At 70.4% G+C, this 225141-nt stretch carries 223 protein-coding genes, 4 tRNA genes, 1 rRNA gene and 3 pseudogenes (1 of these 231 only partly in view); 105 read left to right on the top strand and 126 right to left on the bottom strand.

Annotated features, from left to right (window positions below; genetic code table 11):
- Nucleotides 1–124: 124 nt before the first annotated feature.
- Nucleotides 125–1006 carry an ABC transporter ATP-binding protein gene (locus BOSE127_RS08530; RefSeq protein WP_159556888.1) on the top strand — a complete coding sequence of 294 codons (882 nt, stop codon included), beginning with the start codon at nucleotides 125–127 and terminating at the stop codon, nucleotides 1004–1006.
- On the top strand, nucleotides 1003–2079 hold the full coding sequence (locus BOSE127_RS08535) for an ABC transporter permease (RefSeq protein ID WP_071251241.1): 1077 nt from the start codon (nucleotides 1003–1005) through the stop codon (nucleotides 2077–2079). Before BOSE127_RS08530 ends, BOSE127_RS08535 begins: the two co-directional genes overlap by 4 nt.
- Nucleotides 2080–2200: 121 nt before the next feature.
- Here BOSE127_RS08535 and BOSE127_RS08540 read toward each other — a convergent pair whose 3' ends face one another.
- Both BOSE127_RS08540 and BOSE127_RS08545 read right to left on the bottom strand, forming a co-directional pair.
- The gene (locus BOSE127_RS08540) at nucleotides 2201–2704 is read right to left on the bottom strand and encodes a flavin reductase family protein (RefSeq protein WP_017886837.1); all 504 of its coding nucleotides are present in this window, start codon (nucleotides 2702–2704) and stop codon (nucleotides 2201–2203) included.
- Nucleotides 2701–3213 (bottom strand): NADPH-dependent FMN reductase, encoded by a 513-nt coding sequence (locus tag BOSE127_RS08545; protein WP_017886838.1) that lies wholly within the window; start codon nucleotides 3211–3213, stop codon nucleotides 2701–2703. The genes BOSE127_RS08540 and BOSE127_RS08545 overlap by 4 nt, the downstream gene beginning before the upstream one ends.
- Before the next feature lie 565 nt (nucleotides 3214–3778).
- Between BOSE127_RS08545 and BOSE127_RS08550 the strand changes: the two genes are divergently transcribed.
- The 10 genes from BOSE127_RS08550 to BOSE127_RS08595 are packed head-to-tail and all read left to right on the top strand — an operon-like array spanning nucleotide 3779 to nucleotide 14989.
- The gene (locus BOSE127_RS08550) at nucleotides 3779–4960 is read left to right on the top strand and encodes a sugar ABC transporter substrate-binding protein (protein ID WP_236559522.1); all 1182 of its coding nucleotides are present in this window, start codon (nucleotides 3779–3781) and stop codon (nucleotides 4958–4960) included.
- Entirely contained in the window at nucleotides 4957–6645 is a 1689-nt protein-coding gene (locus BOSE127_RS08555; protein ID WP_159556890.1) for a sugar ABC transporter ATP-binding protein, read from the top strand. The genes BOSE127_RS08550 and BOSE127_RS08555 overlap by 4 nt, the downstream gene beginning before the upstream one ends.
- Nucleotides 6645–7682: an ABC transporter permease gene (locus tag BOSE127_RS08560; protein WP_159556892.1), complete on the top strand. Its 1038-nt coding sequence runs from the start codon at nucleotides 6645–6647 to the stop codon at nucleotides 7680–7682. The genes BOSE127_RS08555 and BOSE127_RS08560 overlap by 1 nt, the downstream gene beginning before the upstream one ends.
- 43 nt (nucleotides 7683–7725) lie before the next feature.
- Nucleotides 7726–8826: a pyrimidine utilization protein A gene (rutA, locus tag BOSE127_RS08565; protein ID WP_042540642.1), complete on the top strand. Its 1101-nt coding sequence runs from the start codon at nucleotides 7726–7728 to the stop codon at nucleotides 8824–8826.
- Nucleotides 8823–9734: a carbon-nitrogen hydrolase family protein gene (locus BOSE127_RS08570; protein WP_140448782.1), complete on the top strand. Its 912-nt coding sequence runs from the start codon at nucleotides 8823–8825 to the stop codon at nucleotides 9732–9734. Before rutA ends, BOSE127_RS08570 begins: the two co-directional genes overlap by 4 nt.
- On the top strand, nucleotides 9731–11374 hold the full coding sequence (locus BOSE127_RS08575) for an amidase (protein ID WP_159556894.1): 1644 nt from the start codon (nucleotides 9731–9733) through the stop codon (nucleotides 11372–11374). The genes BOSE127_RS08570 and BOSE127_RS08575 overlap by 4 nt, the downstream gene beginning before the upstream one ends.
- A 43-nt stretch (nucleotides 11375–11417) precedes the next feature.
- Nucleotides 11418–12875, top strand: a complete 1458-nt coding sequence (locus BOSE127_RS08580; RefSeq protein WP_159556896.1) for an MFS transporter — start codon at nucleotides 11418–11420, stop codon at nucleotides 12873–12875.
- Between the two features lie 46 nt (nucleotides 12876–12921).
- Nucleotides 12922–13545 carry an isochorismatase family protein gene (locus BOSE127_RS08585; RefSeq protein ID WP_140448780.1) on the top strand — a complete coding sequence of 208 codons (624 nt, stop codon included), beginning with the start codon at nucleotides 12922–12924 and terminating at the stop codon, nucleotides 13543–13545.
- Complete coding sequence (locus BOSE127_RS08590; RefSeq protein WP_017886847.1) at nucleotides 13542–14174, top strand: TetR/AcrR family transcriptional regulator; 633 nt, start codon at nucleotides 13542–13544, stop codon at nucleotides 14172–14174. The genes BOSE127_RS08585 and BOSE127_RS08590 overlap by 4 nt, the downstream gene beginning before the upstream one ends.
- The gene (locus BOSE127_RS08595; RefSeq protein ID WP_017886848.1) at nucleotides 14171–14989 is read left to right on the top strand and encodes a GntR family transcriptional regulator; all 819 of its coding nucleotides are present in this window, start codon (nucleotides 14171–14173) and stop codon (nucleotides 14987–14989) included. The genes BOSE127_RS08590 and BOSE127_RS08595 overlap by 4 nt, the downstream gene beginning before the upstream one ends.
- Before the next feature lie 17 nt (nucleotides 14990–15006).
- Here BOSE127_RS08595 and BOSE127_RS08600 read toward each other — a convergent pair whose 3' ends face one another.
- The 4 genes from BOSE127_RS08600 to BOSE127_RS08615 all read right to left on the bottom strand — a co-directional run bounded on the left by BOSE127_RS08600 (nucleotide 15007) and on the right by BOSE127_RS08615 (nucleotide 17619).
- Nucleotides 15007–15237, bottom strand: coding sequence for a helix-turn-helix domain-containing protein (locus tag BOSE127_RS08600; protein WP_017886849.1), 231 nt, complete (start codon nucleotides 15235–15237; stop codon nucleotides 15007–15009).
- Nucleotides 15237–15848: a hypothetical protein gene (locus tag BOSE127_RS08605; RefSeq protein ID WP_017886850.1), complete on the bottom strand. Its 612-nt coding sequence runs from the start codon at nucleotides 15846–15848 to the stop codon at nucleotides 15237–15239. Before BOSE127_RS08605 ends, BOSE127_RS08600 begins: the two co-directional genes overlap by 1 nt.
- 78 nt (nucleotides 15849–15926) lie before the next feature.
- Entirely contained in the window at nucleotides 15927–16958 is a 1032-nt protein-coding gene (locus tag BOSE127_RS08610; RefSeq protein WP_017886851.1) for a YeiH family protein, read from the bottom strand.
- Nucleotides 16959–17031: 73 nt separating this feature from the next.
- Nucleotides 17032–17619 carry an LppP/LprE family lipoprotein gene (locus tag BOSE127_RS08615; RefSeq protein ID WP_140448778.1) on the bottom strand — a complete coding sequence of 196 codons (588 nt, stop codon included), beginning with the start codon at nucleotides 17617–17619 and terminating at the stop codon, nucleotides 17032–17034.
- 125 nt (nucleotides 17620–17744) lie between these two features.
- On the opposite strand from BOSE127_RS08615, the gene BOSE127_RS08620 reads away from it, so the two are divergent.
- The 4 genes and pseudogenes from BOSE127_RS08620 to BOSE127_RS17445 form a co-directional block, all read left to right on the top strand.
- Nucleotides 17745–18602, top strand: a complete 858-nt coding sequence (locus BOSE127_RS08620) for an alpha/beta hydrolase (protein WP_159556898.1) — start codon at nucleotides 17745–17747, stop codon at nucleotides 18600–18602.
- 145 nt (nucleotides 18603–18747) lie between these two features.
- On the top strand, nucleotides 18748–19092 hold the full coding sequence (locus BOSE127_RS08625) for a hypothetical protein (protein WP_056069993.1): 345 nt from the start codon (nucleotides 18748–18750) through the stop codon (nucleotides 19090–19092).
- A gap of 53 nt (nucleotides 19093–19145) precedes the next feature.
- Nucleotides 19146–19241 (top strand): annotated as a pseudogene (locus BOSE127_RS08630) (DivIVA domain-containing protein); the annotation flags it as partial.
- 9 nt (nucleotides 19242–19250) lie between these two features.
- Nucleotides 19251–19400 (top strand): annotated as a pseudogene (locus tag BOSE127_RS17445) (DivIVA domain-containing protein); the annotation flags it as partial.
- Nucleotides 19401–19499: 99 nt separating this feature from the next.
- On the opposite strand, the gene BOSE127_RS08640 reads toward BOSE127_RS17445, so the two are convergent.
- Together BOSE127_RS08640 and BOSE127_RS08645 are read right to left on the bottom strand one after the other, a co-directional pair.
- On the bottom strand, nucleotides 19500–20864 hold the full coding sequence (locus BOSE127_RS08640) for an MFS transporter (protein WP_052481922.1): 1365 nt from the start codon (nucleotides 20862–20864) through the stop codon (nucleotides 19500–19502).
- A 211-nt stretch (nucleotides 20865–21075) separates the two neighbouring features.
- Nucleotides 21076–21246 carry a hypothetical protein gene (locus tag BOSE127_RS08645; RefSeq protein ID WP_017886857.1) on the bottom strand — a complete coding sequence of 57 codons (171 nt, stop codon included), beginning with the start codon at nucleotides 21244–21246 and terminating at the stop codon, nucleotides 21076–21078.
- A gap of 168 nt (nucleotides 21247–21414) precedes the next feature.
- Here BOSE127_RS08645 and BOSE127_RS08650 point away from each other — a divergent pair, with 168 nt between their 5' ends.
- The 4 genes from BOSE127_RS08650 (at nucleotide 21415) to BOSE127_RS08665 (ending at nucleotide 24070) form a co-directional block, all read left to right on the top strand.
- Complete coding sequence (locus BOSE127_RS08650; RefSeq protein WP_159145871.1) at nucleotides 21415–22194, top strand: LamB/YcsF family protein; 780 nt, start codon at nucleotides 21415–21417, stop codon at nucleotides 22192–22194.
- Nucleotides 22191–22823 carry a 5-oxoprolinase subunit B family protein gene (locus BOSE127_RS08655; protein WP_159556900.1) on the top strand — a complete coding sequence of 211 codons (633 nt, stop codon included), beginning with the start codon at nucleotides 22191–22193 and terminating at the stop codon, nucleotides 22821–22823. The genes BOSE127_RS08650 and BOSE127_RS08655 overlap by 4 nt, the downstream gene beginning before the upstream one ends.
- Nucleotides 22820–23704 (top strand): biotin-dependent carboxyltransferase family protein, encoded by an 885-nt coding sequence (locus BOSE127_RS08660; protein ID WP_071251267.1) that lies wholly within the window; start codon nucleotides 22820–22822, stop codon nucleotides 23702–23704. The genes BOSE127_RS08655 and BOSE127_RS08660 overlap by 4 nt, the downstream gene beginning before the upstream one ends.
- A gap of 63 nt (nucleotides 23705–23767) precedes the next feature.
- Entirely contained in the window at nucleotides 23768–24070 is a 303-nt protein-coding gene (locus BOSE127_RS08665) for a putative quinol monooxygenase (RefSeq protein ID WP_017886861.1), read from the top strand.
- A gap of 52 nt (nucleotides 24071–24122) precedes the next feature.
- Here BOSE127_RS08665 and BOSE127_RS08670 read toward each other — a convergent pair whose 3' ends face one another.
- From BOSE127_RS08670 to BOSE127_RS08685, 4 genes are all read right to left on the bottom strand, one after another.
- Nucleotides 24123–24305 (bottom strand): hypothetical protein, encoded by a 183-nt coding sequence (locus BOSE127_RS08670; RefSeq protein WP_071251269.1) that lies wholly within the window; start codon nucleotides 24303–24305, stop codon nucleotides 24123–24125.
- Between the two features lie 61 nt (nucleotides 24306–24366).
- A complete protein-coding gene (locus tag BOSE127_RS08675; RefSeq protein ID WP_236559523.1) occupies nucleotides 24367–25422 on the bottom strand; it encodes a DUF2891 family protein in 1056 nt (351 codons plus the stop codon).
- Nucleotides 25409–26491, bottom strand: a complete 1083-nt coding sequence (locus BOSE127_RS08680) for a DUF979 domain-containing protein (RefSeq protein ID WP_159556902.1) — start codon at nucleotides 26489–26491, stop codon at nucleotides 25409–25411. The genes BOSE127_RS08675 and BOSE127_RS08680 overlap by 14 nt, the downstream gene beginning before the upstream one ends.
- Entirely contained in the window at nucleotides 26488–27195 is a 708-nt protein-coding gene (locus BOSE127_RS08685; protein WP_017886865.1) for a DUF969 domain-containing protein, read from the bottom strand. The genes BOSE127_RS08680 and BOSE127_RS08685 overlap by 4 nt, the downstream gene beginning before the upstream one ends.
- 97 nt (nucleotides 27196–27292) lie before the next feature.
- Here BOSE127_RS08685 and BOSE127_RS08690 point away from each other — a divergent pair, with 97 nt between their 5' ends.
- The gene (locus BOSE127_RS08690; RefSeq protein WP_159556904.1) at nucleotides 27293–27937 is read left to right on the top strand and encodes a GntR family transcriptional regulator; all 645 of its coding nucleotides are present in this window, start codon (nucleotides 27293–27295) and stop codon (nucleotides 27935–27937) included.
- An 82-nt stretch (nucleotides 27938–28019) separates the two neighbouring features.
- Here the strand turns inward: BOSE127_RS08690 and BOSE127_RS08695 are convergent, their stop codons facing one another.
- Nucleotides 28020–28598: a TetR family transcriptional regulator gene (locus BOSE127_RS08695; RefSeq protein ID WP_159556906.1), complete on the bottom strand. Its 579-nt coding sequence runs from the start codon at nucleotides 28596–28598 to the stop codon at nucleotides 28020–28022.
- Between the two features lie 86 nt (nucleotides 28599–28684).
- Here BOSE127_RS08695 and BOSE127_RS08700 point away from each other — a divergent pair, with 86 nt between their 5' ends.
- Nucleotides 28685–29758 carry a threonine aldolase family protein gene (locus BOSE127_RS08700; RefSeq protein ID WP_140448770.1) on the top strand — a complete coding sequence of 358 codons (1074 nt, stop codon included), beginning with the start codon at nucleotides 28685–28687 and terminating at the stop codon, nucleotides 29756–29758.
- A gap of 33 nt (nucleotides 29759–29791) precedes the next feature.
- Here BOSE127_RS08700 and BOSE127_RS08705 read toward each other — a convergent pair whose 3' ends face one another.
- Nucleotides 29792–31285 carry a CitMHS family transporter gene (locus tag BOSE127_RS08705; protein ID WP_017886869.1) on the bottom strand — a complete coding sequence of 498 codons (1494 nt, stop codon included), beginning with the start codon at nucleotides 31283–31285 and terminating at the stop codon, nucleotides 29792–29794.
- Nucleotides 31286–31438: 153 nt separating this feature from the next.
- Here BOSE127_RS08705 and BOSE127_RS08710 point away from each other — a divergent pair, with 153 nt between their 5' ends.
- The 4 genes from BOSE127_RS08710 to BOSE127_RS08725 are packed head-to-tail and all read left to right on the top strand — an operon-like array spanning nucleotide 31439 to nucleotide 34997.
- Nucleotides 31439–33145: a sensor histidine kinase gene (locus BOSE127_RS08710; protein ID WP_159556908.1), complete on the top strand. Its 1707-nt coding sequence runs from the start codon at nucleotides 31439–31441 to the stop codon at nucleotides 33143–33145.
- Nucleotides 33142–33804 carry a response regulator gene (locus BOSE127_RS08715; RefSeq protein ID WP_056069957.1) on the top strand — a complete coding sequence of 221 codons (663 nt, stop codon included), beginning with the start codon at nucleotides 33142–33144 and terminating at the stop codon, nucleotides 33802–33804. The genes BOSE127_RS08710 and BOSE127_RS08715 overlap by 4 nt, the downstream gene beginning before the upstream one ends.
- A gap of 40 nt (nucleotides 33805–33844) precedes the next feature.
- Nucleotides 33845–34522, top strand: coding sequence for a DUF402 domain-containing protein (locus tag BOSE127_RS08720; protein WP_017886872.1), 678 nt, complete (start codon nucleotides 33845–33847; stop codon nucleotides 34520–34522).
- A gap of 46 nt (nucleotides 34523–34568) precedes the next feature.
- Entirely contained in the window at nucleotides 34569–34997 is a 429-nt protein-coding gene (locus tag BOSE127_RS08725) for a hypothetical protein (RefSeq protein ID WP_042540680.1), read from the top strand.
- On the opposite strand, the gene BOSE127_RS08730 is transcribed toward BOSE127_RS08725, so the two are convergent.
- Both BOSE127_RS08730 and BOSE127_RS08735 read right to left on the bottom strand, forming a co-directional pair.
- Nucleotides 34994–35431: a hypothetical protein gene (locus BOSE127_RS08730; protein ID WP_159556910.1), complete on the bottom strand. Its 438-nt coding sequence runs from the start codon at nucleotides 35429–35431 to the stop codon at nucleotides 34994–34996. The genes BOSE127_RS08725 and BOSE127_RS08730 overlap by 4 nt on opposite strands.
- 158 nt (nucleotides 35432–35589) lie before the next feature.
- Nucleotides 35590–36825, bottom strand: coding sequence for an endo-1,4-beta-xylanase (locus tag BOSE127_RS08735; protein ID WP_159556912.1), 1236 nt, complete (start codon nucleotides 36823–36825; stop codon nucleotides 35590–35592).
- Nucleotides 36826–37029: 204 nt separating this feature from the next.
- Here BOSE127_RS08735 and BOSE127_RS08740 point away from each other — a divergent pair, with 204 nt between their 5' ends.
- Both BOSE127_RS08740 and BOSE127_RS08745 read left to right on the top strand, forming a co-directional pair.
- Nucleotides 37030–38217, top strand: a complete 1188-nt coding sequence (locus tag BOSE127_RS08740; protein WP_017886877.1) for a hypothetical protein — start codon at nucleotides 37030–37032, stop codon at nucleotides 38215–38217.
- 3 nt (nucleotides 38218–38220) lie between these two features.
- Complete coding sequence (locus tag BOSE127_RS08745) at nucleotides 38221–39954, top strand: glycosyltransferase (RefSeq protein WP_159556914.1); 1734 nt, start codon at nucleotides 38221–38223, stop codon at nucleotides 39952–39954.
- A gap of 16 nt (nucleotides 39955–39970) precedes the next feature.
- Here BOSE127_RS08745 and BOSE127_RS08750 read toward each other — a convergent pair whose 3' ends face one another.
- Nucleotides 39971–41239: an MFS transporter gene (locus BOSE127_RS08750; RefSeq protein ID WP_159556916.1), complete on the bottom strand. Its 1269-nt coding sequence runs from the start codon at nucleotides 41237–41239 to the stop codon at nucleotides 39971–39973.
- Between the two features lie 271 nt (nucleotides 41240–41510).
- On the opposite strand from BOSE127_RS08750, the gene BOSE127_RS08755 reads away from it, so the two are divergent.
- A complete protein-coding gene (locus tag BOSE127_RS08755; protein WP_071251284.1) occupies nucleotides 41511–42344 on the top strand; it encodes an ornithine carbamoyltransferase in 834 nt (277 codons plus the stop codon).
- Nucleotides 42345–42353: 9 nt separating this feature from the next.
- Nucleotides 42354–42494 carry a hypothetical protein gene (locus tag BOSE127_RS08760; protein ID WP_156463817.1) on the top strand — a complete coding sequence of 47 codons (141 nt, stop codon included), beginning with the start codon at nucleotides 42354–42356 and terminating at the stop codon, nucleotides 42492–42494.
- Between the two features lie 94 nt (nucleotides 42495–42588).
- Here the strand turns inward: BOSE127_RS08760 and BOSE127_RS08765 are convergent, their stop codons facing one another.
- Nucleotides 42589–43104, bottom strand: a complete 516-nt coding sequence (locus BOSE127_RS08765) for a GNAT family N-acetyltransferase (RefSeq protein WP_159556918.1) — start codon at nucleotides 43102–43104, stop codon at nucleotides 42589–42591.
- Nucleotides 43105–43311: 207 nt separating this feature from the next.
- Here BOSE127_RS08765 and BOSE127_RS08770 point away from each other — a divergent pair, with 207 nt between their 5' ends.
- Both BOSE127_RS08770 and BOSE127_RS08775 read left to right on the top strand, forming a co-directional pair.
- Nucleotides 43312–43890: a hypothetical protein gene (locus BOSE127_RS08770; protein WP_159556920.1), complete on the top strand. Its 579-nt coding sequence runs from the start codon at nucleotides 43312–43314 to the stop codon at nucleotides 43888–43890.
- A gap of 251 nt (nucleotides 43891–44141) precedes the next feature.
- Entirely contained in the window at nucleotides 44142–45542 is a 1401-nt protein-coding gene (locus BOSE127_RS08775; protein ID WP_159556922.1) for a family 20 glycosylhydrolase, read from the top strand.
- A gap of 65 nt (nucleotides 45543–45607) precedes the next feature.
- On the opposite strand, the gene BOSE127_RS08780 is transcribed toward BOSE127_RS08775, so the two are convergent.
- A complete protein-coding gene (locus tag BOSE127_RS08780) occupies nucleotides 45608–46549 on the bottom strand; it encodes a LysR family transcriptional regulator (protein WP_056069929.1) in 942 nt (313 codons plus the stop codon).
- A 120-nt stretch (nucleotides 46550–46669) separates the two neighbouring features.
- Here BOSE127_RS08780 and BOSE127_RS08785 point away from each other — a divergent pair, with 120 nt between their 5' ends.
- From BOSE127_RS08785 to BOSE127_RS08800, 4 genes are all read left to right on the top strand, one after another.
- Nucleotides 46670–47626, top strand: a complete 957-nt coding sequence (locus tag BOSE127_RS08785) for a putative oxygenase MesX (RefSeq protein WP_159556924.1) — start codon at nucleotides 46670–46672, stop codon at nucleotides 47624–47626.
- 37 nt (nucleotides 47627–47663) lie between these two features.
- Nucleotides 47664–48713 carry a methionine synthase gene (locus tag BOSE127_RS08790; RefSeq protein ID WP_159556926.1) on the top strand — a complete coding sequence of 350 codons (1050 nt, stop codon included), beginning with the start codon at nucleotides 47664–47666 and terminating at the stop codon, nucleotides 48711–48713.
- 235 nt (nucleotides 48714–48948) lie between these two features.
- Nucleotides 48949–49386 (top strand): hypothetical protein, encoded by a 438-nt coding sequence (locus BOSE127_RS08795; RefSeq protein ID WP_159556928.1) that lies wholly within the window; start codon nucleotides 48949–48951, stop codon nucleotides 49384–49386.
- A gap of 389 nt (nucleotides 49387–49775) precedes the next feature.
- Entirely contained in the window at nucleotides 49776–51011 is a 1236-nt protein-coding gene (locus BOSE127_RS08800) for an acyl-CoA dehydrogenase family protein (RefSeq protein WP_017886887.1), read from the top strand.
- A gap of 136 nt (nucleotides 51012–51147) precedes the next feature.
- Here the strand turns inward: BOSE127_RS08800 and BOSE127_RS08805 are convergent, their stop codons facing one another.
- Nucleotides 51148–51612: a hypothetical protein gene (locus BOSE127_RS08805; RefSeq protein ID WP_152427235.1), complete on the bottom strand. Its 465-nt coding sequence runs from the start codon at nucleotides 51610–51612 to the stop codon at nucleotides 51148–51150.
- Between the two features lie 223 nt (nucleotides 51613–51835).
- Nucleotides 51836–52888, bottom strand: a complete 1053-nt coding sequence (locus BOSE127_RS08810) for a LacI family DNA-binding transcriptional regulator (protein WP_031259559.1) — start codon at nucleotides 52886–52888, stop codon at nucleotides 51836–51838.
- A 187-nt stretch (nucleotides 52889–53075) separates the two neighbouring features.
- Between BOSE127_RS08810 and BOSE127_RS08815 the strand changes: the two genes are divergently transcribed.
- The 4 genes from BOSE127_RS08815 to BOSE127_RS08830 all read left to right on the top strand — a co-directional run bounded on the left by BOSE127_RS08815 (nucleotide 53076) and on the right by BOSE127_RS08830 (nucleotide 57408).
- Nucleotides 53076–54131, top strand: a complete 1056-nt coding sequence (locus tag BOSE127_RS08815) for a glycosyl hydrolase family 32 (RefSeq protein ID WP_159556932.1) — start codon at nucleotides 53076–53078, stop codon at nucleotides 54129–54131.
- Between the two features lie 44 nt (nucleotides 54132–54175).
- On the top strand, nucleotides 54176–55501 hold the full coding sequence (locus BOSE127_RS08820; RefSeq protein WP_159556934.1) for a sugar ABC transporter substrate-binding protein: 1326 nt from the start codon (nucleotides 54176–54178) through the stop codon (nucleotides 55499–55501).
- Nucleotides 55502–55573: 72 nt separating this feature from the next.
- The gene (locus tag BOSE127_RS08825; protein ID WP_235045669.1) at nucleotides 55574–56560 is read left to right on the top strand and encodes a carbohydrate ABC transporter permease; all 987 of its coding nucleotides are present in this window, start codon (nucleotides 55574–55576) and stop codon (nucleotides 56558–56560) included.
- A complete protein-coding gene (locus BOSE127_RS08830) occupies nucleotides 56557–57408 on the top strand; it encodes a carbohydrate ABC transporter permease (protein ID WP_017886893.1) in 852 nt (283 codons plus the stop codon). The genes BOSE127_RS08825 and BOSE127_RS08830 overlap by 4 nt, the downstream gene beginning before the upstream one ends.
- A gap of 164 nt (nucleotides 57409–57572) precedes the next feature.
- Here the strand turns inward: BOSE127_RS08830 and nrdF are convergent, their stop codons facing one another.
- The 4 genes from nrdF to nrdH form a co-directional block, all read right to left on the bottom strand.
- Nucleotides 57573–58547 (bottom strand): class 1b ribonucleoside-diphosphate reductase subunit beta, encoded by a 975-nt coding sequence (gene nrdF / locus BOSE127_RS08835; protein ID WP_017886894.1) that lies wholly within the window; start codon nucleotides 58545–58547, stop codon nucleotides 57573–57575.
- A 90-nt stretch (nucleotides 58548–58637) separates the two neighbouring features.
- A complete protein-coding gene (gene nrdE / locus BOSE127_RS08840) occupies nucleotides 58638–60743 on the bottom strand; it encodes a class 1b ribonucleoside-diphosphate reductase subunit alpha (RefSeq protein ID WP_017886895.1) in 2106 nt (701 codons plus the stop codon).
- 17 nt (nucleotides 60744–60760) lie between these two features.
- Nucleotides 60761–61177 (bottom strand): class Ib ribonucleoside-diphosphate reductase assembly flavoprotein NrdI, encoded by a 417-nt coding sequence (gene nrdI, locus BOSE127_RS08845; RefSeq protein ID WP_031259561.1) that lies wholly within the window; start codon nucleotides 61175–61177, stop codon nucleotides 60761–60763.
- Nucleotides 61178–61288: 111 nt separating this feature from the next.
- The gene (nrdH, locus tag BOSE127_RS08850; protein WP_017886897.1) at nucleotides 61289–61522 is read right to left on the bottom strand and encodes a glutaredoxin-like protein NrdH; all 234 of its coding nucleotides are present in this window, start codon (nucleotides 61520–61522) and stop codon (nucleotides 61289–61291) included.
- Between the two features lie 355 nt (nucleotides 61523–61877).
- On the opposite strand from nrdH, the gene BOSE127_RS08855 reads away from it, so the two are divergent.
- From BOSE127_RS08855 to BOSE127_RS08865, 3 genes are all read left to right on the top strand, one after another.
- Nucleotides 61878–63083 (top strand): MFS transporter, encoded by a 1206-nt coding sequence (locus BOSE127_RS08855; protein ID WP_031259562.1) that lies wholly within the window; start codon nucleotides 61878–61880, stop codon nucleotides 63081–63083.
- Nucleotides 63084–63296: 213 nt separating this feature from the next.
- Nucleotides 63297–64112, top strand: coding sequence for an aldo/keto reductase (locus BOSE127_RS08860; protein WP_159556936.1), 816 nt, complete (start codon nucleotides 63297–63299; stop codon nucleotides 64110–64112).
- A gap of 58 nt (nucleotides 64113–64170) precedes the next feature.
- Nucleotides 64171–64737, top strand: a complete 567-nt coding sequence (locus tag BOSE127_RS08865; protein ID WP_052481926.1) for a hypothetical protein — start codon at nucleotides 64171–64173, stop codon at nucleotides 64735–64737.
- A 6-nt stretch (nucleotides 64738–64743) separates the two neighbouring features.
- On the opposite strand, the gene BOSE127_RS08870 is transcribed toward BOSE127_RS08865, so the two are convergent.
- Nucleotides 64744–65082 (bottom strand): hypothetical protein, encoded by a 339-nt coding sequence (locus BOSE127_RS08870; RefSeq protein ID WP_017886901.1) that lies wholly within the window; start codon nucleotides 65080–65082, stop codon nucleotides 64744–64746.
- A gap of 117 nt (nucleotides 65083–65199) precedes the next feature.
- On the opposite strand from BOSE127_RS08870, the gene BOSE127_RS08875 reads away from it, so the two are divergent.
- The 4 genes from BOSE127_RS08875 to BOSE127_RS08890 all read left to right on the top strand — a co-directional run bounded on the left by BOSE127_RS08875 (nucleotide 65200) and on the right by BOSE127_RS08890 (nucleotide 67315).
- On the top strand, nucleotides 65200–66036 hold the full coding sequence (locus tag BOSE127_RS08875) for a hypothetical protein (protein WP_159556938.1): 837 nt from the start codon (nucleotides 65200–65202) through the stop codon (nucleotides 66034–66036).
- Between the two features lie 94 nt (nucleotides 66037–66130).
- Nucleotides 66131–66652 (top strand): ribonuclease H family protein, encoded by a 522-nt coding sequence (locus BOSE127_RS08880; RefSeq protein WP_159556940.1) that lies wholly within the window; start codon nucleotides 66131–66133, stop codon nucleotides 66650–66652.
- A gap of 58 nt (nucleotides 66653–66710) precedes the next feature.
- Nucleotides 66711–66911 carry a type II toxin-antitoxin system VapB family antitoxin gene (locus BOSE127_RS08885; RefSeq protein WP_111232839.1) on the top strand — a complete coding sequence of 67 codons (201 nt, stop codon included), beginning with the start codon at nucleotides 66711–66713 and terminating at the stop codon, nucleotides 66909–66911.
- Nucleotides 66911–67315, top strand: coding sequence for a PIN domain-containing protein (locus BOSE127_RS08890; RefSeq protein ID WP_159556942.1), 405 nt, complete (start codon nucleotides 66911–66913; stop codon nucleotides 67313–67315). The genes BOSE127_RS08885 and BOSE127_RS08890 overlap by 1 nt, the downstream gene beginning before the upstream one ends.
- Before the next feature lie 7 nt (nucleotides 67316–67322).
- Here the strand turns inward: BOSE127_RS08890 and BOSE127_RS08895 are convergent, their stop codons facing one another.
- Nucleotides 67323–67574, bottom strand: coding sequence for a DUF6458 family protein (locus BOSE127_RS08895; RefSeq protein WP_017886906.1), 252 nt, complete (start codon nucleotides 67572–67574; stop codon nucleotides 67323–67325).
- A gap of 64 nt (nucleotides 67575–67638) precedes the next feature.
- Nucleotides 67639–70209, bottom strand: a complete 2571-nt coding sequence (locus BOSE127_RS08900) for a DEAD/DEAH box helicase (protein ID WP_159556944.1) — start codon at nucleotides 70207–70209, stop codon at nucleotides 67639–67641.
- A gap of 182 nt (nucleotides 70210–70391) precedes the next feature.
- On the opposite strand from BOSE127_RS08900, the gene BOSE127_RS08905 reads away from it, so the two are divergent.
- Nucleotides 70392–71405 carry an LLM class flavin-dependent oxidoreductase gene (locus BOSE127_RS08905; protein ID WP_159556946.1) on the top strand — a complete coding sequence of 338 codons (1014 nt, stop codon included), beginning with the start codon at nucleotides 70392–70394 and terminating at the stop codon, nucleotides 71403–71405.
- 548 nt (nucleotides 71406–71953) lie between these two features.
- Here BOSE127_RS08905 and BOSE127_RS08910 read toward each other — a convergent pair.
- Nucleotides 71954–74434, bottom strand: a complete 2481-nt coding sequence (locus BOSE127_RS08910) for a glycoside hydrolase family 3 protein (RefSeq protein WP_159556948.1) — start codon at nucleotides 74432–74434, stop codon at nucleotides 71954–71956.
- Nucleotides 74435–74610: 176 nt separating this feature from the next.
- Between BOSE127_RS08910 and BOSE127_RS08915 the strand changes: the two genes are divergently transcribed.
- Nucleotides 74611–75201: a TetR/AcrR family transcriptional regulator gene (locus BOSE127_RS08915; RefSeq protein ID WP_159556950.1), complete on the top strand. Its 591-nt coding sequence runs from the start codon at nucleotides 74611–74613 to the stop codon at nucleotides 75199–75201.
- 114 nt (nucleotides 75202–75315) lie between these two features.
- Nucleotides 75316–76179, top strand: a complete 864-nt coding sequence (locus BOSE127_RS08920; protein WP_031259567.1) for an NAD-dependent epimerase/dehydratase family protein — start codon at nucleotides 75316–75318, stop codon at nucleotides 76177–76179.
- 3 nt (nucleotides 76180–76182) lie between these two features.
- On the opposite strand, the gene BOSE127_RS08925 is transcribed toward BOSE127_RS08920, so the two are convergent.
- Nucleotides 76183–77796, bottom strand: coding sequence for a DUF7059 domain-containing protein (locus tag BOSE127_RS08925; RefSeq protein WP_236559524.1), 1614 nt, complete (start codon nucleotides 77794–77796; stop codon nucleotides 76183–76185).
- Nucleotides 77793–78158 (bottom strand): ArsR/SmtB family transcription factor, encoded by a 366-nt coding sequence (locus BOSE127_RS08930; protein WP_017886913.1) that lies wholly within the window; start codon nucleotides 78156–78158, stop codon nucleotides 77793–77795. The genes BOSE127_RS08925 and BOSE127_RS08930 overlap by 4 nt, the downstream gene beginning before the upstream one ends.
- Before the next feature lie 103 nt (nucleotides 78159–78261).
- Between BOSE127_RS08930 and BOSE127_RS08935 the strand changes: the two genes are divergently transcribed.
- Nucleotides 78262–79515 (top strand): MFS transporter, encoded by a 1254-nt coding sequence (locus BOSE127_RS08935; RefSeq protein WP_042540827.1) that lies wholly within the window; start codon nucleotides 78262–78264, stop codon nucleotides 79513–79515.
- Nucleotides 79516–79649: 134 nt separating this feature from the next.
- Here the strand turns inward: BOSE127_RS08935 and BOSE127_RS08940 are convergent, their stop codons facing one another.
- Together BOSE127_RS08940 and BOSE127_RS08945 are read right to left on the bottom strand one after the other, a co-directional pair.
- Complete coding sequence (locus tag BOSE127_RS08940; protein WP_017886915.1) at nucleotides 79650–80099, bottom strand: TIGR02611 family protein; 450 nt, start codon at nucleotides 80097–80099, stop codon at nucleotides 79650–79652.
- A 130-nt stretch (nucleotides 80100–80229) separates the two neighbouring features.
- The gene (locus tag BOSE127_RS08945; RefSeq protein ID WP_017886916.1) at nucleotides 80230–80562 is read right to left on the bottom strand and encodes a TraR/DksA family transcriptional regulator; all 333 of its coding nucleotides are present in this window, start codon (nucleotides 80560–80562) and stop codon (nucleotides 80230–80232) included.
- Between the two features lie 50 nt (nucleotides 80563–80612).
- Between BOSE127_RS08945 and BOSE127_RS08950 the strand changes: the two genes are divergently transcribed.
- Nucleotides 80613–81650, top strand: coding sequence for an LLM class flavin-dependent oxidoreductase (locus BOSE127_RS08950; RefSeq protein WP_017886917.1), 1038 nt, complete (start codon nucleotides 80613–80615; stop codon nucleotides 81648–81650).
- 39 nt (nucleotides 81651–81689) lie between these two features.
- On the opposite strand, the gene BOSE127_RS08955 is transcribed toward BOSE127_RS08950, so the two are convergent.
- The 27 genes from BOSE127_RS08955 to infC form a co-directional block, all read right to left on the bottom strand.
- Complete coding sequence (locus BOSE127_RS08955; RefSeq protein WP_413813393.1) at nucleotides 81690–82148, bottom strand: ASCH domain-containing protein; 459 nt, start codon at nucleotides 82146–82148, stop codon at nucleotides 81690–81692.
- A gap of 116 nt (nucleotides 82149–82264) precedes the next feature.
- A complete protein-coding gene (locus BOSE127_RS08960) occupies nucleotides 82265–83317 on the bottom strand; it encodes a site-specific tyrosine recombinase XerD (protein ID WP_031259572.1) in 1053 nt (350 codons plus the stop codon).
- A 38-nt stretch (nucleotides 83318–83355) separates the two neighbouring features.
- The gene (locus BOSE127_RS08965) at nucleotides 83356–83955 is read right to left on the bottom strand and encodes a DUF1349 domain-containing protein (RefSeq protein WP_017886920.1); all 600 of its coding nucleotides are present in this window, start codon (nucleotides 83953–83955) and stop codon (nucleotides 83356–83358) included.
- Nucleotides 83952–84527 (bottom strand): NUDIX domain-containing protein, encoded by a 576-nt coding sequence (locus tag BOSE127_RS08970; protein WP_017886921.1) that lies wholly within the window; start codon nucleotides 84525–84527, stop codon nucleotides 83952–83954. The genes BOSE127_RS08965 and BOSE127_RS08970 overlap by 4 nt, the downstream gene beginning before the upstream one ends.
- Nucleotides 84528–84699: 172 nt before the next feature.
- On the bottom strand, nucleotides 84700–86415 hold the full coding sequence (locus BOSE127_RS08975) for a CTP synthase (protein ID WP_031259575.1): 1716 nt from the start codon (nucleotides 86413–86415) through the stop codon (nucleotides 84700–84702).
- A 161-nt stretch (nucleotides 86416–86576) separates the two neighbouring features.
- Nucleotides 86577–88271 carry a DNA repair protein RecN gene (gene recN / locus BOSE127_RS08980; RefSeq protein ID WP_017886923.1) on the bottom strand — a complete coding sequence of 565 codons (1695 nt, stop codon included), beginning with the start codon at nucleotides 88269–88271 and terminating at the stop codon, nucleotides 86577–86579.
- 36 nt (nucleotides 88272–88307) lie between these two features.
- On the bottom strand, nucleotides 88308–89231 hold the full coding sequence (locus BOSE127_RS08985; RefSeq protein ID WP_017886924.1) for an NAD kinase: 924 nt from the start codon (nucleotides 89229–89231) through the stop codon (nucleotides 88308–88310).
- On the bottom strand, nucleotides 89228–90061 hold the full coding sequence (locus tag BOSE127_RS08990) for a TlyA family RNA methyltransferase (RefSeq protein WP_159556952.1): 834 nt from the start codon (nucleotides 90059–90061) through the stop codon (nucleotides 89228–89230). The genes BOSE127_RS08985 and BOSE127_RS08990 overlap by 4 nt, the downstream gene beginning before the upstream one ends.
- A complete protein-coding gene (locus BOSE127_RS08995) occupies nucleotides 90054–90221 on the bottom strand; it encodes a hypothetical protein (protein WP_156155395.1) in 168 nt (55 codons plus the stop codon). The genes BOSE127_RS08990 and BOSE127_RS08995 overlap by 8 nt, the downstream gene beginning before the upstream one ends.
- Before the next feature lie 10 nt (nucleotides 90222–90231).
- A complete protein-coding gene (locus tag BOSE127_RS09000) occupies nucleotides 90232–91203 on the bottom strand; it encodes an HAD-IIA family hydrolase (RefSeq protein WP_200860516.1) in 972 nt (323 codons plus the stop codon).
- Between the two features lie 31 nt (nucleotides 91204–91234).
- Nucleotides 91235–91846 (bottom strand): hypothetical protein, encoded by a 612-nt coding sequence (locus BOSE127_RS09005; protein ID WP_235045670.1) that lies wholly within the window; start codon nucleotides 91844–91846, stop codon nucleotides 91235–91237.
- A 1574-nt stretch (nucleotides 91847–93420) separates the two neighbouring features.
- A 5S ribosomal RNA gene (gene rrf / locus BOSE127_RS09010) occupies nucleotides 93421–93537 on the bottom strand.
- 623 nt (nucleotides 93538–94160) lie between these two features.
- Nucleotides 94161–95474 carry a tyrosine--tRNA ligase gene (gene tyrS, locus BOSE127_RS09015; RefSeq protein WP_236559525.1) on the bottom strand — a complete coding sequence of 438 codons (1314 nt, stop codon included), beginning with the start codon at nucleotides 95472–95474 and terminating at the stop codon, nucleotides 94161–94163.
- 63 nt (nucleotides 95475–95537) lie between these two features.
- Nucleotides 95538–96236, bottom strand: a complete 699-nt coding sequence (locus BOSE127_RS09020; RefSeq protein WP_017887964.1) for a DNA-3-methyladenine glycosylase — start codon at nucleotides 96234–96236, stop codon at nucleotides 95538–95540.
- Complete coding sequence (argH, locus tag BOSE127_RS09025) at nucleotides 96233–97669, bottom strand: argininosuccinate lyase (protein ID WP_017887965.1); 1437 nt, start codon at nucleotides 97667–97669, stop codon at nucleotides 96233–96235. Before argH ends, BOSE127_RS09020 begins: the two co-directional genes overlap by 4 nt.
- 82 nt (nucleotides 97670–97751) lie before the next feature.
- On the bottom strand, nucleotides 97752–98948 hold the full coding sequence (locus BOSE127_RS09030) for an argininosuccinate synthase (protein ID WP_017887966.1): 1197 nt from the start codon (nucleotides 98946–98948) through the stop codon (nucleotides 97752–97754).
- 18 nt (nucleotides 98949–98966) lie between these two features.
- Entirely contained in the window at nucleotides 98967–99890 is a 924-nt protein-coding gene (argF, locus tag BOSE127_RS09035) for an ornithine carbamoyltransferase (protein ID WP_017887967.1), read from the bottom strand.
- A complete protein-coding gene (locus tag BOSE127_RS09040) occupies nucleotides 99887–101110 on the bottom strand; it encodes an acetylornithine transaminase (RefSeq protein WP_159556954.1) in 1224 nt (407 codons plus the stop codon). Before BOSE127_RS09040 ends, argF begins: the two co-directional genes overlap by 4 nt.
- Nucleotides 101107–102159, bottom strand: coding sequence for an acetylglutamate kinase (gene argB, locus BOSE127_RS09045; RefSeq protein WP_017887969.1), 1053 nt, complete (start codon nucleotides 102157–102159; stop codon nucleotides 101107–101109). Before argB ends, BOSE127_RS09040 begins: the two co-directional genes overlap by 4 nt.
- Complete coding sequence (argJ, locus tag BOSE127_RS09050) at nucleotides 102159–103358, bottom strand: bifunctional glutamate N-acetyltransferase/amino-acid acetyltransferase ArgJ (RefSeq protein ID WP_017887970.1); 1200 nt, start codon at nucleotides 103356–103358, stop codon at nucleotides 102159–102161. The genes argB and argJ overlap by 1 nt, the downstream gene beginning before the upstream one ends.
- On the bottom strand, nucleotides 103355–104452 hold the full coding sequence (locus tag BOSE127_RS09055; RefSeq protein WP_017887971.1) for an N-acetyl-gamma-glutamyl-phosphate reductase: 1098 nt from the start codon (nucleotides 104450–104452) through the stop codon (nucleotides 103355–103357). The genes argJ and BOSE127_RS09055 overlap by 4 nt, the downstream gene beginning before the upstream one ends.
- Before the next feature lie 77 nt (nucleotides 104453–104529).
- A complete protein-coding gene (gene pheT, locus BOSE127_RS09060; protein WP_159556956.1) occupies nucleotides 104530–107022 on the bottom strand; it encodes a phenylalanine--tRNA ligase subunit beta in 2493 nt (830 codons plus the stop codon).
- Entirely contained in the window at nucleotides 107022–108062 is a 1041-nt protein-coding gene (gene pheS, locus BOSE127_RS09065; protein WP_042540039.1) for a phenylalanine--tRNA ligase subunit alpha, read from the bottom strand. Before pheS ends, pheT begins: the two co-directional genes overlap by 1 nt.
- 92 nt (nucleotides 108063–108154) lie before the next feature.
- On the bottom strand, nucleotides 108155–109006 hold the full coding sequence (locus BOSE127_RS09070) for a TrmH family RNA methyltransferase (protein ID WP_017887974.1): 852 nt from the start codon (nucleotides 109004–109006) through the stop codon (nucleotides 108155–108157).
- 65 nt (nucleotides 109007–109071) lie between these two features.
- Nucleotides 109072–109455, bottom strand: coding sequence for a 50S ribosomal protein L20 (gene rplT / locus BOSE127_RS09075; protein WP_017887975.1), 384 nt, complete (start codon nucleotides 109453–109455; stop codon nucleotides 109072–109074).
- A gap of 28 nt (nucleotides 109456–109483) precedes the next feature.
- Nucleotides 109484–109678: a 50S ribosomal protein L35 gene (gene rpmI / locus BOSE127_RS09080; RefSeq protein ID WP_017887976.1), complete on the bottom strand. Its 195-nt coding sequence runs from the start codon at nucleotides 109676–109678 to the stop codon at nucleotides 109484–109486.
- Between the two features lie 60 nt (nucleotides 109679–109738).
- Nucleotides 109739–110413, bottom strand: a complete 675-nt coding sequence (gene infC / locus BOSE127_RS09085; protein ID WP_017887977.1) for a translation initiation factor IF-3 — start codon at nucleotides 110411–110413, stop codon at nucleotides 109739–109741.
- A 314-nt stretch (nucleotides 110414–110727) separates the two neighbouring features.
- Between infC and BOSE127_RS09090 the strand changes: the two genes are divergently transcribed.
- Nucleotides 110728–111078: a DUF1844 domain-containing protein gene (locus BOSE127_RS09090; RefSeq protein ID WP_017887978.1), complete on the top strand. Its 351-nt coding sequence runs from the start codon at nucleotides 110728–110730 to the stop codon at nucleotides 111076–111078.
- 76 nt (nucleotides 111079–111154) lie between these two features.
- On the opposite strand, the gene BOSE127_RS09095 is transcribed toward BOSE127_RS09090, so the two are convergent.
- On the bottom strand, nucleotides 111155–112444 hold the full coding sequence (locus BOSE127_RS09095) for a phosphotransferase (RefSeq protein ID WP_159556958.1): 1290 nt from the start codon (nucleotides 112442–112444) through the stop codon (nucleotides 111155–111157).
- A gap of 104 nt (nucleotides 112445–112548) precedes the next feature.
- On the opposite strand from BOSE127_RS09095, the gene BOSE127_RS09100 reads away from it, so the two are divergent.
- Entirely contained in the window at nucleotides 112549–114411 is a 1863-nt protein-coding gene (locus tag BOSE127_RS09100; RefSeq protein ID WP_017887980.1) for a glycoside hydrolase family 2 protein, read from the top strand.
- A gap of 150 nt (nucleotides 114412–114561) precedes the next feature.
- Nucleotides 114562–115791: a hypothetical protein gene (locus tag BOSE127_RS09105; protein ID WP_201300443.1), complete on the top strand. Its 1230-nt coding sequence runs from the start codon at nucleotides 114562–114564 to the stop codon at nucleotides 115789–115791.
- A 105-nt stretch (nucleotides 115792–115896) separates the two neighbouring features.
- Here the strand turns inward: BOSE127_RS09105 and BOSE127_RS09110 are convergent, their stop codons facing one another.
- Complete coding sequence (locus BOSE127_RS09110) at nucleotides 115897–116946, bottom strand: amidase domain-containing protein (protein WP_159556960.1); 1050 nt, start codon at nucleotides 116944–116946, stop codon at nucleotides 115897–115899.
- Between the two features lie 107 nt (nucleotides 116947–117053).
- Here BOSE127_RS09110 and BOSE127_RS09115 point away from each other — a divergent pair, with 107 nt between their 5' ends.
- Complete coding sequence (locus BOSE127_RS09115; protein ID WP_017887983.1) at nucleotides 117054–117437, top strand: hypothetical protein; 384 nt, start codon at nucleotides 117054–117056, stop codon at nucleotides 117435–117437.
- 101 nt (nucleotides 117438–117538) lie between these two features.
- Here the strand turns inward: BOSE127_RS09115 and BOSE127_RS09120 are convergent, their stop codons facing one another.
- The 5 genes from BOSE127_RS09120 to galU form a co-directional block, all read right to left on the bottom strand.
- Entirely contained in the window at nucleotides 117539–118366 is an 828-nt protein-coding gene (locus BOSE127_RS09120) for a hypothetical protein (protein WP_017887984.1), read from the bottom strand.
- A gap of 215 nt (nucleotides 118367–118581) precedes the next feature.
- Nucleotides 118582–118657 (bottom strand) — tRNA-Ala (locus BOSE127_RS09125).
- A 73-nt stretch (nucleotides 118658–118730) separates the two neighbouring features.
- Nucleotides 118731–119840 (bottom strand): hypothetical protein, encoded by a 1110-nt coding sequence (locus tag BOSE127_RS09130; protein ID WP_159556962.1) that lies wholly within the window; start codon nucleotides 119838–119840, stop codon nucleotides 118731–118733.
- Nucleotides 119841–119958: 118 nt separating this feature from the next.
- Entirely contained in the window at nucleotides 119959–120618 is a 660-nt protein-coding gene (locus tag BOSE127_RS09135) for a GNAT family N-acetyltransferase (RefSeq protein WP_017887986.1), read from the bottom strand.
- A gap of 87 nt (nucleotides 120619–120705) precedes the next feature.
- Nucleotides 120706–121596, bottom strand: coding sequence for a UTP--glucose-1-phosphate uridylyltransferase GalU (galU, locus tag BOSE127_RS09140; RefSeq protein ID WP_017887987.1), 891 nt, complete (start codon nucleotides 121594–121596; stop codon nucleotides 120706–120708).
- Between the two features lie 114 nt (nucleotides 121597–121710).
- Between galU and BOSE127_RS09145 the strand changes: the two genes are divergently transcribed.
- The 3 genes from BOSE127_RS09145 (at nucleotide 121711) to mscL (ending at nucleotide 123158) form a co-directional block, all read left to right on the top strand.
- Complete coding sequence (locus BOSE127_RS09145; RefSeq protein ID WP_017887988.1) at nucleotides 121711–122295, top strand: 5-formyltetrahydrofolate cyclo-ligase; 585 nt, start codon at nucleotides 121711–121713, stop codon at nucleotides 122293–122295.
- Between the two features lies 1 nt (nucleotide 122296).
- Nucleotides 122297–122587 carry an FmdB family zinc ribbon protein gene (locus BOSE127_RS09150; protein WP_071250341.1) on the top strand — a complete coding sequence of 97 codons (291 nt, stop codon included), beginning with the start codon at nucleotides 122297–122299 and terminating at the stop codon, nucleotides 122585–122587.
- Nucleotides 122588–122663: 76 nt separating this feature from the next.
- Complete coding sequence (mscL, locus tag BOSE127_RS09155; protein WP_042540047.1) at nucleotides 122664–123158, top strand: large conductance mechanosensitive channel protein MscL; 495 nt, start codon at nucleotides 122664–122666, stop codon at nucleotides 123156–123158.
- A gap of 110 nt (nucleotides 123159–123268) precedes the next feature.
- Here mscL and BOSE127_RS09160 read toward each other — a convergent pair whose 3' ends face one another.
- Together BOSE127_RS09160 and BOSE127_RS09165 are read right to left on the bottom strand one after the other, a co-directional pair.
- Nucleotides 123269–123853, bottom strand: a complete 585-nt coding sequence (locus BOSE127_RS09160) for a CDP-alcohol phosphatidyltransferase family protein (protein ID WP_042540049.1) — start codon at nucleotides 123851–123853, stop codon at nucleotides 123269–123271.
- A gap of 352 nt (nucleotides 123854–124205) precedes the next feature.
- Nucleotides 124206–127907, bottom strand: coding sequence for an AAA family ATPase (locus tag BOSE127_RS09165; protein ID WP_228500961.1), 3702 nt, complete (start codon nucleotides 127905–127907; stop codon nucleotides 124206–124208).
- Between the two features lie 269 nt (nucleotides 127908–128176).
- Here BOSE127_RS09165 and BOSE127_RS09170 point away from each other — a divergent pair, with 269 nt between their 5' ends.
- The 3 genes from BOSE127_RS09170 (at nucleotide 128177) to BOSE127_RS09180 (ending at nucleotide 130587) form a co-directional block, all read left to right on the top strand.
- Nucleotides 128177–129049, top strand: a complete 873-nt coding sequence (locus BOSE127_RS09170; protein ID WP_017887994.1) for an HpcH/HpaI aldolase/citrate lyase family protein — start codon at nucleotides 128177–128179, stop codon at nucleotides 129047–129049.
- A 10-nt stretch (nucleotides 129050–129059) separates the two neighbouring features.
- Nucleotides 129060–129527 (top strand): DUF6264 family protein, encoded by a 468-nt coding sequence (locus BOSE127_RS09175; RefSeq protein WP_159556966.1) that lies wholly within the window; start codon nucleotides 129060–129062, stop codon nucleotides 129525–129527.
- Nucleotides 129528–129708: 181 nt separating this feature from the next.
- Entirely contained in the window at nucleotides 129709–130587 is an 879-nt protein-coding gene (locus tag BOSE127_RS09180; protein ID WP_031260190.1) for an aldo/keto reductase, read from the top strand.
- Between the two features lie 81 nt (nucleotides 130588–130668).
- Here BOSE127_RS09180 and BOSE127_RS09185 read toward each other — a convergent pair whose 3' ends face one another.
- On the bottom strand, nucleotides 130669–131151 hold the full coding sequence (locus BOSE127_RS09185) for a hypothetical protein (protein ID WP_159556968.1): 483 nt from the start codon (nucleotides 131149–131151) through the stop codon (nucleotides 130669–130671).
- Nucleotides 131151–131558: a hypothetical protein gene (locus BOSE127_RS09190; RefSeq protein ID WP_017887998.1), complete on the bottom strand. Its 408-nt coding sequence runs from the start codon at nucleotides 131556–131558 to the stop codon at nucleotides 131151–131153. The genes BOSE127_RS09185 and BOSE127_RS09190 overlap by 1 nt, the downstream gene beginning before the upstream one ends.
- Before the next feature lie 146 nt (nucleotides 131559–131704).
- Between BOSE127_RS09190 and BOSE127_RS09195 the strand changes: the two genes are divergently transcribed.
- On the top strand, nucleotides 131705–132670 hold the full coding sequence (locus BOSE127_RS09195) for an NAD(P)H-quinone oxidoreductase (RefSeq protein ID WP_159556970.1): 966 nt from the start codon (nucleotides 131705–131707) through the stop codon (nucleotides 132668–132670).
- On the opposite strand, the gene BOSE127_RS09200 is transcribed toward BOSE127_RS09195, so the two are convergent.
- The 6 genes from BOSE127_RS09200 to BOSE127_RS09225 form a co-directional block, all read right to left on the bottom strand.
- Nucleotides 132667–133443, bottom strand: coding sequence for an amino acid ABC transporter ATP-binding protein (locus tag BOSE127_RS09200; protein WP_042540059.1), 777 nt, complete (start codon nucleotides 133441–133443; stop codon nucleotides 132667–132669). The genes BOSE127_RS09195 and BOSE127_RS09200 overlap by 4 nt on opposite strands.
- On the bottom strand, nucleotides 133440–134318 hold the full coding sequence (locus tag BOSE127_RS09205) for an amino acid ABC transporter permease (protein WP_071250335.1): 879 nt from the start codon (nucleotides 134316–134318) through the stop codon (nucleotides 133440–133442). The genes BOSE127_RS09200 and BOSE127_RS09205 overlap by 4 nt, the downstream gene beginning before the upstream one ends.
- A gap of 4 nt (nucleotides 134319–134322) precedes the next feature.
- A complete protein-coding gene (locus tag BOSE127_RS09210; protein ID WP_056071722.1) occupies nucleotides 134323–135144 on the bottom strand; it encodes an ABC transporter substrate-binding protein in 822 nt (273 codons plus the stop codon).
- A gap of 85 nt (nucleotides 135145–135229) precedes the next feature.
- Nucleotides 135230–135748 carry a cupin domain-containing protein gene (locus BOSE127_RS09215; protein WP_236559526.1) on the bottom strand — a complete coding sequence of 173 codons (519 nt, stop codon included), beginning with the start codon at nucleotides 135746–135748 and terminating at the stop codon, nucleotides 135230–135232.
- Nucleotides 135745–137130, bottom strand: coding sequence for an amidohydrolase family protein (locus BOSE127_RS09220; protein ID WP_236559527.1), 1386 nt, complete (start codon nucleotides 137128–137130; stop codon nucleotides 135745–135747). The genes BOSE127_RS09215 and BOSE127_RS09220 overlap by 4 nt, the downstream gene beginning before the upstream one ends.
- The gene (locus BOSE127_RS09225) at nucleotides 137127–138962 is read right to left on the bottom strand and encodes an adenosylhomocysteinase (RefSeq protein ID WP_159556972.1); all 1836 of its coding nucleotides are present in this window, start codon (nucleotides 138960–138962) and stop codon (nucleotides 137127–137129) included. Before BOSE127_RS09225 ends, BOSE127_RS09220 begins: the two co-directional genes overlap by 4 nt.
- A gap of 114 nt (nucleotides 138963–139076) precedes the next feature.
- Here BOSE127_RS09225 and BOSE127_RS09230 point away from each other — a divergent pair, with 114 nt between their 5' ends.
- The 6 genes from BOSE127_RS09230 (at nucleotide 139077) to BOSE127_RS09255 (ending at nucleotide 143138) form a co-directional block, all read left to right on the top strand.
- On the top strand, nucleotides 139077–139346 hold the full coding sequence (locus BOSE127_RS09230) for a glutaredoxin family protein (RefSeq protein ID WP_017888006.1): 270 nt from the start codon (nucleotides 139077–139079) through the stop codon (nucleotides 139344–139346).
- A gap of 53 nt (nucleotides 139347–139399) precedes the next feature.
- Nucleotides 139400–140293 carry an amidohydrolase family protein gene (locus tag BOSE127_RS09235; protein WP_159556974.1) on the top strand — a complete coding sequence of 298 codons (894 nt, stop codon included), beginning with the start codon at nucleotides 139400–139402 and terminating at the stop codon, nucleotides 140291–140293.
- 42 nt (nucleotides 140294–140335) lie between these two features.
- Nucleotides 140336–141184 carry a fumarylacetoacetate hydrolase family protein gene (locus BOSE127_RS09240; protein WP_017888008.1) on the top strand — a complete coding sequence of 283 codons (849 nt, stop codon included), beginning with the start codon at nucleotides 140336–140338 and terminating at the stop codon, nucleotides 141182–141184.
- Nucleotides 141184–141978 (top strand): SDR family NAD(P)-dependent oxidoreductase, encoded by a 795-nt coding sequence (locus BOSE127_RS09245; protein WP_201300444.1) that lies wholly within the window; start codon nucleotides 141184–141186, stop codon nucleotides 141976–141978. Before BOSE127_RS09240 ends, BOSE127_RS09245 begins: the two co-directional genes overlap by 1 nt.
- A 138-nt stretch (nucleotides 141979–142116) precedes the next feature.
- Nucleotides 142117–142752 (top strand): FadR/GntR family transcriptional regulator, encoded by a 636-nt coding sequence (locus tag BOSE127_RS09250; RefSeq protein WP_042540122.1) that lies wholly within the window; start codon nucleotides 142117–142119, stop codon nucleotides 142750–142752.
- A gap of 101 nt (nucleotides 142753–142853) precedes the next feature.
- Complete coding sequence (locus BOSE127_RS09255) at nucleotides 142854–143138, top strand: GlsB/YeaQ/YmgE family stress response membrane protein (RefSeq protein WP_017888011.1); 285 nt, start codon at nucleotides 142854–142856, stop codon at nucleotides 143136–143138.
- Nucleotides 143139–143224: 86 nt separating this feature from the next.
- On the opposite strand, the gene BOSE127_RS09260 is transcribed toward BOSE127_RS09255, so the two are convergent.
- The 9 genes from BOSE127_RS09260 to BOSE127_RS09300 form a co-directional block, all read right to left on the bottom strand.
- Nucleotides 143225–144187, bottom strand: coding sequence for an aldo/keto reductase (locus tag BOSE127_RS09260; RefSeq protein ID WP_042540067.1), 963 nt, complete (start codon nucleotides 144185–144187; stop codon nucleotides 143225–143227).
- Complete coding sequence (locus BOSE127_RS09265; protein WP_042540069.1) at nucleotides 144184–144528, bottom strand: L-rhamnose mutarotase; 345 nt, start codon at nucleotides 144526–144528, stop codon at nucleotides 144184–144186. Before BOSE127_RS09265 ends, BOSE127_RS09260 begins: the two co-directional genes overlap by 4 nt.
- On the bottom strand, nucleotides 144528–145853 hold the full coding sequence (locus BOSE127_RS09270) for an alpha-L-fucosidase (RefSeq protein WP_159556976.1): 1326 nt from the start codon (nucleotides 145851–145853) through the stop codon (nucleotides 144528–144530). The genes BOSE127_RS09265 and BOSE127_RS09270 overlap by 1 nt, the downstream gene beginning before the upstream one ends.
- A gap of 49 nt (nucleotides 145854–145902) precedes the next feature.
- Nucleotides 145903–146793 carry a carbohydrate ABC transporter permease gene (locus BOSE127_RS09275; RefSeq protein WP_017888015.1) on the bottom strand — a complete coding sequence of 297 codons (891 nt, stop codon included), beginning with the start codon at nucleotides 146791–146793 and terminating at the stop codon, nucleotides 145903–145905.
- Nucleotides 146786–147760, bottom strand: a complete 975-nt coding sequence (locus BOSE127_RS09280) for a carbohydrate ABC transporter permease (protein ID WP_042540073.1) — start codon at nucleotides 147758–147760, stop codon at nucleotides 146786–146788. Before BOSE127_RS09280 ends, BOSE127_RS09275 begins: the two co-directional genes overlap by 8 nt.
- A 108-nt stretch (nucleotides 147761–147868) precedes the next feature.
- Complete coding sequence (locus tag BOSE127_RS09285; protein ID WP_236559528.1) at nucleotides 147869–149104, bottom strand: ABC transporter substrate-binding protein; 1236 nt, start codon at nucleotides 149102–149104, stop codon at nucleotides 147869–147871.
- Nucleotides 149105–149152: 48 nt separating this feature from the next.
- Nucleotides 149153–150490: an enolase C-terminal domain-like protein gene (locus BOSE127_RS09290; protein ID WP_159556980.1), complete on the bottom strand. Its 1338-nt coding sequence runs from the start codon at nucleotides 150488–150490 to the stop codon at nucleotides 149153–149155.
- Nucleotides 150491–150731: 241 nt separating this feature from the next.
- Complete coding sequence (locus BOSE127_RS09295; RefSeq protein WP_140449397.1) at nucleotides 150732–151325, bottom strand: TetR/AcrR family transcriptional regulator; 594 nt, start codon at nucleotides 151323–151325, stop codon at nucleotides 150732–150734.
- A 77-nt stretch (nucleotides 151326–151402) separates the two neighbouring features.
- Nucleotides 151403–153463: an MDR family MFS transporter gene (locus BOSE127_RS09300; RefSeq protein ID WP_159556982.1), complete on the bottom strand. Its 2061-nt coding sequence runs from the start codon at nucleotides 153461–153463 to the stop codon at nucleotides 151403–151405.
- Nucleotides 153464–153632: 169 nt separating this feature from the next.
- Here BOSE127_RS09300 and BOSE127_RS09305 point away from each other — a divergent pair, with 169 nt between their 5' ends.
- Complete coding sequence (locus tag BOSE127_RS09305) at nucleotides 153633–154583, top strand: phosphotransferase (RefSeq protein ID WP_140449399.1); 951 nt, start codon at nucleotides 153633–153635, stop codon at nucleotides 154581–154583.
- Nucleotides 154584–154655: 72 nt separating this feature from the next.
- A complete protein-coding gene (locus BOSE127_RS09310; RefSeq protein WP_017888022.1) occupies nucleotides 154656–155069 on the top strand; it encodes a hypothetical protein in 414 nt (137 codons plus the stop codon).
- Nucleotides 155070–155102: 33 nt separating this feature from the next.
- On the opposite strand, the gene BOSE127_RS09315 is transcribed toward BOSE127_RS09310, so the two are convergent.
- From BOSE127_RS09315 to argG, 5 genes are all read right to left on the bottom strand, one after another.
- Nucleotides 155103–156560, bottom strand: coding sequence for an SPFH domain-containing protein (locus tag BOSE127_RS09315; RefSeq protein WP_017888023.1), 1458 nt, complete (start codon nucleotides 156558–156560; stop codon nucleotides 155103–155105).
- A gap of 178 nt (nucleotides 156561–156738) precedes the next feature.
- Nucleotides 156739–157566, bottom strand: a complete 828-nt coding sequence (gene nadE / locus BOSE127_RS09320) for an ammonia-dependent NAD(+) synthetase (RefSeq protein ID WP_031260204.1) — start codon at nucleotides 157564–157566, stop codon at nucleotides 156739–156741.
- 245 nt (nucleotides 157567–157811) lie between these two features.
- Nucleotides 157812–158423: a copper resistance CopC family protein gene (locus BOSE127_RS09325; RefSeq protein ID WP_042540077.1), complete on the bottom strand. Its 612-nt coding sequence runs from the start codon at nucleotides 158421–158423 to the stop codon at nucleotides 157812–157814.
- A gap of 41 nt (nucleotides 158424–158464) precedes the next feature.
- Nucleotides 158465–158632: a hypothetical protein gene (locus BOSE127_RS09330; protein WP_017888026.1), complete on the bottom strand. Its 168-nt coding sequence runs from the start codon at nucleotides 158630–158632 to the stop codon at nucleotides 158465–158467.
- A gap of 258 nt (nucleotides 158633–158890) precedes the next feature.
- A complete protein-coding gene (gene argG, locus BOSE127_RS09335; RefSeq protein WP_042540079.1) occupies nucleotides 158891–160333 on the bottom strand; it encodes an argininosuccinate synthase in 1443 nt (480 codons plus the stop codon).
- 111 nt (nucleotides 160334–160444) lie between these two features.
- Here argG and BOSE127_RS09340 point away from each other — a divergent pair, with 111 nt between their 5' ends.
- The 3 genes and pseudogenes from BOSE127_RS09340 to BOSE127_RS17495 all read left to right on the top strand — a co-directional run.
- Nucleotides 160445–160999, top strand: coding sequence for an RNA polymerase sigma factor (locus tag BOSE127_RS09340; RefSeq protein ID WP_111032360.1), 555 nt, complete (start codon nucleotides 160445–160447; stop codon nucleotides 160997–160999).
- Nucleotides 160996–161898: a hypothetical protein gene (locus BOSE127_RS09345; RefSeq protein WP_159556984.1), complete on the top strand. Its 903-nt coding sequence runs from the start codon at nucleotides 160996–160998 to the stop codon at nucleotides 161896–161898. The genes BOSE127_RS09340 and BOSE127_RS09345 overlap by 4 nt, the downstream gene beginning before the upstream one ends.
- A gap of 44 nt (nucleotides 161899–161942) precedes the next feature.
- Nucleotides 161943–162350: pseudogene (locus BOSE127_RS17495) on the top strand (HTH domain-containing protein); the annotation flags it as partial.
- Between the two features lie 92 nt (nucleotides 162351–162442).
- Here the strand turns inward: BOSE127_RS17495 and BOSE127_RS09350 are convergent.
- Nucleotides 162443–162517 (bottom strand) — tRNA-Arg (locus tag BOSE127_RS09350).
- A 13-nt stretch (nucleotides 162518–162530) separates the two neighbouring features.
- Complete coding sequence (locus BOSE127_RS09355; RefSeq protein ID WP_159556986.1) at nucleotides 162531–163634, bottom strand: epoxide hydrolase family protein; 1104 nt, start codon at nucleotides 163632–163634, stop codon at nucleotides 162531–162533.
- Nucleotides 163635–163850: 216 nt separating this feature from the next.
- On the opposite strand from BOSE127_RS09355, the gene BOSE127_RS09360 reads away from it, so the two are divergent.
- Entirely contained in the window at nucleotides 163851–164543 is a 693-nt protein-coding gene (locus BOSE127_RS09360; protein WP_159556988.1) for an HAD family hydrolase, read from the top strand.
- Nucleotides 164544–164633: 90 nt separating this feature from the next.
- Here BOSE127_RS09360 and BOSE127_RS09365 read toward each other — a convergent pair whose 3' ends face one another.
- The 4 genes from BOSE127_RS09365 to BOSE127_RS09380 all read right to left on the bottom strand — a co-directional run bounded on the left by BOSE127_RS09365 (nucleotide 164634) and on the right by BOSE127_RS09380 (nucleotide 168836).
- A complete protein-coding gene (locus tag BOSE127_RS09365; RefSeq protein WP_159556990.1) occupies nucleotides 164634–165779 on the bottom strand; it encodes a TIGR03364 family FAD-dependent oxidoreductase in 1146 nt (381 codons plus the stop codon).
- A gap of 298 nt (nucleotides 165780–166077) precedes the next feature.
- Entirely contained in the window at nucleotides 166078–166572 is a 495-nt protein-coding gene (locus BOSE127_RS09370; protein ID WP_159556992.1) for an HNH endonuclease, read from the bottom strand.
- Nucleotides 166573–166926: 354 nt separating this feature from the next.
- Nucleotides 166927–167898 carry a C40 family peptidase gene (locus BOSE127_RS09375; protein ID WP_051067405.1) on the bottom strand — a complete coding sequence of 324 codons (972 nt, stop codon included), beginning with the start codon at nucleotides 167896–167898 and terminating at the stop codon, nucleotides 166927–166929.
- 242 nt (nucleotides 167899–168140) lie between these two features.
- Nucleotides 168141–168836, bottom strand: coding sequence for a metal-dependent transcriptional regulator (locus BOSE127_RS09380; protein ID WP_159556994.1), 696 nt, complete (start codon nucleotides 168834–168836; stop codon nucleotides 168141–168143).
- Nucleotides 168837–169020: 184 nt separating this feature from the next.
- On the opposite strand from BOSE127_RS09380, the gene serC reads away from it, so the two are divergent.
- On the top strand, nucleotides 169021–170136 hold the full coding sequence (gene serC / locus BOSE127_RS09385) for a phosphoserine transaminase (protein WP_017888039.1): 1116 nt from the start codon (nucleotides 169021–169023) through the stop codon (nucleotides 170134–170136).
- Between the two features lie 87 nt (nucleotides 170137–170223).
- Here the strand turns inward: serC and BOSE127_RS09390 are convergent, their stop codons facing one another.
- Complete coding sequence (locus BOSE127_RS09390; protein ID WP_159556996.1) at nucleotides 170224–171000, bottom strand: DUF3027 domain-containing protein; 777 nt, start codon at nucleotides 170998–171000, stop codon at nucleotides 170224–170226.
- A 4-nt stretch (nucleotides 171001–171004) separates the two neighbouring features.
- Entirely contained in the window at nucleotides 171005–171382 is a 378-nt protein-coding gene (locus tag BOSE127_RS09395) for a cold-shock protein (RefSeq protein WP_017888041.1), read from the bottom strand.
- A 55-nt stretch (nucleotides 171383–171437) separates the two neighbouring features.
- On the opposite strand from BOSE127_RS09395, the gene BOSE127_RS09400 reads away from it, so the two are divergent.
- The 5 genes from BOSE127_RS09400 (at nucleotide 171438) to BOSE127_RS09420 (ending at nucleotide 177802) form a co-directional block, all read left to right on the top strand.
- The gene (locus tag BOSE127_RS09400; RefSeq protein ID WP_139179609.1) at nucleotides 171438–171737 is read left to right on the top strand and encodes a hypothetical protein; all 300 of its coding nucleotides are present in this window, start codon (nucleotides 171438–171440) and stop codon (nucleotides 171735–171737) included.
- 28 nt (nucleotides 171738–171765) lie between these two features.
- Nucleotides 171766–173532 carry a helicase-associated domain-containing protein gene (locus BOSE127_RS09405; protein WP_159556998.1) on the top strand — a complete coding sequence of 589 codons (1767 nt, stop codon included), beginning with the start codon at nucleotides 171766–171768 and terminating at the stop codon, nucleotides 173530–173532.
- 48 nt (nucleotides 173533–173580) lie between these two features.
- Entirely contained in the window at nucleotides 173581–175278 is a 1698-nt protein-coding gene (locus BOSE127_RS09410; protein ID WP_017888044.1) for a DNA repair helicase XPB, read from the top strand.
- Between the two features lie 51 nt (nucleotides 175279–175329).
- A complete protein-coding gene (locus BOSE127_RS09415; RefSeq protein WP_017888045.1) occupies nucleotides 175330–176025 on the top strand; it encodes a response regulator transcription factor in 696 nt (231 codons plus the stop codon).
- Between the two features lie 79 nt (nucleotides 176026–176104).
- Nucleotides 176105–177802, top strand: a complete 1698-nt coding sequence (locus tag BOSE127_RS09420) for a sensor histidine kinase (protein ID WP_031260211.1) — start codon at nucleotides 176105–176107, stop codon at nucleotides 177800–177802.
- A gap of 189 nt (nucleotides 177803–177991) precedes the next feature.
- On the opposite strand, the gene BOSE127_RS09425 is transcribed toward BOSE127_RS09420, so the two are convergent.
- The 7 genes from BOSE127_RS09425 to BOSE127_RS09455 all read right to left on the bottom strand — a co-directional run bounded on the left by BOSE127_RS09425 (nucleotide 177992) and on the right by BOSE127_RS09455 (nucleotide 184036).
- A complete protein-coding gene (locus BOSE127_RS09425) occupies nucleotides 177992–178888 on the bottom strand; it encodes a hypothetical protein (protein ID WP_159557000.1) in 897 nt (298 codons plus the stop codon).
- Between the two features lie 315 nt (nucleotides 178889–179203).
- On the bottom strand, nucleotides 179204–180826 hold the full coding sequence (gene groL, locus BOSE127_RS09430; RefSeq protein WP_017888048.1) for a chaperonin GroEL: 1623 nt from the start codon (nucleotides 180824–180826) through the stop codon (nucleotides 179204–179206).
- A gap of 257 nt (nucleotides 180827–181083) precedes the next feature.
- On the bottom strand, nucleotides 181084–181287 hold the full coding sequence (locus tag BOSE127_RS09435) for a cold-shock protein (RefSeq protein WP_017888049.1): 204 nt from the start codon (nucleotides 181285–181287) through the stop codon (nucleotides 181084–181086).
- 180 nt (nucleotides 181288–181467) lie between these two features.
- On the bottom strand, nucleotides 181468–182079 hold the full coding sequence (locus tag BOSE127_RS09440) for a LytR C-terminal domain-containing protein (protein ID WP_017888050.1): 612 nt from the start codon (nucleotides 182077–182079) through the stop codon (nucleotides 181468–181470).
- Nucleotides 182076–182387, bottom strand: a complete 312-nt coding sequence (locus BOSE127_RS09445) for a DUF3263 domain-containing protein (RefSeq protein WP_231564081.1) — start codon at nucleotides 182385–182387, stop codon at nucleotides 182076–182078. Before BOSE127_RS09445 ends, BOSE127_RS09440 begins: the two co-directional genes overlap by 4 nt.
- Before the next feature lie 96 nt (nucleotides 182388–182483).
- Nucleotides 182484–183563, bottom strand: coding sequence for a DUF2332 family protein (locus BOSE127_RS09450; protein WP_159557002.1), 1080 nt, complete (start codon nucleotides 183561–183563; stop codon nucleotides 182484–182486).
- Complete coding sequence (locus BOSE127_RS09455; protein WP_031260216.1) at nucleotides 183563–184036, bottom strand: GNAT family N-acetyltransferase; 474 nt, start codon at nucleotides 184034–184036, stop codon at nucleotides 183563–183565. The genes BOSE127_RS09450 and BOSE127_RS09455 overlap by 1 nt, the downstream gene beginning before the upstream one ends.
- A 65-nt stretch (nucleotides 184037–184101) precedes the next feature.
- On the opposite strand from BOSE127_RS09455, the gene msrB reads away from it, so the two are divergent.
- Entirely contained in the window at nucleotides 184102–184509 is a 408-nt protein-coding gene (gene msrB, locus BOSE127_RS09460; RefSeq protein WP_017888054.1) for a peptide-methionine (R)-S-oxide reductase MsrB, read from the top strand.
- Nucleotides 184510–184546: 37 nt separating this feature from the next.
- A tRNA-Thr gene (locus BOSE127_RS09465) sits at nucleotides 184547–184622 on the top strand.
- Nucleotides 184623–184823: 201 nt separating this feature from the next.
- Here BOSE127_RS09465 and BOSE127_RS09470 read toward each other — a convergent pair.
- Together BOSE127_RS09470 and BOSE127_RS09475 are read right to left on the bottom strand one after the other, a co-directional pair.
- The gene (locus BOSE127_RS09470) at nucleotides 184824–185855 is read right to left on the bottom strand and encodes an aldo/keto reductase (protein WP_042539305.1); all 1032 of its coding nucleotides are present in this window, start codon (nucleotides 185853–185855) and stop codon (nucleotides 184824–184826) included.
- Nucleotides 185856–185908: 53 nt separating this feature from the next.
- Complete coding sequence (locus BOSE127_RS09475; RefSeq protein ID WP_042539307.1) at nucleotides 185909–186694, bottom strand: alpha/beta fold hydrolase; 786 nt, start codon at nucleotides 186692–186694, stop codon at nucleotides 185909–185911.
- Between BOSE127_RS09475 and BOSE127_RS09480 the strand changes: the two genes are divergently transcribed.
- Entirely contained in the window at nucleotides 186693–187496 is an 804-nt protein-coding gene (locus BOSE127_RS09480) for an NAD(P)H-hydrate epimerase (protein WP_236559529.1), read from the top strand. The genes BOSE127_RS09475 and BOSE127_RS09480 overlap by 2 nt on opposite strands.
- A 13-nt stretch (nucleotides 187497–187509) precedes the next feature.
- On the opposite strand, the gene BOSE127_RS09485 is transcribed toward BOSE127_RS09480, so the two are convergent.
- A complete protein-coding gene (locus BOSE127_RS09485; RefSeq protein WP_042539311.1) occupies nucleotides 187510–188652 on the bottom strand; it encodes a glycerol dehydrogenase in 1143 nt (380 codons plus the stop codon).
- Nucleotides 188653–188730: 78 nt separating this feature from the next.
- Between BOSE127_RS09485 and ypfJ the strand changes: the two genes are divergently transcribed.
- Nucleotides 188731–189624 carry a KPN_02809 family neutral zinc metallopeptidase gene (gene ypfJ, locus BOSE127_RS09490; RefSeq protein ID WP_042539313.1) on the top strand — a complete coding sequence of 298 codons (894 nt, stop codon included), beginning with the start codon at nucleotides 188731–188733 and terminating at the stop codon, nucleotides 189622–189624.
- Between the two features lie 120 nt (nucleotides 189625–189744).
- On the opposite strand, the gene BOSE127_RS09495 is transcribed toward ypfJ, so the two are convergent.
- Nucleotides 189745–190677, bottom strand: a complete 933-nt coding sequence (locus tag BOSE127_RS09495) for a DsbA family protein (RefSeq protein ID WP_042539315.1) — start codon at nucleotides 190675–190677, stop codon at nucleotides 189745–189747.
- A 243-nt stretch (nucleotides 190678–190920) separates the two neighbouring features.
- Here BOSE127_RS09495 and BOSE127_RS09500 point away from each other — a divergent pair, with 243 nt between their 5' ends.
- Together BOSE127_RS09500 and BOSE127_RS09505 are read left to right on the top strand one after the other, a co-directional pair.
- Complete coding sequence (locus BOSE127_RS09500; protein ID WP_017888061.1) at nucleotides 190921–192021, top strand: ABC transporter ATP-binding protein; 1101 nt, start codon at nucleotides 190921–190923, stop codon at nucleotides 192019–192021.
- Nucleotides 192022–192105: 84 nt separating this feature from the next.
- A complete protein-coding gene (locus tag BOSE127_RS09505) occupies nucleotides 192106–193422 on the top strand; it encodes a DUF4032 domain-containing protein (RefSeq protein ID WP_140448498.1) in 1317 nt (438 codons plus the stop codon).
- 435 nt (nucleotides 193423–193857) lie between these two features.
- Here BOSE127_RS09505 and rlmB read toward each other — a convergent pair whose 3' ends face one another.
- The 4 genes from rlmB to BOSE127_RS09525 are packed head-to-tail and all read right to left on the bottom strand — an operon-like array spanning nucleotide 193858 to nucleotide 198080.
- Nucleotides 193858–194868 (bottom strand): 23S rRNA (guanosine(2251)-2'-O)-methyltransferase RlmB, encoded by a 1011-nt coding sequence (rlmB, locus tag BOSE127_RS09510; RefSeq protein WP_017888063.1) that lies wholly within the window; start codon nucleotides 194866–194868, stop codon nucleotides 193858–193860.
- Nucleotides 194869–194896: 28 nt separating this feature from the next.
- Complete coding sequence (cysS, locus tag BOSE127_RS09515) at nucleotides 194897–196306, bottom strand: cysteine--tRNA ligase (protein WP_042539317.1); 1410 nt, start codon at nucleotides 196304–196306, stop codon at nucleotides 194897–194899.
- 32 nt (nucleotides 196307–196338) lie between these two features.
- Entirely contained in the window at nucleotides 196339–197601 is a 1263-nt protein-coding gene (gene ispD / locus BOSE127_RS09520) for a 2-C-methyl-D-erythritol 4-phosphate cytidylyltransferase (RefSeq protein ID WP_442873463.1), read from the bottom strand.
- Complete coding sequence (locus tag BOSE127_RS09525) at nucleotides 197598–198080, bottom strand: CarD family transcriptional regulator (protein WP_017888066.1); 483 nt, start codon at nucleotides 198078–198080, stop codon at nucleotides 197598–197600. Before BOSE127_RS09525 ends, ispD begins: the two co-directional genes overlap by 4 nt.
- 141 nt (nucleotides 198081–198221) lie before the next feature.
- Here BOSE127_RS09525 and BOSE127_RS09530 point away from each other — a divergent pair, with 141 nt between their 5' ends.
- Nucleotides 198222–198824 carry a hypothetical protein gene (locus BOSE127_RS09530; RefSeq protein ID WP_159557006.1) on the top strand — a complete coding sequence of 201 codons (603 nt, stop codon included), beginning with the start codon at nucleotides 198222–198224 and terminating at the stop codon, nucleotides 198822–198824.
- 273 nt (nucleotides 198825–199097) lie between these two features.
- Here BOSE127_RS09530 and BOSE127_RS09535 read toward each other — a convergent pair whose 3' ends face one another.
- The gene (locus tag BOSE127_RS09535; protein ID WP_017888068.1) at nucleotides 199098–199778 is read right to left on the bottom strand and encodes a response regulator transcription factor; all 681 of its coding nucleotides are present in this window, start codon (nucleotides 199776–199778) and stop codon (nucleotides 199098–199100) included.
- Complete coding sequence (locus tag BOSE127_RS09540; protein ID WP_017888069.1) at nucleotides 199775–200941, bottom strand: sensor histidine kinase; 1167 nt, start codon at nucleotides 200939–200941, stop codon at nucleotides 199775–199777. Before BOSE127_RS09540 ends, BOSE127_RS09535 begins: the two co-directional genes overlap by 4 nt.
- Nucleotides 200942–201087: 146 nt before the next feature.
- On the opposite strand from BOSE127_RS09540, the gene phoU reads away from it, so the two are divergent.
- Nucleotides 201088–201756: a phosphate signaling complex protein PhoU gene (gene phoU, locus BOSE127_RS09545; protein WP_017888070.1), complete on the top strand. Its 669-nt coding sequence runs from the start codon at nucleotides 201088–201090 to the stop codon at nucleotides 201754–201756.
- A 31-nt stretch (nucleotides 201757–201787) separates the two neighbouring features.
- On the top strand, nucleotides 201788–202336 hold the full coding sequence (locus tag BOSE127_RS09550) for an AAA family ATPase (RefSeq protein ID WP_159557008.1): 549 nt from the start codon (nucleotides 201788–201790) through the stop codon (nucleotides 202334–202336).
- Nucleotides 202337–202519: 183 nt separating this feature from the next.
- Here BOSE127_RS09550 and BOSE127_RS09555 read toward each other — a convergent pair whose 3' ends face one another.
- Nucleotides 202520–203266, bottom strand: coding sequence for a phosphoglyceromutase (locus BOSE127_RS09555; RefSeq protein WP_017888072.1), 747 nt, complete (start codon nucleotides 203264–203266; stop codon nucleotides 202520–202522).
- A 44-nt stretch (nucleotides 203267–203310) separates the two neighbouring features.
- On the opposite strand from BOSE127_RS09555, the gene BOSE127_RS09560 reads away from it, so the two are divergent.
- The gene (locus tag BOSE127_RS09560; protein ID WP_017888073.1) at nucleotides 203311–204084 is read left to right on the top strand and encodes an SAM-dependent methyltransferase; all 774 of its coding nucleotides are present in this window, start codon (nucleotides 203311–203313) and stop codon (nucleotides 204082–204084) included.
- Between the two features lie 96 nt (nucleotides 204085–204180).
- Here BOSE127_RS09560 and ygfZ read toward each other — a convergent pair whose 3' ends face one another.
- From ygfZ to BOSE127_RS09575, 3 genes are all read right to left on the bottom strand, one after another.
- Entirely contained in the window at nucleotides 204181–205263 is a 1083-nt protein-coding gene (gene ygfZ / locus BOSE127_RS09565; RefSeq protein ID WP_056071812.1) for a CAF17-like 4Fe-4S cluster assembly/insertion protein YgfZ, read from the bottom strand.
- On the bottom strand, nucleotides 205263–205865 hold the full coding sequence (locus tag BOSE127_RS09570) for an FABP family protein (protein ID WP_071250278.1): 603 nt from the start codon (nucleotides 205863–205865) through the stop codon (nucleotides 205263–205265). Before BOSE127_RS09570 ends, ygfZ begins: the two co-directional genes overlap by 1 nt.
- A gap of 137 nt (nucleotides 205866–206002) precedes the next feature.
- A complete protein-coding gene (locus BOSE127_RS09575; RefSeq protein WP_159557010.1) occupies nucleotides 206003–206284 on the bottom strand; it encodes a hypothetical protein in 282 nt (93 codons plus the stop codon).
- 214 nt (nucleotides 206285–206498) lie between these two features.
- On the opposite strand from BOSE127_RS09575, the gene BOSE127_RS09580 reads away from it, so the two are divergent.
- The 9 genes from BOSE127_RS09580 (at nucleotide 206499) to pstB (ending at nucleotide 216496) form a co-directional block, all read left to right on the top strand.
- Entirely contained in the window at nucleotides 206499–207182 is a 684-nt protein-coding gene (locus BOSE127_RS09580) for a response regulator transcription factor (RefSeq protein WP_017888078.1), read from the top strand.
- On the top strand, nucleotides 207182–208012 hold the full coding sequence (mshD, locus tag BOSE127_RS09585; protein WP_159557012.1) for a mycothiol synthase: 831 nt from the start codon (nucleotides 207182–207184) through the stop codon (nucleotides 208010–208012). The genes BOSE127_RS09580 and mshD overlap by 1 nt, the downstream gene beginning before the upstream one ends.
- Before the next feature lie 83 nt (nucleotides 208013–208095).
- Nucleotides 208096–208689 (top strand): hypothetical protein, encoded by a 594-nt coding sequence (locus tag BOSE127_RS09590; RefSeq protein ID WP_159557014.1) that lies wholly within the window; start codon nucleotides 208096–208098, stop codon nucleotides 208687–208689.
- Between the two features lie 116 nt (nucleotides 208690–208805).
- The gene (locus tag BOSE127_RS09595; protein ID WP_159557016.1) at nucleotides 208806–210971 is read left to right on the top strand and encodes an RNA degradosome polyphosphate kinase; all 2166 of its coding nucleotides are present in this window, start codon (nucleotides 208806–208808) and stop codon (nucleotides 210969–210971) included.
- Nucleotides 210968–211915 (top strand): NUDIX hydrolase, encoded by a 948-nt coding sequence (locus tag BOSE127_RS09600; protein ID WP_017888090.1) that lies wholly within the window; start codon nucleotides 210968–210970, stop codon nucleotides 211913–211915. Before BOSE127_RS09595 ends, BOSE127_RS09600 begins: the two co-directional genes overlap by 4 nt.
- A gap of 356 nt (nucleotides 211916–212271) precedes the next feature.
- Nucleotides 212272–213378 carry a phosphate ABC transporter substrate-binding protein PstS gene (locus tag BOSE127_RS09605; protein WP_017888091.1) on the top strand — a complete coding sequence of 369 codons (1107 nt, stop codon included), beginning with the start codon at nucleotides 212272–212274 and terminating at the stop codon, nucleotides 213376–213378.
- A gap of 239 nt (nucleotides 213379–213617) precedes the next feature.
- Nucleotides 213618–214568 carry a phosphate ABC transporter permease subunit PstC gene (pstC, locus tag BOSE127_RS09610; protein ID WP_017888092.1) on the top strand — a complete coding sequence of 317 codons (951 nt, stop codon included), beginning with the start codon at nucleotides 213618–213620 and terminating at the stop codon, nucleotides 214566–214568.
- Between the two features lie 13 nt (nucleotides 214569–214581).
- Nucleotides 214582–215667, top strand: coding sequence for a phosphate ABC transporter permease PstA (gene pstA, locus BOSE127_RS09615; RefSeq protein ID WP_017888093.1), 1086 nt, complete (start codon nucleotides 214582–214584; stop codon nucleotides 215665–215667).
- 49 nt (nucleotides 215668–215716) lie between these two features.
- Nucleotides 215717–216496 carry a phosphate ABC transporter ATP-binding protein PstB gene (gene pstB, locus BOSE127_RS09620; protein WP_017888094.1) on the top strand — a complete coding sequence of 260 codons (780 nt, stop codon included), beginning with the start codon at nucleotides 215717–215719 and terminating at the stop codon, nucleotides 216494–216496.
- Nucleotides 216497–216771: 275 nt separating this feature from the next.
- On the opposite strand, the gene BOSE127_RS09625 is transcribed toward pstB, so the two are convergent.
- The 3 genes from BOSE127_RS09625 to BOSE127_RS09635 form a co-directional block, all read right to left on the bottom strand.
- Nucleotides 216772–217647 carry an anti-sigma factor gene (locus BOSE127_RS09625; protein ID WP_017888095.1) on the bottom strand — a complete coding sequence of 292 codons (876 nt, stop codon included), beginning with the start codon at nucleotides 217645–217647 and terminating at the stop codon, nucleotides 216772–216774.
- The gene (sigK, locus tag BOSE127_RS09630; protein WP_017888096.1) at nucleotides 217644–218243 is read right to left on the bottom strand and encodes an ECF RNA polymerase sigma factor SigK; all 600 of its coding nucleotides are present in this window, start codon (nucleotides 218241–218243) and stop codon (nucleotides 217644–217646) included. Before sigK ends, BOSE127_RS09625 begins: the two co-directional genes overlap by 4 nt.
- A gap of 526 nt (nucleotides 218244–218769) precedes the next feature.
- Nucleotides 218770–219399: a hypothetical protein gene (locus BOSE127_RS09635; RefSeq protein ID WP_017888097.1), complete on the bottom strand. Its 630-nt coding sequence runs from the start codon at nucleotides 219397–219399 to the stop codon at nucleotides 218770–218772.
- A gap of 127 nt (nucleotides 219400–219526) precedes the next feature.
- Between BOSE127_RS09635 and BOSE127_RS09640 the strand changes: the two genes are divergently transcribed.
- On the top strand, nucleotides 219527–219688 hold the full coding sequence (locus BOSE127_RS09640) for a hypothetical protein (RefSeq protein WP_017888098.1): 162 nt from the start codon (nucleotides 219527–219529) through the stop codon (nucleotides 219686–219688).
- Nucleotides 219689–219741: 53 nt separating this feature from the next.
- Nucleotides 219742–219814 (top strand) — tRNA-Lys (locus BOSE127_RS09645).
- Between the two features lie 56 nt (nucleotides 219815–219870).
- Here BOSE127_RS09645 and BOSE127_RS09650 read toward each other — a convergent pair.
- Together BOSE127_RS09650 and BOSE127_RS09655 are read right to left on the bottom strand one after the other, a co-directional pair.
- On the bottom strand, nucleotides 219871–220968 hold the full coding sequence (locus BOSE127_RS09650; RefSeq protein ID WP_159557018.1) for a site-specific integrase: 1098 nt from the start codon (nucleotides 220966–220968) through the stop codon (nucleotides 219871–219873).
- A 40-nt stretch (nucleotides 220969–221008) separates the two neighbouring features.
- Nucleotides 221009–221827, bottom strand: a complete 819-nt coding sequence (locus BOSE127_RS09655; RefSeq protein ID WP_159557020.1) for a hypothetical protein — start codon at nucleotides 221825–221827, stop codon at nucleotides 221009–221011.
- A 123-nt stretch (nucleotides 221828–221950) separates the two neighbouring features.
- Here BOSE127_RS09655 and BOSE127_RS09660 point away from each other — a divergent pair, with 123 nt between their 5' ends.
- From BOSE127_RS09660 to BOSE127_RS09670, 3 genes are all read left to right on the top strand, one after another.
- The gene (locus tag BOSE127_RS09660) at nucleotides 221951–222157 is read left to right on the top strand and encodes a helix-turn-helix transcriptional regulator (RefSeq protein WP_079237275.1); all 207 of its coding nucleotides are present in this window, start codon (nucleotides 221951–221953) and stop codon (nucleotides 222155–222157) included.
- Between the two features lie 80 nt (nucleotides 222158–222237).
- Entirely contained in the window at nucleotides 222238–222453 is a 216-nt protein-coding gene (locus BOSE127_RS09665; protein ID WP_159557022.1) for a hypothetical protein, read from the top strand.
- 46 nt (nucleotides 222454–222499) lie between these two features.
- Nucleotides 222500–223114, top strand: coding sequence for a hypothetical protein (locus BOSE127_RS09670; protein WP_159557024.1), 615 nt, complete (start codon nucleotides 222500–222502; stop codon nucleotides 223112–223114).
- 427 nt (nucleotides 223115–223541) lie between these two features.
- Here BOSE127_RS09670 and BOSE127_RS09675 read toward each other — a convergent pair whose 3' ends face one another.
- Nucleotides 223542–225141, bottom strand: partial view of an NACHT domain-containing protein gene (locus BOSE127_RS09675; protein WP_159557026.1) — the 3' portion only. It continues 959 nt past the right edge of the window; 1600 of the gene's 2559 nt are visible here — the last part of the coding sequence; its start codon lies off the right edge, out of view — the gene reads right to left on this strand; its stop codon occupies nucleotides 223542–223544.

The following is a 225141-nucleotide window of genomic DNA, read 5'->3' on the forward strand; positions in this document are numbered from 1 at the left end:
CTCCTCCCCCACGCGGTGGAGCCGGCCCCCGCCCGAATCCCGCCTGGCGGCGGAGGCGGGGCGTGCCTCCCGGCCAATAGCGTCGGACGCAGCGACGACCAGCGTCGTGACGAAGGGGAACGACATGCTCACCATCGAAGGGGTGACCAAGCACTTCGGTGACCGCCGGGTGCTCGACGACGTGGGGTTCACGGTCGGCAGCGGCCGCCTCACCGGCTTCGTCGGCGGCAACGGTGCCGGCAAGACCACCACCATGCGCATCATGCTCGGCGTGCTCCAGGCCGACGCGGGCACGGTCTCGATCGACGGCACCGCGGTCCGTCCCGCCGACCGCCGCCGCTTCGGCTACATGCCCGAGGAACGCGGCCTGTACCCGAAGATGCCGGTGGCCGAGCAGATCACCTACCTGGCCCGGCTGCAGGGCGTCGAGAAGCGCACCGCGACGACCCGCACCGGCGAACTGCTCGAACGACTCGAGCTCACGCAGCACGCCGGCGACGCCGTCGAGAAGCTCTCGCTCGGCAACCAGCAGCGCGTGCAGATCGCGGCGGCGCTGGCCCACGACCCCGAGGTGCTCGTGCTCGACGAGCCGTTCTCGGGCCTCGACCCGATGGCCGTCGACACGGTGCTCGGTGTCCTGCGCGAGACCGCCGCCCGTGGCGTCCCGGTGCTGTTCTCGAGCCACCAGCTCGACGTGGTCGAACGGCTGTGCGACGACGTCGTGGTCATCGCCGGTGGCACGATCCGCGCCGCCGGTCCGCAGGAGGAACTCCGCAAGCAGGCCGGCCCCGCCGCGTGGGAGCTGCTGGTCGACGGCGACGTCGCCTGGCTCCGCGACGAGCCGGGTGTGGCCGTGCGGGAGTTCGACGGCGGCTACGCGGTCTTCGAGGCCGACGCCGCCACCGCCCAGCGCGTCCTGCAGCGTGCCGTCCAGCACGGCTCCGTCGGGTCGTTCTCGCCGCGGGTGCCGCGGCTCAGCGAGGTCTTCCGGGAGGTCGTCCGATGAACAGCTCCTTCGTGCAGGCCGTGCGGCTCGTCTCCGCACGCGAGATCCAGGCACGCATCCGCAGCAAGGCCTTCGTGGTCTCGGCACTCATCCTGATCGGCATGGTGGTCGCCTCGATCGTCGTCGGCGGGATCGTGAGCAAGGCCACCGCCGACGACACCACCGCGGTCGCGGTCGTCGACGGTGTCGCGCTGCCGACCACCAGTGGGCTCGACGTCACGAAGTCGGCATCGGTCGACGACGCCGAACGGCTCGTCACGAAGGGCGACGTCGACGCCGCGATCGTGCCGTCGGACGACCCGCTCGGCTACAAGGTCGTCGGGCTCGACGAGGCCCCGTCCGAGGTCGTCTCGGCGTTGAGCGTCACCCCGCGCATCGAGCTGCTCGACCCGGACGCGCTGCCGGGTGGGCTGGTCTACCTCATCGCGATCGCGTTCGGCGTCGTGTACTTCGCGTCGGCGGTGACGTTCGGCCAGTCGATCGCGCAGAGCGTGGTCGAGGAGAAGTCGACGCGGGTGGTCGAGATCCTGATGTCCGCGATCCCGGCCCGGGCGCTGCTCGCCGGCAAGGTGCTCGGCAACAGCGTCATGGCGTTCGCCCAGATCGTCGCGGTGGCCGTCGCCGCCATCGTCACCCTGGCGGTGACCGGGCAGGACAACACGTTCGCGATGCTCGGCCCGAGCATCCTGTGGTTCATCGGCTTCTTCGCGATCGGGTTCGTGCTGCTGGCGTCCCTGTTCGCGGCCGCCGCCGTGCTGGTGTCCCGGCAGGAGGACGTCGGCAGCGTCACCACCCCGGTGATGATGCTCGTGATGATCCCGTACTTCCTGATCATCGTCGCGTACGACAACCCGACGATCCTCGGCATCATGTCGTACGTGCCGTTCAGCGCCCCGATCGGCATGCCGATGCGGATCTTCCTGGGGACGGCCGAGTGGTGGGAGCCGATCCTGTCGCTCGTCATCGTCGCCGCTTCGGTGGTCGCGGTCGTGGTCATCGGTGCCCGCGTCTACGAGAACGCGCTGCTCCGCACCGGCAGTCGCGTGAAGCTGTCGGAGGCGCTGCGCGGCTGACGCCGCAGGACCGGCAGGCCCAGCGCACCCGGCGCACCCGGCTGCCCCGGACGGGAGGCCCGCCCAGCGTGAGCAGACCTGCTCACGTGGGGCGGGCCTCCCGTCCGTTGCCCGGCGCCGGTCAGGCGGTCAGCGTCGCGAAGGCGGACCGGTGCCAGACCAGCGGGTTGTGCGCGAAGTCGGACATGAGTCCGAGCACCCGGAGCACCACGATGTCGTGGTCGCCGGCCGGGTAGGTGTGCTCGACCGAGCACTCCAGCCAGATCGGCGCCCCCTGCAGGAACACCGCGCCCGTCTCGGCGACCGTCGTGTCGACACCGACGAACCGGATCGACTTGTCCCGCGATGCGAGCTGCCGGGTGACCTGCGCGTGCCCCTCACCGAGGATCGAGACCCCGATCGTGCCGGCGTCGCGGAGCACCGGCCACGTGGTCGACGTGTGCTGCACGGCGAACATCACGAGCGGTGGGTCCTGTGAGACGCCGACCGTGAACGAGGACGCGACGAGCACGGTCGGTTCGCCGTCGACGACGGCGGAGAGCGCGGCGACACCGCACGGGAACCCGGAGAACGCCTGCTTGAGCGCGGAGCGGTCTGGGGCCTCGGTGGAGTAGGGGCTGATCATGACGCGGTTCCTTCCTGGTGAGCGGCGGCGGCGAGGACGACGTCCTGCCAGCGGGCGAGCCACACGTCGGTCGATGCGGGGTCCGAGTAGTGCTTGTCGTTCAGGTACAGGGCTGGGGCGACGACGGTCGCGCCGAGTTCGACCAGCACCGGTTTGAGGAAGACCTCCGGAGCGAGGGCGTGCGCCGGACCGGCACCGAGCATGAGCGGCACCGCGACGACGCCGGCGAGTCCGTCGCCGGTGCCGAACTGGTCGAGGAACAGCTTGAGCACGCCGGTGTACGTCGCCTTGAACGTCGGCGACGCGACGACGACGAGGTCGGAGCCGGCGACGGTGCGGACGGCGTCCGAGACGGCGGGGTCGCCCCAGCCGAGCAGTCCGGCACCGAGGTCGATGACGTCGACGACGTGGTCCGGGGCCCGGCCGGTGAGCCGCTCGAGCACGACCGTCGCGGCGTCGAGTGTCCGTGAGGCCGGCTTGGGGTTGCCGGCGACGACGGTGGTGATCATCGGGGTGCTCCTGTCGGTGGGCGGGTGGTGGGTGCTTGGTGCAGTCCACCGCTCGTTCGTTTCGCCGCCGTACCGCGTCCGTATCGGCTGGGTTACGCCAGCTGCCCCGGCCCTGCGGCACCCGAATGTCCCGGTCAGCGGGGCTGCGCGTCCGGGCCGCTCCGCCATTCCGCCAGGCGTCGTCCCCACTGACCGCGCCGGATTGTGAGAGCGCCGTTTCCGGAAGTCGCCTCGGATGGGTCCGGCGTGTTTCGCCCCGCCGTCGCCGGCCCGTCACTGCCCGGATCCGCCCCTGCACGCGGGTCGGTGGCGCAGTCGTCCGCCCCGGATCCGTGGGTCGAACGCCCCTCCGCGTCGGGCGCCGCAGGTGGCCTAACACCAGCGAAACAAACGCCTAACAGGACCGTTACCGGGCGACCCTCTGTCGGCACCCCGCGGCCGTTACATTCGCATCAACCCCACTGCAGCGGCCGGCGTCACCGGCGATCCGCCACACGTCGGCCCCGCCCCGATCCGATGCCCCCCGCACCTTCCCTGCTCCACCCGTCCAGGAGGTCCCCGACCGATGTCGTCCCCCGCTCCGTCCCGAACGCGTCCGTCGCGTCCCGTGCTCCTCGCCGCCGCGATCTCCGGCGTGCTCTTCCTGTCCGCCTGCTCCGCCACCTCGACCGCGTCGACGAGCTCCGGTGACGACACCGCCGGTGTCGAGCACGCCACGAGCCAGATCAAGGCCGCCAGCGTCGACCCCGAGTTCACCTTCGAGGGCGCTCGCTTCGACATGTCGGGGATCGCCGGCAAGACGATCTTCAACATCCCGAACTCGTCCGCCGTCCCCTTCATCACCGCGGTCGACGAGGCCGGCGAGAAGGTCGCCGAGCAGTACGGCGCGAAGTGGATCGAGTACACGAACCAGGGCACGCCCACCGAGCACTCCGCCGGCATCGACCAGGCGATCAGCCGCGGAGCCGACATCATCGTGCTGGCGCAGGGTGTCAACGGCGAACTGATCGTCCCGGCACTGAAGCGTGCGAAGGCAGCGGGGATCCCCGTGCTGATCAGCCACACCTACCAGACCGGGCAAGCGCTGCCGGACCAGCTGCAGGGGCTCGTGGCGGCACAGGTGACCGCCCCGTTCCACGAAGCCGCGAAGCTCAACGCCGACTGGGCCATCAAGGAGACCAAGGGTCAGGGCGACGTCCTCATCATCACGTCGTCCGAGGTGCCCCCGTCCGACGGCATCGTCACGGCGATGCAGGACGAGTTCGAGGCGCAGTGCGACGGCTGCAAGGTGAAGGTGACCAACGTCCCCGTCGCCGACTGGGCGACGAAGATCTCGTCGACCGTGCAGTCCGCCGTGCAGTCCGACCCGAACCTCGACTACGTCCTGCCGGTCTACGACTCGATGACGCTCTACGTCGAGGCCGGCGTGACCGCTGCCGGCAAGACCGGCCAGGTCTTCACCTCCTCGTACAACGGCACCCCCGCGGTGCTGAAGATCCTGCAGGAGGGCAGCGTCCTCACGATGGACATCGGCGAGAACATGGAGTGGCTCGCCTACGCGACGCTCGACCAGGCCGGCCGTGTCCTGACCGGCACGCCGATCATCGAGGACGGCGACGAGAAGACCCCGCTCAAGGTCTTCACGAAGGACAACGTCGACGCGACCGGCACGCCGCCGGCGCCGAGCAAGGGCTACGGCGACGCGTACAAGACCGGGTACGAAGCGATCTGGGGCGCGGCCGAGTGACCGCCACCCGGGAGGCACGGCTCGGCTCCGCATCGTCGGCTGCGGTCGTCGGCACGGGTGCGGACACCGCGCCGGTCCTGCGGATCAGCGGGCTCACGAAGCGCTTCGGCGGGCTGACCGCACTGGACGACGTCGACCTCGAGGTCGTGCCGGGCCAGGTGCACGCGCTGCTCGGCGAGAACGGCTCCGGCAAGTCGACCCTCATCAAGGTCCTGTCCGGCACCTACGCGCCGGAACCGGGCGCGACGATCGAGGTCCGTGGCGCCCGGCTGCCACTACCGGTGCCTCCCGGGTACTTCCGCCGTGTGGGGATCAGCTTCGTCCACCAGGACCTCGCACTCGTCCCCTCGCTCGGTGTGACCGAGAACCTGCGGCTCGCGACCGTTGTCGCCGGGCGTGGACCCTTCGTCCGCTGGGGCGCCGAGCAGCGTGCCGCGGCCGAGCTGTTCGCGCGGTACGGGGTCGACATCGACCCACGGGCCCGGATCGACGAACTCACCGACACCCAGAAGGCGCTCGTCGCGATCCTGCGGGCCGTCGCCGAGCTGGGCGACGACCGGGCGCTCATCGTGCTCGACGAGCCGACGGTCTTCCTGCCGAAGGAGGACGCCGACCTGCTCTTCCGGGTCGTGCAGGACCTGGTCGCGGACGGCCGCACCTCGGCGCTGCTGGTGTCGCACGACATGTCCGAGGTCCTCGAACACGCCGACCGTGTCACCGTCCTGCGGGCCGGCCGGGTCCAGGCGCACCGGGACACCGCCACGACGACGGCGGACGAGCTCGTCTCCCTCATCGTCGGACGCGGACTGGACGGTCCCGCCGCCAGGACTCCGCGCCCGGCGACCACCGGCGACGCCGTCGTGACGGTGCGGGACCTGCGGGTCGGCGTCGTCGACGGTCTGTCGTTCGACGTGGCGGACGGCGAGGTCGTCGGCATCACCGGGCTCGCCGGCTCCGGTGTCGAGGACGTGCTGCCCGGCCTGTACGGGGCACGCCCCGCGACGGGCTCGCTCACCGTGCGGCGCGACGGGGCGACACTCGCTCCGGTCGACCTGACGCGCGTGACGCCCGGTTCGTCGATCGCCCGCGGCATCGTCTACGTCCCCGCCGACCGCAAGCGCGAGGGCGGGGCGCTCACCCTGTCCGTCGAGCAGAACGTCACGCTCCCCGTCCTCGGGAAGCTCCGCGGGCTGCTCGGCCTCTCGCCCGCGCGGGAACGCGCCCACGTCGCGGGACTCGTCCGCGACTACGACGTCCGACCAGCCGACCCGGCCGCCCTGTTCGGCACGCTGTCCGGCGGCAACCAGCAGAAGGCCGTCCTGGCCAAGTGGATGCAGGACGCCCCGAGGCTCGTGCTGCTGCAGGAGCCGACCCAGGGCATCGACGTCGGGGCACGCGCCGCGATCTTCTCGATGCTCCGCCGGAGCGCCGAGCAGGGCGTGACCATCGTCTGCGCCTCCACCGACTACGACCAGCTCGCGCAGGTCTGCGACCGCGTCGTCGTCCTCGCCCAGGGTCGCGTGCACGACGTGCTGACCGACGACCGCGTCGACCGCGACGTCATCGCGGCCGCGGTCGTGGCGAGCCTCGTCGACCGAGATGCCCAGGCGTCACCCACCGGGTCCCCGTCCCCCGCGGGCTCGTCCTCCCCCGATGCCTCCTCCGCAGTCAAGGAGAACGCCTGATGTCCACCACCGCCGACCCCGTCCTCGAGACCTCGATCGTCCGTCCGACCCGCCCGCGCTTCTCGTGGGGACACACCGAGCGGTACGCGCTGCTCGGTGCCTGGGTCGTCATCGTCATCGCGTTCAGCATCGCGCTGCCCGACACGTACCCGACCCTCGGCAACCTGCAGAACATCCTCGGGTCCCAGTCGGTGCTGCTCATCCTGGCGCTCGGGTTCCTGTTCCCGCTCACCGCCGGTGAGTTCGACCTGTCCGGCGCCTCGACGATGTCGCTCTCCGCGATGACCATCGCCGTGCTCAACGCGAAGATGGACGTCCCGCTCGTGCCCGCGATCGCCGCAGGCCTGGTCATCGGCGTCGTCGTGGGCCTGGTCAACGGGCTGCTGACCGTCGGGTTCCGCATCGACTCGTTCATCGTCACCCTCGGCACGTCGACCTTCATGATCGGGATCATCCAGTGGATGAGCGTGTCGTCCTCGGTGACGGGCATCGACCCGGCACTCGTGCAGGCCACGGTCGGGTGGCGCGGGCTCGCAGGCCTGCCGCTCGCGTTCGTCTACGGCCTGATCGCCACGGTCGTCGTCCTGGTCGTCCTGAGCGCCACCCCGGTCGGCCGACGGCTGCTGTTCGTCGGCACCGGCCGCACCGTCGCGGAACTCTCCGGGCTGAACGTCCGACGGCTCCGGGTCGGTGCGTTCGTGGGCGCCGGCTTCACCGCCGCGGTGGCCGGGGTCGTCTACGCCGGCACCCTCGGCGGCGCCGACCCGTCGAGCGGACAGTCGTTCCTGCTCCCCGCGTTCGCCGCCTGCTACCTCGGTGCGACCGCGATCGTCCCGGGGCGCTTCAACGCGATCGGCACGTTCATCGCCGTGTACTTCCTGTTCTCCGGCGTGGTCGGTCTGCAGATGCTCGGCGCCGACAACTTCGTGCAGCAGCTCTTCTACGGCGGCGCCCTCATCGTCGCCGTCGCCGTCTCGCAGACCATCCGGCGGCACTCCGTCGCGACCGCCGCCAAGGCCGCCGCGAAGCGTCCCTGACCCTGCTCCCCCTTCGACACCCACCACAGAAAGCGAGTTCCCCATGGACATCGGAGTCTTCATCCCGATCGGCAGCAACGGCTGGCTCATCTCCACCACGTCGCCCCAGTACAAGCCGTCGTTCGACCTGAACCTCGAGATCGTGCAGAAGGCCGAGGCGTACGGCTTCGACTTCGCCCTGTCGATGATCAAGCTGCGCGGCTTCGGTGGCCCGAGCGGCTTCTGGGACGAGAACCTCGAGTCCTTCACCCTGATGGCCGGTCTCGCCGCCCGCACCGAACGGATCCGCCTGTTCGCGACGACCGCGGTCCTCACCATCCCGCCGGCGATCGCGGCACGCATGGCGGCGACGGTCGACTCGATCTCGCACGGTCGCTTCGGGCTGAACCTGGTCGCCGGTTGGCAGAAGGCGGAGTACGACCAGATGGGCCTGTGGCCGGGCGACGAGGTGCACTTCAAGCGTCGCTACGCGTACCAGACCGAGTACATGCAGGTGATGAAGGAGCTGTGGGAGACCGGCCGGAGCGACTTCCACGGCGAGTACTTCCAGATGGACGACTGCCGGATGCTGCCGCGACCGACGTCGCACATCCCGATCGTCTCGGCCGGTCAGTCGTCGCAGGGCATGGCGTTCGCCGCGGAGTACTCGGACTACAACTTCTCGATGGGCGTCGGTGTGAACACCCCGACCGCCTACGCCGAACAGAACCAGGCCCTGCTCGAGGCACGCGAGAAGACCGGCCGTGACGTCGGCTCCTACGTGCTCTTCATGGTGATCGCCGACGAGACCGACGAGGCCGCCCAGGCGAAGTGGGAGCGGTACAGCGACGGGGTCGACGTCGAGGCGATCGCCTGGATGACCGGCCAGGCGCTCACCGATGCCGAGGGCGAGGACGGCAACACGGCCAAGCGGATCTCGCTGCCCGAGGGGGCCGTGAACATGAACATGGGTACGCTCGTCGGCTCCTACGAGCACGTCGCCGCGATGCTCGACGAAGCCGCCGCCGTCGAGGGCACCAAGGGCATCATGCTGGTGTTCGACGACTTCCTGCAGGGGATGGACGACTTCGGCACCCGCATCCAGCCGCTGATGCGCACCCGCGAGGGCGTCGCGTCCGCTGCTCCGAGCGCGGTCACCGCATGAGCGCCGCCGCGAGCCGACCGGTCATCGAGGTCGCGGTCGTCCAGGCCGGCGAGACCCCCGCTGACGGCGACACCGCACTCGACGAACTCATCACCCTGTTCGAGCAGGCCGCGGAGGGTGCCGACCTGGTCGTGTTCCCCGAGCTCTGCACCACGCCCTACTTCTGCGGCGTGGTCAACGACAGCCGGAAGTCGTGGGCACAGCCCGTCCCCGGTCCGGCGACCGCCCGCTTCGCGAGCGCGGCGAAGCGGCTGGGCACCGCCGTCGCCTTCGGTCTCTACGAGGACGCGGGCGACGCGCAGTACAACAGCGCGGTGCTCATCGACGCCGACGGCACGCTCGTGCACGGCACCGACGTGCACGGCGACCGCGTGGCGTCGTACCGCAAGACGTCGATCCCGACGAACGCGATCTCCGACGTCGACGAGAAGCACTACTTCGAAGCCGGTGCCGGACCGGTCGTCTTCGACGCGCTCGGCACCCGCTTCGGCATGCTCATCTGCTACGACCGGAGCTTCCCCGAGTACTGGCTCGCGTCACGTGCCGCCGGGGCCGAGGTGATGCTCGTGCTCGTGTCGTCGATGGGCTTCCGCGAGACCCTGTTCACCCAGGAACTGCAGGTCCGTGCGCTCGAGACGCAGACGTGGGTCGTCGCCCCGAACCGCGGCGGCGAAGAGACCGTCGACGGCAAGACCGTCAGCTACTTCGGTCGGTCCTCGGTCGTCTCACCACGGGGTGACCTGATCGTCTCGGCTCCGGCCCACCAGGCGGGGCCGATCATCCGGGCCACCGTCGACATCGACGAGGTCTCGGCAGCCCGCCGGGACTTCCCGCTCGGACGTGACCGGCAGCCCGGGGTGTTCCGGTACCTGGCCGACGCCCACGCAGCGGCGGCGGTCCCGGCGTGACGGACGTCGCCGCCCTGGTCCGCGGCACCATCGCACCGCAGCTCGACCGCGCGCTGGCCGCGAGCCGCGCGAACCCGTTGCCCGCCGCCCCGTCGGCGCTGCCCGCGGAACCGGCCCACAGCGCGCAGCTGTTCGGCCGGCTCCTCGGCGCGGCGATCGACGGGGCCCCGGCGCCGACCGCTGCCGGTCCGGACGACGACCTGGCGGCGTCCCGGGCTGCCACCGACCCCGCTGGCGCCTCGGTCGTCGAACTCCTCGCCGCGTACCGGTCCGGCACCACGACCCCTTCCGAGGTCCTCGCCGCACTCGCCCCGCACTGGACGAGCGACGACGTCTGGTCCGATGCCGTCCTGCGCCTGGTGCAGGGGGCCGAGGAAGCCGCCGCCGAGTCCACCCGCCGCTGGGCGGACGGCGAGGCCCGACCGCTCGAGGGCATCCCGTTCGCGGTGAAGGACATCATCGACGTCGCGGGGACGATCGTCACGAGCGGCTCGCTCCAGACCGGTGACCGTGTGGCCCCGAAGGACGCCACCGTCGTGGCTCGGCTCCGCTCCGCCGGCGCGATCCCGGTGTTCACGGCGGCCACCACCGAGTTCGCCTGCGGCGGGCCCCACAACGCCCGGTACGGCGCCGTGCGGAACCCGTGGGACCCCGAGCGCTGGACCGGTGGCTCCTCGACCGGGTCGGGTTCGGCGCTGGCCGCCCGGATCGTCCCGCTCGCGCTCGGGTCCGACACCGGCGGATCGATCCGCGTCCCGTCCGCCCTCTGCGGGACCACGGGGATCAAGCCGACGTACGGCCTCGTGCCGCGCACCGGGGTCGCGAGCCTGTCGTGGACGCTCGACCACGTCGGCCCGATGGCACGCTCGGCCGAGGACCTCGCCCTCGTCCTGGCGGTCATCGCCGGTTCCGACGGCGAGGACCCGACGACGTTTGCCACCGTGCCGCTCATCGAGGCCGCGCCCGAACGGGTCGAGGGGCTCCGGATCGGGGTCCCGCTCGACTGGTTCACCGAACGCGTCGACCGCGCGGTGCTCGACGCACACGCCGCGGCGGTCGAGCGCTTCCGCGAGCTCGGCGCGACACTCGTGCCGATCGAGTTCGACGACCTGGAGTCGATCGACTCCGAGTGCTGGACGGTGTTCTACGGGGAGCTCGCCGCGAACCAGGAGGCCAACGCCGACACGGCCGACCTGTTCGACGCCGGCACCCGCGCGCGGTTCGACGTGTCATTCCTGCCGACCGCGGCGGACTACCTCCGGGCACTCCGCCGTCGCCCGCTCGTGCAGGCCGCGATGGTCGCGCGGATGGACGAAGCCGGCGTGGACGTGGTGCTCACCCCCGGGATCGGCGCCACCGCCCCGCGGCTCGACGACCTGACGATGTCGGTCGACGGCGAGCGGTTCAACCTGCACGACGTCATCCCCCGGAACACCCGGCTGTTCGACTACGTCGGGTTCCCCGCGCTGATGATGCCGGCGGGCACCGCGCCGGACGGCCTGCCCGTCGGCGTGCAGCTCGTCGCGCGGCCGTGGGACGACCGCCTCGTGCTGTCCGCGGCCGCCGCCTTCCAGCGGGTCACGACGCACCACCGCCTGGTGCCGCCGTCGTCCGCCGTGCGAGGGCCGACCGATCGGTAGCCGCACCATCGACGAGGGCGCCGCCCGGCGACGCGCCTGGCAGGTGCTCTGCGCGTCGAGCCTGAGCGTCGTCCTCGTCTTCATCTCCTCGAGCGCGCTCCTCATCGCGCTCCCCGACGTCAGCCGTGACCTCGACGCCAGCGCCGTGCAGTCCAGCTGGGTGCTCCTCAGCTACATGCTCACCACGACCACCCTCATCCTGGTCTTCGGGCGCATCGCCGACCTCGTCGGTCGGCGCCGTCTGTACATCGCCGGCATCCTCGTCTTCCTGCTCGCCTCCCTCGCCTGCGGCTTCGCCCCGGACGCCGCGGTGCTGCTCGGTGCCCGACTCGTGCAGGGCGTGGGGGCGGCAGCGATCGTCACCAACACGACCGCGCTGCTCACCGATGTCTTCCCGGAGTCGATCCTGTCGCTCGGCCTCGGCCTGAACGCCACGGTCGCCGCGGTGGGCCAGGTCATCGGGCCCGTCGTGGGCGGGCTGGTCGCCGAGTCGTTCGGGTGGCGGTGGATCTTCCTCGCCGGCGTGCCGATCTCACTGGCCGGACTCATCTGGTCGCTCCGGCTGATCCCGCACAGCACGCGTCCCCCTTCCGGCGAGCGCCTCGACGTGCCGGGGTCAGTCCTGTCCGTCGCCGCCGTCGGACTGCTCGTCGGTGCGGTCTCGACCGGCGGCTCGGTCGGCTGGTCGGCCGTCCCCGTCGTCGCGATGACCGCCGGCGCGGTCGTGCTCGGCGGAGTGTTCGTGTGGACCCAACGCCGGGTCGCGCACCCCCTGGTCGACCCGGCGATCTTCCGCGACCGCACCACCATCACCCTGTTCTCCGCCGCCGGGCTGTGCGCCCTGTCCAGCTACGCACTGGTCCTGCTGGCTTCCCTGTCGTTCCAGGCGGTCGACGGCAAGGACGCCGTCGACGCCGCCCTCTGGGTGCTGCCCACGCCGATCGGCACGACGGTCGCGGCGGTGAGCGCCGGGTTCCTCGCCCGCCGGGTCGCCGCGCGGACGCTGTCGACCATCGGCATGCTCCTGATCGCGCTCGGCGCCGCGGTGCTCGCGGTGTCCCTCGCCGACGGCGACGCCTACGCCGTCACCGCCACCGGCCTCGGCGCCGTCGGGGTCGGCACGGGCGTGTTCATGACGCCGAGCACGTCGGCACTGATGACCCGCGTCCCGGAGCACCGACGCGGCATCGCGAACGCCATCCGGTCGGCCCTGCAGAACGCCGGCTTCCTGTTCTCGACGGCACTCGGCCTCGCGATCGCGACGGGCGGCCTGTCCGCGGCGCAGGCGGCCGCGGCCTACGACGGCAGCCTGCTCAGCCTGCCGTCCGGCGACGTCCAGGTGTTCGTCGACGGCGTCCGCGCCGCGGCGCTGACGTTCGCCGGCTGCGCGGCCCTGGGGGCGCTCATCGTCGCGTTCGGTCCGTTCGGGCCTCCCGACCGGGAGGCGCCACTCCGGCCCGACAGGTCGGGTCCGGTCCCCGAGCCGGGGGCGTCCACGTGACCACCCTCACCCTGGCAACGACCACCCACGACGGAAGCAGGACGCCATGACCGACGACCACCAGGACTACGCGGCAGCCGGCTTCACCGGCACGCTGCAGCCAGGACGACGCGCTGCGCTCGTCGTCGTCGACCCGGTCCGCGCGTACGTGGACCCCGGCTGCGGGCTCTACGCGGGGGTCGAGGAACCCGTCGAGCGGATGCGGGAGCTCACGACCGCCGCTCGGGCAGCCGGGGTGCACGTGGCGATCACCACGATGGCGCTCTCGGCCGACGGGTCCAACGCCGGCGTGTTCTTCCGCAAGGTGCCGGCACTCGCCGCGTACCTGCCCGGCGCGTCCACGGGGGCGTTCGTGGACGGGCTCGAACCCCTCGACGGCGACACCGTGGTGCCCAAGCAGTACCCGAGCGCGTTCTTCGGCACGTCGCTGGCCGCCGACCTCGTCGCCCGCGGCGTCGACACGCTCTTCATCGCGGGGCTGTCGACGAGCGGGTGCATCCGCGCGACCGCCACGGACGCCATGCAGCACGGCTTCGTCCCGATCGTCGTGCGCGAAGCCGTCGGCGACCGGTTGCCGAGCGTGCACGAGGCGAACCTGTTCGACATCGCCGCCAAGATCGGCGAGGTCTGGCCGATGGAACAGGTGCTCGAGCACTGGGACGCGGCATGAGCACCACGACGCGCATCGAGGCGCCGGTCCGGGGCCGGCCGCGCAGCGCTGCCGTCGGCGAGTCCGTGTACACCGCCTGTGTCGAGATCCTGGCCGAGGGCGACCCCCGGGCGTTCACGATCCGGGCCGTCGCCGACGCGGCCGGCGTGGGTGCGGCGACGATCTACCGGCGGTGGTCGAGCAAGGAGGTCCTGCTCACCGAGACCGTGATCCGTCTGATGGAGGAGCACATCCCGACGGTGCAGGATGTCCCCATCGCCGCGGGTGTCCTGGGCCTCACCCGGGGATGGGTGCACGCCCTCGTCGCGACGCCGGTCGGTCGGGCGCTCCCGCTCATCGTGGAGACCGCGTCGCACGAGCCGCGGGTCGCCGAGGCCGTGGCCGAGTGGCACCTGGACCGGCGGCTCCGGGTGAACGCGATGCTGCAGCGGGCGATGGACGCGGGCGATCTGCGACCGGACGTCGACCTCGGCATCGCAGTGGACCTGCTCGGCGGGCCGACGTTCTACCGACGCGTGTTCGTCTCGCTCGACATCCGGGCGCCCGACTACCCGGTGCGGCTGGCCCGGGAGTTCCTGCGGTGGGCCGGTTGGACCGGCGACCTGTCGACGGTGGGGGTGGCCTCGTGACCGGGACCGTGCCGGAGGGGTTCGCCCCGTCCGCTGCCTGGACCGACATGGGGGTCGGGACGACTCCGTCGGCACCGGGTCACTGGATCGGGTTCAACCGACGCTCCGACGCGGCCCGCCAGGTGTCCGACCTGATCCGGGCCGACATCGTCGCGGGGCGGTTCACCGGTCCGCTGCCGTACGAGTGGGAGCTGCTCGACCTGTACGGCACGACGCGGAACGTCCTGCGGGCTGCCCTCGCGTTGCTCAAGGAACAACGGCTGCTCACCCGTGCGCCGCGATCGGGCACGTTCGGTGTGCGGCCCGTCGCCTCGGTGAGCCTGGCCCGCACGTCCGACGAGGTCACGATCTACGGCGAGACGGCCGGGGGCAGCGTGTTCGAGTCGCCCCGGCTCAGCATCGTGCACCTGTGCGTGCAGCAGGTGACCGCGCCGGAGACCGTCCGGCGGAACCTGGAGATGACCGGCAGCAGCGCCTTCTTCGTCGAGAGCCTCATCTCGTTCGACGGCGAACCGAGCCGGGTCCGGACGAGCTGGGTCCCGCACGAGCGCTTCCCCGACCTGGTCGCCGAACCGCTCACCGAGTACGTGCCGGACGTGCTCGTCAGGAAGGCCGGCGCGCGGCCGGAGGCACGACGGTTGCTCCTGAGCACCGTGAACGCCGACCAGTGGACGGCCGACCTGCTCGACATCGATCCCGGCCAGGCGATCTTCCACATCGAACGGTTGATGTGCCTGGCCGACGGGACACCCGTCGAGTACGGGTTCTCGCGGTACCGCGGCGACCGGGCGGTGATCGACTCCCGGATCACGTGAGGCACGGGCGGGGATCGTCAGTCCGTGCGCACCGAGAAGACGTCGCCCGGCTGGCAGCCGAGCACCTCGCACAGTCGGGTGAGGGTGGAGAACCGGATCGCGCGGGCCCGGTTGTTCTTGAGCACCGAGAGGTTGACGACGGTCACACCGACCCGGTCGGCGAGCTCGGTCAGGGTCATCCCCCGCGCGGCCAGCAGATCGTCGAGGTGACAGACGACCGCGTGGCCGTCCTCCTGTTCCGGGGGCATCAGACCAGCCCGGCCTGGTCCCGCACCATCCGCTGCGAGGCGGTGAGCGCGAACCGGAAGCAGACGACGACGAGCAGGCCGAGGTACACGGGCAGGAACTGGTGATCGACCACCGGCGTGGGCAGGTACCCGTCCCAGCCGAGCCCGGACACGACCCAGTTCCACCCCATCCGGCGGACGAACGACGGCAGGAACCCGGCGGCCAGCACCGCGCCGGCGAGCCAGTCGAGGATCCGGGGGGTCGAGCGGTCGAAGAGCCCGCCGCGCGAGATCTTCCAGGCCACCGCCGCCACCAGGGCGATCAGGACGCTGACGAGCAGGACCTCGAGGGCGTCGCCGACGCGGATGCACCCGATCGCACCACCCGGCAGGTCGGCGACCGGCGCCCGGAGCACGAGCTGGTCGGACGTCACCGTCGCGCCACCCGGGGGCTGCGGGATGGCCCTCGTCTCACGCATCCGGATCGGCACCGCCACCGTGCCCGAGGTGATCGACTGGACGAGCTGTTCGACGTACCGCCAGACGACGAACACGATGCCGATGGCGCACGAAACGACGTAGGCCAAGTAGGAGTTCCGCCCGCGGGGCGGTTCGTAGACGGGTGTGGTCATGGCTGCTTCCCCTGTCGATCATCGATACCATCGAATTTCGATGCAACGATAAACGATGGGTCCGGCTCGGGCAAGCCCCTACAGCAGCCCGAACGCCGCCTGCACGCCGAGGCTCGTCCCCGCCACCAGGACCCAGAGCGCGATGCCGAGCAGCATCGGACGGAACCCGGCACGTCGCAGCGCCGCGAAGTCCGTCGAGCAGCCGATCGCGGCGAGCGCCACCGTGATGAGGAACGAGGCTGCGGTCGCGAACCCCGGTGCCACGGACGCGGGCAGGACCCCGACCGTCCGGAGCAGCACCACCACGAGGAACCCGATCAGGAACCACGGCACCAAGCGGAACACGCGGAATCCGCGGCCCGACCCCGAGGCGGGGGCGAGTTGCTCGCGGGAGGCGCGGCGGGCCTCCAGTCCGGCCAGCCCGATGACGATCGGGATGATCATCAGGGTGCGCACCAGCTTCACGACGACCGCGGTGTCGGTCGCCTGGCGACCGTAGACGGTCGCGGTGGCGACGACGGACGACGTGTCGTTCACGGCGGTGCCCGCGAAGACGCCGAAGGCGTGCTGGCTGAGGCCGAGGGCGTGCCCGAGCAGCGGGAAGGCGAAGACGGCGGCGATGTTGCAGAGGAAGATCGTGGACATCGCGTAGGCGACGTCGGCGCTCACCGCGCCGATGACCGGCGTGACGGCGGCGATCGCCGAGGCGCCGCAGATGCCGGTCCCGACACCGATCAGGGTGCGGAGCGCGCCCGACACCCGGAGCAGTCGACCGATCCCCCACGCGGCCACCAGGCAGACCACGAGCGTCGCGAGCATCACCGGCAGGGTCTCACCGCCGATGCGCAGCACCTCGCCGATGGACAGCTGCGCGCCGAGCAGGACCACCGCGAACTGCAGCACCCGGCTGGACGAGAACTTCACCCCGGGGGCGAGCACCGCGAGTGTGCCACCGGTGCGACGCCGGACGAGCCACCCCACCACGGCACCGATCAGGACGGCGGGGACGGGGCCGCCGACCACCGGGACGACCCGGCCGACCAGGGTGGCGACGATGCCGATCGCGACGGCGAGGGCGACACCGGGGGCGGCTGCACGGACGGACTGCATGAGGACAGCATGTCGTGCCGGCAGATGCCGCGCTCGCGGAACGGGCGTCACCGCGACGGGCAGCGCCCGATCGTCACTGAGCGGGCGGGGTGTCACCCGTCATGTCGACGCGGCCGGTCTCGTCGTTCCAGGTGAAGGTGGCCGTGGTCCGGCCGGAGGGTGCTGCGTTCGGTTCGCCCGCCTTCGCGAACTTGTAGGTCACCGTCACGGCCGACTCGCTCCGTCGTTCGATCGTCGGCTCGAAGGCGTACTGCTCGGCAGTGGCGGTGCCGAGGTACCGGCCTTCGTGGAACAGCAGGATCGCGTACGGGGAGCCGGCTGTGGCGAACTCGGGTTCGACCACGGACCAGGACAGCGGCGCGCAGGCGTCGTAGCCGGAGTAGTCGGCGTTCGCGGCGTCCCACTTCGCGTCCTCGAGTCCGGCGGGCAGCGGCAGGGCCGCGATGCCCGCGGCAGCAGCCTCGGCGCCGCTCGTCGGCCCGCAGGTCGGGGTCGGGGTCGGCGTCGGCGTGCTCGCGGCGTCGGAGGGCGGGGCGGTGACGGTCTCGGTCACGGTCGGGGTCGCCGCGCTGCCGTCCGCCCCGTCCGCGCCGGAGCACCCCGTCAGCAGTGCGGCCAGGGTCGCAGTGGTCAGGATCAGGGCGGTTCTCGTCAGGCGCATTGCTCCACGCTGCCTGCGCCGCCGAACGGTCGCCCGCATCGTTACCGGGATGTGTCCCTCCGGACGCTGCAGCGGTGTGCCTGTGGCGTCCGCCGGCGTGCTGCCACACTGCTCCCATGCGGGGGATGCACCAGGGGACCGTCCGGGTCGAGGTCCGGGACGACCAGATCGACGGACCACACGGGCCGGTCCCCGTCCGTCGGTACCGACCGGCCGATCCGAGCGCCAGCACGGGAGCCCCGACCCTGGTCTGGGTCCACGGCGGCGGGTTCTTCCGGGGCGACCTCGAACTGCCCGAGTCCGACGCCGTCGCACGGGCACTCGCCGAGCGCGGGCTGCCGGTCGTGACCGTCGGCTACCGCCTCGGACCGCTGCCCGGGCTGCCCTGGCTCGGCCGGGGTGGACCACGTGGGCGACGACGGGCACCGCACGCGCGGGACGAGATCGTCGCCGTCCTCCACCACCTGCAGGACGAGGCACCCTCGGGTCTGCTGCTCGGCGGGGCGAGCGCCGGTGCGTGCTTGGCGGCCTCCGCGGTCGCGACCGCCCCGGCACTGGTCGGCCTCGTGCTGACCTACGGGTTCTTCCACGCCCGACTCCCCCGCGACCGGGCGGTGCGGCGACTCGTCCGCGGACACCGGTGGTTCACGCACGCCCCGGTGCTGTTGGACCTGAGCAACCGGGCGTACGCGGGCGGCCACCCCGCTGCGGTCTACCCGGCGTCCGACGACCTCACCCGGTTCCCTCGCACCCTGATGGTCGACGCCGAGCGGGACGTGATGCGCGGGTCGGGGGAACGCTTCGCGGGCGAGCTCGAGCACGCGGGCATCCCCGTCGAACGTCACGTCCTGCCGGACAGCCGTCACGCGTTCCTCAACCGACCCGGCACGCGGGACTTCGACGACGCGATCGACCGCATCGCCGCGTGGGCGGATCGGACACCCGACCACCGGACGCCCGACCACCACACGCCCATCCGCTGAGCGCTCTTCCACGGACGAACGGCGGACATCGGGGAACGCCGCGCCCGAGGCGGACGTACTCTGGGAACGGAAGCAACGGCGGTTCCGAATCCCCTTCGCCACGCTTCCCCCGTGGCGCCTCACCACCGTGACGAAGAGTTCCATCGTGACCGAACACCTCATCGAGTACGTCGCCCGCGACCGCACGGGCATCACCGCCGTCGTGACACCGACCGGTGTCATCGACGTGGACACCGTGATCCAGCACATCCGCGCCGGCCACGCGGGGTACTACGTGGCTGCCGACTCGTGGAAGCGCGCGCCGGTCCGGAGCATGTCGTTCATCGGCGGGACCTACCTGTTCGCGAACTGGGACGGCTCGAAGCGGAACATGCTGCACGACCTGGCGTTCCGGTCGCCGACCCGCTCGATCGAGACGATCCACGAGCCGGAGTCCCGGTTCTCGCGGTTCCTCGACGCACTGTTCGGCAAGCGGACGCCGCAGCGCTGACCCTCGGCAACCGGCCCGTGGGAGCATTGCCGGACAGACAGAAGGGGGAGCACATGCTCGCACGAGAGGTGTCCGAGAAGCGGTTCCGGCCGACCAAGTTCCGCGACGGGTACGACCAGCGCCAGGTCGATGCGTTCCTCGACCGGATCCAGGCCACCCTGACCGGGTACGAGCAGCGGCGGCCCGTCGACCCGCTCACGCCGGAACAGGTCATGGATGTGCGGTTCCAGCCGACGAAGTTCCGCGAGGGGTACGACCAGGGGCAGGTCGACGACTTCCTCGACGAGGTCGTCGTCGCACTGCGCCAGCACGGCGCCCGCTGAAGCGGTCACCGGCGGTGCAGGTGACCGCCTGGAGGCGCGGCGTGCGTCACGGACGCAGGTCGCGCCTCCAGGCGGTCGCGTCGGTCAGCGGACCGACTTGATGGGCAGGATCACCAGGGCACCGAGGATGACGGCGACGCCGGCACCCCAGAGCATGAGCGTGTAGTTCTGGCCACCACCGATGCCGAGCAGGAACAGGCCGACGGCGGGGGCGAGTGACTGCGGCAACGCGTTCGCGATGTTGATGACGCCGAGGTCCTTGCCAGGGCGCTCCGGGTCGGGCAGCACGTCGACGACCAGGGCCGTGTCGATGGCGGCGTAGATGCCGAAGGCGAAGCCCAGGACGATCTCGGCGAAGTAGAACCCGCCGACCGTGTCGACGTGGGCCAGGATCACCAGACCGACGGCGGTCATGGCCGTCGAGCCCCAGACGAAGACCTTGCGACGTTGGATCCGGTCGGACACCCAGCCGGAGACCGCGGCGCTGACGAGCAGGGCGATCGTGTACAGGAGCACGCCGAACGCGACGACCCCGACCGCCTCGCCCTGCGGGAGCCCGATGCGGTCCTGCATGTACAGGAGTCGGTACGTCGTGAACATGAACGTGCCGAAGGTGATGAGGAAGCGGCCCCACCAGGCGAGCCCGAAGTCGCGGTGCTTGATCGGGTTCGTCCAGAACGAGCTGATCAGGTTGACCCAGCTGAAGGGCTTGACCGGAGTCGTCGGCAGGTCGTCACGGGCGACGAACGAGTAGACGAGGACCGCGACGATCGCCAGGACACCCGGTGCGATGAACAGGACCGGCAGGTTGCCGACCAGGTACACGGCCAGGTAGAGCCCGGCGAGGATCGCGATGTTCTGCGCCAGCGCGATGACGCTCGAGGCCTTGCCGCGCTGGAACTCCGGCACGTTGTCGGCGAAGCTCGCCGTCAGGGTCGAGAGCACCGCGTTGGCAGAGACCTGCGCGAGCACCCAGGCCAGGGTGAGTTGCAGCACGTCGGGCGAGAACGCGAGCCAGGCGAGGGAGCCGACGAAGACCACGACACCGCCGACCATCCACGGGCGACGACGACCCCACCGCGTGCGGGTGCGGTCGGAGAGCGCACCGAACAGCGGGTTGGCGAACAGGGCACCGAGCGCTCCGAACGGCAGGACCGAGCCGACGACGGTCTCGGGGCTCGTCGGGTTCAGCTCCGTGGCCTTGATCGACATGCTCACGAAGACGGGGGTGAGCAGGGCGACGAACAGGCCGAACTGGGCGAAGCTCAGGCCCCAGAGGTACCCGCGACCCACCCGGACGGTGCTGACGGACTGTGTGATGCCCTCGACCGAGAACGCTCGGGACGCAGCAGCGTCCGTGGCGGTGGCTCCGGCGGCTGCGGTGACCGCGGGGGACGCGGTCCCGGCGATGCCGCGGGTGGGTTCTTCCTTCGACGACGGTGTCGACATGACTCCTCCTCGAGTCATAGGGGGCTTCGGGGCCCTCGAATACCTAGCGCTGCTAGGTGATCGGGACTGTAGCACCGGAAACCGCAGGCCGGAAGGTTTTGCTCTGATTGTTTCGTCGGTGCGGATGCGTGCCGACGCAGAACGAAACCGCCGTTGTCGGAGGACAACGACGGTGTCGTTCTGCATCGACCCGCAGGCCGAAAAGGAGCGCCTACTGCTCGCCGTCCTCTTCCGGGTTGAAGTGCGAGTCGTCGCCCGAGTGGCCCGCGGCCAGGCCGTCGGGGTTGTTCGGGATGGTGTTGTCGTCGCCGAGGCCGCCCGGCTTCTCGGTGCCCTCGGGGTCGTTCTTCGGGGCGTCGTGCGTGTTGCTGCTGTCGGTCATGAGCTGCTCCAGTGCAGGGATCGACCCGGCGGCACCGCCACCGGGGTACTGAGGACTCGGACAGTACGTGCCCCGCCTCGGAATCCACCGTCCGAGCGGGGGAAGCGGATGACACGGGCCGGGGCTCTCGGTAGATTGTTCAACAACCCGCGACGACAGGGAGCACCCGTGACGACGATCGACCTGAACAGCGACCTCGGCGAGGGCTTCGGCGCCTGGGCCATGGGCAACGACACCGCGATGCTCGACGTCGTCTCGAGCGCCAACGTCGCGTGCGGGTTCCACGCCGGCGACCCGACGATCATGCTCACCACCGCCCGCGCCGCCGCCGAACGCGGTGTGGCGATCGGCGCCCACGTGGCCTACCGGGACCTGATCGGCTTCGGCCGCCGCCCCGTGCACGTCACACCGGACGAGCTGTACGCCGACGTCGTCCACCAGCTCGGGGCGATGGCGGCCACCGCGCACGTCGCCGGCGCGGCCGTCGCCTACGTCAAGCCGCACGGCGCCCTGTACAACACGGCCTGCGCCGACCCGGTGCAGGCCGAGGCGGTCGTCCGCGCCGTCGCCGACGTCGACCCGTCGCTCGCCGTGCTGGCGTTGCCCGGATCGGAGCTGCTGCTGGCGGCCGAACGACACGGGCTCCGCGCCGTGAGCGAGTCCTTCGCCGACCGCGCCTACGAACCCGACGGCTCGCTGGTGTCCCGGAAGCAGCCGGGGTCGGTGCTGCACGACCCGGACGAGGTCGCGGCGAGGGTGCTCCGCATGGTCACCGACGGCGTCGCGATCGCCGTCGACGGGTCCGAGATCGCGGTGCGTGCCCACTCGGTGTGCGTGCACGGCGACTCCCCCGACGCCGTCGCGATGGCCCGTGCGATCCGAGCACTCCTGACCGAGCACGGCGTGACGATCGCGCCGTTCGTGTTGCCCGCACCGCTCGCGCCGTGACGGGTCCCGACGTCCGCTCCGCTGGCGGCACCGCACTCCTCGCCACGTTCGAGTCCCTCGCCGAGGTCGTCGCCTTCCGCGCCGGGCTCGACGAGGCCTCCCTGCCCGGCCTGACCGAGGTCGTCTCCGGCGCCCGGACGCTGCTGTTCCGGTTCGACCCCGCGACGACGGACACCGGTCGGCTCCGCTCGGAGCTGGCGCACGTCGTCCCGGTCAGCGCCACGCGCGAAGCGCACGACGCCGAACCGCTCGTCATCCCCGTCACCTACGACGGCGAGGACCTCGACACCGTCACCGAACTGACCGGCATGCGGCGCGACGAACTCGTGGCGTGGCACACCGGGCAGCTCTGGACGAGCGCCTTCTGTGGCTTCGCCCCGGGCTTCAGCTACCTGACCGGCAGCGATCGACCGCTCGACCTGCCCCGCCGCAGCACCGCCCGCACGGCCGTCCCGAGCGGTGCCGTCGCGGTGGCCGGCGAGTTCAGCGCCGTCTACCCGCGGACCTCGCCCGGCGGCTGGCAGCTCATCGGCCGCACCGACGTGCCGATGTGGTCGCTCGAGCGCACGCCCCCGGCGCTCGCGCCAGCCGGCACCCTCGTCCGCTTCGTCGTGGCGGGTGCGGCATGAGCGCGCTGACCGTCGTGCAGGTCGGCTACGGCGTGACCACGCAGGACCTCGGTCGCCCGGGCTTCAGCGACATGGGCCTCGGGGCGGCCGGCGCGGCCGACCGCGGGTCCGCGGCACTCGCCAACCGACTGGTCGGCAACCGTGCCGACGCGGCCGTCCTGGAGGCCGTGCTCGGCTCCGTCACGCTCCGCACCGACGCGTACGTGGTGGCGGCCGCCACCGGCGCGGCCTGCCCGGTCGAGGTCGAGCGGGCGGACGGATCGGTCCGCGGGGCGGCCTCGCACGAGGTGCTGCTGCTGGCCCCGGGCGACACGCTCCGTATCGGCACCGCGACCGTGGGCCTGCGCGCCTACATCGCGGTCCTCGGGGGCTTCGCGGTGGAACCGGTGCTCGGCAGCCGCTCGTGGGACTCCCTGGCGCGCCTCGGTCCGCCGCCGCTGTCGGCCGGCGACCTCCTGCCGGTCGGCGGAGCCCGGGTCTCGTGGCCGGTCGTCGACGCGGTGCCGCAGCCCGAACCGCGGTGGCCGGACGAGCCGGTCGTGCTCGACGTGGTGCCCGGGCCGCGCGACGACTGGTTCACCCCGGAGTGGCGATCGACCCTGACCGGTCAGGACTTCGCCGTCAGTGCGGACAGCGACCGCGTGGGGGTCCGCACCACGGCTGCGACGCCGCTCGCCCGCTCCGTGACACGCGAGCTGCCGAGCGAGGGTGTCGAGACGGGATCGCTGCAGGTGCCGCCCGAGGGGTTCCCCGTGCTGTTCCTCGCCGACCACCCGGTCACCGGCGGCTACCCGGTCGTCGCGGTCCTGACGCCCCGGTCGGTCGACCGTGCCGCGCAGCTCCGGCCTGGTGATCCGCTCCGGTTCCGCATCCTCGACTGACCGACCCGGAACAAGCGCAGGGGGTCCGGAGTTGGCTTGGACACCGCTGACGAAAGGTTCCCCATGTCGATCACCGTCCTGCTCGAGGTCCAGTTCCAGAGCGACGCCCCCGAAGACGCGCTCCAGGGTGCGATCCGCGAGACGCTCGAACAGACCGCGTCGTTCCACGGCCTGGAGTCGCTCGAGGTCCTGGTCGACGACGAGGACCCGGCGCGCATGGTCGTCGTCGAGTCGTGGACGACCGCCGCGGACCACGACACGTACGTGGCCTGGCGTGCGACGCCCGAGGGTGCTCCGGCGATGGCACCGTTCCTCGAAGCGACACCGGTCACCCGCACCTTCGCGCGGACCATCCCGCTCCACTGAGCCGACACCGGCCCCGCCCCACGGCGCATGGGTCGGCGTCGGCCGCGGTCGGTCAGACCACGTCGTCGTCGGTGTCGAGCGGCACCGGCCGTTCGTCGTCGGGGAGCACTTCGTCGTTCGCGTCGTCGACCACCGGGAGGTCGTCGGGGTCGAGCACGGTGGGCTCCGGTTCGTAGTCGGTCTCCTGCGCCTCGCGGAAGTCGTCGAGGGTCTCGTCGTCCTTCGGATCGCTCATGGCCCCGAAGGTACCTCCGGATCCTCAGTGTGTCCGCAGACGATCACCACCCCGAAGCCGGTCATCGAGCGGCGTGCTCCCGGGCCTCCATGGCGTCCCAGGCGAAGCTCGCCAGCCAGTGGGTGGAGTAGTACTCCTCGCCCACGCTCGCCGCGAGCCCGGAGGTCAGCAGCCGGTCGGCGGCGTCGTCGAGCAGGTCCGCGATGCAGGAGTCGTCCGAGCTGCCGGCACGGAGTGCGTCCGCGATGCGCCGGGCCGATCCCGCCCGCGACAGGTCGAGCCCGAACAGGTGCACCTGCTGCGGATCGTTCTCGTCGCGCACCACCGTCGACCGCAGGATCGCGTCGCCCGGCTGCACCGCGGCGAAGAAGCCACGGGCCCACGTCGCGAACTCCGCAGCGGGCAGCACCGCACGCATCAGGTCGGCTTCGGCGAGACCGGCGGACAGGAAGTCGTGCCCACTCCTTTCCCAGGCGAACGGCCACCCGGCGTCCGCGCCGAACCAGTCCCGTGCTGCCCCCTCGACCGCTGCCGCCAGGGCCGGACGTTCGAGTGACCGGGCGGCCTCGAGCACGAGCAGCAGCCCGAACGCCGAGTTCGAGTGCACGCCGTGCCGGACCGGGTGCGCGGCACCGTCGATCCACCGGACGACCAGGTCTTCGAGGACGTCGACGACGGGCGCGAACCCCGGTGCGAGTGCCCGGACGGCGGGCGCCTCGGATGCCGACACCTCGGCGGCGAGCCGTGCGAGCCAGGCCCAGCCGTAGGGGCGCTCGTAGTGCGGTGTCTCGCGCAGGTAAGCGGCCTCGGTCGCCAGGTGATCCGTCGTGAGGTGCGCCTGCAGGATCGAGGTGAGCCGGGCCTCCAGGTCGGTGGGCAGACCGTGCGCGACCAGGCGCGCCGCGAGCCAGTGCATGTGCACCGACGAGTGCCAGTCGTACGACGTGGCGAAGGCGGGGTGGAGCTCGACGGGCAGTGCCCGGTCGTCCGGCCCGGACGTCGCGTGGTGCGCGGCGTACGGGTACTCACGGGTCGTGTTGTCCGCGGCGACGGCCGCGAAGCGGTCGGCCCAGGCCGCCCGGGCCAGGTCGATCGGGGCGGCATCAGAATGCGACAAGGTACATGACTCCCATGTTGACGACGAGCAGGATGGCGGCGGTGGGGATCTGCGCCTTGATCGGGCCGTACTTGTCCCGCATCTCGAGCAGGGCGGCCGGCACCAGGTTGAAGTTCGCGGCCATCGGGGTGACGAGCGTGCCGCAGAAGCCGGCGAGCATGCCGATCGCGAAGATCGCGGCCGGGTTGCCGTCGAAGCCCTGCACCAGGACGGGCCAGCCGATCGCGGCCGTCATGATCGGGAACGCGGCGAACGCGTTGCCCATGATGATCGTGAACAGGGCCGTGCCCAGGCAGTAGATGACCACTGCGGCGAGCAGTGAGCCGTCGGGAAGGACCGACTTGATGATCGTGCCGACCGCGTCGCCGACCCCCGCCTGGGTGAAGACGATGCCGAGGGTCGAGAGCATCTGCGGCAGCAGCGCCGCCCAGCCGATCGCCTGCAGGAGCCGACCGCCCTCGCGGATCGGGGTGGCGATCTTCGGCGGGCGCAGGACGAACACGGCCACGACCACGGCGAGGACCGAGCCGATGCCCAAGCCGGTCAGGGTCGCGCTCCCCTCGGCCAGCAGCGGTTCGCCGCCGAACGAGACGAGCGGGCCGAGCGTCGCGACCAGCACGGCGACCACGGGCACCACCAAGGCCGGGATGAAGAGCCGGTTGCCGTACTTCGTCGCGAACGCGGCACGCTCGTCCGGGCTGGTGGTGGCGAGCACACTCGTGCTGCCGCTGCCCGCGCTCGTGATCTTCTGCGTCACGCCGGTTGGTTCGGCGGGGCCGGTCTCCGCACCGGTACCGGCGCCGGGGATGCTCGCGACCCGGGTGCGGCTGGTCGTGCCGGTGAAGCCGAGTCCGGCGAGCGCGACCATCACGAGGACGGCGATGCCGAGCGTCCACGCCGGGATGCTGCCAGCGGCGACGAACGTGCCGGCGAAGAACGACAGGCCGAGGATGCCCCAGAACGCGGCGTTGCCCAGGCGCTTCGCGTGCGCGGTGTCGGTGACGATCAGGACGGCGACGGCGATGAAGAACGCGCCGATGAGCCAGTAGAGCCATTCGCTGGTGATCACGCTGCGGCCCCCAGGGTCGGAGCGTCGGCACGGGCGTCCGCCGCCATCTTGTCGAGTCGGCGGTCGAACAGCAGCAGGCGTCCGCCGTGGACGATCAGCGCCGCGATGCCCGTCGGGATCGCCCACAGGGCCAGGTCGATCGGTTCCAGCGACAGCCCGTAGGTCGCGTCGACGAACGTCGTGATGAGCAGGATGGAGCCGACCGCGACGAAGACGTCCTCGCCGAAGAACACCCCGACGGTGTCGGACGAGGCCGAGTAGCCCTTGATCTTCTCGCGCATGCGGTCGTCGATCCGCCCGTACTTCTTCGTCGCCGCGCCCTCGGCCATCGGGTAGACCAGCGGGCGGACGGTCTGCGCCGGGCCACCGATGCTGGTCAGGCCGACCGCCGCGGTGACCTGCCGGATCACCAGGTAGCCGGCGAGCAGACGACCCGTCGTGAGCTTGTCGAGCTTCGCGATCAGACGCTTCGCCTGGTCCTGCAGGCCGTAGCGCTCGATCAGGCCGATGACGGGCAGGACGAGCGCGAAGGTCGTGACGGACCGGCTCGAGGCGAACCCGTTGCCGAACGCGTCGAGGATGCCGACGGGACCGATCCCGCCGATGGCCGCGGTCACGATGCCCGCGACCGTGACGACGAGGAGCGCGTTGACGCGCAACGCGAAGCCGACGATGACGACGGCGACGCCGATGAGGACGAACATGCGGGACAGTCTGGACCGCATTGTTCAACAATCGCAAGAGCCGGTTCTGCTCTGTAACACGCCCTTCACAAACGCCGCCCGTGCCAGGATCGGTGCCATGACCCGAACCGTCGGCGGCGCTGACTCCACGGCCACGCGGTTGCGCACCATGATCGCGTCGGGCGGCTTCTCCCCCGGGGCGCAGCTGTCCGAGGAGCGGTTGAGCGATCAGCTCGGGGTGTCGCGGAACACCCTGCGCGAGGCATTCCGGCTGCTCGCCCGCGACCGACTGGTCGAGCACGTGTTCAACCGCGGGGTGTTCGTCCGACGTCTCTCCGCCGCCGACGTCACCGATCTCTACGCGGCTCGGCGGGTTCTCGAGGAAGCCGCTGTGCGTGCCTGCTCCCCCGACTCGCCAGCCCTCGCCGCGGCCGCCGCAGCGGTCGCGGACGCCCGGGCCGCAGCAGCCGCGGGCGACTGGGGCGCCGTCGGCACCGCCGACATCCGGTTCCACACCGAACTCGTGCGCGCGGTGCCGAGCGAGCGGATCCACGCCCTGATGGACGGCCTGCTCGCCGAGATGCGACTCGCGTTCCTGACCACCGCCGACCCGGCGTCGTTCCACGCCGACTTCGTCGAACGCAACGACGCGATCGTGTCCGCGTTGCGCGGTGGCGACCAGGACGCCGCCTCGGCACTGCTCGCGGTCTACCTCGACGATGCGGAGCGGACGCTGCGGGTCGCCGCCGGCGCAACCGGCTGAGGGACCTCCAGGAGGCCCGGCGCGGCTCCGTCCCGCCCGCCCGGTCCGATCGCGGTCGCGCTGGTGCCGGTCGAGCCCTCGGTCAGGACTTCCCGCCGAGCAGCGCCGTGACCGCGTCCACCACGACCTGGCGACGTCGCGGTGGCGTCACGGCCTGCACGAGCGGCTCGTACTCCGGAGCGGTCGCGCTCCAGAACGCAGCGGTGTGCAGGACGAGCCCGAGGAGCACCGCCGGACGGAACGCCCGCGGCAGGACCCCGGCGCGCTGGGCGTGCTCGACCTCGGCCACCGCGTCGGCGTAGCTCGTCGCGACGGACTCGAGCGGGATGTCGGCACGCTCGAGCCGGTGCCACGTCGCGAGCCGCTGGGCCCAGGGGCGACGGACGTACGAGTCGTGCACCCCGCCGGCCCAGGCGGCCAGGTCGGCGGTGTCGAGCGGGGCGTCGGCGAACGTCTCGGTCATGGTCTCCACGACGAGGGCGTCGAACAGGCCCTCCTTGCTGCCGAAGTAGTGGAAGACCTGCGCCTTGTTGCTCGACGCCGCCGCGCCGATCCGTTCGACCCTGCCGGCGGCCAGTCCGACCGCGGCGAACTCGTCCCGCGCGGCGAGCAGGAGTCGTGCGCGCATCGCGTCGGCAGCAGGGGGCGTGAATCGGGCCATGGCGACCACCGTACCGATCACGCGGCCCGCGACGCGGGTGCGACCGTCGCTCAGGGCACCTGATCCCCCGAACCTAGGATGAGCGAGTGACCCTCCGACTCCACGACCTGGACCTGCGGGGCTTCGCCTCGGACAACTACGCCGGCGTGCACCCCGAGATCCTCGCGGCCATCGCCGAGGCCAACGACGGCCACCAGACCGCGTACGGCGAGGACGTCTACACGGCGCGTCTCCACGAGGTGGTCCGGCAGCACTTCGGGTCGCAGGCCGAAGCGTTCCCGGTGTTCAACGGGACCGGCGCGAACGTCGTCGGCCTGCAGTCGATGCTGCCGCGTTGGGGTGCGGTGGTGTGCACCTCGACCGCGCACATCCACACCGACGAGGCCGGAGCACCCGAGCGCATCGGGGGCATCAAGCTGCTGACGGTCGATGCACCGGACGGCAAGCTCACCCCCGAGCGCATCGACCGGCAGGCCTGGGGCTGGGGCAACGAGCACCGTGCGCAGCCGCTCGTCGTGTCGATCACCCAGACCACCGAGCTCGGCACCGCCTACACGGTGGACGAGATCCGGACGATCGCCGACCACGTGCACTCGCTCGGCATGACGCTGCACATGGACGGCGCTCGCATCTCGAACGCCGCGGCATCGCTCGGGGTGCCCCTGCGCGACTTCACCACCGACGCCGGCGTCGACGTGCTGAGCTTCGGCGGGACGAAGAACGGCATGCTCTACGGCGAGGCGATCGTCGTGCTGAACCCCTCGGCCTCCGAGGGGTTGCACTACCTGCGCAAGATGAACATGCAGCTCTCGTCGAAGATGCGGTTCGTCTCCGCCCAGCTCATCGCCCTGCTCAGCGATGACCTGTACCTGCGCTCCGCCGGGCACGCCAACGCGATGGCCGCCCGCCTGCGCGGTGCACTCGAGGCCGGCATCGCCGACGGCAGCATCCGAGGTGTCGGCTTCAGCCAGCAGACCCAGTCGAACGGGGTCTTCGCGACCCTGCCCGCCGGCGTGGCCGACCGGCTGCGGGAGCACTTCCGGTTCTACGACTGGGACGCCAGCCGCAACGAGGTGCGGTGGATGTGCGCGTACGACACCTCGGAGCAGGACGTCGACGACTTCGTCGCAGCCCTGACGCGCGAGCTCGACGCCGCCTGAGCCGGCCCGGCGCACTCCGGCGCGGCGGTAAGATCACCCGAACGGGATGACCCGCACCACGATCGCCACCACGAGCATCGCCATCGCGACCACGGCGGCCCGCCACAGCACCTTCTTGTGGTGGTCGCCGAGGTTCACGTTGGCGAGCGACACCAGCAGCAGGATCGCGGGGACGAGCGGGCTCTGCATGTGCACGGGTTGCCCGACGACCGAGGCGCGGGCCATCTCCGCCGGTGTGATCCCGTACGCCGAAGCGCTCTCGGACAGCACCGGCAGGATCCCGAAGTAGAACGCGTCGTTGCTCATGAAGAACGTCAGCGGCATGCTCAGGATGCCGGTGATGCCCGCCAGGTACGGGCCCATCGAGTCCGGGATGACCGCAACGAGCCAGTCGGCCATCGCAGCGACCATCCCGGTGCCGTCGAGCACCCCGATCAGCACCCCGGCGGCGAACACCATCGACACGACACCGACGATGCTCGGGGCGTGCGCGACGATCTGCGCGGTCTGCTGCTTGAGCTGCGGGAAGTTCACGAGCAGGGCGATCGCCGTGCCGATCATGAACACGAAGTGCAGCGGCAGCAGGCCCATCACGAGCGCCACCATCACGGCGACGGTCAGTGCCAGGTTGAACCAGATGCGCTTCGGGCGCAGGGTCGGACGGTTCGGGTCGAGCATCGTCTCGGCCATCGTGCCGGTGCCCGCGCCCTCGTCCGTCGCACCGGTTCCGTCCACGCCGTCGCCGTCGGCACGTCGGCCGTCGGCCTTCCCGCCGCGCAGCCCGAGCGCGACCGTGGGGCTCGTGAACATCCCGCCGCCGGTCCCGCCGACCGCCGCGAGCACGCGCGACCCGGCCCGGGCGTTCGCGCGCTCCGGCACCCGTGCACCCCGCGAGGCCTCGGTGAACTCGATCAGCCCGAGGCGCTTCCGCTCCCGCAGCCCCATCGTCCAGGCGAACGTGAAGCACAGCAGCAGCCCCACCACGAGCGACGGCACGAGCGGGACGAAGATGTCCGTCGGGTCGATCTTCAGTGCAGCGGCGGCCCGGGCGGTGGGACCACCCCACGGCACGATGTTGAGCGTGCCGTTCGTCAAACCGGCGACGCACGTCATCACGACCGGGCTCATGCCGAGCTTCAGGTAGATGGGCAACATCGCCGCGGTCACCACGATGAACGTCGTCGAGCCGTCCCCGTCGAGCGAGACCGCGCCCGCCAGCAGAGCCGTCCCGAGCACGATCTTCGCCGGGTCGTTGCCGGTCACCCGCAGGATGAACCGGACGAGGGGGTCGAACAGGCCGACGTCGATCATCAGCCCGAAGTACATGATCGCGAACATCAGGAGCGCTGCCGTCGGCGCCAGGGTGCCGATCGCTTCGGTGACCATGTCGCCGAGTCCCAGGCCCGCCCCCGCGAACAGGCCGAACACGGTCGGCACGATGATCAGCGCGAGCATGGGCGACATGCGCTTGGTCATGATCAGGACCATGAAGGTCAGGACCATCGCGTACCCGAGGATGACGAGCATCAGGACTCCTTCGTCCGTGTCTGGCAGTCCGGGCACGCTACGACCCGGCCTGGAGGCGCGGCGCGCTTCTGCACATTGGCGCACCATCGCGCGTTGACCGCATTCTGCGCATTGTGCGCAAGCAGGTCGGCGCACCCTCCGTACGCTGGGGTCGTGACCGACGACCGTTCACGGCGCCCCAGGCTCCGCTTCGCCACCCAGGTGCTCGTCCTGCAGCTCGCCGTGGTCGTCGCCGTCGTCGCCCTGACCAGTGCCGTGTTCGTCCGGATCGAGGTCACCCGGCTCGAGCGCGCTGCCGAGGGGACCGCACTGGCGATCGCGCAGAGCGTCGCCGCCCAGTCCGACGTCCGGGCCGCGGTCGCCCGGCTCAGCGTCGACGGCACCGACCTCGACCGAGCGGCCCTCGCCGACGGGCCCGTCCAGCGTGCTGCCGTCGCGGCCCAGCGCCGGACCGGGGCGCTCTTCGTCGTGGTCACCGACGACCGGGGTGTCCGGCTGGCCCACCCCGACGTCGACCGCATCGGCGAGATGGTGAGCACCTCCCCCGACGCCGCACTCGCCGGACGCGAGACCGTGTCCTGGGCCCGCGGCACGCTCGGCGAGTCGGCGCGGGCGAAGGTGCCCGTCTCCGCACCCGCAGCCGGCGGGGCGGGGACGAGCCGCGCCTCCCGGCAGTCCACCGTCGTCGGCGAGGTGAGCGTCGGGTTCACCCGGGCACGCGTCTACGACACCCTGGTCGAGGACAGCATGCCGGTGATCGGTGCCGGGCTGGCGGCGGTCCTGCTCGCGCTGATCGCGTCGGTGCTGATCCGACGCAGGTTGGTGCGGCTGACGCTCGGGCTGCAGCCGGAGGAGCTCGTGACGCTCGTGCAGAACCAGCAGGCCGTGCTCGGCGGGGTCGGTGAAGGCGTCATCGCGATCGGCCCGTCGGGGGCCGTCACCGTCTGCAACCCCGAAGCCGTGCAGTTGCTCGGGCTGGCGGACCCGGTCGGGCAGCCGGTGGGTTCCCTCGACCTGCCCGCGCCGCTCGGGTCGATGCTCGACGGGGGTTCCGCCGCTCCGGCGAGCGCCACGATCGTCGCCGGGCACCGGGTGCTGCTCGTCGACGTCCGCACCGTGTCCCGCGACGGACGCGACCTGGGCCGGGTCGCTGTCCTGCGCGACCGCACCGACGTCGAGGCCCTGACCCGGCGGCTCGACGCCGTCGGAGCGATGAGCACAGCGCTTCGGGCGCAACGCCACGAGTTCGCGAACCGACTGCACGCGATCTCGGGGCTGCTCGACATCGGCGAGACCGCACGGGCGCGGGCGTACCTGGCGGACGTGCAGGAGCGCGGGCCGCTGCGGTACCCGGTGCAGCACGCCGACCGGTTGACCGAGCCGTACCTGCAGGCGTTCCTCGGGGCGAAGGGCGTCGAGGCCGCCGAGCGCGGGGTGCTGCTGCGGATCGGGGCGGAGACGCTCGTGCAGGGGACGATCACCGAGCCGGGCGACGTCACGACCGTGCTCGGCAACCTGGTGGACAACGCCGTGACGGCGGCCCTCCGCGACGACGAGCGCACGCGTGACGGGGGCTCCCCGTGGGTGGAGGTCGAGGTGCTCGACGACGGCACGACCCTGCACCTGTCGGTGATGGACTCCGGGCCGGGGGTGCCGGACGGTGCCGCGGACTCGCTGTTCGTCCGAAGTGCGGCGACCGCCGCGTCCGGGGACGTCGCGCAGGTGCACGGGCTCGGGATCGGACTGCCGTTGTCGCGGGAGATCGCCCGGCGGCACGGTGGCGACGTGTGGCTCGCCTCCCCCGGCGGCGACGACCACGGCGCGGTGTTCTGCGCCCGACTGGAAGGAGTGGTGTCGTGAGTTCCGTGTTCACCGTGCTGGTGGTCGACGACGACTTCCACGTCGCAGACCTGCACCGGCGGCAGGTCGACCAGGTTCCGGGCTTCCGGGCGCTCGAACCCGTCGGGACCCTCGCGGGTGCTCGCTCCGCGCTGTCGGGCGGAGCCGTGGACCTGGTGCTCGTCGACGTGTACCTGCCCGACGGCAGCGGCCTCGACCTGCTGCGGTCGATCGACACCGGCGCCGACGCCTTCGTGCTGAGCGCGGCCTCGGACTCCGGCACCGTGCGCCGGGCGATGCGGAGCGGAGCGCTCGCCTACCTGATCAAGCCCTTCGCAGCCGGGGTGCTGGCCGAGCGGCTGCAGGCGTACGCGCGGTCGCGGAACGTGCTCGACGAGCGGTCGACGCTCGACCAGGAGGCCGTCGAGCGGGCGTTCCGGATCCTGCACGCCGGGGACAGCGGTGGGGCATCCCCGTCCCGGGCGGCCACTGCTGCGCTGGTGCTCGAGCAGCTCGTCGCCGGTGAAGAACGATCGGCCGCCGAGGTCGCTGCGGCGATCGGGGTCTCGCGGGCGACGGCGCAGCGGTACCTGGCGCAGCTCACGGCCGACGGGACGGTGGCGATGCAGTTGCGGTACGGGGCTGCGGGGCGGCCGGAGCACCGGTACGTGCGGCGGTGAGTCAGCCGTTCCGAAGACTGCGCCGTGGCACCATCGGTGGATGACCGACGCTGCGCGATCCGACACCAGGACTGATCCGTTCCCCTCGGGGACTCCCGTTGCGCTCCGGAGCCTCAACGACTTCGGCGAGCGCGGCGAAGCGGTCGGCTTCGCGGTCGCCGGCCGGGTCCTGGTGGACGACGACGAGCTCGCGGTGGTCGCCACGACGGTCGGCTCGGCCGTCCGACGACGAGCGGGCGTCGGGAGCGGCCCCAACGGACGCCTCGTGCTTCCCGAGGACTGGGACGGCTCCTACGTCGACGACCGGTGGGTCGGCTCCAGCGTCGTCCGCGTCCATCAGAAGGGAACGCGCTGGTCCGTCTGGCGTTGGCACGACGGGTCGGACTGGCTTCCCGACTGGTACGTCAACCTCGAGCTGCCGTGGGTGCGGACGCCGATCGGGTTCGACAGTCAGGACTGGACACTCGACGTGGTGGCGACCACCGAACCCGACGGTTCGTGGTCCGTCCGGTACAAGGACGAAGACGAGCTCGAGTTCTACGCGGCCGGCGGGTACTGGCCGGCGGCGATGCGGGCGATCATCGAGCGCGCTGGCGAAGAAGCCACCGAACTCGCGGTCGCGCAGCGCTTCCCGTTCGACACCGATTGGTCCGGCTGGGTGCCCGACCCGGCGTGGGGCACGACTGCGCTCCCCCAGGAGTGGAGCGCCGTGCAGTGATCCGCGGAGTCGGTGCAGCGTTGCACAGCCTCCTACGCTCGCTGTCGTGAGCGAGTTCGTCCGGTACCAGAGCGCCGTTCCCAACCGTCGCGGGCGGTTCCCGGGGGTCTTCGCCCTCGCCAACGGTCTGCAGCGGGACGGCAGGCTCAGTGACGCCGAGACCAGGTGGCTCCGAGAAGCGAACCTGCACGCGACCGCGATGTACACGGACCCGACCACGGTGCAGCCCGACTGCTACGACGAGACCCGCAACCCCGGGGCCCGGGCCTGGTTCGCCGCCGACGCCGTCGAGCTGCTCGAGATGGTCGGCCCGTACCTGGAACTCCTCGACCGCCACGGGATCCCGTGGATGCAGCTCGTGACCCGCTCGCCGGGTCGGATCGTCTACCGGGACGCGGTCCAGGTCGTCGCGGTGCCACATACGCACGCTGACGCCTGGCCCTTCCGGCCGACACGGGAGGGGCGGACGCCCTAGCCCTGTCCCTGGTCCGTGAGCCGCCATCCGGACGCCGTCTTCGTGAAGCAGAAGCTCCACGTGCGCGTCCCGTTCATCGGCTCCGATTCCTCCGACGCTCGACTCGTCACCGTCGTGTCGACGCAGGACTCCGTCGTGTGGCCAGGGTTGAACGGCACCGATTCCGCCTTGTCCGCGACGGTGTACTTCCGCAGCGTCGGGTTCCGGCACCACGCCCACGTGCTGTCGAGCGTCAACGCCTTCGTGACATCACACCGCTGCGCCTTCGCCGCAGCCAGGTACACCTTCGTCACCTCGACGGCGGTTGCGGACGACGGCGGCAACCGGGGCGAACTGCACCCGGTCACCAGTGCGAGCCCCGACGCCAGCACGGCGGTCACGAGGAGCGAGCGTTGCACGAGCAGGAGCCGTCCGTGCGGTCTGCTCAGGCGCATCAAGTCCACCCCTCACGGTGCCGCGGGCGGTCCGCTGGTCTCGCCAAGCAAAGCGCACCACCCCGATCAGAGCCATGAGCACCCCCACAGCGAGGTCCGCCACTGCCGGGCTGGAGGCGCGGGGCGGCGCCGCAACGGGCCTCCCGTCCGTCAGGTGGTCACGTCGCTACCTGCACCTGCGTGGGCACGTCGGTGACGGCGAACGGGGCGGACGTGCCGCGCACGTCGACGCGGTAGTCGCCACGGAAGCCACGGACCTGCACCCGACCACGGTCGTCGGTGCGCAGCACCGTCGGTCCGAGCCACCACTCCTCCTTGACCAGGCGGCGGAGTGCGTCGTAGGACGGCTTCGGGGTGCCGTCGGCGCGGACGAGTCCGATCGGGGCGCCGAGCCAGGCGCCGGCGTCGGTGATGCCCCAGTAGGTGATCGCCTCGACAGAGGGGTGCCCCACGAGGCTCCGGTAGTGCCGCTCGATGTCGTCTGCCTGGCGCGCCTCACCCTCCGGCGTCGACGGCCACGAAGCAACCTGGTGGTCGTTGAGGTCGACGATGTGCGCGGGCATGATTTCGCCGGAGACGAGCGAGGTCTCGGTCAGATGCAGCGGCAGGCCGTAGCGGGCGAACCGGTCGACCATCGCGAGCATCGTGTCCTCGCCCCAGTAGCCCTGGTGCATGTGGGTCTGCAGTCCGATGGCGTCGATCTGCACGCCGGCCTCCAGCACGCCCTCGATCAGGCACTCGTACGCACTCGACAGGTCGAAGTCGTTGAGCAGCAGGGTGGCGTGCGGGTTGGCGGCGCGGGCCTCCTCGAAGGCCATCCGGATCATCGGGATGCGGCCCTCGGCACGGGCGAGCGGGGTGATCGCGTTGTCGCCGTTGTCGAACACCGGCATGATGACGACCTCGTTGATGGCGTCCCACGTGTCGATCGTGCCGGCGAAGGTGGAGACCTCGCGGCGGATGCGCTCCCGTAGCAGCCGCTCGACCTCGTCCAGCGGGAGTCCCAGCAGCCAGTCGGGCTGCACGGTGTGCCAGACGAGCGGGTGACCCTTGAGGGCGATGCCGCGGTCGCGGAACCAGTTCGCCGTGACCCGGAGCCGCGCGGTGTCCGGCGCTCCGCGCTCGGGCTCGAAGCGACCCCAGTAGAACGGGAGCGTCGCGGTGTTGAAGACGTCGGTGTAGAGGTCGGCGAGGTGCTCGGTGCCTGCTACATCGTGCGCTTCGCCGTGTGCTTCGCCGTTGGCCAGTTCGATGAAGTCGAAGCCGATGTTGCCGAAGGCGAAAGCGTGGCGGGTCTGCTCGACGGTGACGTCAGCCCCGGGGATCGGTGCGCCGGTGGCATCGACGATCGTCAGGGTCGTCTCGCCGAAGCGGTGCTCTGGTGCGTGCGTCATCGCGGGTCCTCCGACATCGTCGTCCGGGATCGTATTTGTTGCGCGCGCAAACATAGCAGCCGGTCTCGCCGCGGTCACCCGGAATCCTGCCGAGGGTGAGAGGATGCGTTCGCATCCGCACTGCTGCGGGGCGCGCGGCACCAGTGTCGGGCCAGAAATCGATGTCAAACAAGACCGAGTCGGCCTTGCTGTGAGGTGGCCCCAGTGGTCTTGTTGGAAGCGGAACGTGCAGGCTCCCTGCGGCGCGAGCTGGAAGCCGCCCGTGCGGACGGCCACGCGCGCACACGGCTGGAACCGTTCCCGAGCCGCGCGGGCGCACGGTGGCTGCTCCGGCTCGCGTTCGCCGTCCCGTTCCTGATCCTCGCCGTCGTCAGCGCCGACCCCACCGTGGCCGACGTCACCGTCAACCGCTCCGTCGTGGACCACGTCGCGACACTGAGTTGGGACCGGGCGGACGTCTCGTGGCTCAGTGAGCTCTACCCGCCGCTGGGCACGGTCCTGGTGCGGCTCATCCCCGGTGGCGCCGCCGGCCTCGCGGCGGCCGGGGCCCTGGTCGCCGGGATCCTGCTGCAGCAGTTGCTCGAGGCCATGGTCCAGCGACGCTTCCCCTGGTGGAAGAGCACGGTCTTCCTCGTCGCGATCGGCGCGAACCCGCTCTTCGCGTACACCGCCACGGGCAACTTCGAAGCGCTCCTCGGCATCGCACTGTTCGGGATCGGCGCGATCAACATGGTCCGCTTCGTCTCCAGCCGGAACACCAAGGCAGGCTTCGAGTCCGGGATCCTCTTCATGCTCGCGGCGTTGGCGGATGCTTCGGGGCTCGTCCTCGTGGTCGCGGCGGCGATCACCGCCCCACTGCTCTCCGTCGCCCGGCGGAGCGAGTCGGGGGCGCGATGGTCGAACGTGCTCATCGTGCTGTTCCCGACGATCGCGGTCTTCGGGGCGGTGATGTTCCTCGAGGCGCTGTTCGGACGGAACCCGTTGCTGGTGTTCCAGAACGCCGTCCACTACGACCCCGCGCTCTGGGCGCTCGTCCCGGAGCTCGTCACGACACTCAACGGGCTGCTCATCCTCGCCCCGGTCGTGAGTGGTTGCGCCCTGGCGCTGCTGAGCCGGCGCCCCGGCTCGGTCCTGATCTCGGTGTTCGTCTTCGGGGCACTGATCATCGGCTACGTGGGCGGCCTCATCCCTGTGAACTCCGCGGGCAACGTGTTCCTCATCATGACGATGATGGGCATCGCCGTGGTCCCCGCCGCCCGGACCACCCGGGTGAGTGGCCTGATCGCTGCCGTGGGCGCAGCGCAGATCGTGATCGCGTGGGCGGCTGCGTTCAACCGGCCGATCACGCTGCAGTGGATGGCCGCCATCGGTGCATCGCTCGGGTGGTGGTGACGCGTGACGACCCCGCACCCCTCCGGGCTCGGCCGGCACACGGCCACGTCCCGACCCGACGAACTCACCGAACTCGAGGCCTCCGGGATCGACCCGGCGTTGCAGCGCCCCGGATCCGGACAGCGGTACCTCGCCGAGGACTGGATGCCGGTGCGCGTGCTGCAGGACGGCAGCATCCTCGTCCTCACCTCCGGCCGAGCCGACGACGCCACCCTCGGCGATGCGCTGTCCGAGGAGCTCGGGGCTCCGGTCACGTTCGTCTCGGTCGACAGCTGGACGCTCCGCCGTGCCGTGCTGAGCCAGTTCCACGGCGCCGTCGCCGACGCTGCCGCGAACGAACTCCACGACCGGAACCCGACGCTCTCCGCCCGCGTCGTCTTCTCGCGGTCGCAGAAGGCCTCGGGCATCGTCCTCGCCGTGATCGCCGTGGCGTGCGGGATCGTCTGGCCCGTCCAGACCGCCATCGCCGCACTGATCGCAGCGAGCCTCGTGTTCCTCGCGGGGACGGGCTTCAAGTTCGTCGTCGCCACGCAGGGAGCCCGCTACGACGTCGTCGAACGGATCACCGACACCGAGGTCGCCGCTCTGGACGACGCAGATCTCCCCGGCTACACGGTCCTGGTCCCGGTGTTCCGCGAGGCGAACATCGTCGCCCAGCTGATCGACAACCTCGGCGGCCTGGACTACCCGGTACACAAGCTCGAGGTCATCATCCTGACCGAGGAAGAGGACCAGGAGACACGGGACGCGATCGCCGCGGCGAACCCACCGCCGCACTTCCGCGTCATCAGCGTGCCGAAGGGGCACCCGCAGACGAAGCCACGTGCCTGCAACGTCGGGCTCTACGTCGCGACCGGCGACTTCCTCGTGATCTACGACGCCGAGGACACCCCCGACCCCGACCAGCTGAAGAAGGCACTGATCGCGTTCGAGCGCGGTGGCGAGTCCACGGTGTGCGTGCAGGCGGCGCTGAACTACTTCAACGCCCGCGAGAACGTCCTCACCCGCATGTTCACGCTGGAGTACTCGTACTGGTTCGACTACATGCTGGCCGGTCTGGACCACGCGTCCCTGCCGATCCCGCTGGGCGGCACGTCGAACCACTTCCGCACGGCGTCGCTCATCGAGCTCGGCGGCTGGGACCCCTACAACGTGACCGAGGACGCCGACCTCGGCATCCGGGCGAGCGCCGTCGGGTACCGGGTGGGTGTCATCAACTCCACCACGATGGAGGAGGCCAACACCTCGGTGCCGAACTTCATCCGGCAGCGGTCCCGGTGGATCAAGGGCTACATGCAGACGAGCCTCGTCCACGCGCGGCGGCCCGTCGCACTGGTCCGTGAGATCGGACTCGTCCGGTTCGCGGCGTTCGTCCTGCTCATCGCAGGTACCCCGGCGACGTTCCTCTGCGTGCTGCCGTTCTACGCGCTCACCGTCGTCACGTTCTTCCTGCCGCGGGAGACCGTCGATGCGCTGTTCCCGGTGTGGGTGCTGTGGCTGTGCCTGTTCAACTTCCTGGTCGGCAACGCGATCATGATCTACCTGTCGATGATGGGCCCGTTCAAGCGCGGGACCTTCCACCTGATCCTCTGGTCGCTCCTGAACCCCGTGTACTGGACGCTGCACTCCATCGCCGCCTACAAGGCGCTCTGGCAGCTCCTGACCCGGCCGCACTACTGGGAGAAGACGGAGCACGGGCTGACGACACAGGGGCCTGCGGCGGACACGACGAGCTGACGCGCAGGCCCTCGGCTCAGCCCACGACGAGCGTTCGTGGCGATCGGGTCCGCGCAAGGGTGACCAGGAGCGCGCCGTAGGCGACCAGGGCAGGCACCAGCATCCACGCTCCGGTCGGGACCATCGCGTAGACGACGAAGAACGCGAGGTAGACGACGAGGTTGATCGCGAGCGTCACCTGCGAAGCCCAGGTCCACATCGCTTTCGTGACGGTGTCGCCCTGGTCCTGGAACGACGAGTTCAGCCACGCCCGCGACGTCCCCGAGAGCCAGCTCGCTCCGTACCCGAGGAGGAAGAACGCGGCGACCGCCGTCACCACCGTGGTGACCTCCGACGGTCTCGCCAACGCGACCGCTGAGACCGCCAGGAAGCCTGCGGCCAGCGCCACTGCTGAGATCGACGTGGGCACACGGTCGTTCCCGGGGGACAGGTCCTGAGCGCGACCACGGCGCAGGTTACTGAGCAGCACGACGAGGCCGCCGCATCCGTAGGCGGCGAGCATCCATCCGTACGCGGCTTCACCGAGCTTCACGACCTCGAACACGAGCGGCGTCTCGATGATGTTGAGGACCGCGCCCGCGATGAGCAGGAGCATCCACAGCCGTGTGTAGGGCTGTCGCCAGGCCCACAGATCGGACCCTTCCACGCGAACGAGGGCGGCGAACCCCGGCAAGCGGAACCAGCTCCCCGTGCGCAGTTCGGTCGCCGTCCTCCCGCCATGATCGCGAGCCGCTCGCAACGCACGTCCGACACCGCCGTGAGCCCACATGGCTGCTCCGACGCCGACGAACATCAGCGCATTCAGGAGCAGCAACCACGTCGGCCCGATCACTGGGAGCAGTGAACCTCCCACGGCCGGCGCGACGGCGAGGGTCACTGCCGACGTCGCGCTCACCGAGCGGAGCACCACCGGACGCTCAGTGGCAGTGACCGACGAGCTCACGAGCGACAGCAGGAGCGGATTCGCAACCGCACGGACGATCATGCTCGACCCCGCGTACACGTAGACCACCCACAGGTGCTCGACGAAGAACGCCGCGCCGACCGTCATCACGGCCAGGGTGACCTGGCAACCGATCCACGCCGTGCGGACGCTCTCGATCGGAACAGCTCGAGCGATGTGACCGGCGACGAGCAGTGCCGGGACCGTCTGCGCCAGGAACAGCCCCGCGCTCGCGGTCGACCCGGCCTGGGTCTGCACGTAGACGATCAGCGCCAGGTAGGTGAACCAGTTCCCGATCCCGTACGTCAGCGACACGAGGGGGAAGAAGACGCGCAGGGGCATCGCTCTCCTCCTCACCTCCGCCGAGCCCCGCAGCCGCCGCCGACGTCCCAGCCGGCGTTGGGGCACCTCGGGTTGAGACGACAGTAGGACGCCTGCTCGCGCCTTCCCATGAGGGAGTGGAAAGGGAACCACCCAAGCGGTGCCGACGGCGCTGATGCGTTGTCGGACCGACCACACGACGGTCTGGAGGCGCGTGGCGGCGCCGCCACGCGCCTCCAGGCCGTCATCCGGTCACGTCGGGGGCGCGCCGGCGCGTCCCTAGGGTGGTGGGATGCGATCGCTCACCAAGCTCGATGACTGGAGCAGGTCCGACGTCGACGCCGTCTTCGACCTGGCCGACGACTACCGCGACGGCCGAGGGCCCGCGACGGCGGGCTCCGCGGTGATGTTCTTCCCGTCCACGAGCCTGCGGACCCGGGTCACGTTCGAACGGGGCGCGTCCCTGATGGGCCTGCAGCCGATCGTGTTCCCCGACACCACGCTGGACAAGCCAGAAGCGTTGACGGACGTCGCGCAGTACCTGGCTGCGTGGGCTGACATCCTCGTCGTGCGCCATCACGACCTCGCCGTCGTCGAGGGTCTGGCCGCAGCAGCGGCACTGCCCGTGGTGAACGCGATGACCGACGAGAACCACCCCTGCGAGGTGCTGTCGGACCTGTACGCGCTGCGGCAGCGAGGCGACATCTCGTCGCTCCGATACCTGTTCGTGGGTGCTGACGGCAACATCGCTCGGGCGTGGCAGGAAGCGGCTCGGGTCCTGCAGCTCGATCTGGTCCAGTGCTGCCCCGCCGAGCTCGCCTCCCCGGGTGCCGTGTGGACGGACGACCTGGAGACCGCCGTCCGGTCGGCGGACGTGATCCTCACCGACGGCCCCGGTCAGCACGCCCGAGCCCTCGAACCGTTCCGGATCACCGCGGCCCTGCTCGACCTCGCGCCGACAGGGGTGCTGCTCGACCCGTGTCCACCCTTCGTGCGCGGTCGGGAGTTCAGCACCGATGCGCTCGAACACCCTGCCTTCGTCGGGCACGCCTTCAAGGCCGCGCTGCTGCCGGTCCAGCAAGCCGTCATGGCACACTGCCTCGAACTGCCGTCCGCGACGCCGTAGGTTGGCGGCGTGAAGCCGAAGCCGAAGCCTGTCCGACGCAACCCGTGCTGGGCCGTCGCGCTCGTGTACCTGTTCGGGGGCGTGCTCGCGCTCGTCGCCGGTCGGATGCTCCCCTGGCAGGACCAGGACCGTCAGGACCCCGACTACTGATGCACGCGGCCGTCATGGCCGTGTCGGCATCGGGCCGGTTGGGCGGGACAACCCGCCGGTGCGGCCGTCGGACTCGCGTCCGGCTCAACATCGGCTACCGGGCCAACCCGCGTTCGTAGAGGCTGGAAGCGAGTTGGCGCCCGCCGTCGAGGGAGGTCACCGTCACATCGCGAACGTGCCGGAACCCGAGCTGGTCGTAGAAGCGCCGCAAACCCGCGTTGTCCGTCGCGCAGTCGAGACGAACGCAGGCAGCCCCACGGTCGGCAGCTCGTGCCTCGACCCACGCCAGCAGTCGTTGCCCGAGCCTGCTGCCCCGGTGCGTCTGAGCAACAGCCAGCCGGTGCACGTACACCGCGGGACTGCTGTCCGCTCCCCATGTCTCCGGGTCGGAGTCGGACACCGTGACCATCGCCACGATCACCTGGTCCTGGCGCACCACGAAGAGACGCCCCTGCTCTGCGTCGCGCAGGAGAACGGCGTCGGGAACTGGGTCCTGCCACTGGTCGATCCCTCGCGCGCGGAGCCACTGCCGTGCGCCGTCGATGAGCGCCTGAGCCGCGGAGACATCCGCGGACGTGGCTGTTTCGACCGTCAGTACGTCTCGATCCATGGAACGACGCTACGGGAGCGGCCTCGCCGGAGAGGTGCTGAAGCGCCGCGCGCTCGTGGTCTGATGGCGATAGTTGCTCGAGGTGCAGATCGCACCTGCAAGGTTGTGCTTCGTATTGATATGCAGCACTCTGGCTGGGTTCGCCGTGATCTCGGCGACGACGCGTGGAGGAAGAACATGACGAAGGCCGCTCAACGGGGACGAGCGATGAGCACGCCACGATTCGGGCTCTCGGTGCGCAGAGCCACCACCGTCGCCCTGATGATGGCGACCATCGGTGCCGCCTTGCTCGCGATCGACAACCTGCTCGGATTCGTCAGTGCACACCTCATCGCGGCGAGCTTCGTCACGACCGTCGCGGTGGTCTCCGTGTCGGCCGGGGTGGGAGCCGCTGCGGGCGCCGCGTTCACTCGCGACGGGGCACGCGCACTCCTCGCCGTCGCCGTCGTCGGTTTCGTGGCCGCGCTGTCACCAGCGACCGAGAGCCATATGTGGCTCCCCGTGTCGATCGCGATGCAGGCCCTCGTCCCGTTGGCGTTCGCCGCGGGCGGGTTGCTCGCCCTCCACAGCCAGCGGGAGTTCGCCGCGGTTCGAGCCCTGACGGTGATGCTCCTGGGGCTCGCCGCCGCCTGGATCGTCACTGCGTTCGTCCCGGTGGCGCTCGTGGCGTTCTTGGTCGTGCAGGCGGGCACACTGCTCGTCGCGGCCGTCCTCAGCCTGGAATCCGTTCTTCGCCGGGTCCGGGGTCTTGCGCGTGAGCTGTGGTCGAGCGCGGAGGTGCGTTGAGGGGTCGGCTCACGGCTCCGCTTGACCGCGATGTCGGTGGGCCGCGATGCGCCTTCGACGTGGTTCGGATACGAACCTGCGCCGTGTGATCCACCTGCGGTAGAAAGATGGCGTCGTCTCGCGGGTCGACGACGTGCAGGGCTGAGAGGGAGCGCGTGGTGGCACGTCAGAACAGGACCTCGTCCCGATCGTCCACAGCGCCTGCGCCACACCACGTCAGACGAACCGTCGCAGCCGGTCTGGCGATCGCGGTGTCTGCGGCAGCCCTGATCGGCATCGATGTGATCGCCGGGTCGGCTGCCGGGTCGACCACCTCGACGGTGACGGTCACCCAGGTCACCGCGACGACGACCGTCACCTCGACCGGCACCGCCGTTCGCACCACCCTCAAGGTCAAGAACACCGCCTCGGTGCGGAAGCCGGCCTCCTCCGCGTGGCTGTACCTGTCCGCCGGCGCCAAGAAGTACACGCTCGGCCGGGTCGCGGTGAAGGCGCTCTCCGCTGGTTCGAGCACCTCGGTCACCGCAGTGCGCGGGACCCCTTCCCGTACCGCGGCCGGCAACTACTCCGTCCTCGCCTGCGCCGGTGCGTACTCGGCGAAGCAGTGCCGCACGTCGACCGCGACCGTCACCACCAAGCCGACGACCCGCGCGCGTCCGGAGACGGGCGTGATGCTCGACGTCGCTCGCGCCTACTACCCCGTGGCGCTGATCAAGCGGTACATCGACCTGCTCGCCGACGACGGTGGGCGCTTCCTGCACCTGCACCTCACCGATGACCAGAACGTCGGGATCGAGAGCACGGTGCTCGGCCAGACCCTCGCCAACGCTGATCTCGACGACGGCGTGTACACGAGCCGCGTGACCCATCGTCCGTTCCTGAGCGTCGCGCAGGCACGCACGATCTCCGACTACGCAGCGAGGCGGGCTGTCGCGATCGTGCCCGAGATCGACACTCCGGGCCACATGGCTGCGGCATTCGCCCTGCTCGAGGCACAGCACGGCACGAAGTGGGTCGACCGCATCCGTTCGGGCGAGAACGAACTCGACACGTCGACGCCCGGGAGCCTCGCGCTGGCGAAGAAGCTGTACGCAGAGGTGCAGCGGACCTTCCCCGCCAGCCGAACCGTGCACATCGGCGGTGATGAGTGGGGCGACGACGTCTCGGCCGCCGAACGGGTCGCGTGGATGAACGCGATGGCGGCCGCGCTCGGCAACCGCGAGGTGTGGGCCTGGAACGACGGGATCGATCGGGTCGCGGTCGGGCGACTGGACCCGCGCATCCACGTCACGTACTGGAGCTTCGACGGCGACACTGAGGACGCAGCCGAGCGGCGCGAACGCCGAGCGCGACGGGCGAGTGCGGTCGACCTGCAGCAGGCCGGGATCGACTTGCTCAACTACAACTCCTACTACCTGTACGAGGTGCCGACCGACCTCGACCCGGCCGACAGCGAGTACACCGTGGCCGACCTCCGCGAGAACTGGTCACTCCGGACGTGGGACGGCGACTCCGGTTCGGCGCTCGCTGCTCCGATGTCGGGCGCCGCCGTCGCGATCTGGGGTGAGGACCTCGAGGACCCGCCATCTGACGCGCTCCTGCGGTGGAGCGCACCGCACGTGACGGCGATGATCGAGACCGCAGCCTCCTGACGGACGCGTGTCGTGCCTCCAGGCCGATCGCCGGACCCGCCGGACCCGCCGGACGCGCCGCCTGCCTACCCGAGCGGCTCGACGCCGTAGCTGGTGACCACCGCACGCAACTCGTCCAGGTACGCCTGCGCCTGCACGGTCAGGGGAACCGAGGCGTGCGCGATCCAGCCGATCTCGATGCGTTCGTCGACGTCGAGGGGGATGGCGACGATCTCGGGGTCGAGATCGTCGCTGATGAGTCCGGTGGAGATCGTGTACCCGCCCAGGCCGATCATGAGGTTGAAGATCGTCGCTCGGTCCGAGACGCGGATCTCCCGCTTGCTCGACATCGTCGACAGGATCTCCTCCGCCAGGTAGAAGGAGTTGTTCGCGCCCTGGTCGAACGTGAGCCGAGGCAGGTCGGCGAGGTCCTCGAGGGTCGCACGCTCCCGTGACGCGAGCGGGTTCCGCCGGGCCACGAAGATGTGCGGCTGCGCGACGAAGAGCGGTGTGAACACGACCCCGGCGTCCCGCAGCAGCTTGCCGAGCACCTGCTTGTTGAAGTCGTTGCGGTAGAGGATGCCCACCTCGCTGCGCAGGGTGCGGACGTCCTCGATGATGTCCCAGGTGCGCGTCTCACGCAGCGAGAACTCGTACTCGTCCGCAGCCGCCGCTTCGACCATCCGGACGAAGGCCTCCACCGCGAACGAGTAGTGCTGGGCGGACACCCCGAGCAGCCGACGCGACCGCTGGCCGCCGACGTACCGCTGCTCGAGCAGGGAGACCTGCTCGACGACCTGCCGGGCGTACCCGAGGAACTCGACGCCGTCGACGGTGAGCACGACCCCTCGGGCCGACCGGGTGAACAGCGGGCGCCCGATCCGCGTCTCCAGGTCCTTCATCGCCGCGGACATCGTCGGCTGCGACACGTAGAGCAGGTCGGCCGCGGCGCTGATCGAGCCCTCCGTCGCGACCTCGATGAAGTACCGGAGCTGCTGCAGGGTGATGTCGTTCGAGACCCGGGCCATAGGCCGAGGCTATACCGGTGCATAGCGTCTCGGTATTACCTGATGGCTCACCATTCCCGCCATGATCGATGCATCCTTCCCACCGCGCCCACGGGCCGCTCGACGAACAGATTGCCGACCATGGCGAACGACCTCACCTTCAGCATCACCCGGACCCGGTTCGACGAGGACTACTCCCCCGCCGACAGCTCCCGGCTGACCACGAACTTCGCCAACCTGGCGCGCGGCGAGCACCGTCAGCAGAACCTCCGCGCTGCGCTGGCGATGATCGACGGGCGAGCGAACGAGCTGGCCGCGGCGCACGACCGCTACCGTCTGCAGCTCGACATCGTCTCGGTAGCGCTGGAGTTCTCCGACGGTGGTTCGGACGCGCAGTTCCCGTTGCTCGAGATGCTCGACGTCACGATCGTCGACGAGCACACCGGCGAGCGCCACCGCGGGATCCTCGGCAACAACTTCTCGTCGTACCTGCGCGACTACGACTTCTCGGTGCTGCTGCCGTCGTCGTCGCCGCTGCCGGCTGACTTCGGGGCGCTGCACGGGGCACTCTTCCAGCGCTTCCTGGAGTCCTCCGCGTTCCACTCGAATTTCAGTGCCGAGCCCGTCGTCTGCATCAGCGTCTCGACGAGCCAGACCTACCGCCGGAACGGGTACGTCCACCCCGTCCTCGGCGCCGAGTACGAGCACGAGCACTCTTCGCTCACCGACGACTACTTCGGCCGGATGGGCATGCGGGTCCGGTACTTCCAGCCCGCCGGGGCGGCTGCCCCGCTCGCGTTCTACACGCGCGGCGACCTGACCGACGACTACACGAACCTCCAGCTCATCGGCACGATCGCCACCATGGAGACCTTCCAGAAGATCTACCGCCCGGAGGTCTACGCCGCGAACACCCCGGCCGGCAGCACCTACCGCCCCACCCTCGACCACACCGACTTCACGCCGACCCCGGTGACGTACGACCGCGAGGAGCGCAACCGCCTCGGGATCACGCAGGGCCGGTGGACCGAGGAACACCTGGTGCGGCCGCACCACGCACGCCTCGCCCGGTGGGCTGCCCCCGCCCTCGCGCGCTGACTTCCTCTGCCCTTCGACTGACTGGACCATCACACCCATGCGTTCTCTCCTCCCCACCTCGATCGTCGGCAGCCTGCCGAAACCGTCCTGGCTCGCCGAGCCCGAACGGCTCTGGTCCCCCTGGGAGCTGCAGGGTGCGGCACTGACCGAGGGCAAGCAGGACGCCCTCCGGTCCGCCGTCCACGAGCAGGAGCGCCGTGGCATCGACATCGTCAGCGACGGCGAGCAGACCCGCCAGCACTTCGTCACGACGTTCATCGAGCACCTGGACGGCGTCGACCTGGAGCGCAAGGAGACCGTCCGCATCCGCGACCGCTACGACGCAGCCGTCCCGACCGTCGTCGGTGCCGTCAGCCGTCGGGCGCCCGTCTTCGTCGAGGACGCGAAGTTCCTGCGGGCTCAGACCGATCGCCCCATCAAGTGGGCGCTCCCCGGCCCGATGACGATGATCGACACGCTGTCCGACCAGCACTACAAGAGCCGCGAGAAGCTGGCGGGGGAGTTCGCCACGATCCTCAACCAAGAGGCCCGGGAACTGCAGGATGCCGGCGTCGACATCATCCAGTTCGACGAGCCCGCCTTCACGGTCTTCCACGACGAGGTGCAGGACTGGGGCGTGGCCGCGCTCGAGCGTGCAGCCGAGGGCCTGCGCGCTGAGACCGTCGTGCACATCTGTTACGGCTACGGCATCGAGGCGAACAACAAGTGGAAGGAGACCCTCGGCGCGGAGTGGCGGCAGTACGAGCAGTCCTTCCCGCTGCTGCAGCAGTCGTCGATCGACATCGTCTCGCTCGAGTGCATCCACTCGCACGTTCCGCTTGAACTCGTCGAGCTGATCCGCGGCAAGAAGGTCATGCTCGGGGCGATCGACGTGGCGACCGAGACCGTGGAGACCCCGGAAGAGGTCGCGGAGGTGCTGCGTCGGGCGCTCGAGTTCGTCGATGCGGACAAGCTCATCCCGAGCTCCAACTGCGGGATGGCACCCCTGGCGCGGGGCGCGGCGCTGGACAAGCTCGGTGCGCTGTCCGCGGGAGCGGACATCGTCCGGGCTGAGCTCGTCGGCGCGGCGGTCCCGTCGGGGCGCTGACCACTGCGAGACACCACGGCGGCTCTCTTCCGGAAGGAGGCGGGCCGCCGTTCGTGTTGCGTCCACCGCGTGCGCGGCTTTCGGTCCGGCCTGGAGGCGCGGCTGCGGTTGCGCCGACGAGGCACGTTGGCACCGGGGTGCCGACCACGGCAGGGCGTCTCTCCGTCACCATCGGCGCTCGGGTCCTGACCGCCCACCAGGGGGACGGCGTCTGCGAAGCGTCAGACTCGGGGCGTTGACTACGTTCATGATCACCAAGGGCGTCATCCACAAGGTCGAGAGTGCGACTGTCCGGGATCGCAACGGCGTATCAGTCGGCAAGGTCGTGCAGGTGTTCCCCTCCGAGGAGGACGGCAGTGCGGCCTACGTCTGTGTCGCGACCGGACTGCTCGGGCGACACCAGGCGCTCGTCCCCGCCGACGACGCCACGTTCGACGGCACGGACGTGCACGTCGGGTACACGAAGGACGCGATCAAGGACGCGCCGTCCCTCGGAGCCGGACGCACCTTGTCCCCCGCCGAGGCGAACGCCGTCCGCAAACACTTCGGGCTGTCCCACACCGGCGCTGCAACCGGGGACATGGGCGACCCACACGAGAACCTCGACCAGGCCGGGACAGGTCTTGCGGGCGCAGACGACACCGAGGGCGCAGGGACGACCCCGCCGGCCTGAACGCCACTGGGGTGAACGGCGCCGAGACCATGGCTATCGCCCACACCAAGCAAGGCAGCGGCCAGTCCTCTGGCGAGCGCGTGTTCCCTCGATGATGCGCGCTCCTCTGAGCGTGGCCGACGCGGGTTTCTCGGAGGAGCATGCCCGTCTTCGTCCGACGGGCTCCGCGGCCATCACACACGCGCAGCACCGCGATGAGGCTGTTGCGAACCCCCACCTCGTCGCAGCGTGGTCACGTGTCATGGGAAGTCACCCTCCGACACACATCGACACACCCCTTCTCGCGGGCGTTCGGCGATGCCACAGTCTCGCGATGGCACACATCTGGACGGGGCCGTCCGGTGCCACACCACGCCACAGGTAGCAACCCAGACCACGAAGGAGTCCTCGTGACGATCAGCAACCAGACCGCCGACAGCACGATCGACGAGGGCGCAGACGACGAGCTCCTCGCCCGCTTCCGACCGATCTTCGACCGCATCGCTGCCGGCGCCTCCGAGCGCGAACGCGACCACCGCCTCCCGTTCGACGAGATCCGCGAACTGGCCGCCGCAGGATTCGGCGCCGTCCGCGTCCCCGTCGCCCACGGCGGAGCCGGGGCGACCCTGCCCCAGCTGTTCCGCCTGCTGACCGAACTCGCCGCCGCTGACAGCAACATCCCCCAGGCGCTCCGCGGCCACTTCGCACTGGTGGAGGATCGGTTGGTCGCCCGGACCGGGGAACGCGAGGGGTGGCTGGACCGCTTCGGCCGCGGTGAGATCGCCGGCAACTCGTGGACGGAAGTCGGGTCAGTGCAGGTCGGCGATGTGGTCACGAAGGTGACCCCGCATCCGGACGGGACGTTCCGGATCACCGGGCAGAAGTACTACTCGACCGGCAGCATCTTCGCCGACTGGATCGACACCTACGCCGAGCGCACGGACACCGGCGAGCGGGTCATCGCGATCGTCGACGCGCACCAGCCCGGGGTCACGCACACCGATGACTGGGACGGGTTCGGGCAGCGCACCACCGGCTCCGGTACCAGCACCTTCGACGACGCCGTCGTGCAGGCCGACGCGGTGATCCCCTTCAACGAGCGGTTCAAGTACCAGACGGCGTTCTACCAGGGCGTGCTGTTGAGCGTCCTCGCCGGGTCCGTGCTCGCAGCCGAACGGGAGATCGCGCGCGAGGTCCGCAACCGCACCCGCGTCTTCTCGCACGGCAACGCCGACACGTTCGCGGCCGATCCGCAGATCCTCCAGGTCGTCGGTGAGGTGTCGGCGGCCGGGTTCGCCGCCACCGCGATTATCGACCGGGCCGCCGCAGCCCTGCAGGGTGCGTACGAGGGAGCGGGGCTCGACACAGCCGAGGACGAGCGCCGCAACGACCGCGCCGAACTCGCGACCGCGCAGGCGCAGGTCGCGCTGACCACGCTGGCGACGACGGCGACCTCGCACCTGTTCGACGCGCTCGCGGCGTCCGGGGTGAGCACGACGAAGAACCTCGACCGGCACTGGCGGAACGCTCGCACCGCAGGCAGCCACAACCCGTGGGTGTTCAAGGCGCGGATCATCGGTGACCACGCGGTCAACGGTGCCGAACCGCCGCGCGTCTGGGCGATCGGTGCGACCCGCACGTCGTGACGCCTGCACCGGAAGCTGGCCGCGTGACTGCACGCGATCTCGTGACACACGACGGACGGGAGGCGCGGTGCCAGCTGGCACCGCGCCTCCTGTCCCGCACACGGTCGCGGACACGCGACGGTGGCGTCGCCACCCTCTACATGTCGTCGATGAGACGGAGCGTGTACCCGTCGGGGACCGTCTGGTGTTCGACGTAGTGCATGAACACCGGCGCAGCCTGGTCAGCCGTGAACAGCTCGGCAGGATGCCGCGGCTCGTGCGCCGCCTGCACGTCGATGGTCTCCGTGAGCGGTTCGGTGAGATCGTGATCACGGCCGACGATGGAGAAGCGGTACTCACCGTCGTCCTCACGGCGGCGCAGCTCCACGCTCATCTTCTCCGCGGTGCCACCGGCCTGCAGGTACGAGTCGCCGTACTCGTCGATGACCGCCTGCGGGCCGGCGCGCCAGGTCTGGTCGTCGATCGGCGCGGAGAAGACGAGCCACGCGAAGTGGTCGTCGTTGTCGAGAAGGCCGAGGCTACGTCGCACCTGGTCCGGGAGCGGTCGGAACGTGTCGTTCAGCACACTGCTGACCGACCCGTTGGTTTTCGTGATGATCAAGGCGGGCTCCTCCACGTGCTCGTCGGCGACAGAGGTGATCGTGATCCGCGCTCCTCTGAGCGTGGCACACGTGGGTTCGTCGGGGCATCACACCCCCCCTGGTCCGACGTTGGCAGCTCGCGGTTCGGCGCTCGCCGAACGGACCATGGCGTCGACGAACGAGATGCCCGCTCGGCCCAGGCTGCGACCGCACGTCCCGAGCCGCGGACCGTCGCTGGACGACTCAGTGGGGCCTGTCGAACGATTTGAGCTCCTGCGGGACTGCGGACACCGAACCGCGTACTCGGATCGGCATCGGGACGAGCTGTTCACCGACGGTCAAGTCCGGGTCAAGGAGGATGCGGACCGCCAGGGCCCCCATCTCCTCGTACGGCAGCGCCGCGGTGGTCAGGGTCGGTTCGAGGTACAACGCGATGTCGTCGTCGTCGAAGGAAACGACTGAGACGTCCTCGGAGACCCGGAGTCCCGCTTCGGTCAGGGCGCGGTAGACACCGAAGGCGAGCCGGTCGTTCAGGGCGATCACCGCTCCAGGGCGACGGCCGCTGGCGAGCAGGCCCCGCATGGCTTCGTAGCCGTGGTCGGGATCCCACTCGGGCATGTCGATCTCACTGATCGGCACGACGTCGTGGGCCGCGAGGGCCGCCGATATCCCGGCGAGGCGCCGTTCGATCGCGCGGGTGGTCCAAGCCGGGCGGACGGACCGATCGCGGCCGATGATGACGACGTCCTCGGTGTGGCCGGCGTCGAGCAGGAGCCGCACGATCGACTCGCCGCCGGCGTGCTCATCGGCGAGGACGGTGGCGGTCGGACGGGATGCGACTGCGTTGAGCATGACGACGGGGATGTCCGCGTTGATCTCAGGGAGTTCGACGGCGTGCGGTCGGATCGAAGCGTAGATGAGCCCGTCCACCTGGTGGTCGACGAGCACACCGAACGACGAGACGATCCCGGCCTGCTGGTCCTCGGTCTCGGTGATGAAGAGGACGTATCCCTGGCGCTTCGCCTCGGCGAGGGCGCCGCGGATCATGCCCGACCCGAACCGGTCAGTCGTGATGGCCTCGGAGACGAGTCCGATGACACCGGACCGGCGAGTGGTGAGTGACCGTGCAGTGAGGTTCGGTCGGTAACCGAGTTCACCCGCTGCGGCACGGATGCGGGCTGCGGCGTCGACGGAGACGCGCGATGCCGGGTGGGAGTTGAGCACCTGCGAGACGGCTGCCTTGGACAGCCCGACGCGAGCGGCGACGTCGGAGAGCGTCACTCGACGGGCGCTCATCTCGACCTCGTCGTCATTGTTCGCACCTCTCCAGCATACGGGCTTGACAGACCGTGGTGAACCGGTACACCATACGTGATTAACCGGTTCACCATGGCGGTGGACCCCTCGATGATGAGTGGTGGAACCCCGTGCACGACCTTCCCTCGACCGACGGCCAACGCCGCTTCCGGGCAACGGTGCTCCCGTGCTGAGGCTCCCCGACCACTGGGTGTGGGACTTCTGGTTCGCCGACGACGGCGACCGCCACCACGTGTTCTTCCTCCACGCACCGCGGTCACTCGGCGACGAGCACCGTCGACACCGTGCAGCCCGCATCGGTCATGCCGTCTCCGACGACCTCGTCGACTGGGCGATCCTGGACGGACCGTTCGGGCCCGGTCCCGACAACGCGTTCGACGGGACGACGACCTGGACCGGGAGCGTCGTGCGCGGCCAGGACGACCGCTGGCGGATGTTCTACACCGGCACACGGTTCCTCGAGGACGAGCCCGTCCACACCAACATCGAGACGGTCGGGGTCGCCGTGTCCGACGACCTCGTCACCTGGCAGAAGCTGCCCGGCCCTGTGACGCGCTCCGACCCCCGCTGGTACGAGACCCTCGGCAACGACCCCGACGTCGACGGCGCACTCTTCCCGGAAGAGGCCTGGCGCGACCCGTGGGTCCACGAGGACCCCTCTGGCGGCCTCTGGCACATGCTCGTCACCGCCCGCTCCACCGAGGGAGCGCTCGACGACCGCGGAGTCATCGGACACGCGACGTCCACCGACCTCGAGCGCTGGGAGGTACAGCCACCGCTGACCTCACCCGGATCGGGCTTCGTCCACCTCGAGGTACCGCAGGTCGTGCAGGTCGACGGCGCCTGGTTCCTGGTGTTCTCCTGCCCCGCTGACGCCCTCAGCACGGCCAATCCACGCGCCGACGAGACACCGGGCACCTGGTCGGTCCCGATCGACGGGCCCTTCGGTCCGTTCGACGTGACGGATGCCGAGCCGCTGACCGACGTGACGTGCTACTCGGGCCGGATCGTCCGTCGTCGCGACGGCTCACCCGTCCTGATGACCTTCGCGAACGGCCGCGCCGGAGAACCCCTGCCCGGCTTCCTGCACGACCCGGTCGACGTGCACGTCGTCGACGGTCGGCTGGCCCTCCGTCCAGCGACGCCCACGGCCCAGACCCAGACCCAGACCCAGACCCAGACCCAACCCTGCCCCGCCGACAGCGGTACGGCCGCTCCCTGAGCGCCGTCCCACCGACCGACACCCGATCCCACTCAAGGAGAACCATGCACACCACGTCCCTCGTCCGCCGGACAGGAACGGTCATCGCCCTCGCCGCGGTCGCCGCTGCTGCCCTCACCGGCTGCTCCTCCGGCTCCGCTTCCAGCAGTGCTGCTGGCAGCGGGACCGGCAGCATCGTCGTCTGGGGCCACCAAGGCCAGGACTCCGAGGTCGCGGCCATCCAGAACGCCGTCAAGGGCTTCAACGCGTCGCAGAAGAAGGTGAAGGCGACCCTGAAGCTCATCTCCGGCGACACCTACACCAGCACCGTGACGAACACCCCGACGAACAAGTTGCCGGATGTGCTCGAGATCGACGGCCCGACGCTCGCGAGCTACGTCTACAACGGCAAGCTCACTCCGCTCAGCGACTACGTGTCGAAGTCCACCGTCAGCAACGCCACGAGCGGCTCGATCGCCGAGGGTACCGACAACGGCAAGCTCTACGGCCTCGCGCAGTACAGCTCGGCGATGGGCCTCTACGGCAACAAGAAGCTCCTCAAGGCCGCCGGTGTTCAGCTCCCGACTTCGCCGTCCACTGCGTGGACGCCGGAACAGTTCTCGGCGGCGCTGAAGAAGCTCGCCGCGGCGAACTCCTCAGGGAAAGCGCTCGACCTCACCGAAGCGTCGCTGAACGCCGAGTGGGGCACGTACGGCTTCTCGCCGATGGTCCAGTCTGCCGGGGGAAACCTCGTCCAGGGTGACAAGGCCACCGGTGTGCTGAACTCCGCCGCCTCGGTCAAGGCCCTCGAGGACATCGCGTCCTGGAAGCCCTACGTCGACGCGAACACGGACGGCAACGCCTTCCAGAACGGCCGCGTCGCGCTGAGCCTCAGCGGACACTGGAACTACCCGGCCTACTCGAAGGCGGTCGGCAGCAACCTCGTGGCCCTGCCGCTGCCGAACTTCGGCAAGGGTGAGAAGGTCGGCGCCGGGTCCTGGACCTGGGGCATGAGCTCGGCCACCAAGAACGGCAAGGCCGCAGGTGCCTTCATGGACTACCTGCTCAACGACACCAGCGTCAAGGCGATCACGGACGCGAACGGTGCTCCGGCAGCGACGAAGTCCGTGTTCGACAAGCAGGCCGACTACCAGCCCGGTGGTGCCCTCGCCCTCTGGGGGCAACAGCTCGAGCAGTCCTGCCCCGCCACGGCGATCACGGACTCCTGTATCGCGGCCTACCGACCGGTGACCCCGGGCTACCCGGTCATCACCTCGAAGTTCGCCAGTGCGCTCTCCGCGGTCTGGGGCGGCGCCGACGCGAAGGAGCAGCTGACCACCGCGGCCCAGTCCATCGACCAGGCCTTCTCCGACAGCAACGACTACAAGTGATCGGCGGTGGAGACGTCGGCCTGCCCGACGTCTCCACCGGCACCGCCCCGAACAGGACGACCAGGAGCACCAGTGACCAGCACGACCAGTCCCCAGTCGGATGCCCCGCCGACGCCATCCAGGGCGCGGGAGCACCGCGCTCCCCGACAACTGCGCAAGCAGCGGAGCGGCACCTTCGCCGGTCCGCTGATGGCCCTCCCCGCGATGAGCGGCATCGTCCTGTTCATCGCAGTACCCTTCGTCGCCGCGATCGGGCTGTCGTTCTTCAACGTCCAGATCGGGTCGCCGCGTCCGCCGACGTTCCTCGGGTTCACGCAGTACGTGCGCCTCTTCACCGACCCCGTCGAGGCGCCGCAGTTCTTCCGCGCTCTCGGCAACAACCTCTTCTTCGCCGCGGTCGTCATCCCGGTGCAGACCGGGCTGGCGCTCGTGTTCGCCGTCCTGCTCAACCAGCAGCTCAAGGGCATCAGGTTCTTCCGCACGTTCTTCTTCATGCCCGTCGTCTTCCCCATGGCGCTCGTCGCCGTCATCTGGCGCGTCATCCTCGACCGCAGCGGGGACGGCCTGCTGAACAGCGCGGTCGAGACCGTGACCGGCGGGACCGTCGGCGCGCACAACTGGCTCGGCTCCGGCAACACGGCGATGCTCTCCGTCATCGTCCTGTCGGTCTGGCAGGGCGTCGGCTTCCAGATGGTGATCATCCTCGCGGCGTTGCAGGAGATCCCCGAGGAGCGCTACGAGGCCGCACGACTCGACCGAGCGAACGTCTTCCAGCAGTTCCGCTACATCACCGTGCCCGGCGTCCGGAACACCCTGATCTTCGTCGTGCTGCTCACGACGATCTTCGCCTTCCGGGTCTACGACCAGGTGTACATCCTGATCACCACCGCCGGCGGGAACGAGAACGCCCTCCGCACGGTCCTGTACCAGGCGACGAACGCGATCCTCGCCGAGAACAGCGTCGGCCAGGCTGCCGCCATCTCGGTGGTCCTCTTCCTGATCATCGTCGTCATCACCCTCGTCCAGCGAGCCGTCCTGCGCCAGAGGAGCGAAAGTTGAGCACCATCCGACCCACCCGCAAGCGACTCTCGAAGGCCGGCTCCTACGCCATCCTCATCGTGATGTCGGCGGTCATGTTCTCGCCGATCTACTACCTGCTGATCGGCAGCTTCAAGCCGAGCTCCGAGGTCCTCGACGGCTTCACCGGCTTCCTCCCCATCCACCTGTCGCTCCAGAACTACCTCGGGGTCTTCAAGGCCCTCGACTCGGACGCGACGGGGTACTTCTGGCGGTTCATGGGCAACTCCGTCGCCATCTCGCTGGTCATCGTGCTCGGCGGGCTCGTCGTGAACTCGATGGCGGGCTACTCCTTCGCGCGCCTGCAGTGGCGCGGCAAGAACGCGGTGTTCGTCATCGTCGTCCTGCTGATCATCGTGCCGTTCGAGTCCGTCGCGGTCCCGCTGCTGTTCCTGCTGAACGGCCAGCGCGACACCCTGTTCGTGCAGATGATCCCGTTCGTGGCGAACGCGTTCTCGATCTTCTTGTTCTACACGTTCTTCCTCAACCTGCCGAAGAGCATCGAGGAGGCCGCGCGCCTGGACGGTCTCGGGGCATTCGGCACGTTCGCCCGGGTCGTCGTCCCGAACGCCAGACCGGTCTTCGCGACCGTGGCCATCCTCACGTTCCTCAGCTCGTGGGGGTCGTACCTCTGGCCGTCGATCGTGACGTCCGATCCGACCGCCCGCCCGCTCCCGCTCGAGATGAGCGTGTTCTCCGGCCAGACGCCGGTCGACTGGGGACAGACGTTCGCCTTCGGGACCCTGCTGGTGCTGCCGGTCCTGATCGTCTTCCTCGCGTTCCAGCGGTTCTTCATCCAGAGTGTCGCCGGTTCGGCCGTCAAGGGATGACGCTCGCCTGCTCGAGTCGAGGTGGAACCGGTCGGTCGCAGACGCCCCTTCCGAGCTGAACCTCGACGGGGGTGCCAGCAAGCCTCTCGGGCGGCGGGGCCGGTGAACGAAGGACGCCCCGCCGGCCGAAGCCAGCGGGGCGTCCCCGTCGAGTCAGTCCAGGATCAGAAGTCCCAGTCCTCGTCCTCAGTGTTCACGGCCTTGCCGATGACGTACGACGAGCCGGAGCCCGAGAAGAAGTCGTGGTTCTCGTCCGCGTTCGGCGACAGGGCGGAGAGGATGGCCGGGTTCACGTCCGTGATGTTCTTCGGGAACATCGGCTCGTAGCCCAGGTTCATCAGCGCCTTGTTGGCGTTGTAGTGCAGGAACTTCTTGACGTCCTCGGTCAGACCGACCTCGTCGTAGAGGTCCTGCGTGTACTGCACCTCGTTCTCGTACATCTCGAACAGCAGCGAGAACGTGTAGTCCTTGAGCTCGTCGCGCTCAGCCTGCGTGAGGGTCTCGAGGCCCTTCTGGTACTTGTAGCCGATGTAGTACCCGTGGACGGCTTCGTCACGGATGATCAGGCGGATCAGGTCGGCGGTGTTCGTGAGCTTGGCACGCGACGACCAGTGCATCGGCAGGTAGAAGCCCGAGTAGAACAGGAACGACTCGAGCAGCGTCGAGGCGACCTTGCGCTTCAGCGGGTTGTCGCCCTGGTAGTAGTCCATCACGATGGACGCCTTCTTCTGCAGGTTCGGGTTCTCCTCGGACCAGCGGAAGGCCTCGTCGATCTCACGCGTCGACGCGAGCGTCGAGAAGATCGACGAGTAGGACTTGGCGTGCACCGACTCCATGAACGCGATGTTCGTGTAGACGGCTTCCTCATGCGGAGTGATCGCGTCGGGGATGAGCGACACGGCGCCGACGGTGCCCTGGATGGTGTCGAGCAGGGTCAGACCGGTGAACACGCGCATGGTCAGGGTCTGCTCGGCCGGCGTCAGCGTGTTCCACGACTGCACGTCGTTCGACAGCGGCACCTTCTCGGGCAGCCAGAAGTTGTTGACGAGACGGTTCCAGACCTCGACGTCCTTGTCGTCCTGGATGCGGTTCCAGTTGATGGCCTGGACCCGATCAATGAGCTTCAGCTTCTCGACCAACGTGTGTTCCTTACAGAAATGGTGACTAAGTGACGGACTGGAGGCGCGGTGCGGGTTGGCACCGCGCCTCCAGGGAGCAGAGCGGCAGCTCTACAGCATGCAGCTGACGCAGCCCTCGACCTCCGTGCCCTCCAGCGCGAGCTGGCGGAGACGGATGTAGTAGATCGTCTTGATGCCCTTGCGCCATGCGTAGATCTGCGCCTTGTTGATGTCACGCGTGGTGGCGGTGTCCTTGAAGAACAGCGTCAGGGACAGGCCCTGGTCCACGTGCTGCGTCGCCGCGGCGTACGTGTCGATGATCTTCTCGGCACCGATCTCGTACGCGTCCTGGTAGTAGTCCAGGTTGTCGTTCGTCATGAACGGCGCCGGGTAGTAGACGCGGCCGAGCTTGCCTTCCTTGCGGATCTCGATCTTCGACGCGATCGGGTGGATCGACGACGTCGAGTGGTTGATGTACGAGATCGAACCGGTCGGCGGGACGGCCTGCAGGTTCTGGTTGTAGATGCCGTGCTCCTGGATGGACGCCTTCAGCGCCTTCCAGTCGTCCTGCGTCGGGATCGTGATGTTCGCGTTGTCGAACAGCGAGGCAACGCGAGCCGTCGCGGGGGTCCACGTCTGGTCGGTGTACTTGTCGAAGAACTCACCCGATGCGTACTTCGAGTCGCGGAAGCCGTCGAAGGTCTCGCCGGTCTCGATCGCGATCTTGTTCGACGCACGAAGGGCGTGGAACAGCACCGTGTAGAAGTAGATGTTCGTGAAGTCGATGCCCTCTTCGGAGCCGTAGTAGACGCGCTCACGAGCGAGGTAACCGTGCAGGTTCATCTGGCCGAGGCCGATGGCGTGCGACTTGTCGTTGCCGTCCTCGACGGAACGCACCGAGGTGATGTGCGACATCTGCGAGACCGAGGTCAGGCCGCGGATGGCGGTCTCGATGGTCTTGCCGAAGTCGGGCGAGTCCATCGTCAGCGCGATGTTCAGCGAGCCGAGGTTGCAGGAGATGTCCTTGCCGATCTCCTTGTAGGACAGGTCCTCGTTGAAGGTCGTCGGGGTGTTGACCTGCAGGATCTCCGAGCACAGGTTGGACATGTTGATCCGACCCTTGATCGGGTTGGCCTTGTTCACCGTGTCCTCGAACACGATGTACGGGTAGCCCGACTCGAACTGGATCTCGGCGATGGTCGTGAAGAAGTCACGCGCCTTGATCTTCGTCTTCTTGATGCGCGAGTCGTCGACCATCGCGCGGTAGTTCTCGGAGATCGGGACGTCGCCGAAGGGGACGCCGTAGACCTTCTCGACGTCGTACGGCGAGAACAGGTACATGTCCTCGTTGTTCTTCGCGAGCTCGAACGTGATGTCCGGCACGACGACGCCCAGGGACAGCGTCTTGATGCGGATCTTCTCGTCGGCGTTCTCGCGCTTGGTGTCGAGGAACTTCATGATGTCCGGGTGGTGGGCGCTGAGGTAGACCGCGCCGGCACCCTGACGCGCACCGAGCTGGTTCGCGTAGGAGAAGGAGTCTTCCAGCAGCTTCATCACGGGGATGATGCCCGAGGACTGGTTCTCGATCTGCTTGATCGGGGCGCCGGCCTCGCGGATGTTGGAGAGGAGCAGGGCCACGCCGCCGCCGCGCTTCGAGAGCTGCAGCGAGGAGTTGATGCCGCGCGAGATCGACTCCATGTTGTCCTCGATGCGGAGCAGGAAGCAGGAGACGAGCTCGCCGCGCTGTGCCTTCGCCGTGTTGAGGAACGTGGGGGTCGCGGGCTGGAAGCGGCCGGCGACGATCTCTTCGACCAGGTCGATGGCGAGCTGCTCGTTGCCCTGGGCCAGGCCGAGGGCGGTCATGACGACGCGGTCCTCGAAGCGCTCCAGGTACCGCTTGCCGTCGAACGTCTTGAGCGTGTAGCTCGTGTAGTACTTGAACGCGCCGAGGAACGTCTGGAACCGGAACTTCTTCGAGTACGCCAGGTCGTTGAGTCGCTGGATGAAGTCCAGCGAGTACATGTCGATCGTGGCTTGTTCGTAGTACTCGTTCTCGACCAGGTAGTCGAGCCGCTCCTTCAGGTTGTGGAAGAAGACGGTGTTCTGGTTGACGTGCTGCAGGAAGAACTGCTTGGCGGCCTCACGATCCTTGTCGAACTGGATGTTCCCGTCCGCGTCGTAGAGGTTGAGCATCGCGTTGAGGGAGTGGTAGTCCATCCCCGTCTGCGGCGACGTCAGATCGACGTCTGCAACTGCTGCGTCCAAAATGCATCCAATCCTGAGTTGACCGCCGACACGTCGTCAGGGGTCCCGAAGAGTTCGAATCTGTAGAGAAGGGGGACGTTGCACTTCTGTGCGATGACGTCCCCTGCGAGGCCGTACGCCTCGCCGAAGTTCGTGTTGCCACCCACCACCACGCCGCGGATGAGCGAGCGGTTGTGGGCGTCGTTGAGGAACTTGATGACCTGCTTGGGCACTGCCCCGTCGCCGTTGCCGCCACCGTAGGTGGGCAGCACCAGGACGTAGGGCTCGTCCACGTGCAGGAACGGTTCGCTCGGGTAGATCGGGATCCGGTCCGCATCGCGGCCGAGCTTCTCGACGAAGCGTGCGGTGTACCCGGACACGCTCGAGAAGTAGACCAATCGGCTCATGGTGCGCTCCTCGTGGAAAGGTGCGGACAGGCGGACCGGGCGGGCCAGGAGAGGCGAGTCGCGCCTCCCGAGATGCCCTGCCTGCGGGCCCCTTCGGGGCCCGCAGGACGACTACGCCAGTTCGGCGCTGAGGGTCGCGATCTTGTCGGGGCGGAAGCCCGACCAGTGGTCGTCGTCCGTGACGACGACGGGGGCCTGCATGTAGCCCAGGCTCTTGACGTGCTCAAGCGCTGCTTCGTCCGTGGACACGTCGTGCACTTCGTACTCGATGCCCTTGTTGTCGAGGGCCCGGTACGTCGCGGTGCACTGGACGCAGGACGGCTTGGTGTAGACGGTGACGGCCATGTTCTCCCCTGGTTCCTACTGGTTTCTGCTGTGCTGTGGAGGTGGTGCTGATGTCTGTCCGCAGTCGTGTCCGGGAGGGGCCGCTGCGATGTCTCCACACTACATCTAGTGGCTAGCCGCAGCACCGACCACAAGAGGGAGTGTTACAGCCGTGTAGTTCTCCACAACGCCCTCCACAGTCTGTGGATTCCCGGGAGGCCCGAGTTTCCGCCAGTCTGCGGGAGGCCACCGACACTTCCCCACACCGGGGGACAGTCACGATCCACAGATGTGGAATCAGCCCATCGGCGTGTCGCGAAGGCCCCCTCCCCAGGACGGGGGACACCCCGATCCGGCCGGTCCGTACACTCGTCTCGTGAGTACGTACGGGCCCCTCCTGAAGACCCCTGGCGTGGGTCGTGTCATCGCCGCACAGCTCACCGCACGGTTCCCGTTCGGCATGCTGTCGCTGGCCTACCTGCTGCACGTCGAGCACGTGTTCCACTCCTACGGCGCCGCCGGTCTGGTGCTCGCGACGACGAGTGTCGGGCAGGCGCTGGCCGGGCCGCTGACGAGCCGCTGGATGGGCAGCTGGGGCATGCGCCCCGTCCTCATCCTGACGAGCATCGTCGCGCTGGTGAGCATGGTGGTGATCGCATTCGTGGTCATGCCGCTCTGGGGATACGTGGTGGTCGGGTTCCTCGGCGGGTTGGCGGTCCCGCCCGTGCAGCCGGCGGTGCGCACCATCTACCCAAAGATGGTGACGTCGGCGCAGCTCACACCGCTCTTCTCCCTCGACGCCAGCGCGCAGGAGCTCATCTGGGTCGCCGGCCCGGTCATCACCACCTTCGTCGCGACCCAGGTCGGCACGGTCGAGGCGATCGTCGTCGCGATGGTGTTCCTGGTCGTCGGCGGCACGTGGTTCATCGCCTCCCCCGAGCTCGGACGCGTCCGCATCCCCCGTTCCAAGCGCGCGTTCGGTGTCGTGCTGAAGCGTCCAGCGGTCGTCGTCGCCACCCTGACCGGCCTGCTCCTGATCGGGGCGTGCGCCGCGGTCGAGGCGAGCGTCACCAGCGTCTTCGGCGAGGGCAGCCCGAACGCCGGCATCGTCCTCGCGGTGTTCGCGGTCGGCTCGCTCGCCGGTGGCCTGGCGTTCGGCCACCGCCCGATCTCCCGCAACACCCTGTGGACGCGCATGGCCGTCGTGTTCGTCGGCCTCACCCTGGCCCTCGGCGGCACGGGCTTCTGGTGGCTGTGCCTCGCCCTGGTCATCGCGGGTGTGGGCATCGCGCCGGCCCTCGCCGTGATGTTCGGTTCGGTCTCCGCCACCGTCAAGTTCTCCGACACGGCCGAGGCCTACGGCTGGATGGGCACCGGCCAGCTGATCGGCGCGGCCGGCGGTTCGGCGATCGCCGGCTTCCTGATCGACGGCAGCGGCCCCGTCGGCGGCTTCACCGTCGGCGCCGTGATGGCCGGGCTGGGCGTGCTGCTCCCCCTGGCGATGCGGAGCTGGCTGCCCGACCTGCGCGGCCGCGACGCCAGCCCGCTCCCCGACACCGAGCCGGTGCACCTGCCGACCTGAGCGGACGCGCGGCGGCGGCTGGCGGGCGGGCGGTTTCGGGCGTACCTGGTCGAATCGGGCGTACCCGGTCGGAAGTTCTGAGCAGGTACGCCCGTTTCCACTCGCCATCGCCGCCGGTATGGGAAGGAACGTGCGCCCGGCGTACGGGTCGCGTTCTCCACAGATGGCCTGGAGGCCCGGCGCGCGCCCGCCAGGCACCGGCAGGATGGGTGCATGGTCACCTCAGTTCCCCTGCGCGACGGCCGCTCGATCCCCGCGATCGGCTTCGGCGTCTACAAGGTCGACGACGCCCAGGCAGAGACGGCGGTCGGCCTCGCGCTGGACGCCGGCTACCGGCACGTCGACACCGCCGAGATGTACGGCAACGAGACCGGCGTCGGCAAGGCGATCCGGGCCTCCGGGCTGGACCGTGACGACGTCTTCGTGACGACCAAGGTGTGGAACGACCACCAGGGGCGCGAACAGACCCTGCGGGCGTTCGACGGCAGCCTCGAGCGGCTGGGGCTCGATGCCGTCGACCTCTACCTGATCCACTGGCCGGCCGCCACCAACGACCGCTACGTCGAGACCTGGCGGGCGCTGGTGGAACTGCGCGAGTCGGGGCGGGCTCGGAGCATCGGCGTCTCGAACTTCCAGGTGCCGCACCTGCAGCGACTCATCGACGAGACCGGCGAGGTACCGGCGCTGAACCAGGTCGAACGGCACCCCTGGCTGCCGCAGCGCGAGCTCATCGCGTTCCACGAGCAGCACGACATCGTCACCGGGGCGTGGTCGCCGCTCGGCCGCGGGCGCCTGATCGACGAGCCGGTGCTGACCGGCATCGCGGACGCACACGGGGCGAGCGTGGCGCAGGTGCTCGTGCGGTGGAACGTCCAGCAGGGCGTGGTGGTGCTGCCGAAGTCGGTCACGCCCTCGCGGATCCGGTCGAACCTCGACGTCGACGGCTTCGAGCTGACCGACGACGAGCTCGCGGCGATCGCGACACTCGAGTCCGGGCAGCGGACGGGCTCTCACCCGGACTCGGTGTAGTAGCGGGCGGGGTACGCACCGGTCAGCCACGGCGAGGGCAAGGTCGTACTGTCGAGGGGTGATCGATCCTCAACAGGCCGCCCGTGAACATCTGCGTCCCGATGAGCACCTGTACTGGGCGGGCACCAGTGACCCGGCCAAGCTCTTCTCGGGCCGCGACGGCTTCCTCATCCCGTTCTCGCTGCTCTGGTGCGGATTCGTCGGCTTCGGCACCGTCAGCGTCCTCCGAGACGGTCAGATCGGGCCAGAGCTCGTCATCTTCCCGCTCTTCCTCGTCCTCGGCCTCCACTTGCTGTTCGGCCGGTTCCTCGTGAAGCTCCACCGGAAGCGGACGACGGTCTACGCCGTGACCGACCGCCGCGCCCTGGTCATCACGGCGCGTGGGACCCGCGACGTCCCGGTGGGCCGATCGGACCGCACGACGCGCTGGTCGGCCGACCGACGGCACTGCACGGTCGAGTGGCAGGAGCAGTTCGGTCCGTTCGCTGGCGTGACCCGCGGTCTGCAGACCCAGATCTACGCGAACACCGGACTCGATGGATTCTTCGGTCCGCAGCTCGTGGCGTTCTGGGATGTCCGCAACGGCGAGGAACTCGTGCGCGCACTCGAGCTCGCGACCCGGTAGCCCGGATCAGCCCCGGCGGTCCTCCTCTGACTGCCACGGCAGGTGCAGGTCGCCCGGTTCGGGCTCCACGTCGCCGGCGTCGTCCGCGCCGCCGGTCCCGGGGGCCGCGATGACCTTGGACGGGTCGATGCCGTCCTCACGCAGGTCGTCGTCGTCACGCTGCTTCGTCTGGGACGCGTCCATCTCGCGCTCACTCGACGGGCTGTACGACGTGTCCGCCGCCCGCTGCTCGCGGCCGCTGACCCCGTCGACGTCGTCGCTGTGCGCCGCGTCGCGGAGCGCATCGTTGCGTGCTCGGTCGTCGGACGGCTCGGGGCCGGGGGCCTTCGGGATGCTGTCGCTCATGGTGTTTCCTCCTGCAGCGGACGCTAGCCCTCGGCCCCGTGTAACGAGTCTGGCTCGGTCCGCTCCCCGCACTCGATGACGCCCCTGCCCCCGCTACGCTGCCGACGAGGGGGAACGATGCGACGAACACGGACCGCGACGACCGCGGTGATCGGCTCGGCACTGGTGGGGCTGCTGCTCGCCGGGTGCACAGCGTTCGGCGGCGACGAAGCGATCCCGACGCCGACGCCGACGCGTCAGGCATCACTCGACGGGACGAGCCGGAGCCCGGGAGCCGACCCGACCTCCGCCGCACAGCAGGTCAGCACACCGCAGGTCTTGGCGGCCGGCACGGTCGCCGCCGAGACCGATGTCGTCTCGGCGAGCGGTGACACCCGGATCCACGTGCGGGTCGTCGCGAACGAGAGCGGCACCTTCGACGCCGAGTTGTCCGGCTACCGCACGACGAACCCGCAGTGGATGAGCTTGGAGTTCCGCGGAGGTGACGCTGACGGTGCCGGCGACGCCAGCGGGTACCGTGCCGGAGTCGTCATCTGGGACCCGGAGACCGGCGCTCCGGACTCGGTCGGGCTGTCAGACGCCGGCCCCACTCCGGACTTTCTGCACAGCGTCGCGCTCGTGCCGGCGCCGTCTGATGACGGGGACGATTCCGGACGCACCGGCATCGGCTCCGTGCTCGCAATCGCTCCGTTGCACTGGACGATCCCCGACCCGTACCCGGACCTGCAGGTCGACGTGGGCGCATCGCGGCCCGGGGCGAACGGTTGGGTGCACGAACGTGACGGCGTGCCGGTGTCGTACCAGGTGTCGAGCGACGACGCGCAGGTGACGGTCGCCGAACGCTTGGGCATCACCGTCGCGCAACTCCGCTGGCTGAACCCGTCGCTGCAGACCGGCGCGGGCGACCAACTCATCACGGACACCGATCTCAACCTGGATCCCGCAGCGCGCTGATCCGGTCGCCGCCCCGCCGGACGGAGCCCGTCCGTACGGTCGGTTACGGTTGACCAGCACTCGCGAGCACTCGGCACCACCAGGAGGTCCCATCGTGACGATCGTCGCCGCCGCAGACGGCTCAGCCCTCGGCAACCCCGGCCCCGCCGGATGGGCCTGGTACGTCGACGACGACCGGTGGGCGGCCGGAGGCTGGCCCCGCGCGACGAACAACATCGGCGAGCTCACCGCCGTGCTGCAGCTGCTCCGTGCCACGAAGGACACCGGCGAGCCGCTGCACATCCTGTGCGACAGCCAGTACGCCATCAAGGCCTGCACCGACTGGCTCGCCGGCTGGAAGCGCAAGGGCTGGCGGAAGGCCGACGGCAAGCCGGTCCTCAACGTCGAGATCATCAAGGAACTCGACGCGGAACTGCAGGGTCGCAAGGTCACGTTCGAGTGGGTCCGCGGCCACGTTGGTCACGAGATGAACGAAGCTGCCGACGTCCGTGCCCGTGGTGCTGCCACCGCGTTCCAGAACGGCACCGACGTGCCGCACGGTCCCGGCTGGCCCGGGGCCGAGGTCCCGGAGCCGTCCGCACTGCCCGACGCGACCCCGCCCGCGACCCTCTTCTGACCCTTCCGCCAGCAGCCCGCCCGGTTATGTACTCCCCTGTATAACGGAGGTGATCGGCATGGCAGTGACGACGATCGATCTTGATCCACGCGTGCTCGATGATGCGAAGCAGCTGACCGGCGCCCGCTCCAACCGCGAGGTCGTGCAGAGAGCACTCGAAACCCTCATCGCGGTGCGGCGACAGCCCGCCGCCGTCGAACGCATCATCGCGCGAGACTTCAGCGCCGACCCTTCTGCGGCCGACGAGCTGCATCCCTGATGGCGACGTACATCGTCGACAACTCCGTCTGGTGGAAGGCACACCGTTCAGCGGGCATCGCACAGCGGCTTCGCGAGATCGCGACGCAGGACCTGATCATGACCTGCCCGCCGCCGGTCCTCGAGTACTGCCATGCAGCACGCACCGGACCCGACCACCAGGGGTACCGCGACGACATGGACGCCTTCCTCGAGGCTTCAGAACACCCGGACATCCAGGATGTCACGAGCATCCATAACGCCCTCTGGAACAACGGCCACGTCCGCGGAGCCGGACCGATCGACGTCCACATCGCTGCCTACGCCGTGCGCAACGGGGCCACCGTCCTCAGCTCGGACCGCGACTACGACCACATCGCCGACGCAGTCGCCGATTTCCGGCACGAGTACCTGCCGGAGCGCTGACTGCGGGTCAGTAGGTCCCGTCGCGCCGCTCCTGCTGCGTGATCTGCTCCCCCGACGCCGGGTCGACGCCCGAGCGCGTGGTGGTCGTGGTGCGGCGACCACCGAAGGCCACGGCGAGGCTGATGATGAGCAGCACGACACCGGCTGCCATCAGGATGTAGCCGATCAGGCGCAGGTCGACGCCGGCGAGCTGGATGTTCAGCGCGAAGGCGACGATCGCGCCGATGACGATCAGGGCGATGCTGGATCCGATGCGCATGACGCAGTCCTCTCGGGTCGGGGTGGTGCGGCAGACGGTACACGTCCGACAACCCCCGCGCGGATCAGTCGACGTCGACTTCGGCCCACCCGTCGAACCGACCGATCTCGGTGACCCGCACGACGGCCTCGCCGACCTCGTCCGAGGCGTCCAGGTCGATCGTCGCCGAGAACCCGAAGTCCTTGTCGCCCTCGGGGTCGGAGAAGATCTGCCGTGCCTTCCAGACCCGCGGTGATGCCGTGGCACCGCTCTCGTCGAGCACCAGGTACTGCATGGACCGTGCGTCGGCGTCCGTGCCGATGCTGTCGTGCTCCTCGTAGTACTCCTCGAGCACGGTGTCCCACGCCGACCGGTCGAAGCCGGCGGTCGCGTCGAGCTCCCCGAGCCCGTCGATGTCGTCGGCCGCGGCGAGCAGCACCCGCTGGAACAGGGCGTTGCGCACGAGCACCCGGAACGCCCTGGGATTGCCGGTGAGCCGTGCGGGCTGCGGCGGCGCGATCTCCTCGTGTTCCTCGGAGGCCAGCAGGACGTCGCCGTTGAGCAGCGCCTCCCACTCGTCGACGAGTGAGGAGTCGGTCTGCCGCACGACCTCGCCGAGCCACTCGATCAGGTCGTCGAGCTCCTGGGTCCGCTGTTCCTCGGCGATGGTCTGCCGCATGGTCCGGTACGCGTCGGACAGGTAGCGGAGCACGAGCCCCTCGGAGCGGGTGAGCTGGTAGAAGCGCACGAAGTCGCCGAAGGTCATCGCGCGTTCGTACATGTCGCGGACGACGGCCTTCGGGGACAGCTGGAAGTCGAGCACCCAGGGCTGTTCGGCGGCGTAGGCCTCGTAGGCGGCGGTCAGCAGCTCGTCGAGCGGCTTCGGCCAGGTGACCTCCTCGAGCAGCTCCATCCGCTCCTCGTACTCGATCCCCTCCTGCTTCATGCGGGCGACGGCCTCGCCACGCTCCTTGAACTGCTGCTGCGACAGGATCGCCCGCGGGTCGTCGAGCGTGGCCTCGACGACCGAGACCATGTCCAGTGCATAAGTGGGAGAAGAAGGGTCGAGCAACTCGAACGCGGCGAGCGCGAACGGCGACAGCGGCTGGTTGAGCGCGAAGTTCGGTGCGATGTCGACGGTCAGGCGGTAGGCGCCGTCGACCTTCTCGATCACCCGTGCGTTGATGAGGGTCCGGGCGATGACGAGTGCCCGCCGGGCCATGGCGAGCTGCCGGGAGCGCGGTTCGTGGTTGTCGTAGACCAGCGACCGGACGTCGGCGAAGGCGTCCCCGCCACGGGCGACGACGGACAGCACCATCGCGTGCGTGATCCGCATGCGCGAGGCCATCGGCTCGGGCTCGGCCGCGATCAGCCGTTCGAAGGACGCCTGCCCCCATGACACGAAGCCCTCGGGCGCCTTCTTCCGCTTGATCTTGTTCTTCTTCTTCGGGTCGTCGCCGGCCTTGGCGACGGCGCGGGCGTTCTCGATGTCGTGCTCGGGGGCCTCGGCGACGACGTCACCCTCGGTGTCGTACCCGGCGCGTCCGGCGCGGCCGGCGATCTGGTGGAACTCGCGTGCGGACAGCTGGCGCATCTTGGTGCCGTCGAACTTCGTCAGTCCGGTGAACAGCACGGAGCGGATCGGCACGTTGATCCCGACGCCCAGGGTGTCGGTGCCGCAGATGACGGGCAGCAGGCCGCGCTGGGCGAGCTGCTCGACGAGTCGTCGGTACTTCGGCAGCATGCCGGCGTGGTGCACGCCGATGCCCGCCCGGATCAGGCGCGACAGGGTCTGCCCGAACCCGGCGCTGAAGCGGAAGCCGGCGATGGCGTCGGCGATCTGGTCGCGGCGTTCGCGCGAGGCGACCTTCGCCGACATCAGCGACTGCGCCCGTTCGAGTGCGGCAGCCTGGGCGAAGTGCACGATGTAGATCGGCGCCTTGCCCTCCTCGAGCAGCCGCTCCACCGTCTCCTGCACGGGCGTCATCACGTACTGGTACTCGAGCGGCACGGGTCGCGAGACACCGGTCACGCGGGCGGTGGGCCGGCCGGTCCGGCGGGACAGGTCGTCGGCGATGGTGGTGACGTCGCCGAGGGTCGCCGACATGAGCAGGAACTGCGCACGCTCGAGCACGAGCAGCGGTACCTGCCACGCCCAGCCGCGGTCGGGGTCGCCGTAGAAGTGGAACTCGTCCATCACGACGACGTCGACGTCGGCGTCCGGTCCCTGCCGCAGCGCCAGGTTCGCCAGGATCTCGGCGGTGCAGCAGACGATGGGTGCGTCGGCGTTGACGCTCGAGTCGCCGGTGACCATGCCGACGTTCTGCGCACCGAACAGCTCGACGAGCTGGAAGAACTTCTCGGACACCAGCGCCTTGATCGGTGCCGTGTAGTAGCTCCGCTTGCCCTCGGCGAGCGCGGCGAAGTGCGCGCCGGCCGCGACGAGTGACTTCCCGGTGCCGGTCGGCGTGCTCAGCACGACGTTCGCGCCGGAGACGAGCTCGATGACCGCTTCGTCCTGCGCCGGGTACAGGGGCCGGCCGCCCTCGGCGGCCCAGGCCGCGAAGGCCTCGTAGACCTCGTCGGGGTCGACGACGCCGTCCACCGCCGCCGGGATCGCGGCGACGAGCGGGGGCGGGGCGGTGACGTCGGTCATGCGCCCATCCTCCCAGGTGCGGCCATGACGGACTGGGCCCACGCCGCCGGTCCCGGGGCGACGCGCCAGCGGCGGACCGGCCGTGCCGGTGGGGAGAGGCGCGGTGCCAGCTCGCCACGGGCCTCCCGTCCGCCCCGTCGCCGACTCAGGCGCATTTCAATACGTGCGCATAGACTCGCGCCATGCGCGAACTCGGCTTCCTCTCCTTCGTCCCGAACCACGGCGGCACCGACGGCGCCGCCGGCGCCCTGGAGGACGGCCTGCGCCTGTTCGAGACCGCCGAGTCCCTCGGCTACGGCACAGGTTGGGTGCGTGGACGGCACTTCGAGCCGTACCTGACGAGCCCGATGACCTTCTTCGCGGCCGCCGCGCAGCGCACCAGCACCATCGCGTTCGGCACCGCCGTGCTCGGCATGCGCTACGAGGACCCGGTGCGCTTGGCCGAGGATGCCAGCACGGTCGACCTGCTCAGCGGCGGCCGTGTGCAGCTCGGCATCAGCACGGGCATCGCCGGGTACGGGCCGATCCTCGACCCGGTGTTCGGCACGGTCGACCGCAGCTTCCGCGACGAGGCCGAGGCCCGCGCAGCACGGCTGCTCGAGGTCCTGCAGGGCGAGCCCCTGGGCAGTGCCGGCAAGGGCTACGAGAGCATCCCCGCCGGGGCCGACCTGACCCTGCAGCCGCTCAGCCCGGGCCTGCGCGACCGCGTGTGGTGGGGTGGCGGCAGCATGGGCACGGCGGTGCGCACGGCCGAGAAGGGGCTGCTGCTGCACTGCTCGACCCTGAACACCGAGGACACGGGTGCGCCGTTCGCCGAGGCGCAGGCCGACCAGATCGCCGCCTACCGCGAGCGGTTCGCCGAGTTGCACCCGCACCGCGAGTCCAAGGTCGCCGTGGGCCGGATCGTGGTGCCGCTCCTCGACGACCACGACCGCGCCGTGCACCAGGAGTTCCTGACCGGGTACGCGTCCGGGATGGACGACGAGGGCCGACCGCTGTCGGGCACGCCGCCGTTCCGCTTCAGCAAGGTCGTGTCCGGCGAACCGGCGGCCATCGTCGACGCCCTGCTCGCCGACCCGGCTGTCACCGCCACCGATGAGCTCGTCATCACCCTGCCGGCGAACGGCGACCGTGCGACACACGAGCGGATCCTGCGCATCGTGGCCGAGGAGGTCGCTCCGGCGCTGCGGGCCTGAGGGCCAGCGACGCGGGCAGACGCCTGGAGCCTGATCGCCTGCGGCCCTGCCGCCACCGAGAGTCGAGGGCATCCGGCGGGGCTCTGATCGAGTTGGTGAAGCCCGAGAGCCCGGCCGGATGACCATCTCGTCCCTGATCCGCACGAGATGGTGCCCCCATCGTTCCACCTACCGACCGGTTTGTCACACCGATCTGCGTCCCTGGAGCAAAGAAGTTGACCAAGTGTCACTCGTTTTTGCGAACCGGCACGAAGTCCGGCAACCGGTTCACCGGTGCGTACCGAGTCCGGGACGATCCACGGAACCAGGTTCCGGCACGGAGCACCGATGCGGCTCCGACCCGGAACGACGAATGCGCCCCCGCGCGGACGCGGGGACGCATTCTGGGACGCACCGGGGAAGCCAGGGCGACAACGGCCGGATCAGGAGGCCGAATCGCTCACCCAGCGACCCCGTAGTCGGTGCGTGCGCGGACGGTAACCAGCCGACTCGCGCACGACGATGTTACTGAACAGAGTCGGGAGCTGCGCGGAAACCGGACGACTTCGTCACTCCAGTTCGAGGGACGCGGTTCCGGCGTCGTCGACGACGGAGGCACCGACGTGCAGCGTGAACGTCCCCGACTCGTACTGCCACGAACCGTCCCAGTGGGCGAAGGCGCGTGCCGGGACCTCGATCGAGACCTCCGTCGACTCCCCCGCACCGAGCCGGACCGGGGCAAACCCGACCAGCCAGCGAACCGGGCGGTCGACCGCCGACTCCGCACGGGACGCGTAGACCTGCACGACGTGCTTGCCGGCGCGGTCGCCCGTGTTCGCGACGGTCGCCGTGACGATGACGGCGTCGCCCTCGCGCACGGTCGGCGTCGCGGAGACCCCGTCGATCGACCACGTGGTGTAGCCGAGGCCGTGCCCGAACGGGTAGGCCGGCTCGGTGCCGGCCCGCAGCCAGGCCCGGTACCCGACGTGGACGCCCTCGTCGTAGGAGACCTTGCCGTCCACCGGGGTGACGTCGAGCACGGGGACATCGGCCATCGCGACCGGCCACGTGGTGGGCAGGCGTCCACCGGGCTCCTGCCGCCCCGTCAGCACGTCGGCCAGGGCGTTGCCGTACTCCTGCCCGCCGAACCAGGTCAGCAGCACCGCGGCGACGTCGTTCCGCCACGGCATCTCGACCGGCGAACCTGCGTTCACGACGACGACCGTGTTCGGGTTCACGGCGGCGACCGCGCGCACCAGGTCGTCCTGGTGACCGGGCAGCGCCAGCGAGGAGCGGTCGTAGCCCTCGGACTCGACCTTGGAGTTCGTCCCGACCACGACGACGGCGAAGTCCGCACCACGAGCGGCCTCGACCGCTGCGTCGATCAGCACGGCGGGATCGTCGTCGGACGGCTCGGTACCGAACTGGTACGCCAGCACCCCGCCGAGCGTCTCGTCCTGGATGACGTCGTACTCGATCCGGATCGCGACCTGCTGGCCGGTGGTCACCGACACGGGCACCGACCGCGCCGGCGGGTTCAGGAACGCGGCGCCGAGCTGGTCGCCCTCGTACGGCACGTCCTCGTCGAGCAGCAGCTCGCCGTCGATCCACATGCGTGACCGTCCGGCCGCGCCGATGCCGAACCGCACGGTCCCCGTCGACTCGGCGGTGTAGGTGGTGGTGATGTCGAGCCGGTCGGCTTCGCGCGTCGGGGCGTCACCGCCGAACCAGAACAGTGCCGTCGCGCGGCGGTCCTCGACGAACAGCTCCTCGCCGTCCTTGACGAAGGCGACCCGCGCTCCGGGCTCACCGGTGCCGGGGTTCGTGATGGTGGACAGCGGGAACTCCGCGATGCCCTCCTGCACGACGGCGCCGATCGCGTAGTCCACGCTCGCGCCGGGGAACGCCGAACGGATGCCGTCCAGCGGCGACACGACCTGCGACGGCACGACCGTGGCCGAGCCACCGCCCTGCGTGCGGGCCTGGTCGGCATTGTGGCCGATCACCGCGATGCGCGACACGGCGGGGGCGTCGAGCGGCAGGACACCGGTGTTGCGGACCAGGACGGTGCCCTCGGCCTCGGCCTCGCGGACGAACGCGATGCCGTCCTCGACGTGCACGGGCGACGCGGCGACGGGTTCGAAGCCCTCGAGCGCGCCGACGCGGGCGGCCAGGGTCAGGATCCGGCGGACCTTGCGGTCGATCGCTGCCATCGGCACCTCGCCGGACTGCACGGCGGCGAGCAGCGGCCCCTCGCTCCACCACGGGTTCGGCCCGGGCATCGCGACGTCCTGCGACGCCTTCGCGGAGTCCACGGAACGCACTCCGGTCCAGTCGGACACGACGATGCCGTCGAAGCCCCACTCCGAGTTGAGCGGGGTCTCGAGCAGGTCGTTCTCCGACGCCGTCACGCCGTTGATCGCGTTGTACGACGACATGACCGCCCAGGCGTGCGCCTCGGTCACGGCCTTCTCGAACGCCAGCAGGTACAGCTCACGCAGCGCGCGGTCGGACACCTCGGTCGACGCGGTGAAGCGGTCGGTCTCGTAGTCGTTCGCGATGTAGTGCTTCGGGGTGGCGGCCACACCGTTCTCCTGCACACCGTCGACGTACGACGCGGCCAGGTCGCCCGTGAGCACGGGGTCCTCGCTGAACGCCTCGAAGTGCCGGCCACCCAGCGGGGACCGGTGCAGGTTGATGGTCGGGCCGAGCACGACGTCGACGCCCTTGCGACGGGCCTCGACGGCAGCGGCGGCGCCGTAGCGCTTCGCGATCGCGCGGTCCCACGAGGCGCTCAGCGCGGTCGCCGACGGCAGGTTCAGGGACGGGTCACGCTCGTCCCACACCTCGCCGCGCACGCCGGACGGCCCGTCCGACATCAGGATCCGGCGCAGCCCGATCTTCTCGACGGGCCAGGTGGTCCAGAAGTCACGTCCGGTGAGCAGCTGCACCTTCTCGTCGGTGGTCAACTGGCCGAGGAGCGCATCGATGCGCTCGGTCAGCGGCGTCGACGGACTGGAGGCGGTGCTCGCGTCGTTCACGGTGGTCACGGTGGTCGGTCCTCTCGTTCAGGGCCGCGGGGCGCCGCCTGGACGGCCGGGGCCTCGTCGCCCACACCCACCATCCACCGGGTTCGCCGCCCGCGCTGGCAGCTCCTGCACCGTACCACCCAAAACCGACCGTTGGTTGGTTTTCTGGGGTCTCCCGCGGGCGGTACAGTCTGGCCATGGCACGACGGGGTTCGTACGCAAAGGGCATCGCGAAGCGCGAGGAGATCCTCACGGTCGCGCTGGACCTCGTGGCGTCGCAGGGCTTCCGGCGGACGAGCATCAAGGACATCGCCGACGCCGTGGGACTGACCCAGGCCGGCCTGCTGCACTACTTCGACTCGAAGGACGAGCTCTGGGTGGAGATCCTCCGCCGCCGCGACGAGCTCGACCTGGCACACGACTGGCAGGCCGCGGACCCGGCGGCCCTGCTCGCGGCGATCGTGCGGCACAACGCCGAGGTCCCGGGGCTGGTGCAGATGTTCGTCAACCTGTCCGCCGCGGCCGCCACCGACGCCGAGCACCCGGCGCACGAGTACTTCCGCGAGCGCTACGATCGCAGCCGCCGCGACCTGTCCGCCGACTTCCGCACCATGCAGCAGGACGGTCGGCTGCGGTCCGACATCGACCCCGACGAGCTCACGAGCGTGCTGCTCGCGGTGTCCGACGGCATGCAGATCCAGTGGCTCTTCGACCCCACCCGCGACATGGCCGAGCACGTCGAGCTCGTCGCCCGTCTGGCGATCGCCCAGGTCGCCCCCACCGCCTGAGAGACCCCCGCCCCGGCAGTGGGGTACGGACAGGGCCTGGTCGTGTCAGGGCAGGCGGGGCAGGATGGTCGATGCCCGCCAGGGCGTGTTCCGACGACGATGTGGAGTGACGCGATGACGCGTGTAGTGGTGACCGGTGGCAGCGGCAAGCTCGGACGAGCGGTGGTGCGCGACCTCGATGCGCACGGGTACGACGTGGTCCTGCTCGACCGTGTCCCCTCGCCGGACAAGCCCGAGCGTGTCCCGTTCGTGCGGATCGACCTGACCGACCACGGCCAGGTCCTGAACGCCCTGCTCGGCATCGACGACCGGTACGACCACGTCGACGCCGTCGTGCACCTCGCGGCGGTGCCGGCCCCGGGACAGGTGCCCGACGTGGCCCTGATCACCAACAACGTGACCTCGTCCATCAACGTCTTCCACGCCGCCCGTGCCGCCAAGATCAAGAACGTCGTGTGGGCGTCGAGCGAGACCCTGCTCGGCATCCCGATGGGCGAACACCTGCCGCCCTACCTGCCGGTCGACGAGGAGTTCGCCGTCCGCCCGCAGTCGTCGTACTCGCTCGGCAAGGCGGTCGAGGAGGAGATGGCCCGCCACTTCACGCGCTGGGACCCCGAGCTGAAGATGATCGGGCTGCGCTTCTCGAACGTGATGGACGAGACCGACTACCCGGCGTTCCCGTGGGACGCCACCCCCGAGGCGAAGACGTTCAACCTGTGGTCGTACATCGACTCGCGCGACGGGGCCCAGGCCGTCCGCCGTGCGCTCGAGGCGGACCTCACCGGGTTCGAGGCGTTCGTCATCGCGAGCCCCGACACGGTGATGGACACCCCGACGATCGAACTCGTCGAGCGTTTCGTGCCGGACATCGAGCGCCGTGCGGACATCGACGGCGTCAGCTCGCTGCTGTCGTCGGAGAAGGCCCGCGAACTCCTCGGCTACACGCCCGAGCACAGCTGGCGCGACCACCGCGCCTGATCGTCAGGCGGCGGGGACGAGCAGCCCGTCGAGCACCAGGTCGCGCGCCGCCGGCAGCAGGTCGGCGGCGAGGGCCTGCTCGTCCGCGCCGGTGATCTGCGCGAGCGCGCCGATGATCGCCGCGACGGACAGGTCACCGTCGCACGCGCCCACGAACGCCGCGAGTGCGGTGTCCGCGTCCACCCGGCGCCCGAGCCCGCCGCCCTGCACCAGCGTCATCACGGTGGGGTCGTCGTTGCCCGGCCAGTAGTACCGCTCCTCGGTGACGTCACCGGCCACCGCCAGGTGGGCGGCAGCGAGCGCGGCGTCGTCGTGCGCAGCGAGCCAGGCGGCCGCGTCGAGGACGCGGGCGACCGTCGCCCCCAGACCCGCGGGGTTGGAGCCGAGCGTCTCGGGGACGCGCTCGAACCGGCGGAGGCCGGACGGGCCTCCCGGCAGGGGTCGACGCACCACGACGTAACCGAAGCCGACGCCGGTGACGCGGCGATCCGCGAAGTCGTCGAGCCACGCGCCCATCAGGGTGTCGAACCCGTCCGTGCCGGGCTTGGTGCCGCCGTCGCGGATCCAGGTCTCGGCGTAGGACGTCGGGTCCTGCCGCTCGCGCTCGATCACCCACACGTCGAGGCCGGTGTCGGCGAACCAGGCGCGCACGCGGTCCAGGCCGTCGACGCCCCAGCGGTACTCCCAGTTGCCGAGGAGCTGTGCGGTGCCACCGGGCTCCAGGTGGTCCCCGAGGCCCCGGAGCACCGTCTCGACCAGGGCGTCACCGACCATGCCGCCGTCGCGGTACTCGTAGGACGGGACGCCTTCGCGACGAGGCGTGATGACGAAGGGCGGGTTCGAGACGATCCGGTCGAAGCGCTCCCCCGCGACCGGCTCGAACAGTGAGCCGAACCGGAAGTCGATGCCGTCGATGCCGTTCAACTGCGCGTTGAAGCGGGCGATGTCGAGGGCACGGCGCGAGATGTCGGTGGCGACCACGTGGTCGGCGAACCGCCGCGCGTGCATGGCCTGGATCCCGCAGCCGGTGCCCAGGTCGAGCACCCGCTCGACCGGCACGGGCACCTGCAGGCCGCTCAGCGTCGTGGTGGCGCCGCCGATGCCGAGGACGTGTTCCTCGCTGATCTCGTGTCCGAGGGCGAGCTCGCCCAGGTCGGAGACGATCCACCAGCTGCCGGCGCCGAGGTCGTCGACGAAGGCGTAGGGGCGCAGGTCGACGGTGGGGTGGACGAGCGGGGCGCCGCCGTCGCCGTCGCCGTCGCCTTCGCCTTCGCCTTCGCTGCGCAGCAGACCCGATGCGATGACGGCGTCGAGCCCGGCGGTCGGGAACGCGGCGGCTGCCTCAGCCCGCGCCACCGGCAGCCCGAGCACGAACAGCGTCGCCAGGGTGCTGAGCGGCGTGGTCTCGCGGGCGGCGAGCGCACGGAGCGCAGCGACCCGCGAACCGCGGTGCAGCGATGCGGCAGCCTCGGCGCCCCACAGGGAGTCGAGCCGGTCGACGGTGAAGCCGGCGGCCGTCAGGTCCGCGGCGAGCGCCGTGGCGACGGCGGGGTCTGCGACGATCGACGGCAGCGTGTGCACGGTCGGGCTCGGGGCGGCGTCGGGCTCGCCGCTCACGAGGCGAGCCCCTCGCGGAGCAGGGCCGATGGGACCTGCCAGTCGAGCACCAGGTCGAGGAGCCCGGGGAACCGCTGCTGCACGTCCGCCACCCGGACACGGCTGACGCGGGTCAGGCCCTCCAGGTGCTGCTCGAGCAACCCGGCCTCGCGCAGGACCCGGAAGTGGTGGGTCAGCGTGGACTTCGGCCGGTCGATGCCGACCCACCCGCAGCTGCGCTCACCCCCGGCCGCGTCGACCAGGTAGCGGTGCAGGATCGCGAGCCGGATCGGGTCGCTCAGGGCGTCCATGACGACGGGGAGGTCCATCTCGGCCACGGACGGCTGCGGCAACCGTTCGGGAGCATCGACGTGCGCGGGCATGGACGGGACGCTACCACCGTTCGGCTTGCTGTACGACTTGCGTCGTACTGTTCGAGTGCGGTACGAATGCAGTCGTACTGCACGGAGATGGAAAGGGGTGCGCATGCACCAGTCAGCTCGTTCGGTCGCCGGGTTCTGGATCCTGGCGGCGATGCTCCTGGTCTCGGTCGCCTCGTCGGCCGTCCCGTCGCCGATCTACCCGGTCTACGCCGCCGAGTGGCACCTCACGCCGCTCATGCTCACCGGGGTCTTCGCCATCTACGTCGCCGGCCTGCTGGCGAGCCTGCTCATCGCGGGGCGCTTGTCCGACCACGTCGGCCGGAAGCCCGTGCTCGTCGTCGGCGGGCTGGGCGTCGCACTGTCGCTCGGCCTGTTCGCGGCGGCGGACGGGGTCGTCGCGCTCATCGTGGACCGGATCGTGCAGGGCGTCTCGGTCGGACTGCTCATCGGCGCACTCGGCGCGGCCCTCATCGACAACTCCCTCGAACGCCACCCGACCATGGCGGGTGTGCTGAACGGGGTCATCCCGCCGATCGCCCTGGCCACCGGCGCGCTGTCGAGCGGCGCCCTGGTGCAGTGGGGTCCGGCGCCGGAGCAGCTCGTCTACCTGCTGTTCGGCGCGCTCCTCGTGCTGCTCGTCCTCGCGCTGTCCGTCGTCCCCGAGCAGGTGGAGCGTCGCCCAGGAGCACTCCGCTCCCTGCGCCCGACGATCAGCGTGCCGCGGTCATCGCGTCGGCTGTTCCGCGGCGTCGCCGGATCGCTCGTGGCCAGTTGGGCACTGGGCGGCATGTTCCTGTCGCTCGTCCCCTCGGCACTCGGCGCGGTGTTCGGCATCACCAACCACTTCGCCGCCGGTGCGCTCATCGCGGTCGTCACCGGTGTCGGCGCCCTGACCGGCCTGGCGATCCAGCGGATGGACACCCGACGTGCGGTCCTGCTCGGGCTCGTGGCGCTCGTGCTCGGCCCGATCATCACCGTGTCGTTCGTGTTCGCGCACTCCCTGCCGGGCATGGTCGTCGGCAGCGCCGTCGCCGGTGTCGGCTTCGGCGCCGGGTTCCAGGCACCGCTGCGGATGCTGCTCGCCACCGCTGCACCGACCCACCGCGCCGGACTGCTCTCCACGATCTACGTCGTCAGCTACCTGGCGTTCGGGGTGCCCTCGGTCATCGGAGGCCTGCTCGAGCCGTCGGTCGGCCTCGTCCCGGTCATCGCCGGGTACGGCGGCTTCATCGTGCTCGCCGCGGTCGTCGCCCTCGTGCTGCAGCTGTCATCGAAGGACGCCGCCGAGGTCGAGGAGCGCGCTGCCGAGGTCATCGAGCGCACCGCCACCGGTTCGGTCCGGGTCGCGGCCGAGTAGGCGCGCCCGGCACGGTGCGGCGATGCCCATTCGGTGCGAGGTTGATCGCTCGGTGCGAGCCTGCAGCGCCGCACGGAGGCGTCAACCTCGCGCGCGGTGACCAGCCCCGCACGGTGCCGACCGCGACGGCCCGACTAGTGGCCCGGGTGCGCCGAGTTCGCCCCGCGAGCGCGCGCACGGACCCCGACGGTCCGCGCCGCTCCGGTGTGCGCAGCATCGACGTCGGCCTTGCCCCGGTCGGCCGCATCGCGCAGACGCTTCGGCCCGTGCCGCTTGGCCCAGTCCCAGAAGCGGTGCAGCTGCGCCTTGAGCCACGTGATGATCTTGTGGAAGAAGTGGAACTCGCTCGCCAGCACGGTGAGACCGATGAACACCACGAGCCACCCCGGGCCCGGCAGCGGCACCAGGATCAGCCCGATGATGACGACCAGCCCGCCCACCAGACCGACCAGCACCTTGTAGAACAGGTGCACGTGCGGCCGCTCGTGGATCCAGGCGCGCAGGCGGTGGAACCACTGGAAGCGCTGTCGGGCCGCACCATCGGCCCGGGCGTCGCCGGGTCGGTCGTTCGGGTCGCCGTCCATGCCGAAAACGTAGGGCGCGCGGCTGGGAATCAGCGGCGCACGCGGTGGACGCGGGGTGCGCAGGCCGGGAGGCGCGGGGCGGGGTTGCGCCGCGCCTCCAGTCCGTCACGCGGCAGCGTCCGCCCACCCCTCAGGCGTGCGCGACGCACGTCGCCGCCCACGGGACGGCGGCCAGCCGGGCCTTCGGGATCGGCTCGCCGCCGACCGTGCAGCGGCCGTAGGTGCCCTCGTCGATCCGTGCGAGCGCGGCGTCCACCTGGCGGATCCGCAGCTGCGCACCGTCGCGGACCGCACCGAGCGAGCCACGTTCCCACGCCAGGGTCGCACCCTCGGGGTCGTGCTCGTCGTCGGAGTTGGCATCCTGCCGGGCGTCACTGACGTCACGCATGCTCCGCTCGACCTCGGTCAGCAGCCGTTCGTTGCGGGCGCGTTCGGCTTCGAGTGCGGGGCGGGGGTCCTCCATCCCGGACACGGTAGTCGCGGCGGAATGACCCCGCCCCCGGATGCGTTCGCATGGACATGACGAAGATCGGGTTCCTGTCGTTCGGACACTGGCGTGACGTGCCGGGGTCGAAGGTGCGCAGCGGGCGAGAGGCCCTGGTGCAGGCGATCGACCTCGCCGTCGCAGCAGAGGAAGCAGGCGTCGATGGCGCTTACTTCCGCGTCCACCACTTCGCGCCGCAGCAGGCCGCACCGTTCCCGCTGCTCGCCGCCATCGCCGCAAAGACGAGCCGGATCGAGATCGGGACCGGCGTCATCGACATGCGCTACGAGAACCCGCTCTACATGGCGGAAGAGGCCGCGGCCACCGACCTGATCTCCGGCGGGCGACTGCAGCTCGGCGTCTCGCGGGGATCACCCGAGACCGCCCTCGCCGGCTACCAGCAGTTCGGCTACGTGCCCGACGCCTCCGATGAGAACGGTGGCGACATGGCCCGAGCGCACACGAGCGTGTTCCGCCGTGCGATCGCCGGCGAGCCGATGGCCAACACCAACCCGCAGATGACCGGATCGGTCGGGTCCCTGCCGATCTTCCCGTTGTCCGACTCGCTCGGCGACCGCATCTGGTGGGGTGCCGGCACCCGCGCCACCGCGGAGTGGACGGCCGAGCAGGGCATGAACCTGATGTCCTCGACCCTGCTGACCGAGGACACCGGTGTGCCGTTCGACCAGCTGCAGGCCGAGCAGATCGAGCGCTTCCGCCGGGTGTGGGCGGAGTCGGGCTGGGAGCGGACCCCACGGGTGTCGGTCTCGCGCAGCATCATCCCGATCATCGACGACGAGTCGCGCCACTACTTCGGCGTGCGCGCGCAGGTCGAGGGGCAGGACCAGGTCGGGCACCTCGACGGCGGGCTCGCCCGGTTCGGCCGCTCCTACATCGGTGAGCCCGAGCAGCTCGTCGCGGAGCTCGCGGCCGACCAGGCCGTCCGCGCTGCCGACACCGTGCTCGTCACCGTGCCGAACCAGCTCGGTGTGGAGTTCAACGCGCGGCTGCTCGCGGCCGTGAAGGACGTCTTCACCGAGGTCGACGCGGAGCCGGTCCCCGCCTGACCCCGTATCGGGATCCGGTTCAGCCGTTCGGGATCGGCCTCAGCGGTTCGGCCACAGCAGCCGGAACCGCTCGCACACGACGGGCATGCCCGGCGCGAACCCGCGCGGGTGCTCGGAGTGTGCACGCCAGAACGCCTCGTGCACGGCCCGCCAGTGCTCGAGCGTGCGGTCGCCTTCACCCTCGGCCCAGGCGTGGTCAGCATCGACTTGATCGAACGGGACCACCTGGACCAGCGTCGTCTCGATGACCGCGCGGGGCGCATCGGAGCCGTCGGTCACGATGCTCAACTCGTCCACTGCGGGCAGCGGGTCACCGGTCGCCTCGTAGTCCCAGAGCGACGACGCCGTGCCGACCTTGACCCCGTCGAGCACGAGCTGCAGGAGCGCGTCCGCCTGCTCCGGGGTCGCACCGAACGACCAGGCTTCCGGCATGTCCACCGGAAGGTCCGGTCGCTCGAGGCGTCGTGCGGTCCAGAAGTCGTCGAGGGTCGAGGGCACGCCCCGACCGTAGTGCACCGGGAGACGGCACTTCGTGAGCAGGAGATGTCGAGTGCTATGCCGCGACCCGACCATTGCTGCTCACGAAGCACGCCCGTCTCCCCCCATCGTGCTGCTCACGAAGCGCGCCCGTCGCGCCCATCCGGCAGCGCCTGCCGCCGCGCCCTCGGGTGCGCCGTCTGGTACACGTCCCGCAGCATGTCGGCCGTGACCATCGTGTAGATCTGCGTCGTGGCGACGCTCGCGTGCCCGAGCAGCTCCTGCACCACGCGGACGTCAGCACCGCCCTCGAGCAGGTGCGTCGCGAACGAGTGCCGGAAGGTGTGCGGTGACACGTGCGCCTCCAGGTCGGCGGCGGCAGCAGCGGCCTGGATCACGAGCCAGGCGCTCTGTCGCGACAACCGCGCACCACGGGCGCCGAGGAACAGCGCCGGCGTCGACGCTCCCCGTGCCGCGAACACCGGCCGTGCCCGCACCAGGTAAGCGTCGATCGCGGCCCGCGCGAAGCTGCCGAGCGGGACGATCCGCTGCTTGTTGCCCTTGCCGGTGACCTTCACGACGGCGAGCCCGTCCGCACCGGGGCCCGGGCCCGGGCCCGGAGCGTCGGCAGCGGCGTCCGACAGCGTGGTGACGTCGTCGACCGACAGCCCCACCGCCTCGGAGATCCGCGCACCGGTGGCGTAGAGCAGCTCGAGCAGGGCCTTGTCCCGCAGCTGGACGGGGTCGTCCGCGTCGACGGAGACCGCCCCGAGCAGCCGTTCCATGTCCTCGACGGGGATCGCCTTCGGCAGCCGCATGGGAGCCTTCGGCGGTCGGACGGCGGTGCCGGGGTCGAGCGGCAGCCAGCCCTCTCCCGCGGCGAAGGCGGTGAACGAACGGACCGAACTGAGCATGCGCGCGATCGACCGCGGCGCCAACGGTCCCGATGGTCGCGTGGCGAGGTGCTCGACGAACCCCGAGACGTCCGCCCGCGCCAGGCGAGCGACGTCCTGCAGCACCGAGGAGCCTCCGGCCCGGTCAGCGCCGTCCGACTCGACGACCGGTGCGACGCCGAGCCACTCGGCGAACACGGCGAGGTCCCGCCGGTACGCCGACAGCGTGTGCTGCGAGAGTCCCCGCTCGATCGCGACGTGCCGCAGGTACGTCTCCACGGCACGATCGAGGGGCATCACCTCAGCAGGCTAACCGGCGAACGGCCACCTGCCCGTCAGTGCAGCGCTTCGTCCGGCGCGCCCACCCGGAAGCCGGTGAACGTCACGGTCAAGCCAGCCCGCGTCGGCCCGGCGCACAGCAGCCCCGCGGACACGACGGCCTCCGGGTCCAGGTACGCGACCCGGACGAGCCGGGGCTCGTCGCCCTCGGCCCACGCCCGGATCGTCACGGCGTCACCGTCGCGGCTCGCGCGGACGGTCACCACCCGGCCCACCCACTCCGGCACGGGCGACACGGACCAGTCGGAGAACCCACGCGTGACCACGGCGCCGAGCTGAGGAGCACCGTCCGAGAACTCGACACCGGCCTTGATCCACGTCCGCTCGTCGACGCGCAGGAACACCCCGGCCTGGTCGAACTGCTCGGTGTAGTCGAGCACGAACGACGCCTCGACCGAGAACGGGCCGTCGGTCGGTTGCAGCAGCGCGTGCTCCGAGTCGTGCACGAACCCGTACGAGGTGGTCCGCCAGGCATCGCTGCCCTCGACGGCGGTGACACGGAACACGTCGCCGTCGAGCACGGAGGCCTGCGGCTCGTGCGTCCAGGCACCGGCGCCGACCAGGTCACGCAGACCGTCGACCGCTGCCCCGCTCACTTGCTGCGCTGTTCGATGGCCTCGACCGCGAGCGTCGCGACGACGAGGGCCGAGTTGTTGAGCCGACCGCCCAGGATCCCGTCGAGCAGCTCCGCCCGTGGCACCCAGCGCGTCACGATGTCGGCCTCTTCCGCCTCGCGCTCGAACGCGGACCCGGTCGACCGCACGCCGCGCGCCCGGTAGACCTGGATGAACTCGTCGCTGCCGCCGGACGACGTGTTGTAGCGGATCAGCGGCTCCCACGTGTCGGCTTCGAGGTCGGCCTCTTCGCCCAGCTCGCGCTTCGCGGCGGTCAGGTGGTCCTCGCCCGCCATGTCGAGCAGGCCGGCGGGCAGCTCCCAGTCACGCATCCGCACCGGGTGCCGGTACTGCTGGATGACCAGGACGCGGCCCTCGTCGTCCTCGGCGTACACCGCGACCGCGCCGGTGTGGTCGATGTACTCGCGGACCATCGCGTCACCGTTGTACGCGACGGTGTCGCGACGCACGTCCCAGACGGCGCCCTCGTAGACGACGGTGGATTCGGTGACCTCGAAGGAGGCGGACTCGTCGGCGATCGGTGCGTCTGTCACGGCTCCATCCAAGCACGCGCGCGCCGGACGCCCCGTCGGAACCAGGTTCCGGACACAGCACCGCGTCATTCCGTGGTTCCGTGTCCGGAATCAGGTGCCGTGGACGCGCCCCCAGACGGACGGGAGGCGCGGTGCCAGCTGGCACCGCGCCTCCAGTCAGAGACCACTCGCGCTACGCGACCTGCTCCTCGGTCTGCGGGTCGAACAGGCTGGACGCCTCGTGGCGCTCGATCGCGGCCGCGACGAGCCCCGCGAACAGCGGGTGCGCATCGGTCGGACGCGAGCGGAGCTCCGGGTGCGCCTGCGTGGCGATGTAGAACGGGTGCACGTCGCGCGGCAGCTCGACGTACTCCACCAGCGTGCCGTCCGGCGACGTGCCCGAGAACACCAGGCCGGCATCCGCGATCTGCTCGCGGTACTTGTTGTTCACCTCGTAGCGGTGACGGTGCCGCTCGGAGGCCTCGGGCGCACCGTACAGCTCCGCCGCCAGCGACCCTTCGGTGAACGACGCCGGGTACAGGCCCAGGCGCATCGTGCCGCCCAGGTCGCCACCGGCGATGATGTCGACCTGCTCCGCCATCGTCGCGATGACCGGCGTCGAGGTCTCCGGGTCGAACTCGGTGCTCGACGCGTCGGTCAGACCGACCTCGTGGCGGGCGTACTCGATGACCATGCACTGCAGGCCGAGGCACAGGCCGAGCGTCGGGATGCCCTGCTCACGCGCGAACTTCAGCGCGCCGAGCTTGCCCTCGATGCCGCGCACGCCGAACCCACCCGGGATGCAGATGCCGTCGACGTCGCCGAGCTGCTTCGCCGCGCCCTCGGGGGTGGTGCAGTCGTCGGACACGACCCACTTCAGCGTGACCTTCGCGTCGTGCGCGAAGCCACCCGCACGGAGCGCCTCGGTGACGGACAGGTAGGCGTCCGGCAGGTCGATGTACTTGCCGACCAGCGCGATCGTGACGTCCTTCTTCGGCTCGTGCACGGCCTTCAGCACAGGCGTCCAGGCGGTCCAGTCGACCGGACCGGCGTCGAGCTTGAGCGCCTCGACGATGACCTGGTCGAGACCCTGGTTGTTCAGCAGCGTCGGCAGGTCGTAGATCGAGGGGACGTCCACAGCGTTCACCACGGCGTCCTCGTCGACGTCGCACATCAGCGCGATCTTGCGCTTGTTCGACTCCGACACCGGACGGTCGCTCCGCAGCACGAGCGCGTCGGGCTGGATGCCGATCGAGCGGAGCGCGGCGACGGAGTGCTGGGTCGGCTTGGTCTTCTGCTCACCCGAGGCGTTCATGAACGGCACCAGCGACACGTGCACGAAGAACACGTTGCTTCGGCCGAGCTCGTGCCGCACCTGACGGGCGGACTCGATGAACGGCTGCGACTCGATGTCGCCGACGGTGCCCCCGACCTCGGTGATGATGACGTCGGGCTGCGGGTCGTTCTGCGCCTGCTCGCGCATCCGGCGCTTGATCTCGTCGGTGATGTGCGGGATGACCTGCACCGTGTCGCCGAGGTACTCGCCGCGACGCTCCTTGGCGATCACCGTCGAGTACACCTGACCGGTCGTGACGTTCGCGGCCTGCGACAGGTTGATGTCGAGGAAGCGCTCGTAGTGCCCGATGTCGAGGTCCGTCTCCGCGCCGTCGTCGGTCACGAAGACCTCGCCGTGCTGGAACGGGTTCATGGTGCCCGGGTCCACGTTGAGGTACGGGTCGAGCTTCTGCATGACGACCTTGAGGCCGCGAGCAGTGAGCAGGTTGCCGAGGCTGGCCGCCGTCAGGCCCTTGCCGAGAGACGAGACGACCCCGCCGGTCACGAAGATCTGCTTCGTCACCTTCGGGGTCGAGTTCGAAGAATTGGTACCGCCGCTGAGAGTGTCCGCCACGGGATTCCATCGTACGTCAGAACTGCCGGGAGGCGCGACCCCGGTTCGCCGTGGGCGTTGCGCGGGTGGGTGGCTGGGTCACCGTGCCGTGGCCGGGTCGCCGGGCCGTGGCCCGGTCACCGGGCCGTGGCCCGGTCACCGGGATCAGGCAGGTCTGGCCGTCAGGCCCGCTGGCCGGCCACGTCGAGCAGCTCGCGGGCGTGCTCGATGCCGCTGGCGCTGTCGCCGAGCCCGGAGAGCAGCCGAGCCATCTCCTGCAGCCGGTCCTCGCCTTCGAGCCGTCGCACACTCGACGAGGTCACGGCACCGCTGGCGTCCTTCACGACGTTGAGGTGGTTGTTCGCGAACGCGGCGACCTGGGCCAGGTGCGTGACGACGATGACCTGCGTGCGCTCGGCGAGCTTCGCCAGCCGCCGGCCGATCTCGATGGCCGCCGCCCCACCGACACCCGCGTCGACCTCGTCGAAGACGAAGGTCGGCACGGTGGTGCTGCCAGCCATGACGACCTCGATCGCGAGCATCACGCGCGACAGCTCACCACCGGACGCCCCCTTGCCGATCGGCCGGGGGTCGGTGCCGGAGTGCGGCTGGAGCAGGATCGTCACCTGGTCACGGCCGTGGCGGCGGTACTCCCCCGCGTCGGTGACCTCGACCACCAGGGTCGCGCCACCCATCGCGAGGGTCTTCAGCTCGGCCGTCACACGCTTCGCCAGGTCGGCCGCCGCCTTGGTACGCGCCGTGGTGAGCGCTGCGGCGGCGGACTCGAGCGCCTGCTCATCCTGCTCGACCGACCGCTGCAACGCCGCGATCCGGTCGTCGTCGCCGTCGAGTTCGAGCAGCCGGTCACTCGCGCGCTGACCGTAGGCGATGACGTCGTCCACCGTCTCGCCGTACTTGCGGGTGAGGCCGGCCAGCAACGCCCGGCGTTCGTTGATGAGTTCGAGGTCGTGCCCGGCTTCGGGTTCCAGGGAACCGAGGTAGCTCGAGATGCTCGCCGACGCCTCGGCTGCCTGGATGCCCAGCTCCGTGAGCTGCTCGAGCACCGGCTGCAGGGCACTGTCCGACGACACCACACGCTCGACGGCACGGCGCGCGGACTCGACCAGGCCGACGACGTCCGAGACGCCGTCGAGGGACTCGCTGGACAGTGCCTCGTGCGCCAGGGCAGCCGACAGCCGGAGCTCCTCGAGGTTCCCCAGGCGCTCGGCGCGCTCGGCCAGCTCGACGTCTTCCCCGGGCTGCGGGTCGGCGGCTTCGATCTCGTCGGAGGCCGCACGGATCCGCTCGGCCTCGGCCACCCGGTCGTCCCGGTCACGGACCAGGACCTCGAGTTCACCGGCGTGCTGCTGCCAGGCGTCGTACGCGGCCACGTACCGGGCAAGGGCCTTCTCGAGCGAGGATCCCCCGAACCCGTCCAGCGCCGCCCGCTGCGCGGTGGCCGAGGTCAGGCGGATCTGGTCGGACTGCCCGTGCACGGTGACGAGCTGGTCGGCGAGTTCACCGAGGACCGCGACGGGGGCACTGCGACCGCCGACCGTGGCACGGCTGCGCCCCTCGGCGGAGACCGTGCGGGTGAGGATGAGCTCGCCGTCCTCGACGGTGCCGCCGGCGTCCTCGACACGTTCGGCGACCGCGTCCTGCTCGGGGACGTGCCAGCGGCCTTCGACGACCGCGCTCGACGCGCCACGGCGAACCGAACCGGCGTCGGCCCGCGCACCGAGCAGCAGCCCGAGTGCGGTGACGATCATCGTCTTGCCTGCACCGGTCTCCCCGGTGACGACGGTGAAGCCCGGCCCGAGTTCGAGCGTGGTCTCACCGATGACACCGAGGTCGCGGATCGCGATCTCCTCGATCATCGGTCGTCCTCCGTGCTCATCGGGTGTTCTCCGTGCTCATCGGTCGTCCTCGTCGCTCTGGGGGCCGCGCCACCCGGCGACGGGCAGCTGGAACTTCGCGACCAGCCGGTCGGTGAACGGGGCGTCCTTGAGCCGGGCGACGCGCACCGGGTCGGGCGAACGCCGGACCTCGACGCGGGCACCCGGGGGCAGGTCGTGGGTGCGGCGTCCGTCGCACCAGAGCACGCCGACGCCGCTCGTGCGCCGCAGGACCTCGATCGCGAGCGTGCAGTCCGGCCCGACGACGATCGGACGGGCGAACAGGGCGTGGGCGCTCAGCGGCACCATGAGCAGTGCGTCCACATCGGGCCACACGATGGGGCCACCACCCGAGAACGAGTACGCCGTGGAGCCCGTCGGGGTCGACACGACCACACCGTCACAACCGAAGGACGACAGCGGGCGCCCGTCGACCTCGGTCACGACCTCGAGCATCCGCTCACGGGACGCCTTCTCGATCGTGGCTTCGTTCAGCGCCCAGCTCGAGTAGACGATCTGGTTGCCCACGACGACGTCGACCTGCAGGGTGACGCGTTCCTCGACGTTGTACTCGCCGGACAGCGCACGCTCGACCGTCTCGGCAAGACCGTCGCGCTCGCTCTCTGCCAGGAACCCGACGTGCCCCAGGTTCACGCCGATCAACGGAGCACCGGTGTTCCGGACGAGTTCCGCGGCGCGGAGGATCGTGCCGTCGCCGCCGAGCACGATGACGATCTCGAGCTGGTTCGGCTGGACGTCGACGCCCAGGATGTCGACCTTGCCGACCGACGCTTCGGCGCGGCGGATGTCCGCGTACTCGTCGAAGGGCATGACGGGCGTGAGACCGGCGGCGTGCAGGAGGTCGCAGACCTCGACCGCGGCGTCGATCGAGTCGCGGCGACCCGTGTGGGACACGAGCAGGATGTGCCGTTCGTCGCTCATGAAGACCCTTCCGTGAGTTCGGTCGCCCGGACTCTCCATTCTGTCGGATTGCCCCCGACACCGCGCTGGAAGCGGGCCAGGTACTCGTGGTTGCCGTGGGTCCCGACGATCGGCGATGCGGTGAGCCCGCTGGTACCGAGGCCCTGGTCCCACGCCGCCCAGAGCACGTTCATGAGCGCGTCGTTCCGCAGCCCCGCGTCGTGCACGATGCCCTCGCGCACACCGCCGCGGCCCACTTCGAACTGGGGCTTCACCAGCAGCACGAACTCGTCCGCCGGGACGGCCTCGGCCAGCGCCGGCAGCACGAGTCTGAGCGAGATGAAGGACAGGTCCCCCAGCACGAGGCTCGTGTCGGTGGCTGCGTCGTCGAGTGCCAGGTAGTCGGCGCGCGTGAGGTTCCGGGCGTTCGTCCCCTCGACCACGGCGACGCGCTCGTCGAGCGCGATGGTGGGGTGCAGCTGTCCGTGGCCCACGTCGAGCGCGATGACACGGCGCGCACCACGTGCGAGCAGCACCTGGGTGAACCCGCCGGTGCTCGCGCCGACGTCGAGCACGACACGATCGGCAGGGTCGACGTCGAAGGCGTCGAGCGCACCGACGAGCTTCCGGGCTGCACGCGACACCCATTCGTCCGCGGCGTCGACCTCGATCTCGGCGTCTGGCGCGACCGGCGTCGACGACTTGAGGACGGCACGCCCGCCGACGAGCACGCGGCCGTCCTGGATCAGCTTGCTGGCCACGGTGCGCGACCGAGCGAGTCCGCGTGCAGGGAGCAGCGCGTCGAGGCGGACCGGGGTCGCGTCGGGGACGGCTCCGTCCGGCTCAGGCACTCGCGGAGCCGCCGCTCTCGAGCCGCGTCCGCAGCTCGTCGTGCAGCGCGGAGAAGGCGTCGGCGCGATCGACGAGCGGGAGCGTCTCTGCCTCGGCGGTCCGCGCGGCGAAGGCGTCCTGCTGCTCGGGTTCGGCGGACGGCTGCTCGGGGTTCGGCACGTCCGACACGCTACTCGCCGCCGTACAGCTGCGGGTCGACGTCGAGGCCGTAGATGGCCAACTCGGACTCCCAGATGATCGTGGAGCCGGCGCGCAGTCGATCGATGTCCGTCCCGGCGTCGAGCACCCGGACCACGTGCCCGCGCATCGCCACCGTCGAGGTTCCGACGGTCACGTACCGGGTGCCGTCCTCGTCCTCGCGCCGCACCGTCTCCGGGTACGGCTGGGACAGGCCCCGGAGGTCTTCCAGCACGTAGGTGGGACGCGAGCGCTGATCGGCCGCGAGCACCTGCTTGGCCCGGTCGATGCCGGTGAGCACGAGCACGCTCGGGATCCCGACGTCGTTCGCGCCCTTGATGTCGGTGTCCAGCCGGTCACCGATGAACAGGGTCCGACCGCCGCCGAAGCGTTCCACCGCGGTGTCGAAGATCTGCCGCTCGGGCTTGCCGGCGACCACGGGCATGCGACCGACTGCCTGGTGCACGGCGGACACGAGCGTCCCGTTGCCGGGGGCGATGCCGCGCTCGACGGGGATCGACCAGTCCATGTTCGTCGCCACCCACGGCACGTCCTGGTCGGCCAGGGCGAACGATGCCTCGGCCAGTTCCTTCCAGCCGAGATCCGGCGAGAAGCCCTGGATCACTGCTGCGGGAGAGTCCTCGGCGCTCGACGTCACCGTGAACCCGGCTGCCTCGACGATGCTGGACAGGCCGAGCCCGCCGGTCACCAGGACGGTCGACCCGGCCGGCACCAGGGTCGCGAGCAGCTGGACGCCGGCCTGCGACGAGGTGACGACGTCGCCCTCGGACACCTCGAGCCCGTAGCGCTCGAGGTGTTCAGCGACGTCGATCGGGCGGCGCGATGCGTTGTTCGTGATGTAGCCGACCCGCGCCGTGAGCGATGCCCGGGTCAGTGCTTCGACCGCGTGCGGGATCGCGTTGCGGCCCCGGTAGACGACGCCGTCGAGGTCGGTGAGGACCACGTCGACGCCGTCCGTCAGCGACGCCGGGTGCTCAGCCGGCTGCGGAGCCGTCGACGTCGCGGGGGTTGTCGTCGTCGATCTCGCCGGGCTCGTCGGCTGCAGAGGTGTCGTCGTCGAGGTCGTCGACGGCTGGTTCGTCGTCGAGGTCGTCGTCGACATCGTCGGCGGAGTCGTCGTCGCCGCCGTCGAGTGCGTCGGTCGCGACGTCGTCGGTTCCGAGGTCTTCGGCGTCGTCGTCTCCGGCGTCTCCGGCGTCTCCGTGTACTTCGACTTCGATCGTTTCCTCGACCACATCAACTGTCTCCCAAGCGTTGTCGTCCGCGATTTCGGCGAGGGCCGCTACCGCGCGGTCCACTCGGGCCCACCACTCGTCGGCCTCGTCCTGTCGACCGAGCTCCTCGAGCGTGGCCGCGTAAGCACTGTAGAGCGCCGGGGACCACGTGTAGGCGGTGGACGGGTCGAGCTGTGGAATCTCCAGCTCGCCGAGCGCAGCTGTGGGATTCCCGAGGTCGAGACGGGCGCCGGACATGGCGATCGCGAGTTCGACCTGCACCGGTGTCTCGAGGGCCGACCGTTCGACCGAGCGGCCGAGTTCGAGCGCGCGCTCCGGACGTCCTAGGCCGCGCTCGCAGTCCACCATCATCGGCAGCTGGTCGTTGCGACCCGAGATCCGACGGTAGGTGCGGAGCTCACGCAGGGCCGTGGCGAAGTCGCCGAGACGGTAGGCGGTGATGGCAGCGGTCTCACGGACGACACCGACCCGACCAGCACGACGAGCCGCGCTCAGCGCGTGCTGGTTCGCCGTCTCCGGGTCGTCATCGACGAACAGCGCAGCAGCCACCAGGTGACGAGCCACCCAGTCCGCGTTGTCCTTGCTGAGGGTCTTCAGCTCCATGCGGGCGGCCGGGTCGAGGTCGCGCGCATCGATCTCTTCGGGGATCTCCGGGTCCTCGTGACGCGGACGGATGGACTTCGTGCCGTACGGATCGCGGTCTTCCCAGTCGTCGCGGGCCGCTTCGCCGAAGCGCGCACCGGCGTGCCGGGAGCCGTCGCCGAACCGACGACGCTCCTCGCCACCATCGCGGCTGGAACGGTCCGAGGACCCGCCACGGAACGGACGGTCGGAGGAACCACCACGGGTCGGACGGTCGCCGTCGCGACGCGGGCGGTCCGAGGATCCGCCGCGGTACGGACGGTCACCATCACGAGCCGGACGGTCCGAGGATCCCCCGCGGTACGGACGATCGCCATCACGACGCGGGCGGTCCGAACCGCCCTGGAAGGGTCGGTCCCCGTCACGGCGCGGCCTGTCCGAGGACCCGCCACGGTACGGGCGATCGCCATCACGAGCGGGCCGGTCCGAGCCACCGCGGTACGGGCGATCGCCATCACGAGCGGGACGGTCCGAGCCACCGCGGTACGGGCGATCGCCATCACGAGCGGGACGGTCCGAGCCACCGCGGTACGGGCGATCGCCATCACGAGCGGGACGATCGGACGAGCCACCGCGGTACGGGCGGTCACCGTCCCGACGCGGACGGTCAGAGCTCCCACCACGGTACGGACGGTCAGCATCACGAGCCGGACGATCCGAAGACCCACCACGGTACGGACGGTCACCGTCACGACCCGGGCGATCGGCACCACGCGGACCATCCCCGCGCGGCGGACGGCCGGCGGCGCCACGATCACCCTGCCACGAGGGTCGGTCATTGCGGTCGCTTGACCGGAACGAACGATCGCCGTCACGACGCGGAGCGCTGTCCCGGCGGGGAGCACCATCGCGGAACGGACGGTCCCCACCTTGCGGACGATCGCGACGGTCACCCTCGCGACGCTCGAACTCACGAGGACCAGAGGACCACCGGCCGTTGCTCTGGCCGTCACGACGCGGAGCACCATCACGACGGGGGAAACGATCGCCGTCCCGCCGGGGTCGATCTCCGCGGTCGCCGTCGTTCCGCCGCTGATCGTCGTCGTTCGCCACCGTTGCTCCTCATCGCGTGCCCGGTGCAGTGCCTCGGGCGTTCATCCGCTGTGTCGTTGTGTTGGGTGCCGCGTCGGTCGCCCGACGGTGGTTCCAGTCCATCACGAACCGGAGCCGGCGTCGAGTGAACGGCGGCAGAAACAGAAATGGCCACCGGCCCCAACCGAGAACGAGGGTTTCCCCTGCGAATTCTCGATGGAGGGCCGATGGCCACATCTTTCTTACGTTAAGTCCGGCGGCGTCCTACTCTCCCACAAGGTCCCCCTTGCAGTACCATCGGCGCTGAGAGGCTTAGCTTCCGGGTTCGGAATGTGACCGGGCGTTTCCCTCTCGCTATGACCACCGGAACACTCTCGACCAGATCATACATTGGTCTCAAAGCTGTCCCGACTACTGCCCTCCGTGAAGAGGGCAGAGCGGTGTATTCAGTTTCGATTCCCGATCGTCTGNCTGACAATCTTCAATCCAAAAGGAATTGCTTCATGACCCAGTCAGCAAGCCGACCAGGCACGAGGTCAATCAATAAATTGGCATTGACAATGTGCACGCTGTTGAGTTCTCAAGGACCAGACGCACTTGCTCTTCGGCTCGAGTTCGAGCTTCAGCCACAAGGCTTGTGTTCTTGGCTTGCCACCGGTTGTTCGTCGGACCCGGAGGTCCAGTGGCTCATCCCGAGGGGAGAGAACCGGTGGGCTTGTCATCCTAGGCGTCGAAGCGATCCGGCGCAAGGCCCGATCTGAACTTCAGTGGAGGATGGTCCCGCTTGAGGGCCGACGTGCTCTGGGCTTCCGCTCCAGCCGCTCCGCCGCACCTTTGGGGTGACGAGTAAGAACTATACGCAGCCCTGAGCGGGTGCGCCAAGCCAGCTCCCATCCCGGGCGTGTCGCGTTGTGCAACACGCGTCGCCCGGACGCAGTGATGCCCGGTTCCGCAGGGGAACCGGGCATCACGAGAGGTCGAGCGACCGGGGTCAGCCGAGCGTCACACCGGCGAGGGTCTTCTTGCCACGACGGAGCACGAGGACTCCCCCGGGCAGGGCGAGGTCGGACAACGGGGCGGCCGCGTCCTCGGCTCGGACGTTGTTCACGTAGACACCGCCCTGGTCGATCGCGCGGCGGGCCTCGCCGAGGGACTTCACGAGTTCCGTCTCCACGAGTGCCCGTGCGACGTCCGCCCCGGGGTCGAGCGTGACCGACCCCGGCAGCGCGGCGATCGCCGACCGCAGGGTCTCGGGGTCGAGCGCACCGAGGTCGCCGTTGCCGAACAGCGCGGCCGCGGCGTCGATCGCCGCCTGGGTCGCCATCACGCCGTGCACGATCGAGGTGACCTCGAACGCCAGGGTCCGCTGGGCTTCTCGTCGGAAGGGCTCGTCGGCGACGGCCTGCTCGAGTCGTTCGATGTCGGCGCGCGTCAGGAACGTGAACTGCCGCAACCGGGCGATCACGTCCGCGTCCGTCGTGTTGAGCCAGAACTGGTACATCGCGTACGGCGAGGTCATCTCGGCGTCGAGCCAGATCGCGTTGCCCTCGCTCTTGCCGAACTTCGTGCCGTCGGAGTTCGTGATGAGCGGGGTGCCGAGGGCGTGCACCGTGGCGCCTTCGGCGCGACGGACGAGTTCGGTGCCGGAGGTCAGGTTGCCCCACTGGTCCGAACCGCCGGTCTGCAGCGTGCACCCGTACTGGCGCCAGAGTTCGCGGTAGTCGAGTCCCTGCAGGATCTGGTAGCTGAACTCGGTGTAGCTGATCCCCGCATCGGAGTTCAGCCGCGCGGCGACGGCGTCCTTCTTGAGCATCGAGTTGACGCGGAAGTACTTGCCGACGTCGCGCAGGAAGTCGATCGCGGACATCGGGGCGGTCCAGTCGAGGTTGTTCACCAGTCGGACGCCGTTGTCGCCGTCCGGGCTGAGGAACCGCGACACCTGGGTCTGCAGTCGGGAGACCCACTCGGCCACGGTCTCCGGGGTGTTCAGCGTGCGCTCGGCCGTCGGACGCGGATCGCCGATGAGACCGGTCGACCCGCCCACCAACGCGAGCGGCTTGTGCCCGGCGAGCTGCAGCCGGCGCATGGTCAGGAGCTGCAGGAGGTTGCCGCAGTGCAGCGACGGGGCCGTCGGGTCGAAGCCGCAGTAGTACGTGATCGGCTCACCGTCGAGGGCCTCTTGCAGCGCGGCCTCGTCGGTCGAGACCTGCACCAGACCGCGCCACTGCAGTTCGTCCCACACCGAGTCGAAGGCGGGGTCGTTCTGCTGGCGCGTCAGGACGTCGTGAGCGGTATCACTGGACACCCCGCCATCGTAGCGGCGACGGACGACCGGCAGGCGCGGCAGCCGGGAGGCCCGTGGCCGGGTTCACGGGTCGAGGGCACCCTTGTGCCGTCGGTACGTCGAGACCGTGGGGTCACCCGTCAGCCAGAAGCGCCAGGGGTACTGCACCCCGCCGGCGATGCCGCCGACGCCGGTGCGCGGACCGCGGGAGATCCGTGGGACGGCAGCGCCGGCCCGCGGGCCGGGCAGGGTCTCGGACAGGAGCTCGTCGATCACCCGGGCCGGTCCGGCGGAGGCGAGCCGGGCCTCCAGGCCGGGTGCCAGGGTGAGCACGAACGGGCCGGAACCGTCGAGGAGCGACGTGCCGTCGTCCTGCCCGAGGACCGCGCCGAGCGCTCCCCCGAGGTTGCCGGGCCCGCGTGCCAGCGCGACGTCCGCGACCGTCGGACCGCGACGCGCTCGCGCGAGGTCCAGCCCCTCGACGACCTGCGCACCGCGGAGCAGGGAGCCCGACGAGGTGCCGGCCGGCCCACTCACGACGTTGACGCAGGTGTGGATGCCGTACGAGCGGTAGGCGTACAGCGTGCCGGGCGGACCGAAGAGGTGGCGGTTGCGCTCCGTCATCCCCCGGTGTCCGTGTGAGCCGGGGTCGGTGGGGCCGGAGTAGGCCTCGACCTCGGTGATGCGGAGCGCCACGCCGCGCCCCGCGATCGTCGCACCGAGCAGGGCCGGCGCGATGATCGGGGCGGGCTCGGCGAGCAGCGCGGCGATCCCCGGGGTCATCGCGAGAAGGGTGCGCCCTCGGCCAGGTCGCGGACGCGGCGGGTGACGGACGCGAGCTGCTCGGCGACCCGGTCGGGTGCGGTGCCGCCGACGCCGGAGCGCGATGCGACGCTGCCCTCGATGGTCAGGACGGAACGGACGTCGGGCGTGAGGTGCTCGGACACCGACCGGTACTCGTCGTCGGTCGGCTCGTCGAGCTCGATGCCGCGCTCCTCGCAGTACCGGACGAGCGCGCCGGAGACCTCGTGCGCATCCCGGAACGGGACGCCCTGACGGACCAGCCACTCGGCGACGTCCGTCGCGAGCGAGAAGCCCTGCGGCGCGAGCTCGGCCATCCGGTCGGTGTCGAAGGTCAGGGTCGCGATCATGCCGGTGAACGCGGGCAACAGGACCTCGAGCGTGGCGACGGAGTCGAACACCGGCTCCTTGTCCTCCTGCAGGTCGCGGTTGTACGCCAGCGGCAGTCCCTTGAGGGTCGCGAGGAGCCCGGTCAGGTTGCCGATCAGGCGCCCCGACTTGCCCCGGGCGAGCTCTGCGATGTCCGGGTTCTTCTTCTGCGGCATGATGCTCGACCCGGTCGAGAACGCGTCGTGGAGCCGGACGAAGCCGAACTCCTTCGTGTTCCAGAGGATGACCTCTTCCGACAGACGCGAGACGTCGATGCCGATCTGCGCGAGGACGAACGCGAACTCGGCGACGACGTCGCGGGCTGCCGTGGCGTCGATCGAGTTGTCCGCCGGACGGTCGAAGCCGAGCTCCGCGGCGATCGCGGCGGGATCGAGGCCGAGGGAACTGCCCGCCAGCGCACCCGCACCGTACGGGCTGACGCTCGCGCGGCCGGCCCAGTCGCGCAGGCGCTCGAGGTCGCGGACGAGCGGCCAGGCGTGCGCGAGCAGGTGGTGGGCCAGGAGCACGGGCTGGGCGTGCTGCAGGTGCGTGCGCCCCGGCATGATCGCGGCCGGGTGCTCGGTGGCCTGCTGGGTGATCGCGTCGACGAGGTCGATCACGAGCCGCCCGATGCGCCGTCCGTGGTCGAGCATGTGCATCCGGCCGAGGGTGGCGATCTGGTCGTTGCGGCTGCGACCCGCGCGGAGCTTGCCGCCGAGCTCGGGACCGAGGTCGGCGATGAGCAGGCGTTCGAGGGCGCCGTGGACGTCCTCGTCGGAGTCGTCGGGCTGCAGCGTGCCGTCGGCGTGCGCCGCTTCGAGCCGGTCGAGGCCGGCGAGCATGCGCTCCAGCTCGTCGGCGGTCAGGTAGCCCGCGGTGTGCAGCGCTCGGGCGTGGGCACGGGACCCCGCGATGTCGTAGGGCGCGAGCTGCCAGTCGAAGTGCGTCGACTTGGAGAGCGCAGCGAGGGCCGCACTCGGGCCGTCGGCGAAGCGGCCGCCCCAGAGGGCACCGGTGTTGGTGGCGTCGGTCTTCTCGTCGGTCATGTCGTCCTGCGTCGTTTCGTCGGTGCTCGGGCGCGCCGGGGGCGGGGCCGCGGGCTGGTGGTCGGTCCGGTGCGGCTGTCGGTCAGTTCGCCGCATCGCGGCGGGCGGAGATCTTGCTGGGCAGTGACCAGAGTTCGATGAACCCCCTGGACACGGACTGGTCGAACGCATCGCCGGATTCGTACGTCGCCAGGTCGAAGTCGTAGAGGCTCTGCTCGGACCGACGACCCGTCACCGTGGCGCGTCCGCCCTGCAGCCGCAACCGGACGTCGCCGGAGACGTGCTGCTGGGTGTGCTCGACGAAGGCATCGAGGCTGCGCTTGAGTCCGCCGAACCACAGGCCGTCGTAGACCAGGTCGGCCCACTCGGCCTCGACACCGCGCTTGAACCGCGCGACGTCACGCTCGAGCGTCAGGCTCTCGAGTTCCTCGTGCGCGGCGATGAGGGCGACCGCGGCCGGTGCCTCGTAGACCTCGCGCGACTTGATCCCGACCACGCGGTCCTCGACGACGTCGATGCGTCCGACCCCGTGCTTGCCGGCGACGGCGTTGAGCTCCTGCACCATCCGGAGCACGCTGAACCGCTGCCCGTCGAGGGCGACCGGCACCCCGCGGTCGAAGGTGATCGTGACCTCGTCGGCCGGCTGCGGGAGGGCCGGGTCCTGCGTGGTCGCGTAGAGGTCCTCGGTCGGGCCGTTCCACGGGTCCTCGAGGAGACCCGTCTCGACGGCACGACCCCACACGTTCTGGTCGACCGACCACGGCTGCCGCTCGGGCTGCTGGACCGGCAGCCCGTGCTCCTGCGCGTACTGGAGGGCACGGTCGCGGGTGAGGGCGAGGTCCCGCACCGGGGCGATGGTCCGCAGGTCCGGCGCGATCGCCGCGACGGCGGCCTCGAAGCGCACCTGGTCGTTGCCCTTGCCCGTGCAGCCGTGCGCGACGCTGTCCGCACCGAGCTGCTTCGCCGTCAGGGCGAGGTGCTTCGCGATGAGCGGTCGACTCAGGGCCGAGACGAGCGGGTACCGCTTCTGGTACAGCGCGTTGGCTCGGAGCGCCGGCACGATGTACTCGTCCGCGAACTCGTCCTTGGCGTCGACCACGAGCGCCTCGACCGCGCCGCAGTCGAGTGCGCGCTGCCGGATCGCCTCGAGGTCGTCGCCGCCCTGGCCGACGTCGACCACGAGTGCCACCACGTCCTTGCCGGTGCCGTCGCGCAACCGGCCGATCCCGACGGAGGTGTCGAGACCGCCCGAGTACGCGAGGACGACGCGGTCAGCCACTGGTGATCACCCGGTCGGTCAGTCGTTGGCGAGCAGCCAGGCCAGCAGCGCCTTCTGGGCGTGCAGACGGTTCTCCGCCTCGTCCCAGATGATGCTGCGCGGACCGTCGATGACGTCGGCGGTCACCTCGAACCCACGGTCTGCCGGCAAGCAGTGCATGAAGACGGCGTCGGCGGCGGCGTGCGCCAAGAGCGCGTCGTCGACGCGGTACCCCGCGAAGGTGTCGAGGCGCGACTGCTTCTCGGACTCCTTGCCCATCGAGACCCAGGTGTCGGTGACGACGACGTCGGCACCGGCCACAGCGGCCACCGGATCGGTCACGACGAGGACGGAGCCACCCGTCACGGCAGCGCGGTCCTCGGCGTCGGAGACGACCTGCGCCGACGGGGAGAACTCGGCCGGAGCGGCGACGCGGACGTGCATGCCCGCGGTCGCACCGGCGAGCAGGTACGACTGCGCCATGTTGCTCGCGCCGTCACCGATGAACGCCACGGTCTGCCCGGCCAGTGTGCCGCGGTGCTCACGGATGGTGAGCAGGTCGGCGAGGAGCTGGCAGGGGTGGAAGTCGTCGGACAGCGCGTTGACGACGGGGACCGTCGTGCCGGCGGCCATCTCCTCGAGCCCGGCCTGGCCGTAGGTGCGCCAGACGATCGCCGACACCATGCGCTCGAGCACGCGAGCGGTGTCCGACGGGGTCTCCTTGCCGCCGAGCTGGCTGTTCGCCGTCGAGATGATCAGCGGGCTGCCGCCGAGGTCCGAGATGCCGACGTGGAACGACACCCGGGTGCGGGTCGACGACTTGTCGAAGATCACCGCGACGCTCTGCGGACCGGCGAGCGGCTTCTCCGCCCAGCGGTCGGCCTTCATGCGGTCGGCGATGTCGAGGATCGCGGACTGCTCGGACTGGCTCAGGTCGTCGTCGCGGAGGAAGTGGCGGGTCATGCGGTGGGCTCCTGCGCTGCGGCGACGGCCGCGAGGCTCTGGGCGAGGATCGACAGGAACTCGTCGACCTCGGCGTCGGACACGATGAGCGGCGGCGCGATGCGCAGGCTCGACTCGTTGGGGGCGTTGATGATGAGGCCGCGTTCGAGGGCGGCTGCGTTGACGAGCGGGCCGACCGGGCCGGCGAGACCGACGCCGATGAGCAGGCCGGTGCCGCGGACCTCTTCGACCAGCGGAGAGCCGATGGCACGGATACCGTCACGGATGCGCTCACCCTTGACCACCGCGCTGGCGACGAGGTCGGCGCGCTCGATCTCCTCGAGCACGGCGTTCGCCACACGGGTGCCGAGCGGGTTGCCGCCGAAGGTCGAACCGTGCTGCCCGGCCGAGAACAGGTCGGATGCCCAGCCGAAGGTCACGAGGGCGCCGATCGGGAAGCCGCCGGCGATGCCCTTCGCGATCGTGATGGCGTCGGGCGTCACCCCGTGCCCCTGGAACGCGAACCAGTTGCCGGTCCGGCCGACACCCGTCTGGATCTCGTCGAGGATCAGCAGCGCACCGTGCTCCTCGGTCAGCCGGCGGGCGGCCAGCAGGAACCCCTCGGGCAGGTCGACCACGCCGGCCTCGCCCTTGATGGGCTCGAGGATCAGGGCGGCCACGGTGTCGTCGATCGACGCTTCGAGCGCGTCGATCGAGGTGTCGATGTGCTCGACGCCCGGGATCATCGGCAGGAAGTCCTGCTGCAGTGCGGGCTTGCCGGTGAGCGCGAGGGCGCCCATAGTCCGTCCGTGGAAGCCCTGCTTGAGCGCGAGGATCCGCGTCTTCGTGCCGTCGGCGCCCCTGTTGAGGCGGGCGAGCTTGAACGCGGCCTCGTTCGCCTCGGCGCCGGAGTTGCCGAAGTAGACCCGACCCGCGTCCCCCGCGCCGGTGATGCGCTTGAGGCGCTCGGCGAGTTCGAGCTGGGGCGGGGTGGCGAAGTAGTTCGACACGTGCACGAGCTTCGCCGCCTGGTCGGCGATCGCTGCGACGAACGCGGGGTGCGCGTGGCCGAGCGAGTTCACCGCGATCCCCGCGAGGAAGTCGAGGTACTCGTTGCCCTCCACGTCCCACACACGGCAGCCCTGTCCGCGCTCGAGCATGATCTTCGGAGGGGTCAGGGATCGCATGAGCGACGCCCCGAACCGGTCGTTCCAGGTCTCGGTCTGCGTCTCGGTGCTCACTGCTGGTGTCCCTTCTCGTCCGTACCCGCCACGTGCTGGCCGGTACTGCTGTCGATCGACGGCGACGCCACGCGTCGGCCGATCTCGGCGTGGGTCATCTGGTTCTCGGTTCGTCGGCTCGGGTCCGGGATCACCTCGGTGCCCGCGCCCCGCAGGGTGAAGACCTCGAGCAGGATCGAGTGCGGGATCCGGCCGTCGATGATGGTCGCGCCGCCGACCCCGCCGACCACGGCGTCGAGGCACGCGGTCATCTTCGGGATCATGCCCGACTCGAGGCTCGGCAGGAGTTCACGGAGTTCCTCGACGGCGATGAGGTCGACGATCGAGTCACGGTCCGGCCAGTTGCGGTAGAGCCCCGGGACGTCGGTGAGCATCATGAGCTTCGACGCCCGGAGTGCGATCGCCAGGGCACCGGCCGCAGCGTCCGCGTTCACGTTGAGCGCCTGGTCGGGGTGCGCGTCGTCGATCGCGATGCTCGAGACCACCGGGATCCGGCCGGCCTCGATCGCGGCGAGCACACCGGACGGGTCGACGTGGGTGATGTCCCCGACGTGGCCGAGGTCGTACTCCTGCCCGTCGACGACGACGCCCTTCTTCTCGCCGGTGAACAGCGAGCCGCCGTCGCCGAACACGCCGACGGCCAGGCCCTCGCCGTGTTCGTTCATCAAGTCGACGATCTCGCGGTTCACCTCGCCGGCCAGGACGTCACGGACGACCGTGATCGCCTCGGTCGTCGTGACGCGGTAGCCGCCGCGGAACTCGGACTCGATGCCCTGTTCCTTGAGGGCGGCGGAGATCTGCGGACCCCCACCGTGCACGACGACGGGGTGCAGGCCGGCGTAGCGCAGGTAGACCATGTCCTCGGCGAAGGCGCGCTTCAGGTCCTCGTTCACCATGGCGTTGCCGCCGAACTTGACCACGACGACCTTGCCCGAGAAGCGCTTGAGCCAGGGCAGCGACTCGATGAGCGTCGCGGCCTTGACCGCGGCGAACTCGTGCTCTTCTTCCTTCGTGAGGGGCGTGCCGGCCCCGTTCGTGTCGGCCGCCATCAGCTGGAGTACGCGCTGTTCTCGTGCACGTAGTCGTGCGTGAGGTCGTTGGTCAGGATCGTGGCCGAGTGCGTGCCGACACCGAGGTCGATGCGCACGTGGGTGTCGCGCGGGGTCAGGTCAACGCTGTCGCTCGGCTCGTCGGGTGCGCCCGCGTGGCAGACCCGGACACCGTTCATGCTGACGTCCACCGCGTACGGGTCGAACTCGGCGTCGGTGGTGCCGATCGCTGCGAGCACCCGTCCCCAGTTCGGGTCGTTGCCGAAGACGGCCGCCTTGAACAGGTTGTTCCGGGCGACGCTCCGACCGACGGTCACGGCGTCGTCCTCGGTCACGGCGTGCACGACCTCGATCGTGATGTCGTGGCTCGCGCCCTCGGCGTCCTGCTGCAGCTGCCGGGCCAGGTCGGCACAGACCGCGGTCAGGGCTTCCTGGAAGTCACCGACCTCGGGCGTCACGCCGCTCGCACCCGACGACAGCAGGACGACGGTGTCGTTGGTGGACATGCAGCCGTCGGAGTCGACCCGGTCGAACGTGATGCGGGTGGCCGCCCGGAGCGCCTGGTCGAGCTGGTCCGGGGTCTGCACGGCGTCGGTCGTGATGACGACGAGCATCGTCGCGAGCCCGGGTGCGAGCATGCCGGCACCCTTGGCCATGCCGCCGACGGTCCAGCCGTCCTCGGTCACGACGGACTGCTTGGCCTTCGTGTCGGTCGTCATGATGGCGGTCGCGGCGTCCGGACCGCCGTCGTCGCTGAGTGCCGCGCTCGCCAGGTCGACGCCACGGAGCACGTTGTCGCGGAAGGACTGGTCGCCGACGCCGATGAGCCCGGTGGAGCAGACGACGACGTCGCCGGCCCCGATCCCGAGGGCGTCGCCCACGGCCTCGGCCGTCAGGTGCGTGGTCTGGAAGCCGAACGGTCCGGTGAAGCAGTTCGCGCCGCCGGAGTTCAGGACGACGGCCCGGGCCACGCCGTCCCCGACGACCTGGCGGGACCAGATCACCGGGTGCGCCTGGGCGCGGTTGCTGGTGAACACGGCGGCCACGGCCGCGTCGGGGCCGTCGTTGACGACGAGTGCCACGTCCGGCTTGCCGCTGGTCTTCAGGCCTGCAGTCACGCCGGCAGCGCGGAAACCCGCTGCCGCGGTGACGCCCTGGAGGCCCGGCTCGGTCTGGGTGGTCGTGCCTGCGTCGGTCACGGTGCGACTCCGTCCACGCTGAGGCCCGTGGTCTCGGGGAGACCGAGGGCGATGTTCGCCGACTGGACGGCGGCGCCCGCCGTGCCCTTGGCGAGGTTGTCGAGGGCGGTCACCGCGACGACGCGGCCGGCGGCCTCGTCGACGGCGATGCCGACGAGCGCGGTGTTCGCGCCGATCGTGTCGGCCACCCGGGGGAACTCGCCCTCGGGCAGCAGGTGCACGAAGGGTTCGTCGGCGTACGCCTGCTCCCACGCGAGCCGGACGTCACGCGCGCTGACGCCGGGCGAGAGCTTCGCGGTCGTGGTCGCCAGGATCCCCCGCGGCATCGGGACCAGGACCGGCGTGAACGAGATCGTCACGTCGGAGGCGCCCGCGACCTGCAGGTTCTGCTGGATCTCGGGGACGTGCCGGTGCGTCCCCCCGACGGCGTAGGCACTGGCGGACCCCATGATCTCGGAGGCCAGGTAGGTGGTGCTGAGCTTCTTGCCGGCACCACTCGGCCCGACGCTGAGCACCGCGACGAGGTCGTCGGACTCGACGAGGCCAGCCTGGATGCCCGGCTGGATGCCGAGCGTCACCGCGGTGACGTTGCAGCCGGGGACCGCGATGCGCTTCGTGCCGACCAGGGCGGAACGCTGCTTGCCCTGGGAGGCGATGTCGTCGACGTCGCGCCACTCGTCGGCCGAACCCGGAGTGGGAGCCGCGAGCAGGAGTTCGGGGAGACCGTACGTCCACGCGCCGAAGTAGTCGCCGCCGTAGAACCGCTCCCACGCAGCCGGGTCCGTCAGACGGTGGTCCGCGCCGCAGTCGATGACGAGCGCGTCGTCGCCGAGCTCCGCGGTGATCGCACCCGACTGTCCGTGCGGCAGCGCCAGGAAGACCACGTCGTGCCCGCGCAGCGTCTCGGCCGTCGTCTCCGCCAGGGTCAGGTGTGACAGCGAACGGAGGTGCGGCTGGGTCGCGATCAGGGGCTGTCCGGCGTTCGAGAACGCGGTCACCGTCCTGACCTCGAACTCGGGGTGGGCGGAGAGCACACGCAGGAGCTCACCACCCGCGTAGCCGGAGGCTCCCGCCACGGCGACGGATACGGACATGGGATTCCACCTTTGGTCGGACTGGTCGTCGAGAGAGTCGGAGGCGGCGACCCCGGGCGGTGCTGATCCCGTGTGGGTCAGTCGCGCAGGGTCGCCCCGAATCGCTCGCCGGCACGTCGGACAGCGCCGTCACGGGCCTCGGTGGCCTCGGCAGCGGTCAGCGTGCGGTCCGTGGCACGGAAGCGCAGGGCGAACGTCAGGGACTTCTGTCCCTCGTCCACGCCGGAGCCCCGGTAGTCATCCACGAGCCGAGCATACTCCAACAGGTCTCCGGCGCCAGAGCGCACCGCATCCAGCACCTCGCCGGCCGGTACCCCGGCGTCGACGACCAGCGAGAGGTCCTGCGTGGCTGCCGGGTAGGAGACGATCGGCGCGACCGCGACGAGTTCCGGGGCTGCGGCGACGAGCGCGTCGAGGTCGAGCTCGACGACCGCCACCACGCGGGGCAGGACGGCGGCCTCGGCCAGTCCGGGCAGGAGTTCCCCGGCGACGCCGACGACCGTGCCGTCGACGAGCAGGGACGCGGCGCGACCCGGGTGCAGCGACGGGTGGGTGGTCTGCGCGACGGTCAGTTCCACACCGACGGCCCACGCGACCTGGCGGGCGGTGTCGATGGCGTCGGCGATGCCGAACGGTTCCGCGGTGGCGCCGGGCTGCTTGACGACCCGGTGGCCGGTGAGCAGGGCGGCGACGTGGAAGGGCTGGGCCGGCAGCGAGGCGTCCAGTGCTTCGAGCGCCGCACGGTCGGGCCGCGCCGCGCCCGCCGGGACCTCGTCGGTGCCGAGCGTCACGCCCGTCACCGGCAGGAACACCCGGGACGTCTCGTACAGGGCGACGTCGACGAGCCCGCGCGAGACGTTGCGGCGGGCGGCGTCGACCAGGGCCGGGACGCCGCTGCGGCGCAGCAGGTTCTGCTCGCTGTCCAGGGCGTTGGCGAGCACGACGCTCGGTCCGCCCTGCGGGTCGATCCCCGGGTAGGCGTCCTGCGTGGCGGCCGAGACGAACGGGGCCGTGACGACCTCCGTCAGGCCCGCCGCGGCCAGCGCCGAGGCCACCCGACGACGTGCCTGCTGGTGCCGGGTCAGCCCCCGGCCGGGCGGGGCGACGGGCAGGACGCTCGGGATGCGGTCGTAGCCGACGATGCGTGCGACCTCTTCGACCAGCGTGGTGTCGTCGGTCAGGTCAGGGCGCCAGGTGGGCGGGGTGACCGCGAGCTGCTCGCCGTCGGACTCGACCGTGGCGCCGATCGCACGGAGCGTCTCGATGACCTCGGCGTCGGTGTAGTCGACGCCGACGAGCTCGGCCGGGCGGGAGACCCGCATCGTGACGGTCGGCCGCGGGTCGCTGTCGACGAGCGTGGACCCGAGGGGGTCGGCGGTGCCGCCGGCGAGCTCGACGAGGAGCTCGACGGCGCGGTTCGCCGCGGCCTCGGCCACCAGCGGGTCGACCCCGCGCTCGAAGCGACGGGATGCCTCACTGGGCAGCTTGTGCCGACGAGCGGTGCGGGCGATCGAGACCTGGTCGAACCCGGCGGCCTCGATCAGGATGTCCGTCGTGCTCGCCGAGATCTCGGTGCGGGCCCCGCCCATGACGCCGGCGAGCCCGACGGGACCGTCGTCGTCGGTGATCACGAGGTCTTCGGGGTCGAGCTCCCGGACGGTGCCGTCGAGAGTCTCGAGCGTCTCAGCGGCGTTCGCCCGGCGGACGCCGAGGCCCCCCGCGATCGTCTGCAGGTCGTAGCCGTGCAGCGGTTGGCCGAGCTCGAACATGACGTAGTTCGTGATGTCGACGGGCAGGGAGATCGAACGCACCCCGGCCAGCGACAGGCGCGACACCATCCAGGAGGGTGTCTTCGCTGCCGGGTCGATCCCGCGCACGACGCGCGTGACGAACGTGGAGGCGCCGACCCGACCCCGGACCGGAGCCTGGTCGTCGATCGTGACCCGGAAGCCCTCGGCCGCACGCGGCGCGATGCGCTCGACGGGGTCGTGGAAGCTGGCTCCGGTGGCGTGCGCGTACTCACGAGCGACCCCGCGCATGCTCAGCACGTACCCACGGTCGGGCGTGACGTTGATCTCGACCGCGGCGTCGTCGAGGCCGAGGAGCGCGATCGCGTCGGCGCCCACGGTTGGCTCCATGCCGAGGTCGGCGAAGCGCAGGATGCCGTCGTGCTCGTCGCCGAGCCCGAGCTCGCGCGCCGAGGCGATCATGCCGTCGGACACGTGTCCGTAGGTCTTGCGGGCGGCGATCGGGAACGGCCCGGGCAGGACCGCACCGGGCAGCGTGACGACGACGAGGTCGCCGACGTCGAAGTTGTGCGCGCCGCAGACGATGCCGCGGGGCTCGGCTTCGCCGACGTCCACCTGGCACCAGTTGATGGTCTTGCCGTTCTTCTGCGGCTCGGGGACGCGCTCGAGCACCCGACCGACCACGACGGGGCCGGTCAGGTCGAAGGTGTGGACGTCCTCTTCCTCGAAGCCGACCGACACGAGCGCCGCGTGGACGTGCTCGAGGGTGACGTCGTCGGGGAGGTCGACGGACTCACCGAGCCAACGGAGTGGGACGCGCATCAGACCACCGTTCCGAACTGCTGCGAGAAGCGGATGTCGCCCTCGAGGAAGTCACGCATGTCGTTCAGGCCGTTGCGGAACTGCAGCGTCCGCTCGATGCCCATGCCGAACGCGAAGCCCTGGTACTCGTCCGGGTCGATCCCGGCGGCACGCAGGACGTTGGGGTTGACCATGCCGCAGCCACCCCACTCGACCCACCGTGCGCCACCCTTGGCGTTCGGCTGCCAGACGTCCATCTCGGCACTGGGCTCGGTGAACGGGAAGTAGTTCGGGCGGAGGCGGATCTGCGCCTCGGCGCCGAACATCTGCCGGGCGAAGTGCTCGAGCGTGCCGCGCAGGTGCGCCATCGTCAGGCCCTTGTCGATCGCGATGCCCTCGACCTGGGTGAAGACCGGCAGGTGCGTGGCGTCGAGCTCGTCGGCACGGTAGACGCGTCCGGGCGCGATGACGTACAGCGGGAGGTCACGCGACAGCAGCGACCGCACCTGCACCGGCGAGGTGTGGGTCCGCATGACCAGGTGCCGGTCGACGGGCTCGACGAAGATCGTGTCCGCCATGGCCCGGGCCGGGTGGTCCTGGTCGAAGTTCAGCGCGTCGAAGTTGAACCACTCGTGCTCGAGCTCCGGGCCTTCTGCGACTTCCCACCCCATGCCGACGAAGATGTCGGCGACGGCTTCGTTCAGCAGCGAGAGCGGGTGGCGGGAGCCGGTGGCGCGGTGGGTCGGCAACGCGGTGACGTCGACGCGTTCGGCTTCGAGCCGTGCGCGTTCCTCGGCCACCGCGAGGACGGATTCCTGCTCGGCGATCGCCGCGTTCACCCGCCCACGGGCCTGCCCGACGAGCTTGCCCGCCGCGGCCTTCTGTTCCGGCGGCACACTGCGCATCGATGCGTTCATCCGCGCCAACGGTGACTGCTCACCGGTGTGCTCGGCCCTGGCCTGCTTCAGTTCGGCGACCGTCGTCGTGGCACGGACGGCGGCGAGGGCCGCGTCCACCGCGTCGGCGACGGCCGATTCGCTGATCTCGAGAGGTTCTGACACGAGACCCAAGCCTACCGGCCGTCGGGATACCACCCACCTGCACCGAGCGGACGGTGGATGGCCGACGCCGACGACCGGTCTGTGGAGGAGCGTCAGCTCCGGAGCGCGAAGGCCGACTCGTACAGGCACACCGACGCCGCCGTGGCGAGGTTCATCGACTCCGCCTGCCCGTAGATCGGCACCTTGACTGCCCGGTCGACGAGCGCCAGGTCGTCGGCGGTGAGCCCGCGTGCCTCGTTGCCGAAGACCCACGCGGTCGGACCGTCGAGCATCCCCTCGGCGCGCACCACCGGCAGGTCGTCGCCGGAGACGTCGGCGGCGAGCACCGTGTAGCCGAGGGCCTTCGCCCGCTCGATCGTGTCCGCCAGCGTGACGCCCACCGACACCGGCACGTGGAACAGGGACCCGGTCGTCGACCGGACGACCTTCGGGTTGTACGGGTCCACCGACCGGCCGGTCAGCACCACCGCATCCGCTCCGGCCGCGTCCGCGGCGCGGATGATCGTGCCGGCGTTCCCCGGGTCCCGCACCTCTTCGAGGATGGCGACCAGTCCGGGCAACGCGGCCTGTTCGTCGGACGCATCACGGGCCTCCGCGTCGGCGCCAGCCGCAGCGCGGTCCGGGAAGACGTCCTTCACCGACGTCGGGAACTGCTGGCACACCGCGACCACGCCCTGCGGGGTGACGGTGTCCGCCATCGCGTCGAGCACCTGCTCGGTCACGAACCACGTGTCCACCGGCGCGTCGTCCAGCCCGTAGCGGGCTGCGGCGGTGGGGGTCACGTACAGCTCGCGCAGGAGCTCCGGCGCGTACTCCAGCGCTTCGCGGACCGCTTGGGGTCCTTCCAGCAGGAACAGGCCGGTCTCGGCCCGGACGTCCTTCTTGGCCAGGGCCGCAACGGCCTTCACGCGTCCGGCACGGGGGTTCTCGAGGAGATCGCTCACGACCCAAGTCTAGGAACGACGAAACCCCCGCCGTGCGGCGGGGGTTTCGCGAGCAGAAGAACTGACTACGCAGCCTTCGGGGCCGAGGTGTCGGCCGGGAGGGCCTTCTTCGCGGTCTCGACGAGCGCGGTGAAGGTCTCGGGGTTGTTCACCGCGAGGTCGGCGAGGATGCGACGGTCGACCTCGACGCCAGCCAGGTTGAGACCCTGGATGAGGCGGTTGTAGGTCAGGCCGTTCGCACGGGACGCAGCGTTGATGCGCTGGATCCAGAGGCGACGGAACTCGCCCTTCTTCGCGTGACGGTCGCGGTACGCGTAGACGAGGGAGTGGGTGACCTGCTCCTTGGCCTTGCGGTACAGACGCGAACGCTGGCCGCGGTAGCCCTCGGCGCGTTCGAGGATGACGCGGCGCTTCTTGGCGGCGTTGACCGCTCTCTTTACTCGTGCCATTGCACTATTCCTTTACGATCTGCGGGGCTCAGTGGCCGAGGAGCTTCTTGACGTTCTTCGCGTCACCCTTGGAGAGGACCTGGTCCTCGTTCAGGCGGGCCTTGCGCTTGGAGCTCTTGACCTCGAGGTTGTGACGCATACCGGCCTGCTGCTTCATGATCTTGCCGGTACCGGTGACCTTGAAGCGCTTCTTCGACCCGGAGTGGGTCTTCTGCTTGGGCATGGTGGTGCCTTTCCGTGGGATGGATGGGGGGCCGCGTCGTTGCGGGTTCGGTCCGGGGACCTATTCGGCCGCGGAGTCCGTGGATTCCGCAGCTGCCTCGGACGTGGAACCGGCCTCGGCCTCGTCCTTGCCCTTCGCGGCGTGCTCGGTGGCACGACGCTCGGCCTTCTGTGCAGCACGCTTGGCGTTCTGCTCGCCCTTGACGTCGGACTTGTTCTTGAGCGGGGCGATGATCATCGTCATGTTGCGGCCGTCCTGGGTCGGACGCGACTCGACGACGCCGAACTCGGCGATCTCTTCCGCGAACTTGTGGAGGAGACGGACACCCTGCTCAGGACGCGACTGCTCGCGGCCACGGAAGAGGATCATCGCCTTCACCTTGTCGCCACCGAGGAGGAACCCCTCGGCGCGCTTGCGCTTCGTCTCGTAGTCGTGCACGTCGATCTTCAGGCGGAAACGGACCTCTTTCAGGTCCGTGTTCACCTGGTTGCGACGGGCTTCCTTGGCCTTCTGAGCGGCTTCGTACTTGAACTTGCCGTAGTCCATGATCTTGGCCACGGGCGGCTTCGAGTTCGGCGCGACCTCGACCAGATCCAGTTCGGCTTCCTGCGCGAGACGCAGGGCCATGGCGATCGGGACAACGCCGACCTGCTCACCCTGCGGACCGACGAGTCGGACTTCGGGAACGCGGATTCGGTCGTTGGTACGGGGATCGGTGATGCGGAGCTCCTTCAATCAGGTGGTGGCCGTCCGGGGCGTTTGCCCTGGACGACAGCACGAGAGAGGAGATCTGACGCACGGGATGTCGACCCGTTCGGCAGCCGCCCTGCATCGGATCCGTGGGATCCGACCGACGAGCGCAACACGTGCACTCGCGGAGCGGTGGTGACCCGGTAGCCTGGTGGAACGCGGCCGCGGGTGGGAGAGACTCCTCTTTCGTGACACCGTCCGGGAGTTGTCAGGGTTCATGACGTCAGGAGAACTGATGTCAAGAGAACTGATGGCACACGGACAGCATCTGCCGCGAGCAAGCCTAGCAGAGGAGCACCGTGAGCGACACCCCGATCGACGACACCGGCATCGACGCCGCCAGGGACATCGCGGAGGTGCCGGCGGTCGAACTCATCAACACCGTTGCGGTGCACCTGCTCAGTGCCGCGGCCGTGAAGGTCGGCCTGGCCGACGACCCGCAGCAGCAGACCGACCTGGACGAGGCACGGAAGCTCATCACCGCGCTGGCCGGTCTGGTCACCGCCGCCGCGACCGAGATCGGCGATCACCACGCCCGCCCGCTCCGCGACGGGCTGCGGTCGCTGCAGCTCGCCTTCCGCGAGGCGTCGGCGATCCCGGACGCGATCGGCGCCGGGCCGGGCGAGAAGTACACGGGACCCGTCAACTAGACGGGCGTCACCCGGTGACGGACAGGAGGCCCGTGGCGGTGTCGCCACGGGCCTCCTGTTCGTTCGTGGGTCGCGGTCAGGACCCGCTGTCGCCGACCAGGCGCGCGACGGCCGCCAGCGGGATGCCGACCCAGTCGGGTCGGTTGCGGGTCTCGTAGACGACCTCGTAGACCGCCTTGTCGAGCTCGAAGGCGTCGAGCAGCGCACTGTGGCCGGCGAGGTCCGCGCCGGTGCCGCGCTGGTAGCCGTCGAGGAAGCGCGCTCGCGCCTCGGCTGCCCAGGCTGACGCGTCGACCGGCTCGGCGTCGTGCGCCAGGGCACCGGCGACGTAGTCGAACGAGCGGAGCATGCCCGCGACGTCGCGCAGGGTGACGTCCGGCAGCGACCGTTCGTCGAGGGGGCGGAGCGGTTCGCCCTCGAAGTCGAGGAAGACCCACCCGCGGGGATCCGGAGCCGCCAGGACCTGCCCGAGGTGCAGGTCGCCGTGGATGCGCTGCAGGTCCGGCCAGATCGCGTCGGCTGCCCGGGCGTAGACCGCACGGATCGCGTCGGCGTGTTCGGCGACGGCGGGGGCCTCGCGGGCGGCGGTGTCGAGTCGGGTGTGCATCGTGGCGACTGCGGTGGCGCGTCGTGACCCGTCGGCCGGCTCGGTCGGCAGCGCTCCGGCCAGGGTGCGGTGCACGTCGGCGAGCGCGGTGCCGAGCTGCTCGGCTCGGTCCCCGAACGGCGTGCCGGCCTGGGCTTCCCGCAGGGCGACGCGCCAGGCGTCGTCGAGCCCGGGCAGGAACTCCTGGGCGAAGGCGAGGTGGCCGGTCGCGGCGCCGTCCGGGCGGCCGACGTCGGGCCACTCGGCGCGGAGGGCCCCGTAGACCCGGGGCACGCGGGTACTGCCCGCCGCGGTGAGGGCGAGCTGCGTGGTCACATCGGGGTTGTCGCCGTGGTGCAGCACGCGGAAGACCTTGATGATGACGCGATCGCCGGACTCCGTGTCGCAGATGACCGAGGTGTTGGACTGCTCGCCCGTCAGGACGCGGGCCGCGGTGACCCGGCCGATCGGGCTGAGGCACTCCGGCGCCGCGTCGATGCGTGCAGCGAGCGCCGACACCCACGCGAGGTCGGTGGTGGCGTCGACGACCGTGCCGTCGGGACCGCTCGTGATCGGTGCCTGGTAGAGCACGGGGACCGCGGGGGCCTCGTCGAGCACCAGGCGGGTCCCGTCGTCGGTCGAGATGGTGCGGAGACGCGGCACGGACCCCTTCGAGGCGTACCAGCGACGGTCGGCGATCCAGGACTCGAGGTCGTGGTCGCTCGGCGTGCGGGTGTCGGGGGCGGTGGTGTCGGGGGCGCTGGGTGCTCCGTCGCTCATGCAGCGGAACCTACGCGCCGGGGGCTGGCGAGGTGCCGAGTCCTCCGTGGCGTGGTGTGTGGCACGCTCTTTACAACGATGTACCGAACCGGGAACATGGAGGTATGAGCACGCTCGACGGCACCGTGGCCGCACCTGACTCCGCTTCCGCCCCCGGCCTCCCCCTCGCTTCGCGGCAGGACGGCACGTACCCCCGGCCGCAGATGCTCCGCACCGCCTGGGCCGACCTCGACGGCACGTGGTCGTTCCGGAACGACGGCGACGACGACGCCTGGCGCACCGGCTTCACCGACGCCCGGGACATCGTCGTCCCGTTCCCGCCCGAGTCCCCGGCCTCGGGCATCGACGAGCCCGGATTCCACCCGGTGGTCTGGTACTCCCGTGCGATCACCCGCTCGGAGCTCGACGCCGCCGGGTTCGGCACCGGCGCGCCTCGACTCGTGCTGCACTTCGGCGCCGTCGACCACCGCGCCCGCGTCTGGGTCGACGGGCAGTTCCTCGGCGGGCACGAGGGCGGCCACACGCCGTTCTCCTTCGACGTGACCGAGGCGCTGACCACGGACCCCGACGCCGTGCACACCCTGGTGGTCCGCGCCGAGGACGACCCGCACGACCTGACCCAGCCGCGCGGCAAGCAGGACTGGCACGAGGACCCGCACGCGATCTGGTACCGCCGCACCACCGGGATCTGGCAGACCGTCTGGCTCGAGGCCGTGCCGACCGTCTCGATCGCGTCCCTGCGCTGGACGAACGTCGACCACGCGACCATGCGCCTGACGGTCCGGCTCGACGGGCACCGCACCGGCGGCGAGCGCCTGCGCGTCGAGGCGCGCTGGGACGACCGCGACGAGCATCTCGCCACGATCGAGACCACCGTGGGCTCGACGGGGGACGAGTTCGACGTGGTCGTCCCGATCGCGCGGCAGACGAACGGGCAGGCCGAGGACGAGCTGCACTGGACCCCGGACGCCCCACGCCTGGTCGACGCGACGGTCTCGCTGCTCCCCCGTACCGGCGCGACGCCGTTCGACGCCGTCGCCAGCTACTTCGGGATCCGGACGGTCGGGGTCGACGGCGGCGCGTTCCTGCTCAACGGCCGACGCCACGAGGTCCGCAGCGTCCTGAACCAGGGCTACTGGCCCGAATCGCACATCGCCGCCCCGTCCCGCCGGGCACTCCGCCGCGAGGTCGAACTCATCAAGGAGCTCGGCTTCAACGCAGCCCGCAACCACCAGAAGATCGAGGACCCGCGGTTCCTGTACTGGGCCGACCGACTCGGACTCATGGTGTGGGGCGAGGCCCCCGGCGCCTACGCGTTCTCCCCCCGCGCCGTGCAGCGACTGGTGCGTGAGTGGATGGACGCCGTCGAGCGTGACGCCTCGCACCCGTCGATCGTCACGTGGGTGCCCGTCAACGAGAGCTGGGGTGTGCAGCACATCGCCACCGACCCGGCCCAGCAGGCCTACGCCCGGGCCCTCGCCGACGTCACGCGGGCACTCGACCCGACGCGTCCGGTGATCTCGAACGACGGGTGGGAGCACACGAACTCCGACATCGTCACGATCCACGACTACGAGGGTGACGGACCCCGGCTCGCAGCGACCTACGCGGACGAGACCGCACGGACCCGGCTGCTCGGTGGGATCGGCCCGGCGGACCGCCGCATCCTGGTCGGTGGCGCCGAGGACCTCGGCCAGCCGGTCATGCTCACCGAGTTCGGCGGCGTGAACTACCAGCCGGGCGTCCAGCGCGAGGACGGCTGGGGGTACACGTCGGCCACGGACGGCGACGACTGGGTCTCCCGCATCACCGCGCTGTACGACGCGGTCCGTGCGAGCTCGTTCCTCGCCGGGTCCTGCTGGACGCAGCTCACCGACACCGTGCAGGAGACGAACGGCCTGCTCAACGCAGACCGTTCCCCGAAGGTCCCGATCGAGCAGATCCGTCGCGCGGTCACGGAGCGCTAGCCGGGAGGCCCACACCCCCTGAGCAGCGGTGGTCACCTCCGGCAGACGGACCCGACCACCGCTGCTCACGACGCACACGGGTCGCCTCGCGCCGGGCGGGTGGCGACCCGCGATGCGGGGCGCGGCCCACGGTCTGGGAGGATCGGGCGGGTGACGAACGTGGCCGAAGCGAGCCGGGCCTCCAGGCGGGGGTTCCGCAACCTGCTGACCGGACGGCACAGCGCGTGGACCGCGCCGCTGCTGCTCTGGATGGGCTCCCGGGTGGTGAGCACCGTGCTGCTGGCGACCGTGTACCTGCTGGCGACCGCGAACGGCTGGCCGTTCGCCTCGTACCGACGCGACCCGTCGTTCTTCACGTTCTCGGGGTCGTGGGACGCCTCGTTCTACCGGATCATCGCCGAGCACGGGTACCCGGAGACGCTGCCCGTCAACGACGCCGGGCACGTCCTGCCGAACGCGTGGGCGTTCCTGCCCGTGTTCCCCACGGTCGTGCGGATCCTGATGACGCTGACCGGCGCCTCGTTCTGGGTCGCCGGGGTCGTCGTCGCCTCGATCGCCGGAGCCGGCGCGTGCGTGCTGCTGTACCGGCTGGTGCTCGCCGTCGGCAGCGCACACCGTGCCCGCTGGGCGACCGCGCTGTTCGCGTTCGCGCCGACGGGCTTCCTGCTGCAGGTCGCCTACGCCGAGAGCCTGCTGCTCGTGCTGCTGTTCGGCGCACTGCTGGCCCTGGTGCGGCGACGGTACTGGCTGATCGCGCCGCTCGGTGTCGTGGCCGCGTTCACGAAGCCCGGGGTCCTGGCGCTGGCACTGGCACTGGCCGTGCACCTGGTGGTGCGGTGGGTCGGAGCGCGCCGGTCCGGGCGAGCCGCCGAGGTGTTCCCGTGGCGCGATCGGATCGCGATCGTGGTGACCGGCCTGGTCGTCGCGGCTGCGGGCCTGGCGTGGCCCGTCATCGCGACCGCCGTGACGGGGCGGCCGGACGCCTATCTGGACACCGAGTTGTCGTGGTGGGTGGGGTTCGTCGGCCGGCAGCACTTCGCGCCGCTGACGCCGTGGTTCATCATGGCGTCGACGTGGCTCGGGCCGCTCGGCATCGGGCTCGTCGTGGTGGTGCTCGCCGGCGCCGTGTGGTTCATCTCGCGCAGGAGCACCCGGGCCCTGGGCACCGACGTGCTCGCGTTCACGGCCTCGTACGGGCTGTACCTGGTGGCCGTGTTCCTGCCGCAGCAGTCGTTGCCGCGGTTGCTCATGCCGATGGCGCCGCTGCTCGGGTCGGACGTGTTCGTGGGGACACGGCGGCGGGCGGTGACGTGGCTCGTCGTCGGGGTGTGCCTGCAGCCGGTCGCGATCGTGCTGCTCTGGTTCCTCGGGTACCCCTGAGCGGTGCTGTCCGTCGGCTCTGCAAGACACCGGTGTTCGCCGGTTGAACACGCGCAGACCGCGGTGCGCCGCGCGAACACCGGTGTCGTGCGGGCCTGGAGAGCGCTACGCGTCGAAGGTGTGGAACCAGGCCGTCCCACCGGGGTGCTGCACCGTGATCATCTCGTCGAGGTCGCGGTACGGGCCGTCCTGGTTGTGGCTCGCCGACTTGATGCGGATGGTGCCGTCGGACTCGGTGAAGACCTCGGACACGATGGTGGTGTGGTCCGGTGAGCCGTTGGCGTTCCAGTCGAAGAACACGATGTCGCCGACCTGCACCTTGTCGCGCTCGTCCGACGAGCGCCGGGTCAGACCGAACTCGGCCGCGTTCGTCTCGAGCCACGGGTCCATGGTGGGGCAGTAGGTCCACGTCGCACTGTGCTCGGCGCCGGCCGCGCGGTTGTACCAGTCGGACCGCTGCTTCCAGCCGCGGGCGATGAGCGTCTGGTTGACGTAGTTCGCGCAGTCGCCGCCGATCGGGTTCATGGTGCCGTACTCGGCGAGGTTGTAGTCCTTCCAGTACCGCATCGCGTAGGCGAGCTGCCGGTCGACGTCGGTCAGTGCGGCGTACGCGAGGGTCGTCGTCGCGACGGCACTGCCCGCGTCCGGTGTGGCGGCTGCGGTCGGTGTGGGCGTGGTGGTCGCGGTGTCCTGGGTGGCGCCGCTCTGCCCGTCGTTCGCGGCGCTGCCGTTGCCGTCCGAGGACTGGTTGGTGGACGGACTCGGCTCGATCGCCGACGTGAAGAGCGCGACGTCGGCGTCACCGGCGGTGTACATCGCCTGGTGCGGGGCCGTGAAGGTCACCTTCGACGCGGTCGCCTCGACGTCGCGCGCAGCGACACCACCGACGGTGACGCCCTTGACCGCGGCGAGTCCGGCCCCCGTGACGGTGACCGTGACGCCACCGGCCAGCGGGACCTGCGCCGGGGCGAGGGCCTTCGCGACGGGCTTCGTCGCGGGGGTGGACGTCGTCCCGCCCCCGCCGCCGGAGCTGCCCCGGCCGCTGCCGCCGTCGCCGCCCTTGTCGCTGCCGGAGGAGCACGCCGCAACGGCGAACCCGATCCCGGCGACGCCGGCGAGGGACAGGAGTGCGCGGCGGTTCATCGAGGCAGTCATGACACGACCAGCGTAAGCGACACCTCCGTCGTTCCGACACGGCATGATCATCTCCGGGGACGAGCGTCCTCCGTGTCCCAGCGGACCCGTTCGGAAGGAACACACACATGCCCGAGAGCCACGACTTCTTCGTCGCCACCGACCCCGAGACCGCCCGTGCCCAGGTGCGCGACGCGCTCGCCCACGAGGGCTACACCGTCGACGACGCCGAACAGGGTGCGCTCCGCGCGACCCGCGGCAGTCTCGGCCTGACGCTGCTCATCGGCGGCATGGCGAACGACCGTACGTTCCACACCCGCCTGGACGTGCAGATCATGATCGCCCCGGACGGCCGCACCGTCGCCCGACTGCTGCGCGGATCCGGCAAGTCGGCGATCAAGGGCGGCGCGCTCGGCGTCTCGCGCGGCAACCGCGCCTTCGAGCAGGCCGCGAACGCGATCCACACCACCTTCGCGCAGTCCGGCGTGCTGACCGAGAGCATCGCGGGCTGACGATCGGGCAGTGGCGACGGGTCTGACGCGCCCCTCGGACGGACGGGAGGCCCGCTGCCAGCTGGCAGCGGGCCTCCCGTCCGTCGGTCAGGTCAGGTCGATCAGGTGCAGGAGACGTTGCGGTCGATGGTGCCGGAGCCGTAGGGCACCTCGACCTGGACCATGGCGATGGTGCCGCCGGGAAGCGGCGTGCCGGAGCAGGCCTTCCGTGCCTTCGTCACCGTGCTCTTGCCGAGCGCGATCCAGTTCGAGCGGCCGTACAGCGGGCTGTTCGCCTTGACGGTGCCGGCGATGGTCTTCCACTGTGACCCGGTCGAGTACAGGCCGATCCGCTTCACGCCGGCGGTCTTGAGCCCGACGATCATGCCCTGCATCGCCGCACGGTTCTGCGCGGTGTCGCGCTGGTACGACAGACCCGTCTCGACGTCGATCCACCAGCGGTAGGCGGACGGGTTCGGGACCCCACGGCTCTGGACGTCGTCGTACCCGCGGGCGTAGCCGTACATGAACGAGCAGGCCAGGGTGAGCTGCTTCTTGCCGCTCTTGGTCACGCACGTGCCGAACGGGTTGGTGGGCACCGTGCCCTGGTAGCTGTTCGACGTCGGCCAGACCGAGGCCTGGAGCCCCGGGTTGGCGAACAGCGCGTACAGCTGGGTCTTCGGCTGGGCCGAACCGCCGACGGACTTCGATGCCCAGTCGAGCTGTTCGGCGAGGCACGGGTTCGTGGTGTTGCCGAGGGACTCGTTGACCCCGACGATGCCGAACGCCTGGTCGGTCGGCACCTGGCTGCCACACTGCGGCCAGGAGATGTCGACACCCAGCGGTGTGACCGCCGCGGACGCACCCGAGGACGGTCCGGCGACCGCGATGCCGGCGGCCACCACCACCGTGGTCGCGATGGTCGCGACGAGACGACTGATACGGAACATGCTCTCCCCCTGGTCGGGCCCGGTGGGCCGGCGACGCCCCTGCGGCGCACCGGGAGTCTAGGGCGATGCGTTGGACAACACACCACCCCGGTGCGTGAACTGTGTCGAACGATCCCCGTTGCTCGGCCTGTGGAGGAAGGTCTCACCGCACGCGCGCAGCAACGACAGAACGGCCCGGAACCTGTCGGTTCCGGGCCGTTCTCGTGGTTGCCACGTGGTGGAGCTAAGGGGATTCGAACCCCTGACCTTCTCATTGCGAACGAGACGCGCTACCAACTGCGCCATAGCCCCAAGTGCTCGACCACACTAGCACCCTCGTTCGGCCCAGCCGAAATCGCGCGTGGCCCGTCGGGCGTGCCGCGGGTCAGACCGCGCGGCGCCGTCGCATGATCGCGTCGAGGTCGGCCTGCTGGTACGCATCGTCGTCGAGGACGCCCATGCCGGCCCACTTGCTCGGCGGCCCGGCAGGCTCGTCGGTGGGAGCAGGAGCGGCTGGAGCACGAGCGCCGGGGGCAAGGCCGGCGGACGCGGCCGGGGCCCGGAGCCCGAGCCGCTCGGCGAGACGCCCCTGGTCGTGCGCGGACAGCGACGCCGCCGCCTCTTCGAGCTCGGGACGCATCCGGGACACGGTGGCGAGCGACGGGTCCGACTCGCCCGCACGGATCGCCGCAGCTTCGGCCTCGGCTTCCGCCTTGGCCGCGGCGACGCGCTCCTTCAACCGGGCGGCGAGTTCCGCCGACGACTCGGGCGACGCGGCCGGCGCGGCCGGTCGCTCCACGTAGAGGGGCTTCGGCACGTGGTTCGGGGTCCACGAGCGGTCCTGCGCGGGCACAGCGGGCTGTTCCGTCGACAGGGGCGGCGCCGGGTCGGTCCACGCGGTGGACTGCCGGGAGGCGCGGATCGCGCCCGTCTCGGCGGCCGCGAGACGCTGCTTCCGCGCCGTCGCCACCTGGTGCAGCTGGGCCAGGACCGCTGCGGACCCACCGGCGGCGACGAGGCCGGCGACACCGACGAGCCAGAGCGACGGCGATGCGATGAAGACCACGAGGGCGATGACGATGCCGAGCGTGCCGAACAGGGTCGCTCCGAGCCGGGAACGGCGCATCCGCATCGCGGTCAGGGCCGGCACGGCGGATGCCCGCTCGAGCACCGGGGCCTGCTCGGCGAGGCGGCGGGTGATCTCACGCTGCCGCGCGGCCTCGTGGGCCCGGACGATGGCGGTGCGCTTGGCCTCTTCGGACCGGGCGACGCGCTGCGCCTGGGCCAGTGACTTCGCGTTCATCTCGATGCGGACCTCGTCCGGCAGCTCGGCGGTCTGCGCGAGGATCCGGAGGGTCTGCTGCAGCCGGATGGCGTTCCGCTCGGTGGCCAGGTACTGGCGACGAGCGGCCCACGACGGCATCAGGTAGACGAGCCAGAGGACGGCCGCGACGAGCAGGACGATGCCGCCACCCCACGAGCCGATTCCTGCCATGCGAACACGGTAGGGGCGGCGGTTCCCCGGCCCCGTCATTGCCGGACGCGTGTTGCGCGTGTCGGGGCGGAATCCGTGGGCGGTGCGCCGCGCCTCCAGGCCCGTCAGGTGCAGCGCGTCAGATGCGCGGCGTCGTGTCCAGCGGCATCGCGGCCTCGTCGCGAGCGGCGAGCGGCACGGTCCCCACGCCAGGGGGCACCTGCCCCTGGACCCAGCGCTCGAGGACGCCACCGCGGACTTCTTCGGCCACCAGTGCGAAGCAGAAGTGGTCGCGCCAGTCCCCGTTGATGTGGATGTAGCGGCGACGGAGCCCCTCGTACCGGAAGCCGAGCTTCTCGACGACCCGCAGGCTCGGGGCGTTCTCCGGCCGGATGCAGATCTCGATCCGGTGCACGCCGAGCGACCGGAAGCAGTGGTCGACGGCGAGGGCGACGGAGATCGGCGTCACGTTGTGGCCGGCGGCGTCCTCGACGACCCAGTAGCCGATCGAGGCGCTCGCGAGCGAGCCGTACGAGATGCCGGAGACGTTGAGCTGCCCGACGAAGCGGCCGTCGAGCTCCATCGCGAACGGCAGACCGAGTCCCGCGCGGGCGTTGGCCTGGAGCGCGCGGATGCTGCCACGGACGTCGGTGGAGACGTGTCCGGAGGGGTTCGTGGCTTCCCAGGTGCGGAGCCAAGAGCGGTTCGTCGCGAGTGCCGCGTCGAGGTCGCGGGTGTCGCGGAGCCGGAGGGGCCGGATGGTGACCCGCCCGTGGGACAGGGTCGGGATCGTCGTCATCGCTGGGTTCCTCCGGGGTCCCGCCCCGGTGCGGGACGGGGTGTCCCGCTCGGGTCCGTGATCACCGGACCCGAGCGGGATGGCCGACTATTCGCCCGCGTTGAACTCCTTCAGCCACGACTTGAGGTCGGGGCCGAGGTCATCGCGGTCCGAGGCGAGCTGCACGATCGCCTTGATGTAGTCGAGTTTGTCACCGGTGTCGTACCGGCGTCCACGGAACACGACGCCGTACACGCCGCCGGTCCACTCTTCCGCGCTCGCCATCTTCATGAGCGCGTCGGTGAGCTGGATCTCGCCGCCCTTGCCCGGCTCCTGCTTCTCGAGGACGTCGAAGACCTCGGGACGGATGACGTAGCGGCCGATGATGGCCAGGTTCGAGGGCGCTTCGCCCTGCGGGGGCTTCTCGACGAGGCCGGTGATCTTCACCACGTCGTCGGTCTCGGTCGGCTCGACCGTGGCGATGCCGTACAGGTGTGTCTGCGACTCGGGGACCTCGAGCAGGGCCACGATGGTGGCGTTCTTCTCGCCCTGGACCTCGATCATGCGCTGGAGCAGCGGGTCACGGGCGTCGATGATGTCGTCACCGAGGAGCACGGCGAACGGCTCGCGGCCGACGTGCATCTTCGCGCGGAGCACCGCGTGGCCGAGGCCGAGCGGGTCACCCTGGCGCACGTAGTGCATGTCGGCGAGGTCCGTCGACTGGTTCACCTTCTGCAGCTTCTCGTGGTCGCCCTTCTTGCGGAGGGTCTCCTCGAGCTCCGACACGTGGTCGAAGTGGTTCTCGAGCGCGTTCTTGTTGCGCCCGGTGATCATCAGCACGTCGGTCAGCCCGGCACCGACAGCCTCTTCCACCACGTACTGGATGGCCGGCTTGTCGACGACGGGGAGCATCTCCTTCGGCATCGCCTTGGTCGCGGGGAGGAAGCGGGTACCCAGCCCTGCGGCCGGGATCACCGCCTTCGAAATCTGGAAGCCCATGGTCAGACCGTATCCGATCCCCCTTTCGAGGGCATGTCGTCGCTCCGGGGGACACGGGAGTGCGCGCGTTCCCGGCGGGAAGCCGCAACGACACCCCTCGGTAGACTCCTCGGCATGATCGCCGATCTCGGGAACGAGAAGCGCGCCCTGCGAGCCGAACTCCGGCAGCGGCGGCGCACCCGGACCACGACCGAACGCGACGCGGACACCGAGACCCTGACCGCGACCCTGCAGCGCTTCGTCGAGGAGCGCCAGGTGACGTCCATCGCCCTGTACCTGTCCGCGCCGGACGAGCCGAACGTCCGGCCGTTCCTGAACTGGGCCTTCGAGCAGGGCATCCGCGTGCTGCTGCCCGTCACCCGCGAGGACGGCCTGCTCGACTGGGCCGTGGGCGACGGTGAGAGCGAGACCGAGAGCCTGCTCGGCCTGCCCGAGGTCGTCGGTGAGGTCCTGTCCCCGCTCGCGATCAATGACGTCGACGCCATCCTCGCCCCCGCGGCGGCGGTGGGGCACGACGGGGTCCGCATGGGCTGGGGGCGCGGCTACTACGACAAGACCCTCGGGTCCATGGCGAACCGCCCGCCCGTCTATGCTGTGATCTTCGACGCGGAGTACCTCGACGAGGTCCCGCGCGAACCCCACGACGAACCCGTCGACGGCATCATCACGCCGTCACGCATCATCACGTTCCGGAGCTGATGTGCCCACCTACTCGTACCGCTGCACCGAGTGCGACAACGCGTTCGACATCAAGCAGTCGTTCTCCGACGCCACCCTGACGGAGTGCCCGGTCTGCGGCGGCGTCCTGCGCAAGGTGTTCTCCCCCGTCGGCGTGACCTTCAACGGCGGTGGCTTCTACCGCACCGACTCCCGCCCGGCGCCGAAGGCCGAGGGGTCGTCGAGCGCCCCTGCGAAGTCGGAGCCGAAGAAGTCCGAGCCGGCGAAGAAGCCCGAGTCGAAGCCGAGCAGCTCGAAGTCCGCCGCGTCCTGACGCGGTCTGCGCTCTCCGGATACATTGGGCGCGTCGCCACTCGGCGGCCGTCCTCGACCCGGAAGGAGACCCTCGCATGAAGGGCTTCAAGGAGTTCCTGCTCCGCGGCAACGTCATCGACCTGGCCGTGGCAGTCGTCATCGGTGCGGCGTTCACCGCGATCGTCAGCACGATCGTCAGCGCCCTGATCAACCCGCTCATCGGTGCGGTGTTCAACGCCTCGAGCCTCGACCAAGCCTTGAAGGTCAAGATCCCCACGGTCTCCGGCGAAGGCGCAACGCTCTACTTCGGCGCGATCATCGGCGCAGTCATCAACTTCGTCATCGTCGCCGCGGTCGTGTACTTCGCGCTCGTCGTGCCCGTGAACCACCTGAAGAAGGTGGCGTTCGAGCGCGTCAAGAACGACGAGGAGCAGACCCCGCAGGACGTGCCCCCGACCGACGTCGAAGTGCTGCTCGAGATCCGCGACCTGCTCCGCCCGCAGAACGGTGGCGCCGCGAGCACGGGGGCGCACATCGCCCCGTCGAACGCTCCCGAGGGGCCCGGCATCGGCGGCTCGACGAAGCTCTAGCCCCGGCGCACGACCGCGCTCGGACCCGCAAGACACCGGTGTTCCCGCTCTGCACACCCGCAACCCGCGGTGCGCAGCGTGAACACCGGTGTTTTGCGCTGGGGGGGGGGTCAGGCGGCGGAGACAGCCCGGCGCTTCGCGAACATCGCGACGGCGTACTGGGCGCCGGCGAGGACGTGCCCCGCGGTGCCGAGGTAGACGAAGACCAGGGCCACGACCCGGACCCACGGCGCGTTCTCGTCGACGGTGTGCACCGCGGAGAACAGCAGCACCGGCAGCCCGACGAACAGCAGTGCCGAGCGGATCTTGCCCGTCCACGTGACGTCGAGGTCCGGGTTGCCGTGGAACAGCACGCTCGACAGGACGACGAGCACCAGGTCGACGAGCACGACGACGGCCACCACCCACCAGGGCAGCAGGCCGACGAGCACCAGGGACAGCACGATGGCGATGATCGCCAGACGGTCGGCAACGGGGTCGATCGCCTTGCCGAGCTTCGAGCCCTGGTCGAACTTCCGGGCGATGAAGCCGTCCGCCCAGTCGCTCACGCCGATCACGACGAGGGCGACGAGCGCCCACCCCGGGTGGCCGGCGACGACGAGGCCGATGAACACCGGGATCAGCACGAGGCGGAACAGCGTGATCAGGTTCGGCCAGGTCTGCCAGTCGGGGCGCTGCCGCGCGGTGTCAGTCATCACGGGCCAGGCTACCGGTTACCAGTGCGGCGGGACGTCGCGCCGGAGCTGGTCGTCGTTCTCACCGTCGCGGTGTCGCGCCGGTTCCGGCGGCGGCGCCGGGTCGTAGCCCGCCACCGGCTGGGTGGTGACGCGTCTGCGGCGCCGCACCGGGCCTCCCGACGGGTCGTCCGTGTCCGGTTGCGGAACCGCTGATCCGGGAGGCGCGGCTGACGGCACGTCGTCGGCCCGCGTCCACGTGCCCACCAGCTGGTCCGTCTCCGGCGTCACCGGGCCGGCGGGCCGCGAGGCCCGGCGGCTCATCGGCGGGCGGGGCCGACCGTGGACACGCTGGGATCGAGATCCTGCGTGCTCACCGGCGGGCGGGGATCGGTGGGATCGAGATCTCCTGCGTGGCACCGCGGTCGACCCCGAGCACGGACGCGACGGTGTCAGCGACGCGGTCCGGGTCGGAGAACAGCTGGAACGCGTGCACGCGCACGTAGTGCCAGCCGAGACGACGGAGCACCTCGGGACGCAGGCGGAGGGACTCGCGCAGCGACCCCTTCACCAGTGACGCGTCGGTCTCGATGGTGACGCACACCCCGCCGTGCGCGGCGACGAGGCCGAGCTTGCCACGGTGGCCGAGCGCGACCGGGATGCCGCGCATCTCGAGGCGACGTGCCAGGTCGACGAGCAACGGGTCGGAGTCGTCCGGCACGTACTCGGCGGTCGTGCGGGCGCGCACCTCGGCCAGGATCTCGGCGAGGGCGATGGTGCCGTGGCCCATGCGCTCGGCCTCGATGTCGGACGGCTGGAAGCACGTCACGATGACCATCGAGCGACGGGCACGGGTCATCGCGACCGCGAGCAGCCGCTCGCCGCCGGGCTTGCCGAGCGGACCGAAGTCGCGCAGCACGCGGCCGTGCGGTGTGCGGCCGTACCCGATGGAGAACACGACACGGTCGCGGCTCTGCGCCACCGACTGCTCGAGCGTCGCCACGATGAACGGTTCGGCGCGGTCGCCGATGACGAACTCGGTCAGGTCCTTGTGGCCCTGGGCGGCGGTCAGCACGGCCTGCTCGACCCGCACGGCGTGCTTCGCCGACGCGGTGATGACCATGAGCGACTCGGTCGGGCGGGTGCGGGCGTGGTCGATGACGAGCCGGACCACGCGGTCCACCTCGGCGTCGACGCTCTCGACAGCACCGGACTCGGGGTCGGGGACGGCCTTGCCGTCGCTGACGTAGTCGAGCGCGATCGAGCCGTGGCCCAGGAACGAGCCGGCCCACGGCAGGGACTCGATCTTGCCGCCGTAGAAGCGACGGTTCACGAGCTCGGCCAGGTCCTCGCCGCCGGCGCGGTACGACCGCGACAGCGACAGGGTGGGCAGCAGGGTGGAGAGCTTCGCGAGTGCGGAGTCGGCGTGGAACGCGTCGAGCGTGCCCTCGTCGACCTGCAGCGCCCGGTGCTCGGGGTCCACGGCGATGCGGAACGGCGACGGCGTCTGGGTGACGGGGTCACCGAACACGACGGTCTGGCGGGCACGACGGACGGCACCGACGGTCTCGGCGATCGTCACGGCACCGGCGTCGACCAGGATCACGGTGTCGAACGGCATCGTGTCGGCGATCTGCGGCACCTCGTACGGGCTCGCGAGCCAGACGGGGGCGATCGACCGGGACAGGTGCGGTGCGGAGTCCTGCAGCAGGCGCGAGGTGATCGCACCGTCGCGCAGCTGCGTCTTGAGCGCCGTCGCTTCTTCCGGCCAGTCGACGAGACCGACCTTCCAGTTCTCGGCGAGCTGCCACGCCAGGCCCTGGGAGACCCCGGCCGCGTGGGCGTCGTCCACCAGGCGGAAGTCGGCCTCGACCCGGTCGAGCATGTCGGTGTTCGCGCCGAGCAGGGCCCGGTCGGACTCGAGCATGGTCTCGAGGGCGGACTGCCACCAGGCGAGCTCGAGCTCGGCCGGCACCTGCACGTCCGGCACGTGCCGGTTCGCCAGGTCGGTGATGAGCGGTTCGAGCTGCAGGTCACGCAGGGTCTGCATGAGCTCGGTGCGCTCCTGCAGGTTGTGCAGGACGTCGGACTCGGCGGCGAGCTCGGCGATGGTCGGGACGAGCTGGTCGACCGGGGTGTTCGCGAGCTGGCGGTCGCGCTCGGTGCGGCCCAGCGGCTCGTCGAGACGCGCGAGGTCCTCGGCGACGTTCGAGAACAGCACCTGCACGTCGGCGATGCCGGTCGGCACCTCGGGGTTCACGCCGGCGGCGACGTAGCGCTGCCAGAGCACGCGCTGCTGCTGGACGCGGGTCAGTGCCTCGTGCAGGTCGGACACGTGCACGCCCGGTCGGACGTACTCACGTGCGAGCTTCTTCAGCCGCCGACGGTTCGTGGACGACATCGGGGCGCCCTCGCCGCGGGGGGCGGTGGCAGCGACGAGCTCGGACACCGAACGGTCGAACACCACCGGCAGGAAGCGGTCGAGCGTGTCGCGGATCTCGGTGAGCAGGCGCAGGTAGATGCCGAGCTCGTTGATCGTCGTGAACTGGCGCATGTGCGTCGTGCTCACCAGGTCGTGGGCGCGGCGGAGCAGGGTCGGCAGGCCGTCGGCGTCCAGGTCCTTCGCGATGCGGTGCGCACGCTGCGCCCCGTCGCTCGAGGAGAACTTCGCGCCGTACCAGGGCGAGTCGTCGGGGCCGTAGCGGAACTCGCCGAGGTTCGCGGCGCTGACCATGGTCTCGGCGACGCGCGACCGGCCGTCGACCATCGAGGCCACGGACTGCTTCGACAGCCGGGCGGTCGTCGACGGGGCGACGGGGAGCAGCGACAGGCGCGACAGCTCCACCAAGCAGTCGAGCACCGAGACGCCGAAGTCGGGGTCCTTGCGGGTGAGCGAGCCGCGGTAGTCCTTCAGCACCTTGCGCAGGCGGACCAGGGCGTCGTCGACCTCGCGGAGGTTCGGCCGCGCGGCCTTCTCGTTGCGGGCGATGGCACGGACGACGTCGCGGCGCAGGGTCGACGGCGTGACGGCGACCCCGGGCAGCTGGACCTCGCCGAAGCGTGCGGCGATGCCCCGCAGGGTGGCGCGGCGCGGGCTCACGACGAGGACGCGCTTGTTCGCCGCGACCAGACCGCCCAGGGCGTTCACGATGGTCTGGGTGCCACCGGTGCCCGGCAGGGTCTTCACGACGATGGAGTTGCCGGCCGTGATCTGGGCGATCACGTTCTCCTGCTCGTCGTCGGCGTCGAGCAGCAGCGTGTCGGTCTCGGGGCTGCGCTCGTCCGACGGGGTCTGCTCGACGGGGTGGTAGGACTGCTCGACCTGCCACTTCGCGCTCGGGTTGCCGGCCAGGGCGTCCAGCACGGGGTGCGACAGGTCGCCGGTGTCCTCGACCATGCCGGTCGCGACCTCGGCGAAGGCGGACACCACGAGTCGGGCGTGCACCGAGAAGCCCGGGATGTGCGCGGTCAGCCCACGCAGCCGGTCGATGACGGGGTTCGGTGTGAACGAGCCGTCCTGCTGTGCGAGGGCCACGAAGGACTGCGCGTCGAGGATCACCCCGAACTGCTCGTGGAGGGCGTCGGCGAGGCCCGGGTTGAGCACCGGCTCGCCGAGCAGTCGCACCTCGAAGTCGCGTCCGTGCCGACGGATCGCCAGCGGTCGCAGGAGCACGGGGCCGCGGAACTGCTCGTCGCCGTGCTTCCAGTCGGCCATGCCGATGCCGAGCTTCACGGCGTCGATGCCGCGCACGGTGGCGAGCTCGGTGCCCTTCGCCTCGACGTGTCCGGCGGCCACGCGGGCGGCACGGAGCGCCACCTCGTCGCGGATCAGGCTGGACAGCAGGGTCGTCTTGCCGGTGATGAACTGCGCGAGACCACCGGGGTGGGTGGTCGACAGCTCGATGCGGGCGCGCGGGTGGTCGCTGAAGTGCGTGAGCGGGCTGGTGCCACCGACCCCGGTCAGCTGGGTGCGCCAGCCGTCCCACGTCGGTTCCGCCGCGTTGCCCGCCTGCAACCGCGGGTCGCCCAGGCTGATCGCCTGCGGGCTCGTCATCTGCAGCTCCGGGCGGAGCATGCGGTCCGGCTCGTCGTCGGTCCGTTCCTGGTCCACGTCCTGCTGCTCGTCTCGATCGTCGTCGGAGCGCGCGCGGGCACCCTCGACGGGGACGTCGTCGTTCACGTCGTCCTCACCGTCGGTCGCCCTGTCCGCTCGCCACACATCCGACACTGTAGGCGGAACCGGACGGCCTCTCTGGCAATGAACCGAGGTTTCGGGGTTTCCGCATCGACGCGGCACGCGTCCGAGCGAGGCGTTCGTCCCCTCGGGTGTGGTACCAACGGGGCATGGCCATCGACGACCGCACCGCTCCGTCCGCCCCCACGCCGAACCGGCGTCGATCGGTCCCCGCCGAGATCTCACGCTCGTGGCTGCTGGTCTCCGGCACCGCGACCGATCGGTTCGACAAGTCCCAGCGGTCCCGCGCCGACCAGATCATCCTGGACATCGAGGACGCCGTCGACCCCGCCGCGAAGCCCTCGGCACGGCAGGGCGTCGCCGCCTGGCTGGCCGGCGGTGGCGAGGCCTGGGTGCGCATCAACGACGTCACGACGGACTTCTGGGCCGACGACGTCGAGGAGCTCCGTGGCCTGCCCGGGCTGCAGGGCGTCATGCTCGCCAAGACCGAGTCCCCCGCCCAGGTCACCGACACCTGGCACCGGCTCGGCGGCCAGACGCCGGTGATCGCCCTGGTCGAGTCCGCGCTCGGCATCGAGGAGTCCGTGTCGATCGCCAAGGCGCAGGGTGCGTTCCGCCTGGCCTTCGGGTCCGGCGACTACCGCCGCGACACCGGGACGAGCGCCGACACCCTCGCGATGGCGTACCCGCGGTCGAAGCTCGTCGTCGCCTCGCGCGTCGGCGACCTGCCCGGCCCGATCGACGGCCCCACGGTCGGGTCGTCGCACCCGATCCTCCGCGAGCAGTCGCAGGTCGCCGTGTCGCTCGGCCTCACCGGCAAGCTCTGCCTGGACACCGAGCAGCTCCCCGTCATCAACGAGGTCATCTCCCCCACCCCGACCGACGTCGCCTGGGCACAGGACTTCCTGGACGACTTCGAGGCCCGCGGCCGGGTCATCCGCGACGGTTCCGACCTGCCCCGACTCGGTCGGGCGCAGAAGATCCAGCGGCTCGCACAGGCGTTCGGGGTCGAGGCGCGGTAGGACTGCACGCATGACCTGGTCCAACGTCCCCGGCCCTCCGCAGCAGCCCTCCTCCGGCCCCACGGACGCGCAGCGCGCGGCGTGGGAGCGCGGCGGCACCACGTTGTTCCCGCCGGCGAAGCTCGCCGACCGGATCTCGACGGTCCTGCTCCTGGTGTTCGGTGCCGTGATGACCGCGATCACGGCGGTCGTCGGCATCATCGCGGTCGCCTCGGCCACGACGTCGTGCGACGCCTCGGCCGGGTGCTCGCCCGGCGGGTACTTCGGTGGCGCCGCCATCGCGGTCGGTGGCGCGTTCGTCATCGGGGTCGCCACGATCGTGCTGTCGATCGGCGCCTGGATCCGCCGCAAGCCGTCGTGGTGGATCGCCGCGATCGGCTTCGTGCTCGCGATCGTCGTCATCGCCTGGGGCGGCGTCGTGTTCGCGAACGCCGTCGACAGCGGTTCCGCCGCGTCGTCGGTGTCCGCCAGCGCCTGACCGACACCACCCTTCCGACAGGACACGCGTCGATCGACGCGTGTCCTGTCGGAGAACGCGTGTCCGTTCCGGCCTGGAGGCGCGAAGGCGGGGCCGCCACGGGCCTCCCGTCCGCCTGTCGGTCACGGTCACGGCGTGACCACCTGGGCGTGCGGGCGCACCCCCGGCGCATGCTGGGCCGATGAAGCAACGAGTCATCGGAGACGTGTCCGTCAGTGCCATCGGTCTGGGCGGGATGCCCATGTCGATCGAGGGCCGACCGGACGAGCGTCAGTCCATCGCCACGATCCACGCAGCGCTCGAGAACGGTGTCACGCTCATCGACACCGCCGACGCCTACCACCTCGGCGGCCACGACGAGGTGGGGCACAACGAGGAGCTCATCGCGCGGGCCGTCCGGGAGTACCACGACGACACCTCGGCCGTGCTCATCGCGACGAAGGGCGGACACCTGCGCCCCGAAGCCGGCAACTGGACCCAGAACGGGCACCCGGAGTACCTGAAGGAGGCGGCGAAGGCGTCGGCGAAGCGGCTCGGCGTCGAGCAGATCGGCCTGTACCAGTTCCACCGTCCCGACCCCGCGGTGCCCTACGCCGACTCGATCGGGGCGCTCGCCGAGCTGCTCGACGAGGGCGTCATCCGGATGGCGGGCATCTCGAACGCCGACCCGGACCAGATCCGCACCGCGAACGAGGTGCTCGGCGGACGCCTGGCCTCGGTGCAGAACCAGTACTCGCCGAAGTTCCGCTCGAGCGAGCCGGAGCTCGAACTGTGCGACGAGCTCGGCATCGCGTTCCTGCCGTGGAGCCCCCTCGGCGGCATCGGGAGTGCGGCGGACCTCGGCACGGCGTTCGAGGACTTCGCCTACATCGCCCGCGACCGTGGCGTCACCCCGCAGGTCATCGCCCTGGCGTGGGAGCTGCAGAAGAGCGACGTCGTCGTCCCGATCCCCGGGGCGTCGCGCCCGCAGTCGATCCTGAACTCGATCACCGCGCCGACCGTGCGGCTGCGACCGGAGGACGTCGCACGGCTCGACGCGTCGCAGGCCGCGGCCGCCTGACCCGTCCCCCTGGGATGCACGACGCCCCGCCGCTCCTTCGCAGGAGGGCGGGGCGTCGTCGTGTGTGGTGCGCGGTGGCGGTCAGCTCTTGGCGGGGCAGACGGCCGAAACCTGGTCGAGCGTGCTCTGCACGTCGGACTGGGCCTTCTTGACCTCGGTCGAGTCCTCTGCCGAACCGGACTCGATGGCCGAGCTGTAGCGCTTGGCCGCGCCCGAGAACTCCTCGAACGTGTCGTGCACCTGCTCGTTCGAGACCTTCGTCAGCGCCGAGTCGATGCGCTGGACGAACTCGCCGATGAGCGCCCCGCGGGCCTTCACGTCGGACGGAGCCGTGTTGGCCCCCTGCTCCTTGAGGAACGACGCGAGTTCGTTCTCGAGCAGGGAGCAGGCCTCCTGCTTGCTCTGCGCGGGTGCCGCCGCGGTCTTCGACGCCGAGGGCGCACTGGACGCCCCCGAGTCACCGCCGGACGAGTTGCCACCGTTGCCACCGTCACCGCCGGAGCAACCGGCGAGCAGCGTGAGTGCGAGGCCGGCCGTGGCCAGCGCGGTGAGGGTGCGGCGCATCAGGAGTTGCACTCCTTCTGGAACGCGTTGCCGGCGTCCTGCACCTTGGTGCTGGACTTCGTCAGGCCCGAGACGTCGGCCGACTTCGGGTCCTCGGCGATGTCCTCGATGTCGTCGACCAGGTCGCCGTAGGCCTCTTCGAAGGCGTCGCCCTTGGCCTTCAGGTCGTCGTCCGACAGGTCGTCGACGCCGTCGGAGATCTTCGCGTCGAGCTCCTTGAGCTTCGTGACGGCGGCGTCCGGGTCGGACTGCAGGTTCGCGGCCTCGGACTGCACGCCCTCGGCAGCGGACTTGACGGTCTTCTCGAACTGGGTGCACTGCTCGGCCTTGGACGGCCCGGTGGAGCAACCGGCGAGCAGCGTGAGTGCGAGGCCGGCGGTGGCCAGCGCGATGAGCTTCTTGGGCATGGTGGAGGGTCCCCCTCGATCCGTCCGCACTCCCCCGGATGAGGTGCAGATCCATGATCGAGCGTACAGGGAAGATCCGCTCCGGGTCCGGCCGGCCGCGGCCCCCGACAGCCGGCACGAGGGACGGGGCGCGTACCGTCGAGGGCATGCACGCCATCACGTTCGACCACGCTTCCATGTCCGTCACCGACCTGCCCGACCCCCGACCCGGCACCGACGAGGTCCTGATCGAGGTCGCCGCCGCCGGCGTCAACAACGCGGACCTGCAGCAGCGCGCCGGGAACTACCCGCCGCCGCCCGGGGCCTCGGACGTCCTCGGGCTCGAGGTCTCCGGCACGGTCCGGGCCGTCGGCACCGGGGTCACGACCGTCGCGGTGGGCGACCGGGTGTGCGCACTGCTCTCCGGCGGCGGGTACGCGTCGCTCGTCGTCGCCCCGGTCACCCAGGTACTGCCGGTCCCCGACGGGGTCGACCTGGTCGAGGCCGCCGGTCTGCCCGAAGCCGCCTGCACGGTCTACTCGAACATCGGCATGCTCGCCGGGCTCCGACCCGGGCAGACGCTCCTGGTGCACGGTGGCACGGGCGGCATGGGGTCGCACGCGGTGCTGTGGGCGAAGGCCCTCGGTGCGACGGTCATCGCGACGAGCGGTGGGGAGCGCAAGGTCGCCGCGTCCCGGGACCTCGGTGCCGACCTGGTCGTCGACCACCGCACCGAGGACTTCGTGGAGCGCGTCCTGGCGTTCACCGACGGGGTCGGTGTCGACGTGGTGCTCGACGTCGTCGGCCCGTCCTACCTGGACCGGAACCTGCAGGCCCTCGCCCCGAACGGGCACATCGCGGTGATCGCCGCGGGCAGCGGCCGCACCGCCGAGCTCGACTTCGGGGTGCTGATGCGCAAGCGCGCGTCGATCAGCGGCACGACCCTGCGCGCCCGGCCGCTCGCCGAGAAGGCCGCGATCGTCGCCGCCGTCCGCGAGCACGTCTGGCCCTTCGTCGCCGACGGCAGCATCCGACCGGTCATCGACTCGGTACTGCCGCTCGCCGAGGTCGAGGAGGCCCACCGCCGCGTGCGCGACGGTGAGGTGATCGGCAAGGTGCTGCTGACGCCCTAGGCGTGCACGCGGGCGAGGAACTCGACCAGCGCGGGGTGCTGCGGGTGGTCGAGGACCTCGGCGGGCGATCCCTGCTCGACGACCTCGCCGCGGTGCAGGAAGACGATCCGGTCGGCGACGTTCCGCGCGAAGTGCATCTCGTGCGTCGTCATCAGGATCGTCGAGCCCTGCCGCTTCAGCTCGGTGACCAGGTCGAGCACCTCGCCGACGAGCTGGGGGTCGAGCGCACTCGTGACCTCGTCGAGCAACAGCAGCTCGGGGTCGGACGCGATGGCCCGGACGATGGCGACGCGCTGCTGCTGCCCGCCGGACAGCCGGTCGGGGTACGCGTCGGCGAACGAAGCGAGGCCGATCCGGTCGAGCAACCGTCGCGCGGTCTCCTCGGCCTGGGCCCGTCCGATGCCGTGCACCTGACGGGAAGCGAGCGTGACGTTGTCGAGCACGCTCATGTGCGGGAACAGGTTGAACTGCTGGAACACCACGCCGATGCGGGCCCGCACGGCGTCGACGGCGACGCGCGGGTCGGCGATGTCCGTGCCCTGCAGCAGGATCTCGCCGTCGTCGATGCCCTCGAGCAGGTTGACCGTCTTGAGCAGCGTCGACTTGCCCGACCCGGACGCCCCGATGACACAGATGACCTGGTGGCGGTGCACCGTCAGGTCGATCCCGCGCAGGACCTCGTGCTCGCCGAAGGCCTTGCGCAACCCGCGCAGCTCGAGGACCGCGGCGTCCGTACCGGACGCACCACGGGCCTCCAGGCCTGCCTCGCTCATACGGTCCCTCCGATCTGCTCACGCCGCTGCTGCCGACGCGCGATCGCGTCCGTGACGCGGATCAGCGGCAGGCTGATCACCACGAACAGCAGCCCGGCGACGAAGTAGGGGGTGAAGTTGTAGGTCTCGGCCTGCGCGATCTGGGCGGAGCGGACCGCGTCGACGGCGCCGAGGATCGAGACCAGGCCGACGTCCTTCTGCATCGACACGAAGTCGTTCATGAGCGCCGGCGTGACCTTGCGGATCGCCTGCGGCAGCACCACGAGGCGCAGCGTCTTGGCGTGCGAGAGCCCGAGCGACCGGGCGGCCAGGCGCTGCGAGGGGTGCACGGCCTCCATGCCGGCCCGGAGCACCTCGGCGATGTACGACGAGTAGGTCAGGGTGATCGCGATCGTGCCCCAGACCTCGGCGGGCAGCCGTGGGAACACCCCGAGCCCCGGGATGCCGTAGCCGACCAGGTAGAGCACGATGATGAGCGGCAGGCCGCGGAACAGGTCCGTGTACCCGGTCGCGAGCATCCGCAGCGGGAAGAACACCGGGTTGCGCAGGCCCCGCACGACCGCGAGCAGGGTGCCGAACACGGCGACGCCGATGGCGCTGAAGAACAGGATCCGGACGTTCAGCCACAGGCCCAGCAGGATGTCCGGGAACGTGTCGATCGCGGTCTCGGGGTCGAAGAACGACTGCTGCACCGCCGCCCAGCCGGGGGTGTTCACGACGCCGAAGTACACGACGGCGAGCACGACCAGGGTGGAGACGACCGACACGACGACCGAACGACGGCCCCGCTGGCGACGGTAGAGCCGACGCTCGAGCTCGACCTGGCTCGGCGCGGGGGCGGCCACCGGGGCGCCGGCGCCTGCTGGCAGCGTCATGCGGTTACTTCAGGACCGGGGTGCCGGTCTCGGACGACAGCCACTTGGTCTGCAGCTCCTGCAGGGTGCCGTCGTCGTCGAGGGTCTTGAGGGCCTTGTCGACCTTGCTCGTGAGCTCCGAGTCCTTCGGCAGGACGAAGCCGAACTGGTCGCCCTTGCCGTCGTCGGGGAACTGCGCCGACACGGTCCCGTCGTCGAGCTGCGCGCCGGACATGTAGAACGCCGTCGGCAGGTCGGTGACGATGGCGTCGATCTGGCCGGACTTGAGTGCGAGCACGGCGTCGTCGTTCGAGTTGAACACCTGCGGGGTGACCCCGAGGACGTCCTTGACGCTCGCGATGCTCGTCGAGCCGGTCGCGACACCGATGGCGTCCTGCTTGAGCGCCGCGATCGTGGTGTCGTCGGCGGCCTTCGACTTCTCCGTCGTGACCACAGCCTGCGTCGTCGTGTAGTACGCGCTCGACATGTCGACGGCCTTCTTGCGCTTCGCGTCGATCGAGAACTGCTGGACGTTGAGGTCCCAGTCCTTCGGGCCCGGGGCGATGGCGCTGTCGAAGGTGCTGCGCTTCCAGACGACGTCGGACTTGCCGTAGCCCATCTCCTTCGCGACGGCGTACGCGACGGCGGACTCGAAGCCCTTGCCGGACTGCGGCTTGTTGTCCTCGACCCAGGGCGAGTACGCCGGGTCACCGGTGGCGATCGTGAGCTTGCCGTCGGTCACGGTGCCGTCGGCGTTGCTGCTGCCCCCGGCGGAGCAGGCCGACAGGGCGAGGGCGGCGACCGCGGCGGTGGCGACGGCGAGGGTGAAGCGGAGGGGACGGGTCACGGTCGGGCCTTCGTGCGAGGGGGGGGTGGGGGCAGGTCGAAGTGTACTTCGCGGTGGGATACCAACGCGAAACGGTGTCGCGGTGCTACTCGGCGGCAGAGTCCCCGTCGTCGGCCATCGTGAAGTCGTCGAACGAGAAGCCCGGCGACACCAGGCAGCTCAGCAGCACTTCGCCGTCGCCCGGGATCGTCCGCTGCCACACCCCGCCGCGCACGAACGCCTGCGCGTCGTTCACCCGGTCGCGGCCGGCGTCCGGGCCGAGCGTGATCGTCGCGCCGGGCTCGGGGACGTCACCGTCGCCGCCGAGCTGCAGGTCGACGGTGTCCGGACCGTGCCACATCCAGATCTCGTCGCTCGTGACCCGGTGCCAGGCCGAGGCCTCGCCCGGGGGCAGCAGGAAGTGGATCAGGGTGGCGGCCGGACGGTCCCCCGCGGGGGTGGTGACCGTCGCCGGCGAGGTCCAGGTGCGGACGTACCAACCGCCCTCGGGGTGCGGTTCCATGCCGAGGGCGATGGCGCGCTTCGGCACGTCGAGCCACTCGATCAGGTCGCCGTCGACGGTGCGACGGGCGGCCATGCCGGGGCGGGGTGCGGTCTCGGTCATCGTTCCTCCTGGTGCGGTGCGGGGATGTCCATGCGCGGGGAAGCCGGTTCGGTGACGACGCCCGCCGCGGCACGGACGACCCCGCGGATCACGGTGGCGGCCGCCCGCCCGGCGCCGTCCTCGACGAGCTCGGCAAGCGCGTCCGGCACGGTACGGGCATCGACGTCGAAGACCGCCAGGTCGGCACGCGCCCCGACGGCGAGGTGCCCGATGCGGTCCGGCCCGACGGCGAGCCCCATCGCGTGCGCGCCCCCGAGGGTCGCCGCCGCGAGCAGCCGCTCGTGCAGGTCCCGGTGCCCGTAGCCCTGGGCGCGGGCGATCCGGTGCAGCGCGGTGACGTCGGCCACCAGGTCGAGGGACGGCGACGACGACAGGGAGTCGGTGCCGATGGCGATCGGGCTGCCCTCGCGCAGGTAGTCGGCGACGGGCGGCGGATCGAGGCCGATGACGGCGTTCGACCGCGGGCACAGTGCGACGGCGGTGCCCCGGGCACGCAGGAGGGCCCGGTCGGCCGCGGTCATGTAGACGCCGTGGGCGATGTGGCAGTCCGGGCCGAGCACCCCGAGCCGGTCGACGAACGCGGTGGCACTCGCGCCGAAGCCCAGGGCTCGCAGCGCCCGGAACGACGGCACGTTCGCCAGGTGCCAGTCGTTCCCGTGTCCGACGCCGTCGACCCCGTCGAGCCCGGGGACCGGACCGAGGGCGGTGCGCTCCCCCTCGAACGCCGCTTCGCCGAGGTGCAGGTGCAGTCGCAGACCGCGCTGCCGCACGATGTCGGGGAGCTCGAGCAGCGGGGCGACCTCGAGCGAGTACGGCGCGTGCGGCGACAGACCCGCACCGGGCGTCGTGGGGATCCGGTCGAGTTCGTCGAGCACCTGGTCGCGACCGTGCGACTGCCAGGCGTCGTTCTCCCAGTCCATGACCTCCCAGTACGCGATGCCGCCGAGCCCGGCGTCCTGCAGCGCGGTGGCGGCCTCGATGTCGGTGACGATGTCCGCGATGCTCGTGACGCCGGCCAGGATCGACGCCCGTGCACCGTCCGCGGCTTCGGCCCGCCAGTCGTGGGGTTCGGCGTAGTCGACGTTGAACGCCGCGGCCCAGTCCTCGAATCCGCCGTACTGGCGCTGGCCGACACTGGCCATGCCGGTGTACTGCAGGTGCGAGTGCGCGTTCACGAGTCCGGGTAGGAGCGCGCCACGCCACTGCCGCTCGGTGAACGTCGCGCCGGACCCGGTGAGCTGGTCGATGACCCACGACCGGTCGCCGACGTGCAGGATGCGGCCGTCCTGCACGGCGACCGCGCCGTCCGCGATCGGCGGCGCGGTCATCGGCACGACGACGCGCGCCGAGTGCACCGTGACCGGGTGCTGTCGGGCGCTCACGTGGGGTCTCCGAAACGGTGCGTCCGGACGTCCGGCTCGCGGTCCGCCGGGTGTTCAGGGGGGAGGCCTGGGCCCACGCCGCCGGTTCCGGTCTGACGCGCCAGCGGCAGCCCGGCCGTGCCGGTGGGGAGAGGCCCGACGTGCGTTCCGAAGGCGGCGAGCGCAGTGCGGGCGGTGATGTCGTCGACCGCGGGGTCGATCGGCACGACGGCACGCTCCAGCTCGTCGCCGCGTTCCAGGAGCATCCGGACGGCGCCGAGCTGCACGGCGAAGGACAGGTCCATGATCTCGACCGGGTTGCCCTCGGCCGCGGTGATGTTGATGCAGCCACCGTCGTCGAGCACGATCGGCCCGCCGTCGACGCCGGGGAACACGAACCGCTCGGCCTTCGGCCCCACGGGCCGCCGTTCGACCCCGGCGGCGAGGGCGTCGTCGACCGCGATCTCTTGGTCGACCCCACCGGCGACGGCGACGATCGCGCCGTCCGCGCAAGCACGGAGCACCTCGAGGTCGATGGTGTCCGGCACCCCGGTGGCGCTCATCACGAGGTCGGCGTCACGCACCGCCTGGACCAGCGGGGCCACGGCGTACCCGGCGAAGCGGGCCTGCAGGGCGCGGACCGGGTCGGTCTCGGCGACCGTCACCCGGAACCCGAGGGCGGCGAGCACCAGGGCGACCCCTTCGCCGACGTGCCCGAACCCGGCGACGGCCGCCGCGCCTCTCCCCACCGGCACGGCCAGCCCGCCGCTGGCGCGTCGAGCCGGAACCGGCGGCGTGGGCCCAGCCTGCAATCGGTGTGCGCCGGACGCGAGCCCGTCGACCAGGTCGAGCACCGCGAACACCGTCGACTGCCCGGTGCCGTACCGGTTGTCGAAGAACGTCTTGGTGCGGGCGTCGTTCACCGCGATCACGGGGATGCCGAGCTCGCCGCGCGCTGCCAGCACACGCAGGGGCCGCAGGCCGCTCGTGGTCTCCTCGGCGGCGCCGAGCATCGTCGGCAGCAGGTCGGGGCGCTCCTGGTGGGCGAGCCGGATGACGTGTGCCCCGTCGTCGAGCAGGATGTGCGGCGCCGTGTCGAGCATCGCGAGGGCCAGCCGCTTCTGTTCGGCGAGTGTCGCGGTGCTGCTCGCGAACACCGTCAGGCCGGCGGACCGCAGTGCGTCAGCGACGGCGTCGTCGGTCTCGTCGGCGTGGGCGTAGACGACGACCTCGGCACCGGCATCGCGGAGCAGCAGGCTCAGCACCGCCGTCTTGGGTTCGAGGAACATCGCGACGCCGATGCGTGTGCCACGAAGGAGTCCGCCGTCGCGGAGTTCGGCGGCGACCGACCGGGCGACCGGCATCGACCGCCGGGCCCATCGCAGGCGGGCCTCGGCTGGGGGGTCGTGCTCGGGGTCGCGGCCGGTGGAGACGAGGAAGACGTCGTCGGAGAGCATCGGAACGGCGAGGACGCCGGGGCGGGCGGGTGCGACGGGACCGAAGGCGTCCTCGTCGACGGCGGGCAGGTACCGACCGGCGTCGATGACGACCAGGGTGGCGCCGCGCGGGCGGTCGGCTGCCTGCTCGACGGCGGGCGTCGATTCCTCGGGCGTGCCGAGACACCAGAGCTGGTCGACCAGGTCGGACGGCTGCTGCGGGTTCGGCTGCTGCTGTTCGTCGGCCTCGCGCGCGCCGAGTGCGGTCAGCAGGTGCCGGAGCGCCGTGGCATCCCGGGGGTCCCCGCCGACTATGCGGAACCGGCGGGCGGCGACGAGCAGGTTGGTCGCAGCGGCGAACCGCCGGACAGCCGCCGAGGCCCAGGCCAGCGTCGCGGGGTCGGGTGCTGGCGGCATGTGCCAATCGTAGGGCGAGGCCGGGCACGCGCCTGCTGCGGAGGCCTGCGGTCCTGTCGCCCTGCGGCTCGGGCGTCGGGAATGCCCGGTGTCGCTCCGACGTACTCTCTGCACATGAGCGATGCGACGACTGCCCCCGACCGCGTGACCATGTTCGGCGCCGACTGGTGCCGCGACTGCCGTCGGTCCAAGGCGCTGCTCGACACCCTCGGCGTGGACTACGAGTACGTCGACGTGGAGCAGGACCTGTCCGCGGCGGACCGTGCCGAGGCGATCAGCGGCCGGAAGAACATCCCCGTCGTGGTGCTGCCGAACGGCAAGCACTTCGTCGAGCCGTCCGACGCCGAGCTGCGCGCCGAGCTCGAGGCCTCCGGCGTCGTCTGAGCCGCACCGGCAACGCGCGGGTGAACATCGGATGAATCAGGCATCATGAGCGCGTGATCATCGACGCTCACCACCACCTCTGGGATCCCGCCGACCGGCCGTACCCCTGGATGGACGACTCGGTCGCTCCGATCCGCCGACGGTTCGACGTGGACGACCTGCGCGCCGCCGCTCGGAGCACCGACGTCACCCGGACGATCGTCGTGCAGGCCGTGCACGACCCCGGCGAGACCGCTTGGCTCCTCGAGCAGCCCGAGCCGGTCGCCGGGGTCGTCGGCTGGGTGGACCTGACCGCCCCGGACGTCGCCGACCGGATCGCCGCCCTCGTCGCCCTCGTCGCACGACCCGGTCGCACCCCCGTGGCCGGGAACCGCCTGGTCGGCATCCGGCACCAGGCGCAAGACGAACCGGACCCGGACTGGCTCGCCCGGCCCGAGGTCGTCCGAGGCGTCCGCGCCCTCGCCGCCGCCGGCCTGGTGTTCGACCTGCTCGTCCGCGCACGGGAGCACCGTGCAGCGCTGACACTGGTCGACGCCGTGCCCGAGGCCTCGTTCGTCCTCGACCACGCCGGCAAGCCCGACATCGCGGGCGGGGGCCCCGGGTGGCCGAGCCGGATGGATGACTTCGCCGCACGCCCCACAGTCGTCTGCAAGGTGTCCGGCCTGTTCACCGAGGCCGGCCCGGAGTGGCGACGGCAGCCGGTCGACCGGTACGTCCGCGCCGTGGTCGAGCGGTTCGGCCCGGCGCGGTCGATGTTCGGGTCGGACTGGCCCGTCTCGACACTCGCCACGACCTACGACGACGTGGTCCGACGCACCACCGAGGCACTGGCCGACCTGAGCCCGGACGAGCGCCAGGCGATCCTCGGCGGTACGGCGGAGCGCACCTACCTGCATGACAGGACCCTCAGCACCCGGAACCTTGTCGACACCTCGGACCAGACATAGGATGTCTCTGGTTGCGCCGGTGCAGCCGGAGAGCGAGGAACGATGCAGTTCGCACGACTCGGCCCCGCGGGCGACGAGATCCCCGTCGCGGTCGACACCGACGGCGAGGTCCTCGACCTCCGCCCGATCACGACCGACATCAGCGGCGCCTTCCTGGCAGCGGACCCGGTCGCCCGCGTCCGGCACGCGCGCGACGCCGGCGACGTCCGGGTGCTGCCCGACGCAGAGGGCCTGCGTCGCGGCGCACCGGTGGCCCGCCCCGGCAAGGTCGTCTGCATCGGCCTGAACTACCGCGACCATGCCGCCGAGACCGGCGCCGAGATCCCGACCGAGCCGATCGTGTTCATGAAGGACCCGATGACGGTGATCGGCCCGGACGACCAGGTCCTGATCCCCCGCGGCAGCGAGAAGACCGACTGGGAGATCGAACTCGCCGTCGTCATCGGCGCCACCGCCCGGTACTGCGACTCCGACGAGGCGGCGAGCGCCTGCATCGCGGGCTACACCATCGCGAACGACGTCTCCGAACGCGCCTTCCAGCTCGAGCGCGGCGGGCAGTGGGACAAGGGGAAGTCCTGCGAGACCTTCAACCCGCTCGGCCCGTGGCTGGTCACCCCCGACCAGGTCGACCCGGCGGCGCTCGCGCTCCGGCTCACCGTCAACGGCGAGGTGCGGCAGGACGGCACCACCGCCGACATGATCTTCCGACCCGTCGAGATCGTCCGGTACCTGTCGCAGTTCATGGTGCTGTACCCCGGCGACGTCATCAGCACGGGCACCCCGGCCGGGGTCGCCCTCGCAGGACACGCGCCGTACCTGCAGCCCGGCGACGTGGTCGAACTCACCGCCGACGGGCTCGGCTCGCAGCGCCAGACCGTAGGAGCAGCCTGATGACCGACACCACCGACCAGACCGGCACCACCGGCACCACCGGGACGCCCGGCAGCCACGCGGGTCTCCGCGCGATCGTCACCGGCGGCGCCTCCGGCATCGGCGCGGCCATCGCGGCAGCCCTGCGGGAGCGCGGCGCAGCGGTCGCCGTGCTCGACCTGCAGCCGTCCACCGCCGAGGGACTCGTCTCCGTCACCTGCGACGTGTCGTCCGACGAGTCCGTCCGTGCCGCCGTCGCGTCGGCCGTCGACCAGCTCGGCGGTCTCGACGTGCTCGTGAACAACGCCGGCATCGGCGCTCAGGGGAGCGTCGAGGACAACACCGACGACGAGTGGCGCCGCGTGTACGAGGTCAACGTGCTCGGTGCCGTTCGCCTGTCCCGCGCCGCACTCCCCCACCTCCGGGCCTCCGACAGCGCGAGCATCGTCAACACCTGCTCCGTCGCGGCCACCGCCGGGCTCCCCCAGCGTGCGCTGTACTCGGCCACGAAGGGGGCGATCTCCGCACTCACCCGCGCGATGGCAGCCGACCACGTCCGCGAGGGCATCCGCGTCAACGCCGTCAACCCGGGCACCGCCGACACCCCGTGGATCGCACGGCTCCTGTCGACCGCGGACGACCCGGCAGCCGAACGCGCCGCGCTCGAGGCACGCCAGCCGCACGGCCGACTGGTGCAGGCAGCCGAGGTGGCCGAGGCGGTCGCCTACCTGACGAGCCCGCTCGCCCGGTCGACGACGGGCGTCGAGCTGGCGGTCGACGGCGGGATGCAGGCGCTCCGGCTGCGGCCGGCGTGATCGCGCCACGGCTCCGCCGCACGGCCTGGAGGCCCGTCCCGGGTATCGTCGGGACGTCCCGTCGCACAGGCGGCCGGGTCCACAGGAGGTGGTGACGTGGCGTCGTTGACCGACGATGCGATCGCACGCATCCAGCAGATGATCGTGAGCGGCGAGCTCCAACCCGGCCAGCGCCTCCCGCCCGAGAAGGAACTGAGCGAGTCGCTCGGCCTGTCGCGGAACAGCCTGCGTGAAGCGGTGAAGGCGCTCGAGCTCATCCGCGTGCTCGACGTCCGACGCGGCGACGGCACGTACGTGACGTCCCTCGAACCAGGCGTCCTGCTCGAGGCGGTGTCGTTCGTCGTCGACATGCACCACGACCGGTCGCTCGTCGACCTGCTCGAGGTGCGACGCATCCTGGAACCGGCGTCCGCCGTCCTGGCGACCGCGCGTGCCACGGAACAGCAGATCGACGAACTCGCGACCCTGATGCAGTCCGTCACCGACGACACCGGCGTCGAGGACCTCGTCGCCCACGACCTGTTGTTCCACTCGACCATCGCGGGCATCGGCGGCAACCAGTACCTGTCCGGACTGCTCGACGCCCTGTCGAGCAAGACGGTACGGGTGCGGGTGTGGCGGGGGCTGACCCAGAACGGCTCGGTGCAGCGGACCCTCGACGAGCACGCGGCCATCGTCGACGCCATCCGACGCCGCGACCCGCAGCTCGTGCAGGCCCTCGTCGTGTCCCACGTCGAAGGGGTCGAGCGCTGGTTGCGGCGCTCCCTGGACTGAACCCGACAATCCTCCCAGGTAGTTCCGTGTTTCGTTGGCCGTCGGCCCACAGCACGGCGTCTTGCCGCTGCTCGGACCGGCCGCAGAACAAGGAGAACACCATGGGCGTCATCGGCACCATCATCGGACTGATCGTCGTCGGCCTCATCGCCGGCGCCATCGCACGACTCGTCGTTCCGGGCAAGCAGCACATCTCCATCCCCATGACGATCCTGCTCGGCATCATCGGCTCGTTCGTAGGCGGGTTCCTCGGGTTCCTGATCTTCCGCCACGACCTGGCCGACGGCTTCTTCCAGCCTGCCGGCATCATCGGGTCGATCATCGGCGCGATCATCGTGCTGCTCATCTACGTGCGTGTCTCGGGCCGCGGCTCGCGCAACCGCTAGTCGCACCAGTCGGCCTCGCCGGCGCACTACCGAAGGCACCCCGAACCGCGCAACCGCGTGGCCGGGGTGCCTTCGTCGTGCGTGGGTCAGGTGTCGAGCAGGCCCGCAGCACGCAGGTCGTCCCAGAGCGCCTCGGGCACGACGGCGGCGGCCCGGGCGACGTTCGAGCGCACCTGGTCGGCGGACTGCACGCCGAGGGCGATCGCGGCGACCGCCGGGGCCCGCCGTGGGAACGCCAGCGCGGCCTCGGGCAGGGTGACCCCGTGGCGGTCGCACACGTCGGCGATGGCGTTCGCCCGCGCGAGCAACCGCGCGGGCGCCTCGGCGTAGTCGTAGGTCACGCCGGCCGCGGGGCGCTCCTGCCCGAGCAGCCCCGAGTTGTAGACGCCGACCGCGACGACCGCGACGCCCAGCGCCGCGCACCGGTCGACGAGCGCCGCCGCCGGTTGCTCGAGCAGCGTGTACCGGCCGGCGAGCATGACGACGTCGCAGAGCCCGGTGTCGACGGCCGCCGACAGCGCCTCGACGGAGTTCGACCCGACGCCGACCGCCCGCACGACGCCCTCGTCGCGGAGCTCGGCGAGGGTCGGCAGCGCCTGGGTCAGGCCGTCGGTGAGCGAGTAGACGTCCGGGTCGTGCAGGTAGGCGACGTCGACGTGGTCGAGCCCGAGCCGGCCGAGCGAGTCGTCGAGCGAGCGCCGCACGCCCGAGGGCGACGGGTCCCACTGCCGCACGGTGTCGTCCGGCACCGCGAAGCCCCCGGACGCCAGGTCGTCGCCGTCGCCGCGCCCCGGCACGAGCACCCGACCGACCTTCGTCGACACGAGGAACTCCTGCCGGGGGCGTCCGGCGAGCGCCACCCCGAGCCGTCGTTCGGACAATCCGAGGCCGTAGTGCGGAGCGGTGTCGAACCCGCGCACCCCGGCGTCCCAGGCGGCGTCGACCGTGTCGCGGGCGTCGTCGTCGGAGACCGGACGGAGCAGGTTGCCGATGCCGGCCCCACCGAACCAGAACGGCCCACGGTCCAGGTCGAGGGCGAGGTCCGTCACGGGGCCACCTGGTCCACGCCGTCCACCTGGTCCGCCAGCGACCAGACCAGCGGGACGCCGTCGTCGTCGCCCGAGTAGTCGTCGGCCGCCTGGAGCAGCGGGTTGATCGTCTCCTGCCACTCGGCGTTGACCGGGTCGTCGGCGAGCGCCCGGCGCATCGCCCGGTGGTCCTCGACCTCGATCAGGTGGACCAGGTCGAGCCCGTCCCGCCAGATCGTCCAGTCGTGCACGCCGGCCTCGCGCAGTCGTGCCGCGAGCGCGGGCGGGACCGAGGCGTGCACGGTGTCGTACGCCGCCTCGTTCCCGGCCCGCAGTCGCGTCCGCGTCAGGATCCGCTGCATCAGTCGCGCAGGAACAGCTCGACGACGGGGACGGCGACGTCGGGTCGCACGATGGGCAGCGTCAGGGTGAGGGTGCCGGCGGGCTGGCCGCCGAGCCCGGTGTTCTGCGCTCGGGTGCCCGGCGGGATCTCGCGGAAGTGGATCTCCGACGCGTCGTTGAGCAGCTGCGCGTACGCCACCTTGCCGGCCAGGTCTGGCAGGTGCACGTGCTCGAACGGCCAGGCGAACAGGTGCAGGTACAGGCGGTTCCCGTTCTGCGTGTAGACGGTGTTCCGCGGGGCGACGAACTTCGCGGGTCCGGCGCCGTACACCGAGCGGGCGTGCTGGTGCATCCACGTCCCGATGCCCTCGAGCGTCCGGCGGGAGACCCCGTCGAACTCTCCGCGACCGGTCGGCCCGATGTTGAGCAGCATGTTCCCGTTGTTCGAGACGCCGTCGACGAGCATGCGGACGAGCAGGTCGACCGGCTTCAGGTTGAGGTTGTCGCGGTCGTAACCCCACGAGCCGTTCAACGTCTGGCAGGCCTCCCACGGCACCGGGACCCCGCCGACCTCCATCGGCTTGTCGGGCTGGTACTGCTCCGGGGTGACCAGGTCACCGGGGATGTCGAGCCGGTCGTTGACGATGATGCCCGGTTGCAGGCGCTTCGTCAGCGCCATGAGTTCCTCGGAGCCCCACTCGTCGCGACCCTTGCCGCCCCAGATGTCCTCGTGGTCGTTGTCCCGGTACGAGAAGTCGTAGAACAGGTAGTCGATCTGCCCGTAGTCGGTGAGCAGCTCCTCGATCTGACCGTGGAGGTACTCGCGGTAGCGGGACATGTCGCGGCCCTCGTTGAACGCCTCGATCTCCTCCGCCGAGTCGTCGCGCCGGGGGTGCACGCCGTCGACGGTGAAGTCCGGGTGGTGCCAGTCGATGAGCGAGTGGTAGAAACCGACCCGCAGCCCCTCGGCACGGACGGCGTCGACGAACTCCCGAACGATGTCCCGGCCGAAGGGGGTGTTCGTGGACTTGTAGTCGGTGAGTGCGGTGTCCCACAGGCAGAAGCCCTCGTGGTGCTTCGTGGTGAGGACGACGTACTTCATCCCCGCCGCGCGAGCACGGCGGGCCCAGTCGGCGGCGTCGAACAGGTCCGGGTCGAAGTGGTCGAAGTACTTCTGGTAGTCGGCGTCGGTGATCCGTTCGTGGTTCTTCACCCACTCGTGCCGTGCCGGCAGGGCGTAGAGCCCCCAGTGGATGAACATGCCGAACCGGTCGTGGGAGAACCACGCGGGGAACCCCGCGTGATCGGTCGCGGTCTGCGGCTCGGCAGGTGCGGTGATGGTCATGAGGCCAGTGTTCCTTTCAGTGGAGGACGAGGGAAGACGTCCGGCGGCGTCACCGGCCGCCGAGACCGCTGGTGACGATCCCCTTGACCAGGTGCTTCTGGAGCAGGATCAGCAGGATCACGGTGGGCAGCATCGAGATCACCGACGCCGCCATCACGAGGTTCCACTCGGAGCCCTGCTGCCCGAAGAACTGCTGCAGGCCGAGCGGGATGGTGCCACGGGCCTCGACGTCGTTGACGATGACGAGCGGCCAGAGGAACGAGTTCCAGTACGCGATGAACGAGAACACGGCGAGGACCGCCATCGTCGGCCGGGCGAGCGGGAGCATCACCGAGCAGAACGTCCGGATCGCTCCGGCACCGTCCACCCGGGCGGCGTCGTCGAGCTCCTGCGGCACGGTGAGGAAGAACTGCCGCACCAGGAACGCGCCGAGGGCCGTGAAAGCCCACGGGATGATGAGCGCCTGGAACGTGTCGACCCACCCGAAGCCCTGCATCATCACGTACATCGGGATGACGAGGACGTCCTGCGGGATCATCAGCGTCGCGAGGAACAGGACGAACACCGTGTTCCGGCCGCGCCACCGCAGCCGTGAGAACGCGTAGCCGGACAGCACCGCGACGGCGACGTTGATCGCGGTGCCGGCCGCGGCGACGAACACGCCGTTCAGGATGAACCGGGCGAACGGCAGGTAGGTGAACGCCTGCGCGTAGTTGCCCCACTCGATGGACGAGCCCCACAGGGTCGGCGGGGTCGTGAACACGTCGGCCGACGGCTTCAGGCTCGTCGCCACCATGTAGATGAGCGGCGAGACGAACAGCAGGGCCACCAGGCACAGCAGCACGTACCCGACCGCGTGGCGCACCCTGCCGGCCTGCCGGTGCGTGCGGGGCAGCGCCCGCGGGTTGATCGTCCGGTTGGACGAGGTCAGCTCACTCATAGTGCACCCACCGCTTCTGTCCGAGGAACTGGACGGCCGTGATGCCGAGGATGATGACGAACAGCACCCATGCCCCGGCCGATGCGAGTCCGAGCTGCTGGGTCTGGAACCCGGTGTTGTAGATGTACTGCACCAGGGTCTCGGTCGCGGTGCCGGGACCGCCCTTCGTCAGGACGAACGGCTGCACGAACACCTGGAACGAGGTGATCAGGGTCATCATCGTCGCGAAGAAGATCGACGGCGAGATGAGCGGGAACTTGATCCGCCAGAACATCTGCCAGGCGTTCGCCCCGTCGAGCTGGGCAGCCTCGATCTGGTTCTCCGGCACCGAGTCGAGCGCCGCCGAGAAGATCAGCATGTTGTAGCCGAACCCCTGCCAGACGCTCATCGCGACGACGGCGAGCATCGCCCAGTGGTCGTCCGCCAGGAAGTTCGGGGCGTGCACGCCGACGGTCGACTGCAGCGTCGCGTCGATGGCGCCGCCCGGCTGGTACAGCATCCGCCAGACGACGACGTTCGCGACGATCGGCGTGATCGTCGGGATGAAGAACAGCACGCGGAAGACGTGCCGGTGCCGGATCTTCGGGGTGAGCCAGGCCGCGAGTCCGAGGGACACGACCAGGTTGAGCGGCACGTAGAGCACGACGAACAGCACCGTGTTGAGCGTGACCGTCCGGAAGATCGGGTCGGAGAACAGCTGCGCGTAGTTCGACAGGCCGGCCCACGAGCGTTCACCGAGCATCGGCCAGTTCATGAAACTCACGACGAGCGACGCCAGGATCGGGAACGCCGTGAACACGACGAGGCCGATCGAGTGCGGTGCGGCGAACGCCGCGCCCCACCACGAGCGTCGGCCGAGCTCGGCGTCGGCGCCGCCGGTCTTCCGGCGGGGCGCCGCGCCGGTCGCGACCGCGACCGCGGGCGCGGGCAGCGCCGCCTCGGCGGGTGGGTCCTGGATGGTGGTCATGCGACGACCTCCTCGTCGTTCGCGCGGTCCTGAACAGGGTGGGGATCGGACGGGAGGCCCGTGGCGGGGCCGTGGCGGGCCTCCCCGTCCGTCAGGGGGTGACGCCCGTCACTGCGAGCCGAGCTGGCTCGCGATGGACGACATCGTGTCCTTGCCGGAGGTCTGTCCGTTCACCGCCTGCAGGGCGTACTGCGCGAAGAGCTGGTTGAGCTGGTCGCTCTGCTTGTTGCCGGGCAGCGGGGTGGCGTTCTCGAGCCCCGTCTTCAGGGCGTCCTCGACCCCGTCGATGCCGGCGTTGTCGTACCAGGCCTGCTGCGCCGCGGTGCGTGCCGGGAAGGCGCGACCCTGCTCGGCGAGCGAGGTGAGCGTGGCCTCGTTCGTCATCGTCGTGATGGCCTTGAACGCCTGCTCGGGGTACTTGCACTGCTTCGAGATGCCGAAGCCCGACCCGGCGGCGAACGAGCTGGGTCCGTCCGTGCCCGAGGGGATGGTCGTGATGCCGAGGTCGAACTGCACCTTGGCCTTCTGGCTGATGATCGACCACGGACCGTCGCTGTACATCGCGACGTCACCGGACACGAACGCGTTGTCGTCGGTGGAGCCGTCGGTGCTCGCCTGCGTGGCGTAGCCGTCCTTGACCAGGCTGCCGATCCAGTCGAGCCCCTCGGCGAACTTCGTGTTCGAGGCGTCGAGCGTGCCGTCGGCCCCGATGACCCGACCGCCGTTGTAGCCGAGGATCATCGACTCGAGGGGGATGTCCTCGACGCTCGTGCCCCAGATCGGTGTGCCGGCGGCCTTGAGTTGCTTCGCGGCGTCCTCGAACTCGTCGACCGTCCAGCCCGGCTTCGGCTCGGGGACGCCCGCCTTGTCGAAGATGTCCTTGTTGTAGAACATGACCATGGGGCCGGTGTCGTACGGCAGCCCGTAGAGCTTGCCGTCGACCTTCATGCCGTCGAGCCCGGTCTGGTCGTACTCGCTCAGGTCGAGGTCGGCCTGCTTCGCCATGTCGTCGATCGGCACGAGCACGTCCGTGTAGTTCGCGGCGCGGAGCGACTGGATGCTCACGATGCACGGGGCGGTGCCGGTGGACAGCTGCGTGCGGAGCTTCGTCCAGTAGTCGTTGAACGGGGAGCCCTGGATCGACACGTCCACGTCGTCGTCGGTCTTGACGGTGTCGGCGACCTTCTGCCACGCGGCCTTGTCCTCCTTCCCGGCGATCCACATGGCCCAGGTGAGGGAGTCCTTCGACTGGCCGTCGCTGGCGTTGCTGCCAGCGGAACAGCCGGTGAGCACGAGCAGGGCAGCTGCTGCTGCCGCCAGCCCGGCGGTACGTCGTCGTTGCATCGGTGTCTCCACTTCGTCGTGGTGATGGGGTGTGCGGGGAGGGGGGAGTCAGGCGACCCGGACGGCGTCCGGGACGTGCGCTGCGTCGGACTCGGCCCAGACCGGGCCGTCCGGGAACGCGTGGGTGGTCAGGGTGTCGGCGAGCAGCTCGGTGCCGGCGCCGGGCGCGGTCGGCGGCCAGTAGCGTCCGTCGTGGACGTCGACCGGGGTCACGAAGTGCTCGTGCAGGTGGTCGACGAACTCGATGCACCGGGTGTCGAGGTCGCCGGTCAGGGCGACCGCGTCGAACATCGACAGGTGCTGCACCGCCTCGCACAGGCCGACACCGCCGGCGTGCGGGCAGACACGGACGCCGTGCTTCGCGGCGAGGAGCAGGATCGCCAGGTTCTCGTTCACCCCGGCGACCCGGGTGGCGTCGATCTGCAGCACCGACATCGACCTGGCCTGGATCAGCTGCTTCGCGATCACGCGGTTCGCCATGTGCTCCCCCGTCGCGACCGGGATCGGGGCGATGCGCCGGGCGATCTCGGCGTGGGCCAGGATGTCGTCCGGGCTCGTGGGCTCCTCGACCCACGCGATGTCGAAGGGGCGGAGCCGGTCGATCCACGCCACGGCCTCGTCGACGTCCCAGCGCTGGTTGGCGTCGATCGCGACCCGGACGTCCGGGCCGACGGTGGCGCGGGCGATGCCCATCCGTCGGACGTCCTCGTCCACGTCGCCGCCGACCTTGAGCTTGATCTGGGTGAACCCGTCGTCCACGGCTTCACGGCACAGCCGCGCGAGCTTCTCGTCGTCGTAGCCGAGCCAGCCCGGGGTCGTCGTGTAGGCGCGGTAACCCTCGCGCTCCAGACGGGTACGGCGTTCGGCACGCAGCGGTTCGGCGGCGCGGAACAGCTCGAGCGCCTCGGCCGGGGTGATCGCGTCGGTCAGGTACCGGAAGTCGACCAGGTCGACGAGTTCCTCGGGACGCAGGTCGGCGAGCAGGGCCCAGAGCGGCTGCCCCGCACGTTTCGCCCGCAGGTCCCACAGGGCGTTCACCACGGCGCCGATCGCCATGTGCATGACGCCCTTCTCCGGGCCGAGCCACCGCAGCTGCGAGTCGTGCACCATCGCGCGCCAGGTGCCGCCCATGTCGGCCAGGACCGCCTCGGCATCGGCGCCGACGACGTGCCCGCGGAGCGCCGCGATCGCCGACTCCTGCACCTCGTTGCCGCGGCCGATGGTGAAGACGAAGCCGGTGCCGACCAGGCCGTCGAGCGCGTCGGTGGTGATCTCGACGTAGGCGGCGGAGTAGTCGGGAGCGGGGTTCATGGCGTCGGACCCGTCGTGCTCTCGCGAGGTCGGGAACCGGATGTCGTGCACGTGCAGACCGGTGATGCGGCTCATCTGTGTCTCCTGCCGTCCGGTCTCCGTCGACCGAACGGTGCAATCAAAACATCCGATGTCTTGCGCGTCAAGAGCCGTGTTCGTGCCGTTTCGGCGAAAGTCACCCCGCAACCGTCCGATGACTGCGCATGCGGCGGTCTGGACGCATCAACGGCCTGGAGGCGCGGTGCGGGTCGGTCCCGCACCGCGCCTCCAGGCCGTTCTCGCCCCCGCGCCGGGGGCGACGCGATGGTCGCGCCGGTCAGGCGGAGGCGAGCCGCCCCATCTCGGCGACGACCGCACGCAGCCGCGCCGCGAGCTCGTCGCGCGAACCGTCCGCCGACCGGTGGGCCGACTCGATCACGGCGGCCATCACCAGCGTGGTCGCGGTCCGCGCGGTGTCCTCGCCGACCCGCTCGGCAGCGACCGTCAGGACCGTCTGCCGGGCGTGCGCCATCCACTGCATCATCGCCGGGACCATCTCCGGCCGAGCCCGGACGAGCTCCTTCATGCGCCGACGGTCCTGTGGCAGGGTGACCGTCTGCGCGACGAGCTCGCAGAGGTCCGACACCAGCGGACCCGCGGAACCGAGGAACACTGCGCGCGCCGCGTCCGGGACCATCGTCGCCGGCAACCCGAGGGCCGCCTCGGCCTTCGACGGGAAGTAGTTGAAGAACGTCCGCGGGGAGACCCCGGCGTCCGCGCAGATCTGCTCCACCGTCACCCCGGCGAGCCCCCGATCGGTGACCAGGGCGAGTGCCGACCGGTGGATGGCGGACCGGGTCTGCTGCTTCTTGCGTTCCCGCAGGCCGCAGTCGCTCGCGACGAGGTCCTCGGTGGTGGTGGTCTGGTGCACGTGCTGCGCTCCGTCCTGCTCTCGGGTCCGTGCGACGCCGGGCCTCCGCGTCGTGTGACGAGGAGGCCCGGCGGGGTTCAGTCCTTGGACCGACCGCCCTGGACCGGGATCGAACCGGTGACCGGGGCGGTGGGCGAGCCCATCGTGTCCGCGGCCCGCACGGCCTGCGCTTCGAGGTCGTCGGCGGTGCCGGCGTCGTCCGCCTGCTCCTGCAGGGCCGAGCTCTTGCGGAGCGGCGGCGCCTTGAAGAAGAAGCTCAGGACGAACGCGAGCAGGATCACCGAGAAACCGACCCAGTAGACGGTCACGGCCGAGGCGTTGAACCCCGACATGAACGGCCGGGTCAGGGCCGGGTCCGCACCGTTGAGGTAGGACGTGTCGCTCGTCTCGGCGTTCGAGTCCTTCGAGTCGTTCGCGCCCTTGTCGATCTGCTTCGACAGCTCCGGGGCGAGCTGGTCCACCCAGTAGGTGCGCTGCGACGAGTCGGACCAGTCGACGACGAGTCGGCCGTCCTGCACGCTGGCGTGCGCCTTGTCGGCGGCTGCGGTGAGCGCCTGCTGCCGCACCGCATCGGGAGCACCGGCGGTGGCCGCGGTCACCTGGTCGGTGGCGGTGTCGAGCCCGGACTGCACCTGCTGCTGGAGCGGGGTGACGATCGGGTTCCAGATCTGGTCCATGACACCCTGGTTCGCCTTGGCGCTCGCGACCGTCGGGTCGAGCGCCGCGCTGAGGGCGGGCTTCAGGTTCGACTGGTCCGCCGTGGCGTGCAGGATGTTCGTCGGCATGAGCGAGAACAGGACGGACAGCAGCACGGCGGTGCCGAGCGTGCCACCGATCTGCCGGAAGAACGTGGCGGACGACGTCGCGACCCCCATGTCCCGCGGCTGCACCGCGTTCTGCGACGCCAGGGTGATGCTCTGCATGAGCTGGCCGAGCCCGAGACCGATCAGGAACATGCCGATCATCAGGAACCACAGCGGCTTGTCGATCGTCATGAACGTCAGGACGACGTAGCCGAGCGACACCAGCGCCGTCCCGATGACCGGGAAGATCCGGTAGCGGCCGGTACGGGCCACGATCTGCCCCGACGCGATCGAGGCGATCATCAGGCCACCGATCATCGGCAGCGTGGCGAACCCGGACTCCGTCGGCGTGAGACCGGTGACGATCTGCAGGTACAGCGGGATGGTGAGCATCGCACCGAACATCGCGAAGCCGACCAGGAAGCCCAGGACGGTCGCCATCGAGAACGTGGCCGAGCGGAAGAGCTTGAGCGGGATGATCGCGTCGTCCTGCATGCGGGTCTCGATCACCAGGAAGGCGACGAGGCCGAGTGCGCCGATGCCGTAGCAGGCCAGCGCGCTCGCCGAACCCCAGCCCCACGTGCGACCCTGCTCCGCGACGAGGAGCAGCGGTGCCAGCGTGACGATGACCGAGGTCGCGCCCCACCAGTCGATGCGCGGCTTCGCCCTGGCCTCGCCGAACTTCGGCAGGTGCAGGAACGCGATCACCATGAGCAGCGCCGCGACGCCGATCGGCACGTTGATCAGGAACACCCAGCGCCAGCCGGTGATGCCGACGATCGAGCTCGCACCGGCGAACAGTCCGCCGATGAGCGGGCCGATGACGGACGAGATGCCGAAGACCGCCAGGAAGTAGCCCTGGTACTTCGCACGCTCACGGGGCGCGAGGATGTCGCCCATGATCGCCAGTGGCAGCGACATCAGCGCACCGGCACCGATGCCCTGGAACGCGCGGAAGGCGGCCAGCATGGTCATCGACGTCGACAGGGTCGAGAGCAGTGACCCGAGGATGAAGACCGCGATGCCGAAGATGTAGAGCGGGCGACGCCCGAAGACGTCGGAGAGCTTGCCGTAGATGGGCGTGGTGATGGTCGACGCGATCAGGTAGGCGGTCGTGACCCAGGCCTGCTGGTCGAGGCCGTGCAGGTCGTCGCCGATCGTACGGATCGCGGTACCGACGATGGTCTGGTCGAGCGAGGACAGGAACATGCCCGCCATCAGGCCGTAGATGACGAGCAGGATCTGGCGGTGCGACATGATCGGCTTGCCCGGCGTGCTCGCCGGGGAGTCCTGTCGTCCGCGCGACACCTCGACGGGTGCGGTGGCAGTGGACATGCGGTGTTCCTCACAGGGGGTGTGGCGTGGTGGTCGTCGGCCTGGTCGGGGCCCCGAACCAGGATCAACCTTGCAGGCTATGCAACTTTACACTGCAAGCACCTTTGCCGCCAACGCAAAGTTGCCGAGCGTGCACGTTCGTGTACGGGTTCTCAGGTAGCGTCGGGTCATGGGGCGAACCACCTGGACCGACGTACCGACGACGCTGCGGCAGCAGGTGGAGGGGGTGCTGGGCGGGCCCGTCGTGACCGCCGAGTCGCAGGCGAGCGGGTGGTCCCCCGGCAGCGCGGACCGCGTGACGACCGGGGCCGGACGACGCGCCTTCGTGAAGACGGTGTCGCGCTCGCGCAACGAAGCGGCCTTCGAGCTGCACCGGCGCGAGGCCACGGTCATGGCGCAGCTGCCGACCACCGTGCAGGCGCCGCGACTGCTCGACGCACTGCACACCACAGTCGACGGCGACGACTGGGTCGCGCTCGTGCTCGACGACGTCGCGGGACAGCACCCGGGCAGCCACCTCGACGGTTCGGACACGACGGCCGTGCTCGACGCGCTCGACACCCTGCCGCTCGCGACCGGCGCCCTGGCGGCACTCCCCCGCATCGCCGAGGACCTGCGCGGCGAGTTCGGGGCCTGGGACCGGATGCTGACCGACGACGCGACCGCCGCCCGCGTCGCCGAGGTCGTGCCGCCGCACGTGCTCGACGCCGGCCCCGCGATCGCCCGTGCGGCGTCGCAGGCGGCCGCGCTCGTCGACGGCGAGCACCTCGTGCACGCCGACTGCCGAGCGGACAACCTGCTCGTCGACGGCGGCGGGCTCGTCTGGGTGGTCGACTGGCCCTGGGCGAGCGTGGGTGCGCACTGGCTCGACCCACTGACCTACCTGCTCGACACCCTCGTGCGTGGTGAGGACGCCGACGTCGAGCACCACCTCGCCACGCACCCGGTGTTCGCCGGGGTGCCGGCCGACACGATCGACGCCGTGCTGGCCGGGCTCGCCGGGCTGTTCTTCGAGCACGCCCTGCCGCCGGCGCCACCGAACATGCCCACGATCCGCGACTTCCAGCGGCGCGAGGGCGTGGCGGCCGCCGAGTGGCTGCTCCGCCGCTGGACCGACTGACGGCTCGTCCGCGGACGCCGGGGGACGCATCTGTCCAGGGAGCGCAGCGCGCCGGAGCGTACGGTCCACCGCATGACTGACGAGCACCGCACCCCGCGCCCCGAAGACGACGCCGCGCGCCTCGGTCTCGTCGTCGTCGGCGAGGCAGCAGCCCTGCAGTCCGGCGACGAAGCGGCGTTGGACGCGAGCGAGCAGAACATCCGCGACACGATCGACGAGCTGGTCGACGAGCCCCTGACGCAGCGGCAGGAAGAGGTCGTCGAGCGACTCGCCGCGGCCGGTGGGACCCTGACCGCTGGGCTCAGCGGCGCCCTCGCCGCACAGAGCGGACGCAGCGTCGACGACGTGCTCGAGGGCGCCGCTCGCAGTGTCGTCTGGCAGCAGCGGCTGGCCGACCAGCGCGAGGACGCCGGGTCGCAGCAGCGTGAGGACGCCGGTGGGCAGCAGCGCGACCAACAGGACGAGAACGGGCGCGGCGAGGGCTGACCCTCGACGCGCCCGCCGAACGGGTCCGCTCGGTTACTCGACCGGTTCGGCCTGCGGCGCCGCCTGCTCGCGCACGACGGCTCGGGCGGCTGCCTGCCCCGTCGTGGTGCTCTTCACGATGTCGCTCAGGGTGAACCCGGCGGTGGCACCGAGCAGCGCATCGACCTCGCTGAACTGGCTGACGACGCTCTTCGACAGTGCGCCGGCGCCGTCGGAGGACACCACGGTGAGCGTGTCGATGTTGCTCATCGGAGCAGCGAGCTCGCGGGCGATGCTCGGCAGTGTCTCGATCGCCTTGACCCGCAGGACGGCCTCGGAGTGCTGTGCGAGCGCGTCGGCCTGCGCCTTGGTCGCATCGGCCTCGGCCTGACCCTTGGCACGGATCGCGTCGGCGGCGGCTTCGCCCTCGGCGCGTGAGGCGTCGGCGGCGAGCTTGCGGGCGTCCGCCTCGGCCTTCGCCTCGGCCGCGACGGCCTCGGCGGAGATCCGGCGGGCCTCGGCCTGGGCGCGTGCGGTCTCGACCTGGGCACCGGCAGCGGCTTCGGCCTCGACGCGGGTCTTGCGCGCCTGGGCCTCGGCGACGGCGGAGACCTCGGACTCGAGCTCGGCACGACGCAGTTCGGCACGCTTCTGGGCGGTGATCTGCTCCTGCTCGACGACGCCCTGGGACGCACGCGCCTGGGCGAGCGGGCCGGCGGCAGCGGCTTCGGCGGACGCACGGTCGGCGTCGAGCTGCAGCGCGGCACGACGGATGGCCAGGGTGTTCTCGGCCTCGGCGATCGCCTGGTCGGCGGTCGCGCGCGCCTCTCGCGCTTCACGGTCCGCCTGGGCCTCGGCGTTCTCGGCCTCGAGTCGCACCCGTGCACGCTCGGCACGACCGAGGTCACTGATGTACTCGTTGCGGTCCGAGATGCCCTTGATCTCGAACGAGTCGACGTCGAGCCCCTGGCTGTGCAGGGCGTCCTTCGCGACGTCGAGCACGGCGACGGTGAGCTGGTCGCGCTTGCGGATGATGGTCGACACGTCGGTCGCACCGATCGAGGCGCGGAGCGAACCGGACAGGACCTCGCGCGCGAAGTCGTCGATCTTCTTCTCCTGCCCGAGGAACCGCTGCGCGGCAGCCCGGATCGAGGCGTCGGTCTCGCCGACCTTGACGAGCGCGACCGCTTCGACGTCGATGGTGACCCCTCGGGAGTCCTGCGCGTTGACGTTGATGTCGATCGCGCGCGAGCTGAGCGACAGCTTCGCGACCTTCTCGAAGAAGGGTCGGACGAGCACGCCGGCGCCGAGCACGACCTTGATGCCGGACTCGACGGTCTCGGTGCCGTCGTCGTTCTTGACCTTGCGCGAGCGCTTGCCGGTGATGATGAGCGCTTCGTCGGCGCCGGCGTTGCGGTACACGACCTTGGCGTAGATCAGCGCGATCACGGCGAGGACGATGATCCCCACGATGACCAGCGGGATGGCTCCGAGCGCGAACAGGACGTCCATGTTTCCCCCCTTGCGGACCAGGTACCAGCCTGGATTCCGCATCTGTTGTTCCGTTGGCTCCCATCCTAGGAGCGCCGGCGGACAGCGGGGGGCGCGCAGGGAAGTGTCGGGGACGACAGACGGGAGGCGCGGTGCAGGATCACCTGCACCGCGCCTCCCGGCCGTGTCGCGTCAGCGCCTACGCGCCCGCACGCCACCAGTCGTCGAAGGGCGTCGCCGGCACCTGCCGCTTGTGCTCCGTCGCGCGGTAGCGCGACTCGATCGCCTCGGCGACCTCGATCGGCACGTCGTGCCCCTGCAGGTAGGCGTCGATCTCGGCGTAGGACAGCCCCAGGTTCGCCTCGTCGGTCTGCCCGGGCGTCTCGTCGAGCAGGTCCGCGGTGGGGGCCTTCTCGTACAGACGGGCGGGTGCGCCGAGGTGCTCGAGCAGCTGCCGCCCCTGGCTCTTCGACAGCCCGGTGAGCGGGGTGAGGTCGACGCCGCCGTCACCGTACTTGGTGAAGAAGCCCGTGACGGCCTCGGCCGCGTGGTCCGTGCCGACCACCAGCAGGCCACGCTGCCCGGCGACCGCGTACTGGGCGACCATGCGCATGCGGGCCTTGACGTTGCCCTTCACGAAGTCGCTCAGCTCGACGCCGGAGGCCGCGGTGTCCTCGACGACCCCGTCGACCCCGTGCTCGATGTTCACGGTGATGCCCGGGTCGGCCGCGATGAACTGCAGGGCGAGCTGGGCGTCGTCCTCGTCGGCCTGCACCCGGTAGGGCATGCGGACGGTCGTGAACTCGGCCGGGTGCCCCTCGGCACGGAGCGACTCGACCGCGAGCTGGGTCAGGCGGCCGGCCAGGGTGGAGTCCTGCCCGCCGCTGATGGCGAGGAGGTACCCCTTCGCCCCGGTCGTCAGCAGGTAGTCGCGCAGGAACCCGACACGACGGGCGACCTCCTGCTCCGGGTCGATGGTCGGCTGGACGTTGAGGTCCGCTGCGATGGCGGCTTGGAGTTCACGCACCACCCCAGTATCACGCCGATCGGCCCGGATGGACCGGATCGATCGACAGTTCGATGCCACGCGATGGTGCTGTCGATCGCGCAGAGGTGTTGTTCGTCCCGATCGGGTTCCGCACCGCGCCGACGCCGCACTCGAGGCCACTCCCGTGGCGCACGCGGTCGCGCCGCGTGCGCTTCGTGCGCAGGAACGGTCGGGTGCGCGCCTGCGACCCGACCGTTCCTGCTCACGAAGTGGGGTGCGCCGCGCTACGAGCTGCGCTCGGCGCTGCGCCCACGGCGCAGCAGCAGCACGACGACAGCACCGGCCACCAGGACCGTGCCGGCGCCGAGGGCGACCCACACGCCGGGCGCGATGCCCGGTGACGACGACGGCGCTCCGTCGGACGCCCCGGTGGCCGTCGCGGTGGCGCTCGGTGTGGGCGCGGTGCTCGCCGTCGGGGTCGGAGCACCGGTCGCGCTCGGGGTCGGAACAGCAGCTGCAGCCCGGTAGTCGAACGCGAGCGTGCCCTCGATCGGGTGGCCGTCCGGCGACACGTACCGCCAGAGCACCGTGTAGTTGCCCCGGTCGAGATCGACCGCGCGGCGCATGGTCGTGCCGGAGACGGTCACGTCACCCGTGGCGACGTCCATGCCGGCAGCATCCGTCACCTGGATCCGGAGCCCGGCGTCGAGGCCGGCGAGCGGCGCCTCGGAGAAGGTCAGGTCGACCGTCTGCAGCGGTTCGGTGACGACCGCCCCGTCCGCCGGGGTACTGCTCGTCAGGGCCGAGTGGGCAGACGCGGGCTGGACGCCGACGAGCGTCAGCAGTCCCGCCGCGACGATCGCCAGTGCCGCCGCAGTGGTTCGGGCTGTACGCATGCGCAGACTCTACCGACGGTCGAGCGGCAATCCGCTGCGGATCAGAGCTGCTCGCCGAGGAAGTCTGCGTACGTCGGCTCGTAGCGCGCGTCGCCGGCGCCGACGAGCTGGTGGCCGGTTCCTTCGAGGCGCTCGGCAACGAGGGCGGCGAGTTCTTCCGGGGACCGGAGCCCGTGGCGGTGCCAGATGTTCTGCAAGTTGGCGGCCATGATGACCAGCCCTTCGTCGAGATGATGCGCATCTCGGATCCGTCCGGGTCGACCCGCTGTGCCAGACCCCACAGATCGTGAGGAGCATCGTGACGACGAGTCCCTGATGACTGACCCGGTACCGCAACGATACGGTCGCGTCCCACCGCCGTCGAGGCGGATGCGCTTCGCGGCTGACGACGGACGGGAGGCCCGGTGCCAGCTGGCACCGGGCCTCCAGTCGTCAGGGGGTCGCGCCCAGGGCGCGGGTCCGCTCGATCAGTCGGTGCCGGAGTCGAAGGCGGCGCCTTCGGAGGCCAGGTCGGTGCGACGGCCCATCGCGTCCTCGGCGTCGGAGGCGACGATCGCGCCACCGAGGATCTCCTCGGCCTCGCCCGCTTCGAGCTCGCCGACGAGCTCGGCCGTCGCGCCACCGATGAGGCCGGCGGCGGCGTACTGCTCGAGTCGCGAACGAGAGTCCGCGATGTCGAGGTTGCGCATCGTGAGCTGGCCGATGCGGTCGTCCGGCCCGAACGCGGCGTCACCGACGCGCTCCATCGACAGCTTGTCCGGGTGGTACGACAGCGCCGGGCCCGTGGTGTCGAGGATCGTGTAGTCGTCGCCGCGACGCAGACGCAGCGTGACCTCGCCGGTGACGGCGGAGGCGACCCAGCGCTGCAGCGACTCACGGAGCATCAGGGACTGCGGGTCGAGCCAGCGACCTTCGTACATCAGGCGACCGAGACGGCGACCCTCGTTGTGGTACGAGGCGACGGTGTCCTCGTTGTGGATCGCGTTGAGCAGGCGCTCGTAGGCGATGTGCAGCAGCGCCATGCCCGGCGCCTCGTAGATGCCGCGGCTCTTCGCCTCGATGATGCGGTTCTCGATCTGGTCGGACGCACCCAGGCCGTGGCGGCCACCGATGGCGTTCGCCTCGTAGACCAGGGCGACCGCGTCGGTGTACTCGACGCCGTTGATCGCGACGGGGCGACCGGCCTCGAACCGGACGCTGACGATCTCGGTCGCGACCTCGACGTCGTCACGCCAGGCCGCGACACCCATGATCGGCTCGACGATGTCCAGGCCGCTGGACAGCTCTTCGAGGCTCTTCGCCTCGTGCGTCGCGCCCCAGATGTTCGCGTCGGTCGAGTACGCCTTCTCGGTGGAGTCGCGGTACGGGAACCCACGGGCGACGAGCCACTCGCTCATCTCCTTGCGGCCGCCGAGCTCCTCGACGAACTCGGAGTCGAGCCACGGCTTGTAGACGCGCAGGCGCGGGTTGGCCATCAGGCCGTAGCGGTAGAACCGCTCGATGTCGTTGCCCTTGTAGGTGGAGCCGTCGCCCCAGATGTCGACGCCGTCTTCCTTCATCGCACGGACGAGCATCGTGCCCGTCACCGCGCGACCGAGCGGCGTCGTGTTGAAGTACGTCTTGCCGCCGGAGCGGATGTGGAACGCACCGGTCTGCAGTGCGACCAGGCCTTCTTCGACCAGGGCGCTCTTCGCGTCGACCAGCCGGGCGATCTCCGCGCCGTACTCGTGGGCGCGGCTCGGGACGGCGTCGATGTCCGGCTCGTCGTACTGGCCGATGTCAGCCGTGTACGTGCAGGGGATCGCTCCCTTCTCGCGCATCCAGGCAACGGCGCAGGAGGTGTCGAGACCCCCTGAGAACGCGATGCCGACTCGTTCGCCGACGGGGAGACTGCTCAGGACCTTGGACACGGGGTCAATCGTACGGGGCCAGCGGGGTCGACTACCGTCCGGGGCGACGGTTGTGGAGAACTAGTCGGGCAGAACCAGGAACCGATCCGGGGCGACCGGACAATACAGAGCATGAACCAGATCACGGGGGACCGGTCCGACTGGGCCCTGGGCGTCGCCGGGGACGGCCGTGCGGTCGGTCGGCTCTTCGACCGGCACGCGGCGCGACTGCGTCGTCACGTCCGAGCGCTCGTCCCGACGCCGGACGACGCCGACGACGTGGTCGCCGTGGTGTTCCTCGAAGCCTGGCGGAAGCGGGACCACGTCCGTTTCGTCGACGACTCGATGCTGCCGTGGCTCCTCGTCACGGCGACCAACACGGCGCACAACCTGACGCGGTCCTCTCGGCGCCACCGCTCGTTCCTCGGCAGGTTCCCGGTCGACGACCCGGCACCCGACCCAGCGGACTCCTTCACCGACGCAGAGGCCGTGACCGCACTCCGTGGTCTCCCGATCGCGGACCAGCGCGTCCTGTCCCTCTGCGTGCTCGAGGGGCTGAGCGAGCGTGAGGCCGCGACCGTCCTCGGCGTCCCGCCCGGCACCGTCAAGTCCCGGCTCCACCGTGCGAAGGCGCGGCTCCACAAGCAGTACTCGGCGACAGCGGAACCCCTCGGAGGCACACTGTGAACCACGACCAGATCTCCCCCCGGCTCGCGGCGATGCGCGACGCACTCGTCGCAGAGGTCGACGCGACCAGCGCCACCGGAGCGCCGCTCCGTCGACGTCGCCGACCGACCCGCGGCACGGTCCTCACGATCGCGGCCGCGTTCCTGGCGGGATCGGCCGTCACGGGCGGGATCACCGCGGCTGCCCTCCCGTCGAACGACCCGGATGCCGCGCTGGAGAGCACCCTTGCGACCTCGACGCGCTACATGGTCGAGGACGTCAACCACGCCACGATCCTCGGGACTCCGGCCTTCGCGAGCACGCAGGGCGATGGTTCGTTCTCGCTCGGTGCCCGCCCCGCGGACGCTGACCGTGTGACGCTCACGTGGAAGTGCCTCGACCCGGCGACCTTCACCGTGGCCGTCGACGGGACGACCGTCGACGGGCCGACCCGCTGCACGCCCGGCGCGACCGGTGCGCATTGGAGCCTGTCCCCTGCGACCGGTTCCGGACGTGCGTCGGTGACCGTCTCCGTGATGGGCGGCGGCTCCGCCCGCTACGCCGTCTGGGCCTCGTGGGCCGAGTCCGCGCCGATCGCGGATCCGTCTGCCCAGCAGCGAGCCGAGATCCGCGACGGCCGGATCACCCTCGACGAGTACCGCGCCGCGTTCAACCGGCTCGAGGCCTGCCTGACGCAGGCGGGACACCCGATGGACGACGTGCCCCTCCTCTGGTTCGCGAACGGGTCCTGGACGAGCCGACCCGTCGGCACGGGCCCCTGGTACCTGTACTCGACGCCGACCGAGGGCCTCGAGGTGTTCGACACCCAGTGCTACCCGCGGGAGTTCGGCCAGGTCGACGCGCTCTGGCAGGCGGAACACCCCGTGCCGGAGGACCCGCCGGCCCAGCCCGCTGGATGATGCACCATGGTGCGGAGAGTCCTGCGACCGATGAAGGGAACGAGATGACTGCCGAGGCCCTCGACGTCCGGGCGGAACTCCGCGCGCTGATCGAGCACCGTTCCGTCGCGCTCGAGGCGATCGCGCAGATGACCGGGATCTCGGAGTCCACGCTCTCCGCGTACCTGGCCGGGCCAGGGACCGAGCACCAGGGTCTGACCGCCCTCGGGACCGGGCTGACTCCCGACGAATCGCAGCGGCTCGCCGTCTTCGCAGCCATGCTGGCCGCGGCTGGGAGCGTGCCCGACGATGACCGCGTCCGGGGCATGCTCGAGGGTCTCACGCAGGTCTCCGGGCTGACGGTGGCGAACATCGCGTCGCTCACCGGGATCGCGGAGTCCGACCTCGATGCGTTCTCGGAGGACCCGACCGGGGTGAGCGATGCCGTGAAGTACGCGATCGCGACCCGGACCTCGTACCTCGTACCTCGTGAACGCCGTCAACCTCGCGACGTCGAGACACTGAGCGACACCGACGTGCGGCAGGAACTCGAACCGTTTCGATCTGGTGCCCCTGGAGGGACTCGAACCCCCAACCGTTTCCTTAGGACGGAACTGCTCTTCCATTGAGCTACAGAGGCTGGCGCGTCCACTCTAGCGGCGGAAGGGCCCCAGGAACGCGTGCAGTTCGTCGACGAACAGGTCGGGCTGCTCGAACGGCGCGAAGTGCCCGCCGCGGTCGAGTTCGTGGTGGAACACGAGGTTCGTGGTCCGCTCGAGCCACTCGCGCGGCGCCCGCACCAGGTCGCCGGGGAAGATCGAGAACCCGGACGGCACCTCGACCCGTCGCTCCAGCTGCTCCGCAGGGATCGCGGCGTTCGCGTGGTACATCCGCATCGCCGAGCCGATCGTGGCGGTGGCCCAGTACTCGGTGAGCAGCGCCAGGACCTCGTCGCGCGTGTAGACCGACCACAGGTCGCCGTCGCAGTCGCTCCACGCCCGGAGCTTCTCGACGATCCAGGCGGCCAGCCCAGCGGGTGAGTCGTTCAGCCCGACCGCTGCGGTCTGCGGCTTCGTCCGGTGCAGCATCGCGTAGGCGCCCTCGGCGGTGCGCCAGCGGTCGGTCGCGGCGACGAACTCCCGTTCGGCGGCGGACAGCGTCGACGGGTCGAGCCCCGGCCAGGCGAGCCCGCCGTCGATGCGGTGCACGGCGACGACCCGGTCGGGGTGGTCGAGTGCCAGGTACCGGGCGACGTGTGTGCCGATGTCGCCACCGGAGACCGCGAACCGCTCGTACCCGAGATCCGTCATCAGTGTCGCCCACATGCCGGCCACCTGCCGGGCGTCGAGCACCTGCGGCGGCGCATCCGAGAAGCCGTACCCGGGCATGTCCGGCACGACGACGTCGTACCCGGCGTCGACGAGCATCGGCAGCACCTTCCGGTACCGCCAGCCGGAGTCCGGCCAGCCGTGCGCGAGCAGGACCGGCAGCGCGTCCGGCTGTGCGGCCCGGGCGTGCAGCACGTGGATGCCGATGCCGTCCACGACGGCACGACGCGAGGGCAGCGCCTCGAGCGCGGCACGGTGCGCGTCGAAGTCGAAGCCGTCGGCCCAGTACTCGACGAGTGGCCGCAGAACGTCGTAGTCGGCACCGAGCGACCAGCCGACCCCGGCGGGTGCGTCCGGCCAGCGCGTGGCGCGCAGCCGCGCGCGCAGGTCGTCGATGGTCGCGCCGTCGATGTGCGGTGTCTCGCCCATGCGGCCGACGCTACGCGGCGCCACCGACGCAGATCGGCGAGCGCGGACCGGAGCCGCTCCCCCTGGCGGACCGGCTGCATGTCCGCACAGGCCGTGACGAGCCTCCCGGCGGCGTTCACCTGGCGGACACCCGCGCATCGTCTGCTCGCCATGGGGTGCGTCGACGCTGGTCGGACCGCGCCGGTCCCGGCGTGGCGGCACGTACCCAGGAGTCCCATGATCTCGCTCGTCTGCCTCGACATGGCCGGAACCACCGTCGACGACGGTGGCGTCGTCCTCGACGCCTTCCGCGCCGCGCTCACCGACGTCGGCCTCGAGCGTGGGAGCGCCGAGCACGACCACGCCGTGCAGTACGCCGTCGACACCATGGGCCAGTCGAAGATCGCCGTCTTCACGGCGCTCTTCGACGGGGACGCCGTCCGCGCCGAGGCTGCGAACACCGCGTTCGAACGCGCCTACGCACGCACCCTCGACCGGGGCGTGCGGCCGGTGGACGGTGCCGTCGAGACGCTCGTCGCACTCCGCGCCGCGGGTCGGCAGATCGCGCTGACCACCGGGTTCTCGCCCGCGACGCGTGACGCGGTGCTCGACCTGCTCGGCTGGCGGCCGCTGGTCGACCTCGCGCTCTCCCCCGCCGACGCCGGGCGCGGGCGCCCGTACCCGGACATGGTGCTCACCGCCGTGCTCCGGACCGGCACCGACGACGTCCGTGCCGTGGCGGTCGTCGGTGACACCGTTGCCGACCTGCTCACCGGGCACCGCGCCGGCGCCTCCGTCGTGGCGGGCGTGCGGACCGGGACGCACCAGGACGCGGACTTCGCGACGGTCGAGCACACCCACGTCCTCGACTCGGTCGCCGAGCTGCCGTCGGTGCTCGCCGAGGTCGACGAGGCTGTGGCCGCGGTGTGACGACCGCGTGACGACCTCGCCGGTGCCAGAAGCCGCCGGGGTCGCAGCGTTGGCCGGCCTGGTCGGCGGCTCCGCGACTGACGGTCCCCCTCAGCCGAGGACCGCCGGGGCGATGCCGAGGCCGGTCGTCATGCCGATGCCCGTGGTGACCGTCACGACGTCGACGCCGGGCAGCGGCTGGTCGATGAGGAACTCCCGCCCCGGCGCCGAGGCGTAGACGCCCTGCCACCGGTCGACCACGGAGACCGGCGCACCGAACAGGCGCTCGGTCTCGGTGACGAGCAGCCGGAAGCCGTCTTCGTCCTGGAACGGCGGTGCGTCGACCCCGCGCTCGTGGGTGTCGCCGACGATGACGCTGCCGTCCGGCGGCGACGTGTACATCTGGTTGAGGTCCCAGCGGACCCCCTCGGGCAGGTCGGCGGCGAGCCGGTCCCGCAGTGCTCCCGCTCCGGGCATCGCGGCGAACCCCGAGTAGCGCAGTAGCGACCACCCGGTCAGCAGCGGTGTGGCGAGCGGGAAGGCGAGCGGGATCGTCGCACGCAGCATGTGGAGCCGGCAGCGGACCAGGCCGATCGACTCGGCGAGCTCCGGGAAGAGCTGGTCGAGGTCGTGGTTGGTGCAGACGACGACCCTGGTCCCCTCGACGACGCCGCGACCGGTGCGGACGGCGCCGGCGGCGACCTCGAGCACGGGGGTGCGCCAGAGGAAGGTGACCCCCTGCTCGGCGAGCCAGCGCGCGATCGCGGGTGCTGCCTCCCGGGGGTCGACCTGCAGATCGTGCGCCAGGTGCGCGCCGCCCAGGACGGTGTCCGGGTCGACCGGCACGGCCGCGGCGATCTCGGCCGCGTCGGCCAGCCGCACCTCCGCGCCCGAGTCGCGGTACTCCTCGAGCACCGCCATCTCCTCGGGGCGACGGGCGACGACGTGGGCACCGCGTTCCCGGGCCGTGAAGCCGGCGAGCTGCGCGAGTGTGAGCCAGCGGCGGCGTGCCTCCTGGGCGTACCCGGCTGCCTCGCCGCTCTGCGGGGTGACGCAGGCGTGGCCGAAGTTCCGGACGCTCGCCCCGACGACCGCGCCCGCACGGTCGACCACCGCGACCCGGGCGCCCTGCCGGAGTGCCTCGTACGCCATGCCGAGTCCCACGATGCCCGCGCCGACCACGACGATGTCGTACCGTTCGGTCAGCGGCTGGTGGTCCGTCTCGGTGTCGAGTGCGGTGCGTGCGGAGCGGGGCATGGAGACCTTTCGGGCAGTGCGGGACGCCGGTCCGGTGCGGACGTCGCAACTGTCGCAGGCAACCGGTGGGGCGGGGTTCCGTCCCGGTGCACACGGCGTGGACGGCAGGTGAAATCGATCGACACCTGTCCGGACAGCCCGGCCGGGTCAGGTGGTCTCGGTGCCGCCCGGCGTGGCGCGGCGGTCCCGCCGGCTGCGGAGCCGCGTGCCCTGCACGCCCGTCAGGGCGGACGGGAGGCCCGTGGCGGCGTCGCCACGGGCCTCCCGTCCGTCTCGTGGTGCCTCCTACCGACGGCCGCTACGCGGCCACGAGGTACTCGTCCCACTCCGCCTGCGGGCGCTCGATGCCACGCACGACCCACGAGGACCCGTGCGGCACCTTCGGCGGGAACCGGAGGCGCCACCCCATCTCCTGCGGGGTGCGGTCGCCCTTGGTGTTGTTGCAGGTCAGGCAGCAGGCGACCAGGTTCTCCCACGAATCCTGCCCACCGCGCGACCGCGGGTGCACGTGGTCGATGGTGGTGGCGTGCCGGCCGCAGTAGGCACAGTGGTTGCCGTCGCGACGCAGGACGCCGCGACGGGACACGGGCACGAGCCGGGAGTGCGGGATGCGGACGTAGCGGGTGAGGATGATGACCGTCGGACGTTCGTAGCTGGACGTCGACCCGGTGACCGGGTGTTCGACGTCGGCCGCGACGACGGCGGCCTTCTGGTTCATGACCAGCACGATGGCTCGTCGGAACGAGATCACCGCGAGGGGCTCGTAACCGGCGTTGAGGACGAGAGTGCGCATGGGTTCCCTTCCGACGTGCCTGGACGGCTTCCAGGCGCTGCGGGTGCGTCGGACCGACGACGCGGAACGGGTGAACACGGCCTGTTCACACCCCTGGAACCACGAAGAGCACCACCCGGATGGGCAGTGCTCTCGTCATGCAGGGGCGTGCTCGTGCACGCAGGCTGTGCTCGACCATATGTCGACACGCGCGCGCCGACCCATGGTGCGGGTCGTGCGGAACGTCGACATGAGGGTCTCCTGTTCGCGCCGGTGCGGACCGGTGCAGCGTCAGGTTAACCCAGAAACCGGCCCGGCACGAGGGTGTGCGGGCCGGTTCTGGAGAAGTTCACACTCCCCCGGGGGCAGTGTTCGCTAGATGCCGAAGCGGACGATGTGGTAGTCGCTCGTCCAGATCGGGCGGATGGACACCGCGCCACCGGGCTTCGGGGCGTCCATGATCATGCCGTTGCCCATGTAGAAGCCGTCGTGCGCCTCGTTGTTGAAGATGACGACGTCGCCGGGCTGCGCCTCGGACTCGGGGATCGTGGTGCCGGCCTGGTCCTGCAGCGGCACCGAGTGCGCCAGGTTGATGCCGTACTGGGCGTAGACGAACATGATGAAGCCGGAGCAGTCGAAGCCCGAGGGGTCAGCGCCGCCGACGACGTACGGGGTGCCGATGTACTGCTTGGCGGTGTTGACCACGGCCGGCAGCGAGAACGGGGTGTTCGCCGCCGACGAGCTGGCTGCGTACTCCGCCGCGGACGGCCCGGTGTACGAGGCGTACTGCTTCGCGGTCGCGGCGCGGGCGGCCTGCGTCTCCTTCGCCTGAGCTGCGGCCTGCTTCGCTGCAGCAGCCTGGTCGGCGGCTGCCTGCGCGGCCGCCTTCTCGGCGTTGAGCGTCGCGGTGGAGGTGGCGCCGTAGCCGTCACGGCTCGTGTCCGCCAGCGCCACGGCGTCGGACACCGACAGCTCCTGGCTCTGCGTGGCGCGGACCTGACGCTGGGCGTCCGCGGCGACGGTCGAGTTGCTGGCGGACGTCGCGGCGAAGGCCGGAGCGACCGCGACCGTCCCGAACATGCCGGCGGCGACGGTGAGGACGACGGGCGCGAGGAACTTGCGCTTCCGCGACACCGAGCTGGCCTTCGCGGTGCTCGCGGCGGCGGCGGCCTGCGCGGCACGACGACCGCCGGGCAGCGGAGCGGAGCGCACCGGCACGACCTTGCGGACGGCTCGGCCCTCGGTCTCGCGCACGGCCCGCCGGGTGAGCGGGGCGGTGGTGGCGTTCTCGGTGTTCGTCGGGTTCGCGGGCGTCTGGTCGTCCGCGGCGGTACCGGTCTGCGTCAAGAGGTGTGTCTCCAACGTCTCGTCATCACACCGCCGTGGGTGTCCGGCGGTGTGCAACCCCATCCGTTCGTCATCGTTTCCGATCGAGGCAGGAGACGGGTTCGAGACGTCCTGCCACGGGTCTCCGGCTCAGGGGCAGCACGGCGACTCGGACGAGTGTACGGAGGCGTCGTTACCGTGTCGAGACAAAACGCCCCGAGGTAACGAATCGGTAAAGACTCTCAGGGACGACCCCGGAGGGGTCAGTCGCGCTCGATGTAGACGTGCTGCGCGACCTCGATGGGGAGCTCGATGCCCGAGTCTTCGCCCTCGACACGGACCGCCACGTAGGCCCCCGCACGCTGCACACTGCCGACCCGGCCGGGCATGACGCCCGCTGTGCGGAGCTGGTGGAGGAGCTCCGGCTCGAACTGCACGGGCTCACCGAGGCGCCGGATGACCCCGGTCGCCACGGCGTCGGTGCCCTCGGTCGCGGCGACGATGTTGTGGACGCCGTCGAGGAAGCCCGCGGCAGCGGGGCCACCGATCTCGGCCAGCCCGGGGATCGGGTTGCCGTACGGCGACTCGGTCGGGTTGCCGAGCATCTCGAGCAGACGGACCTCGACCTGCTCGCTCATGACGTGTTCCCACCGGCAGGCCTCGTCGTGCACGAACGCCCAGTCGAGTCCGATGACGTCAGCCAGCAGGCGCTCGGCAAGACGGTGCTTGCGCATCACGTGGGTGGCGCGGGAACGGCCTTCGTCGGTGAGCTCCAGGTGCCGGTCACCGGAGACGACGACCAGGCCGTCGCGCTCCATGCGGGCGATGGTCTGGGAGACGGTCGGACCCGAGTGGCCGAGGCGCTCGGAGATGCGCGCGCGCAGCGGCACGATCGCCTCTTCCTCCAAGTCGAGGATGGTGCGAAGGTACATCTCCGTGGTGTCGACGAGATCGGTCACGGTCCGCCTCTCATGTCTGGGCCCAGCGCCGACCACACTACTTGTTCGCACCGACGAACACCGACCGGCGCCCGGGCACACGTGAGAAAGGGTCATCGGACGCGGTGAGCGGGTGCGCCGGACCCACCCCGTCCGGCCGGTACACGGGCGGGGGCATGCGGATCGGCGTCGGTAGGATCGGTGCATGGCAGACATCGTCATCCCGGCCGAACTCCTCCCCACCGACGGTCGCTTCGGCTGCGGTCCGTCGAAGATCCGCGGTGCACAGCTCGAGGCACTCGTGACGCGCGGCGCCACGGTCCTCGGCACCTCGCACCGCCAGAAGCCCGTGAAGGACCTGGTCGGCAGCGTCCGCTCCGGCCTCGCCGACCTGTTCCAGATCCCCGAGGGCTACGAGGTCGTCCTCGGCAACGGCGGCTCGACAGCGTTCTGGGACGCCGCCGCCTTCGGCCTCATCGAGCGTCGGGCCGAGAACCTGTCCTTCGGCGAGTTCGGGTCGAAGTTCGCCAAGGCCGCCGCAGCCCCGTGGCTCCAGGCTCCGCACGTCGTCGAAGCGCCGGGCGGCTCCCTCGCCGCACTCGAGCCGGTGGACGGCGTCGACGTCTACGCCTACCCGCACAACGAGACCTCGACGGGCGTCATGGCCCCGGTCGTCCGAGCGACCGGTGACGTCGGCGCCCTGACCGTCGTGGACGCGACCAGCGCCGCAGGTGGTGCCCTGTTCGACGTCAGCGCCACCGACGTCTACTACTTCGCGCCGCAGAAGAACTTCGCCTCTGACGGCGGGCTCTGGCTCGCACTGCTCTCCCCCGCGGCGATCGAGCGGATCGAGCGCATCGCCGCATCGGACCGGTACATCCCCGAGTTCCTGTCGCTGAAGAACGCGGTCGACAACTCGCGCCTGAACCAGACCCTGAACACCCCGGCGATCTCCACGCTGCTGCTCCTCGACGAGCAGGTCCGGTGGATGAACGAGTCCGGCGGTCTGGCGTGGGCGGACCTCCGCACGAAGACCTCGTCGTCGACGATCTACGACTGGGCCGAGGCGAGCGAGTACGCCACCCCGTTCGTCACCGACGCCGCTGCGCGGTCGCAGGTCGTCGCCACGATCGACCTCGACGACTCGATCGACGCCAAGTCCGTGGCCGCGACCCTGCGCGCCAACGGCATCGTCGACACCGAGCCGTACCGGAAGCTCGGCCGCAACCAGCTGCGCGTCGCGACGTTCACCGCGATCGACCCGGACGACGTCGCGAAGCTCGTGCGTGCGATCGACTTCACGGTCGACGCCCTGCGCTGACGCCGGGGACACCCGCCGGAACGCCGAACGGGCCCGGCACCACCAGATCGGTGGTGCCGGGCCCGTTCGTTCGTCGGTGCGGGTGCGTCAGGCGCGGTGGAAGTCCGGGTCGGCCTCGCCCGCGTCGAGCTGGTCCACCTCGAGGTCGGCGTCGGGCTCGACCGGCTGCACGCGGCGGGCACGGCGGCGGCGCGGCGACTGCGGAGCCTCATCCTCGTCGGCACCGTCGGAGGCGTCGGTGTCGCTCACATCGGCGAGCGCATCGACGTCCACGCCCTCGATGTCGTCGTCGTCCGACTCGTCGAGGTCATCCTCGTCGGCATCGAACTCGTCGTCGTCGTCATCATCCGACTCGTCGTCGTCCTCGTCGTCCGAGTCGTCGTAGTCGTCGTCTTCGTCGTCGTCCGACTCGTCTTCGTCGTCGTCGAACTCGTCGTCGTCATCGTCATCGTCCGACTCGTCGTCCTCGTCCGACTCGCCGTCCTCTGCCTCGTGCTCCTGCGCGGCCCGGTACTCGGCCAGCCGCTCGGACCACGGAACCCACTCGGGTGCGACGAGCGCGCCGTCCCCGGGCATCAGCTCGACCTCGAGCACGGTGGGTTCGTCGTCGCCGATCTTCGCGACACTGACGGTCCAGCGCCACCCGGGGTACCCGGGCAGGCGGTTGGCGAACAGGACGGACACGACGCCGTCCCCTTCGTCAACGGTGCCGACGGGTGCGCCGACGGTCGACTCGGGGGTGACCTCGAGCAACGCCTCGCGCGCCAGGTCGGTGTAGTCGATGGACGCTGCGTCGATGGACACGGCGTCAGTCGACGCTGCGTCGGGAGCCGTCTCGGCCCATGCTGTCTCGGACTCGGTCATGGGGTCACGCCTCCAACTGGTCTGCGACGTGCCGCAGGATGGCGGCGATGCGATCGCCGTTCTTCGGGTAGCGGCCGTGGCGGAGGTCTCCGCTGATCCGGTCGAGTTCCTTCACCAGGTCCTCGACGATCACGGCCATGTCGTCCGCGGAGCGACGGGTCATCCGCGACAGCGACGGCTGGGGTTCGAGCAGCCGCACGGACAACGCCTGCGACCCCTTCTTGCCCTGGACGACGCCGTACTCGAGCCGCGTGCCGGCCTTGACGGTCACGACGCCGTCGGGCAGCGAGGACGCGTGCAGGAACACCTGGTCGCCGTCGTCTCCGGTGATGAAGCCGAAGCCCTTGTCGTCGTCGTAGAACTTGACCTTGCCGGTGGGCATGCGTGGACTCCTCGAGGTCGTGGTACGGCCGTGGTGCGTCGGATATCCTGGGTCGATGGCCAATCCGACCCGATCAACCGGGAACCCGCAGGATTCCGCAGAACCCCCGCTGACGTTCAATCGTACCGAACGCGCTCTGGCGTTCATGATCGGTGGCATCTTCATCGCTGCCTTCCTCTGCATGGCGGCCATCATCGTCATGTGGCTGACGGCCTCGAGTGCGCAGGCGTCGATGCCGTGGCCGGTGATCATGGCGATCCCGCTCATCGGCTTCCCGATCGGCATGGTGCTGGTCTTCACGCTCCTCGCCATCACCTGGACACGTCGCGCACGAGCGAACCGGACGGCTCGCTGACGTCCGCCCCGGACGCTGGCACCGGACGATGACGACCACCGCCGACCTCGCCGCCCGACTCCGGGCGATGCCGGACGACGCGCTCCAGCGCCTCGTCGCGGCGAGGCGACTCCCCACCGCTGCACTCGCCGAGACCGGCCCGCAGCGCATCACCGACTTCTTCGACCTCGCCGAGGCGCTCCGCGGCGACGACGCGGTGGACGCCGCCGTCGAGCACCTGCCGCGCGCCACGATCCTGGCGCTCCGCGACGGCGGTGCCGTCGACGCGCTCGGCCCCGCGGTCGAGCTCGGCCTGGCCGACCAGGACGGCGCCGTCGACGACGCGGTCGCCGCACGCGTGGCCGCCCACCCCGACCTCACCTCACTCGACGAACAGCCTGGAGGCCCGCAGCAGGTCCGCCCCGCTGCTCCCGTCCTCGACGCCGCGGCGCTCGAGCGTGCGCGCACCACGGGCGCGGAACAGGCGTTCGCGACGATGACCGTGCTCGCGGAGCTGCTGCGGGCGGTCGACGCCGGCGCGGTCCGCGAACTCGTCAAGGGCGGAATCGGCATGCCGCTCGCCCGGACCCTCGCGGAGCGCATCGGCACCGACGCCGAACTCGTCGCCGGTCGCCTGGCGCTGCTCGACGGCATCGGGTTCGCCGACCCCGACACCGGACGGTGGATCGTCACCGACGCCGGGCACGCCTGGTTGCTCGCCAGCTGGCCGGAGCGCTGGGTGTCGCTGGTGGCCGCATGGTCGGACACCCTCCCGCCGGCCGTGCACGAAGTGCTCGCGCTGGCCGACGGCGACCTGCGCGACCTCGTACCGCTCGGACGCTGGGCCTACCCGGCCGGATCCCGCTGGCTCGACGCCCTGCTGCTCGACGTCGCCGGCACCGCGGCGTCGCTCGGCCTGGCCGTCGACGGTCTCGTCACGAGCACGGGCCGGGCGCTGTTCGACGGCGACGCCGAGCAGGCCGCCGACGACCTGCCGGGCACCGTCGAACGGGTCTACCTGCAGCACGACCTCACCGTCATCGCGCCGGGGCCCCTCGCACCGGTGGACGACGACGCCCTGCGCACGGTCGCCGTGCTCGAGGCACCGGGGCTCGCGGCGCGGTACCGCATCTCCGAGGACACCCTGCGCACGGCGTTCCGGGCCGGACACTCCCGCGACGACCTGCTGGCGCTGCTCGGGCGGCTGTCGGCCACCGGCATCCCGCAGCCCCTGGCCTACCTGATCGACCAGGTCGCCGGACGCGACGGCAGCATCGTCGTCGACCGGGGACCCGGCGGTGTCGGCACCGAGGTCCGAGGCACCCCCGACCAGCTCGACCTGATCGGGGTGGACGCCGAACTCCGGCAGCTCGCCTGGGACCGGCCCGACCTGACGACGCTGACCACGCGCTACCCGCCGCACGTCGTGCACAACGCACTCGAGGACCAGCGCTACCCGGCCGTCCTGACGACCGCAGCCCGTCCCGAGGCGCACCACGGGCCTCCCGGCCGGCGCAGCCCCACCGGACGCTCGCCGGAGCAGTCGGCGCACGCACTCGTCGAACGGCTCCGCCTGACGACCCGGCGCGGCGACGCGGAGCCGGAGCAGGAGTGGCTCGGTCGGCAGATCGACCTGGCCGTCCGCGGGCGCACGCCGATCCGCGTGACCGTCCGGATGCCGGACGGCTCGGAGCGACCGTTCTCGATCGTGCCGACGTCGGTCGCCGCCGGACGCGTCCGCGGGCGGGACACCGCCGTCGACGTCGAGCGCACGCTGCCGCTGTCGCTCGTCGTGTCGGTCGAGAGCGACGCCTGAGCCGTGCGGTCACCAGTACGCAGGCGCTGACGGCTAGGCTGGCAGGTCATGAACGGACCGCTGATCGTGCAGAGCGACCGCACCGTGCTCCTCGAGGTCGCGCACCCCGACGCCGAGGACGCACGCCACGAGCTCGCGGCCTTCGCCGAGCTCGAACGCGCTCCCGAGCACGTGCACACCTACCGGATCACCCGACTCGGACTCTGGAACGCGCGCGCCGCGGGCCACGACGCCGAGGCGATGATCGACACCCTGGAACGCTTCGCGAAGTTCCCCGTGCCGCAGAGCGTCACGGTCGACATCCGCGACACGGTCTCGCGCTACGGACGACTCGTGATCCGTCGCGAGGAACGCCCCGACGCGCCCGTGATCGCGAACTCCCCCGCCGAGGAACTCGAGCGGCTGCCGCTCCTGCTGCTCACCGCCGAGGACCCGTCGGTGCTCGCCGAGGTCATCCGGTCGAAGCGGATCAAGCCGCTGCTCGGTGACATGCGGTCCTCGACGGAGGTCGAACTGCAGCCGTGGGCGCGTGGGCAGATCAAGCAGGAACTCGTGAAGCTCGGCTGGCCGGCCGAGGACCTGGCCGGCTACACCCCGGGCCAGCCGCACCCGATCGACCTGGACACCGCCGAGTGGCACATGCGGCCGTACCAGGAGCAGGCGGTCGACACGTTCTTCGCCCAGGGCTCCGGCGTCGTCGTGCTGCCCTGCGGTGCGGGCAAGACGCTCGTCGGCGCCGGTGCGATGGCGACCGTCAAGGCGACGACGCTCATCCTGGTCACCAACACCGTCTCGGCGCGGCAGTGGCGCACCGAGCTCCTGAAGCGCACGACCCTGACGCCGGAGGACATCGGCGAGTACTCGGGCAGCGTCAAGGAGATCCGGCCGGTCACGATCGCGACGTACCAGATCCTCACCGCCCGTCGGAAGGGCGAGTACACGCACCTGTCGCTCCTCGATGCCCTCGACTGGGGTCTCATCGTCTACGACGAGGTGCACCTGCTCCCCGCTCCGGTGTTCAAGCTGACCGCCGACCTGCAGGCCCGCCGACGCCTCGGCCTCACCGCCACGCTCGTGCGCGAGGACGGCCGCGAGGGCGACGTCTTCTCGCTCATCGGGCCGAAGCGCTACGACGCCCCGTGGAAGGAGATCGAGGCGCAGGGCTACATCTCGCCGGCCTCCTGCTACGAGGTCCGCATCGACCTGCCGCACCAGGACCGCCTGGAGTACGCGGCGTCGAGCGACGACGAGCGCTACCGGCTCGCCGCGACGTCGCCGGCGAAGACCCCGGTGGTGCGGGAACTCATCGAGAAGCACCGCGGTGAGCAGATCCTGGTGATCGGGCAGTACATCGACCAGCTCGACGAACTGGCCGCGTCGCTCGACGCGGCGGAGATCACCGGAGCGACCCCGGTCGACGAACGGGAGCGGCTGTACGACGCGTTCCGGTCCGGCGAGGTCGACGTGCTCGTCGTGTCCAAGGTCGCGAACTTCTCGATCGACCTGCCCGACGCGACCGTCGCGATCCAGGTGTCCGGCTCGTTCGGGTCCCGGCAGGAAGAGGCGCAGCGGCTCGGCCGACTCCTCCGCCCGAACAAGGACGGCCTGCCCGCGTCGTTCTACACGCTCGTGGCCCGGGACACCGTCGACCAGGACTTCGCGCAGAACCGGCAGCGGTTCCTGGCGGAGCAGGGGTACTCCTACACGATCCTCGACGCCGACCAGGTCCAGACGCCCGTGGGCTGACGTACGAAGCGCTCTCAGGAAACCCCGAGGGAACAGTCAGAGGATAAGACCATGAGCGATGGCCCCAAGATCCTGATCGTCGACGACGAGCCGAACATCCGCGACCTCCTGACGACCTCGTTGCGCTTCGCCGGCTTCGCCGTGCGTGCGGTGGGCAACGGCGCACAGGCGATCTCCGCCGTGCTGGAAGAAGAGCCGGACCTCATCATCCTCGACGTGATGCTGCCCGACATGAACGGCTTCGGCGTCACCAAGCGCCTCCGTTCCTCGGGCTACACCTCGCCGATCCTGTTCCTCACGGCGAAGGACGACACGGAGGACAAGATCACCGGCCTCACCGTCGGCGGCGACGACTACGTCACCAAGCCGTTCTCGCTCGACGAGATCGTCGCCCGCATCAAGGCCATCCTCCGTCGCACCATGAACGACGAGGAAGACGCGATCATCCGCGCCGGTGAGCTCACGATGGACCAGGACACGCACGAGGTCACGATCGGTGACGCGCAGATCGAGCTCTCCCCCACCGAGTTCAAGCTGCTCCGCTACCTCATGCTCAACCCGAACCGCGTGCTGTCGAAGGCGCAGATCCTCGACCACGTGTGGGAGTACGACTTCAACGGCGACGCGGGCATCGTCGAGAGCTACATCTCGTACCTGCGCCGCAAGCTCGACCAGTACTCCGCCGAGCCGATCATCCAGACCAAGCGCGGCTTCGGCTACATGCTGAAGGCGTCCAAGGCTTCCTAGGGGCCAGGGCCCCTCGGGGCTCGACTTCACGGCGGCCGTCCGGTTTCACCGGGCGGCCGCTGTCTATCGTTGAGGCAGCATGCACACGCGAATGAACCACTGGTGGGACGGGATCTCCCTGCGCACCAAGATCACCGGGATCACGGTGCTCCTCGTCGCGCTCGGACTGCTCGTCGCCGGACTCGGCACGATGACGGTGCTGTCCACCTACCTCATGCAGCAGCTCGACAACACGGTCAAGCAGACGACCGAGCAGCTCGAGGGCCAGAACATCAGTGACGGCGAGCAGTACTGCAAGCTGTCCGTCGTGGTGTCGCAGAGCGCCTACGTCGCCGCGTACGACGCCGACGGCGACCGGATCTGCCAGACGAAGGCGTCGAGTCGGCCCGACGTCCGCGAGGCCACCCTGGTGCAGGCCGCGCAGTCGAACCAGCGCATCTCGCTCTACGACAGCCAGCACGACCACGAGTGGCGTGCCCAGATCATCCCGGCGTCGCTGCAGAACCAGTCCGACGGCACCACCGAGACCGGCTACGTGCTCATCGCGGTCTCCAGTGCCGGCACCGACGAGACGATCGGCAAGTTCACCGCGATCTTCCTCGGGTTCGGCGCCTCGGTCATCCTGCTCGGCGCCATGCTCACCCGGCTGCTCGTCACCGCGACCTTCGACCCGCTGCGCGACGTCGAGGACACCGCGGCCCGGTTCGCCGCCGGTGACTTCAACCAGCGCCTCGAAGCCGACACCCCGAACACCGAGGTCGGCCGGCTCAACCGCTCCCTCAACGTGATGCTCGAGCGGATCGACTCCGCGTTCGAGGACCGTGAGCGCACCATCGACCAGATGCGCCGGTTCGTCGGGGACGCCTCCCACGAGCTCCGCACCCCGCTGGTGTCCCTGCGCGGGTACGCCGAGCTGTACCGGATGGGTGCCCTCCGCAAGGAAGAAGACGTCGCCCAGGCGATGGAGCGCATCGAGAAGGAAGCGCAGCGGATGGGCCTGCTCGTGCAGGACCTGCTGCAGCTCGCCCGCATCGACGAGTCCAAGCCGCTCGAGCTCGGCCCCGTCGACCTCGTCGCCATCGCCCGCGACTCGGCGCTCGACACCATGGCCTCCAACCCCGACCGCGAGATCCAGGTCCTCGTCGAGGACTCCCTGACCGGCGAGAGCGTGCCGCAGGCCGTCCGTCCGTCGTCGTCCCCGTCGTCCGTCGTCTCTCCGGACACCGGCGAGGCACCGCCCGTGTCGCCGACCTCGGCGAACACCACGGGCCCGATCGCGTTCTCGCGCCAGACCATCGCGCGCCTCCGAGCCCGCCGCACGCGCGCGATGAACATCGACGCCGGCGCCACACCGACCGACGAGACCACGCCGCTGCCCACGGTCGTGCTGCCGAAGCGCCCGCCGATCGTCCTGGCAGAGGAGAACAAGATCCGCCAGATCGTCACGAACCTGATGGGCAACGCCATGCGGTTCACGGCGCACGACGACCCGATCGAGATCGGCATCGGCGTGGACGACGAGCGCGGCATGGCGCACCTCGACGTGATCGACCACGGTGAGGGCATCCCGCCGCAGCTGCGCGAGAAGATCTTCCAGCGCTTCTGGCGTGCCGACACCTCGCGCGCACGCGACACCGGTGGCTCGGGTCTCGGGCTCGCCATCGTGTCCGGGATCGTCGCGGCGCACCACGGCTCGGTCGAGGTCTTCGACACCGAGGGCGGCGGCGCGACCTTCCGCGTCTGGCTCCCCCTGCTCCCCCGCGACTTCGCCGCCTGACCCGGGCCGCCGCCGGCCGTGCGTCCCGCGGCGTCCCGGCTGGTCACAACACCCCGTTCACGGCCGCCGAGTGGTCACGATCTGTCGTCTGCGCACTCGCTGACCGACAGTTCGTGACCGACCGGCGCACAGCCGACGACATGTCGTGACCGCCCGACGAAGTACTCATCCGCGTGGCACATGCTGCTCTCACGCCGAGCGCCGACGGTTTCCGACCGCACGGACCTCGAACGCCTGCCGGAGCCGCTCGAACAACAGTGCGGGCCGGTGGGCGTCCGACGCCGTCGCGTGGATCACGAGCCAGTCGTTCACCACGAACCCGTTGTCCCGTCGTTGATCGTGTCGGAAGGTGTCACGCTCGCGGTGGTGATCGCCGTCGTACTCCAACGCGATGCCGAACTCCGGCCACGCCATGTCGACGCGGCCGAGCAAGCGTCCCGCACCGTCGTGCACGTCGACGTTCAGCTCCGGCTCGGGGAACCCCGCTTCGACCACTGCCAGACGGAGCCAGGTCTCCTGCGGCGACTCCGCCCCGGCCCGGACGAGTTCCAGCGCGCGCCGAGCAGCGAGCGCGAAGCGTGTGCCGGGACGGATCGCAGCACGGAGGTCGTCCGCAGTCGCGAGACCCGACACTCCGACGAGGTGGTCCCCGATCGCGACCAGGCCGTCACGGTCCACGACACCGGCGCACTCGAACCACATCTGCGCGGGCGAACTGACCCGGCGCTCGCGGTGTTCGACGACGGTCGGCCGACGGATGCGGTGCGCGATCACGTCCGGCCGACGCATCCGGACCCCGTCTCCCACAGTGGAGACGTGCACGGTCCGGAGCGATTGCACCGACTGCGGCAGTGGCGCACCCCAGATCGCAGCGGCGGTCGTGTGACTGAAGAACTGGTCGGGACGCATGACCAGGGCGACGGCGTCGATGAAGTCCACCGAGTTGATCGGAGCGCGGACACCGTGGACCGGGGCTGCCAGGTCGGCACGTCGGAGTCGTTCCGGATGAATGCCACCACCCACGGCATCGGCCACGCGGAAGGTGGATCGGTCGAACGGAGCGGGGAGGCGACGGGCAGCTGGCATGCCGTCATGGTCGCTGCAGGGCACGCGAGCCGACCACCTGCGCTCGGAACCTGTGGAGAACGAGGTGAGTCGGGCCTCCTGTGCGGGAGTGGCGAGGCGCGACACGAGCAAGCCGCATCCACGAGCCGGTCATGACTCCCCGCTCCTGCGCCGCCGGACGGTCACGAAGTGTCGACGGGAACCGGCCAAACCGACGGTTCGTGACCGCGCCGCGAGCCTGAGCGGGGTGTCGTGACCAACAGACCCACCCGCACTCCCCCCACACACAGAAGGGCCCCACACGCGCAGCGTGCGGGGCCCTTCCGTCAGGCGGACTTAGAAGTCCATGCCACCCGTCGGGTCGCCAGCCGGAGCAGCGGGGGTGCGCTCGGGCTTCTCGGCGACGACGACCTCGGTGGTCAGGAACAGACCGGCGATCGACGCAGCGTTCTGCAGCGCCGAACGCGTGACCTTGGCGGGGTCGATGATGCCGGCGGCGATCAGGTCGACGTACTCGCCGGTCGCGGCGTTGAGGCCCCAACCCGACTCGAGCTCGCGGACCTTGGCGGCGACGACGCCGGGCTCGAGACCGGCGTTCAGCGCGATCTGCTTGAGCGGCGCGTCGATGGCCACGCGGACGATGTTCGCACCGGTCGCCTCGTCACCCTCGAGCTCGAGGGCCTCGAGTGCGACGGCACCGGCCTGGATGAGGGCGACGCCACCACCGGCGACGATGCCCTCTTCGACGGCAGCCTTCGCGTTGCGGACGGCGTCCTCGATGCGGTGCTTGCGCTCCTTGAGCTCGACCTCGGTCGCGGCACCCGCCTTGATGACGGCGACGCCACCGGCGAGCTTCGCGAGGCGCTCCTGGAGCTTCTCGCGGTCGTAGTCGGAGTCGGTCGCCTCGATCTCGGCACGGATCTGGCGGACACGGCCGGCGATCTGCTCGGCGTCGCCAGCACCCTCGACGATCGTGGTCTCGTCCTTGGTGATGACGACCTTGCGGGCACGACCGAGCAGGTCGAGCGTCGCGTTCTCGAGCTTGAGGCCGACCTCTTCCGAGATGACCTGGCCACCGGTGAGGATCGCGATGTCCTGCAGCATGGCCTTGCGGCGGTCGCCGAAGCCCGGAGCCTTGACGGCAACGGACTTGAAGATGCCGCGGATCTTGTTCACGACGAGCGTGGCCAGGGCCTCGCCGTCGACGTCCTCGGCGATGATCAGGAGCTGCTTGCCCGCCTGGATCACCTTGTCGACGACCGGCAGGAGGTCCTTGATGTTCGAGATCTTCGAGTTGACGATCAGGATGTAGGCGTCCTCGAAGACGGCTTCCTGACGCTCGGGGTCGGTGACGAAGTACTGCGACAGGTAGCCCTTGTCGAAGCGCATGCCCTCGGTGAGCTCGAGCTCGGTGCCGAAGGTGTTCGACTCCTCGACGGTGACGACGCCTTCCTTGCCGACCTTGTCGATGGCCTCGGCGATGAGCGCGCCGATCGTCGGGTCAGCGGCCGAGATCGACGCGGTCGCGGCGATCTGGTCCTTGGTCTCGATGTCCTTCGCGTTGGCGAGGAGCTGGTCGGAGACGGCGGCGACGGCCTTCTCGATGCCGCGCTTGAGCGACACGGGGTCGGCACCGGCGGCGACGTTGCGCAGGCCTTCGCGGACGAGGGCCTGGGCGAGGACGGTCGCGGTGGTCGTTCCGTCACCGGCGACGTCGTCGGTCTTCTTGGCGACCTCCTTGACGAGCTCCGCACCGATCTTCTCGTACGGGTCGTCGAGTTCGATCTCCTTGGCGATGGAGACACCGTCGTTCGTGATCGTGGGGGCGCCCCACTTCTTCTCGAGGACGACGTTGCGGCCGCGCGGGCCGAGCGTCACCTTCACGGCGTCGGCCAGCTGGTTCAGGCCGCGCTCGAGGCCACGGCGGGCCTCCTCGTCGAAAGCAATGATCTTAGCCATGTGGTTTTTCGTCCCTCCCGGACGTCGTCTTGGGGGTCGTGCTGGCACTCAGCGTGAGCGAGTGCCAACGCCGATTCTGGCACTCGACGGGTGCGAGTGCAACACAGTCGGGAGGCTCGTGACGACTTCCCAGGACACGCCACGTCCGGCGGACCCCGCACCACCGCCGCGGTCGCGCTCCCCGCACCCGTCCTCACCCCCGCACACGACGAACGCGCCGCCCCTGACGGGACGGCGCGTTCTGGAAGTGGTGCCGCTCAGGCGGGGCGGACGGATTCTGCCTGCGGGCCCTTCGACCCGGTCCCGACGTCGAACACGACGGCCTGGCCCTCCTCGAGGACCTTGTAACCCGACATGTCGATGGCCGAGTAGTGCACGAACACGTCCTGGCCCCCTCCATCCACGGTGATGAAGCCGAAGCCCTTTTCAGCGTTGAACCACTTCACGGTTCCGTTGGCCATGATCTCTTGCTCCCTGGTACTGCAGTGCGGAACGACGTGATCGTCGTCTGCATGGGACTCTGACCGAACGCGCCGGATCAGGCAAGAGGTGTGACGTTGTTTCACGTCGATTCCGTCAGAATTCAACGTGCCCGAAACACACCCGTCACACAATGCGCGAAAAACGCGGTGGTGCCGGGATCAACCGGTGTAGTCCGCGCCGAGGACGACACTCACGTCCGCGTTCGGGAACGCCGCCGACTGCTGCACCGCGGTGACCCCGAGCTGCTTCGCGATGCCCTGCGCGACCGCCGCCTGCGACGCCTGCTGGTAGTAGACGATCGTCGACGTCGAGCCCGTCGTGCCGGCGTCACCGGTCGAGGCGACCTGCCAGCCGGCACCGGTCAGCGCCGCACTCGCCCGGCTTGCCAGGCCCGTGGTGGTCGTGCCGTTCAGGACCACCACGGTGGTGGTGCCCTGCTGCGCCGGCGTCGCGGCCGCGGCACTGCCCGCGCCGGACCCCGCGGAGCCCGATCCGGCCGACGAGGACGCGGACGGCTTCGACGTCGCCGAGGGCTTCGCGGTGGCGGACGCCGACGTGGACGCCGACGGAGAGTCCGAGCTGTTGAAGGAGTAGCTGCCGTTCAGCAGGGCGAGCACGAGCACGCCGATGCCGACGAGCACCCCGGTGGCGAGTGCCGCCCAGGCGAAGGCGATCCAGCCACGGCCGCGACGCTGGGCACCGCGGTGCGCACCGACCCGCGGGCCGTCGGCGACGTCGTCGAACCGGTCTCGGGGGAATCTCGTGCTCATCGTTCCTCTTCACGTCCTTCGGGAGCCACGCCTGGCGCGACGAAGCTGCGCGTGGCCCGGGCGCTGGTGCGCGCGTGCCGGAGCCGCTGCAGCCGGCTGACGAGCTGCGGGTCGTACGCGAGTGCCGCGGGCGAGTCGATCACGCGGTTCAGCACCTGGTAGTAGCGCGCCGCCGACATCTCGAACTCGACCCGGATCTCCGCTTCCTTCGTGCGGTCGTGCCGTGCCCGGTCCTGCTCGAACGACAGCACGCGCTGGGCGAGCTCACTGAGCTGCTCAGTGCTGCGTTCGTCGGTGGGGCTGGTCACGGCGGTTCCGATCACGGTCGGGTAACGGGTCTCGCACATCGTAGGGGTGGAGTCGATCCGGACCCTGGCACGGGGCTGGACTGTCGCGAACACTGGTCACAGGTTCGGCGCACGGAACCAGCGCACGCGGGTACCGAACGGGTCGGAGACGGCGACCGCGACCCCGTCGATCGAGGCCGTCGCGAACGCGTCCGGGTCAGCGGCGTCGACGTCATCGGGGAGCGTCGCGGCCACATCGCGCAGGATCCCGGTGCGCTCGAGGGCGATCCAGTGCACCCCCCGCTGACGGATCCGGTCCACGAACCGTTGCCGGTCCGCGCCCGGCACGTAGACCAGGGTCCCGGTGGTCAGGACGACCGGTTCGACGTCGTCCGGCAGGGCGTCCAGTGCACGGTCGAGGTCACCCGGCAGCGTGCCCCGGATCCGCACGGGAGGCACGGCGAGCGTCGCGCGCGCCGCCTCGCGCATCAGGGCGATCCGGTCCGTCGCCTCGGGCGGGACGGCCTCGACCAACCGGTCGAACGCGCCCGGTGCGGCGAGGTCGATCGGGTTCGGGTCGAGGGCGATCCGTGCGCCGATCCGGATCGGCCTGCTCGCCGGAGCTGGAAGGACCCCGGAGACGTCCGCGACGAGACGGACCGCGGGTTCGTCGACCGCCGTGTGCATCCGGACGAGCTCGGTGCGCGCCCCGCCGTGGTCGTCGCGCCCCGAGGAGTCGGGGCGCGACGACGGCACCGGGGCGCGTTCCGCCGGCACTCCGGACTCCGACGTCCGGTGGTCGAGCGTCACCCGGTCCGGGATCGAGCACAGCCCGGCGGCGGCCCCGGCATCGACCAGGCCGAGCGGCCGTACGGAGCGTTCGGCGAGCGCCGCGAAGAGCGGGACGACCGGGGCGAGCCGCCGCGGGTCGTTGGCCTGCACCGTGGCGGACGCGAGGGCCGTGACCAGCGCGGGGCGGGCCTCCAGGCCGAGCGCGCCGAGCGCACCCGGGTCCGACGGGTCCGCGCCCAGCCGCCGCGCGACCGCGAAGAACAGTTCCGGCTGCCGCTGCTGCTCGGGGACCTCGGCGAGGAGCGCGACGATGGCGTCGTCGAGCGACCGTGCCCAGGCGGCGTACGACGGTGAGACCGCCTCGATGCGGTCGGCGTAGGCGGCGTACCGGGCCCGGGTGTCCATCAGCGCCCGGGCCGGTGCATGCCGACGTGGCGGATGCCGGCCTCCACGTACGGCTCCCCGAACCGCACGAAGCCGTACCGCTCGTACAGGGCCGCGACGTACTCCTGGGCGTGCAGGACGAACGGGTCGTGTCCGTGTTCGTCGAGGACGGCGGCGACGAGCCGGCCGGCGATCCCCTGCCCGCGGTGCTCCGGGTCAGTCGCGACCCGCCCGATGACCCACGCCGGCGACTCGGCGCCGTCCGGGTGGACCTCGTCCACCGCCGGGCGGATGAGCCGCAGGTACCCAACCGCAGCGGTGTCCGTGCCGAACCACCAGTGCTCGGTGTCGGGCTCGCGGTCACGGCCGTCGAAGTCCTCGGCGGTGACCCGCTGCTCGAGCGCGAACACGCGGTTGCGCAGCACGACGATGCCGTACAGTGCGTCCGTCGTCAGACGGGTCCAGCGGGCGTGGTGCACGGAATGCTCGGACATCGTGGCGAGTTTACTGAAGTGGTCGGGAGTGCCCGGAAGAGCCCGACCGGAAGCAGGAGGAACCAATGGCATACAACGTCGACAAGTCCGACGCCCAGTGGCGCGAGGAGCTCTCCCCGGACCAGTACGCCGTCCTCCGCCAGGCGGGGACCGAACGACCGTGGACCGGTGAACTCCTCGACGAGGAGCGCGCCGGCGTCTACACCTGTGCGGCCTGCAACGCGGAGCTGTTCAAGAGCGGCACGAAGTTCGACTCCGGCTGCGGCTGGCCGTCGTTCTACGAGTCGGTGAACCCCGACGCCGTGCAGCTCATCGAGGACAACTCGCTCGGCATGGCCCGGACCGAGGTCCGGTGCGCGAGCTGCGGTTCGCACCTGGGCCACGTGTTCCCCGACGGGTTCGGCACCCCCACCGGTGACCGGTACTGCATGAACTCGATCTCGCTGAACTTCTCGGAGAAGTCGGGCGAGTGAGCCCCGGACGCCCTCACCGGTAGGATGAGCGGCGTCAGCCGGCATGGCGCAATTGGTAGCGCACCGTACTTGTAATACGGGGGTTGCGGGTTCAAGTCCCGCTGCCGGCCCCAGACGAAGCGATGCCCCGGGCGAAGTCTCGCCCGGGGCATCGGCACACGGAACGCGGATCAGGGGGCGTTCCGGGCGCTGGACGCGGTAACCAGCCGGTCGTGCGACGAGGATGACACCTCACCGACCCGCGCGTCCACACCCTGACCCCACATCCGCGGAAATCCGCACGATGTGCACGAACGCGGAGCGGCCCTGTCCGCTCAGCGCCCGCCGGTGATCTTCCGCTCCCGCTGCGCGACGCCCGCGGTGCCGTAGGGGTAGTCGTCGATGCGGGGCGCGCTGGCGTCGATCAGCCGGGCGAGCTCGTCGTCGGTGAGCACCAGGTCGGCGGCACCGAGGTTGTCCTCGAGCTGCGACAGGGTGCGGACACCGAGGATCACGCTCGTGACCGCGGGCCGGGCCAGCAGCCAGGCGAGTGCGACCTGCGACTTCGACGCGTCGTGGGCGTCGGCCACCTCGGAGACGGCGTCGAGCACCTCCCATGTGCGCTCGTCGCCGTTGCGGGCCTCCCACGCCTCCATGCCGCGCTCCGGGTTCTCGCCCAGGCGGGTGGCGCCGGACGGGGCCTCGTCGCGCTGGTACTTGCCCGACAGCCAGCCGCCGGCCAGGGGCGACCAGGGCAGCAGGCCGATGCCGGCGTCGAGGCAGGCGGGCACGACCTCGTGCTCGATGTCGCGGACGAGCAGGTTGTACTGCGGCTGCAGGGTGACCGGCGGTGCCCAGCCGTGCGCCTTCGCCTCGTAGACGGCCTTGGTGACCTGGTAGCCGAGGTAGTTCGAGAACCCGTACGAGCCGATCTTGCCGGCGGACACGGCGTCGTCGAGGAACCGCAGGGTCTCGTCGATGGGGGTCAGGGCGTCCCAGGCGTGCATCTGGTACAGGTCGATGTGGTCGACGCCGAGCCGTTCGAGCGAGGCGTCGAGGGCCACGCGCAGGTGTCGTCGGGACAGCCCGAGGTCGTTCGGACCGTCGCCCTGCGGGAACCGGCCCTTGGTGGCGAGGACGACCTGCGCCGCCTCGGTGGGATGTGCTGCGAGCCAGCGGCCGATGATCCGCTCGGACTCGTTGCCGGAGTAGACGTCCGCCGTGTCGACGAGCGTGCCACCGGCGGCCACGAAGGCGTCGAGGATGGCGTGTGAGGTGGGTTCGTCGGCTTCGCTGCCGAACGTCATGGTGCCGAGGGTCAGCGTCGACACCGATGTCCCGCTGTTGCCGAGGAGTCTGTAGTCCATGGCGGGGACGGTACGCCCGGTGGGGTCCGACCGAGGGGACCCACGAGTACCCCTCAGCGCGGGGCGGACAGGAACCGCAGCGCCGCTTCGCGGAACGGCCGCGAGGTCGGTGCGTTGAAGTGGTTGCGCCCCGGGATCTCGAAGAAGGTGGCGTCCGGTGCGGCCTCGGCGAGCCGGACCGCACTGTCGCGGATGCCGTCCTCGCTGCCGGCCGCGATCAGGAGCGGCTGCGCCGGGGCGTTCTGCGGGGTCGGCTCGATGCTGTTCCGCATCCCCTCGACCATGGCCACGAGCGCGCCGAGGTCGTTGCCCTCGACGTTGCCCGCCATCGTCAGGTAGCCGTTCGTCACGCGGTCCTCGATCGGGGTGCCGTCGGCGATGTAGGCCTTCGCCTGGTCGACGCGGACGCGGCGCATCGGGTCGGCGTCCGGGATCCCGCCGAAGACCGCTCGCGAGATCCGGCCGGGCAGGCGTTCGGCGGTGTGCCAGCCGACGCGGGCGCCGAGCGAGTAGCCGAGGTACGCGACGTCGTCGAGCAGGTACGTGTCGATGACCGTGGTGACGTCGGCGACGAGCAGGTCCATCGAGTAGGCACCCGGGTCGTGCGGCTTCGCGCTCGCGCCGTGCCCCCGCTGGTCGAGCGCCAGCACGCGGTAGCCGGCACGGACCAGGTGTCGCGTCCAGCCCGATGCGTGCCAGTTGAGCACCGCGCCGGAGGCGAACCCGTGCACCGCGATGACGGCCGGGGCGTCGGGGTCGCCGAAGTCGTAGGTCGCGAGTCGCAGCCCGTCGGGCGACATCACGAACCGGGGGCGGGGCGCTTCGGGGACGAGTGACATGTCCTCTCCAGCGTATCGGGGCAGTGTGGTCGCCATGGACGGCTACGGCGGCGATCAGATCCGGGCGGCGGAACGCCCCCACCTCGACGCGGGGGAACCGCTCATGCAGCGAGCCGCCGCAGGGCTCGCGCGCATCGTCGGCGACCTGCTGGACGACCCGGCCGTGCGGCCGGTCGACGGGCCGGGATCGGTCCTCGTGCTGGCGGGCAGCGGCGACAACGGCGGGGACGCCCTGTTCGCGGGTGCTCGCCTGGCAGCGGCCGGGAGGCACGTGGCGGTCCTGCGTGTCGGCTCCCGTGTCCACGCGGCCGGCCTGGCAGCGGCGCTGGACGCCGGCGCCCGTCTGCTCGACGGCGCGTCCGGCACCTCGGGACCGAACGCGGGCGGAGCGGCCGACATCCTGCGGGCAGCCGGCCGGAGCGACGGCGAGCGCCTGGCCGACGTCGCGACCGAGGCGGCACTCGAGGCCGACCTGGTGCTCGACGGCATCCTCGGCATCGGGGTGCACGGCGCGACCGCACTGCGGTCCCCCGCCCACGAGGTCGTGGACGCGATCCTCGAGCTCGCCCGCGACCAGCGCGCGCCGTTCGTCGTCGCGGTCGACGTGCCGAGCGGCGTCGACGTGGACACCGGCGGCGTCGCGGACGACCACGTCCTGCACGCCGACGTCACCGTCACGTTCGGCGGCGTGAAGGCCGGACTGCTGACCGGACCCGCCGCCACCCTCGCGGGTCGGATCGAACTCGTCGACGTCGGGATCGGTGCGGACCTGGCGACGATGGAACCGCTGATCCGCACCTGATCCCGCGCCGGGGTCAGTGGTGCTCGTACAGCACGGGCTCCGGCAGACCGTGCTCGGCGCGGATGCTGCGCGCGATGCCCTCGATCGCGACCAGGGCGTCGACCACGAGCTCCGGCGTGACGGGGAACGGCATGTTGTGGATGGTCTCGCCCTCCGCCGTCGCGGCCTCGGCCACGGCCTGCAGCACGTCGCGGTCGTCCACCGTCAGGCCGATCTCGGTCAGGGTGTTCGGCAGGCCGACCTTCGTGGTGAAGACGACGAAGTCCTCGATCTCCTCCGCCGGGGCGCCCTCGAGCACGAGCTGCGCGATCGTGCCGATGTTGACCTTCTGCCCGTGCGCCAGGCCGTGGGCCTGCGGAGCGGCGGTCAGCCCGTTGTGGATCGCGTGGGCGGCGGCGAGCCCGCCCGACTCGAACCCCAGGCCGGACAGCAGCGTGTTCGCCTCGACGACCTTCTCGAGCGCGGGGGTGACGACCTTGGACTTGACGGCCTCGATGGCCTGCAGGGCGTTCTCGTGCAGGAGCCGCCACGACAGTTCGGCCAGCGCGACGCCGGTCTGGGTCTGCAGGCCGCCGGCCATGGTGTCGGCGTTGGCACGCTTCGCGGCACGGGCCTCGACCCAGGTCGCCAGCGCGTCGCCGATGCCCGCGACCAGGAACTGCACCGGGGCGTTGGCGACGAGCCTGGTGTCGATGAGCACGAGGTCCGGGTTGTGCGGGAAGAAGCGGTACTCGATGAACTCGCCCTCGGCGGTGTAGATGACGGCGAGCGCCGAGGTGGGGGCGTCGGTGGACGCGGCCGTCGGGACGCTCGCCCACCGGATGCCGGCCAGGTGTCCGGCGGCCTTCGCGGCGTCGATGGCGGAGCCGCCGCCGAGTCCCACGATGACGTCGGCGTCCTTCGCGGCGATCTGCTCGACGAGCTCGTCGACGGCTTCGGGGGTGGCGAAGCGGCCGAACCCGACACGCTCGACGGCCAGGTCGGCGGACCGGAAGCTCTCGGTCACGGCGGTCTCGACGATGCTCCAGACCACGTCGTCGGCGACGATCAGGGGCCGCTTGCCGATCGGGGCGATGAACTCGCCGACGCGGGTGATCGCGTCCTTGCCCTGGACGTAGCGGGCGGGGCTCATCACGGTGCTGATGGGAGTGGCCATCGTGCGGTTCCTTCCGGTTGTGCGACAGGTGTACGACAGGTGTCGGGGTGGCCGACGCCGCCGACGGTACGCGGGGCCATGACGTTCAACGACGATGCTCGGCTCCGGGGCGGCAAGGTCAAGCGGCGGGGTCGCACCACGGCGATCGGCGGTGGTGCCGTGGGTGTCGGCGCCGTCGTGGTGTTCCTGATCCTGCAGTTCACGGGGGTCGACCTGAGCGGGATCGTCGGCGGCGGCAACGGTCTGACGACGATCCAGCAGGGGGGCGAGTCCGCCGACGCCGCCCCCGAGTGCCGGACCGGGCGGGATGCCAACCTGCGCGTCGAATGCCGGATGGAGGGCGCAGCCGAGTCCCTCGACGCCTACTGGACGTCCGAGGCGCGATCCCTCGGCATCTCCTACACCTCGCCGGAGTTCTTCCTGTTCCAGGACTCCACCGACACCGCGTGCGGGCAGGCGTCCGCCGCGACCGGCCCGTTCTACTGCCCGCCGGACCGCGCGGTCTTCCTGGACACCGCGTTCTACGACGACCTGCAGTCGCAGTACGGCTCGTCAGGCGGTCCGCTCGCGCAGATGTACGTCGTCGCGCACGAGTGGGGGCACCACATCCAGCAGCTGCAGGGGTCCTTCGCGAGCACCGACCGCTCCGGCACGGGGGCGTCGTCGGACAGCGTCCGCGTCGAGCTGCAGGCGGACTGCTACGCCGGAGCCTGGGTCGGCGACGCCGCGACCACCGAGGACGCGGACGGCGAGACCTTCTTCGAGCCGATCACCCGCACACAGATCACGGACGCCCTGTCGGCGGCGAGTGCGGTGGGCGACGACAGCATCCAGGAGCGTGCGACCGGCCGCGTCGACCCGGACTCGTTCACGCACGGGTCGAGCGAGCAGCGGCAGCGCTGGTTCCTGCGGGGCTACCAGCAGGGTGCGACGCACTGCGACACCCTGAGCATCCCGGGTTCGGCCCTGTAGCCGCGCCGTTGCGGACGTCAGGCCCGGTGCCAGCTGGCACCGGGCCTCCCGTCCGTGGTCAGCGCGGCAGCGCTCGTCCGGACGTCAGCGCTCGTCCGGACGTCAGCGCTCGTCCGGACGTCAGCGCTTGGTCGGCGTGGGCGTCGGGGTCGCGCTCGGGGTGGGCGTCGGGGTCGCGTCGGTCGTCCCGGCGGCCGTCACCACGAAGGTGCGGAAGTCGTCGTTCGTGACCGGCGAGGTCAGTTCGTACCGCTGGCCGTTCACGAGCACGAGCGGCGTGCCGGGGAACTCCTTGAGCGTCGACCCGGGGATGGTGCCGTCGGACACCTTCGACGTCTGCTCGTCCACCCACTTGGCGTAGTCCTGGTCGGTGATGCAGCTCCGGACGGCGCTGCGCTCCTGGAGTCCCTGCACACCCGTGACGACGTCGGTGAGCTCCGCGTCCGTCAGGCCCGGCGTGCCCTCGTCCGGCTGCTTCGCGAAGAGCGCCTGGTTGACCGCGTAGAACTGGTTGGGCGAGTGCTCGGCGACGCAGGCAGCGGCGTTCGCGGCGCGGAGCGAGTACTTCGTGCCCTGCGAGCGGTTCGACAGGATCGCGACCGGGTGGATGTCGACCGTGGCCGCCCCGGAGTCGACCAGGTCCTTGATGTAGTCACCGTTGGCCCGCTCGAACTGGCCGCAGCCGGGGCAGAGGTAGTCGACGTACAGGGTGATCCGGACGGTGCCGGCACCGTCGGTCTCGGTGTTGCTCGGGGCGGCAGAGGCCGATCCGGACGCGGACGCGGTGACCGGCTTCAGGTCCTGTCCGATCGTGATGCCGCCCTGCGACATCGTCGACGGTCCGGGCCCGGCGGGCTTCACGGAGTCGACGAGGACGAGCGTGACGATCGTCGCGGCGGCGAGGAGCACGACCCCGAGCCCGATCTGCAGTCCGAGCCGGACACCGCGCTGGCGTCGCTTCTGCTGGGTCCGGGCACGCTGGGCTCGCTGGCGGGCGGCTTCACGGCGCTCGTTCCGCGCGGCGCGGGCAGCACCCTCGGGGCGGTTGTTCATCGGTGCGTCGTCCTCCTGATCGGTGTCCGCTCGGCGTTCCCCTGCTCGGCGGACGGACCCGGCGATTGTAGTGGGGCGCTCTGGGAAGCAGCCGACCAAGGGGGAAAACACTGGCGCACCCGGGTGAACTCGTGTTGTATGAAGCTCGACAGTCGACGACGACTGTCCGGGGCCCGTACGGGCACACCGCTTCACTCGGATCGTCCGGCACGTACCTGCCGGTGAAGGAAGGACCGAACGCTCATGGCGTCCGTCACCTATGACAAGGCAACCCGTCTCTACCCCGGAGGCAACCGTCCCGCGGTCGACTCCCTCGACCTGGACGTCGCCGACGGCGAGTTCCTCGTCCTCGTCGGCCCCTCGGGCTGCGGCAAGTCCACCTCGCTCCGCATGCTGGCCGGCCTCGAAGAGGTCAACTCCGGTCAGATCCGCATCGGCGACCGCGACGTCACGGACGTCCCGCCGAAGGACCGCGACATCGCGATGGTGTTCCAGAACTACGCGCTGTACCCGCACATGACCGTCGCCGAGAACATGGGCTTCGCGCTCAAGATCGCCGGCGTCGGCAAGGAAGAGCGCGCCACCCGCGTGCAGGAAGCCGCCAAGCTCCTCGACCTCGAGGACTACCTCGGCCGCAAGCCGAAGGCGCTCTCCGGTGGTCAGCGTCAGCGCGTCGCGATGGGCCGTGCGATCGTCCGTCAGCCGCAGGTGTTCCTCATGGACGAGCCGCTGTCGAACCTCGACGCCAAGCTCCGCGTCCAGACCCGCACGCAGATCGCGTCGCTGCAGCGTCGTCTCGGCGTCACCACGGTCTACGTCACGCACGACCAGACCGAGGCACTGACCATGGGTGACCGCATCGCGGTGCTCAAGGACGGCATCCTGCAGCAGGTCGGCACCCCGCGCGACCTGTACGAGAAGCCGAACAACGTGTTCGTCGCCGGCTTCATCGGTTCGCCGGCCATGAACCTGCTGCCCGCCGACGTCATCGAGGGCGGCATCAAGTTCGGCACGCTCAACCACGCGATCGACCGCGACACGCTGTCGAACGCCCGTGCCGCACAGATCACGGTCGGCATCCGCCCCGAGGACGTCGTCGTGTCGCAGTCCGGCGAGGGCCTGCCCGTCACGGTCGACGTCGTCGAGGAGCTCGGCGCCGACGGCTACCTCTACGGTCACGCCGACGTGAACGGCCAGCGCGCCGACATCGTCGCCCGCGTCGACGGTCGTGCGCACCCGTCGATCGGTGACACGATCGTCATCACGCCGAAGCAGGGCCACGTGCACGCCTTCGACACCGAGTCGGGCGACCGCCTCGACGACAAGGCCGTCGTCAGCGCGTAACCAGCGCACTCCCCCGAGAGCCCGCGCCCGCCTCACCAGGCCGGACGCGGGCTCTCGGCTGTCCCCGACACCAGAGGAACCACCGTGCCCGACTCGATGTCCATCACCGCCGCCACCGTCGACCCCGGCCTGCTTGACCTGCCGTGGGACCTGCCGCTCGCCGACTGGCCCGACGACGCGATCGTCGCGCTGCCGAAGGGCATCTCACGGCACCTCGTGCGGTTCGTGCACCTGAGCGGGTACGTCGCCGCGGTGAAGGAGACCGGCGAGGAGGTCGCCCGGTCCGAGTACGAGATGCTCCGGACCCTGCAGCGCATGGACGTGCCGTGTGTGGACCCGGTCGCGGTCATCACGAACCGCGCCGATGCCGACGGTGAACCACTGCACCCTGTGCTCGTGACCCGTCACCTGCGGTTCTCGCTGCCCTACCGTGCGCTCTACTCGCAGACACTGCGCCCGGAGACCGCCACCCGTCTGGTCGACGCCCTCGCGCTGCTGCTCGTCCGCCTGCACGTCATCGGCTTCTACTGGGGCGACGTGTCCCTGTCGAACACGCTGTTCCGTCGCGACGCCGGCGCCTTCGCCGCGTACCTGGTCGACGCGGAGACCGGCAAGCTCTACCCCGGCGGGCTGTCGAACGGCCAGCGCGAGAACGACCTCGAGGTCGCCCGCGTGAACATCGCCGGCGAGCTCCTCGACCTGGAGGCCGGCGGACGGCTCGACGAGAACGCCGACCCCGTGGACGTCTCGAACCGCATCGTCGCCCAGTACCGCACGCTCTGGACCGAGCTCACCGGCACCGAGCAGTTCGACATCAAGGAACGCTGGCGCATCAACGACCGCGTGGAGCGCCTGAACGAGCTCGGCTTCGACATCGAAGAACTGTCGATCCACACGACCGAGGGCGGCTCGCAGGTCCGGATCCAGCCGAAGGTCGTCGACGCCGGGCACCACCAGCGCCGACTGCTGCGGCTCACCGGGCTCGACGCCGGCGAGAACCAGGCCCGGCGCCTGCTCAACGACCTCGACTCGTACCGTGCCCGCAACGGCCGTGACGAACTCGACGAGGAGATGGTGGCGCACGAGTGGGTCTCACGGGTCTTCGAGCCCGTCGTCCGGTCGATCCCCCGTGACCTGCGCGGTCGGCTCGAACCCGCCGAGGTGTTCCACGAGCTGCTCGAGCACCGCTGGTTCATGTCCCAGCAGGAGGAGCGTTCCGTCTCCCTGCCCGAGGCCACGACCGCGTACATCAACGACGTGCTCCGCCACCGTCGCGACGAGCGCCTGCTCATCAACCCGCCGACCTCGTCGATCACCGTGCCGATCCCGGTGCTCGACGACGACGCCGCCGATGAGTCCGACGAGTCCGACGACGTGGACGACTGGCGCGCCACCGTCTGACGCGGTCCCCGGTCGGTCACGACGCCCCGGCGGGTGGGCGCCGACCGGTCGCAGACCGTCGCCGGCGGCGTCGCGCAGCGACGACGCGTGACCACACGGCCGACACCCGCCGACGGGCCGTGACCGCTCGGGGTTCGAGAACGCGACCGCCTGGAGGCCCGGCGTGCGTCCCGGAGACCGGTGCCGGCCCTCCAGACCGTCACCTGCACCGCCGGTGGTGCCGTTGGACGTCGAGCGGTCACGACACCCCGCCAGGTGCACGCCGGCCGGTCACGAACCGTCGCCAGCGGCGTCGCGCAGCGACGACTCGTGACCTGCCGGCGGGCATCATCCGACGTGTCCTGACCCGTCGGGCCTGCCCCGGCCGGCGCCGCACGCAGGAACGGCCGCCTCCCACGAGGGGAGGCGGCCGTTCCTGCGGACGAAGCGCCGGGGCTACGCGGTGCGGCGGCGCCGCGCGACCTCCCACAGGGTGACGCTCGCGGCGATGCCGGCGTTCAGGGACTCGGTGGCGCTCGAGATCGGGATCGACACGATGGCGTCGCAGGTCTCGGTGACCAGGCGCGACAGGCCCTTGCCCTCGGAACCGACGACGATCACGATCGGGCGGTCGGCGAGCTCGAGGCCGTCGAGCTCCACGTCGCCGTCGCCATCGAGCCCGAGGACGAACAGGCCCATCGACTTGAGCGACTTCAGGGTCTGCGTCAGGTTCGGGGCCATCGCGACGGGGGTGCGGGCCGCGGCACCGGCCGAGGTCTTCCACGCCGACGCCGTCACACCGACCGAGCGACGCTGCGGCACGATGACACCGTGTCCGCCGAACGCCGCGGTCGAGCGGATGATCGCACCGAGGTTACGGGGGTCCGTGATGCCGTCGAGGGCGACGAGCAGCGGGACCTGGTCGCGCGAGAACGCCTGCTCGACGATGTCCTCGGACACGGCGTACTGGTACGCCGGCACCTTGAGGGCGACTCCCTGGTGCACGCTGTCGTGCCCGGTGATGCGGTCGAGCTCGGGACGCATGAGCTCGATGATCGGCACGCCACGGTGGTTCGCGAGCGCGAGGATCTCCTTCACACGGTCGTCGACCTCGATGCGCGACGCGATGTAGAGCGTCGACGACGGGGTCTTCGTGCGCAGCGCCTCGAGCACCGAGTTGCGCCCGGTCACCAGCTCGGAGTCGTCGGTCTTGCGTGCCGGCGGACGGCCGGTGCGACCCTGCGGGGTGCTCGAGGAACCGTGCCGACCCTTGGCTGCCTCGAAGCGGTCCTTCGCGGCCTTGCGCTTGCCCGCGGGGTGGTACGGGCGGTCCTCGGCCTTCGGGGTCGGCTTGCGGCCCTCGAGCGCCTGCGCGCCCTGTCCGCCGGAACCGACCTGCTTGTTGCCCTTGCGACCGGCGCGGACGGCGCCGGGCCGACCCTTCTTGCTTCCCGAGACGTTCTTCATGCGTAGCTCCTGTTCGGCACTGCCGTGTTCAGGCGATGCTCCAGCGTGTTCCGGACGGCGTGTCCTCGATCGTGATGCCCGCGGCGGCGAGGTCGTCGCGCACGCGGTCGGCCGCGGTGAAGTCCCGTGCTGCCCTGGCGTCCGCGCGCTCCTGCACGAGGCGTTCGACGAGGGCGGCGAGCGGGCCTGCCGAGGTGTCGTGGCCGCCGCCCGACCAGTGGGCGGCTCGCGGGTCGATGCCGAGCACCTCCACCATCGCAGCCACCTGATGGTACGCGGTCCCGAGCGTTTCCGCATCGTCGGCGTCCAGGGCGGCGTTGCCGGTGCGCACGGTCTCGTGCAGCACGGCCAGGGCCTGGGGCACGGAGAGGTCGTCGTCCATGGCCGCGGCGAAGGCCTCGGGCACGGATGGGGCATCGGTGAGGTGGACGCCCTCGAGCCGGGGCTCGGCGCGCTCCAGGAACCCGGCGATGCGGTCGTACGCCGCCTCGGCCTCGGCCAGGGAGCCCTCGTGGTGGTCGATCGACGAGCGGTAGTGGGCGGCGCCGAGGAAGTACCGGACGACCGCGGGACGAGCAGATCCGATGAAGTCCGCGGCGAAGATCGAGTTGCCGAGCGACTTCGACATCTTCTGCCCCTCGACCGTCACCAGGCCGTTGTGCAGCCAGTACGACGCGAACGGGTCCCCGGCGGCCGTGGACTGCGCGAGCTCGTTCTCGTGGTGCGGGAAGCGCAGGTCGAGCCCGCCGCCGTGGATGTCGAACGCCGGGCCGAGGTACCGACGTGACATCGCCGAGCACTCGATGTGCCAGCCCGGACGGCCGGCGCCCCACGGGGAGTCCCAGTTGGCGGTCGACGGTTCGCCGGGCTTCGCACCCTTCCAGAGCGCGAAGTCACGGGCGTCGCGCTTGCCACGCGGATCGGCGTCGGCAGCCTCGACCATGTCCTCGCGCCGCTGCCGGGTGAGCACCCCGTAGTCGGCCCAGCTGCCGGTGTCGAAGTAGACGTCGCCCGAGCCGTCGTCGGCGGCGTAGGCGTGCCCGCGGTCGATGAGACGCTGGATGATCTCGTGCATCTGCGGCACGCTCGCCGTGGCACGCGGCTCGTAGGTCGGGGGCAGGATGCCGAGGGCGTTGTACGCGGCGGTGAACTCGAGCTCGACCCGGTAGGCGCGTGCGAACCACGCTTCGTCCGTGCCGGCGGCCAGGTCGAGGACCTTGTCGTCGATGTCGGTGACGTTGCGCACCAGGGTCACCCGGTACCCGCGGTGGGTGAGCCACCGGCGCCAGATGTCGTAGACCAGCGCGGACCGCAGGTGCCCGATGTGCGGCGACGACTGCACCGTCGGCCCACAGACGTAGACGCTCACGTGTCCGTCGACCAGGGGCACGAGGTCGACGACGGCTGCGGCGCGGGAGTCGTAGAGGCGAACGGTCACGCCTCAACCCTAATCGGCGCGGGGCCGCGGTTTCAGGAGGGACGCACGAGCGCGGTGGCGATCGCGGCGAGCCCCTCACCGCGGCCGGTGAACCCGAGTCCGTCCGTCGTGGTGCCGGACACCGCCACGGGTGCGCCGACCACGGCGGACAGGGCGTCCTGCATCTCGTCACGGCGACGACCGATGCGCGGCCGGTTGCCGATGACCTGCACGGTGACCGACACCGGCACGAGCCCCGCGTCGGCGAGCAGCGTGACCGCGCCGCGGACGAAGACGTCGCCCGTGGCGCCGGCGTACTGCGGGTCGGCGGTGCCGAAGCGGCCGCCGATGTCGCCGAGGCCCCCGGCGGAGAGCAGGGCGTCGCACACCGCGTGCGCCACCGCGTCGCCGTCGCTGTGCCCGGAGAGCCCGGGTTCGCCGGGGAAGTCGAGCAGCCCGACGCGGCAGGGCGAGGCGTCGTCGAAGGCGTGCACGTCCACCCCGAGCCCGAGTCGGACCGCGACGGTGTCCGCCTGGCCGGCACCCGCCGCACCAGCACCAGCACCGGCTTCGGACCGCGCCCGCGCGATCGACTCGGCCCGGCCGAGGTCCCACGGCGTCGTGATCTTGAAGGCGTCGGCGTCACCCGGTACAAACCGGACGGTGCCCCCGACGGCCTGGAACACGCCGGCATCGTCCGTCTCGGACTGCGACGAAACCGCGTACGCCCGCCGGAGTGCGGCGAGGGGGAAGCCCTGCGGCGTCTGCACCCCGACGAGTGCGGCACGGTCGACGGTCTCGACGACGACGTCACCGTCGACGCGCTTCACGGTGTCCGTGACGGGGAGTGCCGGCACGACGCCCGCACCGTCCCCGGCGGCGACGGCGTCGAACACCCGCGCGAACTGCGCCGCGGGTGTCAGGCACCGTGCCGCGTCGTGCACGAGCACCGTGGTGACGGAGTCCGGCAGCACGGCCAGGCCGGCCTCGACCGAACCGTGGCGATCCGCGCCTCCGGCCACGACGGCCGTGTACGCGACCGCAGCACCCGCGACGGAACCGACCACCTGCCGGCACTCGTCCAGGTGCGGCGCCGGTGCGACCACGACGACGAGCGTCGGCGACGGCAACGCGAACAGCGGCTCGAGTGCCCGCGCGAGCATCAGCGAACCGGCCACGGGCACGAACGCCTTCGCCGTCCCGATGCCGAGCCGGGTGCCGGACCCCGCTGCAACGACGACGACCGCCCGGTCCACCCCGTCGGGGAACCGTGCGGTCGTCGTTCGTGCTGTCGCGCTCAGTGGTTCAGCGTTCAGGAGGCCAGGACCTCGTCGAGGACGGTCGATGCCTTGTCCTCGTCGGTCTTCTCGGCCAGCGCGAGCTCGGAGATCAGGATCTGCCGGGCCTTGGCCAGCATCCGCTTCTCACCCGCGGAGAGCCCGCGGTCCTGATCGCGCCGCCAGAGGTCGCGGACGACCTCGGACACCTTGATGACGTCACCGGAAGCGAGCTTCTCGAGGTTCGCCTTGTACCGGCGTGACCAGTTCGTGGGCTCTTCCGTGAACGGCGCCCGGAGGACCTCGAACACCTTGTCGAGCCCTTCCTTGCCGATCACGTCGCGGACGCCGACCAGGTCGACGTTGTCCGCCGGGACCTCGATCGTCAGGTCGCCCTGCGTCACCCGCAGCTTCAGGTAGACCTTTTCCTCGCCCTTGATGACGCGAGTCTTGACTTCAGAGATGGTTGCCGCCCCGTGATGGGGGTAGACGACGGTCTCGCCGACCTCGAATTGCATGTATCAGGCTCCGTTCCCAGACCTCCAGTTTACCACAAGGGCCGTTCCGGTAAGGGGACCCTCAACGCTCACCCCTCCCGGTGATCGCTAGGATGGGTGCGGGGACCGCCCGGTCCTCATCGTGACTTACGGAGGAATCTCTTGCGACCTCGGGTACTCGTGTCCGTCGCCGTTGCGGCAACCATCGCGCTCGGCGCCACCGGGTGCGAGTTCATGTCGCCGGCCCACACCGTCGACATCAAGCAGATCACCGACGGCGTGGACGTCTCGACCGGCAAGGTCGACGTGCGGAACGCCCTGCTGATCTCGGACGACGGCGAGAGCGCCCGCTTCATCGGCACGCTGGTGAACAACGACGACCAGGACGACTACACCGTCTCGATCGAGATCGGCGGCGACACCCAGACCGTCGACGTGCCGGCGAACAGCCACGTCGACCTCGCCATGGCAGCGGGTGCGGGCAGCGACGCCGAGTCGAGCGTGCAAGAGGGCGACACCACCCAGGGCACCACCGCCACCGACGCCGAGCCGATCGTGTTCGACAACGCGGACGCGAAGCCCGGGTCGCTCGTCAAGGTCTACTTCAGCTACCCCGACGCCGAGGGCACCTCGGCGAACGTGCCGGTGCTGACCAGCTCGCAGGAGGAGTACCAGACCCTCGCGCCGAGCCCGACCCCGGAGCCGACCGACACGGTCACGCTGCCGACCTCGACCCCGACGGCCACGCCGACGGACGGCCAGTAGTCCGTCCGCGCTGACGCGACGCTCGACCACTGCAGACCGGGAGGCCCGGTGCCGGTCCCAGGGACCGGCACCGGGCCTCCTGTCCGTGCGGTGCACACACCAGCCGTCGCCAGCCGTCGCCAGCCGTCGCGCGCGCCCTCGCGCGCGGCCCGGTCATGACTCGTCGCAGACCACTCGTCGAGTGGTCACGAACCGTCATTGCAAGGCGCCGGAGGCGACGACTTGCGACCACTCCCAGGACGACGCGCGGTGAGTCGTGACCGGTCGCGGGGCCTAGGCCTCGATGCGGTAGCCGAGACCGCGGACCGTCACCAGGATCTCGGGGGTCGACGGCACCCGCTCGATCTTCGAGCGGATGCGCTTGATGTGCACGTCGAGGGTCTTGGTGTCGCCGAAGTAGTCGGACCCCCACACCCGGTCGATGAGCTGCCCACGGGTCAGCACGCGGCCGGCGTTCCGGAGCAGCAGCTCGAGGAGCTCGAACTCCTTGAGCGGCATCGGCGTCTCGGACCCGTCGACGGACACCGTGTGGCGCTCGACGTCCATCCGGATGCCGCCGACCTGCAGGATGCCGCTGTCGGCCGGGTCGTCCTCGGTACGCCGTCGGAGCACCGCACGGATCCGGGCCAGGAGCTCCCGCGTCGAGTACGGCTTCGTGACGTAGTCGTCGGCGCCGAGTTCGAGCCCGACGACGATGTCCACCTCCGAGTCCTTCGCGGTCAGCATGATGATCGGCGCGTTCGAGCGGGTCCGGATCTGCCGGCACACCTCGGTGCCGCTCAGGCCCGGCAGCATGAGGTCGAGGAGCACCAGGTCAGGGTTCTCCGTGTCGAACTTCGACAGCGCTGTCACGCCGTCGGCAGCGACGGAGGTCTCGTACCCCTCACGCTGCAGCAGGAACTCCAGGGGCTCGCTCAGGGCCGGCTCGTCGTCGACGATGAGGATCTTGGTCACGATGGCTGCTCTTCCAGTTGCTCTTCGAGGGCTGTGGTCAGTTCGGGATCTGCCTCGGGCAGACGGATGGTGAAGGTCGAGCCCTTGCCGGACTGCGACCAGACGCGCACGTCACCACCGTGGTTGCTGACGACGTGCTTGACGATCGCGAGCCCGAGGCCGGTGCCCCCGGTGGCGCGCGACCGTGCGGGATCGACACGGTAGAACCGTTCGAAGACGCGGTCGAGGTCGGCCTCGGGGATGCCGACACCCTGGTCGGTGACGGCGATCTCGACGAAGCCCTTCGACGACCGGACGCCCACACCGACGCGGGTGCCGTCCGGCGAGTACTTCACCGCGTTGGCGATGAGGTTCGACACCGCGACCTGCAGCAGGCCCGGGTCGCCCATCACCCGCAGCTTCGACTTCTTGGCGCGGATGATCTCGATCGACCGGGCGCGGGCGACGACCTCGTTGCCGTCGATGGCGGCCTGCACGATCTTGTCGATGCCGGTCTCCTCGCTGTTCTCGAGCGCGTCGACCGACTGCAGGCGGGACAGCTCGATGATGTCCTTCGTCAGCGCCCCGAGCCGCTCGGACTCGGTGATGAGCTGCGCGGCGAACTTCTTGACGTGCGCGGGGTCGTCGGCGGCGAGCACGAGCGTCTCCGACAGCAGCCCGATGGCACCGATCGGGGTCTTCAGCTCGTGCGAGATGTTGGCGACGAAGTCGCGGCGGACCTCGTCGATGCGGCGGCTCTCGGTCAGGTCGTCCGCGGTGAGCAGGACGTACCGGTTGCCCAGCTGGGCGGCGCGGAAGCTGAGGTAGCCGATGAGCTCCCCGTGGCGGCCGCGTGGCAGCTCGAGGTCCTCCGCACCCATCTCCCCGCTCTTGCGCACCCGGTCGATCAGGCCGAGCAGTTCCTGGTGCACCAGACGTCGGCGCACGACGAGCCCCGCGGTGAGTGCCTGGGGCGATGCCGCGACGACGGTGTTCGACGGGTCGATGACGACCGCCGGGTTGTGCATCGTCGAGATGACCGCTGCGACACCGTCCGGCAGGGTCCGCTCCGCCACGTCGGCAGCACGTGCCGTGCGCTCGGCGGTGATGATCAGCACCACGACGCCCGCGCCGAAGACCCCGCCGAGGAGCATCGACAGTGGCACGAGCCACGCGTTGTCCATGCCGCCAGTGTAGGGATGGTCATGCGGGGTTCCGGTACCGTTCACCGTCCGCGGAAGGCCAGAACGCGAAGCGTTCAGCCCCGCGTCACCGTTCGTTCACCTGCGCTGACGACACTCGTCCGGTACGCAGAGAGAGGTACTCCCCCATGCGCGAAGTCTTCCAGCAGGAACTCCAGGACGTCCAGGAGCGACTGACCGAGATCGCCGGGCTCGTCGAGTCCGCCATCACCCGAGCCACGCAGGCCTTCGGCGACTCCGACGTCGCCCTCGCCGAAGAGGTGATCGCCGATGACGAGAAGATCGACCTCGCTGCGAACAGCCTCGACGAGATCGCGATCGACATCCTGGCCCGCCAGGCGCCGGTGGCCCGCGACCTGCGCGTCGTCGTCACCGCCCTGCGCGTCAGCTCCTCGCTCGAGCGCATGGGAGACATGGCCGAGCACATCGCGCAGCTCGCCCGCCAGCGCTTCCCCGAGAAGGTCGTGCCGAAGGGCCTCCGCAGCACCTTCAAGGAGATGGGCAAGCACGACGTCGCGATGGCGCAGAAGCTCACGCGCCTGCTCGCCACCGAGGACATCGCACTGTCGGCCGAGATCCGCGACGAGGACGACGCCGTCGACGAGCTGCACGCCAGCGTCTTCGACTTCGTGCTCGGCGAGGCCTGGAAGGGCGGCCCGATCGACACGGTCGACGCCACCCTGGCCTCCCGCTACCACGAGCGCTTCGCCGACCACGCGGTCTCGATCGCGAAGAAGGTCGAGTACCTGGCGACCGGCGACTGGACCGGCGCGTCCACCTCGACCGCGGCGGTCTGACCCGACCCGATCGGTCTGCGAGGATCGTGGCATGGCCCAGGTCGCGATCATCGTCAACGGCATGCCCGGTTCCGGCAAGAGCACGATCGGCACGGCACTCGCCGAGGTGCTCGGCTGCCCGTTCCTGTCGAAGGACCGCATCAAGGAGCCCCTGGCCGACGTCGTCGGCCCGATGATCGCCTCCCGTCCGCTCGGCGGCATCGCCATGGACACGATGTGGTCCATGGCCCGGGCCGTCGAGAACGGGGTCGTCCTCGACGCCGTCTGGCTGCCGTCCCGCGACCGGGGCCGCCTGGAGGCCGGGCTCGCCTCCGCCGGGTCGCCGCGCGCCGTCGAGGTGTGGTGCGACACGGACCGCGTCACCGCCGAGCAGCGGCTGCGGGACCGGTACGACCCGGGCACCGTGCCGGTGCGGCACGAGGTGCACGGGGACATGGCCGACGTGCTGGCCTTCTGGGACGAGCACGGCGACGACGCGCACCCGGTCGGGCTCGCCGGTGTCCCGGTGATGCGGGTCGACACCACGAAGCCCTACGACGTCGGGGCCCTGGTGCAGGAGATCGCGTCGCACTTCGTCTGACCAGCCACGGCTCGTCGAGCCGACCATGCTGCCGGAGCGACACGTCGTCGACGGGGCGATCCGTTCCTCCTGGCAGAGCGACAGGAGTCGGCGGAACGTTGGCGGCCCACTGTCGCTTCCGGGAAGCACGGCACACGCACCAACGCCCCGCCCGGATGCCGGACGGGGCGTTCTACGTGGGCGCTACTTCTTGGCGCCCTGGGCGGCCACGGCGGCGGCGCCGGCAGCGGCGGCCTCGGGGTCCAGGTAGTACGCGGGCTTCGTCGGCGTGAAGTCGTCGTCGAGCTCGTACACCAGCGGGATGCCGGTCGGGATGTTCAGACCGGCGATGTCATCGTCGGAGATGCCGTCGAGGTGCTTCACGAGCGCACGCAGCGAGTTGCCGTGGGCAGTGACGAGCACGGTCTTGCCAGCGGCGAGGTCCTTCGTGATGTCGGACTCCCAGTACGGCAGCAGGCGGTCGATCACGAGCTTGAGCGACTCGGTGCGGGGCAGCTGGTCGCCGAGCTCGGCGTAGCGGCGGTCACCGGACTGCGACCACTCGGCGTCGTCTGCGATGGGCGGCGGCGGGACGTCGAACGAGCGGCGCCACTCCATGAACTGCTGCTCGCCGTACTCGGCCAGGGTCTGGGCCTTGTCCTTGCCCTGCAGGGCGCCGTAGTGGCGCTCGTTGAGGCGCCAGTCGCGCTTCACCGGCAGCCAGGCCAGGTCGGCCTGCAGCAGCGCGATGTCCGCGGTCTGGATCGCGCGGGTCAGGAGCGAGGTGTACAGGACGTCGGGGACGATGCCGGACTCGGCGATGAGGTCGCCGGCGCGCTTCGCCTCCTTCTCGCCCAGCTCGCTGAGCCGGACGTCGACCCAACCGGTGAACAGGTTCTTCTGGTTCCAGTCACTGTTGCCGTGACGGAGCAGGACGAGCGTGGAGGTCATGCCTCCGAGTCTACCGAGCGGTACCGGCCCCGTACCCTTGACGCATGCCCATCGGGAACGTGACGCGCGGGACGACCGGGTACAACCGGCTCCGCCGCGTCGACCGGTGGATCGCGACCCTGCCGGTGCTGCGCCGGACGGACGACCCGCTCGTCGCCGACGTCGGCTACGGGGCATCGCCGACCACCACCCTCGAGCTCCGCGACCGGCTGGCGGCCGTCCGACCGGACGTCGAGGTGACCGGCATCGAGATCGAGCCCTCGCGGGTCGCGCTCGCGAACGCCGGGACCCGCGACGGCGTGACCTTCCGCCTGGGTGGCTTCGAGACGCCGACGCCCGGGCAGCGCCGACCCGCCGTCATCCGGGCCTTCAACGTGCTGCGGCAGTACGACGAGTCCGCGGTGGTCGGGTCGTGGCGGATCATGCAGGACCGGCTGCAGCCCGGCGGTGCGCTCGTCGAGGGGACCTGCAACGAGGTCGGCCGGGTCGCCTCGTGGGTGACGCTCGACGACGTCGCGCCACGGACCTTCACGGTGTCGCTGCGGCTCGCCGGGCTCGACGTGCCCTCGATCGTCGCCGAGCGCCTGCCGAAGGCCCTGATCCACCGCAACGTGCCCGGCGAACGGGTGCACGCGTTCCTCGGCGACCTCGACCTGTCGTGGGCGGTCGCGGCTCCGCTCGGCACGTACGGACCCCGGCAGCGGTGGATCGCCACGGTGCGCGGCATGCGCGGCCGCGGGTGGCCGGTGCTGCACGGCGTGACCAGGTGGCGGCTCGGCGAGCTCAGCGTCCCCTGGTCGGCCGTCGAGCCCGCCTGACGCAGCGGCGCAGAACACCGGTGTTCGCGCTCCGAACACCCGCGGACCGCGGTGCGACCGGCGAACACCGGTGTCTTGCGACCGTCAACGCGCAGGCTAGGAGCGCTTCACGGCTCCGAGACGGGGCAGGCGCGGGACGTTCGCCGTCGCACCGGCCTCGGGCGGGACGATGGTCTCCTGCGCCGCGGTCACCACGACGTCGTCGGCCTCGAGCCGCAGGGTCGCGGTGGGGTCGAGGGAACGCTTCACCACGGCGAGCCCGATCGGACCGAGCTCGTGGTGGATCGCCGACGCCGACAGCCGTCCGACGGGCTTGTCGTCGAGCAGCACGGGGGTGCCGGGTGCCGGCAGCACGCCGTCGGACCCGTCCAGGTGCAGCAGCACGGCCCGACGCGGCGGGTGCCCGAGGTTGTGGACCTTGGCGACGGTCTCCTGCCCGCGGTAGCAGCCCTTCGACAGGTGCACGGCGGAACGCAGCCAGTCGAGCTCGTGCGGGATCGTCCGCTCGTCGACGTCGGACAGGACCGGTCGCCAGGCGGCGATCCGCAACGCCTCGTACGCCAGGAGCCCCGCGACGGGGACGTCCGACGCGGCGATCGCGGCCGCGGTGCCGGGGGTGACCACGGCGATGCGGAGGGTCCAGTCGGAGCCGGGGTGAGCCTCCTGGGCGGCGTAGCCCCACCCGCCGGGCGTGACGACGCCCCACGGGTCGACCCACTCGGCGACGGGTGGTTCGGGCAGTTCGACGGAGGCGAACGGTGCGGCCTCGCCGAGCCAGCCGAGGGTGACGAAGTCGGCCGAACGGTCGGCGACCTCGACCCGGAGCATGAAGCGCATCGAGTCGAGCCAGCCGGCGAGCGGCGCTGCGTCAGCGCGCTCGGAGAGCAGCCAGGCGGTCGCACCGTCGTCCACGATCCGGGCCGCGTGCTCGACGCGTCCGGCCTGGTCGAGCACGAGCGTCTCGGTGCTGACGCCCGTGGGCAACCCGGTGAGCTGCTGCGAGGTGATCGAGTTGAGCCACGACAGGCGGTCCGGCCCGGAGACCGTGACGACACCCAGACCGAGCTCGACGACGGCGCGGCCGCGGGACAGCAGTCGCTGTTCCCCGATCGGGTTGCCGAAGTGCGCGGCGACCGAATCGGCCGCGACGAAGCCGTCCCGCGCGGCGAACACCGACATCACTCGACCTTCGCGAGCTGCCCCGAGGCGTGCGAGGTGAGTTCACGGCCGAGCGCGGCGATGTCCCACGCCCAGAAGAGCTTGCCCTCGACCAGGCCGTACAGGCGGGTCGCGGCGGAGTAGTCCTTCGCGTTCGGCGAGCGCAGCACGGCGTCGGTCGACAGGTCGATCCGGCCCTTCAGCACACGGCCGACGTAGAGCTCGTTGACGCCCGTCGGGTGGATGATCGCGGCCTCGACGTCGAAGCCGTCGGTCGTGTTGCGGAGCGCCTCGACGCTCTCGACCGTGCTGAAGGGGGTAGGACCGTCGCCCAGGAGCATCGCGGGGCCGCGGTCGCCGGGCTCGGTCGGACGGTCGATCCGCCAGTAGCCCATCTCGGCGGCGAGCGGGGTGTGGTCGTCGTCGAGCAGCCACGTGGTGGACGAGTAGTTCAGGTAGGGCAGGCCGTCGTGGCTGAAGCTGACGCGCTGGCCGAACTCGTAGTTCCGGACCTCGTCGTCGTCACCGACCGGGTACTCGACCACACCGGTGCCCTCCCACACGCCGACCAGCCACGACAGCGGGACCAGTTCGGGGGCGAGGCCTTCGGGCAGCTCGATCAACGCTGACCCTTGAACAGCTTCACGACGACGACCACCGAGATGAACGCGATCGCGAGCGACGCCAGGCCGAGGAGGCCGACGTAGAACAGCTCGAGCGCAAGCAGCGAATCCATGGTCCGGAGTCTACGCGGCTCAGCTCAACGCGCCAGGAGCACCACCGCGGTGACGAGCACCACGACGAACGCCCCGGACGACGCGATGCTGATCCGTTCGACCAGCCCGTCCTTGGTGGCGGTGATGAGCTGCAGCACGAAGCTGACCATGACGCAGGCGACGAAGACGAGCAGCAGCCAGGCGAACGAGTCACGCTCGGCCAGGGTCAGGACGAGCACCGCCCCGACGAACGCCAGCACCCAGACCGGCAGGACGGACGTCAGCCGCAGGCGACGCTGGTCGGTGGGGTGCACGGGCTCGGTCACGCGATCCATCATGACAGGGGACGTGCGGAATGCTCGCACCGTCGGGTGCGGTGCTCGTGCGGGACGCTCGCACCGCCGGGTGCGGTGCTCGTGCGGGACGCTCGCACCGCCGGTGCGGTGCTGTGCGGGACGGCGCGCAATCCGTCCGGCCGGATGAGTCCTTCCCGAGCATCACTAGGATGTCTCCACGACGTCATCCACCTCCGGAGGTCCTGTGGCACAGCTCCTGGTACTCACCTCGACCGCGCCCGGAGACGTCCTGCCGAGCCTGGGCCTCCTGAGCCACCGGATCCGCCACGTGCCGGCCGAGGCCGCGCAGCTGGTCAACGCCCCGCAGAGCGACCTGATGTTCGTGGACGCCCGCACCGACCTGGTCAGCGCGAAGGCCCTGTGCAAGATCCTCGCCTCGTCGGGGTCGACCACGCCGATCGTGCTCGTCGTCACCGAGGGCGGTCTGACCGCGGTGAACAGCGACTGGAACGTCGACGACGTCGTGCTCGAGAGCGCCGGCCCCGCCGAGATCGACGCCCGCATCCGCCTGTCGGCCGGTCGTGCCGCGAAGGGCCAGACGAGCTCGAAGATCCAGGCGTCCGGTGTCGTCATCGACGAGGCCAGCTACTCCGCCAAGGTCCGCGGTCGGCCGCTCGACCTGACGTTCAAGGAGTTCGAGCTCCTGCGGTTCTTCGCCACCCACCCGTCACGCGTCTTCACCCGCGAGCAGCTGCTCAGCGAGGTCTGGGGCTACGACTACTTCGGTGGCACCCGCACCGTCGACGTGCACGTCCGACGGCTCCGCGCCAAGCTCGGGGACCTCGAGTCACTCATCGGCACCGTCCGCAACGTCGGGTACCGCTTCAACGTCTACGACGACGAGGCCGAGCGCCTGATGGGGCAGTAGTGCTGCCCGACCTCGGCGCCTTCGTCGCCCCCGGCGAAGCCCCGCCGTTCTCCGACCAGACCCTGGTGGACGTCCGCGCCGGGCGCGCGAGCGTCCTGTCCGTCGACGACGGGGTCGCCGTGGTCCGTGACGGTGAGCTCGAGATGGTCGTCGCCCAGGAGGCCCGCGGCCGCGGCATCGGCACCTCCCTGGTGACGCAGGCGCTCGCGCTGGGCGGCGGGGCCGCTCCCCGGCTCGCCTGGGCGCACGGGGACCACCCGGCAGCGCGGGCGCTGGCCGACCGGTTCGGCTGGCGCGCGGTCCGCACGCTGCTGCAGCTCCGGGCGCCCGTCGCCGACTCCGAGGAAGACGTCGCCGCCGACGTCGAGCTGCCCGACGGGTTCAGCCTGTCGGCGTTCCGCCCGGGCACCGATGACGAGACCGACTGGCTCGCGCTGAACGCCGCAGCCTTCGCGCACCACCCCGAGCAGGGGCGGATGACGCTGGACGACCTGCACGCCCGCGAAGCCGACGCCTGGTTCTCCGGCGACGACCTGCTCTTGCTCCGCGATGCCTCCGGGCAGCTCGCCGGGTCGTGCTGGCTCAAGGTCGAGGACGGCATCGGCGAGTTCTACGCCGTCGCCGTGCGGCCCGACCTGCAGGGACAGCGGCTCGGTGGTGTGCTCATGCGTGCGGGAACCGCCCGGCTGCACGGCCGTGGGCTGACCGCCGCCGCACTGTACGTCGAGGGGGACAACGAGCCGGCGCTCGCGCTGTACCGGCGCTCGGGGTTCACGCAGCACGCGATCGACGTGCAGTACGCGGCCCCGGAGCAGTCCATCGGTCACTGATACCCTGCGCCCATGATCCAGGGGGACCAGGGCGGATCGCCCATCGAACGACGACGTCCGGACGCACGGTCGGGGGCAGGGCGGTGAACTTCAACCCGTCGCCGGTGTTCCTCGCGATGGCCGCGATGGTCGCCATCCCCACCGCCGTCACCGCACTCGTCCGCCACAGCGACCGGAAGCGACCCCCGTCGACGGTCGTCGGGGACGAGGCGTACGGCGTCCTCTTCACCGTCCGGGCTCGCCGGTGGAACTACCTGCTGCTCCGGATCGTCGGGATCGTCGTCATCGTGGTCGGCGGGTTGTTCCTGCTGTCCGCACTCGCCCTGCTCGACGACCCCGACTCGACCGGGATGCTGCTCGGCGGTGTCGCCTTCGGGCTGTTCGGGTTGCTCTTCGTCTACCTCGGTGTCGGACAGAAGCGTCGCCGAGTCGAGGCGTACGACACCCAGCTGGTCGTCACGCCGATGTTCCGTGCCGCCCGGACCGTCGACCCCGCGGCCATCAAGCACATCCGGCCCACGACGAACCGCTTCGGCGGCCTGGACGTCAAGGTGCACGGCCAGCGCGGGGTGATCACTGTCCTGTCCATCGACGCCGCGTACCCCGAGTTCTGCGCGTGGCTCGAGCAGCGCGCGCCGGCGCAGTGGGGCGCGTTCGTGCAGGTCTTCACGCGCTGAGCGCAGCACCTCGGTCCGTCGTGACCGTTCCTCCACACACGAACGGTTCACCACCGGTTTCCACAGCGTCCACCGGGGCCCCTCCGACGGCAGGGGCCGGGTGGCAGGATGTGGGGATGGACACCGAACCGCAGCTCGACGGCGAATCCGTCGCACCCGACCTCGACGACTTCGACGAGGTCGTCGAGATCGAGCACGAGTCGCTGCCGACGGACCGCTACTTCGACCGCGAGCTCAGCTGGCTCAGGTTCAACCAGCGCGTGCTCGAGCTGGGTGAAGACCGCACGCAGCCCCTGCTGGAGCGTGCGAACTTCCTGGCGATCTTCGCGTCCAACCTCGACGAGTTCTTCATGGTCCGCGTCGCCGGCCTGAAGCGCCGCATCGACACCGGCATCGCCGTCCCGACCAACGTCGGCCGTGCCCCCAGTGACGTCCTGCGCGACATCGCGAAGAAGGCTCACGAGCTGCAGGACCGGCACGCGCAGGCGTTCATCGGGTCGCTCAAGCCGGACCTCGACGCCGCGGGCATCCACATCGAGCACTGGTCCGACCTCGACGAAGCCGACCGGCAGCGGATGCGGGAGTACTTCAACGAGCAGATCTTCCCGGTGCTCATGCCGCTGGCGGTCGACCCGGCGCACCCGTTCCCCTACATCTCCGGGCTCTCGCTCAACCTGGCGGTGCGGGTCCGCAACCCGAAGTCGCAGCGCCAGGAGTTCGCGCGCCTCAAGGTGCCGCAGAACTTCTCCCGCTTCATCAAGCTGCCGGACGACAACTCCGGGCGGATGCGCTTCATCCCGCTCGAAGACCTCATCGCGAACCACCTCGACGACCTGTTCCCGGGGATGGAGGTCCTCGAGCACCACGTGTTCCGGGTCACCCGCAACGAGGACGTCGAGATCGAGGAGGACGAGGCCGAGAACCTCATCCAGGCCCTCGAGCGCGAGCTCCTGCGCCGCCGGTTCGGCCCGCCGATCCGCCTCGAGATCACCGAGGACATGGACCCGGTGACCCTCGACCTGCTCGTGCGTGAACTCGACATCACCGAGGAAGAGGTGTTCCGGCTGCCGTCGCCGCTCGACCTCGGCGGGCTGTTCGAGATCTCGAAGATCAACCGCCCGGACCTGCACTACCCGAAGCACGTGCCGACGACCCCGGTGCAGTTCCAGCCGGGTGAGCCGAACACGAAGCCCGACCTGTTCCGTGCGATCAAGGCGAACGACGTCCTGGTCCACCACCCCTACGAGTCCTTCGCCACGAGCGTGCAGGCGTTCCTCGAGCAGGCCGCGGCCGACCCGAACGTCCTGGCGATCAAGCAGACGCTGTACCGCACGTCCGGCGACAGCCCCATCGTCGAAGCGCTCATCGACGCAGCGGCCGCCGGCAAGCAGGTCCTCGCCCTGGTCGAGATCAAGGCGCGCTTCGACGAGCAGAACAACATCACCTGGGCCCGCAAGCTCGAGAAGGCCGGCGTGCACGTCGTGTACGGCCTGGTGGGGCTGAAGACGCACTCGAAGCTGGTGCTCGTCATCCGGCAAGAGGGCGGGACGCTCAAGCACTACAGCCACATCGGCACGGGCAACTACAACCCGAAGACCTCGCGCATCTACGAGGACATGGGCCTGTTCACCTCGGACGACACCGTGGGCAAGGACCTCACCCGCCTGTTCAACGAGCTGTCCGGCTACGCCATCGAGAAGAAGTTCAAGCGCCTGCTCGTGGCACCGCTGCACCTGCGGAAGGGCCTGCTCAAGCGCATCCAGACCGAGGCGGCGAACGCCCGTGCCGGCAAGCCCTCGGGCATCCGGATCAAGGTCAACTCGATGGTCGACGAGCAGATCATCGACGCGCTCTACCTGGCGAGCCAGGCCGGGGTGCCGATCGACGTCTGGGTCCGGGGCATCTGCTCGCTCAAGCCGGGGATGGAAGGCGTCAGCGACACCATCCGCGTGCGGAGCATCGTCGGCCGCTACCTGGAGCACTCCCGCGCCTTCGCGTTCCACAACGACGGCGACCCGGCGGTGTTCATCGGCAGCGCCGACATGATGCACCGCAACCTCGACCGTCGCGTCGAGGCACTCGTGCGGCTGGTCGCACCGGACCACATCAACGAGGTCCAGGAGATGTTCGACATGGCGATGGCCGACACCGCCAGCTCGTGGCACCTGGAGTCCGACGGCGAGTGGACGCGGCACTCCACCGACGATGCGGGCCGCCCGCTCGAGGACGTGCAGAATGTGACCATGCGGAAGATCTCGGCTCGGAAGCGCTCGACTCGGTGAGCGGCGGTCCCTCGGGCCCCGTCGTCGCTGCGGGCGCGGTCGTCTGGCGCGAACAGGACGGCACACCCCTCGTGCTGCTCATCCACCGCGACCACCACAAGGACGTCTCCCTGCCCAAGGGCAAGGTGGACCCGGGCGAGGCCGTCCCGACGACCGCTGTGCGCGAGATCGACGAGGAGACCGGCTACCGCGTCCACCTCGGCGCTCCGCTCGGCACCGCCGAGTACGTGCTGCCGAACGGTCGCGACAAGGTCGTGCACTACTGGGCGGCCCGGGTCTCGGCCAAGGAGTACGCCCGCGCCGGGGCCTTCGAGCCGAACCACGAGGTCGCCGCACTCGAGTGGGTCACCATCGACGACGCCCGCAACCGTCTGACGTACGAGCGGGACGTCGCGATCCTCGACCGCTTCGCCGAACGCGCCGCCGCCGGACAGCACCGCACCTTCGCCCTGATCACCCTGCGCCACGCGAAGACCGTGCCCGGCTCGGACTGGGACGGTCCCGATGCCACCCGACCGCTGCTGCCCGTCGGCCGTTCGCAGGCCAAGGCCGCCGCGGCGCCGGTCGCGGCGTTCGGCCCGAAGAAGATCGTGAGCAGCACGGCGGCGCGGTGCCTCGCGACCGTCGAACCGCTCTCGGCCGCGACGAAGCTCGGCGTCTCGAGCACCCCGGACATCAGCCAGGACGCCCACGACCGCGGAGCCGCCGACGTCAAGGGCGTCGTCCGGCGCCGCCTCGACAAGGGCAAGACCGCCGTGCTCTGCTCGCACGGCCCGGTGCTGCCCGACATCATCGCCCGGATCGCCACCGTGACCGCCGACGACTCCGGCCGCTTCGACCTGCGTCGTGCGGCGATGTTGTCCGTCGGGGACTTCTCCGTCATGCACATCGCCGGAGACACACTCGTCGCGGTCGAGACGCACCGCAACACGATCTCGGCGTGACCCGAGACCGGCGGACCACAGTGCCGCCGGACAGCAGCGCCACCGGGCCACAGCGGACGCGTCCGGTAGCCGGCCACGAGACGGGCCGCGCCGCGCCCGGAGAACGCGATCCGGGCCTCCCGACCGCCCTTCCGCGATCATGCGTGCGTATCTTCCGAACGCGCGCACAGTGCCCCCGATCCTGCTCCCTGCGCGGGCGCGGCGCACGCCGCCCCGACGCGGACAACCCCTCGTTCACCTTCCGTTCACCAGCGGGGGTGATCCCCGTCACCTCGCGTCCCTACAGTCGCTCCCGGGTCGGCACCGGCCCAGGGACCGCAGTGGTCCCACTGCATTCCATTCCCGAAGGGACCCCTGTGAACATCAAGCGAATCGGTTCGATCGCAGCAATCGCGATCGCCGGCGCAGTCGTGCTCTCCTCGTGCGCGGCAAACGAGGACGCGGGCAGCACCAAGTCCTCCTCCACCAGCGGCAGCGACTACTCGAAGCTCTCCGGCACCCTGACCGGCTCGGGCTCGTCCGCACAGCAGACCGCGCAGGCCACCTGGGCCGCCGGTTTCCAGGACGAAGCCAAGGGCGTCACGGTGAACTACACGCCGGACGGCTCCGGCGCCGGCCGCGAGAACTTCATGTCGGGTGCCGCGGACTTCGCCGGCTCCGACGCCGCACTGAAGGACGAGGAGCTCTCGGGCAAGTTCGAGTCCTGCAAGGCGGACACCAAGGGCATCGACATCCCCGTCTACATCTCCCCGATCGCCATCGCGTACAAGGTCGACGGCGTCAGCGACCTGACCCTCGACGCGAAGACCATCGCGGGCATCTTCTCGGGCAAGATCACCAAGTGGAACGACTCGGAGATCGCCGACCTGAACAAGGACGCGAAGCTGCCGGACGCGAACATCACGGTCGTGCACCGCTCCGACGACTCGGGCACCACGCAGAACTTCTCGGAGTACGTCTCCGCGAACGCCGGCGACGTCTGGACCGAAGAGCCGAGCCAGACCTTCCCGTACTCGGTCGGTGACAGCGCGAAGGGCACCTCCGGTGTCGCCTCCGCGATGGGCAACGCCACCAACGCCATCACCTACATCGACGACTCCGGCGCGGGTGACCTCGACCGCGCGAAGCTGATGGTCGGCGACAAGGCGACCGAGATCTCGGCCGACGGTGCCGCGCAGGTCGTCGCCGACTCGAAGATCGCAACCGGCCGCGAGGACAACGACCTCGCGATCGACATCGACCGCAAGGACACCGCTGACGGTGCCTGGCCGCTGGTCCTCGTCTCCTACGCCATCGCGTGCCAGGAGTACAAGGACGCCGACAAGGCCGAGCTCGTGAAGGGCTACCTGGACTACGTCGTCTCGAGCGCTGCTCAGGACGCCGCTGCGAAGGAGGCCAAGTCGGCCGCCCTCTCCTCCGACCTCGCGTCGAAGGCCAAGGACGCGGTCGCGTCCATCAAGTAAGGCCCCCCTGAGCGCCCGGACGCCGGTCCCACCCACATGACCGGCGTCCGGGCCCTCGCCCGTCCGGGCCCCACCGGGAGTGCAGCACCACCGCCGCCACCGGGAGCGCAGCACGACTGCCGCCACCGGGAGCACAGCATCACCGCTCCCACCGGGAAGAGCCCGCACCCGGACGTCCCACCCCGCTCCACCACCCGCACCCGTCGCCTCCCCCGGCGTTCCTCCGACTGGAGTACCCCATGACGACCGCACCGGCCCAGCCAGGGGCCACCGTCACCCCGATCAAGCCGAAGGCCGTCGTCCGCGTCGGTGACCGGATCTTCTCCGCCGCCTCGGTCATCGCCGGCGGCCTCATCCTCTTCGTGCTCGTGCTCGTCGCCGCGTTCCTCGTCTGGCAGAGCATCCCGGCGTTCTCCGCCAAGGTCGGCGAGCTGCCCGGGAAGGCCACGAACTTCTGGGACTTCGTCGGCCCCCTGGTGTTCGGCACCGTCTGGTCCGCGCTCATCGCGCTCGTGATCGCCGTGCCGCTGTCCCTCGGGATCGCCCTCTTCATCTCGCACTTCGCGCCGCGTCGACTCGCTCCGGTCCTCGGCTACGTCATCGACCTGCTGGCCGCGGTGCCGTCGGTCGTCTACGGCCTCTGGGGCATCGCCGTGCTGGCTCCCCTGGTGAAGCCCTTCTACGTGTTCCTGAACGAGTACCTCGGCTGGTTCCCGCTGTTCTCCGGTCAGGTGTCCGGCACCGGCCGCACGATCCTGACGGCCTCGATCGTCCTCGCCGTCATGGCGATCCCGATCATGACGGCGGTCATGCGTGAGATCTTCCTGCAGGCCCCGACCCTCAACGAGGAAGCGGCCCTGGCCCTCGGCGCGACCCGCTGGGAGATGATCCGCCTGTCTGTCCTGCCGTTCGCGAAGTCCGGCATCGTGTCCGCGATCATGCTCGGCCTCGGTCGTGCACTCGGCGAGACGATGGCGATCGCGCTGGTGTTGTCGGTCTCGACGAACGTCACGTTCGAGATGCTGACGTCGCAGAACCCCTCGACGATCGCCGCGAACATCGCTCTGCAGTTCGCCGAGGCTTCCGGGACGGCACTGAACGCGCTCATCGCGTCGGGTCTCATCCTCTTCGTCATCACCCTGGTCATCAACATGCTCGCGCGGTACATCGTCCGCAGCCGAGTCAGCTGAGAGGTCGCACCCGATGTCCCTCGCGCTCCGTCAGACCGGCACCGCCGGCAACGTCTACGCCAACGGCAAGCTGCACGCGTCCGTCCCGTGGCTGCTGCTGGTCGGCAGCTGGGTCGCCCTCGTCCTGGTCTTCGCCCTGCTCAACGCCGGTGGCGCCGTCAAGGACTTCAACGTCGTCGCCGCGATCTTCCTCGGCACGGTCCTGTTCGACGTGCTCATCGTCGTCGTCTCGCGCATCGTCGAGGGCGGTCGCAAGGCCGTCGACCGCCTGGTCACCTCGCTCGTCATCACGGCGTTCGTCATCGCGGTCCTGCCGCTGGTGTCGCTGCTCTGGACGGTCATCGCCAAGGGCGTCGCCCGCCTCGACGCGAACTTCTTCTCGTACTCGATGCGCGGGGTCATCTCCGAGGGCGGCGGCGCGGTCCACGCGCTCATCGGCACCCTCGAGATCACCCTGTTCGCGGCGCTCATCTCGGTGCCGATCGGTCTGCTCACCTCGATCTACCTGGTCGAGTACGGTCGTGGCGCGCTGGCGAAGGGCATCACGTTCTTCGTCGACGTCATGACGGGCATCCCGTCGATCGTCGCCGGGCTGTTCGCCTACGCGCTCTTCGCGCTGTTCCTCGGCCCGGGTGCCCGCTTCGGTCTGGTCGGCTCCGTCGCCCTGTCGGTGCTGATGATCCCGATCGTCGTGCGCTCCACCGAAGAGGTGCTGAAGATCGTCCCGATGGAACTCCGCGAGGCCTCGTACGCCCTCGGTGTCCCGAAGTACCTGACGATCCTCAAGGTGGTTCTGCCCACGAGCCTCGCGGGCATCATGACCGGCATCATGCTCTCGATCGCCCGCGTCATCGGTGAGACCGCCCCGCTGCTCGTCACGGCCGGCTTCACCGCGAGCATGAACTACAACCTGTTCCGCGACCCGATGATGACCCTGCCGGTGTACGCCTACACGCAGTACTCGCAGCAGGGCGCCAACCCGGTGCCGTTCGTCGACCGGGCGTGGACCGCGGCCCTGGTGCTCATCCTGATCGTGATGCTGCTCAACCTGCTTGCCCGGATCATCACCCGCCTCTTCGCCCCCAAGCTCAGCCGCTGACCGTCCGCCCCCGCGGATCCAGCGTCACCACCCACCCAGAAGGATCAACGTGTCCAAGCGCATCGAGGTCGACGGCCTCAACGTCTACTACTCGAAGTTCAAGGCGGTCGAGGGTGTCGACATCACCATCGAGCCCCGCACCGTCACGGCCTTCATCGGCCCGTCGGGCTGCGGCAAGTCCACCTTCCTCCGCACCCTGAACCGCATGCACGAGGTCATCCCCGGCGCCTGGGTCGAGGGATCGGTCAAGATCGACGGCGACGACCTGTACGGCCCCGGCGTCGACCCCGTGCTCGTCCGCCGTCAGGTCGGCATGGTCTTCCAGCGACCGAACCCGTTCCCGACGATGTCGATCCGCGACAACGTGCTCGCGGGCGTCAAGCTCAACAACAAGCGCGTCTCCCGCTCCGAGGCCGACGACATCGTCGAGCGCTCGCTGCAGGGTGCGAACCTGTGGAACGAGGTCAAGGACCGCCTCGACAAGCCCGGCATGGGTCTGTCCGGTGGCCAGCAGCAGCGGCTCTGCATCGCCCGCGCGATCGCGGTCGAGCCGGACGTGCTGCTGATGGACGAGCCCTGCTCGGCCCTCGACCCGATCTCGACCCTGGCCATCGAGGACCTGATCGAGGAGCTCAAGAAGGAGTTCACGATCGTGATCGTGACCCACAACATGCAGCAGGCGTCGCGCGTCAGCGACAAGACGGCGTTCTTCAACATCGCCGGCACCGGCGCTCCTGGCAAGCTCATCGAGTTCGACGACACCGCGACGATGTTCTCGAACCCGTCCGTGCAGGCCACCGAGGACTACGTCTCGGGCCGCTTCGGTTGATCGGCATCCGTCCGTCGCGCTGACGGACGGCCTGGAGGCCCGGTGCACGTCCGCCACGGACGCGCACCGGGCCTTCGTGGTTGCGCCGGGTGCCGCGGCGGCCCGCAAGACGTGCGCATGTTCCGACGATCCACGCGTCGATCGACTCGTGGTTCGTCGTTCGATGCGCACGCAGACGTTGCGTGCGTATGTTCCGACGTTCCACGCGTCGATCGACTCGTGGAACGACGAAAGGTGCCCGCGCATCGACTGCACGGGCACCTTCCGGAGTACCGTCAGGCCGTGGTGGTGGGGACAGCCATGATCGGCGACGAGGTCGGCTGCTTCGAACCACCAGCGGGCTCGACCGTCATGCCGATCGTCGCACCCTCGGACATCGCACCCTTCAGCACAGCGGAGTGCACACCGTCCGCCGCGCCGTCGACCAGGCCGGCCGACTTGATGGCACCGCCCTGCTCCTCGGAGCCGATGTACCAGAGCTCGTACGTCTTGCCCTTCGGCGCCTGCTCGACGCCGTCCAGGATCACCGCGGACTTGCCGAGGTCGTTCGACCACACGACCGTCGCCGAACCGCCGCCCGCGACCTTGGTCGTGGTGCGCTGGAAGTCCGACGCGGCGTAGATGCGGTCAAGGCCGCTCGAGGCCTGCGTGGTGCCCGGTCCGGAGCCGTTCGGGTCGAAGACCGATCCGACGCCGAGTCCCCCGAAGAAGACCGCGGCGACGGCAGCAGCGGCCGTCAGCATCACCGCCGGACGCTGGAACCAGCGGCGGCGAGCCTCGGACGACGCCCGGCCACCGGCGGTGGGGCCGTCGGCGATCGAGGTGACGGGCACGGCGGGCGCAGGGCGGGCCTCCTGGGCGGGGGTGGTCTCGGCGACCGGGGTCTGGTCGACCGTCGTGTCGGCGAGGGGTGCGGCCTGCGGGGTCGTGGCGATCCGGGCCAGCAGCGACGCCTTCAGCGACGCGGGGGGCTCGATCGGTGCGACGGCGTAGGCGAGCTGCAGCGCGGTCTCGCGCAGCGAGTCGTTCTCGGCCTGCAGCTCGGGGGACGTCCGGAGGGCGTCCTCGAGGAGCGCGCGCTCGTCATCGGACAGCGCGTCGAGTGCGTGGGACCCCGTCATCAGTGCGGGGTCGTCGTGGCGTTCGGTCATGAGGTCACCCCCATCTCGTCTCGGAGTCGGATCATCCCGTCACGGAGACGGGTCTTGACGGTGCCGATGGGGACACCGAGGTGTTCGGCCATCTCGCTGTGCGAGTAGCCGCCGTAGTACGCGAGTTGCACAGCCTGCCGCTGGAACTCCGTGAGCTTCGCCAGCGCTCGGCCGACGCGCTCGTGCTCGATGCGGATCTCGACGGACTCGGAGACCTGGTCGAAACCGGCCTCGAGGTCGCGGATGCCGATCTTGGTGTCGCGGTCGTGCGAGGACTGCGAGGCGCGGACCCGGTCGACCGCGCGGCGGTGGGCCATGGTGAGGACCCAGCTGGCGGCCGTTCCGCGCGTCCGGTCGAAGCGGGTGGCCTGCTGCCAGACTTCCAGGAAGACCTCCTGCGTGACCTCTTCCGACTGCGCGCGGTCCCGGAGGAGCCGCGTGATCAGACCGAGGACCCGGCCGGACAGTGCGTCGTAGAGGTCCGCGAAGGCGGCTTGGTCACCGGAGGCGACCCGGGCGAGGAGGTCGTCCGGCGATGCCTGAGCTGGCTCTGACGAGCTCCAGCGTTCGGTGTCGCTATCCACGAGGGCAAGCATTGCAGGTTTCCCTCCTCTCGGTTGCTTTCGTTGACCAGGCGGGTAGCACGAAGCCCCCGCATGGGCGGTCGAGACGAGGGGCCGGCGTGACCCACAGGGAATTGACCGGCGGTGCCGGTCCGGGTCACACCGGGCCTCTCGCTTCGTGACGGGCATTCCGTCCGCCACGATGATGATTCGGCGCGGTCCCCGCTGTGGATTGGGCGGGGATCGGGATTTCTCGGCGGCGCGGGCGCGGCGGGCTCCCCGCGGGCGGTGCGCTGGCACGCCCGGGGCCGGTTCTGTCCACCATGAGTGAACAGGGTCGAGTGATCAGCCGACGTCTCGTAGACTGGTGATCGCCGGGCCGCAGCAAGCCCCGGGCTCCAAAATTCGCCGCTTCGAGCGGCCTCGCGCCGAGAGGCGCTTTCTGCGGCTCGGCTTCTCCATGCCCGGATGCGTCGCGCGCTCGCGCGGCCGTGCGCGTCGTCGCGAAACTCCGCGCCCCTGGCCTGGAGGCTGGGTGCGGGTCCGCCCCTCCGCCCGCTCAGTCCAGGCTGTCGCGACGCCAGAGCGCCGCCGCCTCGGTCAGGTCGGCCGCCAGCTCCGTCAGGCGGAGCGCCCGCGTCGTCAGCTCGCCCGCCCGCTCGGACGCGACCAGGTCGGACTCGTCCGCCACGGCGGTCGCACCGGCGGCGGTCAGGCGGCAGAACGATGCCCCGCGGTCCAGCGCCACCGCGAGGTCGCCCGTGTACAGGCCGTGCAGGATGCGGTCGGCGAGCGTCAGGATCTCGGCCGGGCCGGTCGGTTCCTCAGCACCCGCGACCGCCTGGTCGATCGTGCCGATCTGCGCCGTGCCCCGTTCGAACAGGTACGCGATCTCCTCCGGGTTCTGCCGGATGACGATGCGCACCAGGTAGACCCGCCAGAGCGCCCCCGGCAGGGTGTGCGCCCCCACCCGCGCCCACAGCTCCGCGATGGCGTCGATGCCGTGCACGTCGGTGTAGGTGACGAGCCGCTCGACCACGGCGGGGTCCGGGTCCTCACGCACACGGTGCAGCAGGGCGTTCGCGGTCTCGTGCGCGACACGGTTCACCAGCGCCGGGTCCTCACCGCCCTGGATGGCGGCGAACTCGGCGTCGGTGAAGTGGACAGGACGGTGGTGATCGCGAGGCACCGCAGCAGTGTAGGCGCGGCCGGTGACACGCCCGCGGCCCGTTCGCCGAGAACGCAACGACTGCGCCGCGCGTACCGTGTTGCGGCAGGGAGGCGCTCCTCCCTGCACGTGAAGGAGAGGATCTTCCATGAACGCCCTGCTCATCATCCTGGCTGTGATCGCAGTCATCCTGCTGTTCGTCGGCGGGTTCGCCGCGAGCCTGAAGTTCCTGCTCTACGTCGGCATCGTGCTGCTGATCATCGCGGTCATCGCGTGGCTGCTGCGAACGCTCACCGGACGCCGGGGCTGACCCGCTCGCACGGTTCTGTCCCAGAGGCCCTCACCCGCTAGCCTTGCGGGTGAGGGCCTCTAGCTCAGTTGGTAGAGCACCGGACTTTTAATCCGAGGGTCGTGGGTTCGAGCCCCACGGGGCCCACAGTTGCCGGGATCGAAGGTGTCAGTCACACCGCATCCCGAACTTTCCCCGAACAATCACGCCGCAGTAGCCCGTGCGAGCAGTGAGTCGAGGGCAGCTGCCGCCCTAACCGTACCGGCGGTGCGGCTCATGTAGACGTCCTGCGTGAGGCTCGGGTTCTCGTGCCCGAGGAACTCGGCGATCTCGCGGGCGCTCAGCCCAGCCTGGTCGAGCACCGTGGCCACGGTCTTGCGGAAGCCGTGTGATTTGAAGCCAGGGAAGCCCAACCTGTCTCGGTTCGCGCGCCAGTCTGCCTCCGTGTTCGACGGGTCGCGCAACTTGCCGAGCACGGAGGGGAACACGAGTCCCTCCGGAGTCTCGATGACGGTCGATCGTCGCGCCCGGAGCATCTGGGTCAGCCCTTCGGACATCGAGATGGTCCGCATCGACGCCATGGACTTGCCCTGCCCCTGGATGCGGAGGCCCTCACCGATGATGCGTACAACGTTCGGACCAAGGGCAACCTTGCCCGCGTCGAGGTCGACTCGATCCCATGTCAGTGCCGTCGCCTCGCCGATCCGACTGCCGGTGTGCAGCATGAACTCCCACAGGTCGACGAGGTCGAGACGTCGCATCTCAGCGTCACCGCGGACTGCGGCCCGGAACTCGGAGATGCGGTCCGCAGGCAGAGCCTCTGCAGCACGTGACGGCCCCTTCCGGATGCGCTCCACCCCTGCGACAGGGTTGTAGGGCAAGGCGTCGCTGGAGACGGCGAGCGCCATCATCCCCGAGAGCGCAGAACGGCACCCCTTTGCTGAGCCAGGTCCATTGACTTTCGCCACCTGTGTCAGGAAGCGCTGGGTCCTCAGGGTGGTGAGCTCTCCCACCGTGAGATCACCGATCATGGGCAGGATGATCTTCCTGATGTTGTGCCGGTAGGTCTCGACGGAGCGGGGCTTCAGTCCTGCCTCAACCTTCAGGTCGAGGTACAACGCAGCGAGAGCCGAGAGCGAAGTGGCCCGCGTGACCCCTTCGGACATTGGTGTCTCGATTTCGACAAGCGCGCGCTTGAGGGCCGCAGTCGCCTTCGCCGCGGTCGAACCGGTCCGCTCGACCTGACGTCGCTTCCCGTCCTGGAATCTGTAGAGCGTGCGCGCACGCCAAGCGGTGCCCACGCGCTGGGTGTGAACGACGCCGTGCGCGCCGATCGGGGTCCTAGGCCTTGCCATTTGGTGCCTCTTCGCCGCGAAGCATGCGATAGCCCGGCAGAGACTTGCGGGCCTCCTCAACGTCGTCATCCGTGGTCAAGCCCTCGATCGGGAGCGCCTTCCAGTTGCGACGCGGCTCGTCGATGAACTCCAGAGCGGCGGGCAGAGCTGGCATCGACGCCTGCGGGTAGTGCAGTCTGAAGTGGTCTCGGAGGTTCGCAAGCTCCTTCAACCGCGCCTCCGCTTCCTCCAGACGCTTGGCAGTGCTGTCAGCACCGTCACGGATAGCGAGAATGAGTTGAGCGTGGGACCCCCGGAACGCGGCGATGTCGCGCGCGATCTCATCGGTCAAGGCCACCACGTCGGCGACGTCGTAGTAGTCGTCAGCAAGGTCCTGGTGCTCGTCGGCGAACTCGCGGGCCACGGCGGGGAGAGCACCTGAGAACCACTTGGCAGCTTCATACGGCTTCAACAGGGTCGTCCCGTCGGGAGCAAGGTCGAGGTCATCGCTCCCGTGCGTTGCGAACAGCAGCGCGACCGGAGGCACGTTCAGCGCGAGAGCGAAGAGCATGACATCCGTGACGGGCATTGCCTTCCGCTTCTTCTGGAAAATGCCCGCGAGGGTGTTCGGCGTCAGATCCCACCCGAGCTCGCCGAGCCGCGTGAGCAGATCAGCATTGCTGAGGCCTCGTGCGTCCCTGTAGTGCAGCACCGAGTCGACGACGCGGTTGCTGTACGCCTGCGCCCAACCCTCGAGGCGCAGGCGGTTCGCAACGGCTTCTGGATCTCGGGATCGCGCTCCACGCCCGGTCGGCTGAGTTGTCATAGTAAGACAGTAAAGCACATGCCTCTGTGTCGTGTTGACATCCGACGGAACTCGCTCCTACGATCGGAACGTCCGCAGGGTTGACAACCACGACCCTCCAACTGTCATAGAAAGACACCACTGATGATGCAGCCGATCCGCCAGATCGAGGAACTGCCCGAATGGTCCACGCGCGCCGAACTGTCGCAGTTCACGGGGATCTCGATCCAGACGTTGGCGCGCTGGAAGGTCGAGGGGCATGGGCCTCAGGTGACCAAGCTCGGCGGGGCGGTTCGCTACCGCAAGGCCGACGTCCTCGCGTGGCTCGACGGCCTCTCGGCCGTCGCGTAGCGGCCCCACACACAGACAATGCCCCCGAGGTCGGCCAGGACCTCAGGGGCGACGATCACAACACCACTTTCGGAGATCTCGTGAACTACTACCAGCCTATCGCTCAGCACATCTCGAACGACAGTGATCGCAAGCCGACCGCTCGCGCCCTGGCTCGCCCGGAAGCGCGGTGCGTCGACATCCTCTGCTCTGGCAGCGTCGTGCCGATGGAGCCGGACGCGGCCCGGCGCCTCGCTGTCCGCCTGTTCGAGGCGGCGGCGCTCGCCGAACGCCCCCAGTCGACGGAGTGGCCGTGACCGTCGCCTTGAGGCCCCGGGTGACCCGTCGACGAGACGGGGCCGAGTGACCTGGACCAAGTTGTCAGACGACTTCACTGACGACACGTGGAACCTGTCCGACGCCGCGTTCCGTCTCCACCTCGAAGGGCTCGTTTGGTCCAACCGCAAGCTGCTTGACCTTCGCATCCCCAAGGCAGAAGTTCGACGGTTCGGCAAGATCCCTGAGGCCGCGGCCGAACTCGTCGAGCACGGATGGTGGTCCGAAGACGGAGGCTTCTACCTGATCCGCCACCATGCTCGCTACCAGAGGTCCCGCGAAGCCGTAATCCGGCAGCAGGCCGTGAACAAGCAGAACCGGGCGAAGCGGGGACTCCCTCAGAAGCCTTCCCGAGAGCTCGTGTCCCTGGCCGCCGACTCCGACGACGATTCGATCGACGAATCGTTCGACGAACAGGACTGGACAGGACAGGCCGGGATGAGGGCGGGGCACTTAAAGCAGGGAGAGGCACCCTTCACTTCCCAACCAGTCACGACCTGGCCGACGAGGTCCATCCCTTCGCACCCTGAGTGCCGTGCGGCAGGATGCACCTCGACTGTCGAAGGGATTCGCGGGGGTATCTGCCCATCGCAAGACCCGGAACACACCGCGCTGAGGTCAGCTCCCGGCTGGGCCGCCTGATCACTCAGCACACCACCCTTCGCCAGTCGGTCGAAGGATTAATGAGGGCACGACCCCTACCTAAAGGAGGGGGTCGTGCCCTCGCTCCGTCTCGAGCGTTCGTCCTCGGAGCGATCGTCGGGAGGCCCCCCCTCTCCCCCCCCCCGGGGGGGGGGGGGGAGCGCTGTCACGATCGCTTCGTGCTGCAGCTCGAGGTGCGCGCGGGTCTGGGAGATCCGAGGGGAAGGCCGCAGCCGTACGGCCGAAGCCCGCGAGCCCCCTCCCTCCCGGACAGCGATACAACCATCGGGGCGGGTTCATGCGACGAAAGCCCGACGAAATAACTAACTGCGCAACTCCTACCGAACGACAGTTGCACGAGGTACAACCGCAGCGTCGAACTCAGTCGATCGACCATCGGTCGGCCGGTCATCGCCATGACGAGAAATCACCGAAGCTCCTCGACAAGGAACTCCTCGATGCGGGGATGCAGCGCAGAGCCGCTGGCCAGGGGCCCGAGAGCAGTGCGCCCCGTCGATGTCAGTTCGACGATCTCCGGTCGCCCTCCAGGCGTACGGATCCAACCTTCAGCCTCGAGCATCGAGACAAAACGGGCTGCAAACTGCGGGTTTTGTGATGCTACTCCTCGCTGGACTAGCCCTCGACGCTGGCGTTGCGGAGTTTCCATGAATTTGGCGACAATTTTGGACACGATTCCGAAGGTGGCATGATGCGACCAGACCAGGATCGGATCAATGTCTTTAGTGAGCGCCCCGTTGAAGTTGAGGTAGCCCAACGCTGCTTCGCCCGACAGGCGGACACGCGGCGAGTCGGTACGAAGATCTCCGACGAGCACGGAAAGTGAGTCGTCGACTTCGCTGAAATCAGCCCCCCGCAAGGAAGTGCCTGAAAAAGACACATCCGCGAGGAGCGCATCCTTGAACGAAGCCCCGTCAAGCACTGCAGACCGGAAGGAGACACCGTCAAGGATCGCACCATCGAACTTCGCCCCGTCTAGATTGGCATAGTCAAGCGACACCGTTGAGAGGTCAGAGTGCGAGAAATTAACACCTTGGACTTGAGCCGGACGACTTTCGTCGGAGATGACCAAGAAATTGAGTTGCACGCCAGCCAGGTCTGGCCGCGGCCCCGCGACGGCCCTCAGCGGGTGCCAGGCCGGGTCGTCGGCTGGCCGCAGGAACCTGTCGATACCCTGGTAAAGAACGGACAGGTAGGCACCCGGCTGCTGACCACCGTCTCGAGCCGACCACGCGGCGGTCAGCATCGCCAGCAGTTCTTCCAGGGCAGCCCGTCCCCGGGAAGTGACGAAAGTCCGCATGGCGTCGGAAACTGGGATCGCCGTGCTCAACGCACGCTTCGACGTCAAATCCTCGATAAGGGCTTCTGCGACGAGAAACTCTCGCAAGGAGTTGTGCGAGAACTTCCACCCCTTGTTGGCTAGAGGGTCGCGACTCAAGCTACCCGAGCGACGTAGGTCCTCGAAGAGCGACTCAATCTCGCTCTCGCGTTGACCCTGCTGGACGCGCTTGAGATGACTCGAGAAGAACTTCTCGACCAGCCCCCGAAAATCGCTTTCGCTACAGAAGCGGTTCCCCGTTCGAGTCAGCCACACAGCCAGCGATTGGAGGAAACGCCGCCTGTCCTCGACACTCACGAGTCCCGCCTGGTTCAGGTCGCGCAACGCGAGCTTGTCCAACACCAGCGTGTAGATATCCCATTCAGTGAGACGCTCCACCGATACATCCACCAGGTTCGCCGCAACCTCAACAAGGTAACTGATGATCACTGGCTTGCCGGACAACGCGATCTCACTACCCTCCTCAGTTGCGCGGAATACACGGCGAAGGATTGCAACCACAGTGTCTGCCACGTCGGCTTGTGAGCTCAAGATGCTGCGGACGAGAACCTCGGTCTGTTCGGGCGACAGATCTTGCAGCGACCGCTCATAGCGCTCGAGAAGGTTTCGCTCGATGAAACCGTCAATCTCCGCCTCTTGCGCCTTGAGTTCCTCGGCTTCCTGCAAGAGA

Origin of the sequence: Curtobacterium sp. 8I-2, assembly GCF_902506155.1 — a bacterium.
Lineage (GTDB): Bacteria > Actinomycetota > Actinomycetes > Actinomycetales > Microbacteriaceae > Curtobacterium > Curtobacterium poinsettiae.

Excerpts from the sequence above, each read along its gene's own strand:
- BOSE127_RS08530 (WP_159556888.1), top strand. The coding sequence starts at position 125 with ATGCTCACCATCGAAGGGGTGACCAAGCACTTCGGTGACCGCCGGGTG.
- BOSE127_RS08535 (WP_071251241.1), top strand. The coding sequence starts at position 1,003 with ATGAACAGCTCCTTCGTGCAGGCCGTGCGGCTCGTCTCCGCACGCGAG.
- BOSE127_RS08540 (WP_017886837.1), bottom strand. The coding sequence starts at position 2,704 with ATGATCAGCCCCTACTCCACCGAGGCCCCAGACCGCTCCGCGCTCAAG.
- BOSE127_RS08545 (WP_017886838.1), bottom strand. The coding sequence starts at position 3,213 with ATGATCACCACCGTCGTCGCCGGCAACCCCAAGCCGGCCTCACGGACA.
- BOSE127_RS08550 (WP_236559522.1), top strand. The coding sequence starts at position 3,779 with ATGTCGTCCCCCGCTCCGTCCCGAACGCGTCCGTCGCGTCCCGTGCTC.
- BOSE127_RS08560 (WP_159556892.1), top strand. The coding sequence starts at position 6,645 with ATGTCCACCACCGCCGACCCCGTCCTCGAGACCTCGATCGTCCGTCCG.
- rutA (WP_042540642.1), top strand. The coding sequence starts at position 7,726 with ATGGACATCGGAGTCTTCATCCCGATCGGCAGCAACGGCTGGCTCATC.
- BOSE127_RS08570 (WP_140448782.1), top strand. The coding sequence starts at position 8,823 with ATGAGCGCCGCCGCGAGCCGACCGGTCATCGAGGTCGCGGTCGTCCAG.
- BOSE127_RS08585 (WP_140448780.1), top strand. The coding sequence starts at position 12,922 with ATGACCGACGACCACCAGGACTACGCGGCAGCCGGCTTCACCGGCACG.
- BOSE127_RS08590 (WP_017886847.1), top strand. The coding sequence starts at position 13,542 with ATGAGCACCACGACGCGCATCGAGGCGCCGGTCCGGGGCCGGCCGCGC.
- BOSE127_RS08600 (WP_017886849.1), bottom strand. The coding sequence starts at position 15,237 with ATGCCCCCGGAACAGGAGGACGGCCACGCGGTCGTCTGTCACCTCGAC.
- BOSE127_RS08605 (WP_017886850.1), bottom strand. The coding sequence starts at position 15,848 with ATGACCACACCCGTCTACGAACCGCCCCGCGGGCGGAACTCCTACTTG.
- BOSE127_RS08610 (WP_017886851.1), bottom strand. The coding sequence starts at position 16,958 with ATGCAGTCCGTCCGTGCAGCCGCCCCCGGTGTCGCCCTCGCCGTCGCG.
- BOSE127_RS08615 (WP_140448778.1), bottom strand. The coding sequence starts at position 17,619 with ATGCGCCTGACGAGAACCGCCCTGATCCTGACCACTGCGACCCTGGCC.
- BOSE127_RS08620 (WP_159556898.1), top strand. The coding sequence starts at position 17,745 with ATGCACCAGGGGACCGTCCGGGTCGAGGTCCGGGACGACCAGATCGAC.
- BOSE127_RS08640 (WP_052481922.1), bottom strand. The coding sequence starts at position 20,864 with ATGTCGACACCGTCGTCGAAGGAAGAACCCACCCGCGGCATCGCCGGG.
- BOSE127_RS08645 (WP_017886857.1), bottom strand. The coding sequence starts at position 21,246 with ATGACCGACAGCAGCAACACGCACGACGCCCCGAAGAACGACCCCGAG.
- BOSE127_RS08660 (WP_071251267.1), top strand. The coding sequence starts at position 22,820 with ATGAGCGCGCTGACCGTCGTGCAGGTCGGCTACGGCGTGACCACGCAG.
- BOSE127_RS08665 (WP_017886861.1), top strand. The coding sequence starts at position 23,768 with ATGTCGATCACCGTCCTGCTCGAGGTCCAGTTCCAGAGCGACGCCCCC.
- BOSE127_RS08670 (WP_071251269.1), bottom strand. The coding sequence starts at position 24,305 with ATGAGCGATCCGAAGGACGACGAGACCCTCGACGACTTCCGCGAGGCG.
- BOSE127_RS08685 (WP_017886865.1), bottom strand. The coding sequence starts at position 27,195 with ATGTTCGTCCTCATCGGCGTCGCCGTCGTCATCGTCGGCTTCGCGTTG.
- BOSE127_RS08690 (WP_159556904.1), top strand. The coding sequence starts at position 27,293 with ATGACCCGAACCGTCGGCGGCGCTGACTCCACGGCCACGCGGTTGCGC.
- BOSE127_RS08695 (WP_159556906.1), bottom strand. The coding sequence starts at position 28,598 with ATGGCCCGATTCACGCCCCCTGCTGCCGACGCGATGCGCGCACGACTC.
- BOSE127_RS08705 (WP_017886869.1), bottom strand. The coding sequence starts at position 31,285 with ATGCTCGTCATCCTCGGGTACGCGATGGTCCTGACCTTCATGGTCCTG.
- BOSE127_RS08720 (WP_017886872.1), top strand. The coding sequence starts at position 33,845 with ATGACCGACGCTGCGCGATCCGACACCAGGACTGATCCGTTCCCCTCG.
- BOSE127_RS08730 (WP_159556910.1), bottom strand. The coding sequence starts at position 35,431 with ATGCGCCTGAGCAGACCGCACGGACGGCTCCTGCTCGTGCAACGCTCG.
- BOSE127_RS08735 (WP_159556912.1), bottom strand. The coding sequence starts at position 36,825 with ATGACGCACGCACCAGAGCACCGCTTCGGCGAGACGACCCTGACGATC.
- BOSE127_RS08750 (WP_159556916.1), bottom strand. The coding sequence starts at position 41,239 with ATGCCCCTGCGCGTCTTCTTCCCCCTCGTGTCGCTGACGTACGGGATC.
- BOSE127_RS08755 (WP_071251284.1), top strand. The coding sequence starts at position 41,511 with ATGCGATCGCTCACCAAGCTCGATGACTGGAGCAGGTCCGACGTCGAC.
- BOSE127_RS08765 (WP_159556918.1), bottom strand. The coding sequence starts at position 43,104 with ATGGATCGAGACGTACTGACGGTCGAAACAGCCACGTCCGCGGATGTC.
- BOSE127_RS08770 (WP_159556920.1), top strand. The coding sequence starts at position 43,312 with ATGAGCACGCCACGATTCGGGCTCTCGGTGCGCAGAGCCACCACCGTC.
- BOSE127_RS08780 (WP_056069929.1), bottom strand. The coding sequence starts at position 46,549 with ATGGCCCGGGTCTCGAACGACATCACCCTGCAGCAGCTCCGGTACTTC.
- BOSE127_RS08785 (WP_159556924.1), top strand. The coding sequence starts at position 46,670 with ATGGCGAACGACCTCACCTTCAGCATCACCCGGACCCGGTTCGACGAG.
- BOSE127_RS08790 (WP_159556926.1), top strand. The coding sequence starts at position 47,664 with ATGCGTTCTCTCCTCCCCACCTCGATCGTCGGCAGCCTGCCGAAACCG.
- BOSE127_RS08810 (WP_031259559.1), bottom strand. The coding sequence starts at position 52,888 with ATGAGCGCCCGTCGAGTGACGCTCTCCGACGTCGCCGCTCGCGTCGGG.
- BOSE127_RS08820 (WP_159556934.1), top strand. The coding sequence starts at position 54,176 with ATGCACACCACGTCCCTCGTCCGCCGGACAGGAACGGTCATCGCCCTC.
- nrdE (WP_017886895.1), bottom strand. The coding sequence starts at position 60,743 with ATGGACTACCACTCCCTCAACGCGATGCTCAACCTCTACGACGCGGAC.
- nrdI (WP_031259561.1), bottom strand. The coding sequence starts at position 61,177 with ATGAGCCGATTGGTCTACTTCTCGAGCGTGTCCGGGTACACCGCACGC.
- nrdH (WP_017886897.1), bottom strand. The coding sequence starts at position 61,522 with ATGGCCGTCACCGTCTACACCAAGCCGTCCTGCGTCCAGTGCACCGCG.
- BOSE127_RS08860 (WP_159556936.1), top strand. The coding sequence starts at position 63,297 with ATGGTCACCTCAGTTCCCCTGCGCGACGGCCGCTCGATCCCCGCGATC.
- BOSE127_RS08870 (WP_017886901.1), bottom strand. The coding sequence starts at position 65,082 with ATGAGCGACAGCATCCCGAAGGCCCCCGGCCCCGAGCCGTCCGACGAC.
- BOSE127_RS08875 (WP_159556938.1), top strand. The coding sequence starts at position 65,200 with ATGCGACGAACACGGACCGCGACGACCGCGGTGATCGGCTCGGCACTG.
- BOSE127_RS08885 (WP_111232839.1), top strand. The coding sequence starts at position 66,711 with ATGGCAGTGACGACGATCGATCTTGATCCACGCGTGCTCGATGATGCG.
- BOSE127_RS08890 (WP_159556942.1), top strand. The coding sequence starts at position 66,911 with ATGGCGACGTACATCGTCGACAACTCCGTCTGGTGGAAGGCACACCGT.
- BOSE127_RS08895 (WP_017886906.1), bottom strand. The coding sequence starts at position 67,574 with ATGCGCATCGGATCCAGCATCGCCCTGATCGTCATCGGCGCGATCGTC.
- BOSE127_RS08900 (WP_159556944.1), bottom strand. The coding sequence starts at position 70,209 with ATGACCGACGTCACCGCCCCGCCCCCGCTCGTCGCCGCGATCCCGGCG.
- BOSE127_RS08905 (WP_159556946.1), top strand. The coding sequence starts at position 70,392 with ATGCGCGAACTCGGCTTCCTCTCCTTCGTCCCGAACCACGGCGGCACC.
- BOSE127_RS08915 (WP_159556950.1), top strand. The coding sequence starts at position 74,611 with ATGGCACGACGGGGTTCGTACGCAAAGGGCATCGCGAAGCGCGAGGAG.
- BOSE127_RS08920 (WP_031259567.1), top strand. The coding sequence starts at position 75,316 with ATGACGCGTGTAGTGGTGACCGGTGGCAGCGGCAAGCTCGGACGAGCG.
- BOSE127_RS08930 (WP_017886913.1), bottom strand. The coding sequence starts at position 78,158 with ATGCCCGCGCACGTCGATGCTCCCGAACGGTTGCCGCAGCCGTCCGTG.
- BOSE127_RS08935 (WP_042540827.1), top strand. The coding sequence starts at position 78,262 with ATGCACCAGTCAGCTCGTTCGGTCGCCGGGTTCTGGATCCTGGCGGCG.
- BOSE127_RS08940 (WP_017886915.1), bottom strand. The coding sequence starts at position 80,099 with ATGGACGGCGACCCGAACGACCGACCCGGCGACGCCCGGGCCGATGGT.
- BOSE127_RS08945 (WP_017886916.1), bottom strand. The coding sequence starts at position 80,562 with ATGGAGGACCCCCGCCCCGCACTCGAAGCCGAACGCGCCCGCAACGAA.
- BOSE127_RS08950 (WP_017886917.1), top strand. The coding sequence starts at position 80,613 with ATGGACATGACGAAGATCGGGTTCCTGTCGTTCGGACACTGGCGTGAC.
- BOSE127_RS08960 (WP_031259572.1), bottom strand. The coding sequence starts at position 83,317 with ATGCCCCTCGATCGTGCCGTGGAGACGTACCTGCGGCACGTCGCGATC.
- recN (WP_017886923.1), bottom strand. The coding sequence starts at position 88,271 with ATGATCGAGGAGATCGCGATCCGCGACCTCGGTGTCATCGGTGAGACC.
- BOSE127_RS08985 (WP_017886924.1), bottom strand. The coding sequence starts at position 89,231 with ATGAGCGACGAACGGCACATCCTGCTCGTGTCCCACACGGGTCGCCGC.
- BOSE127_RS09005 (WP_235045670.1), bottom strand. The coding sequence starts at position 91,846 with ATGATGGTGGACTGCGAGCGCGGCCTAGGACGTCCGGAGCGCGCGCTC.
- BOSE127_RS09020 (WP_017887964.1), bottom strand. The coding sequence starts at position 96,236 with ATGACCCCGGGGATCGCCGCGCTGCTCGCCGAGCCCGCCCCGATCATC.
- argH (WP_017887965.1), bottom strand. The coding sequence starts at position 97,669 with ATGACCGACGAGAAGACCGACGCCACCAACACCGGTGCCCTCTGGGGC.
- argF (WP_017887967.1), bottom strand. The coding sequence starts at position 99,890 with ATGACCCGCCACTTCCTCCGCGACGACGACCTGAGCCAGTCCGAGCAG.
- argB (WP_017887969.1), bottom strand. The coding sequence starts at position 102,159 with ATGGCGGCCGACACGAACGGGGCCGGCACGCCCCTCACGAAGGAAGAA.
- BOSE127_RS09055 (WP_017887971.1), bottom strand. The coding sequence starts at position 104,452 with ATGTCCGTATCCGTCGCCGTGGCGGGAGCCTCCGGCTACGCGGGTGGT.
- pheT (WP_159556956.1), bottom strand. The coding sequence starts at position 107,022 with ATGCGCGTCCCACTCCGTTGGCTCGGTGAGTCCGTCGACCTCCCCGAC.
- rplT (WP_017887975.1), bottom strand. The coding sequence starts at position 109,455 with ATGGCACGAGTAAAGAGAGCGGTCAACGCCGCCAAGAAGCGCCGCGTC.
- rpmI (WP_017887976.1), bottom strand. The coding sequence starts at position 109,678 with ATGCCCAAGCAGAAGACCCACTCCGGGTCGAAGAAGCGCTTCAAGGTC.
- BOSE127_RS09095 (WP_159556958.1), bottom strand. The coding sequence starts at position 112,444 with ATGAGCGACGGAGCACCCAGCGCCCCCGACACCACCGCCCCCGACACC.
- BOSE127_RS09100 (WP_017887980.1), top strand. The coding sequence starts at position 112,549 with ATGAGCACGCTCGACGGCACCGTGGCCGCACCTGACTCCGCTTCCGCC.
- BOSE127_RS09110 (WP_159556960.1), bottom strand. The coding sequence starts at position 116,946 with ATGACTGCCTCGATGAACCGCCGCGCACTCCTGTCCCTCGCCGGCGTC.
- BOSE127_RS09115 (WP_017887983.1), top strand. The coding sequence starts at position 117,054 with ATGCCCGAGAGCCACGACTTCTTCGTCGCCACCGACCCCGAGACCGCC.
- BOSE127_RS09120 (WP_017887984.1), bottom strand. The coding sequence starts at position 118,366 with ATGTTCCGTATCAGTCGTCTCGTCGCGACCATCGCGACCACGGTGGTG.
- BOSE127_RS09130 (WP_159556962.1), bottom strand. The coding sequence starts at position 119,840 with ATGGCAGGAATCGGCTCGTGGGGTGGCGGCATCGTCCTGCTCGTCGCG.
- BOSE127_RS09135 (WP_017887986.1), bottom strand. The coding sequence starts at position 120,618 with ATGACGACGATCCCGACCCTGTCCCACGGGCGGGTCACCATCCGGCCC.
- galU (WP_017887987.1), bottom strand. The coding sequence starts at position 121,596 with ATGGGCTTCCAGATTTCGAAGGCGGTGATCCCGGCCGCAGGGCTGGGT.
- BOSE127_RS09145 (WP_017887988.1), top strand. The coding sequence starts at position 121,711 with ATGATCGCCGATCTCGGGAACGAGAAGCGCGCCCTGCGAGCCGAACTC.
- mscL (WP_042540047.1), top strand. The coding sequence starts at position 122,664 with ATGAAGGGCTTCAAGGAGTTCCTGCTCCGCGGCAACGTCATCGACCTG.
- BOSE127_RS09160 (WP_042540049.1), bottom strand. The coding sequence starts at position 123,853 with ATGACTGACACCGCGCGGCAGCGCCCCGACTGGCAGACCTGGCCGAAC.
- BOSE127_RS09165 (WP_228500961.1), bottom strand. The coding sequence starts at position 127,907 with ATGCTCCGCCCGGAGCTGCAGATGACGAGCCCGCAGGCGATCAGCCTG.
- BOSE127_RS09170 (WP_017887994.1), top strand. The coding sequence starts at position 128,177 with ATGGCCATCGACGACCGCACCGCTCCGTCCGCCCCCACGCCGAACCGG.
- BOSE127_RS09175 (WP_159556966.1), top strand. The coding sequence starts at position 129,060 with ATGACCTGGTCCAACGTCCCCGGCCCTCCGCAGCAGCCCTCCTCCGGC.
- BOSE127_RS09180 (WP_031260190.1), top strand. The coding sequence starts at position 129,709 with ATGAAGCAACGAGTCATCGGAGACGTGTCCGTCAGTGCCATCGGTCTG.
- BOSE127_RS09185 (WP_159556968.1), bottom strand. The coding sequence starts at position 131,151 with ATGCGCCGCACCCTCACCGCGCTGGCCACGGCCGGCCTCGCACTCACG.
- BOSE127_RS09190 (WP_017887998.1), bottom strand. The coding sequence starts at position 131,558 with ATGCCCAAGAAGCTCATCGCGCTGGCCACCGCCGGCCTCGCACTCACG.
- BOSE127_RS09195 (WP_159556970.1), top strand. The coding sequence starts at position 131,705 with ATGCACGCCATCACGTTCGACCACGCTTCCATGTCCGTCACCGACCTG.
- BOSE127_RS09200 (WP_042540059.1), bottom strand. The coding sequence starts at position 133,443 with ATGAGCGAGGCAGGCCTGGAGGCCCGTGGTGCGTCCGGTACGGACGCC.
- BOSE127_RS09205 (WP_071250335.1), bottom strand. The coding sequence starts at position 134,318 with ATGACGCTGCCAGCAGGCGCCGGCGCCCCGGTGGCCGCCCCCGCGCCG.
- BOSE127_RS09215 (WP_236559526.1), bottom strand. The coding sequence starts at position 135,748 with ATGACCGAGACCGCACCCCGCCCCGGCATGGCCGCCCGTCGCACCGTC.
- BOSE127_RS09225 (WP_159556972.1), bottom strand. The coding sequence starts at position 138,962 with ATGCCGCCAGCACCCGACCCCGCGACGCTGGCCTGGGCCTCGGCGGCT.
- BOSE127_RS09230 (WP_017888006.1), top strand. The coding sequence starts at position 139,077 with ATGAGCGATGCGACGACTGCCCCCGACCGCGTGACCATGTTCGGCGCC.
- BOSE127_RS09240 (WP_017888008.1), top strand. The coding sequence starts at position 140,336 with ATGCAGTTCGCACGACTCGGCCCCGCGGGCGACGAGATCCCCGTCGCG.
- BOSE127_RS09245 (WP_201300444.1), top strand. The coding sequence starts at position 141,184 with ATGACCGACACCACCGACCAGACCGGCACCACCGGCACCACCGGGACG.
- BOSE127_RS09250 (WP_042540122.1), top strand. The coding sequence starts at position 142,117 with ATGATCGTGAGCGGCGAGCTCCAACCCGGCCAGCGCCTCCCGCCCGAG.
- BOSE127_RS09255 (WP_017888011.1), top strand. The coding sequence starts at position 142,854 with ATGGGCGTCATCGGCACCATCATCGGACTGATCGTCGTCGGCCTCATC.
- BOSE127_RS09265 (WP_042540069.1), bottom strand. The coding sequence starts at position 144,528 with ATGCAGCGGATCCTGACGCGGACGCGACTGCGGGCCGGGAACGAGGCG.
- BOSE127_RS09270 (WP_159556976.1), bottom strand. The coding sequence starts at position 145,853 with ATGACCATCACCGCACCTGCCGAGCCGCAGACCGCGACCGATCACGCG.
- BOSE127_RS09275 (WP_017888015.1), bottom strand. The coding sequence starts at position 146,793 with ATGAGTGAGCTGACCTCGTCCAACCGGACGATCAACCCGCGGGCGCTG.
- BOSE127_RS09280 (WP_042540073.1), bottom strand. The coding sequence starts at position 147,760 with ATGACCACCATCCAGGACCCACCCGCCGAGGCGGCGCTGCCCGCGCCC.
- BOSE127_RS09285 (WP_236559528.1), bottom strand. The coding sequence starts at position 149,104 with ATGCAACGACGACGTACCGCCGGGCTGGCGGCAGCAGCAGCTGCCCTG.
- BOSE127_RS09290 (WP_159556980.1), bottom strand. The coding sequence starts at position 150,490 with ATGAGCCGCATCACCGGTCTGCACGTGCACGACATCCGGTTCCCGACC.
- BOSE127_RS09300 (WP_159556982.1), bottom strand. The coding sequence starts at position 153,463 with ATGTCCACTGCCACCGCACCCGTCGAGGTGTCGCGCGGACGACAGGAC.
- BOSE127_RS09305 (WP_140449399.1), top strand. The coding sequence starts at position 153,633 with ATGGGGCGAACCACCTGGACCGACGTACCGACGACGCTGCGGCAGCAG.
- BOSE127_RS09310 (WP_017888022.1), top strand. The coding sequence starts at position 154,656 with ATGACTGACGAGCACCGCACCCCGCGCCCCGAAGACGACGCCGCGCGC.
- BOSE127_RS09315 (WP_017888023.1), bottom strand. The coding sequence starts at position 156,560 with ATGGACGTCCTGTTCGCGCTCGGAGCCATCCCGCTGGTCATCGTGGGG.
- BOSE127_RS09325 (WP_042540077.1), bottom strand. The coding sequence starts at position 158,423 with ATGCGTACAGCCCGAACCACTGCGGCGGCACTGGCGATCGTCGCGGCG.
- BOSE127_RS09330 (WP_017888026.1), bottom strand. The coding sequence starts at position 158,632 with ATGGCCGCCAACTTGCAGAACATCTGGCACCGCCACGGGCTCCGGTCC.
- BOSE127_RS09340 (WP_111032360.1), top strand. The coding sequence starts at position 160,445 with ATGAACCAGATCACGGGGGACCGGTCCGACTGGGCCCTGGGCGTCGCC.
- BOSE127_RS09355 (WP_159556986.1), bottom strand. The coding sequence starts at position 163,634 with ATGGGCGAGACACCGCACATCGACGGCGCGACCATCGACGACCTGCGC.
- BOSE127_RS09360 (WP_159556988.1), top strand. The coding sequence starts at position 163,851 with ATGATCTCGCTCGTCTGCCTCGACATGGCCGGAACCACCGTCGACGAC.
- BOSE127_RS09365 (WP_159556990.1), bottom strand. The coding sequence starts at position 165,779 with ATGCCCCGCTCCGCACGCACCGCACTCGACACCGAGACGGACCACCAG.
- BOSE127_RS09370 (WP_159556992.1), bottom strand. The coding sequence starts at position 166,572 with ATGCGCACTCTCGTCCTCAACGCCGGTTACGAGCCCCTCGCGGTGATC.
- serC (WP_017888039.1), top strand. The coding sequence starts at position 169,021 with ATGGCAGACATCGTCATCCCGGCCGAACTCCTCCCCACCGACGGTCGC.
- BOSE127_RS09390 (WP_159556996.1), bottom strand. The coding sequence starts at position 171,000 with ATGACCGAGTCCGAGACAGCATGGGCCGAGACGGCTCCCGACGCAGCG.
- BOSE127_RS09395 (WP_017888041.1), bottom strand. The coding sequence starts at position 171,382 with ATGCCCACCGGCAAGGTCAAGTTCTACGACGACGACAAGGGCTTCGGC.
- BOSE127_RS09400 (WP_139179609.1), top strand. The coding sequence starts at position 171,438 with ATGGCCAATCCGACCCGATCAACCGGGAACCCGCAGGATTCCGCAGAA.
- BOSE127_RS09405 (WP_159556998.1), top strand. The coding sequence starts at position 171,766 with ATGACGACCACCGCCGACCTCGCCGCCCGACTCCGGGCGATGCCGGAC.
- BOSE127_RS09410 (WP_017888044.1), top strand. The coding sequence starts at position 173,581 with ATGAACGGACCGCTGATCGTGCAGAGCGACCGCACCGTGCTCCTCGAG.
- BOSE127_RS09415 (WP_017888045.1), top strand. The coding sequence starts at position 175,330 with ATGAGCGATGGCCCCAAGATCCTGATCGTCGACGACGAGCCGAACATC.
- BOSE127_RS09420 (WP_031260211.1), top strand. The coding sequence starts at position 176,105 with ATGCACACGCGAATGAACCACTGGTGGGACGGGATCTCCCTGCGCACC.
- BOSE127_RS09425 (WP_159557000.1), bottom strand. The coding sequence starts at position 178,888 with ATGCCAGCTGCCCGTCGCCTCCCCGCTCCGTTCGACCGATCCACCTTC.
- groL (WP_017888048.1), bottom strand. The coding sequence starts at position 180,826 with ATGGCTAAGATCATTGCTTTCGACGAGGAGGCCCGCCGTGGCCTCGAG.
- BOSE127_RS09435 (WP_017888049.1), bottom strand. The coding sequence starts at position 181,287 with ATGGCCAACGGAACCGTGAAGTGGTTCAACGCTGAAAAGGGCTTCGGC.
- BOSE127_RS09440 (WP_017888050.1), bottom strand. The coding sequence starts at position 182,079 with ATGAGCACGAGATTCCCCCGAGACCGGTTCGACGACGTCGCCGACGGC.
- BOSE127_RS09450 (WP_159557002.1), bottom strand. The coding sequence starts at position 183,563 with ATGGACACCCGGGCCCGGTACGCCGCCTACGCCGACCGCATCGAGGCG.
- BOSE127_RS09455 (WP_031260216.1), bottom strand. The coding sequence starts at position 184,036 with ATGTCCGAGCATTCCGTGCACCACGCCCGCTGGACCCGTCTGACGACG.
- msrB (WP_017888054.1), top strand. The coding sequence starts at position 184,102 with ATGGCATACAACGTCGACAAGTCCGACGCCCAGTGGCGCGAGGAGCTC.
- BOSE127_RS09470 (WP_042539305.1), bottom strand. The coding sequence starts at position 185,855 with ATGGACTACAGACTCCTCGGCAACAGCGGGACATCGGTGTCGACGCTG.
- BOSE127_RS09480 (WP_236559529.1), top strand. The coding sequence starts at position 186,693 with ATGTCCTCTCCAGCGTATCGGGGCAGTGTGGTCGCCATGGACGGCTAC.
- BOSE127_RS09475 (WP_042539307.1), bottom strand. The coding sequence starts at position 186,694 with ATGTCACTCGTCCCCGAAGCGCCCCGCCCCCGGTTCGTGATGTCGCCC.
- BOSE127_RS09485 (WP_042539311.1), bottom strand. The coding sequence starts at position 188,652 with ATGGCCACTCCCATCAGCACCGTGATGAGCCCCGCCCGCTACGTCCAG.
- ypfJ (WP_042539313.1), top strand. The coding sequence starts at position 188,731 with ATGACGTTCAACGACGATGCTCGGCTCCGGGGCGGCAAGGTCAAGCGG.
- BOSE127_RS09495 (WP_042539315.1), bottom strand. The coding sequence starts at position 190,677 with ATGAACAACCGCCCCGAGGGTGCTGCCCGCGCCGCGCGGAACGAGCGC.
- BOSE127_RS09500 (WP_017888061.1), top strand. The coding sequence starts at position 190,921 with ATGGCGTCCGTCACCTATGACAAGGCAACCCGTCTCTACCCCGGAGGC.
- rlmB (WP_017888063.1), bottom strand. The coding sequence starts at position 194,868 with ATGAAGAACGTCTCGGGAAGCAAGAAGGGTCGGCCCGGCGCCGTCCGC.
- BOSE127_RS09525 (WP_017888066.1), bottom strand. The coding sequence starts at position 198,080 with ATGCAATTCGAGGTCGGCGAGACCGTCGTCTACCCCCATCACGGGGCG.
- BOSE127_RS09540 (WP_017888069.1), bottom strand. The coding sequence starts at position 200,941 with ATGGACAACGCGTGGCTCGTGCCACTGTCGATGCTCCTCGGCGGGGTC.
- phoU (WP_017888070.1), top strand. The coding sequence starts at position 201,088 with ATGCGCGAAGTCTTCCAGCAGGAACTCCAGGACGTCCAGGAGCGACTG.
- BOSE127_RS09550 (WP_159557008.1), top strand. The coding sequence starts at position 201,788 with ATGGCCCAGGTCGCGATCATCGTCAACGGCATGCCCGGTTCCGGCAAG.
- BOSE127_RS09555 (WP_017888072.1), bottom strand. The coding sequence starts at position 203,266 with ATGACCTCCACGCTCGTCCTGCTCCGTCACGGCAACAGTGACTGGAAC.
- BOSE127_RS09560 (WP_017888073.1), top strand. The coding sequence starts at position 203,311 with ATGCCCATCGGGAACGTGACGCGCGGGACGACCGGGTACAACCGGCTC.
- ygfZ (WP_056071812.1), bottom strand. The coding sequence starts at position 205,263 with ATGTCGGTGTTCGCCGCGCGGGACGGCTTCGTCGCGGCCGATTCGGTC.
- BOSE127_RS09595 (WP_159557016.1), top strand. The coding sequence starts at position 208,806 with ATGGACACCGAACCGCAGCTCGACGGCGAATCCGTCGCACCCGACCTC.
- pstC (WP_017888092.1), top strand. The coding sequence starts at position 213,618 with ATGACGACCGCACCGGCCCAGCCAGGGGCCACCGTCACCCCGATCAAG.
- pstA (WP_017888093.1), top strand. The coding sequence starts at position 214,582 with ATGTCCCTCGCGCTCCGTCAGACCGGCACCGCCGGCAACGTCTACGCC.
- BOSE127_RS09625 (WP_017888095.1), bottom strand. The coding sequence starts at position 217,647 with ATGACCGAACGCCACGACGACCCCGCACTGATGACGGGGTCCCACGCA.
- sigK (WP_017888096.1), bottom strand. The coding sequence starts at position 218,243 with ATGCTTGCCCTCGTGGATAGCGACACCGAACGCTGGAGCTCGTCAGAG.
- BOSE127_RS09640 (WP_017888098.1), top strand. The coding sequence starts at position 219,527 with ATGAACGCCCTGCTCATCATCCTGGCTGTGATCGCAGTCATCCTGCTG.
- BOSE127_RS09655 (WP_159557020.1), bottom strand. The coding sequence starts at position 221,827 with ATGACAACTCAGCCGACCGGGCGTGGAGCGCGATCCCGAGATCCAGAA.
- BOSE127_RS09660 (WP_079237275.1), top strand. The coding sequence starts at position 221,951 with ATGATGCAGCCGATCCGCCAGATCGAGGAACTGCCCGAATGGTCCACG.